This window comes from Mangrovimicrobium sediminis, from assembly GCF_004745945.1.
Taxonomy (GTDB): domain Bacteria; phylum Pseudomonadota; class Gammaproteobacteria; order Pseudomonadales; family Halieaceae; genus Mangrovimicrobium; species Mangrovimicrobium sediminis.
In genome coordinates this window covers 55,520-286,205 of record NZ_SRLE01000006.1, presented here as the reverse complement: position 1 = coordinate 286,205, position 230,686 = coordinate 55,520, and the positions used below count along the sequence as shown (strand labels likewise).

General features: G+C 65.9%; 193 protein-coding genes and 1 other RNA gene (1 of these 194 only partly in view). 140 read left to right on the top strand and 54 right to left on the bottom strand.

What is annotated here, in order from left to right; translation table 11 throughout:
* The 11 genes in view from uppS to rnhB are tightly spaced (at most 58 nt apart) and all read left to right on the top strand, a layout consistent with a single transcriptional unit that may run on beyond the window.
* A protein-coding gene (uppS, locus tag E4634_RS08095) for a polyprenyl diphosphate synthase (protein ID WP_135442613.1) crosses the window boundary here: on the top strand, positions 1-574 show its 3' portion. Its footprint begins 209 nt before the window's first position; 574 of the gene's 783 nt are visible here — the last part of the coding sequence; its start codon lies off the left edge, out of view; the stop codon is at positions 572-574.
* The gene (locus E4634_RS08090) at positions 567-1,403 is read left to right on the top strand and encodes a phosphatidate cytidylyltransferase (RefSeq protein ID WP_135442610.1); all 837 of its coding nucleotides are present in this window, start codon (positions 567-569) and stop codon (positions 1,401-1,403) included. The genes uppS and E4634_RS08090 overlap by 8 nt, the downstream gene beginning before the upstream one ends.
* Positions 1,404-1,405: 2 nt before the next feature.
* Positions 1,406-2,620 carry a 1-deoxy-D-xylulose-5-phosphate reductoisomerase gene (ispC, locus tag E4634_RS08085; RefSeq protein ID WP_135442609.1) on the top strand — a complete coding sequence of 405 codons (1,215 nt, stop codon included), beginning with the start codon at positions 1,406-1,408 and terminating at the stop codon, positions 2,618-2,620.
* On the top strand, positions 2,620-3,975 hold the full coding sequence (gene rseP, locus E4634_RS08080; protein WP_135442606.1) for an RIP metalloprotease RseP: 1,356 nt from the start codon (positions 2,620-2,622) through the stop codon (positions 3,973-3,975). The genes ispC and rseP overlap by 1 nt, the downstream gene beginning before the upstream one ends.
* A gap of 58 nt (positions 3,976-4,033) precedes the next feature.
* Positions 4,034-6,604, top strand: coding sequence for an outer membrane protein assembly factor BamA (gene bamA, locus E4634_RS08075; protein WP_135442603.1), 2,571 nt, complete (start codon positions 4,034-4,036; stop codon positions 6,602-6,604).
* Positions 6,605-6,641: 37 nt separating this feature from the next.
* Positions 6,642-7,163, top strand: coding sequence for an OmpH/Skp family outer membrane protein (locus E4634_RS08070; RefSeq protein ID WP_240725123.1), 522 nt, complete (start codon positions 6,642-6,644; stop codon positions 7,161-7,163).
* A 7-nt stretch (positions 7,164-7,170) separates the two neighbouring features.
* On the top strand, positions 7,171-8,184 hold the full coding sequence (lpxD, locus tag E4634_RS08065; RefSeq protein ID WP_135442601.1) for a UDP-3-O-(3-hydroxymyristoyl)glucosamine N-acyltransferase: 1,014 nt from the start codon (positions 7,171-7,173) through the stop codon (positions 8,182-8,184).
* 20 nt (positions 8,185-8,204) lie between these two features.
* Positions 8,205-8,636, top strand: coding sequence for a 3-hydroxyacyl-ACP dehydratase FabZ (gene fabZ / locus E4634_RS08060; protein WP_135442599.1), 432 nt, complete (start codon positions 8,205-8,207; stop codon positions 8,634-8,636).
* Positions 8,633-9,403 carry an acyl-ACP--UDP-N-acetylglucosamine O-acyltransferase gene (lpxA, locus tag E4634_RS08055; protein ID WP_135442597.1) on the top strand — a complete coding sequence of 257 codons (771 nt, stop codon included), beginning with the start codon at positions 8,633-8,635 and terminating at the stop codon, positions 9,401-9,403. Before fabZ ends, lpxA begins: the two co-directional genes overlap by 4 nt.
* The gene (gene lpxB / locus E4634_RS08050) at positions 9,404-10,576 is read left to right on the top strand and encodes a lipid-A-disaccharide synthase (protein ID WP_135442596.1); all 1,173 of its coding nucleotides are present in this window, start codon (positions 9,404-9,406) and stop codon (positions 10,574-10,576) included. It abuts the gene before it with no gap.
* The gene (rnhB, locus tag E4634_RS08045; protein ID WP_135442594.1) at positions 10,569-11,165 is read left to right on the top strand and encodes a ribonuclease HII; all 597 of its coding nucleotides are present in this window, start codon (positions 10,569-10,571) and stop codon (positions 11,163-11,165) included. Before lpxB ends, rnhB begins: the two co-directional genes overlap by 8 nt.
* A 55-nt stretch (positions 11,166-11,220) precedes the next feature.
* On the opposite strand, the gene E4634_RS08040 is transcribed toward rnhB, so the two are convergent.
* The 4 genes from E4634_RS08040 to E4634_RS08025 are packed head-to-tail and all read right to left on the bottom strand — an operon-like array spanning position 11,221 to position 14,630.
* Entirely contained in the window at positions 11,221-11,793 is a 573-nt protein-coding gene (locus E4634_RS08040; RefSeq protein ID WP_135442592.1) for a BON domain-containing protein, read from the bottom strand.
* A 6-nt stretch (positions 11,794-11,799) separates the two neighbouring features.
* Positions 11,800-12,399, bottom strand: a complete 600-nt coding sequence (locus E4634_RS08035) for a D-sedoheptulose-7-phosphate isomerase (protein WP_167854820.1) — start codon at positions 12,397-12,399, stop codon at positions 11,800-11,802.
* Between the two features lie 25 nt (positions 12,400-12,424).
* Entirely contained in the window at positions 12,425-12,784 is a 360-nt protein-coding gene (locus E4634_RS08030) for a YraN family protein (protein WP_135442586.1), read from the bottom strand.
* Between the two features lie 34 nt (positions 12,785-12,818).
* Entirely contained in the window at positions 12,819-14,630 is a 1,812-nt protein-coding gene (locus E4634_RS08025) for a penicillin-binding protein activator (RefSeq protein WP_167854819.1), read from the bottom strand.
* Positions 14,631-14,709: 79 nt separating this feature from the next.
* Between E4634_RS08025 and rsmI the strand changes: the two genes are divergently transcribed.
* The 22 genes from rsmI (at position 14,710) to mutT (ending at position 40,494) form a co-directional block, all read left to right on the top strand.
* On the top strand, positions 14,710-15,546 hold the full coding sequence (rsmI, locus tag E4634_RS08020; RefSeq protein ID WP_135442581.1) for a 16S rRNA (cytidine(1402)-2'-O)-methyltransferase: 837 nt from the start codon (positions 14,710-14,712) through the stop codon (positions 15,544-15,546).
* 31 nt (positions 15,547-15,577) lie between these two features.
* Positions 15,578-15,930, top strand: an RNA gene (gene rnpB, locus E4634_RS08015) — RNase P RNA component class A.
* Positions 15,931-17,131: 1,201 nt separating this feature from the next.
* A complete protein-coding gene (gene mraZ, locus E4634_RS08010) occupies positions 17,132-17,587 on the top strand; it encodes a division/cell wall cluster transcriptional repressor MraZ (RefSeq protein ID WP_135442579.1) in 456 nt (151 codons plus the stop codon).
* Positions 17,588-17,596: 9 nt separating this feature from the next.
* On the top strand, positions 17,597-18,532 hold the full coding sequence (gene rsmH / locus E4634_RS08005; RefSeq protein WP_135442576.1) for a 16S rRNA (cytosine(1402)-N(4))-methyltransferase RsmH: 936 nt from the start codon (positions 17,597-17,599) through the stop codon (positions 18,530-18,532).
* The gene (gene ftsL / locus E4634_RS08000) at positions 18,529-18,858 is read left to right on the top strand and encodes a cell division protein FtsL (protein ID WP_135442574.1); all 330 of its coding nucleotides are present in this window, start codon (positions 18,529-18,531) and stop codon (positions 18,856-18,858) included. The genes rsmH and ftsL overlap by 4 nt, the downstream gene beginning before the upstream one ends.
* A gap of 5 nt (positions 18,859-18,863) precedes the next feature.
* Positions 18,864-20,612 carry a peptidoglycan D,D-transpeptidase FtsI family protein gene (locus E4634_RS07995; protein ID WP_240725122.1) on the top strand — a complete coding sequence of 583 codons (1,749 nt, stop codon included), beginning with the start codon at positions 18,864-18,866 and terminating at the stop codon, positions 20,610-20,612.
* A complete protein-coding gene (locus tag E4634_RS07990; RefSeq protein WP_206046831.1) occupies positions 20,609-22,078 on the top strand; it encodes a UDP-N-acetylmuramoyl-L-alanyl-D-glutamate--2,6-diaminopimelate ligase in 1,470 nt (489 codons plus the stop codon). Before E4634_RS07995 ends, E4634_RS07990 begins: the two co-directional genes overlap by 4 nt.
* The gene (locus E4634_RS07985; RefSeq protein ID WP_135442572.1) at positions 22,078-23,442 is read left to right on the top strand and encodes a UDP-N-acetylmuramoyl-tripeptide--D-alanyl-D-alanine ligase; all 1,365 of its coding nucleotides are present in this window, start codon (positions 22,078-22,080) and stop codon (positions 23,440-23,442) included. The genes E4634_RS07990 and E4634_RS07985 overlap by 1 nt, the downstream gene beginning before the upstream one ends.
* Position 23,443: 1 nt before the next feature.
* Positions 23,444-24,526, top strand: a complete 1,083-nt coding sequence (gene mraY / locus E4634_RS07980) for a phospho-N-acetylmuramoyl-pentapeptide-transferase (protein ID WP_135442570.1) — start codon at positions 23,444-23,446, stop codon at positions 24,524-24,526.
* A 12-nt stretch (positions 24,527-24,538) separates the two neighbouring features.
* Positions 24,539-25,903, top strand: coding sequence for a UDP-N-acetylmuramoyl-L-alanine--D-glutamate ligase (murD, locus tag E4634_RS07975; protein ID WP_135442568.1), 1,365 nt, complete (start codon positions 24,539-24,541; stop codon positions 25,901-25,903).
* On the top strand, positions 25,900-27,039 hold the full coding sequence (gene ftsW / locus E4634_RS07970; protein ID WP_240725121.1) for a putative lipid II flippase FtsW: 1,140 nt from the start codon (positions 25,900-25,902) through the stop codon (positions 27,037-27,039). Before murD ends, ftsW begins: the two co-directional genes overlap by 4 nt.
* Positions 27,036-28,139 (top strand): undecaprenyldiphospho-muramoylpentapeptide beta-N-acetylglucosaminyltransferase, encoded by a 1,104-nt coding sequence (gene murG / locus E4634_RS07965; RefSeq protein WP_206046830.1) that lies wholly within the window; start codon positions 27,036-27,038, stop codon positions 28,137-28,139. The genes ftsW and murG overlap by 4 nt, the downstream gene beginning before the upstream one ends.
* Positions 28,129-29,568, top strand: a complete 1,440-nt coding sequence (murC, locus tag E4634_RS07960) for a UDP-N-acetylmuramate--L-alanine ligase (RefSeq protein WP_135442565.1) — start codon at positions 28,129-28,131, stop codon at positions 29,566-29,568. The genes murG and murC overlap by 11 nt, the downstream gene beginning before the upstream one ends.
* Positions 29,565-30,485 carry a D-alanine--D-alanine ligase gene (locus tag E4634_RS07955; RefSeq protein WP_135442563.1) on the top strand — a complete coding sequence of 307 codons (921 nt, stop codon included), beginning with the start codon at positions 29,565-29,567 and terminating at the stop codon, positions 30,483-30,485. Before murC ends, E4634_RS07955 begins: the two co-directional genes overlap by 4 nt.
* A gap of 1 nt (position 30,486) precedes the next feature.
* Positions 30,487-31,464: a cell division protein FtsQ/DivIB gene (locus E4634_RS07950; RefSeq protein WP_135442561.1), complete on the top strand. Its 978-nt coding sequence runs from the start codon at positions 30,487-30,489 to the stop codon at positions 31,462-31,464.
* A gap of 13 nt (positions 31,465-31,477) precedes the next feature.
* The gene (gene ftsA / locus E4634_RS07945) at positions 31,478-32,716 is read left to right on the top strand and encodes a cell division protein FtsA (protein ID WP_135442559.1); all 1,239 of its coding nucleotides are present in this window, start codon (positions 31,478-31,480) and stop codon (positions 32,714-32,716) included.
* A gap of 66 nt (positions 32,717-32,782) precedes the next feature.
* Positions 32,783-33,946 carry a cell division protein FtsZ gene (gene ftsZ / locus E4634_RS07940; protein ID WP_135442556.1) on the top strand — a complete coding sequence of 388 codons (1,164 nt, stop codon included), beginning with the start codon at positions 32,783-32,785 and terminating at the stop codon, positions 33,944-33,946.
* Positions 33,947-34,020: 74 nt separating this feature from the next.
* Entirely contained in the window at positions 34,021-34,935 is a 915-nt protein-coding gene (gene lpxC, locus E4634_RS07935) for a UDP-3-O-acyl-N-acetylglucosamine deacetylase (RefSeq protein ID WP_135442554.1), read from the top strand.
* A 123-nt stretch (positions 34,936-35,058) separates the two neighbouring features.
* On the top strand, positions 35,059-35,988 hold the full coding sequence (locus E4634_RS07930; protein ID WP_135442552.1) for a M23 family metallopeptidase: 930 nt from the start codon (positions 35,059-35,061) through the stop codon (positions 35,986-35,988).
* Positions 35,989-36,073: 85 nt separating this feature from the next.
* Entirely contained in the window at positions 36,074-38,803 is a 2,730-nt protein-coding gene (secA, locus tag E4634_RS07925; RefSeq protein WP_135442550.1) for a preprotein translocase subunit SecA, read from the top strand.
* Between the two features lie 16 nt (positions 38,804-38,819).
* Positions 38,820-40,046: a bifunctional glutamate N-acetyltransferase/amino-acid acetyltransferase ArgJ gene (gene argJ, locus E4634_RS07920; protein ID WP_135442548.1), complete on the top strand. Its 1,227-nt coding sequence runs from the start codon at positions 38,820-38,822 to the stop codon at positions 40,044-40,046.
* A gap of 1 nt (position 40,047) precedes the next feature.
* Entirely contained in the window at positions 40,048-40,494 is a 447-nt protein-coding gene (gene mutT, locus E4634_RS07915; protein ID WP_135442546.1) for an 8-oxo-dGTP diphosphatase MutT, read from the top strand.
* 6 nt (positions 40,495-40,500) lie between these two features.
* Here mutT and coaE read toward each other — a convergent pair whose 3' ends face one another.
* Genes coaE through pilB form a run of 4 tightly spaced genes read right to left on the bottom strand, consistent with a single transcriptional unit; the run spans position 40,501 to position 44,983 of the window.
* Complete coding sequence (gene coaE, locus E4634_RS07910) at positions 40,501-41,115, bottom strand: dephospho-CoA kinase (protein ID WP_135442544.1); 615 nt, start codon at positions 41,113-41,115, stop codon at positions 40,501-40,503.
* A gap of 4 nt (positions 41,116-41,119) precedes the next feature.
* Entirely contained in the window at positions 41,120-42,004 is an 885-nt protein-coding gene (locus E4634_RS07905) for a prepilin peptidase (protein ID WP_135442541.1), read from the bottom strand.
* A 4-nt stretch (positions 42,005-42,008) separates the two neighbouring features.
* Positions 42,009-43,229, bottom strand: a complete 1,221-nt coding sequence (locus E4634_RS07900; RefSeq protein WP_135442539.1) for a type II secretion system F family protein — start codon at positions 43,227-43,229, stop codon at positions 42,009-42,011.
* Positions 43,230-43,267: 38 nt separating this feature from the next.
* Positions 43,268-44,983 (bottom strand): type IV-A pilus assembly ATPase PilB, encoded by a 1,716-nt coding sequence (pilB, locus tag E4634_RS07895; RefSeq protein ID WP_135442537.1) that lies wholly within the window; start codon positions 44,981-44,983, stop codon positions 43,268-43,270.
* Positions 44,984-45,465: 482 nt separating this feature from the next.
* Here pilB and E4634_RS07890 point away from each other — a divergent pair, with 482 nt between their 5' ends.
* The 4 genes from E4634_RS07890 (at position 45,466) to E4634_RS07875 (ending at position 50,807) form a co-directional block, all read left to right on the top strand.
* The gene (locus E4634_RS07890) at positions 45,466-45,945 is read left to right on the top strand and encodes a pilin (RefSeq protein ID WP_135442534.1); all 480 of its coding nucleotides are present in this window, start codon (positions 45,466-45,468) and stop codon (positions 45,943-45,945) included.
* Positions 45,946-46,033: 88 nt separating this feature from the next.
* On the top strand, positions 46,034-48,022 hold the full coding sequence (locus E4634_RS07885; RefSeq protein ID WP_135442532.1) for a hypothetical protein: 1,989 nt from the start codon (positions 46,034-46,036) through the stop codon (positions 48,020-48,022).
* Positions 48,019-49,932: a hypothetical protein gene (locus tag E4634_RS07880; RefSeq protein WP_135442530.1), complete on the top strand. Its 1,914-nt coding sequence runs from the start codon at positions 48,019-48,021 to the stop codon at positions 49,930-49,932. Before E4634_RS07885 ends, E4634_RS07880 begins: the two co-directional genes overlap by 4 nt.
* Positions 49,929-50,807 (top strand): glycosyltransferase family 2 protein, encoded by an 879-nt coding sequence (locus E4634_RS07875; RefSeq protein ID WP_135442528.1) that lies wholly within the window; start codon positions 49,929-49,931, stop codon positions 50,805-50,807. The genes E4634_RS07880 and E4634_RS07875 overlap by 4 nt, the downstream gene beginning before the upstream one ends.
* Before the next feature lie 16 nt (positions 50,808-50,823).
* Here E4634_RS07875 and E4634_RS07870 read toward each other — a convergent pair whose 3' ends face one another.
* The 3 genes from E4634_RS07870 to E4634_RS07860 all read right to left on the bottom strand — a co-directional run bounded on the left by E4634_RS07870 (position 50,824) and on the right by E4634_RS07860 (position 56,207).
* Positions 50,824-52,827: an acyltransferase family protein gene (locus tag E4634_RS07870; RefSeq protein WP_135442526.1), complete on the bottom strand. Its 2,004-nt coding sequence runs from the start codon at positions 52,825-52,827 to the stop codon at positions 50,824-50,826.
* Between the two features lie 91 nt (positions 52,828-52,918).
* Positions 52,919-55,099 carry a malate synthase G gene (locus tag E4634_RS07865; protein ID WP_135442524.1) on the bottom strand — a complete coding sequence of 727 codons (2,181 nt, stop codon included), beginning with the start codon at positions 55,097-55,099 and terminating at the stop codon, positions 52,919-52,921.
* Between the two features lie 151 nt (positions 55,100-55,250).
* Positions 55,251-56,207: a LysR family transcriptional regulator gene (locus E4634_RS07860; RefSeq protein ID WP_135442522.1), complete on the bottom strand. Its 957-nt coding sequence runs from the start codon at positions 56,205-56,207 to the stop codon at positions 55,251-55,253.
* 143 nt (positions 56,208-56,350) lie between these two features.
* Between E4634_RS07860 and E4634_RS07855 the strand changes: the two genes are divergently transcribed.
* Both E4634_RS07855 and rraA read left to right on the top strand, forming a co-directional pair.
* Entirely contained in the window at positions 56,351-58,117 is a 1,767-nt protein-coding gene (locus E4634_RS07855) for an acyl-CoA dehydrogenase (RefSeq protein WP_135442521.1), read from the top strand.
* Position 58,118: 1 nt separating this feature from the next.
* The gene (rraA, locus tag E4634_RS07850; protein WP_135442519.1) at positions 58,119-58,601 is read left to right on the top strand and encodes a ribonuclease E activity regulator RraA; all 483 of its coding nucleotides are present in this window, start codon (positions 58,119-58,121) and stop codon (positions 58,599-58,601) included.
* Between the two features lie 109 nt (positions 58,602-58,710).
* Here the strand turns inward: rraA and nadC are convergent, their stop codons facing one another.
* On the bottom strand, positions 58,711-59,553 hold the full coding sequence (nadC, locus tag E4634_RS07845) for a carboxylating nicotinate-nucleotide diphosphorylase (protein WP_135442517.1): 843 nt from the start codon (positions 59,551-59,553) through the stop codon (positions 58,711-58,713).
* A gap of 112 nt (positions 59,554-59,665) precedes the next feature.
* Between nadC and ampD the strand changes: the two genes are divergently transcribed.
* The 4 genes from ampD to E4634_RS07825 all read left to right on the top strand — a co-directional run bounded on the left by ampD (position 59,666) and on the right by E4634_RS07825 (position 64,162).
* Positions 59,666-60,262: a 1,6-anhydro-N-acetylmuramyl-L-alanine amidase AmpD gene (gene ampD / locus E4634_RS07840; protein WP_135442515.1), complete on the top strand. Its 597-nt coding sequence runs from the start codon at positions 59,666-59,668 to the stop codon at positions 60,260-60,262.
* Complete coding sequence (gene ampE, locus E4634_RS07835) at positions 60,259-61,095, top strand: regulatory signaling modulator protein AmpE (protein WP_135442513.1); 837 nt, start codon at positions 60,259-60,261, stop codon at positions 61,093-61,095. Before ampD ends, ampE begins: the two co-directional genes overlap by 4 nt.
* 66 nt (positions 61,096-61,161) lie before the next feature.
* Positions 61,162-62,739, top strand: a complete 1,578-nt coding sequence (locus E4634_RS07830) for a sigma 54-interacting transcriptional regulator (RefSeq protein ID WP_135442511.1) — start codon at positions 61,162-61,164, stop codon at positions 62,737-62,739.
* A 4-nt stretch (positions 62,740-62,743) separates the two neighbouring features.
* A complete protein-coding gene (locus tag E4634_RS07825) occupies positions 62,744-64,162 on the top strand; it encodes a serine/threonine-protein kinase (RefSeq protein WP_167854818.1) in 1,419 nt (472 codons plus the stop codon).
* 10 nt (positions 64,163-64,172) lie between these two features.
* Here E4634_RS07825 and E4634_RS07820 read toward each other — a convergent pair whose 3' ends face one another.
* A complete protein-coding gene (locus tag E4634_RS07820) occupies positions 64,173-65,078 on the bottom strand; it encodes a ketopantoate reductase family protein (RefSeq protein ID WP_135442507.1) in 906 nt (301 codons plus the stop codon).
* A gap of 84 nt (positions 65,079-65,162) precedes the next feature.
* On the opposite strand from E4634_RS07820, the gene E4634_RS07815 reads away from it, so the two are divergent.
* Entirely contained in the window at positions 65,163-65,645 is a 483-nt protein-coding gene (locus E4634_RS07815) for a YajQ family cyclic di-GMP-binding protein (RefSeq protein ID WP_135442505.1), read from the top strand.
* Here the strand turns inward: E4634_RS07815 and E4634_RS07810 are convergent.
* Both E4634_RS07810 and E4634_RS07805 read right to left on the bottom strand, forming a co-directional pair.
* Positions 65,626-66,504 (bottom strand): choline/ethanolamine kinase family protein, encoded by an 879-nt coding sequence (locus tag E4634_RS07810; protein ID WP_167854817.1) that lies wholly within the window; start codon positions 66,502-66,504, stop codon positions 65,626-65,628. The two genes, E4634_RS07815 and E4634_RS07810, sit on opposite strands and share 20 nt — an antisense overlap.
* Before the next feature lie 14 nt (positions 66,505-66,518).
* Positions 66,519-66,773 carry a YkoF family thiamine/hydroxymethylpyrimidine-binding protein gene (locus tag E4634_RS07805; RefSeq protein WP_135442501.1) on the bottom strand — a complete coding sequence of 85 codons (255 nt, stop codon included), beginning with the start codon at positions 66,771-66,773 and terminating at the stop codon, positions 66,519-66,521.
* A 158-nt stretch (positions 66,774-66,931) separates the two neighbouring features.
* Here E4634_RS07805 and E4634_RS07800 point away from each other — a divergent pair, with 158 nt between their 5' ends.
* From E4634_RS07800 to E4634_RS07715, 18 genes are all read left to right on the top strand, one after another.
* Positions 66,932-68,074, top strand: coding sequence for a GGDEF domain-containing protein (locus E4634_RS07800; RefSeq protein WP_135442499.1), 1,143 nt, complete (start codon positions 66,932-66,934; stop codon positions 68,072-68,074).
* Between the two features lie 95 nt (positions 68,075-68,169).
* Positions 68,170-68,808, top strand: a complete 639-nt coding sequence (gene can / locus E4634_RS07795; protein ID WP_135442497.1) for a carbonate dehydratase — start codon at positions 68,170-68,172, stop codon at positions 68,806-68,808.
* Positions 68,809-68,829: 21 nt separating this feature from the next.
* Positions 68,830-69,540 carry a tRNA (guanosine(18)-2'-O)-methyltransferase TrmH gene (gene trmH / locus E4634_RS07790; protein ID WP_135442495.1) on the top strand — a complete coding sequence of 237 codons (711 nt, stop codon included), beginning with the start codon at positions 68,830-68,832 and terminating at the stop codon, positions 69,538-69,540.
* Complete coding sequence (locus E4634_RS07785) at positions 69,533-69,715, top strand: hypothetical protein (RefSeq protein ID WP_135442493.1); 183 nt, start codon at positions 69,533-69,535, stop codon at positions 69,713-69,715. The genes trmH and E4634_RS07785 overlap by 8 nt, the downstream gene beginning before the upstream one ends.
* A gap of 132 nt (positions 69,716-69,847) precedes the next feature.
* Positions 69,848-70,888, top strand: coding sequence for a type II secretion system protein GspC (gspC, locus tag E4634_RS07780; protein WP_240725120.1), 1,041 nt, complete (start codon positions 69,848-69,850; stop codon positions 70,886-70,888).
* Positions 70,889-70,907: 19 nt separating this feature from the next.
* On the top strand, positions 70,908-72,962 hold the full coding sequence (gene gspD / locus E4634_RS07775; RefSeq protein WP_135442491.1) for a type II secretion system secretin GspD: 2,055 nt from the start codon (positions 70,908-70,910) through the stop codon (positions 72,960-72,962).
* Positions 72,959-74,485: a type II secretion system ATPase GspE gene (gene gspE, locus E4634_RS07770; protein ID WP_135442489.1), complete on the top strand. Its 1,527-nt coding sequence runs from the start codon at positions 72,959-72,961 to the stop codon at positions 74,483-74,485. Before gspD ends, gspE begins: the two co-directional genes overlap by 4 nt.
* A gap of 15 nt (positions 74,486-74,500) precedes the next feature.
* Positions 74,501-75,736: a type II secretion system inner membrane protein GspF gene (gspF, locus tag E4634_RS07765; protein WP_135442487.1), complete on the top strand. Its 1,236-nt coding sequence runs from the start codon at positions 74,501-74,503 to the stop codon at positions 75,734-75,736.
* Between the two features lie 4 nt (positions 75,737-75,740).
* On the top strand, positions 75,741-76,178 hold the full coding sequence (gene gspG / locus E4634_RS07760; RefSeq protein WP_135442486.1) for a type II secretion system major pseudopilin GspG: 438 nt from the start codon (positions 75,741-75,743) through the stop codon (positions 76,176-76,178).
* Positions 76,179-76,180: 2 nt separating this feature from the next.
* Entirely contained in the window at positions 76,181-76,747 is a 567-nt protein-coding gene (locus E4634_RS07755; RefSeq protein ID WP_135442484.1) for a GspH/FimT family pseudopilin, read from the top strand.
* Positions 76,744-77,166 carry a type II secretion system minor pseudopilin GspI gene (gene gspI, locus E4634_RS07750; protein WP_240725118.1) on the top strand — a complete coding sequence of 141 codons (423 nt, stop codon included), beginning with the start codon at positions 76,744-76,746 and terminating at the stop codon, positions 77,164-77,166. Before E4634_RS07755 ends, gspI begins: the two co-directional genes overlap by 4 nt.
* Complete coding sequence (gene gspJ / locus E4634_RS07745; protein WP_240725117.1) at positions 77,156-77,812, top strand: type II secretion system minor pseudopilin GspJ; 657 nt, start codon at positions 77,156-77,158, stop codon at positions 77,810-77,812. The genes gspI and gspJ overlap by 11 nt, the downstream gene beginning before the upstream one ends.
* 4 nt (positions 77,813-77,816) lie before the next feature.
* Positions 77,817-78,875, top strand: a complete 1,059-nt coding sequence (gene gspK / locus E4634_RS07740; protein WP_167854816.1) for a type II secretion system minor pseudopilin GspK — start codon at positions 77,817-77,819, stop codon at positions 78,873-78,875.
* A complete protein-coding gene (gspL, locus tag E4634_RS07735) occupies positions 78,863-80,065 on the top strand; it encodes a type II secretion system protein GspL (protein ID WP_135442481.1) in 1,203 nt (400 codons plus the stop codon). Before gspK ends, gspL begins: the two co-directional genes overlap by 13 nt.
* Positions 80,062-80,535: a type II secretion system protein M gene (locus E4634_RS07730; RefSeq protein ID WP_135442479.1), complete on the top strand. Its 474-nt coding sequence runs from the start codon at positions 80,062-80,064 to the stop codon at positions 80,533-80,535. Before gspL ends, E4634_RS07730 begins: the two co-directional genes overlap by 4 nt.
* The gene (gene gspN / locus E4634_RS07725) at positions 80,535-81,281 is read left to right on the top strand and encodes a type II secretion system protein N (RefSeq protein ID WP_135442477.1); all 747 of its coding nucleotides are present in this window, start codon (positions 80,535-80,537) and stop codon (positions 81,279-81,281) included. Before E4634_RS07730 ends, gspN begins: the two co-directional genes overlap by 1 nt.
* A gap of 69 nt (positions 81,282-81,350) precedes the next feature.
* Positions 81,351-83,132: an aminopeptidase P family protein gene (locus E4634_RS07720; protein WP_135442475.1), complete on the top strand. Its 1,782-nt coding sequence runs from the start codon at positions 81,351-81,353 to the stop codon at positions 83,130-83,132.
* A gap of 86 nt (positions 83,133-83,218) precedes the next feature.
* Positions 83,219-84,571 carry a sodium-dependent transporter gene (locus E4634_RS07715; protein WP_135442473.1) on the top strand — a complete coding sequence of 451 codons (1,353 nt, stop codon included), beginning with the start codon at positions 83,219-83,221 and terminating at the stop codon, positions 84,569-84,571.
* Between the two features lie 19 nt (positions 84,572-84,590).
* Here E4634_RS07715 and cls read toward each other — a convergent pair whose 3' ends face one another.
* Both cls and E4634_RS07705 read right to left on the bottom strand, forming a co-directional pair.
* A complete protein-coding gene (gene cls / locus E4634_RS07710) occupies positions 84,591-86,030 on the bottom strand; it encodes a cardiolipin synthase (RefSeq protein WP_135442471.1) in 1,440 nt (479 codons plus the stop codon).
* A 1-nt stretch (position 86,031) separates the two neighbouring features.
* Positions 86,032-86,931, bottom strand: a complete 900-nt coding sequence (locus tag E4634_RS07705; protein ID WP_167854815.1) for a tyrosine-protein phosphatase — start codon at positions 86,929-86,931, stop codon at positions 86,032-86,034.
* 109 nt (positions 86,932-87,040) lie between these two features.
* Here E4634_RS07705 and E4634_RS21975 point away from each other — a divergent pair, with 109 nt between their 5' ends.
* The 10 genes from E4634_RS21975 to E4634_RS07655 all read left to right on the top strand — a co-directional run bounded on the left by E4634_RS21975 (position 87,041) and on the right by E4634_RS07655 (position 102,185).
* On the top strand, positions 87,041-89,587 hold the full coding sequence (locus tag E4634_RS21975; protein WP_167854814.1) for an AAA-type ATPase lid domain-containing protein: 2,547 nt from the start codon (positions 87,041-87,043) through the stop codon (positions 89,585-89,587).
* Between the two features lie 10 nt (positions 89,588-89,597).
* Entirely contained in the window at positions 89,598-90,164 is a 567-nt protein-coding gene (locus tag E4634_RS07695) for a hypothetical protein (RefSeq protein ID WP_135442465.1), read from the top strand.
* 227 nt (positions 90,165-90,391) lie between these two features.
* Positions 90,392-90,802 carry a response regulator gene (locus E4634_RS07690; RefSeq protein ID WP_135442463.1) on the top strand — a complete coding sequence of 137 codons (411 nt, stop codon included), beginning with the start codon at positions 90,392-90,394 and terminating at the stop codon, positions 90,800-90,802.
* 10 nt (positions 90,803-90,812) lie between these two features.
* A complete protein-coding gene (locus E4634_RS07685; RefSeq protein WP_135442461.1) occupies positions 90,813-91,376 on the top strand; it encodes a chemotaxis protein CheW in 564 nt (187 codons plus the stop codon).
* Complete coding sequence (locus E4634_RS07680; protein WP_135442459.1) at positions 91,373-93,472, top strand: methyl-accepting chemotaxis protein; 2,100 nt, start codon at positions 91,373-91,375, stop codon at positions 93,470-93,472. The genes E4634_RS07685 and E4634_RS07680 overlap by 4 nt, the downstream gene beginning before the upstream one ends.
* 64 nt (positions 93,473-93,536) lie before the next feature.
* A complete protein-coding gene (locus E4634_RS07675; RefSeq protein WP_135442457.1) occupies positions 93,537-95,936 on the top strand; it encodes a FimL-related protein in 2,400 nt (799 codons plus the stop codon).
* A 42-nt stretch (positions 95,937-95,978) separates the two neighbouring features.
* Positions 95,979-100,712: a hybrid sensor histidine kinase/response regulator gene (locus tag E4634_RS07670; RefSeq protein WP_135442456.1), complete on the top strand. Its 4,734-nt coding sequence runs from the start codon at positions 95,979-95,981 to the stop codon at positions 100,710-100,712.
* Positions 100,709-101,164: a CheW domain-containing protein gene (locus E4634_RS07665; RefSeq protein ID WP_135442454.1), complete on the top strand. Its 456-nt coding sequence runs from the start codon at positions 100,709-100,711 to the stop codon at positions 101,162-101,164. Before E4634_RS07670 ends, E4634_RS07665 begins: the two co-directional genes overlap by 4 nt.
* 35 nt (positions 101,165-101,199) lie before the next feature.
* A complete protein-coding gene (locus tag E4634_RS07660; protein WP_135442452.1) occupies positions 101,200-101,595 on the top strand; it encodes a hypothetical protein in 396 nt (131 codons plus the stop codon).
* Between the two features lie 257 nt (positions 101,596-101,852).
* Entirely contained in the window at positions 101,853-102,185 is a 333-nt protein-coding gene (locus E4634_RS07655; RefSeq protein ID WP_135442450.1) for a hypothetical protein, read from the top strand.
* Between the two features lie 9 nt (positions 102,186-102,194).
* Here E4634_RS07655 and E4634_RS07650 read toward each other — a convergent pair whose 3' ends face one another.
* The gene (locus E4634_RS07650) at positions 102,195-102,719 is read right to left on the bottom strand and encodes a hypothetical protein (RefSeq protein ID WP_135442448.1); all 525 of its coding nucleotides are present in this window, start codon (positions 102,717-102,719) and stop codon (positions 102,195-102,197) included.
* A 175-nt stretch (positions 102,720-102,894) separates the two neighbouring features.
* Between E4634_RS07650 and E4634_RS07645 the strand changes: the two genes are divergently transcribed.
* Entirely contained in the window at positions 102,895-105,228 is a 2,334-nt protein-coding gene (locus E4634_RS07645; protein ID WP_135442446.1) for a putative bifunctional diguanylate cyclase/phosphodiesterase, read from the top strand.
* A 14-nt stretch (positions 105,229-105,242) separates the two neighbouring features.
* Here the strand turns inward: E4634_RS07645 and E4634_RS07640 are convergent, their stop codons facing one another.
* The 6 genes from E4634_RS07640 to E4634_RS07615 all read right to left on the bottom strand — a co-directional run bounded on the left by E4634_RS07640 (position 105,243) and on the right by E4634_RS07615 (position 109,236).
* Positions 105,243-106,316, bottom strand: coding sequence for a S1C family serine protease (locus tag E4634_RS07640; RefSeq protein ID WP_135442444.1), 1,074 nt, complete (start codon positions 106,314-106,316; stop codon positions 105,243-105,245).
* Positions 106,309-107,190: a protease HtpX gene (gene htpX / locus E4634_RS07635; RefSeq protein WP_135442442.1), complete on the bottom strand. Its 882-nt coding sequence runs from the start codon at positions 107,188-107,190 to the stop codon at positions 106,309-106,311. The genes E4634_RS07640 and htpX overlap by 8 nt, the downstream gene beginning before the upstream one ends.
* 5 nt (positions 107,191-107,195) lie before the next feature.
* Positions 107,196-107,504 carry a hypothetical protein gene (locus E4634_RS07630; protein ID WP_135442440.1) on the bottom strand — a complete coding sequence of 103 codons (309 nt, stop codon included), beginning with the start codon at positions 107,502-107,504 and terminating at the stop codon, positions 107,196-107,198.
* Positions 107,505-107,603: 99 nt separating this feature from the next.
* Complete coding sequence (locus tag E4634_RS07625; RefSeq protein ID WP_135442438.1) at positions 107,604-108,323, bottom strand: J domain-containing protein; 720 nt, start codon at positions 108,321-108,323, stop codon at positions 107,604-107,606.
* Positions 108,324-108,330: 7 nt separating this feature from the next.
* Entirely contained in the window at positions 108,331-109,017 is a 687-nt protein-coding gene (locus E4634_RS07620; protein ID WP_135442436.1) for a VWA domain-containing protein, read from the bottom strand.
* 24 nt (positions 109,018-109,041) lie between these two features.
* Complete coding sequence (locus tag E4634_RS07615; protein ID WP_135442434.1) at positions 109,042-109,236, bottom strand: hypothetical protein; 195 nt, start codon at positions 109,234-109,236, stop codon at positions 109,042-109,044.
* A 219-nt stretch (positions 109,237-109,455) separates the two neighbouring features.
* Between E4634_RS07615 and msrA the strand changes: the two genes are divergently transcribed.
* On the top strand, positions 109,456-110,106 hold the full coding sequence (msrA, locus tag E4634_RS07610) for a peptide-methionine (S)-S-oxide reductase MsrA (protein WP_135442432.1): 651 nt from the start codon (positions 109,456-109,458) through the stop codon (positions 110,104-110,106).
* Between the two features lie 107 nt (positions 110,107-110,213).
* Here the strand turns inward: msrA and E4634_RS07605 are convergent, their stop codons facing one another.
* The 3 genes from E4634_RS07605 to E4634_RS07595 all read right to left on the bottom strand — a co-directional run bounded on the left by E4634_RS07605 (position 110,214) and on the right by E4634_RS07595 (position 112,860).
* Positions 110,214-110,921 (bottom strand): 16S rRNA (uracil(1498)-N(3))-methyltransferase, encoded by a 708-nt coding sequence (locus E4634_RS07605; RefSeq protein WP_240725116.1) that lies wholly within the window; start codon positions 110,919-110,921, stop codon positions 110,214-110,216.
* 7 nt (positions 110,922-110,928) lie between these two features.
* On the bottom strand, positions 110,929-112,272 hold the full coding sequence (gene rimO / locus E4634_RS07600; protein WP_135442428.1) for a 30S ribosomal protein S12 methylthiotransferase RimO: 1,344 nt from the start codon (positions 112,270-112,272) through the stop codon (positions 110,929-110,931).
* A gap of 84 nt (positions 112,273-112,356) precedes the next feature.
* On the bottom strand, positions 112,357-112,860 hold the full coding sequence (locus E4634_RS07595) for a DUF2244 domain-containing protein (protein WP_135442426.1): 504 nt from the start codon (positions 112,858-112,860) through the stop codon (positions 112,357-112,359).
* A 108-nt stretch (positions 112,861-112,968) separates the two neighbouring features.
* On the opposite strand from E4634_RS07595, the gene E4634_RS07590 reads away from it, so the two are divergent.
* The 4 genes from E4634_RS07590 to E4634_RS07575 all read left to right on the top strand — a co-directional run bounded on the left by E4634_RS07590 (position 112,969) and on the right by E4634_RS07575 (position 117,167).
* A complete protein-coding gene (locus tag E4634_RS07590; RefSeq protein WP_135442424.1) occupies positions 112,969-113,778 on the top strand; it encodes a sulfurtransferase in 810 nt (269 codons plus the stop codon).
* A gap of 53 nt (positions 113,779-113,831) precedes the next feature.
* Positions 113,832-114,930, top strand: a protein-coding gene (gene prfB / locus E4634_RS07585) for a peptide chain release factor 2 (protein WP_135442422.1) whose coding sequence is annotated in 2 segments (ribosomal slippage) — positions 113,832-113,906 and positions 113,908-114,930 — 1,098 coding nt in all. Because the reading frame shifts where the segments join, the coding sequence is not laid out codon by codon here.
* 42 nt (positions 114,931-114,972) lie between these two features.
* The gene (lysS, locus tag E4634_RS07580; protein ID WP_135442421.1) at positions 114,973-116,463 is read left to right on the top strand and encodes a lysine--tRNA ligase; all 1,491 of its coding nucleotides are present in this window, start codon (positions 114,973-114,975) and stop codon (positions 116,461-116,463) included.
* 128 nt (positions 116,464-116,591) lie between these two features.
* The gene (locus E4634_RS07575; protein ID WP_135442419.1) at positions 116,592-117,167 is read left to right on the top strand and encodes a hypothetical protein; all 576 of its coding nucleotides are present in this window, start codon (positions 116,592-116,594) and stop codon (positions 117,165-117,167) included.
* Here E4634_RS07575 and E4634_RS07570 read toward each other — a convergent pair.
* Genes E4634_RS07570 through E4634_RS07560 form a run of 3 tightly spaced genes read right to left on the bottom strand, consistent with a single transcriptional unit; the run spans position 117,118 to position 120,481 of the window.
* On the bottom strand, positions 117,118-118,647 hold the full coding sequence (locus E4634_RS07570; protein WP_135442417.1) for a sensor histidine kinase: 1,530 nt from the start codon (positions 118,645-118,647) through the stop codon (positions 117,118-117,120). The genes E4634_RS07575 and E4634_RS07570 overlap by 50 nt on opposite strands.
* A 26-nt stretch (positions 118,648-118,673) precedes the next feature.
* Positions 118,674-119,045: a response regulator gene (locus E4634_RS07565; RefSeq protein ID WP_135442415.1), complete on the bottom strand. Its 372-nt coding sequence runs from the start codon at positions 119,043-119,045 to the stop codon at positions 118,674-118,676.
* A complete protein-coding gene (locus E4634_RS07560) occupies positions 119,042-120,481 on the bottom strand; it encodes an adenylate/guanylate cyclase domain-containing protein (RefSeq protein ID WP_240725115.1) in 1,440 nt (479 codons plus the stop codon). Before E4634_RS07560 ends, E4634_RS07565 begins: the two co-directional genes overlap by 4 nt.
* Positions 120,482-120,676: 195 nt before the next feature.
* Here E4634_RS07560 and E4634_RS07555 point away from each other — a divergent pair, with 195 nt between their 5' ends.
* Positions 120,677-121,324: a Crp/Fnr family transcriptional regulator gene (locus E4634_RS07555; RefSeq protein WP_135442413.1), complete on the top strand. Its 648-nt coding sequence runs from the start codon at positions 120,677-120,679 to the stop codon at positions 121,322-121,324.
* Positions 121,325-121,342: 18 nt separating this feature from the next.
* Here the strand turns inward: E4634_RS07555 and xseA are convergent, their stop codons facing one another.
* Positions 121,343-122,710 (bottom strand): exodeoxyribonuclease VII large subunit, encoded by a 1,368-nt coding sequence (gene xseA, locus E4634_RS07550; protein ID WP_135442411.1) that lies wholly within the window; start codon positions 122,708-122,710, stop codon positions 121,343-121,345.
* Positions 122,711-122,791: 81 nt separating this feature from the next.
* Between xseA and guaB the strand changes: the two genes are divergently transcribed.
* Both guaB and guaA read left to right on the top strand, forming a co-directional pair.
* Positions 122,792-124,261, top strand: coding sequence for an IMP dehydrogenase (gene guaB, locus E4634_RS07545; RefSeq protein ID WP_135442410.1), 1,470 nt, complete (start codon positions 122,792-122,794; stop codon positions 124,259-124,261).
* Positions 124,262-124,366: 105 nt separating this feature from the next.
* Positions 124,367-125,944, top strand: coding sequence for a glutamine-hydrolyzing GMP synthase (guaA, locus tag E4634_RS07540; protein WP_135442408.1), 1,578 nt, complete (start codon positions 124,367-124,369; stop codon positions 125,942-125,944).
* An 83-nt stretch (positions 125,945-126,027) separates the two neighbouring features.
* Here guaA and E4634_RS07535 read toward each other — a convergent pair whose 3' ends face one another.
* Positions 126,028-126,252 (bottom strand): tautomerase family protein, encoded by a 225-nt coding sequence (locus E4634_RS07535; RefSeq protein WP_135442406.1) that lies wholly within the window; start codon positions 126,250-126,252, stop codon positions 126,028-126,030.
* A gap of 111 nt (positions 126,253-126,363) precedes the next feature.
* Between E4634_RS07535 and E4634_RS07530 the strand changes: the two genes are divergently transcribed.
* Both E4634_RS07530 and E4634_RS07525 read left to right on the top strand, forming a co-directional pair.
* On the top strand, positions 126,364-127,995 hold the full coding sequence (locus tag E4634_RS07530) for a winged helix-turn-helix domain-containing tetratricopeptide repeat protein (protein WP_206046829.1): 1,632 nt from the start codon (positions 126,364-126,366) through the stop codon (positions 127,993-127,995).
* Positions 127,996-128,441: 446 nt separating this feature from the next.
* Positions 128,442-130,328, top strand: a complete 1,887-nt coding sequence (locus E4634_RS07525) for an amidohydrolase (RefSeq protein ID WP_135442404.1) — start codon at positions 128,442-128,444, stop codon at positions 130,326-130,328.
* Between the two features lie 181 nt (positions 130,329-130,509).
* Here the strand turns inward: E4634_RS07525 and E4634_RS07520 are convergent, their stop codons facing one another.
* Genes E4634_RS07520 through E4634_RS07505 form a run of 4 tightly spaced genes read right to left on the bottom strand, consistent with a single transcriptional unit; the run spans position 130,510 to position 136,132 of the window.
* Positions 130,510-131,613 carry a 5-(carboxyamino)imidazole ribonucleotide synthase gene (locus E4634_RS07520; protein ID WP_206046828.1) on the bottom strand — a complete coding sequence of 368 codons (1,104 nt, stop codon included), beginning with the start codon at positions 131,611-131,613 and terminating at the stop codon, positions 130,510-130,512.
* Entirely contained in the window at positions 131,610-132,089 is a 480-nt protein-coding gene (purE, locus tag E4634_RS07515) for a 5-(carboxyamino)imidazole ribonucleotide mutase (protein WP_135442402.1), read from the bottom strand. The genes E4634_RS07520 and purE overlap by 4 nt, the downstream gene beginning before the upstream one ends.
* A gap of 36 nt (positions 132,090-132,125) precedes the next feature.
* A complete protein-coding gene (locus E4634_RS07510; RefSeq protein ID WP_135442401.1) occupies positions 132,126-134,582 on the bottom strand; it encodes a YbcC family protein in 2,457 nt (818 codons plus the stop codon).
* On the bottom strand, positions 134,579-136,132 hold the full coding sequence (locus E4634_RS07505; protein ID WP_135442399.1) for an NADH-quinone oxidoreductase subunit L: 1,554 nt from the start codon (positions 136,130-136,132) through the stop codon (positions 134,579-134,581). Before E4634_RS07505 ends, E4634_RS07510 begins: the two co-directional genes overlap by 4 nt.
* Before the next feature lie 127 nt (positions 136,133-136,259).
* Between E4634_RS07505 and E4634_RS07500 the strand changes: the two genes are divergently transcribed.
* The gene (locus E4634_RS07500; RefSeq protein WP_135442397.1) at positions 136,260-137,147 is read left to right on the top strand and encodes a LysR substrate-binding domain-containing protein; all 888 of its coding nucleotides are present in this window, start codon (positions 136,260-136,262) and stop codon (positions 137,145-137,147) included.
* Positions 137,148-137,626: 479 nt separating this feature from the next.
* Positions 137,627-138,832 carry a GGDEF domain-containing protein gene (locus E4634_RS07495; RefSeq protein ID WP_135442395.1) on the top strand — a complete coding sequence of 402 codons (1,206 nt, stop codon included), beginning with the start codon at positions 137,627-137,629 and terminating at the stop codon, positions 138,830-138,832.
* 36 nt (positions 138,833-138,868) lie between these two features.
* Here E4634_RS07495 and E4634_RS07490 read toward each other — a convergent pair whose 3' ends face one another.
* Entirely contained in the window at positions 138,869-140,119 is a 1,251-nt protein-coding gene (locus tag E4634_RS07490; RefSeq protein ID WP_167854813.1) for a cytochrome P450, read from the bottom strand.
* 292 nt (positions 140,120-140,411) lie between these two features.
* On the opposite strand from E4634_RS07490, the gene E4634_RS07485 reads away from it, so the two are divergent.
* On the top strand, positions 140,412-141,125 hold the full coding sequence (locus E4634_RS07485; RefSeq protein ID WP_135442391.1) for a YebC/PmpR family DNA-binding transcriptional regulator: 714 nt from the start codon (positions 140,412-140,414) through the stop codon (positions 141,123-141,125).
* 18 nt (positions 141,126-141,143) lie between these two features.
* On the opposite strand, the gene E4634_RS07480 is transcribed toward E4634_RS07485, so the two are convergent.
* Complete coding sequence (locus E4634_RS07480; RefSeq protein WP_206046827.1) at positions 141,144-142,427, bottom strand: glycosyltransferase family 4 protein; 1,284 nt, start codon at positions 142,425-142,427, stop codon at positions 141,144-141,146.
* A 236-nt stretch (positions 142,428-142,663) separates the two neighbouring features.
* Between E4634_RS07480 and E4634_RS07475 the strand changes: the two genes are divergently transcribed.
* Complete coding sequence (locus E4634_RS07475; protein WP_135442387.1) at positions 142,664-143,815, top strand: class I SAM-dependent RNA methyltransferase; 1,152 nt, start codon at positions 142,664-142,666, stop codon at positions 143,813-143,815.
* Between the two features lie 63 nt (positions 143,816-143,878).
* Here E4634_RS07475 and E4634_RS07470 read toward each other — a convergent pair whose 3' ends face one another.
* Both E4634_RS07470 and xrtD read right to left on the bottom strand, forming a co-directional pair.
* On the bottom strand, positions 143,879-144,400 hold the full coding sequence (locus E4634_RS07470) for a serine O-acetyltransferase (RefSeq protein ID WP_135442385.1): 522 nt from the start codon (positions 144,398-144,400) through the stop codon (positions 143,879-143,881).
* A 77-nt stretch (positions 144,401-144,477) separates the two neighbouring features.
* On the bottom strand, positions 144,478-146,004 hold the full coding sequence (xrtD, locus tag E4634_RS07465) for a VPLPA-CTERM-specific exosortase XrtD (RefSeq protein WP_206046826.1): 1,527 nt from the start codon (positions 146,002-146,004) through the stop codon (positions 144,478-144,480).
* 375 nt (positions 146,005-146,379) lie between these two features.
* Between xrtD and E4634_RS07460 the strand changes: the two genes are divergently transcribed.
* Positions 146,380-146,886 (top strand): VPLPA-CTERM sorting domain-containing protein, encoded by a 507-nt coding sequence (locus E4634_RS07460; RefSeq protein ID WP_135442381.1) that lies wholly within the window; start codon positions 146,380-146,382, stop codon positions 146,884-146,886.
* Between the two features lie 256 nt (positions 146,887-147,142).
* Here the strand turns inward: E4634_RS07460 and E4634_RS07455 are convergent, their stop codons facing one another.
* The 6 genes from E4634_RS07455 to E4634_RS07430 all read right to left on the bottom strand — a co-directional run bounded on the left by E4634_RS07455 (position 147,143) and on the right by E4634_RS07430 (position 152,883).
* On the bottom strand, positions 147,143-147,844 hold the full coding sequence (locus tag E4634_RS07455) for a WecB/TagA/CpsF family glycosyltransferase (RefSeq protein WP_491844333.1): 702 nt from the start codon (positions 147,842-147,844) through the stop codon (positions 147,143-147,145).
* 10 nt (positions 147,845-147,854) lie between these two features.
* Positions 147,855-149,084 carry a glycosyltransferase family 2 protein gene (locus tag E4634_RS07450; RefSeq protein WP_135442377.1) on the bottom strand — a complete coding sequence of 410 codons (1,230 nt, stop codon included), beginning with the start codon at positions 149,082-149,084 and terminating at the stop codon, positions 147,855-147,857.
* A complete protein-coding gene (locus E4634_RS07445; protein ID WP_135442375.1) occupies positions 149,081-150,298 on the bottom strand; it encodes a glycosyltransferase family 4 protein in 1,218 nt (405 codons plus the stop codon). Before E4634_RS07445 ends, E4634_RS07450 begins: the two co-directional genes overlap by 4 nt.
* Positions 150,299-150,302: 4 nt before the next feature.
* Positions 150,303-151,277: a glycosyltransferase family 2 protein gene (locus E4634_RS07440; protein ID WP_206046825.1), complete on the bottom strand. Its 975-nt coding sequence runs from the start codon at positions 151,275-151,277 to the stop codon at positions 150,303-150,305.
* Between the two features lie 65 nt (positions 151,278-151,342).
* On the bottom strand, positions 151,343-151,897 hold the full coding sequence (locus E4634_RS07435; protein ID WP_206046824.1) for a serine O-acetyltransferase: 555 nt from the start codon (positions 151,895-151,897) through the stop codon (positions 151,343-151,345).
* Positions 151,894-152,883 carry a glycosyltransferase family 2 protein gene (locus E4634_RS07430; protein WP_135442373.1) on the bottom strand — a complete coding sequence of 330 codons (990 nt, stop codon included), beginning with the start codon at positions 152,881-152,883 and terminating at the stop codon, positions 151,894-151,896. Before E4634_RS07430 ends, E4634_RS07435 begins: the two co-directional genes overlap by 4 nt.
* 839 nt (positions 152,884-153,722) lie before the next feature.
* Here E4634_RS07430 and E4634_RS07425 point away from each other — a divergent pair.
* The 7 genes from E4634_RS07425 to E4634_RS07395 all read left to right on the top strand — a co-directional run bounded on the left by E4634_RS07425 (position 153,723) and on the right by E4634_RS07395 (position 166,527).
* Entirely contained in the window at positions 153,723-154,931 is a 1,209-nt protein-coding gene (locus tag E4634_RS07425; protein ID WP_135442371.1) for a glycosyltransferase, read from the top strand.
* Complete coding sequence (locus E4634_RS07420; RefSeq protein ID WP_167854812.1) at positions 154,928-155,845, top strand: sulfotransferase family protein; 918 nt, start codon at positions 154,928-154,930, stop codon at positions 155,843-155,845. The genes E4634_RS07425 and E4634_RS07420 overlap by 4 nt, the downstream gene beginning before the upstream one ends.
* Positions 155,836-156,768, top strand: a complete 933-nt coding sequence (locus tag E4634_RS07415) for a DUF6473 family protein (protein WP_135442367.1) — start codon at positions 155,836-155,838, stop codon at positions 156,766-156,768. The genes E4634_RS07420 and E4634_RS07415 overlap by 10 nt, the downstream gene beginning before the upstream one ends.
* Before the next feature lie 96 nt (positions 156,769-156,864).
* Entirely contained in the window at positions 156,865-158,202 is a 1,338-nt protein-coding gene (locus E4634_RS07410; protein WP_135442366.1) for an oligosaccharide flippase family protein, read from the top strand.
* Positions 158,203-158,698: 496 nt separating this feature from the next.
* Positions 158,699-162,760 carry an Ig-like domain-containing protein gene (locus E4634_RS07405; protein WP_167854811.1) on the top strand — a complete coding sequence of 1,354 codons (4,062 nt, stop codon included), beginning with the start codon at positions 158,699-158,701 and terminating at the stop codon, positions 162,758-162,760.
* Positions 162,761-163,048: 288 nt separating this feature from the next.
* A complete protein-coding gene (locus E4634_RS07400; protein WP_135442362.1) occupies positions 163,049-165,148 on the top strand; it encodes a calcium-binding protein in 2,100 nt (699 codons plus the stop codon).
* A complete protein-coding gene (locus E4634_RS07395; protein ID WP_135442360.1) occupies positions 165,103-166,527 on the top strand; it encodes a hypothetical protein in 1,425 nt (474 codons plus the stop codon). The genes E4634_RS07400 and E4634_RS07395 overlap by 46 nt, the downstream gene beginning before the upstream one ends.
* Before the next feature lie 23 nt (positions 166,528-166,550).
* Here the strand turns inward: E4634_RS07395 and E4634_RS07390 are convergent, their stop codons facing one another.
* Positions 166,551-168,935, bottom strand: a complete 2,385-nt coding sequence (locus E4634_RS07390) for a tetratricopeptide repeat protein (RefSeq protein WP_135442358.1) — start codon at positions 168,933-168,935, stop codon at positions 166,551-166,553.
* Between the two features lie 797 nt (positions 168,936-169,732).
* Between E4634_RS07390 and epsA the strand changes: the two genes are divergently transcribed.
* The 7 genes from epsA to E4634_RS07355 all read left to right on the top strand — a co-directional run bounded on the left by epsA (position 169,733) and on the right by E4634_RS07355 (position 176,754).
* Positions 169,733-170,539 carry an XrtB/PEP-CTERM-associated transcriptional regulator EpsA gene (gene epsA / locus E4634_RS07385; RefSeq protein WP_167854810.1) on the top strand — a complete coding sequence of 269 codons (807 nt, stop codon included), beginning with the start codon at positions 169,733-169,735 and terminating at the stop codon, positions 170,537-170,539.
* Between the two features lie 5 nt (positions 170,540-170,544).
* Positions 170,545-171,957 carry an undecaprenyl-phosphate glucose phosphotransferase gene (locus E4634_RS07380; protein ID WP_135442355.1) on the top strand — a complete coding sequence of 471 codons (1,413 nt, stop codon included), beginning with the start codon at positions 170,545-170,547 and terminating at the stop codon, positions 171,955-171,957.
* A gap of 151 nt (positions 171,958-172,108) precedes the next feature.
* On the top strand, positions 172,109-172,396 hold the full coding sequence (locus tag E4634_RS07375; protein ID WP_135442353.1) for a hypothetical protein: 288 nt from the start codon (positions 172,109-172,111) through the stop codon (positions 172,394-172,396).
* A gap of 151 nt (positions 172,397-172,547) precedes the next feature.
* Entirely contained in the window at positions 172,548-173,090 is a 543-nt protein-coding gene (locus E4634_RS07370; RefSeq protein ID WP_135442352.1) for a polysaccharide biosynthesis/export family protein, read from the top strand.
* Positions 173,091-173,105: 15 nt separating this feature from the next.
* On the top strand, positions 173,106-174,278 hold the full coding sequence (locus tag E4634_RS07365) for a hypothetical protein (RefSeq protein WP_135442350.1): 1,173 nt from the start codon (positions 173,106-173,108) through the stop codon (positions 174,276-174,278).
* 76 nt (positions 174,279-174,354) lie between these two features.
* A complete protein-coding gene (locus E4634_RS07360) occupies positions 174,355-175,944 on the top strand; it encodes a GumC family protein (protein ID WP_135442349.1) in 1,590 nt (529 codons plus the stop codon).
* 9 nt (positions 175,945-175,953) lie between these two features.
* A complete protein-coding gene (locus tag E4634_RS07355) occupies positions 175,954-176,754 on the top strand; it encodes a CpsD/CapB family tyrosine-protein kinase (RefSeq protein WP_206046823.1) in 801 nt (266 codons plus the stop codon).
* A gap of 26 nt (positions 176,755-176,780) precedes the next feature.
* Here the strand turns inward: E4634_RS07355 and E4634_RS07350 are convergent, their stop codons facing one another.
* Together E4634_RS07350 and E4634_RS07345 are read right to left on the bottom strand one after the other, a co-directional pair.
* Positions 176,781-177,770, bottom strand: a complete 990-nt coding sequence (locus E4634_RS07350; RefSeq protein WP_135442347.1) for a sulfotransferase family protein — start codon at positions 177,768-177,770, stop codon at positions 176,781-176,783.
* Entirely contained in the window at positions 177,767-184,462 is a 6,696-nt protein-coding gene (locus E4634_RS07345) for a PQQ-dependent sugar dehydrogenase (protein ID WP_135442346.1), read from the bottom strand. The genes E4634_RS07350 and E4634_RS07345 overlap by 4 nt, the downstream gene beginning before the upstream one ends.
* Positions 184,463-184,815: 353 nt before the next feature.
* Here E4634_RS07345 and tadA point away from each other — a divergent pair, with 353 nt between their 5' ends.
* Positions 184,816-185,304 (top strand): tRNA adenosine(34) deaminase TadA, encoded by a 489-nt coding sequence (gene tadA / locus E4634_RS07340; protein WP_135442344.1) that lies wholly within the window; start codon positions 184,816-184,818, stop codon positions 185,302-185,304.
* On the opposite strand, the gene mltF is transcribed toward tadA, so the two are convergent.
* Positions 185,299-186,726, bottom strand: coding sequence for a membrane-bound lytic murein transglycosylase MltF (mltF, locus tag E4634_RS07335; RefSeq protein WP_135442342.1), 1,428 nt, complete (start codon positions 186,724-186,726; stop codon positions 185,299-185,301). The genes tadA and mltF overlap by 6 nt on opposite strands.
* A gap of 141 nt (positions 186,727-186,867) precedes the next feature.
* Between mltF and purL the strand changes: the two genes are divergently transcribed.
* The 3 genes from purL to secF all read left to right on the top strand — a co-directional run bounded on the left by purL (position 186,868) and on the right by secF (position 193,728).
* Entirely contained in the window at positions 186,868-190,758 is a 3,891-nt protein-coding gene (gene purL, locus E4634_RS07330; RefSeq protein ID WP_135442340.1) for a phosphoribosylformylglycinamidine synthase, read from the top strand.
* A 178-nt stretch (positions 190,759-190,936) separates the two neighbouring features.
* Positions 190,937-192,817 carry a protein translocase subunit SecD gene (gene secD, locus E4634_RS07325; RefSeq protein WP_135442338.1) on the top strand — a complete coding sequence of 627 codons (1,881 nt, stop codon included), beginning with the start codon at positions 190,937-190,939 and terminating at the stop codon, positions 192,815-192,817.
* Positions 192,814-193,728 (top strand): protein translocase subunit SecF, encoded by a 915-nt coding sequence (gene secF, locus E4634_RS07320; RefSeq protein WP_135442337.1) that lies wholly within the window; start codon positions 192,814-192,816, stop codon positions 193,726-193,728. The genes secD and secF overlap by 4 nt, the downstream gene beginning before the upstream one ends.
* A gap of 131 nt (positions 193,729-193,859) precedes the next feature.
* Here secF and E4634_RS07315 read toward each other — a convergent pair whose 3' ends face one another.
* Positions 193,860-194,654, bottom strand: a complete 795-nt coding sequence (locus tag E4634_RS07315; protein WP_135442335.1) for an inositol monophosphatase family protein — start codon at positions 194,652-194,654, stop codon at positions 193,860-193,862.
* Between the two features lie 96 nt (positions 194,655-194,750).
* On the opposite strand from E4634_RS07315, the gene trmJ reads away from it, so the two are divergent.
* From trmJ to E4634_RS07190, 25 genes are all read left to right on the top strand, one after another.
* On the top strand, positions 194,751-195,518 hold the full coding sequence (trmJ, locus tag E4634_RS07310) for a tRNA (cytosine(32)/uridine(32)-2'-O)-methyltransferase TrmJ (protein ID WP_135442333.1): 768 nt from the start codon (positions 194,751-194,753) through the stop codon (positions 195,516-195,518).
* A gap of 76 nt (positions 195,519-195,594) precedes the next feature.
* Positions 195,595-196,068, top strand: a complete 474-nt coding sequence (gene iscR, locus E4634_RS07305; protein ID WP_135442331.1) for a Fe-S cluster assembly transcriptional regulator IscR — start codon at positions 195,595-195,597, stop codon at positions 196,066-196,068.
* Positions 196,069-196,092: 24 nt separating this feature from the next.
* A complete protein-coding gene (locus E4634_RS07300; protein WP_135442329.1) occupies positions 196,093-197,307 on the top strand; it encodes an IscS subfamily cysteine desulfurase in 1,215 nt (404 codons plus the stop codon).
* A gap of 18 nt (positions 197,308-197,325) precedes the next feature.
* Positions 197,326-197,712, top strand: coding sequence for a Fe-S cluster assembly scaffold IscU (iscU, locus tag E4634_RS07295; protein WP_135442327.1), 387 nt, complete (start codon positions 197,326-197,328; stop codon positions 197,710-197,712).
* The gene (gene iscA / locus E4634_RS07290; protein WP_135442325.1) at positions 197,712-198,035 is read left to right on the top strand and encodes an iron-sulfur cluster assembly protein IscA; all 324 of its coding nucleotides are present in this window, start codon (positions 197,712-197,714) and stop codon (positions 198,033-198,035) included. Before iscU ends, iscA begins: the two co-directional genes overlap by 1 nt.
* A gap of 31 nt (positions 198,036-198,066) precedes the next feature.
* Positions 198,067-198,606, top strand: coding sequence for a Fe-S protein assembly co-chaperone HscB (gene hscB / locus E4634_RS07285; RefSeq protein WP_135442323.1), 540 nt, complete (start codon positions 198,067-198,069; stop codon positions 198,604-198,606).
* A complete protein-coding gene (gene hscA / locus E4634_RS07280) occupies positions 198,607-200,484 on the top strand; it encodes a Fe-S protein assembly chaperone HscA (protein ID WP_135442321.1) in 1,878 nt (625 codons plus the stop codon).
* Complete coding sequence (gene fdx / locus E4634_RS07275) at positions 200,481-200,819, top strand: ISC system 2Fe-2S type ferredoxin (RefSeq protein WP_135442319.1); 339 nt, start codon at positions 200,481-200,483, stop codon at positions 200,817-200,819. The genes hscA and fdx overlap by 4 nt, the downstream gene beginning before the upstream one ends.
* Positions 200,820-200,832: 13 nt before the next feature.
* Positions 200,833-201,027 carry a Fe-S cluster assembly protein IscX gene (gene iscX, locus E4634_RS07270; protein WP_135442318.1) on the top strand — a complete coding sequence of 65 codons (195 nt, stop codon included), beginning with the start codon at positions 200,833-200,835 and terminating at the stop codon, positions 201,025-201,027.
* Between the two features lie 206 nt (positions 201,028-201,233).
* The gene (gene ndk, locus E4634_RS07265) at positions 201,234-201,659 is read left to right on the top strand and encodes a nucleoside-diphosphate kinase (protein ID WP_135442316.1); all 426 of its coding nucleotides are present in this window, start codon (positions 201,234-201,236) and stop codon (positions 201,657-201,659) included.
* Between the two features lie 12 nt (positions 201,660-201,671).
* Positions 201,672-202,835 carry a dual-specificity RNA methyltransferase RlmN gene (gene rlmN / locus E4634_RS07260; protein ID WP_135442314.1) on the top strand — a complete coding sequence of 388 codons (1,164 nt, stop codon included), beginning with the start codon at positions 201,672-201,674 and terminating at the stop codon, positions 202,833-202,835.
* Between the two features lie 5 nt (positions 202,836-202,840).
* Complete coding sequence (pilW, locus tag E4634_RS07255; protein WP_135442312.1) at positions 202,841-203,626, top strand: type IV pilus biogenesis/stability protein PilW; 786 nt, start codon at positions 202,841-202,843, stop codon at positions 203,624-203,626.
* 1 nt (position 203,627) lies between these two features.
* Positions 203,628-204,119, top strand: a complete 492-nt coding sequence (locus E4634_RS07250; RefSeq protein ID WP_167854809.1) for a helix-turn-helix domain-containing protein — start codon at positions 203,628-203,630, stop codon at positions 204,117-204,119.
* Positions 204,116-205,246, top strand: coding sequence for a flavodoxin-dependent (E)-4-hydroxy-3-methylbut-2-enyl-diphosphate synthase (ispG, locus tag E4634_RS07245; RefSeq protein WP_135442308.1), 1,131 nt, complete (start codon positions 204,116-204,118; stop codon positions 205,244-205,246). The genes E4634_RS07250 and ispG overlap by 4 nt, the downstream gene beginning before the upstream one ends.
* 25 nt (positions 205,247-205,271) lie before the next feature.
* Complete coding sequence (gene hisS / locus E4634_RS07240; RefSeq protein WP_135442306.1) at positions 205,272-206,558, top strand: histidine--tRNA ligase; 1,287 nt, start codon at positions 205,272-205,274, stop codon at positions 206,556-206,558.
* A gap of 22 nt (positions 206,559-206,580) precedes the next feature.
* Complete coding sequence (locus E4634_RS07235) at positions 206,581-207,300, top strand: YfgM family protein (RefSeq protein WP_135442304.1); 720 nt, start codon at positions 206,581-206,583, stop codon at positions 207,298-207,300.
* Positions 207,300-208,475, top strand: coding sequence for an outer membrane protein assembly factor BamB (gene bamB, locus E4634_RS07230; protein ID WP_135442302.1), 1,176 nt, complete (start codon positions 207,300-207,302; stop codon positions 208,473-208,475). Before E4634_RS07235 ends, bamB begins: the two co-directional genes overlap by 1 nt.
* Positions 208,475-209,878, top strand: a complete 1,404-nt coding sequence (gene der, locus E4634_RS07225; protein ID WP_135442300.1) for a ribosome biogenesis GTPase Der — start codon at positions 208,475-208,477, stop codon at positions 209,876-209,878. Before bamB ends, der begins: the two co-directional genes overlap by 1 nt.
* A 167-nt stretch (positions 209,879-210,045) precedes the next feature.
* Entirely contained in the window at positions 210,046-210,243 is a 198-nt protein-coding gene (locus tag E4634_RS07220; RefSeq protein WP_135442298.1) for a hypothetical protein, read from the top strand.
* 3 nt (positions 210,244-210,246) lie between these two features.
* Positions 210,247-210,564 (top strand): hypothetical protein, encoded by a 318-nt coding sequence (locus tag E4634_RS07215; RefSeq protein ID WP_135442296.1) that lies wholly within the window; start codon positions 210,247-210,249, stop codon positions 210,562-210,564.
* Positions 210,565-210,576: 12 nt separating this feature from the next.
* A complete protein-coding gene (locus E4634_RS07210) occupies positions 210,577-211,404 on the top strand; it encodes a GIN domain-containing protein (protein ID WP_135442294.1) in 828 nt (275 codons plus the stop codon).
* A 16-nt stretch (positions 211,405-211,420) separates the two neighbouring features.
* Positions 211,421-211,792, top strand: coding sequence for a GntR family transcriptional regulator (locus tag E4634_RS07205; RefSeq protein ID WP_135442292.1), 372 nt, complete (start codon positions 211,421-211,423; stop codon positions 211,790-211,792).
* Positions 211,792-212,646, top strand: a complete 855-nt coding sequence (locus tag E4634_RS07200; RefSeq protein ID WP_135442290.1) for an ABC transporter ATP-binding protein — start codon at positions 211,792-211,794, stop codon at positions 212,644-212,646. Before E4634_RS07205 ends, E4634_RS07200 begins: the two co-directional genes overlap by 1 nt.
* A gap of 23 nt (positions 212,647-212,669) precedes the next feature.
* On the top strand, positions 212,670-213,734 hold the full coding sequence (locus E4634_RS07195) for a hypothetical protein (RefSeq protein WP_135442288.1): 1,065 nt from the start codon (positions 212,670-212,672) through the stop codon (positions 213,732-213,734).
* Positions 213,724-214,980, top strand: coding sequence for an Nramp family divalent metal transporter (locus E4634_RS07190; RefSeq protein WP_240725114.1), 1,257 nt, complete (start codon positions 213,724-213,726; stop codon positions 214,978-214,980). Before E4634_RS07195 ends, E4634_RS07190 begins: the two co-directional genes overlap by 11 nt.
* Before the next feature lie 15 nt (positions 214,981-214,995).
* Here the strand turns inward: E4634_RS07190 and E4634_RS07185 are convergent, their stop codons facing one another.
* Both E4634_RS07185 and E4634_RS07180 read right to left on the bottom strand, forming a co-directional pair.
* Entirely contained in the window at positions 214,996-216,984 is a 1,989-nt protein-coding gene (locus tag E4634_RS07185) for an SDR family oxidoreductase (protein ID WP_135442284.1), read from the bottom strand.
* 120 nt (positions 216,985-217,104) lie between these two features.
* Positions 217,105-219,516, bottom strand: coding sequence for a CaiB/BaiF CoA transferase family protein (locus tag E4634_RS07180; RefSeq protein WP_135442282.1), 2,412 nt, complete (start codon positions 219,514-219,516; stop codon positions 217,105-217,107).
* A 257-nt stretch (positions 219,517-219,773) separates the two neighbouring features.
* On the opposite strand from E4634_RS07180, the gene E4634_RS07175 reads away from it, so the two are divergent.
* The 4 genes from E4634_RS07175 to E4634_RS07160 all read left to right on the top strand — a co-directional run bounded on the left by E4634_RS07175 (position 219,774) and on the right by E4634_RS07160 (position 224,174).
* Positions 219,774-221,369 (top strand): isocitrate lyase, encoded by a 1,596-nt coding sequence (locus E4634_RS07175; RefSeq protein WP_135442280.1) that lies wholly within the window; start codon positions 219,774-219,776, stop codon positions 221,367-221,369.
* Between the two features lie 123 nt (positions 221,370-221,492).
* Complete coding sequence (locus E4634_RS07170; protein WP_135442278.1) at positions 221,493-221,996, top strand: methyl-accepting chemotaxis protein; 504 nt, start codon at positions 221,493-221,495, stop codon at positions 221,994-221,996.
* A gap of 3 nt (positions 221,997-221,999) precedes the next feature.
* Entirely contained in the window at positions 222,000-222,491 is a 492-nt protein-coding gene (locus E4634_RS07165) for a pilin (protein ID WP_135442276.1), read from the top strand.
* 66 nt (positions 222,492-222,557) lie between these two features.
* On the top strand, positions 222,558-224,174 hold the full coding sequence (locus E4634_RS07160) for a thioredoxin family protein (RefSeq protein WP_167854808.1): 1,617 nt from the start codon (positions 222,558-222,560) through the stop codon (positions 224,172-224,174).
* On the opposite strand, the gene E4634_RS07155 is transcribed toward E4634_RS07160, so the two are convergent.
* Positions 224,175-225,056 carry an AraC family transcriptional regulator gene (locus E4634_RS07155; RefSeq protein ID WP_135442271.1) on the bottom strand — a complete coding sequence of 294 codons (882 nt, stop codon included), beginning with the start codon at positions 225,054-225,056 and terminating at the stop codon, positions 224,175-224,177. It abuts the gene before it with no gap.
* Between the two features lie 102 nt (positions 225,057-225,158).
* Here E4634_RS07155 and E4634_RS07150 point away from each other — a divergent pair, with 102 nt between their 5' ends.
* From E4634_RS07150 to mmsB, 5 genes are all read left to right on the top strand, one after another.
* On the top strand, positions 225,159-226,562 hold the full coding sequence (locus tag E4634_RS07150; RefSeq protein ID WP_135442269.1) for an aldehyde dehydrogenase family protein: 1,404 nt from the start codon (positions 225,159-225,161) through the stop codon (positions 226,560-226,562).
* A 4-nt stretch (positions 226,563-226,566) separates the two neighbouring features.
* A complete protein-coding gene (locus E4634_RS07145; RefSeq protein ID WP_135442267.1) occupies positions 226,567-227,727 on the top strand; it encodes an acyl-CoA dehydrogenase family protein in 1,161 nt (386 codons plus the stop codon).
* Entirely contained in the window at positions 227,724-228,512 is a 789-nt protein-coding gene (locus tag E4634_RS07140) for an enoyl-CoA hydratase (RefSeq protein ID WP_135442265.1), read from the top strand. Before E4634_RS07145 ends, E4634_RS07140 begins: the two co-directional genes overlap by 4 nt.
* Positions 228,512-229,624 carry an enoyl-CoA hydratase/isomerase family protein gene (locus tag E4634_RS07135; RefSeq protein WP_167854807.1) on the top strand — a complete coding sequence of 371 codons (1,113 nt, stop codon included), beginning with the start codon at positions 228,512-228,514 and terminating at the stop codon, positions 229,622-229,624. Before E4634_RS07140 ends, E4634_RS07135 begins: the two co-directional genes overlap by 1 nt.
* 95 nt (positions 229,625-229,719) lie before the next feature.
* Complete coding sequence (gene mmsB, locus E4634_RS07130; RefSeq protein ID WP_135442261.1) at positions 229,720-230,604, top strand: 3-hydroxyisobutyrate dehydrogenase; 885 nt, start codon at positions 229,720-229,722, stop codon at positions 230,602-230,604.
* The last annotated feature ends 82 nt before the right edge of the window (positions 230,605-230,686 follow it).

Genomic DNA, 230,686 nt, shown 5'->3' with positions numbered 1-230,686 from the left:
CTTCAGCAGCGAAAACTGGGGTCGCCCGCTGCCCGAGGTGCGCGGCCTGCTGGCCCTGCTCTCGCGCTACCTGCGCAGCGAGGTGCGCGAACTGCACAAGGACGGCATCCGCCTGCGTTTCATCGGCCAGCGCAGCCGCTTCAGCTCGCGTTTGCAGCGCCTGATGCAGCAGTCCGAACACATGACCGCCGGCAACACCGAGGCCACCGTGGTTATCGCCGTGGACTACGGCGGCCAGTGGGATATCGCCGAGGCCGCGCGCAAGCTGGCGCAGCAGGTACAGGCCGGCACCCTGGAACCGGAGGCGATCGACGCGGCGCTGATCGACCGCAATATCTCGATCAGCGACCTGCCGCGCCCGGACCTGTGTATCCGCACCGGCGGCGACGCGCGCATCAGCAACTTCATGCTCTGGCACTTCGCCTACAGCGAGCTGTATTTCACCAACACCCTGTGGCCGGATTTCGGCGAACTGGAGTTCGCCCGCGCCCTGGCGGATTACAGCCGCCGCGAGCGCCGCTTCGGCCTGCGCGACCCGGACGGGCTGGCCTCAGGCGTACAGGCCGATGCTTAAGCAGCGCATTATCACCGCGATCATCATGGCCGGCCTGTTCCTGGCCGGCGTGTTCCTGCTGCCGCTCAAGGCGCTGGCGGTGGTGTTCGGCCTGATGGTGCTGGCCGGCGCCTGGGAGTGGGCTCACCTGGCCGGCTGGAAGTCGCCGCTGGCGCGGGTGGCCTACATGCTGGTGCTCGCGGCGATACTGGTCGCCCTCTACCTGCACGCGTCGCTGGGCGAAGCGCCGACCCGCGAGCGGGTGCAGCCGATTCTCGGCCTGGCCTGCCTGTGGTGGTCCTTCGCGCTGCTCTGGGTGAAGTCCTACCCGGCCAGTGCCGCCATGTGGAGCAACCTGCCGATGCGCAGCCTGATGGGGCTGTTGATCCTGGCACCGGCCTGGGCCGCGGCAGTCTACCTGCTGAGTTATCCCCACGGCGGCCTGCTGATGGTGATCCTGGTGCTGATCGTCGCGGTGGCGGATATCGGCGCCTATTTCACCGGCAAGACCCTGGGTAAGCACAAGATGGCGCCCTCGGTGAGCCCGGCCAAGACCTGGGAGGGTTTCTGGGGCGGTGTGGCCAGTGTAGCCGTCACCGGCGTGCTGCTGTGGACCCTGCTGCCCGCGCGCGGCGACCATATCTCCCTGCCCGCGGCGCTGGCAGTCGTGCTGGCCAGCAGCATGGCCTCGGTGGTCGGCGATCTCAGCGTCAGCATGGTCAAGCGGCAGATCGGCGCCAAGGACAGCGGCAACCTGCTGCCTGGCCACGGTGGCCTGCTCGACCGGCTCGACAGCCTGTGCGGCGCCGCGCCGGTATTCGCCCTGGGCGTCCTGCTGGCGGGCTGGTGAATATGAATACCCCCCTGCGCCAGGTCAGCGTGCTCGGCAGCACCGGCTCCATCGGTGTCAGCACCCTGGACGTCATTGCCCGGCACCCCTCCGAGTTCGCAGTGTATGCGCTCGCCGCCAACCGCTCGCTGGAGGCGATGCTCGCCCAGTGCCTTGAGCACCGGCCGCGCTACGCCGTCTTGATGGATGCGGACGCCGCCACGCAGTTGGAGGCGCGCCTCGCCGGGTGCAGCGATACCGTGGTGTTGCAGGGCGAGGTGGGGCTGGAACAGGTGGTTACCGCGGCCGAGGTCGATTGCGTGATGGCGGCAATTGTCGGCGCCGCCGGCCTGCCCTCGACGCTGGCCGCGGCCAATGCCGGCAAGACTATCCTGCTCGCCAACAAGGAATCCCTGGTGATGGGCGGCCACCTGCTGATGCAGGCGGTGCGCCGCAGCGGCGCGCGGCTGCTGCCGATCGACAGTGAACACAATGCAATCTTCCAGTGCATGCCGGTAGACGGCGAGGCGCGCCCCGGGCTCGCCGGGGTCAGCAAGGTGCTGCTCACCGCGTCGGGCGGGCCGTTTCGCCACTGGAGCCTGGCGCAGATGCACGCCGCCACGCCGGATCAGGCCTGTGCCCACCCCAACTGGTCCATGGGCCGCAAGATATCCGTCGATTCCGCCTCGCTGATGAACAAGGGGCTGGAGTTCATCGAGGCCTGCTGGCTGTTCGACCTGCGCCCGGACCAGGTCGAGGTGGTCGTGCACCCGCAGAGCATCATTCATTCCATGGTCCAGTACACCGATGGCTCGGTGCTGGCGCAGCTCGGCAACCCCGATATGCGCACGCCGATCGCCTACGGCCTGGGCTGGCCGCAGCGGCTGGCGTCCGGGGTCGCCCCGCTGGACCTCATCGCCACCGCGCGGCTGGATTTCGAGGCGCCGGACGAAGCGCGTTTCCCCTGCCTGCGCCTGGCGCGCGAGGCGGTGGCCACTGGCGGTACCGCCATGGCCATTTGCAACGCCGCCAACGAGGTTGCAGTCGCGGCCTTCCTCGAAGGCGGCATCCGCTTTACCGACATTCCTGTGGTTATCGAGGGCGTTCTGGAGCGGGTTGCCGCGGTTGAACCCGAGACCCTCGCCGTGGTCGAAGCTGCCGACGGGGAGGCTCGCGCCTGCGCCGGGCAATTGCTCGCCGGCTGGGGCCTGAATAAAGCGGATGTGAAACTCTCTTGATGGATTTACTGGTCACAGTTCTTATCACGCTGGGCACGCTGGCCGTACTGGTGGCGGTCCACGAATTCGGCCATTTCTGGGTGGCGCGGCGCTGCGGTGTGCACGTGCTGCGTTTCTCCATCGGTTTCGGCAAGTCCCTGTACAAGTGGCGCGACTCCCTGGGCACGGAATACAGCATTGCCGCCATTCCCCTGGGTGGCTACGTCAAGATGGTGGACGAGCGCGAGGGCGAAGTGCCTGCAGACCAGCTCGACAAGGCTTTCAACCGCAAGCCGGTGCTGCAGCGCATCGCGGTAGTCGCCGCCGGCCCCCTGGCCAACCTGATCCTGGCGGTAGTAGCCTACTGGTTCCTGTTCATGGCGGGGGAGAGCGGTTATGCGCCCCTGATCGGCAAGGTGGAGCCGGGCTCGGTCGCCGAGGTCGCAGGGCTCGAGGCGGGGCAGGAAATCGTCTCGGTGGACGGCCAGGAGACGCCGACCTGGCAGGCGCTGAGTTTCGCCCTGCTGGAGCGCATCGGTGATACCGGCACCATTACCTTCGCCACCAAATACCGCGGTTCGGACCTGGTCTACGAGTCCGAGGCGCACATCCAGCGCTGGCTATCCGACCAGGACGAACCCGACCTGTTCGGCGGGCTGGGCCTGACCATGTACACGCCGGACGTGCCGCCGGTGGTGAACGAGGTAGTCGATGACAGCGCGGCCGAGCGCGCCGGGCTGCTCACCGGCGACCGCATCCTGGCCGCCGACGGCGTGCCCATGGAGAGCTGGATGGACTGGGTCGACTACGTGCGCGAGCGGCCCGATGTCGCGATCATGCTGGATGTCGAGCGCGATGCCAGCCAGCTGCAGCTGCCGATTACCCCCGCACCCTTCACCGAAGACGATGGCAGCGTGATCGGACGCGTCGGGGTCAGCGTGGCGATCCCCGAGATGCCCCCGGAACTGGTGCGCAGTTTCGAGCGCGGGCCGGTTGAGGCGGCGGGTGCGGCCCTGGTGCGCACCGGCGAATTGATCGGCTTCACCGCCACCTCCATCCAGAAAATGCTCACCGGACTCATTTCGCCGAAAAACTTGAGCGGTCCCATCACCATTGCTAAAGTGGCGACCGCCTCGGCGAAGTCGGGCCTGGAGTCCTATATCGGCTTTCTCGCCCTGCTCAGCGTCAGCCTCGGCGTGCTCAACCTGCTGCCTATCCCTGTGCTGGACGGCGGGCACCTGCTGTTTTACAGCATAGAGCTATTGGCGGGGCGACCGGTACCTGAGAAAATACAGACGCTGGGCTACCAGGTGGGCCTGTTTCTGGTCCTGGGTATGATGATGCTGGCCCTGTACAACGATTTTTCGCGCCTGTAGCGACTGCGTCGAGCTGCACAACAATACCCACGGGCCGGACCTGCGAACTGAGTGAACCTTGACTAGAAGACTACCCAAATTCCTGGCGTTGGCCCTGTGCCTGTGGGTGCCAGCGGTACTGGCCGAATCCTTCATTATTTCCGATATCCGGGTCGAGGGCCTGCAGCGTATCTCCGCCGGCAGCGTGTTTGCCGCCCTGCCTGTTGGGGTCGGCGACCTGGTCGACGACGCCGGCGTGCGCGCCGCCGCGCGCGGCCTGTTTGCCACCGGCAATTTCGACGATATCCGCATCGGCCGCGACGGCAACGTGCTGGTTATCGTGGTCGCCGAGCGCCCGAGCATCAGCGAGATCAACATCGAGGGCAACAAGGCGATCGAGACCGAGGCCCTGCTGGAGGGCCTGAAGGGTGCCGGCCTCGCCGTGGGCCAGGTGTTCCAGCGCTCCACCCTGGAAGGCATGCAGATGGAACTGCAGCGCCAGTACGTGCAACAGGGCCGCTACGACGCGAATATCGATGCCGAGGTCGTGCCCGAGCCGCGCAACCGGGTGTCGATCAGCATCGACGTCGACGAGGGCACGGTCGCCGCGATCAAGCACATCAACGTGGTCGGCAACCAGATCTTCGGCGACGACGAGCTGACCAAGGTGTTCGAACTGCAGACCACCGGCTGGCTGTCATTCTTCACCAACGACGACAAGTACTCCAAGGAGAAGCTGCAGGGCGACCTGGAAAAGCTCACCTCCTACTACATGGACCGCGGCTACCTGCAGTTCCGCATCGACTCCACCCAGGTCTCGGTGTCGCCGGACAAGCGCGAGGTGTTCATCACCGCCAACGTCACCGAGGGCGAGAAATTCACCGTCGGTTCGGTGGACCTCTCCGGCGACCTGGTGCTGCCCGAGGAAGACCTGCGCCGCTTCCTGCTGGTCGCCGAGGGGCAGACCTTCTCCCAGCAACTGGTCACCTCCACCGAGGAGTACATGACCCGCCGCCTGGGCAACGAGGGCTACAACTTTGCCAAGGTGACCGGTATTCCCGAGGTGGAAGAGGGCACCAACGTCGTCAGCATGAAGTTCTTCGTCGACCCCGGCAAGCGCACCTACGTGCGCCGCATCAGCTTCAAGGGCAACCAGCGCACAGCGGATTCCGTACTGCGCCGTGAGATGCGCCAGATGGAGAGCGCGCCGGCCTCGGCCGCGAATATCGAGCAGTCGCGGGTGCGCCTCGAGCGCCTGGGCTACTTCAGCAAGGCCACCGTGGATACTCCCGCGGTCGCCGGCCACGACGACCTGATCGACCTGGACTTCGAGGTCGAGGAGCAGTCCTCGGGCAGCATCGGCGCCAGCTTCGGTTACGCCCAGGACGCGGGCCTGATCCTCGGCCTGAACCTGCAGCAGGACAACTTCCTGGGCACCGGCAAGCGCGTCGGCATCAACCTGAACTCGTCCAAGTACCAGGATTCCTACAACTTCAGCTACACCAACCCGTATTACACCGAGGACGGTGTGAGCCGCGGCTTCAACCTCTACTACCGCTCCACCGACCTCTCCGAGGTCAACGTGGCGAGCTACACCACGGATACCCTGGGTGCGGCGCTCAACTTCGGCTACCCGATCAGCGAGACCCAGCGCCTGGGCTTCAGCTTCGGCGCGGCTGAAACCAAGATCACCACGGGGATCTACGCGGTACAGGAAATCCAGGCCAGCCCGCGCCTGAGCAACCGCTACGACTACTGGTTCGAGAGCCAGCTGCAGCCCGACGGCACCTACGCCGACGTGGAGGAGCTGCTGCCCATCGAAACCCTGCCGCCGGAGTACCTCAGCCCACCGACAGAACTGGGTTTCCTGGATGAGAACGGCAACAACTTCCTCAACTACACGATCACCTCCAGCTGGAGCCAGTCGACCCTGAACCGGGGTCGCTTCGCCACCCGCGGCGCGGCCAACTCGGTATCGCTGGAAGTGTCGGTGCCGTTCTCCGACCTCGAGTTCTACAAGCTCAACTACCGCGGCGAGATCTACTTCCCGATCACCAACGCCTGGACCCTGCGCCTGCGCAGCGAATTGGGCTATGGCGACGGTTACGGCGATACCACCACCCTGCCGTTCTTCGAGCATTTCTTCTCCGGCGGCTTCGGTTCGGTGCGCGGCTTCAAGAGCAATACTCTCGGCCCGCGCTCGACGCCCGCCGAGCTGTACGCCACTGGCCGGGCGGCGATTGCCCTGGATGAAAACGGTGTGCCCACCTTCTCCAACGAATTCGGCTACGCGGCGAGCGACGGCAAGATTCTGTTCACGCCCAACCGTGACGACCCCGACCCCTTCGGCGGCAACGTGCTGATCGAGGGCGGCGCGGAGCTCATCTTCCCGCTGCCGTTTATCGAGGACCAGAGCCAGCTGCGCTCGGCCTTCTTCTTTGATGCCGGCAACGTGTTTTCCACCGAGTGCGGCTCTTCGCAGATCAACTGTTTCGACGTCGACCTGCAGGAACTGCGTTACTCGGTGGGTGTCGGTGTCACCTGGGTTACGGGTTTCGGCCCGATGACCTTCAGCCTCGCCAAGCCGATCAACGCGGACGACGCGGATCGCGAAGAGGTATTCCAGTTCACTCTCGGACGTGGTTTCTGAGAGCAATGCACGCAATGCACCAAGCCCGGAGAATATCGTGTCTAAAGTTCTGAAAGTCCTAGTAACCTGCCTGCTGTTCAGCCTGCCCGCCGCGGCCATGGCCCAGGGCAAGATCGCCGTGGTCAACTTGCAGGAGGCTATCCTGCAGACCGACCTCGCACAAAAGCGCCTGCAGGACGTGTACAACCAGGAAGACTTCAAGGCGGACAAGGCCGAGTTCGACAAGCTCAAGAAAGAGCTCGACGACCTGGTCAAGAGCTACCAGAAGGACGCCGCGGTAATGAGTCAGGAGCAGCAGACCTCGGTGCGCCAGAAGCTGGCCAGCAAGCAGTCCGACCTCGAACACGTGGCCGGCAAGCTCAAGCAGGCGGAAGCTGCGGCGGCGCAATCCCTGCTGCAGGAAATGTCCGCCAAGGTCCAGGAAGTGCTGCGCGACCTGATCGCCACCGAAGGCATCGGCCTGCTGCTGCGCCAGGAAGCGGTCATCCACTCCGACGCCGGCTACAGCATCACCGCCAAGGTTACCGACAAGCTGAACCAGATCAGCGCCAAGGAGTAAGCCCCCGGTGACAACCCTGGGGGAGCTGGCGCAGCGCTTCGGCCTGACGCTGTCAGGCGACCCCGCTCGCCAGGTCTCCGGGTTGTCCACGCTGGTTGAGGCCGGCCCGCAAGACCTCACCTTCCTGTCGAACCGCAAGTACCTCGCCGCCCTGGACGACACCCGTGCAGCGGCGGTGATCCTGCAGCCCGAGTTCGCCGCGCGCTGCCCGGTGGACTCCCTGCACACCGACGACCCCTATCTCGCCTTTGCCCGCCTGACCGCGCTGTTCGATCGCGCGCCGCTCCCGGCGGCAGGTATCGACCCGCGTGCCGTTGTCGATCCTTCCGCGGAGGTGGACGCCAGCGCCAGTATCGGTGCCGGCGCGGTGGTCGAGGCCGGGGCGCGTATCGGTCCGCGCACGGTGGTCGGCGCGAACTGCCACGTCGGCGCGGATTGCCGGCTCGGGCCCGGCACACGCCTGTACCCCGGCGTCGTGCTGTACCACGACGTGCACCTGGGCGAGGACTGCACGGTGCACTCGGGGGCGGTACTCGGCGCGGACGGATTCGGGTTTGCGCCCGGGCCGCAGGGCTGGGAGAAGATCCACCAGCTCGGCGGGGTGCGCATCGGCGATCGCGTTGAAATCGGTGCGGGCACCACCATCGACCGCGGCGCGCTCGGTCACACGGTGATCGCGGATGGGGTTATCATCGACAACCAGGTGATGATTGCGCACAACTGTCGCATCGGAAAAAATACCGCGATAGCCGGTTGCGTGGGTTTGGCGGGGAGCACGATTATAGGCGAAAATTGTACGCTCGCCGGGGGTGTCGGCGTGGTTGGCCACGTGGAACTATGCGATGGCGTACACGTGACGGGAATGACGATGGTGACGCGGTCTATCACCCAGCCAGGTTCCTATTCCTCGGGTACGCCCATGGAACCCACGCGGCAGTGGCGGCGCAACGCGGTGCGATTTTCCCAGCTCGAACGTCTCAACCAGCGTTTCGCCGACCTCGAAAAGACCCGCCATAACTAGCCAAAGGAATTGTCTTCCCCATGATGGAAACCAACGAGATTCGCAAATACCTGCCGCACCGCTACCCCTTCCTGCTGGTGGACCGGGTGGTGGAGCTGACCGAGGGCGAATCCATCGTCGCCTACAAGAACATCAGCATCAACGAGCCGTTCTTCAACGGACATTTTCCGGAAAAGCCGGTGTTTCCCGGCGTGTTGCTGATCGAGGCGATGGCCCAGGCCGCCGGCATCCTCGGCTTCAAGACCGTGAACAAGACGCCGGCGGACGGCTCGATCTACTATTTCGTGGGCTGTGACAACCTGCGCTTCAAGCGCCCGATCATCCCCGGCGACCGCGTCATGCTGCGCGCGAAGATCGTCTCCGAGCGCCGCGGTATCTGGAAGTTCGAGGTCAGCGCCGACGTCGATGGTGAAATGGCCGCCTCTGCGACGATTCTATGCGCTGACCGATGATCCATGCCTCGGCCATCGTCGATCCCGCCGCGAAACTGGCCGAGGGTGTCAGTGTAGGGCCATGGTCGATGATCGGGCCGGAGGTGGAGATCGGGCCGGGCACCATCATCGAACCACACGTGGTGGTGCGCGGCCCCACACGCATCGGTGCCAATAACCACATCTACCAGTTCTCCAGCATCGGCGAGGCCACGCCGGACCTCAAGTACGCCAACGAACCCACCCGCCTGGTGATCGGCGACCACAACGTGATTCGCGAGGGTGTCACCATCCACCGCGGCACCGTGCAGGACCGCTCCGAGACTACCATCGGCAACCACAACCTGATCATGGCCTACGCCCATGTCGGCCATGACTCGGTGCTCGGCGATCACACCATCCTGGTCAACAACACCGCCCTGGCCGGCCACGTGCACGTTGGCGACTGGGCCATCCTCAGCGGTTACACCCTGGTCCACCAGTTCTGCAAGATCGGCGCCCATGCCTTCAGCGGTATGGGCACGGCCATCGGCAAGGACGTTCCGGCCTATGTGACCGTGTCCGGCTCGCCCGCCGAGGCCAAGACCATCAACACCGAGGGCCTGCGCCGGCGCGGTTTTTCTGCCGAGTCCATCAGCCAGTTGCGCCGCGCGTTCAAGATTGTCTATCGCCAGGGCCTGACCCTGGACCTCGCCATGCAGCGCCTGGAGAGCATGCGCCAGGAAGCCCCCGAGGTGCAGTTGCTGATCGACTCCATTCGCGCCTCGGAGCGGGGCATCGTCCGCTAGATGTCCCCCCGCGCCCTGCGCATCGGTGTGCTGGCGGGCGAGGCCTCCGGCGATATCCTTGCCGCCAGCGTGGTGTCCGCCCTGCGCGAGTCGGGCTGCGGGGTGCAACTCGAAGGTATCGGCGGCCCTCTGCTGCAGGCCCAGGGGCTGGATTCGATGTTTCCCATGGAGCGGCTGTCGGTGATGGGTTTTACCGAACCGCTGGCGCGCCTGCCTGAACTGCTGCGCATCCGCGGCGCCGTGTACCGGCATTTCCGCGACAATCCCCCGGACCTGTTCCTCGGTGTCGACGCGCCGGACTTCAACCTGCGCCTGGAGCGCAAGCTGCGCGAGCGCGGCATACGCACCGCGCACCTGGTCAGTCCCACCGTGTGGGCCTGGCGCCAGGGCCGCCTACGCGGTATTGGTCGCGCGGTGGACCTGATGCTCTGCCTGTTCCCCTTCGAGACGAAAATCTACGCCGACAATGGCATTCCCGCGGTATTTGTCGGCCACCCGATGGCGGACGAGATGGCCGATACTGCCGATGCGGGCGTCGCCCGGCGTGCACTGGGTTTAACCGATACCGGTCCGCTGCTGGCCATCCTCCCCGGCAGCCGCGGCGGTGAGGTGGCGCGCCTCGCACCGCTGTTCCTGCAGGCCGCTCAGCGCTTGCGCGATTCGGTCCCGGCGCTGCAGTTCGTGCTGCCGGCGGCCAGTCCTGAACGCGCCGCACAGCTGGCGCCGCTGCTGACCCAGTTCCCGGACTTGCCGGTGACGGTCACCGAGGGCCGCGCCCGCGAGGCGATGGCAGCCGCGGATGCGGTGTTGCTGGCGTCGGGTACTGCGACCCTGGAGACCATGCTGGTGGGGCGACCGATGGTGGTCGCCTATCGCATGGGCGGGCTGTCCTGGTGGCTGGTGTCGCGGCTGGTGAAAACCCCCTGGGCAGCCCTGCCCAACGTGCTTTCGGCGAGTGACCTGGTGCCCGAGTTCCTGCAGGACGCCGCGACACCGCAGGTGCTGGCAGACGCTGTGCTGCCGTTGCTCGAACCGGGTCCGGCGCGGGACACGCAATTGGAGGCGTTCAACCGTATGCGCGCGGACCTGCGCTGCGATTTCGGCGCGACCTGTGCCCGCGAGCTGCTGCGCCTGGTCGCGGGAGAGACTACGGCGGAGGGAGTCGGTGGCTGACCTGTTCACACCCGACTACGAGGGCGCCGACATCGCCGGTGTCGATGAAGTCGGCCGCGGGCCCCTGGCGGGCGATGTGGTGGCGGCGGCGGTAATCCTCGACCCGGCGCGTCCCATCCCCGGCCTGCGCGATTCCAAGAAACTCAGCGAGGCGCGCCGCGAGGCGCTGGCCCTGGAGATCCGTGAACACGCCCTGGCCTGGTGCGTGGCTCGCGCCAGCGTCGCCGAGATCGATGACATGAATATCCTGCAGGCTTCGCTGCTGGCCATGCATCGCGCCGTGGATGGGTTGTCTACCGCGCCCGGCTACGTGCTGGTGGACGGCAACCGCCTGCCGCGCTGGGACTATCACTCGGAGCCGGTGGTGAAGGGCGACGACCGCGTGCCGGCGATTGCCGCCGCCTCGATCCTGGCCAAGGTACAGCGCGACTACGAGCTGGTGGAATTGGAGGGGATGTACCCGGGCTACGGCTTCGCCCGGCACAAGGGCTACCCGACAGCCGAACATCTGGAGGCATTGCGCCGCCTGGGCGTGACCCCGGTGCACCGGCGCAGCTTCGCGCCGGTGCGGGCCCTGCTGGAAGAGTGAGCCCGGACTGTTGTGGAAGAGTGAGCGCAGGCCCGGGTAGAGCGTTGAGCGCGGGCTAGTCGATCAACTCGAACAACTTCACGACCTTCTGCACGCCACCGATGCTCGAGGCCTGGTCGACAATGCGCTCTACTTCAGCGCGGGTGGCCAGGCCCATCAGGAACACCACGCCGTTCTCCGTGACCACCTTGACCCGATAGCCCTGCACGTCCGGGTTGCCCAGCATGTAGGACTTCACCTTGGTGGTGATCCAGGAATCCGAGGTGCGGGTCATGCCGGAACTGGGCGCGGCGATTTCCAGTTCGTTGTAGATGCGACGCACGCCGCGAATCTTGCGCACCACGTCGGTGGCGCGGTTCTTCAGGGTCTCATTGGGCACCTGCCCGGCCAGCAGCACGTAGCCGTTGTAACTGACCACGACGATGTGCGCCTCGTCATAGGCCTCGTCGGCGGCGTGGATGTTGACCATCGCCTTGGTCTCGATGTTGTAGTCCTCGAGCATGTAACCCATGGTGCGCTCGCCCTCGTCCTCCTCGATGGGCTCCGCGTCCATGCTGCTGAGCAGCGATCCGCAGCCGGGCAGGGCGAGCAGGCCGAGGGTGAGCAGGGCGGGCAACAGTTTGTTCATCGCGTATCAATCCTGGTTAAAGCCGCCGAAGAGGCCGTTTTCGATCAAGTGACAAAGGGTGTTGAGGGCCATGACCTGCAGCTCGACGACACGCGAGCGGGTGCTGCCCTCCACTTCGATGAGCACGTCGCCGGCGCCGAGCATGCCGGGCAGGGAGGTGTCAGCGTCGTTCGACAGGGCGATCAGCCGCATGTTCCGTTCGCGCGCCGCGCGCACCGCCTGTTCCAGGCTCGGGTTGTTGCCGCCGCTGCTGATCAGCAGCAGGATGTCGCCGTCCTGGCCCAGGGCGCGCACCTGGCGCGCGTAGGCAGCGCCCGGACCGCTGTCGCTGGTGATCGCCGCGAGGGTGGCGCCGTCCGCGTTGAGGCAGAAGGCGGGCAGGGCGGGGCGCTCCTGGTCGACTCGCGAGAGCAGGCCGGCGACGAATAGCTGGCACAGGGCCGCGCCCGGGCCGGCGCCGCAGCACAGCAGTTTGCGGTCCTCGAGCAGGGCCTGGCAGGCGGCCTCGCTGCCGCGGGACAGCGGTTGCGCCAGCCGGTCCACGGACATGGCGATCTGCTCGATGGCGCCCTGGAAGCGCTCGGCGATAATTTCGTAGTGGTCCAAGTGTGTCCTTTGCCTGGGGTGGGGCTCAGCCGGTGAACGCGCTCCTGATCCAGCGCGGTGGCGCATCCGGTTCGGATTGTCGCGGCTCAAAGGCGACCACGTCAAATCGACATGGCAGGTGGGCCAGTGCGGGGTGCTGCTGCAGGAAATACTGCGCCGTGCGCAGCAGGCGGCGCTGCTTGTCGCGTCCCACCGAGGCGGCGGCGGAGGCGTAGCGCGGGTTGCTGCGTGCGCGCACTTCGACGAACACAATCTGCCGGCCCTCGCGTGCGACCAGGTCGATCTCGCCGCAGCGGCAACGGTAGTTGCGCGTCAGGATCTTCAGCCCCTGGTGCTGCAGCCAGTCGGCTGCCCTGGCTTCGTGGTCTGCGCCGCTATTGGCCATGTGTCCGCCCTCCTGCCGGGAACGGACAGTCTAGCTAGCGCGGGACGAGTCGGCCTCGATCAAATTCGGCGAGCGGCAGGTCGCGTTCCACCTGGGCGGCGGGGTTCAGGGTGAGCAGCCCGGTGTTGCCGCGCAGCACCGCGCCGTCGCCGGCCTGTACCTGGGCGAAGCGCGACTGCAACAGGTAGGCGTCCGCGCCCAGCGCGTTCAGGCGCGGGTAGCGGGTGTCGCCGGCGGCGTCGAGGGCGGCGTGCAGGGCGGAGGGCTCGCTGAGCAGCCAGGGAATCTCCACCAGGCGCAGCCCGTTGAGGTCGCGGTCGCGCGGGTCCGGCTGGCCACCGTAGACACCGGAGGGGGCGTAGGCCGGCAGGCCGCCAGCATAGTGGAAGGCGAGCAGGGGCTTCAGGGCGCGCGCCTCGTCGGGACCCGGGCTGAGCAGAAACACCGCGTCGATGTCCTGGCGCCGGCGCGGGGTGAATTCCACGTTGCTGGCGAGCATGTCGCGCACCCGCCGCCGGCGCTCCTCGCTGGCGGCGATGTCCAGGCCGGATTTCACCGCATCCGAGTATTCTTCGGCGCCGGTGTAGCGCACGCTGTTGGCGACAGTGCCGCCCAGCTCGCGCCAACGCGCAACCAGGGTCTCCTCGAGCTTGTCGCCCCACGCGCCGGCCGGGCGCAGCAGCAGGGCGCGGCGGGCGCCCTCGCCGAAGGCCAGCTCCGCCAGGCGACGCACCTCGTCCTCCGGCGCCAGCGCCAGTTGCAGCAGCGGGCCGGCGCCCTCCAGCGGCAGGGTGTCGATACGGTTCAGGGCGAGCACCGGTACCGGGCGCTCGGGCAGTGCGTCCAGCTCCGCCACCGCTTCCTTGCGCAGGGGGCCGATAACCAGTTGCGCGCCCTGCGCGACCGCGTCCAGGTAGGCTTCGCTGGCACCGGGATAGCGCTCTGTATCGAGGATAAGCAGCTGTGCCGGGGCCGCCCCGGTCGCCCGTGCGGCGTAGTAGCTCGCCAGGTAACCGTCGCGCACGGCGCGGCCCGCCGGCGCCAGGCGGCCGCTCAGCGGCAGCACCAGGGCGACGCGCTGCGGCGTGCGCGAGTCGCGCTGCAGCTGTTCTAGGCCGCCGGGCAGCGGGTAGCTGGCCGGGTGGGCGGGGTATTTCGTCTCCCAGTCGTACAGCGATGCGCCCAGGTCGCCCTGCTCGATCTGCGACAGCAGGGCCAGTTCCAGCCAGCCCTGCCAGACGCGGTCTTCCGCCGTGGACAGGGCGGTGGCGATGCTGGTGGTGTCGCAGCGCTGCAGGGCCAGCCAGATGTCCTGCTTGAGCGCCTCGCGCTCCGGCTGCGGCGCGAGCAGCATGGCGGGGACGCCCAGTCGCGCGCTCTCCAGGTTGCGCCCGACCAGGGACAGGATCTCACGGTGCAGGCTGTAGACGCTGTAGGCCAGGGGGTCTGATATCGGCTGCCCCTCAAGGGCGGCGAGGCCGGCGAGCGCTTCGTCCTCGCGGCCGCGCACGTGGGCGATGCGCGCACGCAGGTAGGCCAGCCGCGCGCCGTCCTCGGCATCCAGCGGCAGGCTGCTCAGGGGCAGCAGGGCGGTTTCGGCGCGCATCCAGTCGAACTGCTGCAGCGCCTGTTCCGCCGCGGCGAACTCCATCTCGTACCGGCTTATCGGGCGTTCGCTCTCTACCTGCCAGTTGCCCGGTGTAGTCTCCACCGTGGTGGCCACGCCGCTGTCCGGGCGCTGTCCGCCGCCGGGTGTATCGCAGGCGCCGAGCAGGGCGAGAGTCACGCCCAGTGCGAGGTGTCGCAGCTGGCGAACGGGGGAAGGAGAGTGTGCGGTGGCCGTCATGCTATCCTGCGCTGGTTGTTCAGGGGCCGGTGCGCGCAGAGGCGCAGCGGATTCAGGGACCTGATTATAAGGGGAAATCGTGGACTCCGGGTTGTACATTGTCGCCACGCCGATCGGCAACCTCGGCGACCTCTCGCCGCGCGCGCTGGACGTGCTGCGCGCGGCAGACCTGATCGCCGCCGAAGACACCCGGCACAGCGCCCGCCTGCTGCAGCACTTCGGCGTCACCACCGCTACCGTCGCTTATCACGAGCACAGCGATGAGCGCGCCCGCGAGCGCATTCTCGAGGTGCTGCGCGGCGGCGGTGTGGTCGCGCTGGTCTCCGACGCGGGAACGCCGCTGATCTCCGACCCCGGCTACCCGCTGATCCGCGCCGCTCAGGCCGAGTCGATCCCGGTGCGGCCGATTCCCGGGCCCTGCGCCGCCATCGCCGCGCTCAGCGCGGGCGGCCTGCCCACCGACCGCTTCCAGTTCGAGGGTTTCCTGCCGGCCAAGGCGGGTGCCCGCCGCGGGCGCCTGGAGGCACTCGCCACCCAGCCGGCCACGTTGGTGTTCTACGAGGCCCCGCACCGGGTACTGGAGACACTGGCGGCCATGGCCGAGACTTTCGGCGCCCAGCGCGAGGCGGTGCTCGCGCGCGAGATCACCAAGACCTTCGAAACCGTGCGCCGCGACAGCCTGGGTGAGCTGCACGCCTGGGTGGCCGCGGACAGCAACCAGCAGCGCGGCGAGATCGTGCTGCTGGTGGCCGGTTGCCCGCCGCGCGAACAGGCGCTGGACGAGGCCACCGGCGCGCTGCTCAAGCGCCTGGCCGAGGAGTTGCCGGCCAAACGTGCCGCCGCAGTGGTGGCGGACATTACCGGCCTGCGCAAGAAGCTGCTGTACGATTTCCTGCTGGAAGAAAAACAGCGTTGAGCGCCACCTGCGCGCCTGTTAACCTTGCGCGCGAGCTGGTCAGGCGATCGCTTCCGCGGCACGCGAGTGCGGGCGGGGGAGGAAAGTCCGGGCTCCACAGGGCAGGGTGCCAGGTAACGCCTGGGGGGCGCGAGCCTACGGAAAGTGCAACAGAAAGTATACCGCCCGGTTCGCCGGGTAAGGGTGAAATGGTGCGGTAAGAGCGCACCGCATCGCTGGCAACAGCGGTGGCGATGGTAAACCCCACCTGGAGCAAGACCAAATAGGAATCCATGTGCCGTGGCCCGCGGTGGATTCGGGTAGGTCGCTACAGGCAACTGGTGACAGTTGTCGCAGATGAATGATCGTCCGAGACAGAACCCGGCTTATCGACCGGCTCGACAAAATACGGCCCCCTGGTGCTTTGTGCCCCGGGGGCTTTTTTTTGGCCGGCCGGCCGGCCGGCCGGCTGGCTGGCTGGTTTGGTTTAGGGTTTGCCATTCGGCAGGTGCGGGCAGGGTCTGCCCCTGACGCTCCAAAAGCTCAGTCGCGGCAGGGGCAGACCCCGCCCGCTCCCGCCTCGTGCCGGTGTTACTCGACCGGTGATCGCCCGCAGGCTCCGGTGTGCTTCGAGGGTTGCCGGGAGACCCGCGGGCGGAGCGCTCTTAAGATCGCGCCCCTCCGGGGTGCCCTCGGTCGGTCGCGAGCCAGCGAGCTGTCTCGCTCCACTTCCTCGGCGCGTCTTTTGCGAGCGCTCCGCCCGCCCGTCTCCCGGCACTTGCGGCTCGAAGCTGGCGATACGTTGGTTGGCTTTTTGCCTGGACCGGTAGCCAGAGAGAGCCGGGATCTAGGTGTGGTCGTTGTAGGAACCTACGGCTTATCGGTGCCGGCAGCGCGTTTCGCTGTGCACGGACCGGCGGCCAGAAACTCCGAATCTGCTCTCTGCCGCAATGCGAGGCCTGGCAGCGCGGTTGTTGGCCGCGGAAATCACGTCTGGCGCCGAGGGAGAGCCAGGAGACAGCGCAGCGCTTCCAGGCTCCTGGTCGACCGAGGGCACCCCGGAGGGGCGCCGGACTGGAGCGGCCAACAGCCGAGCTGTCAGGCCGACTGTGGTGAACCGACCTCGTAGCAAACTCTCAGCCAAAACGTTGCCGCTGGGACAGACGCGTCAGCCCTTCCGGGGTGAGTGTGCTTTTCGAACCCTGGAAGGGCTGGCGCTTCTGGCCAGGGACTGGACCAGAGCACAGGCACGAATGGCCCCAAAACGGGCAAATTTGGCCCCCCAGAGCCCGATTTGGCGGCCCAATAGCGCGTTCTTAGAACTTTGGCGACTAAGCGTGCGGTTGGATCATGAACAAATAGCCTGTAACTTAAAGTAGATCCTCAGCATCAAAGGGTAGGAGGCTGTTTTGTAGAGCCTTTTTGAACCCGCTCGAACCTCCCAGAACGGGAAAAATGCGCCGTAAAGGTCTGAATTTACAGCGTTTTTTCTGTGTCCGGCGTGTTGACGCGCCCACCGCGGAAGCCTATAGTGCGAAAAGTGGTGATAAGTGGATAAATCTGTCTTTTTGTGGAGCTGAAGGCAGATTGAGTGGGGAGGCCTGGCGTGTTTCGTGGGGTTCAGCAAGTCAATATGGACGCGAAGGGGCGGCTGGCTATTCCAGCGCGCCAGCGCGAGCCATTGCTGGGCCAGTGCGACGGCAAGATCGTTGTGACCATCGATACCCAGGCCAAGTGCCTCGTCATCTACCCGCTGCCCGAGTGGGAGCGCATCGAGAAGGAAATCCAGGAGCTGCCCGCTCTCAACCCCGCCGTGAAGCGTTTCCAGCGCCTGGTGCTCGGCTATGCCACCGATATCGAGCTGGACGGCAACGGGCGCATGCTGCTGCCGCCGGCGCAGCGCGAATACGCGCAGCTCGGCAAGAGCGTGATCCTGGTGGGGCAGGGCAACAAGCTGGAGTTGTGGTCGGACACCCTGTGGCAGGCCGAGCAGGAGCAGGCCCTGGCCGACTCCGGGCCGGACGCCGTTCTTCCCGCCGAACTGCTGTCGCTAAAGCTCTAGGTGGCCGCCATGCACCAGACAGTCCTGTTACGAGAAGCGGTCGACGCCCTGGTAACGGCGCCCGCCGGCGTTTACGTGGATGGCACCTTTGGCCGCGGCGGCCACAGCCGGCGCATCCTCGAGGTGCTCGGCGAGGACGGCCGCCTGCTGGCCATCGACAAGGACCCGGCAGCTGCCGAAGTAGCCCTGCAGCTGCAGGCCGAGGATCCGCGTTTCAGTTTCTTCCACGGCTCCTTTGCCGACCTGCCGCGGGCGCTGCGTGAGCTGGGCATCGAGGCGGTTGACGGTATCCTGCTCGACCTCGGCGTCTCCAGCCCGCAGCTGGACGAAGCCCAGCGCGGTTTCAGCTTCCAGCACGACGGCCCCCTGGACATGCGCATGGACACCAGCCGCGGCGAAACCGCGGCGCAGTGGTTGTCCGGCGCCCGCGCCGAGGATATCGCCGAGGTGCTGCGCGAGTACGGCGAGGAGCGCTTCGCCAAGCGCATCGCCGCGGCCATCGTCGAGGCGCGTCAAACTGAGCCGCTGACCACCACCGCCCAACTGGCCAGGGTGGTGAGCGAGGCCAACCCGCGCTGGGAAAAACACAAGCACCCGGCCACCCGTGCCTTCCAGGCCATCCGCATCCGCGTCAATCGCGAACTCGACGACCTGCGCGACCTGCTCGACGTGGCGCTGGACCTGCTGCGTGTCGGTGGCCGCCTGGTGGTGATCAGTTTCCATTCGCTGGAGGACCGCCTGGTCAAGCGCTACATGCGCGACATGGCCCGCGGCGAGCAACTGCCCGCGGGCCTGCCGGTGCCCGACAGCGCCCTCAACCGGCGCATGCGCCTGGTGGGCAAGGCGGTGCGCGCCGGCGACGACGAAGTGCGCGACAACGTGCGCGCGCGCAGCGCCATCATGCGCGTGGCGGAGAAGCTGCCGGCCGGGGAGAAACAGCAATGAGTACCCGCCTGGCCGGCACCACCATGGTTACCGCCACCCGCGACGCGCCGGGACCGTCCCGCGCATTGCTGTGGGCGAACCTGGTCGCCCTGGTCGCGGTGCTCGGTTCCGCCTTCGCCGTGATCCACTCCACCCACGCCTGCCGCGAACTCTACGCCAGCCTGCAGGTGCTGGAGGCGCGCCAGTGGCACCTGCAGGAAGACCACAGCCGCCTGCTGCTCGAGGAAAGCACCTGGGCCTCCCACTACCGTGTGGAGAAGGTCGCCCGCGGTGAACTGGGCATGGTCGAGCCGGACCTGGCCCGCTACCGTGTGGTGACGCCGTGAAGCGCGTGGCGACAAAGTCCGTGAAAAAAGCGGCGCCCGCGACCACCGGCCTGTGGCGCCTGTACCTGGTGGCCGGCCTGCTGTTGTCACTGCTCGCCCTGCTGGTGGGCCGCGTGTTGTCCCTGCAGATCCTCGATACCGAGCGCGGCTACGCCTTCCTGCAGGACCAGGGCGAGGCTCGCGCCCTGCGCAGCGCGGAAATTCCCGCCTACCGCGGCGTCATCTCCGACCGCCGCGGTGAGCCGCTGGCGGTGAGCACCCCGGTGATCTCGATCTGGGCGGACCCGCGCTACCTGGCCGACAGCGACCGCCTGCCGGAGCTGGCGGAGGCGCTGGGCATGCCAGTCGCCGAACTGCGCGAGAAACTCGAGCGCTACGCCGGCAAGCGTTTCATGTACCTGGCCCGTCACCGCGCCCCGGACGAGGCACGCGCGCTGCTGGCCAAGCGCATCCCCGGTGTGTACGGCGAGCGCGAGTACCAGCGCTTCTACCCGGCCGGTGAAGTCGCAGCGCAACTGGTGGGCTTTACCAACCTCGACGGCAAGGGCATCGCCGGCATCGAGATGGAGTACGACGACTGGCTGCGCGGCAAGCCCGGCAGCAAGCAGTACATCAAGGACCTCAAGGGCAACATGGTGCGCGACATCGGCGTGGTCGAACCCGCCGCCCCGGGCCGCGACCTGCGCCTGTCCATCGACCTGCGCCTGCAGTACCTGCAGCACCGCGAGCTGCGCAAGGCGGTGCTGGCCAGCGGCGCCGAGTCCGGCAGTGCGGTGACCCTCGACGCCCACACCGGCGAGGTGCTGGCCATCGTCAACTACCCGGCGGGCAACCCCAACAACCGCCGTGACCTGCAGCCCGGCGACATGCGCAACCGCGCCATCACCGACAACTACGAGCCCGGCTCGACGATGAAGTCGCTGACCCTGGTCGCCGCGCTGGAAAGCGGCCGTTATTCGCCGGAGACAGTGATCGACACCACGCCGGGGTATATCCGCGTGGGGCCCAAGACCTATCACGACCCGCGCAACTACGGGCCGATCACAGTGTCGCGGATCATCGAGAAATCCAGCCAGGTTGGCGTGACCAAAATCGCGCAGGACATCGGCCACGAACCGATCCGTGAAGTCCTGCGCCGCTTTGGCATCGGCCAGCCCATGAACACTGGCTTCCCGGGGGAGAGCAACGGCCTGCTGCCCTCGCACAAGCGCTGGTACGCCACCGACAAGGTCGCGCTGGCCTTCGGCTACGGCATTACCACCACGCCCCTGCAACTGGCGCGCGCCTACAGCGTGTTTGCCAGCGATGGCGTACTGCGCCCGGTGTCGCTGTTGGCACAGGCGGCGGCGCCGGCCGGTGAGCGCGTGATCTCGCCGCGCCTGGCCCGCGAGGTGCGCGGGGTACTGCAGTCGGTCACCGACGACCTGGGCACCGGCCGGCGCGCCCGGGTGCCCGGTTACCCGGTGGGCGGCAAAACCGGCACGGTGTTCCAGCTCGGTCCCAACGGCTACAAGGACGACGCCTATGTTGCCCTGTTCGCCGGAGTCGCCCCGGTGGATGCGCCGCGGGTGGTCACCGTGGTCGTGATCAACGGCCCGCAGGGCGAACATCACGGCGGCGGCGCAGTGGCAGCACCGGTGTTCTCCGCGGTCACCCAGGGCGCGCTGCGCCTGCTCGGCGTTACCCCCAGCGAATTCCCCGAGGAAGTCGCCGCACGGCCAGCGCCCGCTGCACGCGCAGGGGGTGACGCATGACCTCCGCCATGCCGCTGGGCGAACTGCTGGAAATGCCGGCCTGCGCGGGCGCGGCGACACCTGTTTGCGGCCTGCAACTGGACAGCCGCAAGGTGCAGGCTGGCGACCTGTTCCTGGCTTTCCCCGGCGACGTGCACGACGGCCGCCAGTTTATCGAGCAGGCGGTGGCCAACGGTGCCGCGGCGGTGGCGGCGGAACCGCCGGTGGCGGGATTCGTCGAGGCCCTTTCTGTGCCGCTGGTCGAGGTCCCGGACCTGCGCCTGGAGGCGGGCCATCTGGCCGCGCGCCTGTTTCACCAGCCCTCCGCCGGCCTGCACATGGTTGGTGTTACCGGCACCAACGGCAAGACCACAACCAGTCGCCTGGTCGCGCAACTGCTGCGCCTCACCGGCCGCAGCTGTGGCGTGATCGGCACTCTCGGCGCCACCCTCGGCGACGACATCGTGCAGGGCGGCAATACCACCCCGGACGCGGTGTCCCTGCAGGCGCAGCTGGCCCAGTGGCGCGATGCCGATGTGTACGCCGTGTGCATGGAGGTCTCCTCCCACGCCCTGGTGCAGGGCAGGGTGAACGGCGTGGATTTCGAGACCGCCGTGTTCACCAACCTGTCCCACGACCACCTCGATTACCACGGCGACATGGAGGCCTATGGTCGCGCCAAGCTGGGCCTGTTTGCGCTGGAAGGGCTGCGTCACGCGGTGATCAACCTCGACGACAGTTTCTCGGCGCGGGTGCGCGAGGTGCTCGAACCGGGGGTTGAGGTCATCGGCTACTCGGTGACCAATCCCGCGGCCGAGGTGTTCATCGAGAACCCCCGCTTTACCGCATCGGGAGTGCAGGCAATGCTGCACACGCCCTGGGGCAGCGGCGAATTCAGTAGTCACCTACCGGGTGATTTCAACCTGCTCAATCTCGCCGCGGCGATCTCCGCAGTAGTGCTGGCCGGCGTGGCTCTGGACGACGCGCTTGCTGCGGTGCCGCAGCTGGCCGGTGCGCCGGGGCGCATGCAGTTGCTGCCCAACGCGCTCGGCCTGCAGGTTGTCGTCGACTACGCCCATACCCCGGACGCACTGGAGCAGGTGCTGTGCGCGCTGCGCCCGCACGTGGACGGCGACCTCGTCGTAGTGTTCGGCTGCGGTGGCGATCGCGATCGCGCCAAGCGCCAGGTCATGGGCCGGGTGGCCTGCCAGTGGGCGGACCGCGTCGTGGTGACCAGCGACAATCCGCGCGGCGAAGACCCGCAGGCGATCCTGGCGGATATCGCCACCGGTTGCAGCGGCGACTTCACCCTGGAAGTGGACCGCGCCGCAGCGATCCGCGCCGCCATCGACAGCGCCCACGCCGGTGACTGCATCGTCATCGCCGGCAAAGGTCACGAGAACTACCAGATAGTCGCCGGCGAATACCTGCCGTTCAGCGACGAGGCGACCGCCCTGGCGGCGCTGGCGGGGAGGGCGCTGCAGTGATGCGCGAGATGAGCCTTCGCGAATTGCAGGCACCGCTGGCGGCACAGCTGCTCGGCGATGATGCGCAGTTCTCGGCGGTGTTTACCGACAGCCGCGCGCCGCAGGCCGGCGGCCTGTTCGTCGCCCTGGCCGGCGAGAACTTCGACGGCCACGATTACCTGCCCGCGGTCGCCGCAGCTGGCGCCGCGGCGGCGCTGGTCAGCCGGCCGCTGGACCTGTCCCTGCCGCAATTGCTGGTCGAGGACACCCAGTCCGGCCTCGGCCGCCTGGGTGCCTTCAACCGCTCCCTGTACCAGGGGCCGCTGGTAGCGATCACCGGCAGCGCCGGCAAGACCACGGCGAAAAATCTGATCCACGCGGTACTCGCCCAGCGCGGTGAGACCCTGGCCACACAGGGCAACCTGAACAACGAGATCGGCGTGCCGCTGACCCTGTTGCGGCTGGCGCCGGAGCACCAGTTTGCGGTGGTCGAGATGGGCGCGGCGCGGCGCGGCGATATCGCCTGGCTGTGCGAGCTCGGCCGGCCCACGGTGTCTGTGCTGCTCAACGCCAACCCCGCCCACCTCGAGGGCTTCGGCTCCCTGGAAGGCGTGGCGGCGACCAAGGGCGAGATCTTCGACGGGCTGGGCGCCGGCGACGTCGCCGTGATCAACGCCGACCAGCCCTGGGCCGGGCAGTGGCGCGAGCGCGCCGGCGCCGCCCGGGTCATCGATTTTTCACTGGAAAAGCCAGCATCGGTTTGCGCCAGGGGCGTGAAAGCCGGGGGACTGGCGGGCTGCAGCTTCACCGCGGTTACCGGGGCAGGTGAGTTCCCGGTGCAGCTGCAGCTCGCCGGCCGGCACAACGTGGCCAACGCCCTGGCGGCGATCGCCGTCGGCATCGCCTGCGGTCTTGAGGCCGCGGAAATCGCCGCAGGCCTGGCCTCGGTCGCGCCCGCGGCGGGGCGCCTGTCCACCGTGCGCAGCGCCGCCGGCGTCACACTGATCGACGACTGCTACAACGCCAATCCGGCCTCGGTACACGCCGCCATCGATCTGCTGGCCGCTGCCGAGGGGCGCCGCACGCTGGTCATGGGCGCCATGCGCGAGCTGGGCGAGACCAGTGCCGAGATGCACCGGGAGCTCGGCGAGTACGCGCGCGCGGCGGGACTCGAGCAGTTCTGGGGCGTGGGCGAGGAACTGCGCGAGGCGGTGGCCGCCTTCGGCAGCGGCGGACGCTGGTTTGCCGACTGTGCCGATGCCGCCGACGCGGCGCGCGAAGTTTTTGCACAAGGGGACGTAGTGTTGATCAAGGGTTCACGCGGGGCGCGCATGGAGCGCGTGCTGCAGGCGCTGGTGCCGGCCGGAAACGGGGAGGTGCACTGACATGCTGCTGTTTCTCGCTGAATATCTCGCCCAGTTTGAAAAAGGGTTCCTGGTATTCCAGTACCTGACCCTGCGCGGCATTCTCGCCACCGGCACCGCGCTGGCAATTTCGCTGATGGTCGGGCCGTGGATGATCCGCCGCCTGAGCTACCACCAGGTCGGCCAGGCGGTGCGCGACGACGGCCCGCAAAGCCACCTGAGCAAGGCCGGTACGCCGACCATGGGCGGCGCGCTGATCCTGGTGGCTATTTTTGTCGCCACCCTGTTGTGGGCGGACCTGCGCAACACCTACGTCTGGGTCACGCTGCTGGTAACGGCGGTGTTCGGCGCTGTCGGCTGGGTCGACGACTACCGCAAGGTGGTGGAGAAAAACCCGCGCGGCCTGCCCGCGCGCTGGAAGTACCTGTGGCAGTCGGTGGGCGGCCTCGCCGCGGCCTGCTACCTGTATTTCTACTTCGACACGCCGGTCACCACCGAGCTCTACGTGCCGTTCTTCAAGGACTTTTCTATCGCCCTGGGTCCGGTGTTCATCCTGCTCGCCTATTTCGTCATCGTCGGCTCGAGCAACGCGGTCAACCTGACCGACGGCCTGGACGGCCTGGCCATCCTGCCCACGGTGATGGTGGGCGGTGCGCTGGGGATCTTCGCCTACCTCACCGGTCACGTGGATTTCGCCGCCTACCTGCACATCCCCTATGTCGCCGGGGCGGGGGAACTGGCGGTGTTCTGCTGCGCCATCGCCGGCGCCGGGCTCGGCTTCCTGTGGTTCAACACCTATCCCGCCCAGGTGTTCATGGGCGACGTCGGCGCGCTGGCGCTGGGCGCGGCGCTGGGCACAGTGGCGGTGATCACCCGGCACGAGATCGTGCTGTTCATCATGGGCGGCATCTTTGTGCTGGAGACGGTGTCGGTGATCCTGCAGGTGGCTTCGTTCAAGCTCACCGGGCGGCGCATATTCCGCATGGCGCCGATCCACCACCACTACGAATTGAAAGGCTGGCCGGAGCCGCGGGTCATCGTGCGCTTCTGGATCATCACGGTGATGCTGGTGTTGTTCGGCCTCGCCACACTGAAATTGCGCTAGGACGGGGAGGCGATGCGGGCAGTGGCACAGGATCTGATAGCAAGCAGTGAACAGCGGGTCGTTTTCGGCCTGGGGGTCACTGGGCTGTCCTGTGCGCGTCACCTGTACGGCCAGGGCCTGCCGTTCAGCATCGTCGATACCCGCAGCGCGCCGCCGGAGCTTTCCGTGCTGCGCCGCGAAATGCCCGAGGTGCCGGTGTTCGCCGGCGAGTGGCCGGAGGAATTGCTCACCGGCGCCAGCGAACTGATCGTCAGTCCCGGCGTGGCGCTGGAGCACCCGGCGCTGGCCGCGGCGCGCGCGGCGGGGGTTGAGGTGCTCGGCGATATCGACCTGTTCGTGCGCGAGGCCAGCGCGCCGGTGGTCGGCATTACCGGCTCCAACGCCAAGTCCACCGTCACCGAATTGGTCGGCCGTATGGCGGCGCGCGCTGGGCTGGACGCCGGTGTCGGCGGCAACCTGGGCACGCCGGCGCTGGATCTGCTCGACGCCGCGCGCGACCTCTACGTACTGGAACTGTCCAGCTTCCAGCTGGAGCGCGCCGGCAGCCTGGGCCTGGCCGTTGCCACGGTGCTCAACGTCAGTGCCGATCACCTCGACCGCCACGGCAGCATGCCGCGCTACCACCAGGCCAAGCATCGCATCTTCCGCGGTTGCGAAACCGCGGTGGTGCACCGCGACGACCCGCTGACCATCCCGCCGCTGGCCGAGGGTATGCGGGTGATCAGCTGGCGCCTGGGCGCGCCGGACCTGCGCGATTTCGGCCTGCGCGAGGTGGATGGCGAGGAGTGGATCTGCCACGGTTTCGAGCCGCTGCTGCCGGTGGCGGAGGTGGGTATCACCGGCCGCCACAACCTGGCCAACGCCCTCGCCGCACTGGCCCTGGGCTACGCCGCGGAACTCGACATGCAGCCCATGCTCAGTGCGCTGCGCGATTTCGGCGGCCTGCCGCACCGCTGCCAGCAGGTGGCGGAGATCGCCGGTGTGCGCTATGTGAACGACTCCAAGGGCACCAATATCGGCGCCACCCGCGCTGCGCTGGCCGGCGTCGGCGGTGACCGCGACGTGGTGTTGATTGCCGGTGGCCAGGGCAAGGGCGCGGACTTCGGCGAACTGCGCGACGCGGTGAGCCGCCACTGCCGGCAGGTGCTGCTGCTGGGCGAGGACGCGGCGCTGATCGAGGATGCACTGGCCGGCTGTACGACGCTGCAGCGCGTCAGCGACATGCACGCAGCGGTGAGCGCGGCGGCGCAAGTCGCGCAGCCCGGGGACACCGTGCTGCTGTCACCGGCCTGCGCCAGCCTCGACATGTTCACCGGTTACGCCGCGCGCGGCGCCGCCTTCACCGCGGCTGTGCGCACGCTGGGAGAGCAATCGTGAGCCGCGCCGCCGCGCCTGCCCTGCCTGTCGTTCCGGACCTGGGATTGCTGGTGCCCGCGCTGGCGCTGGTGCTGCTGGGCCTGGTGGCGATTACCTCCGCTTCCATCGAGTACGCGGAACTCAATTACCAGAACAGCTGGTTCCACGCCCTGCGTCACCTGGTGTACATGGCCGCCGCGGCCAGTGTGGCGCTGGTGGTGTACCGCGTGCCGATGCGTTTCTGGGAAACCACCGGCTGGGCCTGGCTGTTCCTCGCCCTGGTGCTGCTGATCCTGGTGCTGATCCCGGGCATCGGCCGCGAAGTCAACGGCAGCCAGCGCTGGCTGCCGCTGGGGCCGTTCACCCTGCAGCCTTCAGAGATCGCCAAGCTGGCGATGATCGTCTACCTGGCCGGTTACATGGTGCGACGCGAGCACGAGGTACGCCACGAGTGGCAGGGTTTCCTCAAGCCGATGGCGGTGCTGTTCGCCGCGACTCTGTTGCTGATGGTGGAGCCGGACTTCGGCGCCACGGTGATCGTCGTAGGCAGCGCCTTCGGCATGCTGTTCCTGGCCGGTGTGCGCCTCGGCCACTTCCTGCTGGTGCTGGCCGGCGCGCTCGGCGCGCTGCTGGTGCTGGTGGTCAGTGAACCCTACCGGGTGGCGCGCCTGACCGCCTACACCGACCCCTGGGCGGACCCCTACGATACCGGCTTCCAGCTGACCCAGTCGCTGATCGCGTTTGGTCGCGGCGAGTGGTTCGGCCTGGGGCTGGGCAACAGTATCCAGAAACTCTTCTACCTGCCCGAGGCGCACACCGACTTCGTGTTCTCGATCTGGGCGGAGGAGACCGGCCTGGTCGGCGCGCTGGGGATGATGGGCCTGTACGTAGCGCTCATCGGCCGCGTGCTGTGGGTGGGCCGCGCCGCCCACCTCGCCAGCTACCCCTTCGGCGCCTATGTCTGCTACGGCGTGGCCCTGGTCTATTCCGGGCAGGCCTTCGTCAACATGGGTGTGAGCAGTGGCCTGCTGCCGACCAAGGGCCTGACCCTGCCGTTCGTGAGCTACGGCGGCACCAGCCTGATTATCTGCTGCGCCATGCTGGCCATGGTGGCGCGTATCGAGCGCGAGATCCGCGCCGGCGGGAGGCGCGCATGAGCACTGCGAGCGCCCCGCGCGTACTGGTCATGGCTGGCGGCACCGGCGGCCATGTGTTCCCCGCGCTCGCCGTTGCTACCGAGCTGCGCAATCGCGGCCTGCAGGTCGAGTGGGTGGGCACCCGGCGCGGCCTCGAGGAGCGCGTCGTACCCGCCGCCGGTTTCGAGCTGCACCACCTGCTTGTGCGCGGTGTGCGCGGCAAGGGCCTGCTCAACCGAGTGCTCGGCGTATTCATGCTGGCGCTGGCCAGCGTGCAGGCCCTGTGGCTGGTGCTGCGCCGCGCACCGGATTGCGTCATCGGCATGGGCGGCTATGTCGCCGGACCCGCTGGCGTCGCGGCCTGGCTGTGCCGCCGTCCGCTGGTGATCCACGAACAGAACGCCGTCGCCGGCACCACCAACCGCATGCTGGCGCCGCTGGCCCGGGTGGTGGTGGCCGGTTTCCCGCGCGCCTTCGCCGGCGAGCGCGAGGTGCAGGTACTGGGCAACCCGCTGCGCGCGGAACTGCTCGCCGCAGCGGCGCAGGTGAACTACGACTACGACGGCTCCCGCCCGCTGCGCCTGCTGGTGCTGGGCGGCAGCCTCGGCGCGCAGCCGATCAATGAAATCCTGCCCACCGTGTTGATGCGCCTGCGCAAGCGGCCGCAGCACGCGGTCGAGCTCTGGCACCAGACCGGCGAGGCCCATGTGCAGGCGGTCACCGATTTGTACGGCAAGCTGCTCGATGAACACGTGCAGGTGGTGCCGTTTATCGCCGACATGGCGCAGGCCTACGCCTGGGCGGACGTGGTGCTGTGTCGCGCCGGCGCGCTCACTGTTGCCGAGCTGGCTGTCATGGGCCGCCCGGCCATCCTGGTGCCGCTGCCCCACGCCATCGACGACCACCAGACCGGCAACGCGCGCGTGCTCGCCGAGTGCGGCGGCGCCATGCTGCTGCGCCAGTCCGAGATGTCCGTGGATACGCTGGTTAAAGCCCTGCGCGGCTACATGGAAAACCCCGAGCGCCTGGCGCGCATGGCCGCGGCCGCCCGCGAGGCGGCGCGGCCCCAGGCCACCGCCCAGGTGGCGGATATCGTGGAGGGCCTCGTCCATGGCGCTTGAAGGCAGTGCCTACGCGGTGCCCGAGATGCGCCGCATCCGCCGCATCTTCATGATCGGTATCGGCGGCTCCGGCATGAGCGGCATCGCCGAGGTGCTGGTCAATCTCGGCTACCAGGTCGCCGGCTCGGACCTGCGCGACAGCGCGGTCACCGCCCACCTGCGCAGCAAGGGGGTGGAAATCCACCTCGGCCACCGCGCCGAAAATGTCGGCGCGGCGGACGTCGTGGTGGCTTCCAGCGCGGTGAACAGCGCCAATCCGGAAGTGGCCTTCGCCCGCGAGGCGCGCATCCCGGTAGTGCCGCGCGCGGAGATGCTGGCGGAGCTGATGCGCTACCGCCACGGCATCGCAGTGGCCGGCACCCATGGCAAGACCACGACGACCAGCCTGATCGCCAGCATCTTCGGCGAGGCCGGCCTGGACCCGACCTTCGTTATCGGCGGCCTGGTCAACAGTGTGGGCAGCCATGCGCAGCTCGGCGCCAGCCGTTTCCTGATCGCCGAGGCGGACGAGAGCGACGCCTCCTTCCTGCACCTGCAGCCGATGGTCACGGTGGTCACCAATATCGAGGCGGACCACATGGACACCTACGGCGGTGACTTCGCCGTGCTGCGCCGCACCTTCCTGGATTTCCTGCACAACCTGCCGTTCTACGGCGTCGCCGTGCTGTGTATCGACGACCCGGTGATCCGCGAACTGCTGCCCGAGGTGAGCCGCCAGGTGATCACCTACGGCTTCGCCGGCGATGCCGACTACCGCATCGATGCACTGAGCCCGTGCGGTCTGGCCACACGCTTTACCGTGCACCGCCCGGCGGGCGAGCCGCTGGCGATTGAACTCAACATGCCCGGCGCGCACAACGCGCTCAACGCCACCGCCGCGGTCGCCGTGGCCTGTGACGAGGGCCTCGAGGACAGCGCCATCCAGCGCGGGCTGGCCGCCTTCGCCGGTGTGGGCCGGCGCTTCAGCTACCTCGGCGAGATGGCCCTGCCCGGTGGCGGCAGCGCGGCCCTGGTCGACGACTACGGCCACCACCCGACCGAGGTGCGAGCCACCCTGGCCTCGGCGCGCCAGGCCTGGCCCGGGCGCCGCGTGGTGATGGTCTACCAGCCGCACCGCTACAGCCGCACCCGCGACCTGTACGAGGATTTCGTCGCCGTGCTCTCGGCCTGCGACGCCCTGGTGCTGCTCGAGGTGTACCCGGCGGGGGAGGAGGCGATTCCCGGGGCGGACAGCCGCAGCCTGAGCCGCAGCATCCGCCAGCGCGGCGAACTGGAACCGGTCTACGCCCGGGGTATCGAGGACGTGCCGCAGATCCTGCGCAGCCTGGTGCAGCCGGATGATGTGGTGATCGCCCAGGGCGCGGGCAATATCGGCTCGCTGGCGCGGGAACTCGCCGGCGGCCTGGCGGTGGAGGGCGACAAGGCATGATCGCAGCACTGGAAAACGCCGTGGTCGGCGTACTCATGGGCGGCACTTCCGCCGAGCGCGAGGTCTCGCTGAACAGCGGGCGCACGGTGGTCGACGCCCTGTGCTCGCTGGGTTACCAGGTGCGCGAAGTGGACCCGGCGGACGCAGACTGGATCGCCCAGCTGGGCGAGGTGGCCTGCGTGTTCAACGCCCTGCACGGCCCCGGCGGCGAGGACGGCTGCATGCAGGGCGCCCTGCAGGCGCTGGGTATTCCCTACACCGGCTCAGGCGTGCTGGGTTCCGCGCTGGCCATGGACAAGCGCCGCAGCAAACAGCTGTGGCAGGGCATTGGCCTGTCTACCGGCGGCTTCGTGGTGCTCGAGGCCGACACCGACTGGCAGGGCGTGATCAACCGTTTCGGCAAGGTGTTCGTCAAACCCGCCTGCGAAGGCTCCAGCATCGGCATGGCGCCGGCCGCGGATGCCGCCGCGCTGGAGGCGGCCTACCGCGCCGCCAGCGGGTTCAGCGGTGGCGTGCTGGCGGAGCAGTTTATCAATGGCCCGGAGTACACGGTGGCGATACTCGGCGACCAGGCGCTGCCCTCGATCCGCATGGAAACCGACCGCGATTTCTACGACTACGAGGCCAAGTACATCTCCGACGACACCCGCTACCACTGCCCCAGCGGCCTGGGCAGTGCGGAAGAGGCAGAACTGGCCGCACTGGCGCTGGCCGCCTTCGACAGCCTGGGCTGTTCGGTGTGGGGACGCGTGGACGCCATGCGCGACGCCGATGGCCGCTTCTACCTGCTGGAAGTGAACACCATCCCCGGCATGACCTCGCACAGCCTGGTGCCGATGGCGGCGCGCAAGGCGGGCCTGGAAGTGCCGCAACTGGTTGAGCGCATTCTCGAACTCAGCCTGGCGGGGGGGCAATAGCATGGGCGTCGCCATCCGCCTGCCCACCCTGCGCCGCGCGCCGCAATCGCGCCGTCCGCGCAGTGGTGAAAAAGACCGGCCTGCTGCGCGCAAGGCGCGTGTGGAACAGCCGGGCAGGGCACGCGTGGAACAGCCGCGGCGGGCGCGCGACGAACAGCCGCGGCAGAAAACCCAGGCGGCGAAGCGTGCAGGGAATGCCCATGGCGCCACGCGCAAGGCGGCGCCCGCAGCCGAGCGGGCCCCGCGCAGCTTCCGCTGGCTGGAGCGCATTTTCATCCTGCTCGCGGTCGGCGTGGTACTCGCCGCCGGCCTCAAGGGCTGGATCGCGCTGCAGAGCCGTCCGGTGCAGCAGATCACGGTGACCGGCGAGCTGGCGCACACGCGGCCCGAGGCGGTGCGCGAGATGGTCGAGCCGGAACTGGCCGGCGGCTTTATCGGTGCGGACCTGGGCGAACTCAGCCAGCGGCTGGAGGCCCTGCCCTGGGTTTACCGCGCCAGCGTGCGCCGGGTGTGGCCGAATTCGCTGGAAATCAGCATCGCCGAGCAGCTACCTATCGCGCGCTGGGGCGAGGGCGGTTTTCTCAACCACCAGGGCGAGATCTTCCAGCCCGCCGCGGAACAGGGCTGGGAATCGCTGCCGCAACTGCGCGGCCCGGATCGCGCAGCACCGACACTGATGCGCACCTACCAGCGCCTGGTCGAGTTGCTGGCGCCGCTGGGCCTGGACGTCACCGAGCTGTCGTGCAACGAGCGCGGCGAGATCGCCGCGGTGCTCAGCGGCGGCCAGACACTGGTGATCGGCGGCACGGATTTTCTCGAGCGCATGCAGCGCTTCGCCGCGGTGTACCGGGCGGAACTGGCGGCGCAGATGGACAGCGTGGAGCGCATCGACCTGCGCTACGCACACGGGATCGCGGTGGCATTCCTGCCGCCGGCGGAGCCCGCCGAAGACACCACAGACGATAACGGCAAGGTTTAGGGGAGACACTGCCATGGGCAGCGCGCAGGACAAACGCATGATCGTCGGCCTCGACATCGGCACCTCCAAGGTGGTGGCGATCGTCGGCGAGATCGGCCCCGAGGGCGACATCGAGGTCGTCGGCATCGGCTCGCACCCCTCCAAGGGCCTGAAGAAAGGCGTGGTGGTGAATATCGAATCCACCGTGCAGTCCATCCAGCGCGCAGTGGAAGAGGCCGAGCTGATGGCCGGCTGCCAGATTCACTCGGTGTTCGCAGGCATTGCCGGCAGCCACATCCGCAGCCTGAATTCCCACGGCATCGTCGCCATCAAGGACAAGGAAGTGTTCGGCCACGACCTGGAGCGGGTGATCGACGCCGCCCAGGCGGTGGCGATTCCCGCCGACCAGAAAGTGCTGCACATCCTGCCCCAGGAATACGTGATCGATAACCAGGAGGGCATCAAGGAGCCGCTGGGCATGTCCGGTGTGCGCCTGGAGGCGAAGGTCCACCTGGTGACCTGCGCGGTGAACGCGGCGCAGAACATCGAGAAATGCATCCGCCGCTGCGGCCTGGATGTGGAGGAGATCATTCTCGAACAGCTCGCCTCGAGCTATTCGGTGCTGACCGAGGACGAGCGCGAACTCGGCGTGTGCATGGTGGACATCGGTGGCGGCACCACCGATATCGCCATCTTCACCGAGGGCTCGATCCGCCACACCGGGGTGATCCCGATCGCCGGCGACCAGGTCACCAACGACATCGCCATGGCCCTGCGCACGCCGACCCAGCATGCAGAGGAGATCAAGATCAAGTACGCCTGCGCGCTGACCCAGCTGGCCGGGCCGGACGAGACCATCAAGGTGCCCAGCGTCGGCGACCGCCCGCCGCGCGACCTCTCCCGCCAGTCCCTGGCCGAGGTGGTGGAGCCGCGCTACGACGAGCTGTTCACGCTGGTGCAGGCGGAGCTGCGCCGCTCCGGTTTCGAGGACATGGTGCCCGCGGGCATCGTGCTCACCGGCGGTACCTCCAAGATGGAGGGCGTGGTGGAACTGGCGGAAGAGATATTCCATATGCCGGTGCGGGTCGGTTACCCGCAGACGGTACAGGGTTTGAACGACATCGTACGCAACCCGATCTACGCGACCAGCGTGGGCCTGTTGCTGTACGGCCTGGACCACAGCGAGCAGCTGGGCGGCAGCCCGGCGCGCGCGGCGGCTCCGGGAGAGAGTTGGCTCGGCCGCATGAAAGCCTGGCTGGCCAGTAATTTTTAATTCGGAAAGTTATATCAATCGCAATACACCGCGCTCGCGCGGCAACGCAAAAAGGGGAGCAAGACCATGTTCGAACTGATCGACAACGTACCGTCAAATGCAGTGATAAAAGTCATCGGCATCGGCGGTGGCGGCGGCAACGCCGTCAAGCACATGATCGCCAACTCGGTGGAAGGCGTGGATTTCATCTGCGCCAACACCGACGCCCAGGCACTGTCGGATATCGCCTCCAAGACGGTCCTGCAGCTGGGCGGTGACATCACCAAGGGTCTCGGCGCCGGCGCCAACCCGGAAATCGGCCGCGCCGCGGCACTGGAAGACCGCGAGCGCATCTCCGAGGCCCTGCGCGGTGCCGACATGGTGTTCATCACCGCCGGCATGGGTGGCGGTACCGGCACCGGCGGCGCGCCGGTGGTCGCCGAGGTGGCGCGTGAGATGGGCATCCTCACCGTCGCGGTGGTGACCCGACCGTTCCCCTTCGAGGGCAAGAAGCGCCTGAAAATCGCCATGGAGGGGATCGGCGAACTGCAGCAGCACGTGGACTCGCTGATCACCATTCCCAACGAAAAACTGCTCGAGGTGCTGGGCAAAAATACCAGTCTGATCGATGCATTCAAGGAGGCGAATGATGTATTGTTGGGCGCTGTTCAGGGCATTGCCGACCTGATTATCCGTCCCGGCATGATCAACGTCGACTTCGCCGACGTGCGCACCGTGATGTCGGAAATGGGTATGGCGATGATGGGCACGGGCTCCGCCCGCGGCGAGAATCGCGCCCGCGAAGCGGCGGAACGCGCGATCAACAGCCCGCTCCTGGACGACATCGATTTGCAGGGTGCACGCGGTATCCTGGTTAACATCACCGCGGGCCTCGATCTCGCCCTGGGCGAATTCGCCGAAGTGGGCGACACTATCGAGGAGTTTGCATCCGAGGAAGCGACGGTTGTGGTGGGCACGGTCATTGAACCCGAGATGACTGACGAGATCAAAGTCACGGTTGTTGCCACCGGACTTGGCGCCCAGGCCGCACGATCCCCCCTGCAGGTGGTCGACACCGCGCCCAAGCCCGCCCCCGCTGCCACCCCTGACGAAGAGCCCAATTACGCGGAGCTCGATCGTCCGGCGGTGCAGCGTCGGCAGCGGGCGGCCGGTGGCCATTCGGCGGCAGTCGCACAGGCGGACGACGAGTATTTCGATATACCCGCGTTCCTGCGTCGCCAGGCGGACTGAGGGTCGTATCCCGCGGGCTGAACCCCGCACCGACCCGGACCGCGCGGTGCATTACGGTTTAGGTTGGAGTGGACATGATTCGACAGCGCACACTGGCAAGCACGATATCTGCGAGTGGCGTCGGTTTGCACACGGGCAGCGAGGTCTCGCTGACCCTGGCGCCGGCGCCGGTCGATACGGGTATCGTCTTTTGTCGCACGGACCTGGATCCGCAGCGGGAGTTTCCCGCGCGGGCGGAAAATGTCGGCGATACCATGCTTTCCACCAGCCTCTGTGCGGGCGGCGAGCGGGTGTCGACGGTGGAGCACCTGATGGCGGCGTTCGCCGGGCTGGGCATCGACAATGCCCGGGTCGAGGTGAGCGCCCCGGAGGTGCCAATCATGGACGGCAGTGCCGGCCCATTCGTGGGCCTGATCCAGGCTGCCGGCATTGCCGAACAGGACGCGCTGAAGAAGTTCATGCGGATCAAGCGCAAGGTCACGGTCGAGGACGGCGACTCGGTAGCCAGCTTCCTCCCCTTTGATGGCTTCAAGGTCGCCTTTACCATCGACTTCGACCACCCCGTGTTCCGCGACCGCTCCGCCCACGCGGATGTCGATTTTGCCACCAGCTCCTTCGCCCGCGAGGTCAGCCGCGCGCGCACCTTCGGTTTCATGCACGAGATCGAGTACCTGCGCTCGCGCGGCCTGGCCCGCGGCGGCAGCGTCGACAACGCCATCGTCCTCGACGAGTACCGCATCCTCAACCGCGACGGCCTGCGCTACGACGACGAGTTCGTGCGCCACAAGGTGCTCGACGCCATCGGCGACCTGCACCTGCTGGGCTACAACCTGATCGGCGAGTACCGCGCCTACAAGTCCGGCCACGCCCTCAACAATACCGCCGCCCGGGCCCTGCTGGCCCAGCCGGATACCTGGGAACTGGTCACCTTCGACGGTGACGTCCACGCCCCGGTGCGCTTCGCCAGCGACGCCCAGGCCGCGGCCTGAATCCCCCGGGCGGGGAACTTGAGGCCCCGCCTGTGCACCATTTCACAGACCGGCATGGTCGGGCATGGCCTTTGCTAGGGAACTGTGGCATAGTTCCCGGCCGTTTCACCTGCGAACGCCTGCATGCGAGTCATCCTTGTCAGCCGCAAGCAAGGTGCGCAGCGCTCGGTCGAACTCGGCCGCTGGTCGCGCGCTTTGCTCTCCCTCTGTTGCCTGGGTTTACCCCTGGGTATGGTGGGTGGTGGCTACCTGTGGGGGCATGCGGACGCGGCGGACAACCTTCGTGGCGAAGCCCTCGACAGCATGCAGGATGAACTCGAGCGGCAGGCCGAGGAACTCGCCGGCCTGCGCAACCAGGCGCAGAGCCAGGTCCAGGCACTCACCGTGAACCTCGCCGAGTTGCAGGCGCGCATGACCCGCCTGGACGCCCTGGGCGAGCACCTCACCACCATGGCCGGGCTGGAAGACGGCGAGTTCGACTTCAGCCAGCCGGCCGCCGTGGGTGGCCCCCTCGGTGGTGAATTCAATGTCGAATACGGCACCGGCGACCTGCTCGCCGAACTCGGCCTGTTCCAGGCGCAACTGGCAGACCGCGAACAGCAGCTGGAGATTCTCGGCGCCCTGCTCGCCAACCGCCGCCTGGACGAGGAGAGCTGGGTATCCGGCCGCCCCGTCGAGAAGGGCTGGATCTCCTCCTATTACGGCAAGCGCACCGACCCTTTCAGCGGCAAGCCCGCCTTCCACCACGGCATCGATTTCGCCGGCAAGGAAGGTTCCAACATCCTGGCGGTGGCCGCCGGGGTAGTGACCTGGACCGGCAGCAAGCCCGGCTACGGCAACCTGGTGGAGATTTCCCACGAGGATGGCTTCGTCACCCGCTATGCCCACAACAAATCGCTGCTGGTAAAAGCCGGCGACGTGGTGCGCAAGGGCGAGCCGATTGCCCTGATGGGTTCCACCGGCCGTTCCACCGGCGCCCACGTCCATTACGAAGTCTACAAACACGGTCGTTCGGTCGACCCCTCGAGCTACGTGCGACGCACCCGTCGCTGAATTCCCGATTTCCCGCTATAGTTCGGTCCCGCCCGTCCTGTTTGGTCCGGCGGGTTGTCCTGTATACACGACACACTGAATCGCAATGATTGATAAAACCCTGAAAAAGATATTTGGCACCCGCAACGACCGCGAGTTGAAGCGCATCGGCAAGATGGTCAGGCAGATCAACGCCCTGGCCGAGGACACCGCCGCGCTGAGCGACGCGGATCTGGCCGGGCGCACCGCCCAGTTCCGCCAGCGCCTGGAGGCGGGCGAATCCCTGGATGCCATTCTCCCGGAGGCCTTCGCCGTGGTGCGCGAGGCCGGCCAGCGCGTGCTCGGCATGCGCCACTTCGACGTACAGCTGGTTGGCGGCATCGCCCTGCACGAGGGCAAGATCGCCGAGATGCGCACCGGTGAGGGCAAGACCCTGGTGGCCACGCTGCCCGCGTACCTGAACGCCCTGAGTGGCGGCGGGGTGCACCTGGTGACGGTCAACGACTACCTGGCCAGCCGCGATGCCGGCTGGATGGGGCCGCTGTACAACTTCCTCGGCGTGACCGTCGGCGTTATCCGCTCCGGCCAGAGCCAGGATGAAAAACGCGCCGCCTACGCCTGCGACATTATCTACGGCACCAACAATGAGTTTGGCTTCGACTACCTGCGCGACAACATGGCCTTCAGCCTCGAGGGCCGCAGCCAGGGACCGCTGAACTTCGCCATCGTCGACGAGGTGGACTCCATCCTGATCGACGAGGCGCGCACGCCGCTGATCATCTCCGGCGCCTCCGAGGACAGCTCCGAGCTCTACCGCCACATCAACAAGATCATCCCGATGATGCGGCGCCAGCCGGAAGAGGGCGAGGAGGGCGAGTCCGGGCACTTCACCGTGGACGAAAAGCAGCGCCAGGTGGAACTGACCGAGGAGGGCCACGAATTCGTCGAGGAGGTGCTGATCCGCGAGGGCCTGCTGCAGGAGGGCGAGAGCCTGTACGCGGCGACCAACCTGTCGCTGCTGCACCACGTGCACTCCGGCCTGCGCGCGCACATCCTGTTCCACCGCGACGTGGAGTACATCGTACAGGGCGACCAGGTGGTGCTGATCGACGAGCACACCGGCCGCACCATGCCCGGCCGACGCCTGTCCGAGGGCCTGCACCAGGCCATCGAAGCGAAAGAGGGCGTGTCCATCCAGAGCGAGAGCCAGACCCTCGCCTCGACCACCTTCCAGAACTACTTCCGCCTCTACGACAAGCTGTCCGGCATGACCGGTACAGCGGACACCGAGGCCTACGAGTTCCGCCAGATCTATGGCCTGGAAGTGCTGGTCATCCCGACCAACAAGCCGGCCCAGCGCAAGGACCTCAACGACCTGGTCTATCTCTCGCGCGAGGAGAAGTTCGACGCCATCGTCGCCGACGTGAAGTCCTGCATCGAGAACAAGGCGCCGGTGCTGGTCGGCACCGCCTCGGTGGAGACCTCCGAGGAACTCTCGGCGCGTTTCCGCAAGGCGAAGATTGAGCACAAGGTGCTCAACGCTAAATACCACGAGCAGGAGGCGGAGATCATCGCCCAGGCCGGCCGCCCCGGCGTGGTGACCATCGCCACCAACATGGCCGGCCGCGGTACCGACATCGTGCTCGGCGGCAACCTGGACGCGGAGCTCGCCGCCGCCGGCGAGATCAGCGAGGAGCGCCGCGCCGAGCTGCGCGCGGCCTGGGATCAGCGCCACCAGCAGGTGCTGGAGTCTGGCGGCCTGCACATCCTCGGCACCGAGCGCCACGAGTCACGGCGCATCGACAACCAGCTGCGCGGCCGCGCCGGTCGCCAGGGCGACCCCGGTGTATCGCGCTTCTACCTCTCGCTGGAAGACAGCCTGATGCGTATCTTCGCCTCCGACCGGGTGAAGAACTTCATGCAGGCCCTGGGCATGGAGAAGGGCGAGGCGATCGAGCACCGCATGGTGACCAACGCCATCGAGAAAGCGCAGCGCAAGGTCGAGGGCCGCAACTTCGATATCCGCAAGCAGCTGCTCGAGTACGACGACGTGGCCAACGACCAGCGCCAGGTCATCTACCAGCAGCGCAACGAGCTGCTCACGGAGGCCGACGTCTCCGAGACCATCACCGCCATCCGCGCCGATGTGCTCAACGACGCCATCAGCAATTACATTCCGCCAATGAGCGTGGAAGAACAGTGGGACGTGCCGGGCCTGGAGAAAATGCTGGAGGCGGAGTTCGCGCTCTCGGTGCCGGTGCGCCAGTGGCTCGAGGAGGACAAGAACCTGCACGAGGAGTCCCTGCGCCAGCGTATCCTCGAGGCCCTGGAGGCCAACTACGCAGCCAAGTGTGAGGTGGTCGGCCCGGACATGCGCAAGATCGAGAAGCAGATCATGCTGCAGGTGCTGGACACCCTGTGGAAGGAACACCTGGCGACCATGGACCACCTGCGCCAGGGCATCCACCTGCGCGCCTACGCCCAGAAAAACCCCAAGCAGGAGTACAAGCGCGAATCCTTCGAGCTGTTCCAGGAACTGCTCAGCAACCTGAAGATCGAGGTGATCCGCTTCCTCAGCCACGTGCAGGTGGCGCGCCCGGACGAGGCGGAGCTGATCGAGCAGCGCCGCCGTGAGGCCGCGGAGCGCGAGCGCCTGGCCTTCCAGCACGCCGAGGCCTCGGCACTGGCGGCGGAACCGGCGCCGGAGGCGGCAGAAGCCATGCCGCAGGCTGCCGCGCCGGAAACCTTCGTGCGCGAACAGCCCAAGGTCGGCCGCAACGATCCCTGCCCCTGCGGCAGCGGCAAGAAATACAAGCAGTGCCACGGGAAACTGTAGCGAGGAGACACAGGCGATGGCAGTAGGTGAGGGCGCTCTGCCCGAGTTGTATCCGGTTCCCGGCCTGCGCCTGGCTACCGTCAGCGCGGGCATCAAGAAGCCCGGGCGCCGCGATGTCGTGGTCATGGAACTCGCCGCCGGCGCGACCTGCGCAGGCGTATTCACCCGCAACGCGTTCTGTGCCGCGCCGGTGACCCTGTCCCGGCGCCACCTGGCGCAAACCAGTGGCGCGGTGCGCTACCTGCTGACCAACACCGGCAATGCCAACGCCGGCACCGGCGAGCGCGGCATGGCCGATGCCCAGCGCTGCTGCGAGCTGCTGGGTGACGCGGCGGGGGTGCCGGTCGAGGCGGTGCTGCCTTTTTCTACAGGGGTGATCGGTGAACCGCTGCCGGTGGCGAAGATCGAGGCGGTGCTGCCCACAGCGCTGGCCGAACTGGACGCCGATGGCTGGGCCGCCGCGGCCAGCGGCATCATGACCACTGACACCCGCCCCAAGGGCCACTCCCTGCGCTTCCACTGCGAGGGCCGTGACTACGTGGTCACCGGTATCGCCAAGGGCGCCGGTATGATCCGGCCGAACATGGCGACCATGCTCGGCTATATCGCCACCGATGCCGCGGTGGAGCGCGAGGTACTGCAGGGCATCATCAGCCGTGCCGCGGAACTGTCGTTCAATCGCATCACCGTGGATGGCGATACCTCGACCAACGACGCCTGCGTGCTGGTGGCCACCGGTGCCGCCGGCAACTCCCCGCTCTCCGATACCTCGTCGCCGCTGTTCGCCGCGCTGGCCGAGGCGGTGGAGAGCGTGTGCGTCAACCTCGCCCAGGGCCTGGTGCGCGACGGCGAGGGCGCCAGCAAGTTCGTCACCGTGCAGGTCGATGGCGGTCGCGACGAGCAGGAGTGCCTGGACGTGGCCTTTACCATCGCCCATTCACCCCTGGTGAAAACCGCCCTGTTCGCCTCCGACCCCAACTGGGGGCGGCTGCTGGCGGCGATCGGGCGCGCCGGGCTGGAGGACCTCGACGTCAACCTCGTCGGCGTCTACCTCAACGATGTGCTGATCGCCGAGCGCGGCTGTCGCGCCGCCAGCTATACCGAGGAGCAGGGCGTCGCGGCGATGAAACCCGAGGAGATCGTCATTCGCATCGAACTGGCACGCGGCGCGGCCAGCGCCAGCGTCTGGACCACCGACTTCTCTTACGACTACGTGCGCATCAACGCGGAATACCGGTCCTGAAATGAGTGCTGGTTCTGACGCTGCCGCCGTGCATGTTGCGGTGGCGGTGATCCTGGATACGGATGGTCGCGTGCTGCTCACCCGCCGTGCCGACGACGCCCACCAGGGCGGCCTCTGGGAGTTTCCCGGCGGCAAGCTGGAGGCGGGCGAATCCCTGGCCGAGGGCCTCGGTCGCGAGTTGCGCGAGGAGCTGGGGATCCAGCCGACCCGCACATCCGCCCTGCTGGAAGTGCGCCACGACTACGGCGACAAGCAGGTCCTGCTCGATGTTCACGTGGTGTGGGAGTTCGCCGGTGAGCCGCGTGCGCTGGAGGGACAGCCGATGCGCTGGGTCGATGTGGGACAGCTGCGCGAGCACGCCTTTCCCGCCGCCAACCAGCCTATCGTCGCCGCGGTTGAGTTGCTATCGCTGCCTGCGGCAAGTACCGGCGGGGACGCGGGGCAGTAACACCCGTCAGCTGCGAGCCGCCTCCGCCCGGGCGAGAAACTCCCGGTGCAGTTCCTCCGCCAGCGAATCCAGCTCGGCCAGCGGCCGGGTGTTGTCCACCACGATGTCTGCCTGCTCCAGGCGCTGCGCCCGGGTCATTTGCGCCGCCATGATCCGTCGCACCTGGGCCTCGTCGTTAGCGTCGCGCGCCATGGTGCGCTGCACCTGTACTTCCTCCGGCACATCCACAACCACCACCAGGTCGGCCAGCTGGCGCTGCGCCGATTCCAGCAATAGTGGCGATACCAGCACCGCGTAGGGCGACTCCGCGGCCGCCAACTGAGCGCGAATCTCCTCGCCGATCAGGGGGTGGGTGAGGGCTTCCAGCCAGCGGCGCTGTTCGGGGTCGGCGAACACCTGCGCGCGCAGGGCGGCGCGGTCCAGGGCGCCGTCGCTGTTGAGGATGTCGGCACCGAAGTGTTCGGCAATCGCCACGAGGGCGGGACGCCCCGGCTCGACAATCACCCGGGAGGCGAGGTCGGCGTCGACCACCGCGATGCCGTGTGCGGCCAGCCGTTCGGTCAGCGCGGACTTGCCGCTGCCGATACCGCCGGTAACACCCACCACCAGGCTCGCGGGCATGGCATCAGGGCCCGAGGCCGGCGCTGCGCAGGTAGACGCCGGTAATCTGTTCGCCCCAAAGCAGCGCGATCCAGCCGGCCGCGGCCAGGTAGGGGCCGAAAGGTATGGGGACGTCGCGGCCGTGACGGCGCGCGAATACCAGCGCCAGGCCGACCACCGCGCCCACCAGGGACGACAACAGGATGATCAGCGGCAGTGCCTGCCAGCCAAGCCACGCGCCCAGCGCGGCAAGCAACTTGAAATCCCCATAACCCATGCCCTCCTTGCCGGTGAGCAGCTTGAACAGCCAGAACACGCTCCACAGGCTGAGATAACCGGCCATGGCGCCGATCACCGCATCGGCCAGGGGTACGAAAGTGCCGCCGAGATTGAAGGCCAGGCCCAGCCACAGCAGGGGCAGGGTGAGGTCGTCGGGCAGCAACTGGTGATCGACGTCGATCATGGTCAGGGCGATGAGCACCCAGGTGAAAAACATGGCGCCGCACAGGGCGAGGGAGGCGTCGAAGTGCCAGGCCAGGGCTGCGGTTATCAGGCCGGTGACCAGTTCCACCAGCGGGTAGCGCAGAGGGATGTGTACGGCGCAATTGGCGCAGCGTCCGCGCAGTAGCAGGTAGCTGATGACCGGGATGTTCTGCCAGGCGCGGATCGGCGCCTCGCAGGCCGGGCAGTGGGAATTGGGAAAAGCCAGGCTGAGCGGCCGGTCGGTCTTCTCCTGCGGCAGCTCCAGCAATTCGCAGCAATCGGCACGCCAGCGGGTTTCCATCATCACCGGCAGGCGATAGATGACCACATTGAGGAAACTGCCGACGATCAGCCCGAGTGCCAGCAGGCTGCCGAGCAGCAGCCAGCCGTTCTGATTCAGCGCGTCGAGTAGCGTAAGCGAGGACACCGTATCAGATGACGGAACCCAGCATGAAGATCGGCAGGTACATGGCGATCATCAGGCCGCCCACCAGAATGCCCAGTACCGACATGATCAGCGGCTCGAGCAGCGAGCTGAGGTTGTCCACGGCATCGTCTACCGCGGCCTCGTAGTGGTCGGCCACTTTGCCCAGCATCTCGTCGAGGGCACCGGATTCTTCACCGATGGACACCATCTGCAACAGCATGTGCGGGAAAATGCCGGTGGACTTGATCGAGTTGTACAGCGTGGTACCGGAAGTTACATCGTCGCGGATCTGGCGGATAGCGTGGGCGTACACCGAGTTGCCCGCGGCACCGGCGGTGGAGTCCAGGGCGTCGACCAGCGGAACACCGGCGGCGAAAGTGGTGGACAGGGTGCGCGAGAAGCGCGCGACGACAGCGTCGTGGACGATGCCACCGACGATGGGAATCTTGAGGGCCAGCCGGTCCAGGAACTCGCAGAAGCGAACCGAGCGGACCTTCGCCTCGCGGAACGTGAATATGGCCACGGCCGCGCCGACAAGCCCTATGAACCACCAGTCCTGCACGAAATAGGAGATGTTGAGCACGAACTTGGTGAACGCGGGCAATTCCGAGCCGAAGCCCTCGAAGGTCTTGGCGAATACGGGAATTACCTTGATTAGCAGGATCAGGGTCACCACGACCGCGACCACGATGACCGCGATCGGGTAGGTCATGGCCTTCTTGATCTTGGCCTTCAGCGCTTCGGTCTTTTCCTTGTAGGTGGCCACCCGGTCGAGCATGACCTCCAGCGTACCGGAGTCTTCACCGGAGGCGATGAGGGAGCAGAACAGTTCGTCGAAGTGGCGCGGGAACTTCTCCAGGGACGGCGCCAGGCCATTACCGGAGGCGACATCGGTACGGATCTCCGCGACCATCTCGCGCATGCGCTGCTTTTCCAGGCCATCGACCACGATGTCGAAGCTTTGCACCAGCGGCACGCCGGCTTTCATCATCGTTGCCATCTGGCGGGTGAATACCGCGATGTCCGCCGGCTTGATCGGCTTACCTTTGCCCGAGCCGAACAGCGGCTTGGGTTTTTTCCTGACAGCCTTGGGCACGATACCCTGCCGGCGCAGCTGCGCCTTGGCCATGGCGCTGCTCGCAGCGGAAATTTCGCCCTTGGCGGTGCGGCCGTTCTTGTCGGTCCCGCTCCAGGTGAATACGTCGTTCCCGGTTGCCGTTGCCATAGTGTTCGATGTCCTGTGTGCTGATCTTTAGCGTTGTTTTAATCGACGGTAATACGATTGGCTTCTTCCAGCGAAGTCATACCGCGGGCAACCTTGAGCAGGGCCGACTGGCGCAGGGTGGCGAAGCCCTCCGCGGTGGCCAGTTCCTGCAGTTCGAGGGAGTTGCCGCCCTCCATGATCATCGAGGCCATCTTCGGCGTGATGCGCACGACCTCGTAGATACCTACCCGCCCTTTGTAGCCCTCGATACACAGGTCGCAGCCGACGGCCTTGCGAATCGTCGCGTCCTTAAGCAGTTCCCCGGTGAAGCCTTCCTTGAGCAGTACGTCTTCCGGCAGGTCCGCGGGTGCCGCGCACTCCTTGCACAGGCGGCGCGCCAGGCGCTGGGCGATGATCAGGTCTACCGAGGTCGCCACGTTGAACGAGGGCACACCCATGTTGAGCAGGCGAGTGATGGTTTCCGCGGCGCTGTTGGTGTGCAGGGTGGACAACACAAGGTGACCGGTTTGCGCGGCCTTGATCGCGATTTCCGCGGTCTCGAGGTCACGAATCTCACCGACCATGATGATGTCGGGGTCCTGGCGCAGGAAGGAGCGCAGGGCCTCGGCGAAGTTGAGTCCCACCTTCGGGTTCACGTGCACCTGGTTGATGCCGGAGAGGTTGATTTCCACCGGGTCCTCCGCGGTGGAGATGTTGCGCTCCGGCGTGTTCAGGATGTTGAGGCCGGTGTACAGCGATACGGTTTTACCGGAACCGGTCGGGCCGGTCACCAGGATCATACCCTGCGGCTGGTGCAGGGCCTTCATGTACAGGGCCTTTTGCTCATCCTCGTAGCCCAGGGCGTCGATGCCCATCTGCGCGCTGGTCGGGTCGAGGATACGCAGTACGATCTTCTCGCCGAACAGCGTGGGCAGTGTGTTCACACGAAAGTCGATGGCGCGGTTGCGCGAGAGTTTCATCTGGATGCGCCCGTCCTGCGGGATGCGGCGCTCGGAGATGTCCATTTGCGACATGACCTTGAGACGCGCCGCCAGGCGACCGGCCAGGTTGCGCGGCGGGCGGATGACCTCGCGCAGTACGCCGTCGGTGCGGAAACGCACGCGGTAGTCGTGCTCGTAGGGCTCGAAGTGAATGTCCGAAGCGCCCTGCTTGATAGCGTCGATCAGTACCTTGTTGACGAAGCGCACGATCGGCGTCTCGTCGACAGCCTCGCCACCTTCTTCCCCCTGGGGCGCCTCGCCGGTGGAGATATCGATGCTTTCGAGTTCTTCCTGGTCGAGGTCCATGAGACCGTCGCCGAGGGAATCCTGGGCGTCGCTCCAGGCCTGGATCAGTTTGCTGAGGGCGCGCTCCTCTACCAGCACTGCATCGGTATTGATGCCGGTGTGAAACTTGATCTCGTCCAGCGCCGCCAGGTTGGTCGGGTCCGACACCGCGATAAACAGGCGATTGCCGCGACGGAACAGGGGTATGGCGTGGTGTTTGGTGACCAGTTCGGGCTTGACCAGCCCGGCGGGCATCACCGACATGTCGAAGGCGCTGATATCAAACTGGGGGACGCCGAACTCCTGTGAGGCCACGGCGGCAAGACGGTCGCTGTTGACGTTCTTTCGCTCGACCAGGAACGAGACAAACGGAACCCTCTGCATGGAGGATTCGCGTTGTGCGTCCACCGCGTCTTCCGCGGAGAGCAGGCCTTCCGCGACCAGTCGTCCGGCGAGGCCACTGAGTTGTCCTATACCCTTGTCGTTCATTCGAGCCCAGGCTCCGGTGAAGGAGTTCTCTGTGTGGGTTACGTAACTCCCTGATTCGGCTCAGTATAAACATTGGGCTTGCCCCGGGCATAGGTTTTGCCAAGAAGAGAATGGGGAAATGTCACGATTTTGTGACTTCGTCTGCATTCATTATATGGGTGTTGCAACGCTCGGCTGTGGTGAGCCGCCGGTGGTGCGGGCGGGCGACAGTCGACGGGCGCGGTCCGCCGCGTCACCATATGACAATATTTGTCACTATGTGACGGTGTCGAAAACCTGTAGGAGAGGTGCCCGATTGCAGGCGACTTGGGGTTTGCTCTCTCTAACATACTGTATTTAAAGAGAATAAAAACTGATTTCGGGCTTGATTAAAAAGTTGGCCCGGTCCCTGCACTACCTGTAAAGCCGACTGACGGAACCGGGCCACTTCCGGGTGACGCGGTCCCGACACACCACACTGAAGCATCTACGGAGTAGGGAACATGAACAAGCAAGTACAAAAGGGTTTCACCCTGATCGAACTGATGATCGTTATCGCGATCGTCGGCATTCTGGCCGCCATTGCGCTGCCGGCTTACCAGGATTACATCGTGCGTTCCAAGATGTCTGAGCCGCTGGCCGCGCTGGCCGAAGCCAAGACCTCTATTTCTGAGTTCTACGCGACCAACAACTACATGCCGGAAGATTCCGACAAGGCTGGCCTGCTGACCAACCCGGCCAAGGACATCGTTGTGTCCATCGGTTACTCCTCAACTATCTCTGCCAACCTGCCGCTGGTCACTGCGGTTATCGCGGACGGCGTCATCCCCGGCGGCAACGACCCGTACGGCTTCTCCCTGTCCGGTGTGACCCGCGGTGGCAGCACGCTGGCCTGGAAGTGCAAGTCTGTACAGGACGCACCTTACAGCCAGGGTACTGTGAACTCTATCCCCACCAAGTTCCTGCCCTCAAACTGCCGCTAATCCGGCCAGTCGCAAGGCTAGAAAGCCCGGTCTCCGACCGGGCTTTTTTTATGCTAGATTGTTTGCCGGTTTTCAGGCAATCAGATAAATGCCCTCCCCGCTTACCCGCATTCACCTCGTTGTACTGTTTTTGCTGCTATTGCTGGTGGCGGCGCTGTATGTCTCCGGCCTGAACGGGCCATTCATTTTCGACGACGGTCCCGCGTTGACCGCGAACCCTCACCTGCGTATCGACGGCGCCGAGTTCGACGACTGGCGTACGGCGAGCCTGAGTTCCAACGCCGGCCCCCTGCATCGCCCCCTCGCCATGCTCAGTTTCGCCGCAAATTACGTTGCGTCCGGCGGCGTGAAAGCGCTGCCGGTGAAGAGCGTGAACCTGTTCATTCACCTCGGCTGCGGTGTGCTCGTTTTTGCCCTGGCGCGCCTGGTGTTGGTGCGCGGCCTGCCGCAAGCGCCGCGAGACGCGCTCAACTGGACTGCGCTGCTGGCTGCGGCGCTGTGGCTGTTGGCTCCCCTGCATGTTTCGACGGTGTTGTACGCAGTGCAACGTATGACGGGGCTGGCAACGCTGTTTGCCCTGGCGGCACTCTTGCTGTTTGCGCAGCGCCGCGAGCGCTGGGCGCGGCGCGGTGCCGGTGCGGGGGAAATTGTCGGCACTGGCCTGTGGATCGCCCTGCTGACCACGTTTTCGGTTCTCTCCAAGGAGAACGGCGCCCTCGTGTTGTGGCTGATCCCGGTGATGGAGGTCAGCCTTTTCCGCGGCGAATGGGCGGGTCGTCGCAACTCCGGGCTCGCCTGGCTGGGCTGGGGTGGCCTGTTGGCACCATTGGTCTTGCTCGCACTCGTGCTGTGGTTCTGGCCGGAGGCGCTGACCAAGGGCTATGCAAGGCGGGACTTTTCGCTGCATGAGCGCCTGCTCACGCAGTTGCGCCTGCTCTGGCAGTACCTGGCCTGGATGGTGTTTCCCGATATCGGCCGGATGGGCTTCCAGCACGATGATATCCCGCTCTCGCAAGGCTGGTTGGCGCCGGTCTCAACGCTGCTCGCCGGCGTCGCCTGGTGTGTGCTTGCCGGCCTGGCCCTGGTGCTGCGCACGCGGGTGCCGCTGCTGCTGTTCGCGGTGCTGTTCTACCTTGTCGGCCATTTTCTGGAGAGCAGTATCTGGCCCCTGGAGATGGTCTACGAGCATCGCAATTACCTCCCTAGCGTTGCCGTTTTTATCCTGTGCGCAGCGCTGCTCGCCGGCCTGATTCGCCGACTGCCTGCGGTAGCACCGGCCATACCGGTATGCGCGCTAGTGGCGGTGTGCGGCACGCTGTTGTTCCTGCGGGTTTTCACCTGGGCGGAGCCACTGCGTCTCAGCGCGGTTAACGCCGCCAATCACCCTGCCTCCTCGCGCTCGCACTATTTCCTGGCGCAGGCGCAATTGCGCGCCCATGGCCGGGGACTCAAGAGTGAGGCGTCACGCGAGGAACTCGAGGGGCACCTGCTGCTGGCGCGCCACCACTTCGAGTTGATGTACCAGGAAAATCCTCGGGACATGGCGGCCATCGTCATGCTGTTTTACCTCGATGAGTACTACTTTCCCAAACTGCAGCAGTACAACGACTGGTTCGGGCACCTGCGGGAACTCTCACGCGATCGGCCGCTACAGGCCTCGGATTACGCGGCCCTGGGTGCGTTGGTGGATTGTTTCGCAGCGGGCGCCTGCGACGGGGCCACAGCGGACTTCCAGGAGATCCTGGATATCCTGGACAGACGCTATCCCGGCAACGTACAGCTGGGTGTTTTGCGCTATCGCTATATGCGCCTGAGCGGGGCCTCATCGGATGCGCGGCTGGCCCAGTTGCAGACCCTCCTGGCGCGGCACCCGGGGCAAACGCGAATTCACGCCCTGCTGTTGTCGGAGCAAGCCGAGCGGCAGGACCTCTCCGGTATGTTTGAAACCGTCAAATCCTGGATGTACCACGATCCCGGCCGCCGTGAACTGGGCGTGCTGCGGCGCGTGTTTTCCGCGCCTTCCGTGGAGTCCGAGGCTAGCGACAAACCTGACGGCAGCGGGAACCTGGCCGGATGAGTGCCTGGTTGCCAAGGGTGCAGGCCTTGCCCGTGCTGTTGTTGTTGCTACTGCTGGGAACGGCGGCATGGCTTTATTACCCGGGTGTGCAGGGCCCGGTGTTGCTGGACGATATCTCCAGTCTGGGCGGACTCAGCGATGTCGCCCAGGCGCCGGAACAGGCGCTCGACTATGTGCTCGGAGACAACTCCGGTCCCCTCGGTCGCGGGGTTTCCATGGCGACTTTCGTCGTTGAGCGGTTGCTGGGCGGAGATTTCGCCACCTCCAAACTGGTCAATATCTGCCTGCATCTGCTTATCGGCGTAGTGGTCGCCTGGCTACTGGTGCTCCTGCTGGCTCCGCTGGAGTGTCCGGGGTCTGCGACCATGGCTGTACTGTGTGCCGGGCTGTGGCTGCTCGCCCCGTTGCAGGTCAGTACTGTGCTCTATGTCGTCCAGCGCATGGCGCAACTGGCGGCGCTGTTTTCGCTGCTCAGCCTGGTCGCCTATATCTACTGGCGCCGCAGCCTGGGCTCGGGCCGCAGCCGCTACCGCTATTTATTGTTGTCTGTTGCAGCCTTCACCTGCGGCGTTTTCTCCAAGGAGAACGCACTGGTTACCCTGCCTATCGTGCTGTTGCTGGAGGCGTGCTGGCTACAGTTCCGGGACCAGGGCGGGCGCGTCATCGGCTGGCTGCGCAAGGTGACCTACGGTGGCCTGGGCATCGGCGTGGCAGCGGTGGCGGTGCTGCTGGCCATCCGCTGGGACTCGCTCACCGCACGTTACCATTTTCGCGACTTTACTCTGCTGGAACGAATCCTGACCGAGCCGCGCATACTGTGGGATTACCTGGCCCAGTTCTATTGGCCGGATATAGCCCGTCTGGGCATTTTCCACGATGATTTTCCGGTATCCACCTCGCTCTGGCAGCCGGCCACCACGCTGCCAGCTATTCTCGCCTGGGTCGTCTTGCTGTTGGCTGTAGCGCTGTCCTGGCGCTGGTCGGCACTGCGACGACTTTCCTTCTGCGCCTTGTTCTTCCTCGCCGGGCACAGCCTCGAATCCACCGTCTGGCCGCTCGAGTTGTACTTTGAGCATCGCAACTACCTGCCCTCGGTGGGCCTGGTCTTGCTGCCGCTGACGCTCTACGCGCTGCTGGTGAAGCGCTGGCGGGAACTGGCCCGGCCGCTGCAAGCGTGGATGGCAGCGCTGCTGTTGCTGTACGCCGCAGCTACCAGTTCGCAGGTACAGATCTGGTCCAGTGCCCATTTGCTGGCACTGCAGCAGGTCAATGGTCACCCGGATTCGGCGCGCGCCAACAAGCAACTGGCGACGCAGCTGGCCTACGCCGGAGCACGCGATGCCGCCCTGAAGTATTCCCAGGCCGCTTATGAACTCTCTTCCCGGCGCGCCGCTGCCGGCGAGGAGCATTACGGCGACTACATACTGCGCAATCTGGCGCTGGCGTGCATAGCCCGGCAGCCGCTCGCTGCGGAAGAGTATCGCGAGTTGGGCCGGCGCGACCCCCGGCGTCCCCTGGGTGTGGTCGCGACCATGAGCGTGGTGATAAAGCTGCGCGAGAATGATGTCTGCGCGGATTTTGACTGGGAGGGTTTCCTCGATCACCTCAACGCGCTGTATCTGCAGCGTTTCGATACCCGTCTCGCTTCAGCCAACATGTTTACCGCGCTCGCCATACTGGCGAACGCAAATTACCGTTGGGAAGATGCTTTTGAATATACCGCGCGGTCCCTGCAGCTCTCGCCAGGCCGCACGCGCGAATTGTTGATGCAATTGCATTTTGCCACCGCGCTGCGCCGTGACGCGGAGGTGAAAAACCTGATTGCGCAGTTGCAAGCAAAGCGTGATGCAGGGAAACTTAGCCGCGGCGAACGAGACACCCTCGCCCTTTACCTGGAGGGAGAAGATTGAATTTTTCCATAGTCATTCCTGCCAAGGATGAAGAGCAGGGCTTGGCGGTAACGCTGCCCTCGCTGCGCGAGCACTACCCGGACGCCGAAATCATTGTCGTCAATGATGGCTCGAGCGATGGCACGGTGGCGGTGTGCGAGCAATACGGTGTCACGGTCGTCAGCCATCCCTATAGCAAAGGCAACGGCGCCGCGATCAAATCCGGGGCCCGCGCCGCCCAGGGCGATTACATTGTCTTCATGGACGGCGATGGCCAGCACAACCCGGCGGACATCGAGCGCCTGCTGTACAAGGTCGAAGAAGGCTACGACATGGTGGTGGGCGCGCGCAGCGGCCTGGAATCCCAGGCCAGCGTGGCGCGCTGGAGCGCGAACAGCCTGTACAACAAGCTGGCCAGCTGGATGGTCAACCGGCGCATCGACGACCTCACTTCCGGATTCCGCGTGGTCGACCGGCGCAAGTTCCTGAGCTTTCTCTACCTGCTGCCGAATGGCTTCAGCTACCCGACAACGTCGACCATGGCCTTCTTCCGCGCGGGCTACAGCGTTGGGTTCGTGCCGATCAGCGTTGCCGATCGCCTGGGCAAGAGCCATATCAACGTGTTGCGCGATGGCGTGCGCTTTTTCCTGATTATCTTCAAGATCGGTACGCTGTACTCGCCGCTCAAGGTGTACTTCCCGGTCTCTGTGCTGGTCTCCATGCTCGGCGTGCTGAACTATGTGATCGCGAACATCTCCAGCGGCACCCTGCGTTTTACCAACATGAGCACGCTGCTTATCCTGTTCGGGATGATTGTATTCCTGATCGGCCTGCTCGCAGAGCAGCTGACCAACCTGCAGTACAAGGATTCAGACGTCGAGGATCACACCGAGTAACCGGTTGCCTGTCGGGCTAGTCGATGGTCCGCTCCCTGCTGGCCAGGTCGTTGAGCATTGTCGTCACCGTCGGCGCCAGCGAGCGTACGAAGGTATCCGTCAGGTGCTGTTTGTCGCGATACACGACAGTTCCATCTCGCGTCACCGCACTGCACACGCCATCACGGCAGACCAGTGGCGTGAGGTCGAGGAGCCTCACACCTTCTACCTGGGTCGCCGCGGCGGCGACGTAATCCCGCAGCCTCTTGGCGAGCGGTAGCGAACGGTCCGAGGAGCATGCAGGTGCCAGCGTCGGCAGCGGAGCGTCCGCGCCGGCGCTTTCCAGCGCACCGAGCAGGCAGGATGGGCCGTGCAGGGTGAGCTTGGGCGTGGAGGGCAGCAGTATCACCTGCCCCGCTGCAGCGGCGAGTTGTTCCAATACTCGCCGGCTACCCTCAATCCACTGTGTCTCGCTGAACGCTTCGTTCAGTCCGCTGCCGGTGATGATGACGTCCGGCCGCATTTCTGCCAGGTACTCCAGGGCGGCCTCACGCCACTGTGAACACACCGCATAGGTTTCCCCGATACGCTCATAGAAGAAATCCTCATCGACCATCGGGCAGGCGGACTTGGTGAGCACGACCATCCGCCACTCCGGGGGGGCATAGAGTGTCGCAAACAGTGAAAACCATTGCGCCAGCATACTGTCGCCCAGCATAACGGCGGTCCTGCTGTAGCCCTCGGTGTGATAATCGCAGGGCGTAAGATCCGCACTCTCGTACCAGGTATCGCAGCCCTGCCGGTAGATGACCGGCAGGTCGGCCTCTGCCAGGCGTATACGCTGGGCCTGGTCAAACCCGGGCTTGCTGGTGCTCTGGGCGAGCGTGAGCATGCAGATATTGGCGGCGAGCAGCATCGCCGCCAGCGACGCGCCGATCACCCTGCCGGGTTGGAACCGACTGAGCCTGCCGCGCCAGAACGGGTATTCAACCAGCGCATAGGACACACTCGCCAGGGACAGCGAAAAGGCAATCTGCAGCGCTATCGCCACGGGAGAGTGCGACAGGTTCAGGGCTTCGCCAATCATCAGGACCGGCCAGTGCCACAGGTACCAGGAGTAGGAGCGGTCGCCCAGCCACACCAGGACCGGGTGGGAGAGGACGCGGTGCGAGCGCCCGGGCGCGACGCACAGTAGCACGAGCGCCGTGCCACAGGAGGGCAGCAGGGCCCAGAAGCCGGGGTAGGGCTGGTCGCGGTGAATCAGGATGGCAGACGCGCAGATGAGCACCAGGCCGGCTGTCACGGCCGCGCGCCGCGAGGCGTCCGTCCACGCGCTCAGGTGCCCGCCGCCGAGGTGCCTGGCCGCCAGCCAGGTGCACGCCCCGAGGGCGAACTGCCAGCCCCGCGCCGGCATCTGGTAGTACGCGGCCATGGGGTGGCTGAAGGTCAGCCACAGCGACAGCGCCCAACTGGCCAGGCCGCCAGCGACCAGCATCCAGAAGATGTAGTGTGTTTTCTCGCGCTCACTCCCGGCGCGCTGGGCGATAAGATGGCCGACCAGGAGCAGCAGGGGCCACAGCAGGTAGAACTGCTCCTCGACGCCCAGCGACCAGGTGTGCAGGAAGAGATCCGAATTCTGCTGGTCGTCGAAGTAGTCGATGTGCCGGAAGGTGAAGAACAGGTTGCTCGTCCAGGTGACGGCAAACAGCATGGAGCGGGTGAGTGCGTAGGCCTGGTCGCCCGAGAGCAGGTACAGGGCGGCGACGCAGGAGCCGACGATCATCACTAGCAGGGCGGGCAGCAGGCGCTTCAGCCGGCGGGCGTAGAAACTCGCGAGCCTGACCCGGCCGTCGCGTTCGAGCTCGCTGATCAGCAGGCCGGTGATGAGGTAGCCGGAAAGGACAAAAAAGATATCGACGCCGACGAAGCCGCCCTGGACACCGGCCACGCCGGCATGGGCGACCACGACCAGGGTCACGGCAATCGCCCGCAGCCCCTGAATATCCAGCAGAAGCGCGTGTTTTTCCCTGGCCCCGTTCATGGTCCTTCCCGGTCGATGCCCCCGTGACCGCCGCTCTTGCGCGAAACGCCGCGGCGTTGTTTTAGCGGGGCATCATACCGTGGAAAGAGGGCTAGCTGAACTTGGCTTTCGCCTCCCGGCGCCGCGCATGCAGTACCGGCTCGGTGTAGCCGTTGGGCTGCGCGCCGCCGAGGAACACCAGGTCGCAGGCGGCCTGGAAGGCGACGCTGTTGGCGAAGTCCGGCGCCATCCTGCGGTAGGCCGGGTCGCCGGCGTTCTGTTCGTCGACGATGGCCGCCATGCGCTCCAGGGTGGCGCGCACCTGTGCCTCGCTGCACACGCCGTGGTGCAGCCAGTTGGCCAGGTGCTGGCTGGAGATGCGCAGGGTGGCGCGGTCTTCCATCAGGCCGACATCGTTGATGTCCGGCACCTTGGAGCAGCCCACGCCCTGGTCGATCCAGCGCACCACGTAGCCGAGGATGCCCTGGGCGTTGTTGTCCAGTTCGCGCTGGATGTCCTCGGCGGACAGGCCTTCGGCGCCCTTGAGCGGAATCGCCAGGATATCGTCCAGGGAGGCCGGCGCGCGCTCGCGCAGTTCCGCCTGGCGGTGGGCGACGTCGACCATGTGGTAGTGCATGGCGTGCAGGGTGGCGGCGGTGGGCGAGGGTACCCAGGCGGTGCTGGCGCCGGCCAGCGGGTGGCCGACCTTGGCTTCGATCATCGCCGCCATCATGTCCGGCATGGCCCACATGCCCTTGCCGATCTGCGCGCGGCCGGGCAGGCCGCAGGCCAGACCGACGTCCACGTTCCAGTCTTCGTAGGCCTTGATCCAGGGCTCTTCCTTCATCGCACCCTTGGGTGTCATGGCGCCGGCTTCCATGCTGGTGTGGATCTCGTCGCCGGTGCGGTCGAGGAAACCGGTGTTGATGAACACCAGGCGCTCGCGGGCCTCGCGGATGCAGGCCTTGAGGTTGACGGTGGTGCGCCGCTCTTCGTCCATGATGCCCACCTTGAGGGTGTGGCGGGCCAGGCCCAGTGCGTCCTCGATGCGGTTGAACAGCTTGCAGGTGAAGGCCACTTCCTCGGGGCCGTGCATCTTCGGCTTGACGATGTACACGCTGCCGCTGCGCGAGTTGCGCGGCTGGTCCGGGCCTTTTTTTTTCAGGTCGTGCAGGGCGATCAGGGCGGTGAACATGCCGTCCAGAATGCCCTCGGGAATCTCGGCGCCCTCGTTGTTCAGCACCGCCTCGTTGGTCATCAGGTGGCCGACGTTGCGCACGAACATGAGGCTGCGCCCGGGCAGCACCAGGCGGCTGCCGTCCGGCGCGGTGTACTCGCGGTCCGGGTTGAGGGCGCGGGTGACCTGTTTGCCGCCCTTGTCGAAGCTGTCGACGAGATCGCCGCGCATCAGGCCCAGCCAGTTGCCGTAGACCACGGCCTTGTCCTCGGCGTCCACCGCGGCAACGGAATCCTCGCAGTCCTGGATGGTGGTGAGCGCGGACTCCAGCACCAGGTCGGCGACGCCCGCGGCATCGGTGGCACCCACCGGGTGCTCGCGGTCGACGCGGATTTCCAGGTGCAGGCCGTGGTGGCTCAGCAGGATGGCCGTCGGCCAGGCGGGCTCACCGGTGTAGCCGGCGAATTGGGCCGGGTCGACCAGCCCGGCGCTGCCGCCGTTGGCCAGGGTCGCCTCCAGGTCGGCGCCGCGCACGCGGTATTCGGTGACGTCCGCGTGGCTGGCGCCGGCCAGCGGGCAGTGCGCGTCGAGCAGGGCGCGGGCGTAGGCGATGACCTTTGCCCCGCGCACCGGGTTGTAGGCGCCGGCGCGTTCGGCGCCGTCGCTTTCGGGAATCACATCGGTGCCGTACAGCGCGTCGTACAGGCTGCCCCAGCGCGCGTTGGCGGCATTCAGGGCGTAGCGGGCGTTCATCACCGGCACCACCAGCTGCGGGCCGGCCAGCGTGGCGACCTCCGGGTCGACGTTCTGCGTGCTGATGCTGAAGTCCTCGCCCGCCGGCAGCAGGTAGCCGATCTCCTCGAGGAAGGCGCGGTAGGCGGCGCGGTCGTAGCCGGGGCCGGGGTGGGCGCGGTGCCAGGCGTCGATCTTTGCCTGCAACTCGTCGCGGCGCTTGAGCAGGGCGCGGTTTTCCGGACCCAGGTCGCTGAAGATGGCCTCGAGAGCGTCCCAGAAATCCCCGGGCGCGACGCCGGTGCCGGGTGCGATGTCTTCCTCGAGCAGGCGGTGGAGTACGGCGGCGACTTGCAGGCCGCCCTGCTGGATGCGCTGGGTCATGTGAAATTCCTGTCTTGCGATGTGTCGGCCGTCAGCGGTCCGACGAAGATAGGCCGATTGTAAGAATCACGCCTAGATTTAGCTAATTTATCGTTTTTATCGTTGCCATTCCAACAATGAATGTTGTGGGTCGTCCAGGGATGAACTCGGGTCAGGGGGTTGGCTTCTGTCCGTCCAGTTCCCGGGCGGTATCGGTGATCAGCTTGCGTATCCAGCGGTTGGCGGGGTTGTGCTGCAGCAGCGGGCTCCAGGCCATTTTCAGCTCCAGTGGTGGAATTTCCAGCGGCGGGTCGCGCAGTACGACGCGCGGGTTGTCGCGCTTGAGTCGGGCGGCGCGCGAGGGCAGGGTGACGATCAGGTCGTTCTCCTCGGCGAGGGTCATGGCCGCCTGGTAGTGGCGGGTGAACACGCGGATCTGGCGCTTCTTGCCCAGCTTGTCCAGGGCCACGTCCACCCAGCCCAGGCGCTGCACGTCGTCCGGGTTGACGCCGACGCCGACGCCCATGCCGGTCTTGCTCACCCAGACGTGGTCCGCGCCGAGGTAGTTGTCCAGGGTGAAATCCTCCAGCATCGGGTGCTGGGCGTTGAGCACGCAGGAGAAACTGTCCTTCCACAGCAGAATCTGGTGGAATGACTGGGGCATGGAATCGAAGCGGTTGATCACCATGTCCACCTTGCCCCGCTCCACGTCGAGGAAGCTCACGTCCGAGGGGGTCATGATGTCCAGGGTGATGCCCGGCGCCTGCGCGCGCAGCTTGGCCAGTACCGCGGGAAACAGCGTGGCCTCGGCGTAGTCGCTGGCCATGATGCGGAACACCCGGTGCGCCTCCTCCGGTTCGAACTCCGTGCGCGGCTGCACCGCGCGCTCGATCTCGGTGAGCACCTCGCGCACCACCGGCTCCAGTTCCAGCGCGCGCTCGGTGGGTGTCATGCCGTCGCTGGTGCGCACTAGCAGGGGGTCGTCGAACAGCTCGCGCAGCCGGCGCAGGCCGTTGCTCATGGCGGGCTGGCTGAGGTTCAACTGGTTGGCGGCCTGGGTGACGTTGCGCTCGCGCAGCAGCGCGTCGAGGTAGACCAGCAGGTTGAGATCGATACGATTGAGGTTCATGGTCGCCTTACATTCATGCAATGAATGCAAAAAATTCGGTACATTGTTACCGGGAATTATACGCCCGCCGTTAGAATTGCCAATGCCGTCATCCCCTGGCCGGCAACTGCCGTAGCAACACAACAGCTGTTTATGGAGTGGATATGAGTTATCGCGCACCCCTCGAGGACATGGTTTTCCTGATCGACGAAGTACTGCAGGCGGGCGACGCCCTCGGCGGCCTGCCCGGCTTCGATGAGCTGGGGGTGGGGCCGGACCTCTCCACGGCCCTGCTCGACGAGGCCGGCAAGCTGGCCGGCGGCGTGCTGGCGCCCCTGCGCCGCAACGGCGACACCAACCCGACCACCTGCGTGGACAAGCGCATCCATATTCCCGATGGCCACGCCGAGGCCCTGCGCCAGATGGGCGAGGGCGGCTGGATCGGCATTTCCGCCGACCCGGAATACGGCGGCCAGGGCCTGCCCGAAATCTACGCCACCGCCGGCCACGAGATGTGGAACGCCTCCAACATGTCCCTGGCCCTGGCGCCCATGCTGAGTTGCGGCTCGGCGCTGGCCATCCACGCCCACGGCAGCGAGGAACAAAAGGCCACTTATCTCGAGAAACTGCACACCGGTGAGTGGATGGGCACCATGAACCTGACCGAGTCCGGCGCCGGCTCCGACCTCGGCGTGATGAAGGCGAGGGCAGTTCCGGAGGGCGACCACTACCTGATCACCGGGCAGAAGATCTTCATCACCTGGGGCGACCACGAGGTTACAGACAACATCATCCACCTGGTGCTGGCCAAACTGCCGGACGCCCCCGAGGGCAGCCGCGGCATCTCGCTGTTCATCGTGCCCAAGTTCCTGGTGAACGAGGACGGCTCGCTGGGCGAGCGCAACGATGTCTACGCGGTCTCCACCGAACACAAGCTGGGCATCCACGCCAGCCCCACCTGTGTGATGGCCTACGGCGATAACGGCGGCGCCATCGGCTACCTGCTGGGCGAGGAGAACAAGGGCCTGGCGGCCATGTTTACCATGATGAACGAGGCGCGCCTGAAGGTCGGCGTGCAGGGCCTGGGCGTGGCCGACGGCGCCCTGCAGCAGGCCACCGCCTACGCCCGCGAGCGGGTGCAGGGCGGCGTGCCGATTATCGAGCACCCGGACGTGAAGCGCATGCTGCTCAACATGAAGGCGCTGACCGAGGCGATGCGCGCGCTGGTCTATGCCGAGGCGATCACCATGGACCTCGCCCACCGCGGCGCCGAGGCCGAGCGTGCGGCGCAGCAGGCGCGCATCGACCTGATGATCCCGATCATCAAGGCCTGGTGTACCGAGGCCGGGGTGGAAGTGACCTCCCAGGGCGTGCAGGTGCACGGCGGCATGGGCTACGTGGAGGAGACCGGCGCCGCGCAGTACCTGCGCGATGCGCGCATCGCGCCCATCTACGAGGGCACCAACGGCATCCAGGCGGCGGACCTGGTGGCGCGCAAGCTGGGCCGCGACGGCGGCGACACCATGCGCGCGGTGCTGGACATGGTGCGCGACACCGTCGCAGCGCTCAAGGACACCGGCGATGCGCGCCTGGCGGTGATGGCGAAAGGCCTGGAGGGCGCTCTCGCGGAGCAGGAGCTGTCCACCCAGTTCGTGCTGGAAGCGCTGGCCGGCGCACCAAACACGGCACTGGCCGGCGCCTTCGACTACCTGATGCAATCCGGCTATTTGTTCGGCGGCTGGCAGCTGGCGCGCGGTGCGCTGGTGGCCTTCGCGCAACTCAAGGCGGGCAGCGACAACCCCTTCTACGCCGCGAAAGTCGCCACCGCCGCGCACTACGCCGAGCAACTGCTGCCGCGCTGCGCGGGCCACGGTGGTGCGGTGCGCGCCGCCGGTGGTGTGCAGCAGGACTACCCGCTGGAGTGGATCTGACATGGGCGCCATCTCGACCCCGGACCTCACCGACGCCTACCCCCAGGCGCGGGCCATGGAGCTGCAGTTTAACAACTACGGCGCGGTGAAAGCCTTCGGCGGCCCGGCGGTAACCATCAAGTGCCACGAGGACAACTCGCTGGTCAAAGCCTGCGTGGGCGAGCCCGGTGAAGGCCGCGTCATCGTGGTGGACGGCGGCGGTTCCCTGCGCCGGGCGCTACTCGGCGACATGCTGGCCGAGGAAGCGGCGAAGAACGGCTGGGCCGGGCTGGTCATCCACGGCGCGATTCGCGATGTGGACGAGATTGGCCGCACCGAACTCGGCGTGCAGGCGCTGGGCACCACGCCGTTCAAGACAGAAAAACTCGGTGTGGGCCAGCGCGATGTGCCGGTGGCCATGGGCGGGGTGACGGTGTTGCCGGGGGAGTTCGTCTACGCGGACAACAACGGCGTGATTGTCAGCGACAAGCCGCTTATCGACTAGCGCGGTTCATGGCGGCGTATTGTTCATCCAGAAGTTTTTCGGCTAATCCGAGCGAGCCCGAGCATCGTCCAGCGTGCGCGGCCGCCAATCGGTGAGACCGCAGCGTCCGTTATAGCAGGCGCATGGATAAATCCAGCGCCTTGCAGTCCTTGGTCAACGCGCCGATCGAAATGTAATCCACCCCGGTCTCGGCGATGGGGCGCAGGGTGGCATCGGTGACATTGCCCGAGGCCTCCAGCTCCGCGGCGCCGGCGGTGAGTGCCACTGCCTCGCGCATCGCCTCCAGCGAGAAGTTGTCCAGCATGATGCGGTCTGCGCCGGCGGCCAGCGCCTGTTCCAGCTCCCCGCGGTTTTCCACCTCCACTTCCACCGGCTTGCCCGGCGCCTGTTCGCGGGCGGTGCGCACCGCGCCGGCGATACCGCCACAGGCGTTGATATGGTTTTCCTTGATCAGGAAGGCGTCGTAAAGGCCGATGCGGTGGTTGTAGCAGCCGCCGCAGGCCACCGCGTATTTCTGCGCCAGGCGCAGGCCGGGGATGGTCTTGCGGGTATCCAGCAGGCGCACGCCGGTGCCCTCCACCAGGCCGGCGTAGCGGGCGCACAGGGTCGCGGTGCCCGAGAGCAATTGCAGGAAGTTGAGCGCGCTGCGCTCGCCGGTGAGCAGGCCGCGGGCCGGGCCGCTGAAGGTGAACAGCACCTGGTCCGGCGTGAGTCGGTCGCCGTCCGCGCACTGCCAGTCCAGCGTGATACCCGCATCCACCTGCGCGAATACCTCGTCCACCCAGGCGCGGCCGCACAGCACGCCGGCCTCCCGGGTGATCACCCGGCCCTGGGCCTGCGCCTGCGCCGGGATCAGCGCGGCGGTAATATCGCCGTCGCCGATATCCTCGGCCAGAGCGGCCTGCACGTTGGCGCGGATGGCGTCCAGGGGCGGGAGTGCGGGAGTAGTCATCGACAGGGGTCCGTTTTTGGGCGGTGCCGATTGTAGCAGGGCGCCGCCGATAGTAGCAGTGCACGGAGCACCCGTGTTGAGCGCCGCGACCGGGCATTCTATGATGCTGTGCATGGGGAATAAGAATGCACAGCAGGGGGAGAGCGGCGTATGGCTGCCGCAGGCGCGGCGCGTGCCCTCGGCGAACTTCGACCAGCGCCCGGCGCATGTGCAGCCGGACCTGCTGGTGATCCACAACATCTCCCTGCCCCCCGGCCAGTTCGAGGGCGACGCCATCGAACGCCTGTTCACCAATTGCCTGGACTGGGACGCCCACCCCTTCTTTGGCGAGATTCGCGGCCTGCGCGTTTCCGCCCACCTGCTCATCCGCCGCGACGGCGAACTGTTGCAGTTCGTGCCGCTGGACGAGCGCGCCTGGCACGCGGGGGTCTCCTGCCACGCCGGGCGCGAGAACTGCAACGATTACAGCATCGGCATCGAACTGGAGGGCACCGACGAGCTGCCCTTCACGCAGGCCCAGTACGCCATGCTCACCCGGGTCACCCGCGAGTTGCAGCGGCTGTACCCCGGCATTACCGACGAGCGTATTGTCGGCCACTGCCACATCGCCCCCGGGCGCAAGACCGACCCCGGCCCCGCGTTTGACTGGGCCTTTTACCTGCGGTCGCTGGATACCCCGCCGGCCACGGACAAGGAGCTGCACGCATGAACTTCCTCGCCCTGATCATCGCCGTGGTGCTGGAGCGCTTTTCCGGCGCCGCCGCCTACCTGCAGGAGGACGGCTGGTACCAGCGCTGGCAATCCACAATGGGCGGCAAGGTTACCTCCGGGCTGCTCGGGGCGGCGCTCACCGTGGCGATACCGGCGATCGTCGCGCAGTTCATCCTGCTCGCCGCCACGCCCATCCTGTTCGGCCTGCTGTGGATTGCCCTGGCGGTGATCCTGCTGCTGTACAGCTTCGGCCGCGTCGACCTCGCCGGCCTGCAGGAGCGCTACCGCGGCCACTGCCGCCGCGACGACCTGCAGGGCGCCTGGCTGGAAGTGGGCAACCGCCTGGGCTGGGATGAAGACGCACCGGACGAGGAACAAACGCCGGAGCAGGTGCACGCGCGCATCCAGCGCGCCTTCCTCTACGCATCGCTGGGGCGTTGGTTCGGCGTGCTGTTCTGGTTCCTGGTGCTCGGCCCCGCCGGGGCGCTGGCCTACCGCCTGTGCCAGCTCCTGCCCGCGGGAGAGGACCGCGACACGCTCCTGTTCTACGTGGACTGGCTGCCGGCGCGGGCGCTGGCGGCGACCTTCTCGCTGGTGGGCAACCTGACCGAGAGTTCCGACGAGTTCTGGCTGGCGCTTTCAAACTCCGACATGCCGATGACGGAAATCCTGTACAGCGTGGCGATGGCCGCGACCGGCGAGGACAAGAAAGCCGGCGAGGAATTCACTGGTGCTCGCGCCGCGGCGCAGAATGAGGTGCTGGCGAATCTGCAGTGGCGGGCGGGGGTTTGCTGGATCGTTGTGATCTCGGTGCTGGTGATTATCGACTGACAGGTATTGCCCGGCCAAAGCTGGTAAGCTTGCGCAAAAAATAAGATCCGATGCCATGGACCAGGCATGCCCGACACCAGTTGCGATAAAACCCTTCCCAGCCTCGGCGAGCTAGAGAGCGCGCGGCTGTCGCGTCCGCGGTACCAGCTCACCATTGTTTTCCATCCGGACCTCGCACGTATCGGCGAGCGCGCGGCGCTATCTTTTGCCGCGGCACAGGCTGAGGTAGTCGGCCGCAGCAGCCCTGTGTTCAGCAGGCCCGGCGAAAGCACTGTCACCTGTGCGCTCGACGACCCCTACATCAGTCGCTGCGCGTTTGTCATCGAGCAAGCGCAGGGCGGATTGCGCCTGCAGCGCGAGTCCGTGGCCAGTCGCTGCCGGGTTGCCGGCCGTGACCTTGTCGACGCGTTGTACCTGGATGGCGAGGAACTCGCGGCAGGTGTGCCACTGCTGCTGGCGCATTCGATTGTCCTGATGCTGCGTTGTGTCACTGGCGAGCAGCCGGGAGCGTGTGCGGACTGCGGCATGATCGGTGGCAGCGAGGCCCTCTACCACCTGCGCGAGCAGGTGCTGCGGGCGGCGAGCAGCGACGCGGACGTGCTCCTGCTCGGCGAAACGGGTACCGGTAAGGAACTGGTGGCCGGGGCCATCCATCATCACAGCCGGCGTGCGGCGCGTCCGATGATCAGCGTGAACATGGCCGCGGTGCCGGCGGCGCTTGCCGCCGCTTCCCTGTTCGGTGCGAGTCGTGGCGCCTATACCGGTGCGGCACGCAGCCAGCCGGGTTACTTCCAGCAGGCCGAAGGCGGCTGCCTGTTTCTCGACGAGGTGGGTGATACGCCCGAGGAGGTGCAGCCGCTGCTCCTGCGCGCACTGCAGGAGCGCGAGGTCCAGGTAGTGGGCGGCGAGCTGCGGCGTATCGATGTGCGCGTGATTTCCGCGACCGACGTGCAACTGGATGACCCCGACAAACTGTTTCGTGCCGCGCTGCGCCACCGTCTTGGCGCCCTCGAGCTGCAATTGCCGGCGCTGCGCGATCACCCCGAGGATATCGGGGAACTGCTCCTGCACTTCCTGCGTGCGGCACTGGTTAAGGAAGCCTCCCAATTGCAGTTGCCCAATCTGGACGCTGCCGCTATCGAAGTGGCGCGCTGGGCGGACCTGTTCTATGCCTTCGCCCGCTACCCGTGGCCGGGCAACGTGCGGCAGCTCGGTCACTTTGCCGCCCGCGTGGTGCTGGCCGGTGGCTCGCAGCCTGTCATTCCCGAAGAGCTGCGCAGTGCCCTGCGAGCGCACTCCGCGAGCGCGCAGTCCGAGCCCCCGGCGCAGGAATCCGGTGTTGCGGAGGTCGCGAAGTCGCGTCGTCGCCTGGTCGATATCGCCGAGGCGGAGTTTCGCGAGGTGATGCAGGACTGCGAGTTCGAGATCGCCACGGTCGCCCAGGCGCTGGGCGTCAGCCGGCAGTCCGTCTATCGTCGCATACAGGTGTCCCCCGACTTCCGCCTGGCGGGTGACGTACCGGAAGTGGAATTACAGCGAAGCCTGCGCCGTTGCGATGGCGACCTGCGCGAGGTGGCCAGGGACTTGCGTATTTCCCATAGCGCCCTGCGCGCCCGCCTGCGCAATACTGGCCCAACGGCCTGACGCGATGAACGAGACGCGAATTGGTCCGTACAGCATTCTTCGCCTGCTGCGCCAGGGCGGCCAGGGGCGTGTCTTTCTCGGCTACGACCGCCGCCTGCAGCGCCAGGCGGCAATCAAGATCCACAACCTGCCGCGCAGCTGGAGCGCGCGCCGCGAGCTGCTCGGTGAGGCGCGGCGGGCCTCGGGTATTAACGATGCGCGGGTGGTGCAGATTTACGATCTGCTCGAGTCGCGCAAGCACCTGGCTATCGTTATGGAATACGTGCCCGGTTGCGACCTCGAGCAGTTGTTGCAGCGCACCCGCCTGAGCCTGCCCTCGGTGTTGCGCATCGCCACCGACCTCGCAGCGGCGCTGGCCGCGGCGACCCAGGAAGGCGTGGTTCACGGCGACATCAAGGCCGGCAATGTGCTGATTACTTCGAGCGGGCGCGCCAAGCTCGCCGACTTCGGCATCGCGCGTCGCACCGAACAGGCCGGCGCGGATTCCGGCGCGGAACTCCCCGGTTCGCCGACTGCACTGGCGCCGGAACTCCTGCAGGGCAGCGCGCCCGACCTGCGCAGTGACCTGTTCGCCTTCGGCTGCCTGGTGTACCGCATGCTGACCGGCATGCACCCGTTCTGCCCCGCTGGCCAACTCGACAGCGAACTGCTGTTGCACGGCGAGCCGCGGCCGGTCCAGGATAATGGCCCGGTCGGCGAGGAACTGCCGCCGGACCTGCTGACCCTGCTCGGGGAGCTGCTGCAGAAAGACCCGCTGCGCAGACCCCAGGATACCCATCGGGTACGTAGCCTGTTGCGCACGGCCACCCGCGACATTCCGCTTTCACGCCTGGACAGCCTTGCCGGTGAGGCCGCTCCCTGGTTTCGTCCCGAATCGAGCGAGGATATACCGCCGCACATCCCCTCGGACCTGCGCCACCGCGGGCGCTCGCGCCTGGTGCGCAAGGGAATGGAACTGTGGATACAGCGTTTTTCTGCGCTGCGCCTCTCCACCCGGCTGGTGATTATCGCCAGCGTACCGTTGGTTCTTTTCGCCATGGTCGACGCGCTGACCAGCACCGATCCGTTGCGTGTTCACTTCGAAGTGCCATCGATCGCCTACAGCACAGTACGAGGCATGCCCCGGGAGGCCAATGCCAGCTGGGTGATGCAGGTTGTCTACGACACCATCGAATCGCGGGTTGGCACCGTCCACGCGAGCGGCGCGGTGCTTCCTCGCGCCTACTATGCGGACCTGGAAAAAGTGCCGCCGGACGAGGTTATCGACACCAGCCTGCAGTGCGACGAGATGCTGTGTGTGCTGCTGGTCTCGCGCAATGGCGAGGCCGGGTATGTTTATCAGCAGGCGATGTTTGCGCCGCAGCTGCCGCTGCCGGCCTGGGAGGAAACGCTGACCCGCAGTGTGGCGGCGCTCTTCCCCTGAGGCGACGGCCTCAAACAGGGACGTTGCTGATGGCGAGCACCCGTCGGTATAAATCCTCGTGGCGCGGAGCATCGACACCCCACGCCGCGGCGACCGCCAGCAGGTGACCGGTGATGTAGTCAATCTCCGTGCGCCGTCCGGCGAGCGTATCCTGCAACATCGACGAGCGGTTCTGTGCCGTACTGGCGATCACCAGCAGTGCATCGGTGTGGATGTTGTGGGCAGTCTTGTGAAAACCCGCTGCCCGGCTGATGCCGGCGATCTCTGCACACAGCGCGTCCACCTGCTGGCGCAGTACGGGACGGTCCGCCAGTTCACCGTTCAGGCAGCGATGCACGGCTGTCAGCGGATTGATCGCGCAGTTGATTGCCAGCTTGTGCCACAGCGCGGCCTCGATAGCGCCTTCCCATTGTGCTGCAAGCGGCGAGTTGGTCCAGTCCTCCATCCACAGCGGTGCTTCGCCGCCACCGGGCTTGCCCAGCAGTGTCCTGCCGCGTCCCGCATGGCGGACGTGCAGCGGTGCGGTGCGGTAGGCGCCCTCGGTGGTGGTGCAGCAGAACAGGGTCGCTTCGCCGCTGGCACGCTGGGCATCCTCGAGGTAGCCCATACCGTTCGCGGCGATCACGATTTGAGTTTTGCCATTGATGCGATGCGCGACTTGCCCGATGGCTCCGGCGATTTCGTATGCCTTGGTGCACACCACCAGATAGTCAATGGCGCCGCTGTCCGCGTTGGCGGAGAGCGCCACGGGCACTTCCACGATCGATTCACCTTCCTCGACCACAATCGTGCCCGTCGCGTCGGTGGGTTTTTCACGGAACAGCAGGGTCACTTCGCAGCCCGTCCCCTGCAACATGCGCGCAAACAAACAGCCCATCGCCCCGGCGCCGAGGATATGCCAGTGGCGCCCACTCAACTGTTTCTTCCCGGCATTGAAAAACCTGTACGGCGGTTTACCATGGTCCCCTCGTTTCGCGCCCCGCTCTGGAGGGAGAGCACTATGCCATCATTCGACGTGGTCTCGGAAGTGGACCTGCACCAGTTGACCAACGCCGTGGACCAGGCCGGGCGCATCGTCGCCAACCGCTTCGACTTCAAGGGCGTGGACGCCAGCTTCGAGCGCGAGGAGCGCACGGTGGTGCTCACCGCCGAGGCGGACTTCCAGGTCACGCAGATGGAGGACATGCTGCGCAGCGCGCTGATCAAGTGCGACATCGACCCCAAGGCCATGGACTGCGCCGAGCCGGTCACCTCCGGCAAGCAGGTGAAGGAGACGGTGACCCTCAAGCACGGGCTGGACAGCGCCCAGTGCAAGTCCATCGTCAAGAAGATCAAGGACGCGAAGATGAAGGTGCAGGCGCAGATCCAGGGCGAGCAGGTGCGGGTCACCGGCAAGAAGCGCGACGACCTGCAGCAGGTGATCGCCCTGCTGCGCGACGAGGATTTCGGCGCGCCGCTGCAGTTCAATAACTTCCGCGACTGATCAAGCGTCCTAGTGACGTAAGCTCCGCAATCAGCGGGGGCTCATGGCGCTCTCGTAAAAACGGCAATTTTTCGGGCGGATTTTCCGTCGCGTGCCACAGGTATTCGATGTAACGACAGAGGCATCGGTGACGCTGCAGGTGGAGGCGTTCTTCCTCGCTGGCGGCGCGCCCCAGGTAGACGGTCAGGAAATCAGCTTCTTCGCCCGGGGCGATCTTTTGCCCGAGCACGCAGCCGGCCAGGTCGAACCAGCGGTCGCCCATGGCGGCGTACTCCCAATCGAGCGCGTACAGGCGCCCACTACTGCGAAGTAGGTTGGCGGGCAGCAGGTCGTTGTGACACAGCACGGGCTCGCTTGTCTCGACAAAATGTCTCCACATGCTGAGCTGCAACGACCTGTAGGTGTTTGGGTGTAGGTCAAAACGGCGGATCAGCCGTTCATAGTGGTCCACCTGTTCGCGCAAGTTAAGGCGATGGGCATGGGCCGGCAGGGCATGCACCTGGCGCAATAGCTGCGCGAGATCTTCCAGGGTCACCCGCTGGTCCGGATCGGCCGCCAGGTAGTCGCAGACCAGCACCCCAAGCTGCGGATTGAAGTAGCGCGGCGTGGGGGCGATACCCGCGGCTGCGGCGCATTGCAGGGTCTGCCACTCGGCGTGGCGGTCCAGGCAGTGCCGCGCCGGGTCCACGCCGTCCAGACGCACCACGAACCGGTGCTGCCCCTCGCGGACCAGGTAGCTGCGATTGCTGAGCCCGCCAGACAGGGCGTGGACCAGTTCTGGGGCGCGTGTCAGGGCCGGTTCACATTGCCAGTGCCGCCACTGCGCGAGGGCCAGATGCAGCTGTGCCGGCCCTGGCACGGCCTCCCCCCCGCTCACTGGGCGATATCGAGCTCGCCGGGAATGAACTTGCACACCAGCACCTGCTTGCCGAAGCGCTCGTGGCTCTCGCGCAGGGCGGCACTCACCGCGCCCGTCACGGCGTCCCAGTCACCGCACAGCTGGGTGCTCATGGCGTTGGTGCGCACCAGCAGGCCCTCGCGCCCGGCCAGGTCGGCGATGAATGCCTTGATCACTTCTATATAGGCCTCGTTGAGCGGATAGAGGCTGAGCTCTGCGGTCAGTTTCACTGTCGCATCTCCCTTGGACGGGTGGGGGGATAGGCCCGAAAAGGCTACGGTCGGGCAATTGCTAATGTTTGCATCGGGATTATAGGAGGCATAAAATTTCCAGCCAACAGCTGTTCGCGCGGGTCGTCCCGCCCGGACCGTGAAAAGTGAGATCGGCCATGGGAAACGATAACCGCCACAATGGATTGCGGCAGGAAGAGATCGAGGGAGCTCCACCGGTCGTTACCGGCGCGGAGTTCCACCAGCAGCGTCTCACCGAGACCGTTACGGTCAACCGTCATCTCTACCAGCAAACCCGCCAGTTAGAGCAACTCCTGCTGCAGCAGGGTGAGTTGCTGGGCCTGTTCGAAACCCTCCTGGTCAGCCTGCCACGCCACTTCGGCTTTCGCGTCGCCGAGCTCTGGCTGCACGACCCGGAAGACGCCCTGGACGAGATCATCGTCGGCGGCGAGCGCTACGGCAGCTACCTGCAACTGCACCGCGACGGCTTCGACATGCAGGAACTCTATCCGGTCGACCCGGTATTCCAGTGCATCGACGCCACCGACAGCCGCATGTTTGAGATCCTCAAGAGCGAGCGCGGCATCGACCAGGCCCTGTTGCTGCCGCTGATGCACAAGACCCACCTGTTCGGCAGCCTGCACATCGGTATGCAGGAGAACGCCCTGCCCACCGGCGAGGAAGAGAGCACGCTGCTTGAGCACCTTGCGGCGATGGTCTCCCTGGCCCTGGTGCAGGGCATCGAGCGCCAGCAGATGCAGCACCTGGCCATGCTGGACCCGCTCACCCGCATCGGCAACCTGCGCAGCTTCCTGCACGAGATGATCCGCGAGGTCTCCCGCGCGCGCCGCGAGGATGGCCCGTTCACCGTGCTCATGCTCGAGGTGGACGAGTACGACGAACTGCACGAGTCCTATGGCGAGGTGCGCGGGCACTTCGTACTGAAGAAAGTGGCCGAGCGCATCTCCTCGCGGTTGCGCGCCACCGATACCCTGGCGCGGTTGTCGCGCTCGCGCTTTGCCGTGCTGCTGCCCGGGGCCAACGAATCCCTGGGCGAGGACATCGCCGAGCGCATGCGCGTCGATATCGAGGATTTCGCCATCGACGATGGCCACGGCGCGGTACTGCAGGTGACCCTCAGCATCGGCCTCGCCACCTGGGAGCCCCAGCAGTTCCCCGCGGTCGACATGGCCCAACTCGCCCGGCAGATGGAGTCCGTCAGCACCCGCGCGCTGGCTGACGCCAGTGCCCAGGGCGGCAACTGCACGGCGGTCTCGCGGCTGGCGACGCTGCTGGTGTAATCCCCGCCGCAGTATGGCAGCGGCACCGCTTGTCTGAACCCACCCACGCATGTCCGTGAACCCGTGCATGCCTGACCCAACCTAGAGGTACGATCTTGGAAAAAGAACTGGAGAGATTGTTTGAGAACAACCGCGTCTGGGCGCGCACGGTGAAAACCGACGACCCGGAATTCTTCGAGAAACTCGCGGCGCAGCAAAGTCCCAACTATCTCTGGATCGGCTGCTCTGACAGCCGCGTCCCCGCCAACCAGATTATCGGCCTGATGCCGGGCGAGGTGTTCGTCCACCGCAACGTGGCCAACGTGGTGGTCCACACCGATTTCAACTGTCTCACCGTCCTTCACTACGCGGTGGAAGTGCTCAAGGTGCAGCACGTGTTTGTCGTCGGCCACTACGGCTGCGGCGGCGTGCAGGCCGCCTACGAGAACTTCGACACCGGCCTGGCGGACAACTGGCTGCGCAACATCAAGGACATCCAGTTCCGCAACAGCGAGGAGCTGGAGGCCATCGAGAACAAGGACGACCGCCTGGCGCGCCTGTGCGAACTCAATGTCATCGCCCAGGTCTCCAACGTCTGCCACACCACCATCGCGCAGAACGCCTGGGCGCGCGGCCAGGAGCTGACCGTGCACGGCTGGGTGTACAGCCTGCGCGACGGCCTGCTGCGCGACATGAAGTGCTCGGTGTGGGGGCCGGACCAGATCCCCGCAGCCTACCGCGTGGTGGATTCCTAGGGCACTCCAGGGCCTGGCACTTTGACACCCGAACGCATCGCCCGGCTGCGCGAGGTCATCGACCGGCGCCAGCCGGACCTCACTGTGGTCACCGACTTCGTCAACAAACAGCGCAACCTCTCCGCGGTGGTACGCTGCTGCGACGCCGCGGGGGTGCTGCGCATGCACGCGGTGATCGGCGACGAGGAGTACCGCGCCTTTCGCGGCACCGCCATGGGTTCCCACAGCTGGGTCGAGGTCTGCCGCCACCGCGAAGTGGATAGCGCCCTCGGGCCGCTGGCCGAGCAGGGCTACCAGCTGGTCGCCGCCCACCTCGACGACGCGGCGGTGGACTACCGCGAGATCGACTACACCCGGCCCACCGCCCTGGTGCTTGGCGCCGAGCGCCGCGGGGTCAGCCCACAGGCGCTGGCGGCGGTGGACAGCCCGGTGCGCATCCCCATGGTCGGCATGGTCGCCTCGCTGAATGTCTCGGTGGCGGCGGGGGTGATCCTGGCCGAGGCCCAGCGCCAGCGCCAGGATGCCGGCATGTACGACCAGCCGCGCCTGGATGCCGCCAGCCGCGAGCGGCTGTTCTTCGAGTGGGGCCACCCCAAGGTGCGCGATTTCTGCCGCGAGCGCGGCCTGGCCTACCCGCCGCTGGACGCCGCGGGCGAGATCGACGACCCTTCCGGCTGGTATGCCAGTGTGCGAGCGGGGGAGGCCCCCGCGGAGGGAGACGAGTATGACTAACCTGTTGCTTATCCTGGTGCTGATCTTCGGCGGCGTGGCCTTCATCGCCTGGGCCCTGGAGCGTTTTGGCGGCGAACCCGACCCGGCCCAGGTACAGCGCCTGGGACGCTGGATCATGCCGCTGCTGGTGATCACCGCCGTGATCGGCGCGCTGCAGTATTTTCTGGGTGGATGAGGGCCGGATTGCCCCGTTTCGACGCCCCCGGCGGCGCGGTTTTATCTTTTACCTTCCGCCCCTATAATCGGGGCACCTGAATCTCCCGGCCCGGATCGGTCTGCGGCCCTCATATGCGACAGCGAGTAACCTTTGCCAGCCCAGTGGCTCAGTAATTCCAGTGACATCGGCGCCCGTGTCGGCGACCGTCTGCAGGCGTCAGCCCACTACCTGTCACAACCCCCGCGTCTGCGGCGCCTGCGCCAGCTGCTGCTGGCGTTGCTGTGCCTGTGGCTGGTGCTGTCCCTGGCGCGCCTGTTCTGGGCCTTTTTCCCGGTGCCGGAACCCGAGGCGGAGCCGCCGGTGGCGATCATCAACCCGGCCACTCGCGCCGCTGCGGGCGGCGAGCGCAGTTCGGTGGATATCGAGGCCCTGCGCGCCCAGCACCTGTTCGGCGAGGCCGCGGCGGCGGAAGCGGTGGTGGTGCCGGAGCCGGAAGTACCGGTGGCCAGTGATCGCGAGGGTATCGAGGAGGGCGCCCGCGAGACCCGCCTGCAGCTCACCCTGCGCGGCATTGTCGCCGCCAGCGAGGACGGTCTGGGCCACGCCATTATCGAACACCGCAACCAGCAGGAAGTCTACGCGGTGGAGGACAAACTCCCGGTGGGCAACAACGTGACCCTGGCCAAGGTAATGCCGCGGCAGGTGGTGCTGGACAACAACGGCACCTATGAACTGCTCACCCTGTTCGAGGAGACCGACCTCGACAAGCAGGCCGAACAGGCCGCGCGCGCTCCGGCCCAGCGGCTGCGGCCGCGCCTGCCCGACCAGTCAGCCAGCGTGGTCGACAAGCGCGCGGAGGCCAGCACCACGGAGCTGGCCCGCGGCTACCGCGACCAGCTGTACGAAAACCCGCAGTCCCTGGCCCAGGTGGTGCGGGTAAGTGCGGTACGTGAAGACGGCAGGCTGGTGGGCTATCGCATCGCCCCGGGGCAGGATGCGGCGCAGTTCGAGAGCCTGGGCTTCAAGCCCGGCGACGTGGTGACCAGCGTCAACGGCATCACCCTGGATGACCCGGCCGGCGCCATGCGCCTGTACCAGACCATGCGCACCGCCAGCGAGGCGGTGTTTGAACTCCAGCGCGGCGGCGAGCTCATATCCGTCAATGTCAGCCTGGGGGCGAGCGGCGGCTGAGCAGCCGGCGCACCAGAAAATGTATAGAGGACGTGACCAAGTGAAGAATTTCGGGCGGCAATGTCGGGCCGCAACCGCCGCAGTACTGCTCGCCCTGGCACTGCCCGTGATGCCTGCCAGTGCCCAGGACTACACGGTCAACCTGAAGGAAACGGACATCCAGGAGTTGATCAAGTTCGTCGCCGAGGTGACCGGCACTACCATCGTCGTCGACCCGGCGGTCAAGGGCAAGGTCAAGGTCATCTCCAGCAAGCCGGTGTCCAGGGACGAACTCTACGAGCTGTTCCTGTCCATCCTCGAGGTACACGGCTACACCGCGGTGCGCTCCGGCGGCGTGGTGCGGGTAATCCAGAACAAGGACGCGCGCTCCGCGCCGGTCTCGGTGGCCGACAACCGCGCCCGCGCCAGCGACGAGTACGTCACCCAGGTCATCCGCCTGGACAACATTTCCGCGGCCAAGCTGATCCCGGTGCTGCGCCCGCTGGTGCCGCAGCAGGCGCACATGGCCGCCTACGCGCCGAGCAACGCGATCATCATCTCCGACATTTCCGCCAACATTACCCGCATCCAGGAAATCATCGAGCGCATGGACCGCACCGCGGTGCAGGACACCGACATCCTGCGCCTGAAGTACGCGGTGGCCGAGGACGTGGTCGACATGCTGGAGAAGCTCAACAAGTCCGAGGCGCAGCAGGGCGGCGGCGCCGAGCACGAAGTGCTGCTGGTGCCGGACACGCGGACCAACAGCATCCTGGTCACCGGCGATGAAATCCAGCGCGCGCGCATGCGCAACCTGGTCACCCACCTGGATACGCCGTTGGAGCAAAGCGGCAACGTCAAGGTGATCTACCTGGAGTATGCCAAGGCCACGGAAATCGCCGAGGTCCTGACCCGGGTAATGCAGAACATCGATCGCCTCGACCAGGGCGAGGGCAAGGCCCAGCGCGCCTCCGGCAAGTCCGCCACCATCGAGGCGGACGAGGGCACCAACGCCCTGATCATTACCGCGGATACCGACGAGATGGCGGCCCTGGAGGCGGTCATCCACCGCCTCGACATCCGCCGCGCCCAGGTGCTGGTGGAGGCGATCATCGTCGAGATGACCGTCACCGACGGCCAGGACCTCGGCCTGCAGTGGCTGTTCGCCAACAGCAGCAGCGGCTTCTACGGCAGCAACATCAACAACCTGGACCAGGCCGCGGCACTGGGCGGGGCGCTCAATCCGGACGAGATCGACGCCGGCTCGGACGCGGAGTTCGACCTCCCGGCCCTGGTCGGCGCGCTGGCCGGCACCCCGGGCCTGTCCCTGGGCTGGGGCCAGGTGGATGACGAACTGACCATGACGGTCATCCTCAATGCCCTGCGCCAGCAGCAGAACGCCAACATCCTGTCCACGCCCAGCCTGCTCACCCTGGACAACCAGGAGGCCTATATCACTGTCGGCCAGGAAGTGCCGTTCATCACCGGCTCCTACACCAGCACCGGCTCCAACGATGGTTCCTCAAATCCGTTCCAGACCATCGAGCGCGAGAACGTGGGTATCACCCTGTCGGTCACCCCCCACATCAACGAGGGCGACTCGGTGGTGCTGGATATCGAGCAGGAGGTCTCCAACGTGCTGGTCGGCGGCCAGCAGGCGGCCTCCGCGGCGGACCTGATCACCTCCGAGCGCAAGATCCAGACCAAGGTGCTGGCCTCGGACGGCAATGTGGTGGTGCTCGGCGGCCTGATCGAGAGTGACGTGCAGGACAGCCAGCAGAAAGTGCCGCTGCTCGGCGATATCCCGCTGCTCGGCCGCCTGTTCCGCAACGACAGCGTGAGCGTGGAGAAGACCAATCTGCTGATCTTCATCCGCCCGACCATTATCCGCGACGACGCCGCGTTGGCCGGCGCCACCGCCCTCAAGTACCGCTTCATTCGCGACCGCCAGCTCGAGGAGGCCGAGCGTGGCCTGCCGTTCCTCGACGACAAGAACCTGCCCCTGCTGCCCGAGTGGCAGGACGACATTCGCGAGCTCGAGGCGATCAAGGCCGAGCAGGATGCGGCCACCTACCCCGTGGATGACACCCCGTGAACGTCGAGGAGCTGGAGCTGCCGGACGAGGTACTGGAGGCCCCCCGGGTCGCCGGTCGCCGCGGCCTGCCCTTTACCTTCGCCCAGCAGCGCGGCGTGCTGCTGGTAGAGGGCGAGGAGGGCCCCGAGGTCCTGCACTGCAAGCCGCCGTCCATTGGTGTGCTCACCGAACTGCGCCGCTACCTGGGGGAGGCGTTCACCCTGCACCCGGTGAGCGAGGTGGAGTTCCAGCGCCGGCTTACCAAGGCCTACCAGCGCGACAACAACGAAGCGGTGCAGATGGCCGAGGACATCAGCGCCGATGTCGACCTGTCGCGCCTGGCCGACGAGATTCCCGAGGTCGGCGACCTCATGGACGCCGAGGACGACGCGCCGATCATCCGCCTGATCAACGCCATCCTCTCCCAGGCGGTGCGCGAGCAGGCCTCGGATATTCACATCGAGACCTTCGAGGACCGCCTTTCGGTGCGCTACCGCGTCGACGGCGTGCTCGCCGAGGTGCTCTCGCCCAAGCGCGCCCTGGCGCCGCTGCTGGTGTCGCGCCTGAAGGTCATGGCCAAGCTGGATATCGCGGAAAAACGCGTACCCCAGGACGGCCGTATCTCGGTGAAGATCGCCGGCCACGCGGTGGATATTCGCATGTCGACCATCCCCTCGGCCCACGGCGAGCGCGTGGTGTTGCGCCTGCTGGACACCGCCGCGGGTCAGCTGCAACTGGTGCAGTTGAACATGAACGAACAGGTGCAGGACGCCTACAAGCGCCACCTGCACAGCCCGCACGGCATCATCCTGGTCACTGGCCCTACCGGCTCCGGTAAGACCACCACCCTGTACGCGGGCCTCACCGAGATCAACGAGACCTCGCGCAATATCCTCACCATCGAGGACCCGGTGGAATACATGCTGCCCGGCATCGGCCAGACCCAGGTCAACGCCAAGGTCGACATGACCTTCGCCCGCGGCCTGCGCGCCATCCTGCGCCAGGACCCGGACGTGGTGATGGTGGGGGAGATCCGCGACCTGGAGACGGCGGAGATCGCGGTACAGGCCTCGCTCACCGGCCACCTGGTGCTCTCCACCCTGCACACCAACACCGCCATCGGCGCCATCACCCGTCTCAAGGACATGGGCATCGAGCCGTTCCTGATCTCCTCCAGCCTGCTGGCGGTGATGAGCCAGCGCCTGGTGCGCCTGCTGTGCAAGGACTGCCGCGAGGCCGCGCCGGCCAGCCAGGCGGAGCGCGACCTGCTCTACCCGGACGGACTCGAGGGGCCGCTGGAACTGTACCACCCGCGCGGCTGCGAGAATTGCCACTACTCCGGCTACCGCGGGCGGACCGGTATCTACGAGCTGATCGAGGTCGATGAGACCATGCGCAGCCTGATCTACGAGAGCGCCAGCGAACAGTCCATGGTGGCCCACGCGCGCAAGCTCTATCCCTCCATCCAGGCCGACGGGCGCCGCCGCATTCTCGCCGGGGAAACCAGCCTCGCCGAGGTCATGCGGGTGACCTCCATCGCCTGATCCCGGGGTGTCACCGTGACCGCCTATCGCTACCGCGCACTTAACGCCCAGGGCAAGCTGGTCAAGGGCTTCCTCGAGGGCGATTCCGAACGCCAGGTGCGCGGCCAGCTGCGCGCCAAGAGCCTGCGCCCGGTGGAGGTCGAGCAGGCCAACCGCGCGCCGGCCAAGGGCGGCGGCGCCAGTCTCGGCGGCCTCGGCGGGCAGCTCTTTCGGCCGCGTATCTCGACCGGCGACCTGGCCATGGTCACCCGCCAGCTGGCCACTTTGGTGTCCTCCAACCTGCCGCTGGACGAGGCCCTGCAGGCCGCCGCCCAGCAGACCCGCTCCAGCCGCATCAAGGCCATCCTGCTGCAGGTGCGCTCGCGGGTGGCCGAGGGTTACACCCTGGCCTACGCGATGGGCGAATTCCCGCAGGTGTTCAACGAGATGTACCGCGCCATGGTCAATGCCGGCGAGCACGCCGGCTACCTCGGCCCGGTGCTGGAGCAGCTGGCGGACTACACTGAACAACGCCAGTACACCGGGCAGAAGCTGAAGATGGCGATGATCTACCCCTTCGTGCTGGTGGGCGTGGCCATCGCCGTGGTGGTGGCCCTGATGGTGTTCGTGGTGCCACAGCTGATCGGCGTGTTCGCCAATTCGCAAAAGGAGTTGCCGCTGCTCACCCAGGTGCTGGTGGCGAGCAGCGATTTCTTCCGCGACTACGGCCTGTGGGTGCTGGTCGCATTGGTCGCGCTGGTGTTCGGTGTGCGCAAGTTGCTGGCCAACCCCAAGCGCCGGCGCAAGTGGCACCGGCTGCTGCTGCGCATGCCGGGCATCTCGCGTCTGCTGATCGCCCTGGACACCGCGCGCTTCGCCTCGACCCTGAGTATCCTCATGGCCAGCGGGGTGCCCCTGCTGGAGTCCCTGCGCATCGCCGGCCAGGTGCTGACCAACCTGGTCCTGCGCGAGGACAGCAAGGCAGTGGCGGAACTGGTGCAGGAGGGCAGTAGTCTGAACCGTGCCCTGCAGCAGAGCGGCCGTTTCCCGCCGATGATGGTGCACATGGTGGCCAGCGGCGAGGCCAGCGGCGATCTCGAGAGCATGCTGGAGCGTTCGGCGACCAACCAGGAGCGCGAACTGGAGATGACCCTGGGCACCATGATGAGCCTGTTCGAGCCCTTGATGGTCATCGTCATGGGCTGCATGGTATTGCTCATCGTGCTGGCCATCATGCTGCCGATTTTCGATTTGAACACAATGGTGAAATAAGGTTATGAAACGACACGCAAATGGTGGTTTTTCCCTGGTGGAAATCCTCGTGGTGCTGGTGATCATGGGATTGCTGATCAGCATCGTGGCGCCCACCGTGCTCAACCGCGCTGACGAGGCGCGCATCCAGAAGGCGCAGGCGGACTTCAAGGCGATCGAGACCGCGCTGAAAATCTACCGCCTCGACAACTACGTCTACCCGACCACCGAACAGGGCCTGGAGGCGCTGGTCGAACCCAGCTCGCTGGACCCGGAGCCGCGCAACTTCAAGCAGGGCGGCTACCTGCCCGAGCTGCCGGTCGACCCCTGGGGCCGTCCCTACCTGTACCTGAACCCCGGCGAGCACGGCGAGATCGACATCTACACCCTGGGTGCCGACGGCCTGTCCGGCGGCGAGGGCCAGAACGGCGATATCGGCAACTGGAAAAACACGGACGAATAATCGTGGACGTGGGCTGGCAGCGCGGCTTCAGCCTGCTGGAAATGCTGGTGGCCCTGCTGGTCATCGTACTGGCGACCTCCCTGGTCTCGCTCAATATCAGTTCCGGCAACGAGGAAAAACGCCTGGAAATGCAGGTGCGCGAGATCGCCGAGAGCGCCAGCTACGCCCTCGACGAGGCGCAGTTTACCGGCATGGATTACGGCCTGTTACTGCGCCTGGACCTGGTGCGCGGCGAACCGCATTACACCTGGGAGTGGCGCGAGCGCGGGCCCACCGACTGGCGTGAACCGCAAAGCGGCAAGGGCGTGTTCGACAGCGGCGACCTGGTGCCACAGGTGGAACTGCAGCTGGAACTCGAGGAGGTGATCCAGCCCCAGGACGTGTTCAGCGAGAATCTCGAGAATCCCCCGCCCCAACTCATCTTCTACGCCAGCGGTGAGACGCCCCCCGGCGCCCTGGAGTTTCGCGACGAGCGCGACGGCGCGCTGCTGTGGCGTATCGAGTGGGACCTGCTCGGCGACTTCCGCGTGCTGTTTCGCGGCGAGGAAGACCCGGAGTACGAGCAGTGAAGCTGGTATCCCGCGCGCGCGGCTTCACCCTGATCGAGGTCATGGTCGCCCTGGCGGTGGTGGCGCTGGCGCTGCCCGCGCTGCTGTTCGCCCTGTCGCAGCAGGTCGACGGTACCGCCTACCTGCGCGAGAAATCCATGGCCCACGCGGTGGCGGTGAACAAGCTCGCCGAGCTGCGCCTGCTGTCCTTCACCCAGCGCGACGTCATCAAGGGCCGCGACAGCGGGGTATCGCGGATGGGCGAGCGCGACTGGTACTGGTGGGTGGAGAGCACCCTCACCGAGGTGCCGCTGTTCTACCGCGTGGAAATCGAGGTGACCGATCGCGAGGAGGCCGCGGCCAAGCCCCTGTACACCCTGGTCGCCTTCCTGCCCGCGGACCTCACCGTCGATGAGGAGGAGGTGCCCGGTGAGCCTTAGCCACCGGCAGCGCGGTTTCACCCTGATCGAGGTGCTCATCGCCATGGCCATTACCGCCGTGGTGGCCGCCATCGCCTACCGTATCTTCGCCACTGTGCTGGTCGGCGCCGAGCGCACCGAGGCGAGCATGGAGCGCGTGTACGAGGTCAACCGCGCCTGGATGTTCATCTCCCGCGACCTCGAGCAGTTCGTGGGGCGGCCGGTGCGCGACGAATTCGGCGAGGACGAGCCGGCCATGATCGGCGGTCCGGCGGCGCGCTTCACCCTGGCCTTCACCCGCTCCGGCTGGTTCGACCCGATGGGCAACCCGCGGCCGGAGTTGCAGCGGGTCAACTACCGGGTCGAGGATGGCGCGTTGTGGCGCGACAGTTTCCCGGTACTCGACCGCGGCGGCAATACCGAGCCCTACGAGACGCGCCTGCTGGAGGAGGTCGACGACCTGCAGGTGCTGTTCCTGCCGCCGACCACGGCGGTGCGCACCGTGGGCAGCAGCTCGGAACTGGACACCCGGCAGTGGCAGGACAGCTGGGTCGCGGACACCAGCCAGCCCGGTTCCCTGCTCGAGCCGCCGCTGGCGGTGGAAGTGCGCCTGCTGCTGCGCGACTGGGGCGAAATGAGGCGGATTTATGTCCTGCCGCCGATCTAGCCCGATGCGCGCCCAGCGCGGGGCGGCGCTGATCCTGGCGCTGCTCATCTTCGCCATTTCCGCGGCCCTGATCGTGGCCATGCGCGCCGAGTTCGAGCGCGTCTACGAGCGCGCCAGCATCATCTTCCGCACCGAGCAGGGCCTGGCCTACCTGCGCGGCGCCGAGGGCCTGGCGACACTGGCCCTGCTCACCGACTACGACCAGGACAAGACGGCGGAGGGCGAGCGCCAGGACACCCTGCAGGACGTGTGGGCGCGCCCGGCCCAGCCCTACCCGCTGGACGAGGGCTGGATGGAGGGCGAACTGGAAGACCTGCAGGGCCGCTTCAACCTCAACCTGCTGGCGCAGGATGCGCCGGAGCCGGAGGAGGGCAACGAGGCGCGCTTCACCCCGGCCCAGGCCCAGTTCATCCGCCTGCTGCAGGCGGCGGCGGAGCCGGAGATCAACGAGATCCAGGCGGCGGCGATAGCCCAGGCCATCGGCGACTGGGTGGACGACGATGGCGAGACCCGACCGGACGGCGCCGAGGGCGATTACTACGCCGGCCAGACCCCCGCCTACCGCGCGCCCAACCGGCCCATGCTCGACGTCAGCGAACTGCGCGCGGTGCGCGGCATGACCCCCGAGCTGTACGACGCCATCGCCCCCTGGGTGACCGTGTGGCCGTTGGAAGACGCGGCGCTGAACATCCACACCGCGCCGCTCACCGTGCTGCGCTCACTGGGCTCCCCGGACAGCCTGGTACCGCTGAGCGAGGCCGATGCGCTGGAACTGATCGCCTTTCGCTGCACCAACCCCTATGCCGGTATCGAGGATTGGCTGGACCAGCCGGTGCTGGCGCCATTCAAGGAAAAACTGAACCAACCCAACGGCGGCCTCGACCTCCTCGGCGAGACCTCGGACTACTTCCTGCTGCGGGCGCGCGCGGAAGTTGCCGGCAGGATCACACGCTTGTACAGTGTGCTGCATCGTGAAAACCGCCAGGTCAGCGTGCTCAGTCGCACCGCGGACGCCCGCGCGTTTCCCCAGGAACTGGAGAGAGAAAACCCTTGCGAGAGGTAGCAGTCATCCGCCGTATCGGCGACCGCCTGGCATGGTATCCGCCGGGGGCCGCCGACGGACCGCACTGGCTCGATAACGACGATGAACGCGCCGCCCTGTCGGCGGTCATCGCCCAGCGCCAGCTGACCCCCATCTTCGCGGTACCCGGCGAGGACACGCGCCTGCTGCGCCTGCCGGTGGCCGCCGAGGAGCGTCGGCACCTGGAGAAATCCCTGCCCTACATGCTGGAGGAGGAGATCGCCGAGGATGTCGGTGCACTCCACTTCGCCCGCGTGGCCCTGGATAAAGATGAATTCGCCGTGGCGGTCTGCGCCCGCGAACTGATGGACGACTACCGCGCCCTGCTCGATCCCTTCCCGCCGGTCAACCAGTGGCTGCCGGAGCCGCTGCTGCTGCCCTGGCAGCCCGGCGAGTGGTGCCTGGTGCTGGAGGGCGAGCGCGCCATCGTGCGCCACGGGCGCTGCGAGGGGTTCGCGGTGGAGCGCGACCTGCTGCCCGCCATGTTGCAGGCCCTGGCTGGCACTGGCGACGGCCCCGAGGCAGTGATCGTCTACGGTGAGCAACAGGACGCCGACCTGGCACTGCTGCCCGCTGAACTCGCCGGGCGCGCCCAGTGGCGCCGCGGCGATTTCTACGCCGCCATGCTGGTGGCGGAGAATCCCGAGCCCGCACTCAACCTGCGCCAGGGCAGCTTTGCCCTGCGCCTGCCCCTGGACCGCTGGTGGCGGCTGTGGCGGGCCGCGGCGATCCTGTTCGGCGTTGCCGTGGGCGTACACCTGCTGGCCAGCTGGGCCGACCTGCACCAGCTCGAGGAGCAGAACCTCGCCCTGCGCGGCGCGCTGGAGAAGAGTTACCGCCAGGTCATTCCGCGCGGCATGGTGCCGCGGCCGGAACAGCAGTTGCAGCGCCAGCTCGACGAGCTCAGCGGCGGGGGCGGCGGCAGTAATTTCGTCGGCCTGCTGGCGCGTGTCGGCAGCGTGGTCCAGGCCAACCCGGGCAGCAGCCTGGTGAGCATCAACTACAACGACAAGGCCGCGGAAATGCGCCTGAATATCCTGGCCAAGGATTATGCGGCGGTGGAGCGCATCCGCGCCGGTTTCGCCGATGGCGGCCTGCAGGCGGTGCTGGAGAACAGCAGCGCCTCGGGCGACCAGGTACGCGCCAGGCTGCGCGTGGGAGGCCGCTCGTGAAGGAGTGGTTTACCGGTCTCAACCAGCGCGAGCAGCTCAGCCTGCTGGTGCTGGGTATCGCGCTCGCGCTGTACGTGGTATTCCGCATGCTGCTGGCGCCGCTGGATACCGCCCGCGACAATATGGCGGCGCAGAATCGCGGTGTTTCCGAGTCGCTGCAGCGCGTGGACGTGATGGTTTCGCAAATCCAGCAACTGCAGAAAGGCGGCGCGGCCGCCGGTGCGCGGCGCAATCTCACCAGCCTGGTGAACAGCTCCACCGCGCAGCACAACCTGCAGGTGGCGCGCCTGCAGCCCAACAGCCGCGGCGAGATCCAGGTGCGCCTGGAAAGCGCTGCCTTCGATGACATGGTCGCCTGGCTGTACCAGATGGAGCACCGCGAGGGGCTGGTGGTACACGAGGCGTCCGTCACCCAGGCCGGCAGCGCCGGCCGGGTCAACGTTACCGTCAGACTGGGCCCCGCGGGCTGATGCTGCCGCGCTGGCTGATCGCCCTGATACTGGGGCTGCTCCTGCTGGTGGCGCTGGTGGCCACTGCCCCGGCCCGCCTGCTGCCGCTGGTGCTGCCCGCGCAGCAGGTACAGCTGGAGGGGCTTTCGGGCACACTGTGGCGCGGCGCCGCCAGCCGCGCGACCCTGCTCACCGCCGCCGGCGGGCTGCAACTGGGGCGCACCGAGTGGCGCCTGCGGCCGTTGTCGCTGCTGTTGCTGTCGCCAGCGGTGGAGTTCTCCTCCAACTGGGGGGCGCAGACCCTCGCCGGCATCGTGCGCACATCCGTCTCGGGCAATATCGACCTGCGCGACCTCGACGCCCGCGTCGACGCCGCGCTGCTCAGTCACTTCGTGCCGGTGCGCCTGGGCGGCGACGTCTCGCTGCAGTTCGCCAGGCTGCGGGTCGAGGGCGGTCTGCCGAGCGCCGCCGAGGGCCGCCTGGTGTGGCAGGGCGGCAGCTGGAATGCGCCGCAGGGGCCACGGGCCCTGGGCAGCTACGCCATGGACGTCACCACCGGGGACGACGGCACCATCCGCGGGGAGGTGATCACCCTCTCCGGCGAGGTCGAGGCAACGGGTAGCGTGAGCTTCGCCCAGCGCGCCTATGGCGTCGACGTGGGGCTGCGCGGCGCGGGCCTCGACGACCCGCAGCTGCGCCGTGCGCTGCAGCTGATGGCGGCGCCGCAGGACGACGGCTTCCGCCTGCAACTGCAGGGCAGCCTCTAGCGTCACGCCGGGCGGGCGCCGCCGTATTCCGTTAAAATACCGTTACTGCCGTTATCCTGGATACCGACCATGACTGATATCGCCGGGCGCCTGGACGCCGTGCGCGCCCTGATGCGCGAGCGCGACTACGACGCCTTCATCGTTCCCCTGGCCGACGAGTACCTCGGCGAATACCTGCCCGAACACAACGAGCGCCTGCGCTGGATTTCCGGGTTTACCGGCTCCGCGGGCATGGTCGTCGTGCTCGCCGACAGCGCCGCGATTTTTGTCGATGGGCGCTACACCGTGCAGGTGCGCAATGAGGTGCCAACCCCGCTGTACGAGCTGCATCACCTGATCGAGGAGCCGCCAGCCACCTGGCTGGCCCAGCGCCTGTCCGCCGGTGGCCGCGCCGCCTGCGACCCGCGCATGCACACCCTGAGCTGGTACCGGGCCACCGCGCGCACCCTGGAGGCTGCGGGCCACGCGCTGGTGGCGGACAGCGACAACCTGGTCGACCACTGCTGGACCGACCGCCCGGCCGAGCACGTCGCCCCGGCACTGCTGCTGGCGCAGCGCTACACCGGCCTGGATTCGCAGGACAAGCGCCAGCAGATCGCCGAGCGCATCGCCGCGGAGGGCGGCGACGCTGCGCTGATCTTCGCCTCGGACTCGGTCAGCTGGCTGCTCAACGTGCGCGGCACGGACATTCCCTGCCTGCCCATCCTGCTCAGCTTCGCCGTGCTGCGCGCGGACGCCAGTGTGACGGTGTTCGTCGATCCGCGCCGCATTCCGCCGGGCTTCGACGCCCACGTCGGCCCGGGCGTGACGCTGTACCCGGAGTCCGCCGCCGAGGATTTCCTGATGGGCTTCGGCGGCCAGCGCGTGCTCGCCGACCCGGACAACGCCAACGCCTGGACCCAGCTCGCCCTGGCCGCGGGCGGCGCACAGCTGGTCGAGCGCCAGGACCCGGTGCTGCTGCCCAAGGCGTGCAAGAACCTGGTGGAAGTGCAGGGCGCCCGCGACGCCCACCTGCGCGACGCGGTGGCGGAAATCCGTTTCCTCGCCTGGCTCGACGCCGAGGTGGCCGCCGGCCGCCTGCACGACGAGGCGCAACTGGCCGACACCCTCGGCGAGATGCGCGCGGCCAACGACGAGTACCACGGCCCGTCGTTTTCCACCATCTCCGCGGCGGCTGGCAACGCCGCCATGTGCCACTACAACCACGAGAACGCGGCGGCCCCCGGGCGCCTGCAGATGAACTCGGTGTACCTCGTCGACAGCGGCGGCCAGTACTCTGACGGCACTACCGACATCACCCGCACCGTGGCCATCGGCGACCCGGGCGCCGAGGTGCGCCGCATGTTCACCCTGGTGCTCAAGGGGCATATCGCCCTGGATCGCGCTCGCTTCCCCGCGGGCACCACCGGCACCCACCTCGACGCCCTGGCGCGCCAGTACCTGTGGCGCTACGGCTACGACTTCGACCACGGTACCGGTCACGGTGTCGGCGCCTTCCTCAGCGTGCACGAGGGGCCGCAGCGCATCGCCAAGGCCTACAACCCGGCAGCCCTGCGCCCGGGCATGATCGTCAGCAACGAGCCGGGCTATTACCGCGCCGGCAGCTTCGGCATCCGCTGCGAGAATCTGGTGGTGGTGCGCGAGTGCGAGGCCGAGGGCGAGACCCCGGTGTACGGCTTCGAGGCGCTCACCCTGGTGCCCTTCGATCGCCGCCTGGTAGACGTCGAGCTGCTCGACGACGCCGAACGCGCCTGGATCGACGACTACCACCAGCGCGTGGCCGAACGCGTCGGGCCGCTGCTGGAGGGCGCCGAGCGCAGCTGGCTGGAACAGGCCACGGCGCCGCTGTAGACTGCCAGCGGCGCGGCAAGCGCGCGGGGCACCACACAGAACAACAGGGCAGCACACCACAACACAACAACAGCGGGGGAATCAGTATGGCGACGGCCGGCAGTGGCGAACATTTTTCGTCGCGTTTCGCGTTCATCATGGCTTCGGTCGGCTTCGCCGTCGGCCTCGGCAATATCTGGCGGTTTCCCTACGTCACCGGCGAAAACGGCGGTGCGGCCTTTGTCCTCGTCTACCTCGCCTGCGCCTTCTGCATCGGCCTGCCCATCCTTATCGCCGAGTTGATGATTGGCCGCCGCGGCCAGGGCAGTCCCCCCCGCGCGGTGGCTGCTGTGGCCCGGGAGAGCGGTGCCGGCAAGGGCTGGGGCATGATCGGCGGGATGGGTGTGCTGGCGGCCTACACCATCGAGATCGTCTACTCGGTGGTCGTGGGCTGGGTGCTGTGGTACCTGTACAAGGCGATCACCACGGGCTTCGTCGGTGTCGACGCGGCCGCCGCCGAGATGGTGTTCAGCGGCGTGCTGCAGGACAACCTGGGCATGTTGTTCTGGAACCTGGTCGGGCTGGCCCTGACCGGCCTGATCATCTACGCCGGCGTGCAGGCGGGCATCGAACGCGCGGTGAGCGTGATGATGCCCCTGATGTTCCTGCTGCTGCTGGGCCTGGCGGTCTACAACTTTTTCGCCGGCGGCTTCGAGCGCGCCGCGCAGTGGCTGTTCACCCCGGACTTCAGCAAGCTGGGCTGGCAGAGCGTGCTCGCCGCCATCGGCCAGGCATTCTTTTCCCTGAGTGTCGCCATGGGCGGCATGATGACCTATGGCTCCTACCTGCCGAAGGAAATTTCCATCGCCCGCTCGGCCATCGTTATCGTCTGCGCCGACACTGTGGTGGCGCTGCTCGCCGGCCTGGTGATCTTCCCCGCGGTGTTCAACTACGGCCTGGACCCCGCCGCGGGTGCCGGCCTGATCTTCCAGACCCTGCCGGTGGCCTTTGCGCAGATGCCCGGCGGCTACCTGTTCAGCGTGGTGTTCTTCGTCATCCTGGCGGTGGCCGGCATCACCTCCATGGTCGGCCTGATCGAGTCGGTGAATGCCTGGGTGGAGGAGCGCTTCGGCATCGCCCGGCACAAGAGCGTGGTGCTGGTGATCGGCTCCATCGCCGTGCTCAGCATCATCAGCCAGCTGTCCTACAACACGTTCAGCGAGTTCTCCCTGGGCGGGCGCAACTTCAACGCGCTGCTGGAGGACTTCTGCAACCTGGTGCTGCTGCCCCTGGGCGGCGTGCTCATCGCCCTGTTCGTCGGTTGGGTGATGAAGCCGGCCTTCAGTCGCGACGAACTCTCCGGCCTGGGCTCCGGCGGCCACACTGCCTGGTACACGGCTGTGCGCTACCTGGTACCGCCGGCGCTGCTGCTGATTTTCGTGATGGGGCTGGCCGCCTGAGCCGGCCGCCCGGCGTGGGTTAGAGCACGGGCGAGAACAGGCGCGCGGTCGCCATACCCAGGGTGAACCACATCGGGCGGTTGGCGAAATCCGCCGGCCCGACCCGGTGGGAGCGCGCAAAGTCCGTTTCCAGCATGTCCGCTACCTGCGCGGCGAAGTCGGCGTCCTCCACCAGCAGGGTAATCTCGAAGTTGAGGCGGAAGGAGCGGTTGTCGAAGTTTGCCGTGCCCACGCCCGCCAGGCTGTCGTCCATCAACAGAACTTTCTGGTGCATGAAGCCGCCCTGGTAGCGGTAGATGCCGACGCCGGCGGGAATCAGCTGGCGGGTGAAAGACCAGTTGGCCAGGCCCACCACCGGGCCGTCCGGTTCATCGGGAATCAGCACGCGCACGTCCACGCCGTTGAGGGCGGCCAGTTGCAGGGCTGCCACGATGCTGCTGTCCGGCACGAAGTAGGGGCTGGCGATCCAGATGCGCTTGCGCGCCGCGACGATGGTCTGCAGGAACATCAGCGCGGTTTCCTCGTATTCGCTGGCCGGGTCCGAGGGGAATACCAGCACTTCGCTGGACCCCGGGGCCGCGCCGTTGAAATCCCAGTCGATCGCCAGGTGGCCGTTGCTCGCCCACAGCCAGTCGGTGGCGAAGGCCAGTTCGGCGCCCATCACCGCGGGACCGTGCACGTGCACGTGGGTATCGCGCCAGTGGCCGATGTCCGGGTTGCGGCCGAGGTATTCGTCGCCCACGTTGTGGCCGCCCACCCAGGCCTCGCGGCCGTCGATCACCACCACCTTGCGGTGGTTGCGGAAGTTCAGCTGGAAGCGGTTGCGGTAGCCCTGGGTGGTGTTGAAGGGTGCCACGTGCACGCCGCTCATGCGCAGCTGGCGCAGCAGCCGCGAGCGGTGGAAGGGGCGGCTGCCGATCTCGTCGTAGAGCAGGTAGACCTGTAGCCCGTCGCGCGCCTTGTCGGCGAGCACGCGTCCCAGTTCCCGGCCCAGGGCATCATCGCGAATGATATAGAACTGGAACAGGATGTAGCGCTGCGCCCGCTGCAGGCCCTCCAGCAGGCTGGCGAAAGTCGCCTCGCCGTCGATCAATAGTTCCACCCGGTTGCCGGTGGTGGCGGGCATGCGTGCCAGGTTGAACAGGCTGGTGTACAGCGGGGTGCTCTCGCCCGGGCCGACCAGGTGGCCGCGGATGCTGCCGCTGGCGCGCTCGAGCAGGGCCAGCGACTCGCTCTCGATCTGGTCGCGCTTTTCCATGTAGCCGTCGAAGCGATTGCGCCCGAACACCAGGTACAGGGGCAGGGCGAGGATCGGGATGGTGACCAGGGACAGCACCCAGGCGATGGCGCCCTGGGAGGTGCGCGACTTGAGGATCGCCTCGAGTGCCGCGACCACCGACGCGGCGTAGAGCAGCAGGAGGCCGAGGGCGATCAGTTCCGCCAGCAGGGTGTTGTCCATGCTACTCCAGCAGGCGCTCCCGCAGCCGCGCCTGTTTCGCCGCGTCCAGGCCCAGGGCCTGCTGCAGGTAGTTGTCGAAGCTGCCGTAGCGCTCGTCGATGGCGGCGAAGCTGGCGCGCAGCCAGTGCTCTTCCACGCCGAGCAGGGTCTTCACCTTGTCCGCTGCCTCGTCGCCGCGGGTCATGCGCAACAGGCTGAGCGTGGCGCTGCGCGCCTCGATGGCCTGGTCGCCGCTGGCCATGTAGTCGCGGTAGATGACATCTTCGGGCACACCCAGCAGGCGCAGCAGGACGGCGCTGGAGAAGCCGGTGCGGTCCTTGCCGGCGGTGCAGTGCCACAGTACCGGGCGTCCGTCCGCCTCCAGCAGCAGGTCGAAGAAGCTGGCGAACTCCGGGCTGAACACGGTGGCGAAATCGCGGTAGGCGTCGGTCATCAGTGCGTCGGGGTCTAGCGCGCTGAAGTCGCCGGTCTCCGAGGCCTCGCGAAACTTCTCGTCCAGTGCATTGTTGCCCTCGTCGAGGATGGGAATCTCGACCACCTTGAACGCGGGCTCCGGCGGCAGCTGGTCCGGGGCCTCTTCCTTTTCCGGCGCCGAGCGGAAGTCGACCAGGGCGTAGAGGTCGAGCCGGGCCAGCCCCTGCTGGTCGGCGCGGCTGGTCTCGTCCAGGCTGCCGGCGCGGTACAGCACGCCCCAGCGCACATGGCGTCCGTCTGCGGTGGGGTAGCCGCCGAGGTCGCGGAAGTTGCGTACGCCCTCGAAGTTGAGCATGCGGTGCTGCGCGCGTTCCTCGGCGGGCAGTTGTGCGGGAACCTGCAGCGGTGGCGCCGGGATGAACTGCACCAGTGCAATGGCGACGGCGGCGAAGGCGAGGGCGGACCAGTAGAGCGTTTTGCGTGACATGCGGACCATTGGGACCTGTGCGGGGCGATGGCGCGAGGATAGCATCGACCCGCTGCGAGCGCACCGGCACGCGTTCCAGCGCCGTGGGCAATCCCCTATACTCTGCACCGTGAAGGCCCTCGATAAACACTATCTCGCCCTCGATACCTGCCTGGTCGTGGTCGATCGCGACAGCGGCATCGTGCTCGATTATTTCGGCCGCCTGCCGTTTCCCACCGCCGACGGCGTGTGCGGTCGCGACTGGCGCGATGCGCTCGGCGTCGCCCCCGACAGCAGCGCGGTCATCGGCCAGGCGATCTCCGCCGGCGTGGCCACTGCGCTGCCACCGACCATCGTCGGCAGCAACGCGGAGCGCGACTACGTGATGGGCGGCATGCTGGTACCGCAGCCCTGGGGCGACGCCGCTGCCGCCGTGCTCTTCCTGCGCCAGCTGGCGCTGCCCGCCGGCGCCGAGGCGGAGGCCGACATCCAGCCGCAGGATATCGTCGCCGTGCTCGGCGTCGACCGCCTCGAGTTCAGCCCCACCTGGGGAGCGGCGGAGACCGACCGGTTGATGATCGACCTGCGCGGCGGCCTGCAGCAGATCCTGCGCGAACAGGACTGGCTGGGCCTGCCCGAGGGCACCACGATCAGCGTGATCCTGCGCGCCATCGAGCCGGAGGCGGCGCTGGATATCAGCCGCGCGCTGCTCTCCCACCTGCACCAGCGACTGCGCGGTCGCGGCGGCGGTGCCCAGTACGCGCGCGCCTGTATCGGCCTGGCACAGCGGCTGGAGGGACAAACGGCGCTGTCCGCCCTGGTCGCGGCCAACAATGCGCTGCTGCAGGCCCAGGCCGGCGGCGATGAACGCATCCGCTTTGCCAGCCCCTGGGACCCGCAGGGCCAGGCGGCGCGCCTGCTCAATGCCGGCGGCGCGTTTCGCGATTGCGTCTACGACCCCGCGGCGCGCGCCTTCCTGCGCGAGTTGCTGGACCTGGACGCCAGGCGCAGCCCGGATTTCCTCGAACAGGCCCTGCACCTGTTATTGCAGCGCGACGGCCTGCGCGCGGCGGCCATCCTGCAGCGGGACGAGGCCCGGGGCCTGGATGTGGTGTATTGCGCCGAGCGTGTCGACGACGCGATTCGCGCAGTCACCGGACGCCCGCCGCGCTGGTTGCAGCAGGCCCTGCGCCGGATTCCCGCGGAGGCGCCGGAGACCCTGGCCGAGCCGGGCCTGGGCCTGCTGGCGCTGCCGGCCACCGAGGGCAACTGGGGCTACCTGCTGCTGTTTGACAGCGCAGCGGACCAGGCCGGTTTCCGCCCCGGACCAGCGGCGCTGCAGTTCCTCGCCGCGCGCTGTGCCGAACTTGCGGGCCGCCAGGCCGGCAACGGCGCCGCGACCGCCGCGCAGTTGCCGGCGCTTGAGATGGAAAAGGGCATCGAGGGCTACGTGCTGGACAACATGGAGGGCGCCATCGACCAGGCGGTGTTCCTCACGCAGGTGGAGATCCCGGTGGCGATCATCGGCGAGCAGGGCACCGGCAAGATGTACGTCGCGCAGATCGTGCATCAGGAGTCCGGTGGCGCGCCCGACGGGCTGGTAAAGCTCGACTGCCGCAGTTTCCGCAACCGCAGCGAGGCGTGGACGCGCATCAATCGCGAACTGCAGCAGGGTGAAGGCCGCACTCTGGTGTTCAAATCGCCGCAACTGTTGCACGCCGAGGTGCAGGGCCGCCTCGCGCGGCAGCTCGCCACGCGCACCGCCAGCGACGAGCGCGGCGGCACCCGCTACCTGCCGCGCAACCGCTTTATCGCCCTGTTTCCGGTGGACCCGGCGCGCCTGGTCAGCCGCGGCGAACTGGACCCGCGCCTGGCCAGCGTGTTCGCCGGCTACCCGATCCAGGTGCCGCCCCTGCGCGAGCGGCGCCGCGCGGTGTTGCGCTGGGCGCACAAGATCCTGGAGCAGGAGAGCGCGCGCGACGACCGCCGCATGCTCGGCTTTACGCCGGATGCCGAGCAGGCCCTGCGCGAGCACAACTGGCCGGGGAATATCAGCGAGATGCGCGACATCATCCGCAACGCGCTGACGCGCACCGACAAGGACTGGCTGACCCCTGTGGACCTGGGCCTGTACATCGGCATTTCCGAGGATGGCAGCAGCGGCCGCGCGGTGGAGCGCCCCTTCCTCGAGCTGATGCAGGAAAAACCGGAGGCCGCGGCGGAGTACGCGCCCTCGGTGGAGGAAGAGTTGCGCCTGGCCCTGGGGCAGGCCCTCGCCGCCTCGCTAGAGACCGGCCTGCTGCGCCCGCTGGGCGCCTGGCTCGACGACGAGATCATCGAGGCCGCCTGCGAGCGCTTCGGCGAGGACGCCCGCGGCGCGGCGGAGTTCCTGCATACCCGCACGCGCAACATCGGCCGCTGGCTGCCCAAGACGCGCGAGCGCCAGGCCGAGCGCGAGGCCAGCCTGCTGTGGCAGGACAGCGCGCGCCTGGCGCGCCGCTGGATCATGGACAGCGGGCCGCTGCCGCAGTCGCCGCAGCAGGTGGCGGAGGAAATGCTGATGACCCTGGTCCAGCAGTCCTGCGCCGGGGTCAGCGTGAACGATCGCGCGCGCATCATGGGGGTCTCCACCCCGACCTACCAGAAGCGGCTCAAGCAGCTGCAGATAGACGCCTGACGAGGACACCATGGCCGACAACAAGAGCCTGCAGGACCACGCCGCCGAGTATGCCCGCCTGGCCGAGGAGGGTCCGCCCACCAGTCTTGGCTTCTCCGCCCGGCTCAACATGCTCTGGGACCTGGCCGGCGTCGCGCCTTCTATATTCGAGGGACGAGTACTGGGGGTTATCGCCATCAACCCGGACTGGCGCGAGGCAGATGTGCGCAAGTGGTTGCAGAAGGACCTGCTGCCGCCGCTGCAGGAGCTGCGCAACATGGTGCGCTTCCTGGTCGCCCAGCTCGACCAGGCCCAGGACGCCAAGCGTTGGGAGGCGTTCCTCATCTACGGTTCGCCGGTGGTCTCCTCGCCGGTCAACCACGCCCTGTACCGCGCCGACCAGGTGCGCCGCGAGATCGCCTCGTTGATTTTCGCCCAGGTCACCGACGAGTACAGCATCCCGCCGGCCTCCTACGACGCCGACCGCGCTTTCCAGCGCTGCCTCAGCCTGATGCACAAGTTCAACATCTACGAGCTGCAGGATTTCCAGCCCGGCCACCTCGAGCCGTTCAAGAATTATATGTTCCCCAGCGAGTAGCGCGCGGCGTGGACCGCGGTATTGCCGCAGATGGTCTACGCTTGAGGTAGTTCTTCCACCTACAGTTCGGGTTTGTGCGGCCGATCACAGTCCAGAGGCCTTTCTGTAGTTTTCTCCAGTTTTTGGTTGCTGCTGGAATGCCCGCCCGAAATACTGTTTCTGGAATAACCGGAGCAGCGGGCTCCCGGAGCATCGACTCACAGTACCGAGAATAACTGAGGGCGAAAATGAGCGAAGAACAGCAAGAAATGGACATCAGCGGCGTCAAGATCGCCATTATCGACGACGCCAAGACGATTCGCATGATGATGTCCCACACACTCAAGGGTATGGGCTGTGAGGTCGAGTGTGCCGAGGACGGCTACAAGGCACTCGGCATGCTGCGGCGCTTCAAGCCAGACCTGATTTTCCTCGATATCACCATGCCGGAGCTCGACGGGTACCAGACCTGTACCCTGATCCGCAACGCGGAAGACACACGCAACACCCCGGTGGTGATGCTGTCGTCCTCCGACGGCATCTTCGATATCGCCAAGGGCCAGGCGCGCGGCGCCACCGCTCACGTGACCAAGATCCCGCCGGAGAGCGTGCTGCGGCAGCTGATTTTCACCCATACCAAGCAGCGCAAGGTCGCCTGAGCGCAACCTCGTGAACGCATCGGCCCTGTCGACCCTCGACGCCCTGGAGCGACGCTATGCCGCCGAGGCGGTCGCCGCGCCGGTGCAGGTCCACGAGCGCAACGACTGGGTGGGCACCAGCCTGAGCATTGCGGGCGTACCGCTGCTGATCGGCGAGGGCCTGCTCGAAGAGATTATCGAGACACCCAAGGTAATGGCGATTCCCGGCACCAAGCCCTGGGTGATGGGCGTCGGGTCGCATCTCGGCGGGCTTATCCCCATCCTCAGTGGGGACGTTTTCTTTCGCCGCCGCCCGTATTCAGGGCGGCCGCGCGATTACTGCATGGTGTTGCGCCGTCCCGGGTTCCACTTCGGAATCACCCTTAGCGGGCTGGAGCGGGACATGAAGTTCCCGGCGGAGCAGCGCGACATGCAGCGGGAGGTTGATCCCGATTTTGCCCCCTACACCCGCGGCGGTTTCGCGGACGGGGAGCGTTTCCTGGCGGTACTGGACATAGACAGCCTGATTGCGGACAGCGAATTTGCCAATGCCGCCGCTAGCGAGGCGCAGATGCACGAGGTGGGTAAAGAATGACGGGTAAAAAGAAGCCGGGCGCGGCGAAACTGCGCAACCTCTTCCTCGGTCTGGGCGCGTTGGCGTGCCTCGGGGCCGTGGGCTACAGCTTCCTGGTGATCGACAAGGAAGTCGGCGCCGAGGGTCACTACGATGCTATCGCCGACCAGCTGGCCGGCCTGGCGCGGGAAGTTTCCATCGCCTCGCGCGGTACCGCCCGCGGCGAAGCCCAGGCGTTCGAGAACCTGGACGTGAAAACCAGCCAGTTCGAACGCCAGCTGGGCCTGCTCGACGCCTCTGAGCTGAACCAGAAGCTGAGCATGATCGACCTCAACTGGCAGCCGGTGAAGCGCGCCGTGAAAACCCTGGTGGATGCCGCGCCGCGCGCCGTGTTCGTCGAGGAGACCTCGCGCGAGCTGGACGCCAACGTGCGCAACATGCAGAAGGAGCTGGCCTCGGTGGTGGCCCTGCTGCAGCGCAACAACGCCTCCGCTGATACCCTGGTCGCCGCGCAGAAAGCGCCCTGGCTGCTCGAGCGCATGGCGCGCAACCTGGCGCGTATCCAGGCCGGCAGCGCCGACGCCCAGGTGGCCGCGGACGAGTTCCGTTCCGATACCGCTGACTTCACGCGCATCGTCGAAGGCCTGACCCGCGGCGATGAGCTCACCGGCATCGAGAAGGTCTCCGATGCCGCGTCCATCGAGTCCCTGAGCAAGGCCTACCGCCTGTTCTCGCCGCTGGCCAACTCGGTGGACCGCATCGCCGGTGCCGCCACTGACCTGCGCCAGGCCGCCGCCGCCCGGGCCACTATCGACGAGAACAGTGTCGCCCTGGGCGCCGCCATCAGCGAGCTGCAGTCCGCGGTGGACGACCTCGCCGTCGGCCGCCTCTATGGCAGCGGCAACCTGCTGGCGCTGTTCGTGGCCCCGGGTGTGCTGGCCATCGGCCTGCTGCTGGCCATGTTCATCGGCCAGCGCCGGCGCGACGCCAACGCCAGCCGCGGCATGGACGACCTCAACGAGACCCTGGAAAAAATCGCCCGCGGCGACCTCACCGTCTCCGCCACCGAGGGCAACTCGGTGACCGGCGAGATTGCCCACAGCCTGAACGGTGCCACCGCGCGCCAGTGCCAGCTGATCCGCGAAGTGCGCACGCCCTTCGAGGCATCGGTCAAGGCCATCGACAGCATCCGCAACAGCGCCCGCGCCCAGGTCGCCAAGGGCAAGGAACTGACGCGCTCGGTGGTCGAGTCCACCGAGACCGCTACCGAGATGGTGCGCACCAGCGAGGAGATCAAGTCCTCCACCGCGCGCGCCGCCGAGACCTCCGACCGCAACTGTCGCAAGGTGTCGCAGGGGTATGAGCTGACCAAGGACATGTCCAAGGCCTCCGTCGACGTGCGCGAATCGGTGCAGGAAACCTCCAAGTCGGCCAAGCGCCAGAGCGAGCTCATCCAGTCGGTGACCGCGGCGGCGGAGTACATCCAGACCCTGAACACCAAGATCTCGGTTGTTGCGATCAACACCCGTATCGAGGCGGAAAAGGCCGGCGAATACGGCCGTCCGTTCCTGGGTATTGCGGAGTCTATCGCCGACCTGCTGCGCGAGGCCGAGGAAGAGGGGCGCAAGATTATCTCCGAGGTGCGCATGCTGCAGAACATGTCCGCCGACAACCTGGCGAGCATGGAGACCACGGTGGGGACGGTTGTCACCATCCTCGAGTACATCGAGCGCCTGGACAGCTCCCTGGAAGAGATCAACTCCGGTTCCCTGGCGATCAGCGACATCATCTCCAGCGTGGACGAGGCGGCCGGTCAGTCCGCGGTGAACGCGCTGCACATGAGCAGTTCCATGTCCGAGATCCGCGATCGCAATATCGAGATCAGCGAGCTGAATGAATCCGCCCAGCGCGGCGTGGCCTCCCTGCAGGGATCTATCCGCGACGCGGCGCGCAGCCTCGGCCAGTTCCGCACCGACGCCGACGGCACCTATTTCATGGAGAACGCCGGTGGCGGCGAGGTCGAGGACCTGGACAGCTTCCGCGCCGCGACCCAGACCTTTGTCGAGGAAGAGATCGTCGATGTCGACGACCTCGAACCCAAGCGCGCAATCCCATAATAAAACCGGCCGGTGCGGTTACAGCGCACCGCCGCCAGCAGCAACAGGAAACGGAGGTTTGGCTGTGGCGAGTAAAACAGACATCGTAGCCCTCAAGTGGGTGGTCGGCCTTATGCACAAGCAGGCCGAGAACGCCGAGGCGGCACTGGTCGAGTACAGCAATGACTCCTCCCAGAAACGCCCGCTGCTGCAGTGCATGTGGTCGGTGCACCAGATCACGTCCACACTGCGCGCCCTGGGCATGCGCAAGGGCGAGCTGCTGACCCTGGAGATGGAGCGCAGCCTCAACTGCCTGTACAAGGACCAGGTGGTCGGTGAACGCCGCAAACTGGCCATGGGCGGCCTGATGCAGGCGCTGAAAGTGCTGCCCGCCTACCTGGCGCACGCGCAGAATGCCCGCGCCGATACCGGCCAGGGCCTGGAGCAGCACGTCAACGACCTGCGCCGCTGGGTCGGCGAGCGCCCGCGCCCGCGCGCGTTCTTCTTCCACATGGACATTCCCGAGGGCGCCGGCATCACTGCCGGCGGCCAGCCCGCGCCGGATGACGAAGTGCGCAGCCGCGCCAACGTCATGCTCGCCCTGTACCTGGAAATGGTGAAGATGGCGCTGCGCCGCAAGAACGTCGGCGAGAGCATGAAGACAGCCGCGCGCGTCGCCCGGCGCATGCAGAACCTGTTTGTCGGCACCCTGCCCGAGCGGTACTGGATGACCCTGATCGGCATCTGCGAGGGCGTGGCCGGGGGCCTGATCGTGCCCGACGAATGCATCGCGCAGATCTTCAAGTCCGGTGCCTTCCTGATCAAGCACGCCCGTGAGAACGGCGCGGCGGTCGATCCCTCGGTGGACTACGACGCCCTGCAGCAGCAGATGCTGTTCTACATCGCCAGCTGCAAGGCGCGTCCGCTGCACATCTCGCGCATCCGCGAGGTGTTCGCGATCAGCGAGGACACCCTGGAAGAGGCCAACCGCGGCCTGATCCACACCGACGCGTTGGTGACGGCACTGTCCGCCGCGCTGGAGCAGCTTAACAGCGTGGTGGAAACCCTGAATTCCCAGGACCTGGCGCAGATCGGTCGCTCCGGCGGCGCCGAGGTCAACCGCAAGGCGCTGGACGGTATCGAGGCGGCCAAGTACCGCCTGGAAGCCGCTGGCCAGTTCGCCCACGCGGATTCGCTGAACGCGGTGCAGGGACGCCTGGAGCGTGTCTACACCGGCGGCTACAAGGAGACCCCGGAACAGCTCAACCAGGCGATCAACGACATCATCCGCGGCATCGTCGACGTCAAGCTGGACATCGAGCACAAGCTGGAGCACGGCCTGTCGAGTTCCTTCTCCAGCCGCGATTTCGAACTGCGCGAGTCGGTGGTCAGCGCCACCTTCAATCACATGGGCCTGGTCGAGAACTACATGCACCAGATCCTGCGGCGCAAGTCGCTGGCCAGCGCCCTGGCGCGCAAGCCCAACGACCTGGAATCGACCATCCGCCTGACCGTGGCGCTCAACCGCTACCTGAACAAATCCGACCAGGGCCACGAGGCCCTGCGCAAGGCGGTGCGCGATGCGGACGCCGGCGATCCGGATCTGGATCTGCTGTTCGACCTGGCGAAGGACTTCCTCAACGAGCAGGAAACCATCGCCGACCGCAAGGCCATCGACCTGTCGCTGGGCCTGCTCTCGGAGATTTCCGGCGCCCTCGGCTTTGCCGGCATGGAGCGCGAGGCGAAGATCATCGATCGCTGCCACGCCTGGCTGGAGGCGGCGAGCAAGGCCGGTGAAGTACGCGAGGACGATGCGTTCCGCTGCTTTGCCGAGGCTTTCGCGCAACTGGAACTGCACCTGCAGCGCTCGATCATCGACCCGCTGGACGATACCTCGCATATGCTGGCGATTGCCGAGCAGCGCGTCACCGAACTCGAGGAGCGGGCCGAGGGCCTGTCCGCGGGGTCCGACGTCGCCCAGGGCAACTGGAGCGAGCCGCGCAACTACGTCGAGGATGCCGAGGTGCCCGCGGAATTCCGCGAGGTGTTCTTCGAGGAGTCCGAGGAGATCGTCGCCGAGATATTCCGCCTGACCCCCGAGTGGGCGGCGAACACAGGCGACCAGGAGACGCTGCGCGAAATCCGCCGCCATTTCCACACCTTCAAGGGCAATGGCCGCGCCGTGGGCGCGAACATCCTGGGTGAACTGGGCTGGGCGGCACAGGACATGCTCGACCGCGTGCTGGACGGTGACCTCGAGGCTTCCGATACCCTGGTCAAACTGGTCGAGGACGTGGTGCAGGCCCTGCCCGGGCTGATCGCCTCCTACAAGGACGGCACCGAGTTCGACGTCCAGCGCGTTCGCGAACTGACCGACCGCTGCTTCCGCATGGCCGAGGGCGCCGGCGAGGACCTCGCCGAGGGCATGCCCCAGATCGACGACGCGAGCAGCAGCGGCGCCGCGCCCAGCAAAATCGGGCAGTAAGAACTGCGGCCCAACCCAAGAGAGGGTATACGGAGAGTTATCGTGCAGACCAAGAAAGAGCAAATCGAAGGCGTGGCTAACGCCGAGGCCGCGGAGACTGCCGACGCCTCCCAGGAGGAGGCCACCCTGCAATGGCTGCTCGAACTCGACCGTGACGACCCCGAGGAAAATATCTTTGTCGTCGACCGCCGCGGCGGTTTCGACCTCTCCCTGAGCGCCCAGGAGGCTGCGGTCGCCGCGCGGCCGATGATGCGCGGGCGCGCCGATGCCGACGACCTCAGCACCTATGTCGACGAAGAGATCGTGATGGGCGAACCCGGCTCAACCAACGCCGATGACGATGGCGTTGATGGCGCCGATGAAGACATGAGTTTTGACGGCCTGATGGCCGTCGATTTTTCGCGCCAGTCCGCCGAGGATGAGGGTCTGCTGACCAATGTGGTCGACGGCAGCGATATCCTCGGGCTGGAAGACGACGACGATATGGGCGAGCAGTACCTGGTCGTCAAGCGCGTGAAGAAACAGGAGCGCGCCGGCGAGACCCAGGACGCTGCCGCCGAGGCCCCCGCCCAGCCGCAGGCGGAGACAGCCCAGTCGCAGGCGGAGACAGCCCAGCCGCAGGCGGAGCCAACCCAGCCGCAAGCACCCGCAGACGAGCCCCCGCAGGACCTGGTCGCAGCGGCGAGCGCCGAAGCGCCCGCCGAATTGCCCCTGGTCGAGGACGAGCCTGCCGATCATGCCGGCGAGGAACTGGAGCTGACCTTGCCGATCGTCGATGAGAGCGACGGACTGGCCGCCAGCGCTGACCTGGACATCGACCTGTCCGCCGCTGAGCTGCCGGGCGAGGCTGGCGCCCTGGATATCGACTTCGGCGACCTGGACGACGAGCTTGTGGATTTGACTGCAGGCGAGTTCGAGGGCGCTGACCTCGAGACGCAAGCCGCGGCTATCGAAATCGAGGTCACGCCGGTCGCGGGAGTCGCCGACGTCGACGATATCGAACTGGAACTGCCCGAGCTGGATATGGCCGATTTCTCCGCGGGTATGGACCTGCCGGAGCTGGACCTGACTGCCAGTGCTCAGGAGGCCGCGCCGGAAATCGACAAGGTTGACGACGCAATTGCCGCCGCTGCCGACGACGAACTGCCGGAACTGGACCTGACCCAGTCCCTCGAGGACGAAGAACTCCCCGAACTGGACATGGCAGCCAGCGCAGAGGAAACCCCGGCCGACGACGAACCCGCAACGCTGCCCGGCATGGAGGCAGTGGCGGAAGTCACCGACCTCGGCAGTATCCTCGATCTCGAGGAGAGCGCCGAGGAACTGCCGGAAGCGCCGCTGGAAGATCTGTTCATAGCGAGCGCCGATGAGGACGACGAGGGTGTGGAATTCGTCGAGGAGGTCGATCTCGGCGAGGTGCTGACCGGCGCGATGGATGTGCAGGACGAGCCGGATCTGCACGAGGATTTTGCCGAGCTGACCCGCGGTGGCGAACTGCTCACCCAGGTTACGCCGCGCATCGCGCCGCTGATGGAAGAGGTCGATATGGCCCTGGCTGCGCGCCTGAATGCCCTGGGCTGGCCGGCCGGCTGCGTTACCACCGAGGTGTCCATCGCCGCGGATCCCGCGGCGGTCCACGAGGCTCTCGCCGCCGGGTTCGAGCCAGTGGCAGCAATCTGCAGCGAAACGCCGGATGCCCTGGCCGGACTCGACGCCGAGCACATCGGCGTCATCTACCTGCGCCTGTACCGCGCCGGCACCGGGGAAAACTGCAACCAGCTGTTTGTCGAGGAGCCCGCCAGCGACGCGCCAGAGACACCGGCCCGGCCCAGCGCCGCGGACCGCGGCCTGCGCCTGGTAGAGAACAAGGTTTTCGAAGAAGACCTGCTCGACGAAGACCTCAACGCGCCCCTGGAAGCCCCCGAGTGGCTGCCGGACGGTGATGAGCTCGAGGCCATGTTCAGCGACATGGACGGCGACGATCCGGACCGCGCGCTGGACGAACTGCCCGCGGCGGCGGAAATTGAAGAGCTGCTGGGCGCCGACGCTGAAGACACCGATATGGCGGATTTCCTGGCTGCCGAGGCCGCGGACCTGCCCTCCACTGTGCCCGGCGACGAGGCCGCGGCGCTCGATGGTGCACTGACCGAGCTTCCTGCCGAGGACGCATGCATCGCCGCCCAGCCGGAGCCGGAAACCGCGAGCGAACCCGAGCCGGCCCCCGAAGCGGAACTGGCAGCCGAACTGCACAGTGCTGCCGAACAGGATGTGCCTGAGCTTGTACCCGAAGCGTTGCCCGAGGCCGTGCCGGAGGGGAACGCGCTGGCCGAGGACCTGTCCTGGTGTATTCCCGAGGGTATCGAGTTCAGTCACTGCAGTCCCACCGGCGGTGAGATCTTCGCCGAGTTCCTCGACGCGTTTATCGAGGAGGGTTCCTCCGAACTGGAGAAACTCGAGGATGCCATCAGCGAGTGGGAGGCCGACTGTGCCAACGGCGAGCACCAGGCCGTGGTCGGCCGGGTGCTGCACACCATCAAGGGCATCGCCAAGGGTGTCGGCCTGCACTACTACGGCACCCTGATCCACAATTTCGAGACCCTGCTGGAGCGCATGCCCAAGCCGGCAGCCGGCGAGGAAGCCGCTTACTTCCGCATCGTCAACGCCTGGCTGGATGCTGCGGTACGCGGGGTGGATTTTGTCCAGGCCGAGCGCCGTGACATTCCCTGCGAGCTCCCCTACCGTGAGGAGGCCGTCGAGCCCGCCGCCGAGGCTGTGGCCGAGGCGCCTGCTCCGATGGCCGAGCCTGAGCCCGCGCCGCTGGCGCCCGCCGCACAGACCCCCGCCGTTGCGGATATCGTCGCCGATGCGCGCGAGCGCAACGCCGAGGAATTGCGGCGCAAGCAGGAGGACAAGAAACTCGCCGACGAGGGTGCACGGGTACTCGCCGCCCAGCAGTCGGTGCGCATTACCTCCGAGAAACTCGACCTGCTGCTGAACCTGGCCAACCAGGCGCAGCAGCTGGGGGTGCGTACCTCGGCGACTACCAGCCGCACCAAGCGGGCGACCGCAGAACTGCAGGGCCGCCTGACCTCGATGCGCGCGCACATTTCGGATATCGCCGATGGTGCGCTGTTCAATCCCACCGCCAAAGCCGGCAGCGGTGCGTCGGACATGGACGCGCTGGAGATGGACCGCTACTCGGACCTGCAGGAGGCCGCCAACATCCTGCGCGAAGGCGTCGAGGACCTCGCCGACCTGATCGAACTGGTCAGCCGTCACAACGGCCAGGCCGAGGCGCTGTTGCAACAGCAATCGACGGTGATCTCCTCGATCGGCTCGTCGATCCGCGCCGCCCGCGTAGTGCCGGTGTCGCGCCTCACCCCCGGACTGCGCCGGCTGGTGCGCACGGTCAGCTCTGATCTCGGCAAGGAGGTCGCCTTCCGTGTCACCAACGAGGTGGGCACCCTGGACCGCGACGACTACGCGCGCTGCCAGACCATCCTCGAGCACATGGTGCGCAATGCGCTGGACCACGGCATCGAGAGCGCCGAGGAGCGCCGCGCCGCGGGCAAGCCCAGCGTCGGCCAGATCACTCTCGACGTACACATGTCCGGAGCCGACTCGGTCATCGTGCTGTCGGACGACGGTCGCGGCATGGACCCGGCGAAGATCCGCGAGTCCGCGCGCAACAAGGGCATCGACGTGGACGTCTATGCGCTGTCCGATGAGGAAGCGCTGAAGCTGATCTTCCACAAGGGCTTCTCCACCGCCGCCGAGGTCAGCCAGATCTCCGGTCGCGGTGTGGGCATGGACATCGTCGCCAGCGAACTGCAGAAGATGGGCGGTGACGTGCGCATCGTCTCCGAGGTGGGCAAGGGCACCGCCTTCCACCTGCGCATCCCCTCCAACGTCGCGGTTAATGGTGCGCTGCTGGTGAGTGCCGGGGAGAGCTCCTATGCCATCCCGCTGGGCGGCCTGGTCGCCGTCGACGAGGTGCCGGTGGATACCTTCTTCGACGCGGTGGAGTCCGGCGCCCGCCTGACCCTCGCCGGGCTGGAATGCGAACCCGCCTATCTCGGCACCCTGTGCCAGAGCGGCAACCTGCCGGACCGCGCGGCCTGGCGCAAGACTATCCCGCTGATCGTGGCCGGCTCCGACGCGCGTCACATGGCGATTGCCGTGGACGACGTCGAAGAGGCGCTGGAACTGGTCATTCGTTCGCTGGGCGCCCAGTTTGCCGCGGTGCCCGGAGTTGCCGGTGGCGCCACTACGGCGGACGGCGAGGCCGTCGTCGCCCTGGACCTGAACGTACTGGTGAGCTGCTTTGGCGAGGGCCAGGGCACTGCGATCGCCGTCGGCCAGCCGCGCGAGGAGAAACTCCTGGCGCTGGTGGTCGACGACTCGCGCACCCAGCGTATGGTGGCCACCAGCCAGCTGGAATCGGTTGGCCTGGAGACCGCCACCGCCGAGAACGGCGCCGTGGCGATCGACTGGCTGAATACCACCGAGCGCCTGCCGGACATTATTCTCATGGACGTGGAAATGCCGGTGAAAGACGGCATCCAGGCCCTGCGCGAGATTCGCAAGTCGGCGCGCTTCAACGATATACCGGTGATCATGATCACCTCCCGCACCGGCATCAAGCACCGCTCGCTGGCGGAAGAGGCCGGCTGTAACGGCTACATGGGCAAACCCTTCAACTTCCGCATGCTGATCGGCCAGATCAACGAGTTGACGGGCCACCGTCTCGACCTCGAGCAGCAGGACCAGGTATGAGCGAGGAACAGCAGCGCCGCATGTGCGTGTTCCTCCCCGCGCGGGAGGGCCAGGTGTGGGCGGTGCCGCAGAACTGCCTGGGTGAGATCGTCACTCTGCAGGACGCGGAGACCGCGCCGCCGCCAGCCGTTACCTGGCGCGGCCAGCGCGTGCCGGTGATCGATTTCGGCGGCCCCGACGGGCCGCGCTGGCGCGACGAGAAGACCGTCAGTGGTCTGATCGCCGTGTTTCTCGGCATCCGCGAGCAGGCCTGCGACTACTGGGGCCTGGCGCTGCGCGGGCCGGGCCTGGGCGTGCGCCGGCTCGAGGACGCGGCCTGTAGCGACCGCCCCGAGGCCTGCGGCGAGTACGCCCTGGCCGCATTTGAATTCGAGGGGCGCCTGTACCAGGTCCCCGATTTACCGGCCCTGCAGGCGTTTGCCTGCGAGGTGGGCCGCGCGGCCACCGCGTGAGCTGAGATATCCCGCCACTCCGGGGAGAGAGTATTTTGCAACTGGATAAGATCGTACAGCGAATTGACGACGCTTTCGGCGAAGCCATGCCCTTCACGGCCAACCCGCTGGAGAGCGCAGACCGCGAGGTCCTGTACCGGGTGTTCGGCGACGAGGGCTACCACGTGTACCTGCAGGACCAGATCAATCGCCAGATCATTCGTGACTACCTGACCAATGCGGCCATGCTGGGCTTCGTCTCCGAGGAGGATCTCGGCGAGCTCACGGCGATGGCTGCCAACCCGGACGGCCGCGCCGCGCTGTCCCTGCATATGCTCATGACCTCGGTGGAGGAGGCTGCCAGCCTGCTCCACCAGGGTATTCCCGAGAGCCTCACCCTGCTTGAAGTCGACCCCGACGCCCCCCCTCATATCCATCTCGTCCAGAGCTAAAATCGAAAATTTGGCAACTTGAGCCGAGCTCTGGGCGCCAGATCACAAAAATCTGGAAAATTTTGGCCTGAAAACACCAAATTTTTGAAATCGTCCAAAAATATGGCGGGGTGGTCATTGCTGGAGATATGAACTGGGCTTATAACTAATCCTGAGCCATCGCGGGATGGCCCTAACGCGGAAAGGACGCAGTGGAATGAGACGTCCACCTTCCGAAAGCTTGGGACTTGGTATTAGACCAGTGAGGGGAGTCAGTCATGTTGACGATTAAACCGACAGCCAGTGTGGGCGAGAACCCCGGCGGCGACCTGGAAGTATTTGCAGTAATCGATGGCAAGAAAGTGTTCCTGCCGCCCGAAGCCAATTACGTCATGCAGGATCGTCGCGGGCTGTGGTACTACAGCAAGCGCAAGCCGCGCCCCAAGGAAGGTGACTGGACTCCGAACAAGACCAGCATTGCCTGCCGCAGCGAAGGCGGCTATGTGCGCGCACTCAAGACCGATACCCTGCTGCCCTGGCTGGATACCTGCCAGCGCACCGTGCGCATGGTCTCCGGCGCGGGCCTCGCGGAGCGCCGCCCGGCGGATTGATCGCGCTGGCTAGACGGCGACTGCGGGGTCGATTTCCGGCTCCGAGGTCGCCAGCCAGTTATCGATGTCGGCGCGATGGTTCATGAGAATGGCAACCACGCGCGTCTCCAGGTGCTTGTAGGCCTCCTGCCAGGAATCAATCCACATCAACATGCTGCAGCGCTGGCGCAGCGGCATGCTCTCCGGAAGATTCAGCGGATCCAGCGGACGGTTGCGAAAACCGGCGTTGAGCACCGCGGAAACCACCTCGTTGTCGCGGCTGTCGCGCAGTTCACCCTCGAAGCGGCGCAGCGGCATGATCAATTCCCCGCGGCCGGGAAAGCCCGGATCGGTAATCGCATTGTGAATCCAGATCGGTAATTGTGCGGCCAGCGTCGCCCGCGCCTGGTCTGTGCCCATGGCCGTGAGGCTGGTCTCGTATTGCGGCATGACGCGGCGCAGCGTCAGTTCGCTGCGGCTGCGAAAGCCCAGTGGTAAGAACGCGTCTATTCTCGCCCCCACCAGAGCGACATGCGTCATCTGGAACTCAGACATCCCCGTGATCACCTTGTTGTAGTATTGTCCTTTTGAATTCAAGCACATGGCCATTCCCGGCCACTACTGAAAACCTGCAAAAAGTGGAGATTTCCCGCTTGGGCTTTTGTTACGTATGTCACATACTGGCCCCTTGGGGATAGATACAAAGACATGCTCTGGGGCTGTGTGAACCATGACCATAGCCGGCAAACTCAATTTTCTGGTGGTATCGCTGCTGATCGGCATGAGCGCAATGCTCGCTGTGCTGGCCGGTGTGCGCGACTATCAGCTGGCCCGGGACCAGCTGATCGGCAGTCTCGTTCGCGAGGTCAACCAGCGCAGCGAAATCTCGCTCTACATACACTACCGCCGCGAGGACGCCCTGGCTGCGGTGCTGGACGGCCTGCGTGCTGCGCCGGCGGTGGAATCGGTGGCGGCCTTCGACAGCCAGGGCGAGCGGCTGATGGTGCGGCCGGCCGGGGCACTGCGCGCCAACCCGGGCTTCGAATACCTGCGCCGTGATTTCGCCGATGCCGAAGTCTCCCTGGCCAGCCTCGACTACCGGCTACAGACGGTCGATCGCGGGCTGTTCAGTGCCCTGCGCGGGGACGACCGCTATTTCTACCTCGTCATCCCGGTCAGTACGCGGGTCAACCCGCTGAAGCTTGACCTGGAACCTGAGGAATTCTTCCCCGATCATGCACAGGTTCGCGGCGGCAGTATTTTTATCGTCGGCTACCTGCAGGTCACTATTCACCAGCGCGGCCTGGCGAAGGAGATCGTGCCTGACCTGCTGGCAGTGGTGGCGGCCTGCCTGGGCCTGGCGCTGCTCGCGCTGTTGCTCAGTTTGAGCCTCACCCGGCGCATCACCCGGCCGATATCGCGGCTTGCGGAGATGGCCGACGGCATCGCCTCCGGCGGCCTGCACGAGCCGGTCAAGGTGACCGGCAGCGACGAGGTGCAGGAGATCGCCAAGATCCTCAATGGCGTGATCACCGGGGTCACCGAGTACAAGCAGCGCATGGATACCGACCACCACCTGCTCAGCATGAAGGTGGAGGAGCGCAACGAGCAGTTGTCGCGGCGCAACGAGGAGCTCAACCGCGCGGTAAAGCAGGTCACCCGGGCCAAGAACCGCCTGCACCACCTGGCCTATTACGACGGCCTGACCTCGCTGCCCAACCGGCGCCTGTTCACCGAGCAACTGGCGCTGCTGCTGAAACTGATGGAGCGCTCCGACAAGGTGCTGGCGGTGCTGTTCCTGGACCTGGACAACTTCAAGCGCATCAACGACTCGCTCGGGCACAGCGCCGGCGACATGCTGTTGCGCGAGGTCGGCGAGCGCCTGTCCAGCTGCATTCGCGGCAGTGACGTGCTCGCCAGCAGCGCCGATCCCGGCGCGCGCATCGATGTCTCGCGCATCGGCGGCGACGAATTTACCGTGGTACTCAATCAGCTGGAGTCTGCCGAGGCCGTGTGCCGGGTGGCGGAACGCCTGCGCAACGAACTGATCCGGCCGATGTCGATCAACGGCCACGAACTGGTGGTGACCTGCAGTATCGGCATCGCCCTGGCGCCGCAGCACGCGAAAGACGTCGAGGGGCTGCTGCGCTGCGCGGACACCGCCATGTACCGCGCCAAGAACACCGGCAAGAACAATTTCATGGTCTACGACCCTGGCATGGACGAGGCGGGCATCGAGCGCCTGACGCTGGAGAACGAGCTGCGCAAGGCGGTGGAGCGCGGCGGCCTGGCGCTGCACTACCAGCCGCAGGTGGACACGCACAGCGGATCCGTGGTCGGCGCCGAGGCTCTGGTGCGTTGGGATCATCCCGAACTCGGGCCTATCGCCCCCTCGCGGTTCGTGCCGCTGGCCGAGGAGATGGGGCTGATCAGCCAGCTCGGCGAGTGGGTGGTGCGCGAAGCCTGCCGGCAGGTAGGAGAGTTCGCCAGTCGCGGAGTCAAGCTGCCGCGGGTCTCGGTGAATGTCTCGGCGTTGCAGTTCACCCCGGATTTCAACCGCATGATCCGCGACGTCCTGGAGGAGACCCGCCTGCCCTCCGGCGTCCTGCAACTGGAGGTTACCGAGGGCGTGTTGATGAGCGATATTTCCGCTTCGGTCAATGCGCTCAGCGAGTTGCGCGATATGGGTGTGGGGCTGGCCATCGACGATTTTGGCACCGGTTATTCGTCCCTGAATTACCTCACCCAGTTCCCCCTGGACGAACTGAAGATCGATCGCAATTTCGTGGTCGATGCGGTGGTCAGTGATCGCGGTGCGAGCCTGGTCAAGGGCATCATCGCGCTGACCCGAAGCCTCGGCCTGAAGCCGGTGGCGGAGGGGGTGGAGACCCTGGACCAGTTCCGCTTCCTGACCCAGAACGGCGCGCATATCATCCAGGGTTTCATGTTCAGCAAGGCGGTTCCCGCGGCGGAACTCGAGCCACTGCTCTCACCCTGGCACTTCGCGGAATTCCTGCAGAACCTGGATCTCGAGCCAGTCGATAAAACCGGCTTTGGTGCGTAGCGCCCGCTCCGGCGCTACTGGGACTCGGTCAACTCCACTTCGAAGCGCATCTCCTGCTCGCCGCGGCGCGTGCGGATGCGCACCCGATCTCCCGGTTTGTACTGTTCCAGCGCGCTCAGGTAGTCGTCGTTGCTGCGTACGCGCTCGTCCGCGACATGGGTGATGACGTCGCCGAGTTCGATGTGCCGGGCGGAGATGCGCTGCGCGCCCTGGATACCGGCCCGGGCCGCGGGCAGGCCGGGGTAGACGTGCACTACCGGCACGCCGTCGATGCGGTTGCGCCGGATCCAGTTGTCGCTGGCCAGCTCCACGCCGATGATCGGGTGCAGTACCCGGCCGTAGGCGATCAACTGCGGCACCACGTCGCGCACCGTGTTCACGGGGATGGCGAAACCGATACCGGCGCTGGCACCGGAGGGGCTGTAAATCGCGGTGTTCACGCCCACCAGCTGCCCCAGGGAATTGAGCAGCGGCCCGCCGGAATTGCCCGGGTTGATCGCCGCGTCGGTCTGGATCACGCCGCGAATGGTGCGCCCGCCGGGGGCCTGTATCTCGCGCCCCAGGGCGCTGACCACCCCGGTGGTGAGAGTGGTGTCCAGTCCGAAGGGGTTGCCGATGGCCAGCACCTTGCGCCCCACCGAGAGTTCGGAGGAATCGCCCAGCGGCAGGCTGGCGAGGTCGTCGGGCGGGTTCTCGATGCGCAGTACCGCGAGGTCCTTCTCCGGCGCCACGCCGACCACCTGTGCATCGTAGTCCTGGCGGTTGCCGAGGGTCACGATCAGCTTGTCGGCCCCGGCGATGACGTGGAAATTGGTCACGATCAGGCCGCTGGCGTCCCACACGAAGCCGGTGCCCGCGCCGCGCGGGATCTCCTGGATGTTCAGGGTGAAGGGAATGCGGCGCAGGGCAGTGTTGGTCACGTAGACCACCGAGGGACTGGCGCGGCTGAAGATCTCTGTCGAGTTGGCCTCGTCCTCGGTGGCAAAGCTCAGGTAGTCGACCTCGGCCCGCGCCGGCGCTGCCAGCAGCAGCGCCAGCAGCAGTAGCTGAAACAAGGCGAGGAGGGCGGCCGGGCGGGCCTTACGCATTGCGCAGCGCCTGGATGCGGGTCTCCAGCGGCGGGTGGGTCATCAGCAACTGGCTGACGCCCTGCTTGAACTGCTCGCTGATGCCGAAGGCGGTGAGCTCTCCGGGCAGGTCCTGGGGCAGGCCCTGCTCCTGGCGCAGCCGCTCCAGCGCCGCGATCATGTGCTCGCGGCGGCTCAGCCGCGCGCCGGCGGCGTCGGCGCGGAACTCGCGGTAGCGCGAGAACCAGAACACGATCAGGCTGGCGAGGAAGCTCAGCACGATCTGGGCGACGAAATAGACTACGAAATAGCCGATGCCGAAGCCGCGCTCGTTCTTGAACACCACGCGGTCCACGGTGTGGCCGATGATGCGCGCGAGGAACAGCACGAAGGTGTTGAGCACGCCCTGCAGCAGCGACAGGGTGACCATGTCGCCGTTGGCGACGTGGCCGATTTCATGGGCCAGTACCGCGCGCACTTCCTCCGGCGGGAAGCGCTCGAGCAGGCCGGCGCTCACCGCGACCAGCGCATCGTTGCGGTTCCAGCCGGTGGCGAAGGCGTTGGAGGCCTGGGAGGGGAATATCCCCACCTCCGGCATCTTGATGCCGGCCTCTTTGGCCAGTTCGGCCACGGTATCCAGCAGCCACTGCTCGCGGGCGTTGCGTGGCTGTTCGATGACTTCGGTGCCGCTGCCGCGCTTGGCCATCCACTTGGACAGGAACAGTGAGATGAACGAACCGCCGAAGCCGAACACGGCGCAGTAGATGAGCAGCGCGGTGAGGTTGAGGTCCACACCGTTGGCCGCCATGACGCCCTGCAGGCCGAGCAAATTGAAGACGATACCGACAAGAATCAGTACCGCGAAGTTGGTGGCGAGAAAGAGCAGTATGCGCATGTCAGTCAGTTCACTCCCTGTGTATTTTCAGCCGCTGCTTCGACCGCGCCGTCCGCGCCGGGTTCCGGCGCCAGGCCGGGCAGCGGCACCTGGCTGGGCTCCACTACCGGTTCGCCTTTTTCGCTCAGCGCCACGCCCATCACCTGCCCGCGCAGCTCGACATCCTTGGCCGAGAGCTCGAACAGCGTGTTGACCGCCTCGTCCTCGTGGCGCGCGCGCATCACGGCCTTGGCCTCGTCGCCGCTGACCCAGGCCTTGGCCTTGCCCCAGTAGTGTCCGTGCTGGTTGCGGATGACGAATACTTCATCGCTCATGGTGAGGGTAATCCTGTGCTGGGAAATGCCGGCAAGTTTAAGCATCGCGGGCTGCGCTGGCCAGAGCCAGTCGTCGCCTGGCTGTCGCTGGGCTGCGCGTCAGCCGAGCAGGAAATCCTTGGCCTGGTTGATCTTTGCCGCCAGGTAGTCGTTGCCGCCGCGGTCCGGGTGCAGTTTCTGCATCAGGCGGCGGTGGGCGGTGACGATGTCCTCGTCGCTGGCCTCCTCGTCGAGCCCCAGTACCGCCAGGGCCTCGGCGCGGTCCATGCCGTTGCCGTTGCCGCTGCCGCCGGGGGCCTGGTGTTCGCCGCCGCCCGCCTGGGCACCGGGGAAGCGCTGTTCCAGGTAATTCGCCAGCAGTTGCTCGGAGTCGACATCCTCGCGCCGGCAGTACGCCATGAGTTCCTCGAGTTGCTCGCGGCTCATGTCCGCCAGCCGCCAGCCCTCGAAGCGGCCGCGCAGCACTTCGCCGTGCAACTCGCCGCTGTCGTGGTCCAGGTGCATGCGCAGGATTTCGGTGGCGACGGTGGACTGCTGGCCTCCCGCGGGTGCGGCCTGGCCGAAGCGGCTGGCGAGCAGGGGGAAGAATCGCAACAGGACCGGACCCAGCTGGCGCAGCACCACCAGGGCGCCGGTGATGGCGACGCCGAGCCAGTGCATCTTGCCGGTCAGCGCGAGCAGTACCACCACCGCCAGCAGAATACCCAGCGCCAGCTTGATGTACTCGCTGCGGCGCTTGTGCGGCGGCGCGTTTTGTGCGCGGCGGATCAACAGGTAGAGGACGGCGGCTATCGCCGCGAGCAGGATGAGTCGGGGCACGGAGCTCTCAGGGCTTCAATTGTTCGAGCAGCAGTTTAGCACTCTCGTTGCCCTGTTTCTCCAGCGCCGCGACGCCGCCGGCGGCGAAACTGGCCACCGCCGAGAGCAGCGCCGCCAGGGTGCCGGGGCTGTTCTGGTCGAAGCGCGCCCAGGCGCCGCCGGAGAGCTGGCACATGCGGCGGAAGCAGCGCTCGGCGTCGCGCAGCTCGCCCTCCTGGAAGATGAACAGGGGCAGGCCGCGCAGGCCGCACTGGCCGGCCAGCCGGCACAGGCGGTCCGGGTGTTCCTCGATGGCGTCGCCGATGAACACCAGCGCCCTGACCCGGCTGCGGCCGTGCTCGCGCAGGGCGTGCTCCAGCAGTCGCTCGATCTGGGTGTGGCCGCCCTCGCAGCTGACCCGGCCCATGTTCGCCGCCAGTTTCTGCGAGTCGCCGGTCCAGCCGGTGGCCTGGAACTCGCCGAAGCCGCGGTAGTAGCAGAGTTGGACGCTGAGGCTGCCGGACTGATTGACAGCGAGGAACATCTCCCGCTGCAGGTGGCTGGCGCGGTCCCAGGTGGGCTGGCGGCTGGCGGTGGCGTCGAGGCAGAACATCAGCCGCGGCTGGCGATCGACGAACTCGACGATATCGCGGCGCTTGCGCAGGAACTGGTCTATCTCGGTGCGGGAGGAGCGCTGCGCGGGAGGTTTGGCCATGGGTGAACGCGCCGCGGCGGGCGATCAGTGGGTGCTGGAGGCCCCCAGTTTACCCATTTGTGCCAGTTCCGCCAGATAGTGGCGGCGGGTGGCCAGTTCCTCGACGGCCTGTTGCAGTTCGCTGGCAGTGACCGACTCGCGGTCATCGCCCTGGACCAGTTGCCAGAGCTTGCGGCTGCACAGCTCGCTGGCGTCAAATTCTCGTGCCTGTGCTGTCATGCTGTTGTCCTTGTTATCCCGGCTGCGTTGTGGGAGTTGACGCAAGCCAGCCTAATTGTGATTCGTGACATCCTTGTGACGCTGCCGTCCGCTGCAGGGGTCGCAATGGCCGGTGCGGTACCGGCGACGACTTGAAACGCGGATGGCAAGCAGTGTCTACTTTATCCTCAGGAGCCAGTATTGCAACGTCCCCAGCGGGCGTAAACCGGAGAAATCACCATGTCGTTGTTTGAGATACGCAAGAAACATGCACTGCCGTCCGCCGAGGAGGCCCTGCCTGGCCGCGACCAGGCTATCCCGGTGCCGGCGCGGCACTTCGTCAACGGCAACCCGATGCGCGGCCCGTTCCCCGAACACCTGCGCAGCGCGCTGTTCGGCATGGGCTGTTTCTGGGGCGTGGAGCGCAAGTTCTGGCAGCTGGATGGTGTCTTCACCACCGCCGCGGGTTACGCGGCCGGGTTCACGCCCAACCCGACCTACCAGGAGGTGTGTACCGGCCGCACCGGCCACAACGAGGTGGTGCAGGTGATTTTCGACCCGGCGCAGATCAGCTATGGCGAACTGCTACAGGCGTTCTGGGAGGGGCACGACCCGACCCAGGGCATGCGCCAGGGCAACGACCTGGGAACCCAGTACCGCTCGGGTATTTACACGTTTGACGATACTCAGCTGGCCGAGGCGCAGGCCTCCCGCGATGCGTTCCAGGCGGCGCTGGAGAGCGCCGGCTACGGCGAGATCACCACGGAAATCCTGCCCGCCCCGCCGTTCTACTACGCGGAGGAGTATCACCAGCAGTACCTGGCGAAGAATCCCGGTGGCTACTGCGGCCTGGGGGGCACCGGCGTGAGTTGCCCCGCGGGGATTTTCTAGGCGCTGCTTCCACAGGGTCGTTCCAGGGAGCGGGCGCGGTCGGTCGGGTACCGGCCAGCACTTGGGGCTGCGCTGGCAAATATCGTAGGAGTTGCGCGAAAAGACGCCTAGAACAGTCTTGCGAGCAGTGCGCTTACCGCGTTCTCCACGCGCAGGATACGCGGCCCCAGGCTCACTGCCTCGCAGCCGGGCGCGCTCAGCATGTCGACCTCGTAGGGGGTGAACCCGCCCTCCGGCCCCACGGCCAGCAACAACTCGCCGCCGGGGGCGCGCGGGCAGGGCGGGTAATCGCCCGGGTGGGCGACCAGTCCGCGGCGCCCGGCCAGCAATCCGGGCAGGGTGTCCTCGGCGAAGGGTTTGAAGCGCGGGCACAGGTGGATAGCCGGCAGTACCGTGTCACAGGCCTGCTCCAGGCCCTGCAGGCAGTACTCGCGCAGGGTGGCCGGGGCCAGCACCGGGGTCTGCCAGTAGCTCTTCTCGACCTTCCAGCTGTTCACCAGGTGCACTTCGCCGACCCCGAACTCGGCCAGTGCGCGCAGGGTGCGGCGCAGCATTTTCGGCCGCGGCAGGGCCAGGACCAGCACCAGCGGCAGCTTGGGCGGCGGCGGAGTGTCCAGTTGCGGCTCGAGCAGTGCCGAGTGCTTGTCGATGGCGACGATGCCGGCGCAGCCCATCAGCCCGCCGATCTCGCCGGCACGGACGGTGTCGCCGACGCCCTTGCCGAGTACCTGCCGCAGGTGGCGCAACTGCTGGCCGCTCACCCGTACCCGGCCGTCGGCGTCGCGCGCCTCGGGCCCGAACAGCAGCAGGTTCACCGCTGGCTCAGCCGACCCAGAGGTCGTAGTCGTCGGCGCCGGTGACCATACCCTCGACAAAATCGCCGGGCTGCAGGCCGCCGGCGCCTTCCAGGAAAACGCGTCCGTCGATTTCCGGCGCATCCGCGGTGGAGCGGCCGATGGCGCCGTTGTCGTCGACCTCGTCGATGAGCACTTCCACGGTCTGGCCGATCTTCGCGCGCAGTTTCTCCGCGCTGATCGTCTGCTGCAGGGTCATGAAGCGCTCCCAGCGCTCCTGCTTGAGTGCGTCCGGCACCTGGTCCGGCAGCGCGTTGGCGGCGGCGCCCTTGACCGGCGAGTACTGGAAGCAGCCGACGCGGTCCAGGCGCGCCTCGCGCAGGAAGTCCAACAGCACCTCGAAGTCGCGGTCGGTCTCGCCGGGGAAGCCGACGATAAACGTGCTGCGCAGGGTGATATCCGGGCACACCTCGCGCCAGGCGTGGATGCGCTCCAGGGATTTCTCCGCCGCCGCCGGGCGCTTCATGCGCTTGAGCACCTCCGGGCTGCCGTGCTGCAGCGGCACGTCGAGGTAGGGCAGGATCTTGCCCTGCGCCATCAGCGGGATGATCTCGTCGACGTGCGGGTAGGGGTAGACGTAGTGCAGGCGCACCCAGATGCCGAACTCGCCCAGCGCCTCGCACAGCTCGTACATGCGCGTGCGCAGCGGGCGGCCCTGCCAGAAACCGGTGCGGTACTTGAGGTCGACGCCGTAGGCGCTGGTGTCCTGGGAGATGACCAGCAGCTCGCGCACCCCGGCGCGCACCAGGCGCTCGGCCTCGTCCATGACATCGCCGATCGGTCGGCTCACGAGGTCGCCGCGCATGTCCGGGATGATGCAGAAGCTGCAGCGGTGGTTGCAGCCCTCGGAAATCTTCAGGTAGGCGTAGTGGCGCGGGGTCAGCTTGATCCCCTGCGGCGGTACCAGGTCGATGAGAGGGTCGTGGCTGGCGCTGGGCGGCACGAACTGGTGTACCGCGCCGACCACTTCCTCGTAGGCCGCCGGGCCGGTCACCGACAACACCTTGGGGTGCAGTTCGCGAATGGCCGCGGCGTCATCGCCCTTGCCCATGCAGCCGGTGACGATGACCCGGCCGTTCTCGCTCAGGGCCTCGCCGATGGCGTCCAGCGACTCCTGCTTGGCGCTGTCGATGAAGCCGCAGGTGTTGACCACCACCACCTCGGCGTCCTCGTAGCTGGAGACGATGTCGTAACCGTCCATGCGCAACTGGGTGAGGATGCGCTCGGAGTCGACCAGGGCCTTGGGGCAGCCCAGGCTGACGAAGCCTACTTTCTGTTTGCCGGCCGCAACCGGTTTGTCGGGGTCTACCATCGGGGAATCTGCACCTCGGATCGGGCAGGCATTGTACCGCAGCGCCGCCGGCCGCTGGCAAGGCCGCGGCGCGGCCCGGTCGGGCTAGAACTGGCGTCCGCCGGCGACGCCGTGGCTGTCCACACGCAGTTCGCGGCGCAGCAGGGCGAGCAGTTCCAGGGCGTCCTCGCGGTTGAGGAACTCGCCAATGCGCACGGTCTCGCTGCGGTCGTGCAGGGCGAGGTCCGGGCTCTCCCAGGGGTGGTTGCGCGGCACGATGGTGAGGCCGGCGCGCTGGCGCTTGAACTGCCAGCTCTGGCGCGGGTAGTAGTGGCCCTTGTCGATGCGCACGCTGTCGTCGCTCAGGGTGATGACCTGGCGGTACTGCAGTTTCCAGTGGCAGTAGTAGAGCGCCGAACCCAGCGCGAGCATCTCCAGCCCGGCGAAGGGCAGGATGGGCCACGCCCCGAGCAGGCTGAAGCCGATGGCGGCGCCCAGGCAGGGCACGCACAGGGCGAGCAGGATGTAGATGTTGCTGCGCCAGCTCTGGGACTGGTTGGGCCGGGCGACGATCATCAAGCCGCCCTTGCTGCGGGAACTGGTGACCAAGGCGAAACCCTCGTGTTGACCCTGGCGGTCGGAACCCTGTCAGTCTAGTGAATTTCGCCTGCCTCGACTACTATGAGCGGCCTGCCTGAACCGCCCGGGGGCGCCCCCATGCTGATCGACGCCGAGGCGCTTGCCAGCGCCGCCGATACACCCGCTGACCCGATCCTGGTCGACTGCCGTTTCGACCTTGCCGACCCGGACGCGGGCCGCCGCGCGTATCTCGCCGGGCACATTCCCGGAGCGCGCTACCTGGACCTCAATCGCGACCTCAGCGCGCCGCCGGGTCGTCACGGTGGACGCCACCCGCTGCCCGCGCCGGAGGTCTTCGCCCGCACCCTGGCCGCCCACGGCATCGGCCCGCACAGTGCCGTGGTGGCCTACGACGATTCGCGCTTCGCCTATGCCGCCCGGCTGTGGTGGATTATGCGCGAACTGGGCTACCGGCCACCCCTGCTGCTGGACGGCGGCTACCGCGCCTGGCTGGCCGCCGGCGGCGCGGTGGAGACCGGAGAACCCGACCCTGCCGCCGCCGCGGCCCCGCCTGCTGTTCCCGACACCTTCGGCCGCGCCTGTGATATCGATGGCCTGCGCGAGCTGCAGGCGCGCGGCGCCGAACTGGTGGATTCGCGCGAAGCGGCGCGCTATCGCGGCGAGGTGGAACCCATCGACCCGGTAGCCGGGCACATCCCCGGCGCGCTCAACCACCCCTGGCAGGGGGTGACCGACGTGGACGGTTTCCTGCGCGACGAAGCGGCCCTGCGCGCGCACTGGGGCGAGCGCCTGGCGGCGCCGGAACTGGTGGTGTACTGCGGCTCCGGGGTCACCGCCTGCGTCAACCTGTTCTCCCTCGCCGCGCTGGGGCGCGAGGATGCGGTGCTCTACGCCGGCAGTTGGAGTGACTGGTGCAGCCACCTGTGAACGGGTAAAATGCGCGCCCTCTTTAAACACTAGCGACAGCGACGAGCCGGATCATGTTGGAGATCAACCCCCTGTTACAGGCCCTGAAGGACATCGAGGCACGCACCGACGTGCTTAGGGGGTATCTTTGACTTCGCTGTACGCAAGGACCGCCTCGCCGAAGTAGAACTGGAACTGGCCGAGCCCAGCGTCTGGGACGACCCCGAGCGCGCCCAGGAACTGGGCCGTGAGCGCGCCTCGCTGGAGGCCATCGTCGACACCATCGAGCAACTCGAGACCGGCGCCTCGGATGCCGCGGACCTGCTCGAGATGGCCGCGGCGGAGGACGACGAGGGCACCGTGGCGGACGTCGCCGCCGACATCGATGCCATGGAGAAGAACCTCCAGCAGCTCGAGTTCCGCCGCATGTTCAGCGGCGAGAATGACCCCAACAATGCCTTCCTCGACATCCAGGCCGGCTCCGGCGGCACCGAGGCCCAGGACTGGGCGGAGATGCTGCTGCGCATGTACCTGCGCTGGGGCGAGTCGCACGGCTTCAAGACCACCCTGGAGGAAGTCTCCGCGGGGGAGGTCGCCGGCATCAAGAGCGCGACCATCCACTTCGCCGGCGAGTACGCCTTCGGCTGGTTGCGCACCGAGACCGGCGTGCACCGCCTGGTGCGCAAATCGCCCTTCGATTCCGGCAATCGCCGTCACACCTCGTTCAGCTCGGTATTCGTCTCGCCTGAGATCGACGACAACATCGAGATCGAGGTGGATAAATCCCAGGTGCGCGAGGACACCTACCGCGCCTCCGGTGCCGGCGGCCAGCACGTCAACAAGACCGACTCGGCGGTGCGCCTGACCCACATTACCAGCGGCATCGTGGTGGCCTGCCAGAGCGAGCGCTCGCAGCACCAGAACCGCGACAAGGCGTGGAAGATGCTGCGCGCCCGCCTCTACGAGCAGGCCATGCTCGAGCGCAACGCCGCCAAGCAGGCGATGGAAGACAGCAAGGCGGACATCGGCTGGGGCAGCCAGATCCGCTCCTACGTGCTCGACGACTCGCGCATCAAGGACCTGCGCACCAGCGTGCAGACCAGCAACTGCCAGGCGGTGCTGGACGGCGACCTGGACGCGTTCATCGAGGCCTCGCTGAAGAGCGGACTGTAGGCGCGCCCCGCGCCCTGCGCGGATCAGTAACCAGGAGATCCCATGAGTGAACAGGACGGGGTGGAACCCCTCGACGAAAACAAGCTGATCGCCGAGCGGCGCGCCAAGCTGGCGGCCATCCGCGAGCAGCGCAATGCCTTCCCCAACGACTTCCGGCGCAGCGCGCAGGCCGGTGACCTGCAGGCCGAGTTCGGCGAAGCGGCGAAGGAAGAACTGGAGGCGGCGGACCGCCACTACGCGGTTGCCGGGCGCCTGGTGCGCGACCGCGGCGCCTTCCTGCTAATCCAGGACGGCTCCGGCCAGATCCAGCTGTACATCAACCGCAAGGCGCTGGACGCCGACACCCTGGCCGAGATCAAGACCTGGGACCTGGGCGACATCGTCGCCGCCAGCGGCCCCCTGCACAAGTCCGGCAAGGGCGACCTGTACATCAATATGGAAGAGGCGCGCCTGCTGACCAAGGCCCTCCGCCCGCTGCCCGACAAGTACCACGGCCTGGCCGACCAGGAGATGCGCTACCGCCAGCGCTACGTCGACCTTATCGTCAACGAACGTTCGCGCGAGGTGTTCCGCCTGCGTTCGCGCATCGTCGGGTTTATTCGCGACTACATGAACGGGCGCGGCTTCATGGAGGTGGAGACCCCCATGATGCAGGTGATCCCCGGCGGCGCCGCGGCCAAGCCCTTCGTCACCCACCACAACGCGCTGGACCTCGACATGTACCTGCGCATCGCGCCGGAGCTGTACCTGAAGCGCCTGGTGGTGGGCGGCTTCGAGCAGGTCTACGAGATCAATCGCAATTTCCGCAACGAGGGCTTGTCCACCCGGCACAACCCCGAGTTCACCATGCTCGAGTTTTACTGGGCCTACGCCGACTACCGCGATGCCATGGACCTCACCGAGGATATGCTACGCGAGCTCACCGCCAACGTGCTCGGCAGTACCACCGTGGAGTACCAGGGCAGCACCTACGATTTCGCGCAGCCGTTCACACGGCTTTCCGTGTTCGACGCGATCCTGCAGTACAACCCGGAGATTTCCGCGCAGCAGCTGGGCGACGAACAGGCGGCGCGAGAGATTGCCCGCGGCCTGGGCATCGAGCTCAAGGACAGCTGGGGCCTGGGCAAGGTGCAGATCGAGATCTTCGAGAAGACCGTCGAGCATCGCCTCGACCAGCCGACCTTTATCACCGCCTACCCCACGGAAGTGTCGCCGCTGGCCCGGCGCAGCGATGCGGACCCCTTCGTCACCGATCGCTTCGAGTTCTTCGTCGGCGGGCGCGAGCTGGCCAATGGCTTCTCCGAGCTCAACGACGCCGAGGACCAGGCCGAGCGTTTCCGCGCCCAGGTGGCGGAGAAAGAGGCCGGCGACGAGGAGGCCATGCACTACGACGCCGACTACGTGCGCGCGCTGGAGTACGCCATGCCGCCGACCGCGGGCGAGGGTATCGGCATCGACCGCCTGGTCATGCTGCTCACCGACTCGCCGTCGATTCGCGATGTGCTGCTGTTCCCGCACATGCGCCCGGAGTAATGGCGCCTGATGCCGGCGCTTCGCGGCCGGGTCTCGCGGTAAACCTGTGTAAAGCGCGGCGCAATGGACTGCCGCGCAAGAGGACATTGCGCTACACTGCGGGCAGTTCACGCAGCGAGGAAGTCCGCTTGCCGCCGAGAATAGTCCTGTCGAGCCTGTTGGCCGCGTCCCTGCTGTTGTTGCAGGCCTGTGCCCAGGCGCCGCAGTCCGATACCCCCGTCGAGGAGCAGGCCCCGGAAATCAGCCTCAACCTGCCGGCGGCGCCGCAGTGTGCCTGCGATGCCCCGGAGGCCCATGACTACACCTTCCTGGAAAAAGGCTTCAACTCACTGATCGCCGGGGATTTCACCGAGGCCGTGCAGTACTTCGAGCGCTACCAGCGCCTGGAGGATTCACCGGAGGCGGCCTGGGAGGCGGGCATCGGCATCGCCTACGTCAGCTCCCTGCAGGCCAGCCCCAGCTACGACCCCGCCGCCGCGGCCCGCCGTTTCGCGGCACTCAACAAGCAGCCCTGGCAATCCATGGACGTGCACACGCACTGCCTGCTCCTGCGCCAGTCCCTGGACAACGCGCGCTCGCTGGAGCGGCGCATCGCCGCCGCCCAGGCGGAAAACAGTACGCTGAAGGATGAACTCGCCAAGCGCGAGGAGGCGATCAAGCGGCTGCGCGAGTTGACTCTGGGTCAGAAGGGAGGCGCACCGTAAAGGTGGTGCCCGCGCCGGGCGCGCTCTCCACGCGGATGTTGCCGCCCATCAATTCACAGAAATCCCTGCAGATCGCCAGCCCCAGGCCGGTGCCGCCGTAGTTCGCGCTGGTCGAGGTGTCCGCCTGCACGAAGGCGTCGAAGACCCGGCTCTGTTGCTCCGCGGTCATGCCGATGCCGGTATCGGTGACGCTGACTTCCACCCAGCCGGGACGACCCGCCGGCTCGCGGGCGGCGACGCTGATGGTGCCGTTCTCGGTGAACTTGCAGGCGTTGCTCAGCAGGTTGGTGAATACCTGGCGGAATTTCGTGGCGTCGTTGAACAGCGTCGGCAGGTCGCTGAAATCGGCGGTTTCCAGCTGGTTGCCGCGTTCGCGCAGCTGCGGCGTGATCGCGTCGCAGGCCTCGGCCAGCAGCTCCCCCGGCTGGAAGTCCTCGCAGTGCAGGGACATCTTGCCGGTCTCGATCTTCGACAGGTCGAGGATGTCGTTGATCAGCGCCAGCAGCTGGCGCCCGGAGCGGATGATCTTCTCCAGGTCCTGCTGGAACTGTTCGCGGTCCACCTCGTGCGGGTCCGAGAGCTCGTCGTGCAGCATCTCCGAATAGCCGATGATCGCGTTGAGCGGCGTGCGCAACTCGTGGGAGACATTGGCCAGGAAGATGCTCTTCGCGGCGTTGGCCTCGTCCGCCGCGTCGCGCGCCTGGCTGACATCGTACATGGCGTTGCGCAGTTTCTCGGACATCGCGTTGAACGCCTTGGCCAGGTCGCCCAGTTCCCCGCTGTCGTCGATGTTCTCGATACGGTAGCTGAGGTCGCCGCCGCCGAGTCGTTCGGTGCCGCGCTTGAGTTTTTTCAGCGAGCGGTTGGTGTAGCGCACGAGGATAAAGCCGAGCGTGGCGGTGAGCACGATGGAGGCGATGAAACCGATGACCGTGATGCGGTCGGTGAGCGCGATGGTGCGGTCGATGATGTTCGCCCGCTGCACCGCGATGAACGACTGGTGCTGCTCCAGTTCCTTCAGGCGCTGGCTGGTCTCCAGGTAGGGCAGGGTGTCGTCGGCGTCGCCGCGGTAGTCGGCGTCGTTGTAGTTGTCGTAGAAGGCGCTCCACTGCCGCAGCAGCGTATCGCTGCTCTCCAGCAGGCGCTCGTAGTGCAGGCGGGTGACGTCGCGGCTCAGCCGCCCGAGCTGGCGGATGCGGTCGCGGATGTCGCCGATCTGGCCTTGGGCCTGCAGGTATTCGTCCTGGCCGAGCATGTCGCCGGTGTTTTCGCGAATGGTGGAGAGTACCAGGATGGTCTGGCGCTGGTCGTTGAGCAGTTGCTCCACCTCGGTGGACAGGCGCGCCGCGTCCACCGAGTTGCGGTAGGCCTCCATGCTTTCGTTTCGCGCCACGCTGCCCCAGAAGTGGGTGCCCACGTTGATCGCGAACAGCACCAGGATGGTGACCAGGGACAGTGTCAGTCGTCTGCGCAGGCTCATGGCGTGACCGGGTCGGCGCGGCGGCGTCAGGGAGTCCCGCGCAGGTTTTCGATCTTGCGCAGCAGGCCGGGGAAGTCGATGGGCTTGGTCGCGTAGTCGCAGCAGCCCGCGTCCATGGCCACGCGCCGGTCGCCCTCCGAGGCGTGGGCGGTGAGGGCGATGATCGGGATGTGGGCGATGCTCTCGTCCGCTTTTGCCGCGCGGCAGGCGCTCCAGCCGTCGAGTACCGGCAGGTTCATGTCCATCAGTACCACCGCGGGCTGGGCCGCTCGCATGACGTCCAGCGCCTCCTGGCCGTCGCCGGCGGTGACCACTTCCAGCCCGGCGCGGGTGAGGCGGCGGATGAGCATGTCGCGGTTGAGCTCGTTGTCTTCGACCAGCAGGATGGCGCCGCTCATGTCGTTTCCCCGAGCAGGCGATGCACCCGCAACAATTCGTGAATACCCTTCACTTTCAGCGGCTCCCCGGCCTCGGTCTGGTAGTTGCCGCGCAGCGCCTGCAGGGTGCTGTCGGCGATCAGGATGTCGCCGCCGGCGGTGGCGTCCTCGATGCGCGAGGTGACATTCATCGGGTGGCCGACGAAGCCGTACTTGCTGCGCCGCTCCGAGCCGATATTGCCGGCGATGACGTCGCCGGTGTTGAGGGCGATGCCAGTCTTGATTTCCGGCAGGCCGTCGGCCTGGTTCAGGCGGTTGACCTCGTCCATCGCCGCCTGCATCTGCAGGGCGCAGCGCGCGGCGCGGTCGGCGTCATCCTCGCGCCGCTGCGGCGCACCGAACACGGCGAGGATGGCATCCCCGATAAACTCGTCGATGGTGCCCTGCTGGGCCATGATGATATCGGTCATGGCGCCGAGGTAGCGGTTGATCATGGTCACTACCTGGGCCGGCGCGAGGTTTTCGCTGATCGTGGTGAAGCCGCGGATATCCGCCATCATGATGGTGACGCGGCGCAGGTCGCCGCCCAGTTCCAGGCCCTCGGGCCGCTCCAGGATATCGGTGACGATTTCGTCCGAGAGATAGCGGCCGAACGTCGCGCGGATGAATTTCTCGTTGCGCTCCAGCTGCTGCCGGTACAGTTCCTCGCGGTCGTGCCAGCGCTTGCGCTCGATGCCGGCCTTGATGCGCGCCTGCAGCAGCACCGGGTTGAAGGGCTTGAACAGGTAGTCGTCGGCGCCGGCCTCGATGCACTCAATGATGCCGTCCATGTCCTGGCGCCCGGAGATCACGATCACCGGCGTGGCGCGCCACTCCGGGTGTTCCTTGATGCGGCGCAGCACCTCGTGGCCGTCCATCTCCGGCATCATCAGGTCGAGCAGCACCACGTCGACATCCGCCTGCTCCAGCGTGTGCAGCGCTTCTGCGCCACTGGAGGCGGTGACCACCATGTGGCCGGAGCGCGACAGGTAGCGCGCCACCAGTTCGCGGTTTTCCTTGAGGTCGTCGACGGCGAGGATAAAGCCGGGTTCGCTGGCGATCACGCGCTGGAAGCCGCCGCTGGTTTCGCCGTCCTCGTCGTTGGCGGCGTCCGCGGCCTTGAGCAGGCGGGCGAGGGCGGCGTCGAGTTCCGGCTGCTGGGCGGCGAGGTCCTCGCGCAGCATTTCGCCATAGCCGCGCACCGCGGAAAGGACATTGCGCAGTTCGTGACGGTCCAGCGGTTCGGCGAGTAGCAGGGCGTCCAGGCGTTGTGAACTGGCGAACAACTGGGCGAAGTCCTCGGTCGCCATGGCCTCGAGTTCACCCTCGTGGCGCTGGTAGACCTCGCGCAACTCCGCCATGCTGCGCAGCAGCAGGTCGCTCCACGGCGTGGCGCTCTGGCTGAGGCTGGATGTCACGAGACCGTTGTATCCTTCGTAGGGTTCTGCCGGCGAGTATAGCGGGGCGCGCGGCCAAGTGGTATGCAGCGGGCAGCCGCGCGCGCTGCCGCCGCTCGCTATTTTTCCCGAGTTGAGGTACTTTCCCCCGGGAACTTGAGTTACTATTGTCGCCACAGCTCCCGGGGTCAGGCTAATAAAGGATCAGGTGCGTTGATGTTGCAGCAAGTAGAACTCTTCCAGGGACTCGGTAACGAGGAACTGGAGGCGCTGGCGGCCAGCAGTACCAGCCGCTCGTTCCCTAAAAATACTGTTGTAATACACGAGAATGACCCCGCCGATTCCCTGTTCATCATCGAAAGCGGCAAGGTCAAGGTCTACTGTTCCGACAAGAACGGTAAAGAGTTCATCATGAACACCCAGGGCGCCGGCGATTACTTCGGCGAACTGGCGTTGCTCGACGATTCCACCCGCTCCGCCTCGGTGCGCACGGTGGAAAAATCTTCCTTCTGCATCATCTACAAGGAAGATTTCAACCGCGTCCTCGACGAACACCCGAATATCGCGCGCCAGCTGGTGCGCAACCTTGCACTGCGTGTGCGTAAACTGACCGCGGACGTGAAGAGCCTGGCCCTGCAGGACGTCTACGGCCGGGTGGCCAACGTGCTCATGGACCTGTCCGAAGAGCGCGGCGACGGCACACTGTTCATCCCCGAGAAACTCACCCAGCAGGATATCGCGGATCGCGTCGGCGCCTCCCGCGAGATGGTGGCGCGTATCCTCAAGGACCTCACCATCGGCGAGTACATCCGCTTCGAGGGCCGCCACATCATCATCAATACTCGGCTGCCGGCCAAGTACTGACCCTCCTGCGGCGCGGGTTTATTCCTCGCTGCGCCCTGTTACCGTCAACTGCAAGCGCCCGCGCGCCAGGCGTGCCTCGAGTGCTTCGCCAGGCTGTGCCTGCGCGGCGTCGCTGATGACCTTGCCGTCGCCATTGCGCAGGATCGAGTAGCCGCGCGCCAGGGTGTTCAGCGGGCTCAGGGAATCCAGTAGCCCACCGAAATGTGCCAATTGCTGCCCCGCCGCGCGCAGGCGGGCGTGCATGGCGGATTCCAGTCGCTGGCGTGCGGCGGCCAGGTCGCGCTGCAACTGGCGGGTGCGGGCGGCGGGCGAGGCCGCTTTCAGGCGTGAATCCCGCAGCGCCAATCGCGCGCGGTGGCGCGCCAGCTGGTTGGCCTGGGCGCGCAGCAGGCGCTGTTCAAGGTCGTCGAGGCGCTGGGCCTGTTCGCGCAGCAGGGCGCCGGGATGTTTGAGCCGCGCCTGCAGGTGGCCGAGGCGGGTCTGCGCCGCGGCGAGCTTGCGCCGCATGCGCAGCTGCAGTTCGCTCTCCAGTCGCGCCAGCGCTGCCAGGCGCTCGCGACGGTCCTCGCTCAGCAGTTCGGCGGCGGCGGAAGGGGTCGGCGCGCGCTGGTCCGCCACCATGTCGGCGATGGTGAAATCCACCTCATGGCCCACAGCGCTGACCACCGGCAGCTCGCTGGCGGCAATGGCGCGCGCCAGCACTTCCTCGTTGAACGCCCACAGGTCCTCCAGCGAGCCGCCGCCGCGGCCGACCAGCAGCGCGTCCAGCGTGCATTTGCCGGTTGCGTGCCAGCGGTTGGCGCGCTCGATGCTGGCGGCGATCTGGGCTGCAGCGCCTTCGCCCTGCACGGCTACCGGCAGAACGAAGACCTCGATACCGGGGTCGCGCCGGCGCAGCACGGTGAGGATGTCGTGGATGGCCGCGCCGGTGGGCGAGGTGATGACGCCGAGGCGGCGGATTTCGGCGGGCAGCGGGCGCTTGCGTTGCGGGTCGAACAGGCCCTCCGCCAGCAAACGCGCCTTGAGTTTCTCGAAGGCCGCCTGCAGGGCGCCGGCGCCGGCCTGTTCGGCGTGTTCGACGATCAACTGGAACTCGCCGCGCCCCTCGTACAGGGAGACCCGGGCGCGCAGGCGCAGGTGGTCGCCGTTGCCGGGGGTGAAGCGTATGCGCTGGTTGCGATTGCGGAACATGGCGCAGCGCACCTGGGCGTTGCCATCTTTCAGCGAGAAGTACCAGTGGCCGGAGCCGGGGGCGGCGAAGTTGCTCACTTCGCCCTCCACCCAGATGTAGTCGAAATGGCTCTCCAGCAGCACCCTGGCCTGCCGGTTGAGCTCGCTGACGCTGAGGGTCGCCGGCGGCGGGCTGTCCTGGAAGGGGTTGCTCAAGGCTAACTTCTGTTTACGGGGATTGGGCCAAAGAATTATAATTGCACGTTTAACCTGAAGCCGCCAGCCGGAGAGGATTCAATGCTGCGTATAGCCCAGGAAGCCCTGACGTTCGACGACGTTCTGTTGTTGCCGGGGTATTCAGAGGTCGTGGCCACCGACGTATCACTGCGCACACGGCTGACCCGCGCCATCGATCTCAACATCCCGCTGGTCTCCGCCGCCATGGACACGGTGACCGAAGCCCGCCTGGCCATTGCCATGGCCCAGGAGGGGGGCATCGGCATCATCCACAAGAGTATGGCCATCGCCGAGCAGGCCGAGCAGGTGCGCAAGGTCAAGAAATATGAAAGCGGGGTGGTGAAGAACCCGATCACCATTCAGCAAAGCGCCACTATCGCCCAGCTGATCGAACTGACCGCCTCGCACGGGATTTCCGGTGTGCCGGTGCTCAGCGGCAAGGACCTGGTGGGTATCGTGACCCGCCGCGACCTGCGTTTCGAGACGGATCACAGCAAGCTGGTGTCGGACATCATGACCCCGCGCGACCAGCTGGTCACGGTGAAAGAGGGCGCCAGCGCCGAGGAAGTTCAGCGCCTGCTGCACCAGCACCGCATCGAGAAGATCCTCGTGGTCAACGACGACTTCGACCTCAAGGGCATGATCACGGTCAAGGACTGGGACAAGGCGGAGAGCTTCCCCAACGCCTGCAAGGATTCCCAGGGCCAGCTGCGGGTGGGCGCCTCGGTGGGCACCAGCCCGGATACCGACGAGCGCGTCGCAGCGCTGGTCGAGGCGGGGGTCGACGTGCTGGTGGTGGATACCGCCCACGGCCACTCGCGCAATGTGATCGCCCGGGTGCGCAAGATCAAGGAACAGTATCCGTCGATCCAGGTGATCGGCGGTAATATCGCCACCGCGGACGCGGCCCGCGCACTGGTTGAGGCGGGCGCAGATGCGGTAAAGGTCGGCATCGGACCGGGCTCCATCTGTACCACGCGCATCGTCACCGGTATCGGCGTGCCGCAGATTTCCGCGGTGGCCAACGTCGCCGAGGCGCTGGCGGGCACTGACGTACCGCTGATCGCCGACGGCGGCATCCGCTTCTCCGGCGACATCGCCAAGGCCCTGGTGGCCGGCGCCCACGCGGTGATGATGGGCAGCATGTTCGCCGGTACCGAGGAGGCGCCGGGCGAGGTGGAGCTCTACCAGGGCCGTACCTACAAGGCCTATCGCGGCATGGGCAGCCTCGGCGCCATGTCCAAGAACCAGGGCTCGTCCGATCGTTACTTCCAGGATGCCAGCCGCGGCACCGAGAAACTGGTGCCCGAGGGTATCGAGGGCCGTGTCCCCTACAAGGGGCCGCTTTCGGCCATCGTCCACCAGTTGATGGGCGGTGTGCGTGCGGCAATGGGTTACACCGGCAGCGCCGATATCGAGACCATGCGCACGCGGCCCGAGTTTGTCCGGGTGACGGCGGCGGGCATGTCCGAGAGCCACGTCCACGACGTCGCGATCACCAAGGAAGCCCCCAACTACCCGGTAAGCTAAAAGCGGGGTCAGAGCCCTTTTGCGTCGGAAAAGATCTCTGCCCCGCAAATCATTTTCAACGCAAAAGGGCTCTGACCCCTTATTGGTTTGCAGACAGGAACGCCGATGAGCGCTGATATTCACGCCCAGAAAATTCTCATTCTCGACTTCGGCTCGCAGTACACGCAGTTGATCGCGCGGCGTGTGCGCGAAGTGGGGGTGTACAGCGAGATCCGCGCCTTCGACATGAGCGAGGCGGAAATCCGCGAGTTCGACCCGCGCGGCGTGATCCTCTCCGGCGGTCCGGAATCTGTGCCGGCGCCGGGTTCGCCGCGGGCGCCGCAGGTGGTGTTCGAACTGGGCGTGCCGGTGCTGGGCATCTGCTATGGCATGCAGACCATGGCCGAACAGTTCGGCGGTAAGGTCGAAGGTTCCGACATCAGCGAGTTCGGCTACGCGCAGATCCGTCAGGTGGGCAACCGCGGGCTGCTGCACGATATTCGCGACCACTACGATGCCGACGGCAGCGGCCTGCTCGACGTGTGGATGAGCCACGGCGACAAGGTGGTCGAGTTGCCCGAGAGCTTCGAACTGATCGCCGAGACCGGCAGCTGCCCGATCGCCGGCATGGCGCACCGCGACAAGCCCTTCTTCGGCATCCAGTTCCACCCGGAGGTCACCCACACCCTGCAGGGCAAGCGCATCTTCGAGCACTTCGTGCTGGAACTGTGCGGCTGCCAGGCCCTGTGGACGCCCGCCAACATCGTCGAGGACGCCATCGCCCGGGTGCGCGAGACCGTCGGCGGCGACAAGGTCCTGCTCGGCCTTTCCGGCGGTGTCGATTCCTCGGTGGTGGCGGCGCTGCTGCACAAGGCCATCGGCGAGCAACTCACCTGTGTGTTCGTCGACAACGGCCTGCTGCGCCTCAACGAGGGCGACCAGGTGATGGAGATGTTCGCGCGCAACATGGGCGTGAAGGTCATCCGCGCCGACGCCGAGGAGCTGTTCCTGGGCAAGCTCGCGGGCGTCAACGACCCGGAGGACAAGCGCAAGATCATCGGCAACACCTTCATCGACGTGTTCGACACGGAGGCGGCGAAACTCAGCGATGTGAAGTGGCTGGCCCAGGGCACTATCTACCCCGATGTGATCGAATCCGCCGGCGCCAAGACCGGCAAGGCCCACGTGATCAAGTCCCACCACAACGTGGGCGGCCTGCCCGAGGACATGAGCTTCGAGCTGATCGAGCCCCTGCGCGAGCTGTTCAAGGACGAGGTACGGCAGATCGGCCTGGAACTGGGCCTGCCATGGGACATGGTCTTCCGCCACCCCTTCCCCGGCCCCGGCCTCGGCGTGCGTATCCTCGGCGAGGTGAAAAAGGAGTACGCCGACCTGCTGCGCCTGGCGGACGATATCTTCATCAGCGAGCTGCGCGCCGCCGGCTGGTACGACAAGACCAGCCAGGCCTTCGCCGTGTTCCTGCCGGTCAAGTCCGTCGGCGTGGTCGGTGACGGCCGTCGCTATGAATACGTGATTGCCCTGCGCGCCGTGGAGACCATCGACTTCATGACAGCGCGCTGGGCGCACCTGCCCTACGAGATGCTGGAGAAAGTCTCCAACCGCATCATCAACGAGATCTCGGGCGTGTCCCGGGTGACCTACGACGTGAGTTCCAAGCCGCCTGCCACCATCGAGTGGGAGTAATTCGCGCGTCCGTACATGCGAGCGGGGACGCCCCGGCCGGACCCTGCCGGTCCGGGACCCCCGCTACATTTCTCCGCTAGCGCTCAGGCAGCTTCCCCGCGCTGCAGCTTGTGCACGTCGGCCGCCGCCAGGCGGTTGCCACCGATCGCCCAGTCGCCGCCCTCGAATTCCTGGATGCGGACCCAGGTGACCGGGCGCATGTTCTCGCCTTCCACGGCGACCATGGCTTCGGTGACCTTCTCGATCAGGGCTCCCTTCTGTTCGGGGGTGAACACGTTCTTGATGACATCGATAGTGACGAGAGGCATGGTGATACTCCTTTAGCATTGTTGGTTGGGTTTGCGGCGCCCTCATGAGCGCCGATGGAAGTATTGTTGCGAATTGCCGGTCCCGGAACATGGAGGAGTCGTGGAGGTTTCGTGGATATTTTGCAGACTGCTTCTTCACGCCTGGTCTATCCTGCGCGGATGATCTATGCATTCGACGAGTTCGAGCTGGACCTCGCCAGGGCTGAATTGCGGCGGGCAGGGCAGCTCTGCGCGATCGAGCCCCAGGTCTTCGCGCTGATCGCGCTGCTGGTGGAGCACCGGGACCGGCTGGTTTCCCGGGACGAGATTCTCGACCGGGTCTGGGACGGGCGCGTGGTCAGCGACTCCGCGCTCACCAGTCGTATCAAGTCGGCGCGCAGGGTGCTCGGCGACGACGGCAAGGCCCAGCGCTTTATCAAGACGGTACACGGCAAGGGGCTGCGCTTCGTCGCCAGCGCGCGAGTGCTGCAAGCCCGGATTGCGGACGCCCCGGTCAGCGCGGGACCGGCGGAAGCGGCACCCGAAACCCCTCCCCCAGCGTCGGGCAGCCGGCCGTCGATCGCGGTGCTGCCGTTCCGCCAGCTCGGCGATACGGGTGACTGGCAGAGTATTGCCGACGGGCTTCCCCATGAGCTGATCACGGAACTCTCGCGCCTGCGCTGGCTGTTCGTCGTGGCCAGGGGGTCGTCGTTCCGCCTGCGGGGTGACGATATCGACCTGGGCGAGGTGGGCCGATTGCTGGGGGTTCAGTACTGCCTGTCCGGGTCGGTGGAGGTCTCGCGGGGGCGGCTGGCGGTGACCGCGGAACTGGCACATACTGCCGCCGGCGACGTGGTCTGGGCCGAGCGCTACAGCGGCGCCGTGCACGACGTCCACGCGATGCGCGAACAGATCTGCGCGAGCATTCTCGGCCACCTGGAGATTCAGATTCCACTGCACGAGGCATCGATGGCGCGGCTCAAGGTGTCGGAGAACCTCGATGCCTGGTCCGCCTACCACCTCGGACTGCAGCACATCTACCGCTTCAATCGCAGCGACAACGCGGCCGCGGCCGATTATTTCGGCCGGGCGGTCGCGCAGGACCCGGGCTTTGCCCGCGCCCACGCCGGCCTCTCCTTCGTACATTTCCAGAATGCCTTCATGGGCCAGACCAGCGATCTCGGCGCCGAGGTCGCGCGGGCGAGGGACTGCGCGCAACGGGGTGTGGATCTCGATCCGCTGGATCCCTTCGTCAACTTCACCATGGGTCGCACCTACTGGCTGGAGTCCGACCTGGAGCGGGCCCACGCCTGGCTGGAGCGCGCCACCTCGCTGTGCCCGAACTACGCCCAGGGCCTCTATGCCAAAGCCTGGACCGAGTCCATGGCCGGCGCAGCCCCCGACGCCATCGCAAACCTGGACCTCTCGATGCGACTGAGTCCGCTCGACCCGCTCTACTACGCCATGCTGTCGGCGCGCGGCCTGACCCACATCACCCTCGGGCAGGACCAGGAAGCCGCGGACTGGGCGGACCGCGGCGCCCGCGCCCCCGGCGCCCATGTATTGATCGCCATGATTGCGGCGGTGGCCTGCCATCTCGCCGGGCAGGACGGCAGGGCGCGGGCCTGGGTCGAGGATGTCCGGCGGCGGATGCCGCAGGTCACGTCCGACGACTTCTTCCGTTCGTTCCCGATCCGCGATCCGGTACAGCGCAGGCGTATGGACGCCGCCCTGGCGGAACTGGGGTTCAGGCTGCCCGCGTAGGTTTCACCAGCGACCATCTGCTGCGGAAATTGCGGCCTCCCTGGGGCGCGGCCCTGCGCAGAATTTCCGCCAGTCCTTCCGCGGCCCCGGCCTCGGCGATACAGACCCGTGGTGTGCTTCCCTGTCGCTCGTCTTCCGTAGGCGTGTGTCCACTTGAAAAGTGGGGTTTCTGTGCAAGACTGAAAGCACTTCGTAGCAACGACAGAAATCACGTCGCACTGTTGTTCACGAATCCTGTCCCTGGCGCGCTGGCCTCCCTGAAAGGCGTGCCAAGGGTTTTCCGCGAGCGAACGCGCCCCGCAGTACTCGGGTAGCGTTTCCGCAAGACTCGCTGGCGGTACTGGACGATAGCTGTGCTGACAGTGCGCAAAATCGACGACTGGGTCCACAGGGTATGCGAACAAGCCGGATGCTGCATACCTGTGACATCGGAGGGCTGCGACACCATGAAAAGAACAGCGATCCTGACAACCGGAATCCTCGGTTTAGCGATGTGCGCCAGCGTGTCGGGTGAACAGGCCAACCTGCCCAGCCACACGATCTACCATGGCGGCAATATCATCACCATGGAGGGCGATAGCGCCGAGTACGCCGAGGCGGTCGTAGAGAAGGCGGGCCGTATCGTCTATGTCGGCGAGAAAGCCGGCGCCCTGGCGAAATTCGACGGCGAGGCCAAAGCGGTCGACCTTGAGGGCAAGACCCTGATGCCCGGGTTTATCGAGCCGCACCTGCACCCCTCCATCGCGGCGGTCATGTTGCCCAACGACACCATCGCCCCCCACGACTGGAACAAGCCAGATGGCATCGCCCGGGCGGCCAAAGACCCCGAAGCGTTTAAGACACGCCTGAAGGCATCCATCGACGAGCGTGCCAGGGCGGGGGAAATGCATTTTGTCTGGGGCTATCACCCGTTGTGGCATGGGCCGCTGGGCAGGGAGATGCTCAACCAGTTGGCCCCGGACAAGCCCGTCGGCGTCATTCACCGGTCTTTCCACGAGATTTACCTCAACGATGCCGCTATCGACCTGTTCAAACTCGACCAGGCAGATTATGCAGACAATCCGCAGGTCGATTGGGAGCGCGGCCACTTTTTCGAGGGTGGCTGGCTGGCACTGGTGCCCAAGATCGGGCCGTTCCTGCTCAACCCCGAGACCTACAAACAGGGGCTCTCCATGATGACCCGGTTGATGCTGCGCAACGGCATCACGACGATCTGCGAGCCGGGTTTTCCAAGTGCGGATTTCGCGATGGAGTACGGCTTGTTGAAAACTGAAATGGACAAGAACCCGCCCTATGACACCTACCTGATTCCCAACGGCACGCAACTGTATGGCATGTCGGGCAACAGCAACGAAAAAGCCGAGCAGATGATGCGCGAGCTGCCGCAGAAGTACGATACCCAGAATATTTTCTTCCTGCCCGGGCAGGTAAAGCTGTTTGCGGATGGCGCGATCTACTCGCTGGCCATGGAAATGAAGGCGTCGTATACGAGTGACGAGTTCGCAGGGGAGTGGATGACGCCGCTCGATCTTCTCCAGCAGCAACAGAGTTTTTACTGGGACAGGGGCTACAAAATCCACGTCCACGCCAATGGTGACAAGGGTATCCAGCAGGTCATCGACTTCAACCGTGAAGACCAGAAGCGGAATCCCCGCGACGACCACCGCTTCACCCTGCATCACATGGGCTATTTCGATGACGCTATCGCGCAGCAGGCGAGCGACCTGGGTATCGAGGCCTCCGTCAATCCTTACTATCTCTGGGCGCTGGCGGACAAGTATGCGGCGGTCGGGCTGGGCCGGGAACGGGCGGAAAACCTGGTGCCCATCAAGGCCCTGACATCACGGGGTGTTCCGGTCTCCTTTCACTCCGACTTCGCCATGGCACCGGCAGAACCGCTGACCCTGGCCTGGACCGCGGTAAACCGCGTGACCAGTGAAGGCAGCAGGTTCTCCCAGGACCAGCGCCTGGACGTGTTTTCGGCGATGCAAGGAATCACGATCAACGCCGCGCGCACGCTCAACCAGGAGCGTGAGATCGGCTCCATCAAGGCGGGGAAGGTCGCGAATTTCACGATCCTCGAACATGACCCTTTCAAGGTTGAGCCGATGACGATCAAGGACATTCCCGTGTATGGCGTTGTGCACCGGGGTGAGATGGCGGTCAACCAGAAGCAGTTGCTGGGCGGCGACCGGGACGCTCACGGTTGTATCGCCAGCGCGGGGTATCTCTGGTGTGCAAAAACCAATAAATGCGAAAGGCCCTGGGAACTGGCCAAAAAAGAGCAATTTGAGAATACGATAGAGGCCTTCGACAAATTTTGCGGTAATTGACGCAGGCTATTCCCTCCCCGTGGGGGACACTTGCTGCCTCCAGCGCGGATGTTGCCATAGCTGTAACAAGAGAAGGCCGGGAGAAGCGCGTACGACACGGACGCTCCCACCGGCCGTGAACGCAGGGTTTATTCTCGCCCGCAGTCAAAGCTTCTGCCTGTCCTGGTCGGTGATGTCAGCCTCACGCCGGTTGCACCCGCGTGCAGGACTGCTGAAACCGGCCTATCTCCTGCACCAGCTCCGGGTGGCTGCGCGCCCGGAAATTCACATGCCCCAGCTTGCGCGCCGGTCGCACGGTCTTGCCGTACCAGTGCAGGGTGGTGCTGGCCGACAGCAGGTCCACCGGCGGTCGCTGTGTGCCGATCAGGTTGAGCATGCCGCAAACGCCGTGCATATCGGTGCCGCCGAGTTCCAGGCCGGCAATGGCGCGTACATGGTTCTCGAACTGGCTGGTGGCACTGCCCGATTGCGTCCAGTGACCGCTGTTGTGTACGCGGGGCGCCAACTCGTTGACGAGTAGTTCGCCCGACACCAGGAAGCATTCCATCGCCATCACTCCCACGTAGTCCAGCGCTTCCATGATCCGGCTGATCATGTCCTGTGCCTGCGAGGCGATGGTTGCAGGGACATCCACAGCGGGGGCTACCGACTGCACCAGAATGCCATTCTCGTGGTGGTTGTCGGTCAGCGGGTAGTGGCAGATGCGCCCGGTCCGGCTGCGCACCGAGACCTGTGACAGTTCCCGCTCGAAGGGAATCCGCTGCTCGATGATGCAGTCACGATACAGCTGCTGCCGGTCGAAGGACGCCACGTCCTCCGGCGTGTCGAGACGCCACTGGTTCTTGCCGTCGTAGCCATCGCGGCAGGACTTCGCCACCAGCGGCAGTGACAGGCTGGCGACGCACTGGCTGGCGGGCGTGTCGTAGCGGTGCGCGGCGCAGGGAATGCCCAGGCGCACCAGCAGCTGCCGCTCCCGCCAGCGATGGCCGCAGGTGGCAACAGCCTCGGGATTCGGCAACACCGGGCAGTAGTGTTGCAACTGTGTCAGTAGCCCGGCGTCGACCTGTTCCTTTTCTACCGTGACACAGTCCGGTTGGCCCAGTGCCTGGTACAGGTGTCCGACCGGTTGACCCGGCTGCCACGTGGCGGTGGTGCCAAGGCCTGTCACACAGCGCGTATCCTCCCGCGGCGCCGCGATGAAACTGAAGGTGAAGCCCAGGGGCAGCCCCGCCAGGGCCAGCATGCGCGAGAGCTGGCCACAGCCGACGATCGCGATATGCATCATTCCACCTCGTCCGGCACACTGCTGGTCTGCTGCGCCCGCCAGGCGTTGAGCCGGGACTGCAGTTGCGGGTCGCTGGTCGCCAGTATCTGTACCGCCACCAGTCCGGCATTGTAGGCGCCCGGCTCGCCGATAGCCTGGGTGCACACGGCAACGCCCCGCGGCATCTGTACGATGGACAACAGGCTGTCGATACCATTGAGCGCCTTGCTCGGTACCGGGACGGCGATGACCGGCACACAGGTCATCGCGGCGGTCATGCCCGGCAGGTGCGCGGCACCGCCGGCGCCTGCGATGATGGCGGCGTAGTGGTCGGCAGCCTTGCCGGCAAATTCATACAACCGATCCGGGGTCCGGTGCGCTGAAACCACTGCCGTGTCGTAGCCGATACCGAATTCATCCAGCACTGTCGTCGCATGGCGCATGACCGGCCAGTCCGATTGCGACCCCATGATGATCGCAATTTTTTTCTGTTGCATGGTGCGTGTCTCCAAAAATACGCGGGTTATTAATTCTTACCAGGTCCAGGTTTGCCACAGGCCCTGGCGGTAGCATTCGATGCCCTGGTCATCGATCCGGGCCAGGTGCAGCCACTGGTGATCGAGCAGGTTCCTGACCATTTCGTGGCTGTCGATGACCTGTTCGATCAGGTGGCGGGGGGCCTCGATGACCACGGTCAGGCGCAGCGGCTCATGCCGCCAGTCCGAGCCGTCGTGAACCGACTGCCGGGCGAGGCCGATACGCAGGTCGCCGCCATTGCCTTCGAACACCCCGATACGCCCGCCGACCACGTTGTGCAGGATCTTGTTGCCGCTGCCGTAGCGCCGGTTGTCCACGGTGGAAGCGTAGTACTGCATGTTGATCCAGTGGGTGACAATCATGGGTGCGGTCATGATCTGCTCCAGCAGGCGGCCGTCGGGGTCGCGGCGAGGATCGTAGTCATGCAGGAAGCTGCGCCCGCCGAGGTCGACATCGCGGGTGCGCGACCTCGGCGCAACGATAAATGCGGCGTTGTTGGCCAGCCCCCACTCGGGGCGGGTTTGTGCCCAGTCGTTGGCCAGGCGCCGTACCGCCTTTTCCAGCTTGCTGGGGTGATCCGCCAGCTGTTGCAGCCCGAGCGATGGCGCGCGTTCCCTGCGCGCGGCGCAGCCGGCGGCACGCAGCTGCTGTCGCAGCTGTGCCAGGGCCTCGGTGTGGCAGGCCGGAGCCAGCCCGGTGTCGAACAGTTCGATGTCATCGGTAGTGGTGTTGTGCAGGCCGGCCACAAACCAGGTTGTGTCGGGAATGGACCTGCCGTTCCCGGCCAGTTCGGCACGCACTGCGCTGTCGTTGAGCAGGTCCGCCAGGGCACGGGCATTGATGTCACCGGCCTGTCCACAGCAGGCGCCGCAGTCCAGGCCGGCGCGCTGCGGGTTGTTGCGGGTCTGGCTGCCGTGCCCGACCAACAGCACCAGCGGCGCCAGGTTGCCGGACAGGCCCATGTTGTCCAGCACCCGGGACGCCATCTCAGCCTGTTCAGCCACGTTGTCGCCCAGGGCGGTCTTCAGGCTGGGACGCAGCCGGCCGGTGTCGGCCGCACCAAGCTGTGGTGTATCACTGGCAGTGCGCCCGGCGGTGCCCGGTAAACTGTCTTTTATCAACTTGGCGGCATAGCCCAGCCCCAGTGTCTCCACCAGGGTGAAGGCCGACGCGGGCAGGGACCGGAAAGGCCGCCAGCCGGCCTGGCGTTGCAGATGAGCCTGTCGCGCTTTCACAACTTGTTGGTCGATGCCGGGGTCACCGCTGCTTTCCGAAATGTGCAGGGCCGGTGCCAGCAGCCCGGGCAGCTGGGGTCTGGAAGCCTGGGTGCCCAGCGGCGCATAGGCGATGGGCAGGCCGAAGAAGCCGGCAAAGCCGAGCGTCTGGATGCCGCCGGACTGGGCTTCCAGGTGGCGGCGGATCACCTCCGAGCGCACATCGATACAAAACACCGCCTGTACCTGCGTACTCGCCGTCGCGGGAGCAGTCACCGCGTTCCCGAGCTGCTGGAAAAGCCGGTCCTGGTAGCTGATTTCTTGCGCGCGTTGCCACAGCAGGCGCACCTGCAGGTTGTTCTCCCCGGTGTCATGGAAGTGGTCGTTCCAGGCCCGCTGCCAGCGATGCCAGACCGATCCGGGTTCGCGTTCGCCGTCGTCGACCAGGCATTCCCAGCCCAGGCGGATGGCCAGCAGGTCGACCAGGGTGTGGTCGTCGCCGCCCGCCAGTCGGGCCTGCCAACGCTGGTACGCGCACCATGCCGCCCAGCCGCTGAGCCGCATGATCACGCTCTGCAGATACTGCTGCCACTGCTGCGGGGCCACGCCCAACTGCAGGAGCGCGGCCTCCACCTGTGCCTCGGGAGTGTCCTGCAGCGTCCTTGCCCTGGCGGCGATGCGCGGGTTTTTCATCAGCAGCGACACGCTGTGATCCCGGGTCAGGCTGTCGCGCCAACTGGCGTAGAGCGGGCGCTCGCGCCCAGGATGCCAGTCCGCCTGGTCGCGGTCGAAGTAGGCGGCGCAGAACTGTGCGACCTGGTGGGTGATGGTGTCGCACCATGCGGGCTCGTGGTGCAGGTCCCGCTCGGCGTCGAGAATACTGCTCAGCAAGGGCGCGTGCACCGGCGCTGGCGGTGCAGCGTGCAGCGCACCGAGCAAATCGCGCACGGTCAGTGACGAGCGGCTTTCCCGTACGGCCTTTTTCAGGTCTTTTTTCGTGATATGGCCGCGCTCCAGCTGCTCCCGGTAGTAGGCCAGCGGCATGGTCAGGCTGGAGCCGGCGATTTTTTCCAGGGCGTTGCAGGCCTGGTCGAACGGTTGGTCGATGCGTTCCCAGTAGGGGCTGACGGCAATCATGCGATCCAGCGGCCAGGTGGGTGCGATGCGCTCGCAGGCCGCATCGATGGCCTCGAGTACGCTTTGCGTGTCGATAATTGCGCGGGTCGCCGGTGCGTTCATGGCATCTCTCCGAGTTCAGTGGGGTGAGGGTTGCCCGGGCTGCTCGCCCGCAGCGGCTGCAGTCGGGCCGGCCACAGCCGGAAGGTCAGCCGGGTGAAGGTTTCATCGAGGTAGAAGCCGCAGTAGGCCCAGGGGTACAGGGCGCTGGACACCCGCCCCTGGGGGTAAAGGCGCAGCCATACCTGCAGGCCGTACAGCAGGCCGATGCTGGCGACAGCCCAGGTGACCATCCAGCCGGCGCCTGCCACTGCCGCCGGGGCGAGATCGGCGAACAGCAGATGCCAGAGCGCATACAGTTGCGAGAGGCCGATAACCCCGAGTACGCCGCGAGCGATCTGCACAGGTGAGGCGTCCTGCTCGAACCACAGCAGGGGTGCCAGTCCCAGGGCCACGATCAACGACGCGGCCAGGGGCAGGTGGAAACCGGGCACCAGGTACTGCCAGGCGCTCGCCGAGCCGGCCACCAGCGCTGCGCTGGCGATAAGCGCGGTGGGATACCACAGCAACGAGCGGCGTTTTTGGACAGGTGTCACGAAATCATTGCTCCGGGATTCGGCCACGGTCTCCCCCGCATTCAGGAAGGCGTATGCCTTGTACAGCGAATGCGCGACCAGGTGCAGCAGCGCCAGTTCATACATGCCCAGCCCGACTTCCATCAGCATGAAGCCCATCTGGGCACAGGTGGACCACGCCAGGCGCACCTTGATCGAGATCCGCGTCATCATCACCAGGCCGGCCAGCAGGGCGGTGAGGCTGCCGGCGATCACCAGCATCGCCTGGGCAACAGGCGCGGCGGAGACCAGGTCGGACAGGCGAATGAGGACAAAGCCGCCGATGTTCACCACGCCCGCGTGCAGCAGGGCGGACACCGGCGTCGGCGCCTCCATGACCTGTATCAGCCAGCCGTGCAGGGGCAACTGGGCAGACCTGAGAATGGCCGCCAGTGCAAACAGCGCCGCCGCCCAGTGCATCGCGGCGCTCAACCCCGGGGTGCTGCCGAGGTGGGCGGCCAGGCCGTCCAGGGTCAGGGTGCCGGCGCTGCTCCAGACCAGCACCAGGGCTACCAGCAGGCACAGGTCGGCCAGGCGGCTGGCGATGAATTTCTTGTGCGCCACGATCTGCGCGGCCTTGCGCTCGCGGTAGTAGGTGAGCAGGAAATGCAGGCCGACACTGGTGCCGCTCCAGGCCAGTACGATCACCGCCAGGTGACGACTCACCACCAGCAGGCTGACGCATGCGATGGTGAACAGCATGGCCCGGATGAAGCGCGTCTGCTCGGGCTCCCCCTGCAGGTAGCGCGCCGCATAGTTCACGATCACCCAGCCCAGTAACGCCACCAGCAGGGCGAGGGTCAGTGCCAGCCGGTCGCGCTCGGAAGGATAGAACTGTGCGCCAATGGCGCTGCCGACAACAGCAATCATCGTTGCCAGGAGTGCCAGCCCCGCCGTGGTCCTGGCCACCTGCCACTGGTTTTGCGTGGGGCCGAATGCGGCCAGCAGGCCGAGGCAGTACAGCAAGGGTAGTGACCATGCGCTAAAAGGGTCTGGCATAAAGTCTCCGCAGGGGGTGTCAGGTTGGTGTTGCTGTGACCGGGAGTCGCGGAGATCTTGCTGTGTGGTCGGTATTTTGTAAAATATATGGTTTGGAATATAACGTTCTTTAGAAGAGAATAATTGCGTGCGCAATCTTAACTTCCGCCACCTGTTTTACTTCTGGACGGTCGCCAAGGAGGGCCACCTGACCCGGGCCGCCGGCCAGCTCCACGTCTCCCAGTCGGCGCTTTCAACGCAGATCCGGCTGCTCGAGGAGCAACTGGGACACGAGTTGTTCACCCGCGACGGGCGTGTGCTGCGCCTCACGGAGGTGGGTCACCTGGTCCTCGAATATGCCGAGAGCATCTTCAACCTCGGCAGCGAGATGCTGGCCCTGGTGGAAAGCGGAGAACTGCAGCGGGTGCAGCGTCTGCGCATCGGCGCGGTCGCCACGCTGTCGCGGAATTTCCAGGAGAACTTCCTGAAGCCGGTGATCGGCCAGGACGGGGTGAAGCTGGAGATCAAGTCCGCCAGCCTCGAGGAGTTGCTGGAGCAACTGAAGGTCCACAAGTTGGACCTGATCCTGTCCAACCGCCCGGTGGCGTCGGAGGCGGTCACACCCTGGCGGTGCCAGCGCATCGCCCAGCAAAGTGTCTGCCTGGTCGGCCCCCCCGGGCCCGTCGCCGCGGCATTTCGTTTTCCCGAGGACCTCGCGGAGGCGGAACTGCTGCTGCCGGGCACCAGCAGCGAGATCCGCAGCCAGTTCGACCTGGTGTGCGAAGAACTGGGTATCGAACCGAAAATCGTTGCGGAAGTGGACGATATGGCGATGTTGCGCCTGCTGGCCCGGGACTCCGGCGGCGTCGCCGTGGTGCCGGAGGTGGTCGTGCAGGACGAACTGGGCAACGGCGCCCTGGAGCGCTATGCCGTGCTGGACAATGTGGTTGAGAGTTTTTACGCAATCACGGCCAAGCGGCATTTCGAGTTGCCCGCGATCAAGGCGCTGCTCGCGCGCAAGCCGGTCGATGCCTGAGTGAGTGGGGCGAAGCGGCGTAGTGAGGCCCGTTAGATGCGGCGACCATACCTGCGCCAACGCGCTTCGCGACCCGCGAATCGGTCGGGCAGATCTGGCACGGTCTACACTGTTGGCGAGAGCAGGCGGGTGAGCTGGTCCCCGGGTTGTGACACACTGCCTGATTCGGCACATTGCCCGGCATCGGACGAGACGCGCGTCACATAATTTCTCGAGGTTAGCTGAAGTCGGCCGCTTTTTTTCCGATAGTACTACTACGGGTAGATATCCGGTGCGGTGGCTCCGGATCCCGTATGCTCGGTCAGGGTTCGACCGGCTTGATGGGTACGATTGATGCGCGGGTGGTGTACGGATACGTCACGCGCTGGCGGGTCCCGGCCCTGGAATCTGCCTGAGCCAAACGTGGCTGACATCCCGGTGCGGGATGCGGTCGCCAGCGGTGACGACCCGATTGAATACGGCATGATGCCAGAGATCGAATGAAGCTGACCTACACTGGAACCAGCAACGCGCTGGACAAGCATCCGGAACTGAAACGGCAGTTTCACCTGGATTTTGCCATGCGGGCGCGCAGCGGTATGGGTATGTACCTGGCGGTGTGGCTGATCTCTGCCCTGTGGGGCGGTGTACACCAGTCGTCGCCGGTGTTCTTCTATGGCAACACTGCAATCTTTGTCGCGCTGTCGCTGCTGCGCCTGTCGAACTACCTTAAAACCCTGAAGAGCGACGACGCAGCTGAATCCGACAGGCTGCACCGGGTGCTGGTGGCGCTGCTGCTGGTGGGTGCGCTGCACTGGGGGGTGACTTCGGCGTGGATCTCATCGAGCGGCTACTTCCCCGAATTGCATTACCTGTACATGATCGTTCTCGCCGCGTTCGCGATTGGCGGCACTGCGGTGCTGAGTATTTCGCGTCCCGTCGGCATCGCCTACCCCCTGCTTATTTTCCTGCCCTCGCTACTGGTGATGTTCGCCAGCGACAGCGAGGAAAATGTGCTCCTCGCGGCACTGGCCCTGTTCTCGGTGGTGTACGTGCTGGAGGCCTCGCGGATCACGCGCAACGACTACTGGGAGTCGGTGAAGAACCACAACATCGCCGAGGAACGGGCACAGCAACTGGAGCAACTCAGCATTACCGACCGTCTGACCGGGCTGAGCAACCGCATGCACTTCGACGAGCGGTTCGAGGAGGAGTGGAAGCGCTGCCAGCGCAGCCAGCTCGCGCTCAGTATCCTGATGATCGACCTCGATCACTTCAAGCAGATCAACGATACCTACGGGCACGTGGCCGGGGACGAGTGCCTGCGCAAGGTGGCGGCGGTGCTGAAGACGGAGGTGCGGCGGGTGACCGACGTGGTGGCGCGCTACGGCGGCGAGGAGTTCGTGGCCATGCTGCCCGACACCAGCTACGACTCAGCCGCGCGAGTGGCGCAGAGCCTGGTGCAGCGCATCGGCCAGACCAGCCCGACATGGCACGGCCAGAAAATACCGCTGAGTTGTTCGATCGGCGTGGCCTGTGTTGTTCCAGAGATGAACATGGACAAGCAGGCCCTGCTGATGGCCGCCGACAGCGGCCTCTACGAGGCCAAGAAAAGTGGCAGGAATCGCTACATCCTGGCGAACCTGGCCCAGGCTGGCGGGGCGAGTGCCGGGCTGCAACCGGGTTCCGGGCTGTCGCTACACTGACAGCCCGGGCACGGGTATCTCAGCCGGCCTTCATCATCAGGCGGCCTTCATCTTCAGCCGTACCGGCAGGCTCTTCAGGCCGCGCAGGATGACCAGGCTCTCGCTGTAATCAAGGTCGTCCTCGGCGACGGCGAGTTCCACCGACTCCACCGAATTCACAAACTGCCGGATGGCAGCCTTGACCTCGTTGCGCGCCAGCATGGCGCCCAGGCACAGGTGTACGCCGGTGCCGAAGGCCAGGTGCTGCGCCGAGGTGGTGCGGTCGATGTCGAACACGTCGGGATTCTCGAACCGCTCCGGGTCGCGGTTGCCCGAGGCCCAGCACAGGAACACCAGTGAATCCCTGGCGATCGCCTTGCCGCCGATCTCGGTATCTTCTGTCGCCACCCGCGGCAGTGCCGGCACCGGGGTGTAGAAGCGCAGGGTCTCTTCACAGAACGCGGCGATATCCTTCTCCTGGTTCTCGGACTCCTGCAGCCGCTTGAACAGCTCGGGGCGGGTGGCCAGGGTGTACAGGGCGTAGGCGATGGTGTTGCGGGTGGTATCCACGCCGCCGGCGATGGATACCGAGACGATGGAGATCAGCTCCTTCTCGGTCAGCTGCTCCTCGGGGGGCAGGTCTGCGCCGGAGTGCACCACCTGGGAGATCAGGTCACCGCGGTGCTCCTTGCGGCGCTCCTCGATGGCCTCGCGCGCGAACTGCTGCAGCTGCATGACGTTGTCGGCGTGCTGGAAGGCCTCCTCGCGGTTGGCCCCGGCGCCGGCGCGGGCGACCATGGAGTAGGCGGCACGGCTGACTTCTGCGGTGCGGTCCAGGGGCAGGCCCAGGGCGTCGCAGATCACGTTGAGCGGAACCGGGACGGCGTAGGACTTGAGCAGGTCGACTTCGCCGCCGTCGGCGAAGGTGGCCATCTGCTCGCGGCACAGTTCGGCCACGCGGTCGGCCATGGCCGCCACCGCGTGCGCGGTAAAGGCGTGGGAGACCAGCTTGCGGCGGCGCTTGTGCAGGTCGCCGTCGACCTTGAAGCTGTCCGACGGGTCCAGCAGGTAGAAACCCTTGCTCTCGATGTAGGCGTTGGCCTCGTCCTGGTAGGGCGAGCGCACCTTGTCTGACACCCGCATCTCGTCCGAAAACACCACCGTATTGCGCGCCGTGGCGACGATATCGTCGTAGCGGGTCACCAGCCATGCGCCGAGTTGCTCGTCCCAGTGGACGGGGTCTTCGCTGCGCAGCCGGGCGTAGTATTCGTAGGGATCCTGGGCAATGCCCGGATCAGTGACAGTCATTTCACTAAGCGCTTTCATCGTTTACCGGTCTTCTCTTGTTTCCAGCGGGCTTGGGTTTCCAGCGGGCGCGAGCCTGCTCAACTGGAGGTTAAACGCCCATAATTTAAAGGGAAATTACCCCCAAGGATATGACAGCAGGTGTATTTTTATTAACACTCCGTGCATCCCCCTGGGGGGCATTCGGATCCTGGCGGGCCCTTGGTGAGTTGTGTCGCGCCGCAGGACCTCCGCCACAGTGGCTGGCGCGGCGGCGACTGGGGTAAAATCCGCGCTTTTCGGATCGGCAATCGTTATGGGCAGAGCATACCAGAACCGCAAGGTCTCCATGGCCAAGACCTCGGACCAGAAGGCCCGAGTCTACAGCAAGCACGCGCGTGTCATCTACGTGACGGCGAAACAGGGCGGGGTCGACCCCGCCGGCAACCTGGCCCTGCGCAGTGCCATCGAGCGCGCCAAGCGCGACCAGGTGCCCACCCACGTGATCGACAAGGCCATCGACAAGGCCCAGGGCAGCGCCGGCGAGGATTTCGCCGCCGCCCGCTACGAGGGGTTCGGCCCCGGCGGCTGCATGGTGATCGTCGACTGCCTCACCGACAACCCCAACCGCACCATCGGCGACGTGCGCCAGTGCTTCACCAAGACCAAGTGCAAGCTGGGCACGCCGGGCAGCGTCAGCCACTCCTTCGATCACTGTGCCATTTTCGTCTTCCCGGGAGAGGACGACGAGGCTGTGCTGGAGGCGCTGATGCTGGCGGACGTGGAAGTGGACGACATCGAGTGTGAGGACGGCAACATCACCGTGTTCGCCCCGGCCACCGAATTCGCCCGAGTGCGCACGGCGCTCAACGATGCCTTCGGCGAGATCGAGTTCGAGGTGGAGGAGATCCAGTTCGTGCCCAAGGATACCGCGCCGATACCCGCCGACGACGAGCCGATGTTCGAGAAGTTTCTGGACATGCTCAACGACGTCGAGGATGTGCAGAAGGTCTACCACAACGTCGGCTAGCGGCGTTGTGCGGCCGGCTCAGTTGGCGAAGGGCGTGCCGACATCCGGTCGTTCTCCCTGGCCGGTGACCCAGCGGTAAACCTCCACCATCTGCCGCGCCTTGGCCGGCCAGGTGAATTTTTCCAGCACCCGGTTGCGGGCCTGTTCGCCCATCGGGCGGATCTGCTCCGGGTGCGCGACCAGATGCTCCAGCGCGGCCCGCGTCCCCGCCACCAGTTGTTCGCGGCTCTCGAAGGGAATCTTGAAACCGGTGGATTCGGTGACCAGCTCCGCCGGGCCGGCGTAATCCGCGACCACCGGCACCAGTCCCAGCGACATGGCCTCCAGCACCACGCCGCCGCCGAACTCGCGCACGCTGGGAAAGCCCAGCACGTCTGAACGCAGCAGCCGCGCCTGCAGATCGCGGTGCTCCACCCAGCCCTCGGCGGCGATACCGTCGCCCAGCCCCAGTGCCTCGATCTGTGCCAGGACCGCAGGTCGCTCGGGACCATCGCCGATCAGGTCGAGCTTGAGTTTGCCGGCCCGGACCAGGTCGGCGCTGGCCTCGATCAGCATGTCCAGGCCCTTGTAGGGGACGAAGCGGCCGACGAAGGCGACCGACAGCGGCGAGCTCACCGGGCCGCTGCGCGGCGTGCCGAAGCGCGCCTCGTCGATGGCGTTTTCGGGAATATAGACCGAGCGCTCGCGCGCTTCAGGGGCAAGCTGCGACTGGGTGGCGATGGAGCCGGCGACGATGCACGCGCTGTCGCGCTGGGTGCTGGCGTAGCCGGGCATGAGCTTGTAGGCGTTGCGCACGTAGGTGAGCCACTCGCCCTCGCGCCGCAGCACGTCCTCGAAGCCCTTCGGCCAGGGCACACCGCCATTGATCGGCCCCCACACGAACGGCACCCCGGCGCGTTTGCAGCGCGCCGCGAGGCGGCTGGGAATGGTCGGGCTGAGCGGTGTGAGGCGGTGCACCACATCCCACTCCCCAGCCTTGATGCGCTTGCCGAACAGCTTCCACAGGCGGTGTTCGAAGTAGTAGTAGGGAATGGCCTGCATGGCGGTGTCGAACTGCCAGCCGAGACCGGTGACCTTGCGAATGAAGGACATGACCCGGTGCATCGGCGCGGCGACCACCTCGCTGTCGATGGCGGTGAAGTCCTCGCCCTCGACCAGCCCGGCACGCGCGATGGCGTCGCTGTTGCGCACCTGGGTGACCAGGTGGGCGTCGACCTCGTCGAGCAGTGCGCGCGCATGCGACCAGCCTACCAGCGGTACGCTCACCCACTCGGGGTTGGCCGCTTCGGCGATCAGTAACACTCGGATTTTCTTCATCTTGCAGCGAGTATAAACCTGCCGGTGGTGGCCGGCTGTTACCCGGGTGGGTAGCCGCGGTTGCGGGGCTTCGCCCGGCGCTGCCGGAGCGCGTTGTGCGCACGGCTGGCGCGGGCCGCCAGGTTGGGGATAATGCGAGCTTTCGCCGGGCGGCGCGGGCAGTAGCACTGACCGACATAGACGCCCGTCTCGCCGTAGCACGATGTTGCTGGAGATACAGGATGGATCGGACAACGCTGGTCAGGGGCGCGGTATTTACCGCGTCAGTGCGCGACCTCGGTGGCAGCGGCCACGCGGTTGTCGAGCATCCCAGCGGCCAGGTGGTGTTCGTGCCCGGGGCCTGGCCGGGGGAGGTGGTCCAGGTACGCGTCACCGAGGTAAAGAGCCGGTTTGCCCGGGGCGTGTTGCTGGCTGTCGAGCAGCCTGGCGCACCGCGACGTACGCCGCCCTGCGCCTACCACGGCAATGACGCGCGGCACTGCGGTGGCTGCCCCTGGCAGTTCGTGGCATATCCCGCCCAATGCGTGGCCAAGCAGCAGCGCGTCGTCGCTGAACTGGCGCGGTTGGGCATCGGCGAGGACATCGTACAGCCGATCATCCCCAGCGACAGCGAACTGGGGTACCGCAACCGCGCCCAGTTGCGCAGCGACGGTCGCCGGCTCGGCTTTCTCGCCGAGGGCGGGCGCGAACTGGTGGATGTCGAATCCTGTCCCGTGCTGGATGCCGCGACGGCGGCCCACCTGGCCGAGTTGCGGGCAGCGCTGCCGGCGAAGCAGTGGCGCCCGGCCCGGCGCGGGCAGTGGACGCGTATCGATATCGACGGTGAACTGGGCGTGTCGGTAAACGCGCGCCTGCCTTTTCGCCAGGGCAACAATGCCCAGAATACGCGCATGCGCGCCTGGCTCGCTGAGCGGCTGACGCCTCTGGCCGGCGGCGGCAAGGCACTGGAACTGTTCGCCGGTTCGGGCAACTTCACCCGGGTGCTGGCGCAGGCGGGGTTCGACAGCATCGTCGCCGTCGAGGCGGTGGCCGCCGCGACCAGCGCACTGGCGGCGCTCGGCCTGCCGGGGGTGTCCGTCGTGCAACAGGACCTCTACGCCGCCGACGCCTATGGCCCGCTACTGCGCGCCCACGGCGACGCCCGCCTGTTGCTGCTGGACCCGCCGCGCGATGGCCTGCAGGCGGCGCCGGCGCTGTTCGGTGCGCGCTCTGCCCTGCGCGACGTGCTGTACGTGTCCTGCGACCTGGCCACGTTCTGCCGCGACGTACGCGTGATGCAGGAGGCGGGCTTTGTCGCCGAAGTGGTGCAGCCGCTGGACCTGTTTCCGCAAACGCCCCACGTGGAATTGCTCGCGCATTTTTCGCGCGCCTGAGCGGATCAATCGACGGGTTTGTTGTGGGTTTTGGTCGTGGGTATTTGCCGTGGGTATTGCTGCTCAGTCGCCAGGGGACTCGCCGATAACCCGCGCCGGAATACCGGCAACGGTCAGGCCGTCGGCGACGTCGCGGGTGACCACCGCGTTGGCGCCGATGCGCACGTCGTTCCCGATGTGGAGCTTGCCCAGCACCTTGGCGCCGGCGCCGATGTCCACATGGTCGCCCAGCTGCGGTCCACCGGCCAGGGTGACCTGCTGGAAGATGAGGCAGTTGATCCCCACGCGGGAGTCCGGGTGGATGACGATGCCATTGGGATGGGGGATCAGCAGGCCGCCGCCTATATTGCAGGACAGGTCGATTTCAGCGCCGCTGACCGCGCTCCAGAAGCGGTGGCGTAGCACGCAGAGGATGCTGCGTAACCGGCGCAACGGACCGCCGTTGTCGCGGATGCGCTGGTAGTCGCGGATGGACTTGAGCAGCTTGCGCCCCGGGTCCCAGAAACGGGTGGGCGTCTCCCGCGACCAGATGGGCGAGGTCCAGTCCACGTTGTCCCCGCTCTCGCGCTCGTTGTCGGCGTCCATGGCGTTCCTTTTCTGTGCGTGTACAGCGCGGTGTCCGGTTTCACCGCGCTCTGTAGCGTGTCCCCGGCAGCCCCTGTTCAGTCCGGTACGTACTGTGGCAGCAAGGGGTACATCTGTTCAAGGAAGTCGACCAGGTCACGCTCGCTGCTGGCAACACTCCCCTGCACTGGCATGCGCAGGCGCACGATGGCGCCGTCGGTGCGATTGCGCGTGATCGAGTCGCGCAGCAGGGCCAGCTTCATGGCGTACTCGTTGGACAAATCCTGCCCGCGCTGGCGGAACCAGTAGTAGACGATCTGCTGCTCCTGGCCGTGGGCGATCAGCAGCCGGGTCACTTTCAACTGGCCGCCGCCGGGCATGGGCAGGGTCTCCAGGGTCATCTCGCTGATCTCCCAGCCGGCGCCCGGCAGGCAGGCCTTGGGCGAGTGCGGTTCGAAGCCGCGGCGCTGCGAGGCGGTGTAGCCGATATACAGGCCCAGCGCCTGGTCGCCCCGGGTGTACTCCGCGAGCAGGTAGTCGCTGAGCCCGAGCATTTCGTCCTCGTTATTGGCAAACGGGAAGCGCCTGCCGGACCAGCCATCGATGTGCATGGGGAACAACACGAAATCCACACGCGGGCGCGGCTGTTCATCGGAGCGCACGAAAATCACACACAGAACGGCCATGACCGCAATGATGCCAGTGGCGGCGAGCGCCGGTGCGAGATTGAACCGGCATCCCGCCTGTGCCGCGGGCAGCGGCGGCACGGCGGGCAGCGCGCTGAGCGAGCGCATGACGCCGCCCTCCACGCCGCGCAGCGTGTTGAACAGCTTTACCTCGAGCAACAACAGCAGCACGCAGGAAAGAAAAATCACCCAGCCCTCGAAATAGTGCAGGAAGCCGTCGGCGGCCTCGCTGTCCACGTACTTGACCAGCACGCCGACGATGGCGATGCGCAGGCTGTTCATCAGGATGCTGATCGGGATCGTCGAGACCAGCAGCATCAGGCGCGCGGCGAGCGGCGCCTGGTAGAGGAATGCCATCAACAGCCCGATGACAATCAGCGGGTACATGTAGTTGAGGCCGCTGCAGGCCTCGACCACCTGCAGCTTGTAGAACCCCAGGTCGATGAGATTGCCCTCCAGAAAGACGGTGACGCCCAGCCCGCGCAGGAAGCGCGCACCGAGGTCGGAGGAGAGCAGTTGCATGCGGCCGGAGAGCAGCACGTCGAGCATGTAGGGCAGGGGGACGGTCATGAACAGCAGCAGCAGGGGAATGGCGACGATGCGCGCGCGCGCGCCGAACAGGGTCCAGAAAAAGCCGATCAGGACCAGCACCAGGCCGTACTGGATGAGCGACCAGATGGCGCTGACCACACCCACCAGCAGCACGCAGGAAGCGGCGGCCACCAGGGCCACGCCCACCCAGGCACCGGGATTGCCGGGGCCAAAATGGGCGCGGCGGATCCAGATCAGGTACAGCGCGAGTAACTGCACCAGCGGGACGTGGCTGTAGCGCGGTTCGCCGATGCGTTCCGCCCATACCGCGACCGCATCCCGGCACAGCACCGCGAGCGCCACGGCGAGTGCGAGCGACATCACGAAGCGCAAGCCAACGGAATCCATTCGGGTCATCTTCGGGTCCGGCTAGGGTGGGTCAATGGCGAGGCACTGGCATGGCGAGGTGATTGCATGGCAAGGCGATGGCATATTGAAGCCGTATCATAGGGGATTGCCGCTGTGCAGGCGATTGGCAGGAGCGGGCTATTGCCGTGCGGCGCCAGGTCTACCGTTACCTGCCCATCGGCCATTCGCTCAATGTTGCCCATGACTAGCTTTTGTGGACCCCAGGGGCATGGCTTTAGCCCTTAGGGGCCATTGTGAGCCCGCGGGTGGAACGATACCTTGGCAGGTAAGGCATGGAGTAAACATGAGGCAGGGACAATGGTTGCTAGTTTAATGCGCGGTTGCAGGGTGATTGCCGGTGTACGGCGGTCTTTGGTGCGCGCTGCGCTGTTGAGCATCGCGCTGTGTGGCTTCGCGGCCCCCGGCCAGGCGGCAACGCTGGATGCCATGCTGACGCTGTCTCCCGGCGATAGCACCTATCTCTGGTCAGTTGAGAGTTCCTACCTGCGCCCCGGTGACTACGTCGGCATCACCATCGACGGCGGCGCCGATACCTCGACCACGATCATGAATATCTTCGGCTTCGACATCCTGGCCTGGGAATCTGTCGACATCGTCTACAGCCTAGCCGCCATCGATTCCGTGAATAATTTCAGCGACCCCACCGCCCTGACCTGGTTTACGTCCTCGGTGAACAGCCTCACCGCGTCGCTGATGGCCGGGATGGATTACATCCTGAGCATCCAGTGCGTCGGCGATTGCCTGCTGGCCAAGATCAAGACCCACATCGATGTTGACGCGGTGCCGCTGCCGGCGGCGGTCTGGTTGTTCGCCTCCGTACTGGCCGGGTTCGCCATGTTCAGGAAGCGCCAGGCGGCCTGAGCTTCAGCAGTTTTCCAGAACGCCGGCCTTGCGCCGGCGTTTTTATTTGTGCGCTTGCCGGGTACCACCACCTGATCTAGTCGTTCACGTTGGCCGGAAAAATCGCTACATGCCGCCGCGCGGCTGGGCGCGGACGATGGCTGTGCGGGAGTGCTGTATGGGAGCGGGGTGGCAGACACCCGGATGACTGGTGCGTAGGAGGCTTGAAGCGTCGGTCGAAAGGGAAAGCCCCTCTAAAGGAGGCTCAATACGGGACTCAGATGCGCAGGTACAGCCGCGGCAGTCCGAGCGCATTGCCCAGGTAGCGCCGCCCCAGTCGCATCGGGTCCTGGATCAGGCGGTAGAACCACTCCAGGTGCAGGGTCTGCATCAGCTGCGGTGCGCGCTTCTCCGAACCCACCAGGAACAGGATGGAAGCGCCGACGCACAGCGCCACCCCGTCGATTGCCTCGCTACTGCGTAGGCGCTGCGCCAGCAACTCCTGCTGCGGCGAACCCACCGCGAGGAAGATGAAGCTCGCACCGCTGGCCACGGTGTAGTCCACCGCCGCCTGGATTTCCCGCTCGTCCCTGATGAAGCCCATGGGAGGGTTGTAGTGATCGATATTCAGGTGGCAGTAGATCCCGCGCAGGGTGGCGATGGTACTGTCTTCGCCGCCGATGATCAGCAAGCGGTCATTGGCGGAAAACTCGTCGTCAAACAGCTTTGCCGTCAGCGTGCTGCCCGGTACGACCGTGGGAATGATCTTGCCTTTCAGGCGTAGCAGTTTCTGCAGGATGCGGCTGTCGCACAGGCACAGTTGTGCGCTGGCGTAGATTTTGCGCAGCAGGCCGGTGTCGTTCGACAGGCGCACCATGTGATCGATATTCGGCGTGATGACGATGTCGAGTCCGGGACTGCGGCTCAGGTAGCGCACCTGTGCCACAGACTCGTCCATGTCCAGGCTGTGAAAGTTCAGCAGCCGGGTTTCAACAATCCTCTGCTTGTCGATAGCGCTCGGTCCTCACCCAGGTTTTTTGCCGGCCAAACAGGAAGCTGGCGTAAATCTGCAGTTTTCCGCACAGGTATTCTGCGATCCCCAGGAGGTCGCGGAAGCCAATGATTTCACGCGCCACACGGTGCCAGGCGAGCGACAAACTCAACCCAAGTGCCAGCCAGATCGCCACTGCAAATGCAGCCCATCCAAGCCAGCCGGTGAGAAGCGTTGCCAGCACGGACAATGAACCATGCACTGCTACGAGCAGGACCAGCAGTGTCAGTGGCGGAACCGAAAGGTCCGCCAGCAGTCCGGCCGCCGCGCCATTGCGCCGCAACAGTGCTTTGCCCAGCAGTGGCGGAATAACGAAAAGAATCGTCTGCATGTGGCCGTGCTCCCAGCGCGAGCGCTGGCTGGTGCGCGCGCTGGCCTGGTCGGGGAAATCGCTGCATACCGTGGCCGAGGGCAGGAACAGGGGCGCGGTTCCCTGCATGGCCAGGGCCAGGCCCAGCGACATGTCTTCGACGATGTCATCCGAGGCGATCTGCGCGTTGGCGATCTGCGACCAGGGAAACGCCATACCCGTCCCCATCAATTGGCAGGGCATGCCCAGGTAGCGCATGCCCAGTGGCCGGAGGAAATTCTTGATGCGCCAGGCGAAGTGATCGACCTTGCGTGTGGTTCCCTCATCGCCGCGCACGCGCATGGCATAGTGGGCCTGAACCGGGCGTCCGCTGTTCAGTGCCGCCTCTGCCAGTGCTGGCAGGTCCGCAGCTGCGGCGAACTGGCAGTCAGCGTCGAACACAACGACCACGTCCGGTGCCTGTGCGGCCAGATGACGTAGTCCGCAGTCGAGCGCAAAACCCTTGCCGCGCAGATCAGTGTTGAAACGTTCGATGACTTCTGCGCCGGCAGCGCGTGCGATGGCCGCCGTCGCGTCGCTGCAGTTGTCCGCAACTACCACGATGCGTCCGCGGCTATCCAGGGATTCGTTCAGCGCATCCAGGGTGGCGCCGATGACTTTGGCTTCGTCGTGAGCGGGTATCAATACCGCGTAGCTGCAATGTACGTTTTTGTCTGCATCCGTAGGTTCCGCAGCCAGTTGCGAGATCGAGTCCCCGCGCTGACAGGCGCGCAGTGCAGCCAGAATCTGCAGCGCGAAAATAGCCACCCAGGCTGCGAGCAACGCAGTGAACAGGCCAAGTAGAATGTTGATTATCATTTGTAGGCCTCCAAATAGCTTGCGAGGGTTTGCGCCTCGCGCTGCGCATCGTGATCGGCCAGCACGCGGCTGCGACCGACCTCGCCCATCTGTGAACACTGCTCGTCCGGCGCTGCCAGCACCGCTTCCAGGGCCTGGCGCAGGCGCTCCCGGCTGCCCGCGGGCACCAGCCAGCCGCTGCGCCCTTCCTCGACCAGTTCGGGGATGCCGGCGATGTAGGTGGTCAGTACCGGCTTGCCCAGCGCCATCGCCTCCATCAGCACCACCGGCAGTCCCTCGGCGAAGCTGGGCAGAACCAGCGCCTTGGATTGTTCGATGCAGGTTTTCACCTGGGCAGAGGAGATCCAGCCGGTAATGGCGACGACGTCCTGCAACTGGTATTCGGCAATTGCACGTTCGATCTCGGGACGCATCGGGCCATCGCCCGCCAGCACCAGGCGGAACTGGTGTCCGGCGCTGACCAGTTCGCGCACGGCGTCGATGAGTAACAGCTGTCCCTTCTGTTCGCACAGGCGACCGACGCAGGTGAGTACCGGTACCTGTTCCTCGTCGTTGGCGGCTTCGCGCAGTGGCGTTGCGCGCAGGAAATCCTCGTCCAGCCCGCAGTGCACGATCTTGATCTTGTCCCAGTGGGTGTGTTCCACCAGTCGATACAACTGGCTGCGGCAGAAGGAGGTGATGGCGACGGTGAAACTGGACTGGCGGATTTTCTCCGGCAGGGCGATGAACTGCGCCTTGTCGAATTCCTCGGGACCATGCACGGTGAAGCTGTAGGCGCAGCCGCCCATGGTGCGCGCGAGCATGGCGATGGTGGTCGAGTTGGTGCCGAAGTGGGCGTGGACATGCTCCACCTCCGCCTCGCGACACCACTGCACCAGCACCGCGGCCTCGAGGAAATATGCCAGGTGCAGCAGGACGCCGCGCTCCGAACCCCAGCCGATGCGACAGGCGTCGATGAAAGCCCGGAGGGTCGCCAGCGGCGCGCTGCGCACGCAGGCGAACAGGCTGCGCGCGAACTGGCCGGGGCCGCCACTGAGTATGTAGCGAGTGCGCTCGCGCTCTGCGATGTCCTGGGCATCCACCACGTCGGCCGCATCCGAGCGCAGGGCGAAGCGCGAGACGCTGTGCCCCAGTGACTCGAGGGCGAGAATCTCCCGCCGGATGAAGCTGTGGCTGGCCTTGGGATACTGGTTGACGAGGTAGGCGAGTTTCATGGCGTTACTTGTACTCGATGATCCTGAACTCGCCGCGCTGCAGGCGCGTGCGCAGGTATTTCGCCGCGCCGGCGAGTTGGGCAAACTTGCCCAGCAGCAGGAACAGGGCGTGGCAGGCGATCACACGGCGCGGGAATTGCGGTGCGCGCCGGCGCTCGCTGCGGTAGATCTTCAGCCACATGAGCGGGTAGGCCAGCAGCAGGAGGCCGGCGAGCAGCGGTTGCCAGAATGCCAGCGCGACAACCAGCAGGGGTATGCCCAGCCCCCAGGCCAGCAGGCTGCGTATTTCCCGGTGGTAGTAGCGTTCATCGGAAGCGCCGTGCAGGGCGAAGCCCTGGGCATAGGCGTGGCCGCAGCGCACCGAGCGCTGCCAATACTGGCCAAAGCGATGCATGTCGGCGTCGTGCGCGGTCATGGCGTGGTCCAGCCGCTGTATGGACCAGCCCGCGCTGCGCAGGCGGAAACACATCTCCGGTTCCTCGCCGGCGATGACCGCCGGGTCGAAACCGCCGACGGCCTCGAAGGCCTGGCGACGAGCGATGAAGTCGCCACCGCAGGCGGCGGCCTCGCCTATCGGCGTATCCCACTCCAGGTCGCACAGCTGGTTGTAGAGGCTGGCCTCGGGGTGCAGTTCGCGGCGCCTGCCGCAGGTGATGGCGAGTTGCGGGTCGTGCGCGAAGGCGGCCAGGGCGGTTTCGACCCAGCCCGGCTCGATACTGCAGTCGCCGTCCAGGAAAATGATGTACTCGGTGTCGGGCGCTATTTGCAGCAGGCGCGCAAAGCCCTCGTTGCGCGCGCGCCCGGCGGTGAACGGCGTGGACAGGTTGAGTTCCACGACCTCGAGGCCGTTTTGCTGCGCCAGTTCGACACTGTCGTCGGTGGAACTTGAGTCGACATACACCTTCGGCGCGTCGATGCCGGCCAGCGACTCCACGCAGCGGCGGAAGCGCTCACCCTCGTTGCGACCTATGGCTACCACGCCGATTGCCGCGGGTTGCGGCGCGCTCTGGGGCGGAGTGGAAAGTTGGGCACAGGCCTGTGGCATCATGCGCACCCCACCTGCTTTACCTGCCCCGCCCGGCTCACAGCCACCGGACGGGCCGGAATACCCACCACCGTCTGGCCCGGCTCGACGTCGCTCAGCACTACGGCGTTGGCGCCGATGCAGGCATCGTCGCCGATACTCAACTGGCCGAGAATCTTGGCGCCGGCGCCGACGTTCACTCTGGCGCCCAGCACCGGTGCCTCGCGCGGACTCTCCAGGTGGCGGTTGCCCAGGGTCACTCCCTGGCGCAGGATGCATTCGTCGCCGATGACCGAGTCGCCGTGAATCACTACTGCGCCCTGGTGCTCGAACACCACGCGGCGACCGAGTTGAACGGAATAGGGCAGTTCGATGCCGTAGACATTGCGCACCCGCCGGTACAGCATGCGGTACAGCACGCTCAGGGGCGCGCGCAGCCATTTCGAGCGCACCTGCATGCGGTAGTTGCCGAAGCGGTGCACGGCGACAGCGCGGAAACCGGGTTTGGTCCAGTCCCTGCCGTGTGCGCGCCAGTCCTCCTTGATGCACGCCACCATGTCGCCCCAGCTGTTCATGGGCGCACCGCGCGATCGCACAGATCGCCGAACAGGGAGAAGCGCAGGAAGTCACGCAGGAAATACGGCGGATCGTTGTTCGGCTTGCGCTGCAGGGTACGGCGCACCAGCCAGGACGAGTAGCCCGCCAGCCACAGCAGGTCTGCACTGACCGCGGCGAACAGGCCGTGGTTCTTGCGGTAGTAGCGGCGGCGGGAATCGAACCAGTAGCGTGGACGACGCGGCGCCTGCTTGCGCTCGTCGGAAATGCCGGTGGCGGCGCCGACCATGTGCACAACGCGGCTGTCCGGGCAGTACCAGATTTCCCGGCCACTGGCAGCGACACTGCGGCAGTAGTCGACTTCCTCGAAGTACAGGAAGTACTGCTCGTCCATGTAGCCGACCTCGCGCAGCAGGCTGACAGGGAACATGATGGAGGCGCCCGCCAGCCAGTCGCTGCGGTGTGCCTGCGCGGCCACCGGTGGCGCTACCACCGCCTGCGGGAAGCGTTCGGCGAGCAGGCCGAGGCGGCTGCTGGTCAGCAGTTCACCCAGCGGGGTCGGGTAGTTGAACGCGGAGACCTGGGCGGTGCCGTCCTCGTCCTCGAGGCGGCTGCCAGCCATGCCGACGCACGCATTGCCCTGCAGCAGGTCGCGCAGCGCACTGCTCGCGCCCGGCAGCGGCAGCGTATCCGGGTTGAGCATCCAGATGTAGTCGCAGTGCAGCGCCTCGAGGCGGCGAAACGCGATGTTGTTGCCGTAGGAGAAGCCGCCGTTGCGCGGCGCGGCGATGACTGTGACCCAGTCCTGCCACTGCTGCTGTGCGATGTGGTGTTCGAGGATGGCGACGGAATCGTCGGCGGAAGCGTTGTCCACGATCACCACATGGAAATCACGCCATGCGGATTTTTCCACGGCCAGGGCGGCCAGGCAGCGGCAGACCAGGTCGGCCGTGCGATAGTTGACGATGGCGACGCCGAGGCTGTTGGCGGGGATAGTGTCAGGCATGCGCGCCCCCGTGTATTGCGATGCGCCAGGGGCAAGCACAGGCACGCGCGCGAGTTGCGCGCCGGGGGCGGCGCTGCTCGAGACCTGCTGTTGCGTATCTGGCGTGTGCGTTCGCGCGCGCGCGGTTCATGCCTGTATCCCGTCCTTTCTGTACGAAATTCGAGGTCAAAAAGTCCCCAGCGCCGCAAAAGCAACAGCTCGCGACGATAGCCCGGTGTTCGATGTCTGGATGTGCGCCGGGTAATGCCCGACAGATGGTTGCCGGCCCCGGTCCGGGGTCCCGAGCGCGGCTGTGCGATCGGGAAGGCAACGATTGCGGTTTGCGAATCCATTTCGCCAAACCGAAATTCACGGTTTTGTTGTACCCGATTTCGCAGCGCAAAACATCGCCGCCTCAGGCGAATTGGCCCGGTCGGGCTATCAATTTTCGCGCCTGGGGCGCAAAGCTACCCGCATGGGCTAACGCCCTGTATTTATAGGGTCACAACACATTTTTCCCGGCGCTGACTACCCGCGTTCGAGGCTCGCGCAGCAGCTGGGACAATGTGCAAAAATCGCGATCAACCCGGCATTTGTAGCAATAGCCCACAGAGGCCATTCAGCGCGCTGCGATCTGAAATTATCGTTCATGTTGTGGAGAATCCGGTGTGTCTACATTTTCCGGCAGCGCGAGACGCGCTCGAGGTCAAGGGATGCGCTTCAACCTTCCGGGGGGGAGGGTGAATTTGAAAACGACACGGTGTTTGGCTCGTCGATGCCTGTGCTGCCTCCGGCAGGCGCGGCGCATGCCAGCGCGCTTCGACATCCCGCACAGATAGCCCGAGCCGGTAATCCCAGCCATGCGAGTCATCGTCTACGAGCCCAAGTTTGTCGGGCATTTTCTCGGTTTCGCCAGTTATGCTGCCAATGCCTATGCGCGACGCGGTCACAGCGTGCGCATGACCGTGGGGCGCGAAGCGGGCAATACGCCGCAGGCGGTGGAGAAGCTCGCTACCCTGCATCCGGGAGTCGACGTCGAGTATTGCCTGGATGTACCGATCTGCCACCAGAAGCGACCCGGGGGGCGGCAGGAAGCCGAGGCACTGGAGGCTATTCTCGATACCCGCGAATGCGATCAGCTGGTCGTGCCTAGCGCCGATTTCCTGCTCCACGGCCTGCTTGGCAACCGCCGCTTGCGCCGCCAGTTGCGCGCACTGTCCGGGTCCGACCTGATCCTGCACAATATTTTCCAGGCCTACCCGGGGCGCGGTAAACGCGAGCGTGTCTACCTGCTCGCGGACATGCTCGCCCTCGATCTCGCCGCCAGCAGTCGCATCTACACGGTGGACCCGTTTGCGGTGCGAGCCTCCGGGCCGCGGCTTTCGTTTCTGGGGCGCTCCATCACGGAAATTCCGCACCCGTTCGACCAGCCGGAGTCGAATCTCGACAAGCAGCAGGCGCGCGCCGCACTGGGTTTGTCGGCGGATGACTGCCTGATTGGTTCGATCGGCGACCTCGGAGTACGCAAGGGCACCGAGTTGCTGATCCGCAGCTTTGCCGGCAGCGGCCTGCGCGGCAAGGCGCGACTGTTGTTGTTTGGGCTGGTCTCGCCCAGTGCGCGGCAAACACTGGAGGAGCACGCCGAGCTGGTGGATGACGGCAGCATCATCGTGCGTGACGAGTTCGTTTCCGACCAGGATTTCCGGCACTTCTGTCACGCCATCGACCTGATGTGGGCGGGCTACCCGAACCACGTGGGGATATCCTCGATCCTGCTGCATGCGGCGAACGCGGGCACCCCGGTGCTGGCCTCGGAATTTGGCAGCGTGGGCTGGATGACCCAGGAATACGGGCTGGGCCGCGCCGTCCCACCCACCGACGCGGCGATGTCAGCGGCTCTGGCGCAGTTTGTCGAGGGCGAACGCTGGTCGATATCGGCGGACGACGCGCAGCGACTGATGGAATCGCACACCACGCGGCGCTTCGAGGAGGTGTTGCTGCGCCGTGACCACCTGGGGCAGCTGTCGCCCACCAGTGCGCCCGAAGCGGCTCGCGAATACCGCCTGTGAGCGCACTGATCAAACCCAATTTCTTCCTGGTAGGCGCGGCAAAGTCGGGTACGACCTCCCTGGCCAGCTACCTGGACCAGCACCCCAGCGTGTTCATGTCGCAGCCCAAGGAGCCGAACTTCTTCGCCTTTCCCCCGGACTCGACACCGTCCTGTAACGGCCCGCTAGATGGCGACGTGCTGTTCGAGCGGCTGTTGAAATACTCGACGACTTCCGAGCAGGCCTACCTGGCTCTGTTCAACGCGGCGGGCACCGCATCCATTGTCGGGGAGGCGTCGGTGCGCTACCTGTACCAGCCCGAAGTGCCCGCGCGCCTGGCCGGGTTCTGTCCCGATGCGCGTATCGTGGTGATTATCCGCAATCCAGCCGAGCGCATGTACTCGCACTACCACATGAATGTCATGGCACAGCTCGAGCCGCTCACCTTCGAGGCTGCGCTGGCGGCAGAGGATGCGCGGATCGCCCAGGGCTGGGGCTGGGATTGGCACTATCGACGTGTCAGTATGTACGCGGACCAGTTGGAGCGTTATTTCGCGGCGTTCGCGCCGGAGCAGATCGCGGTGTTCGACTATGGGGATTTCCAGGCCGACCCGAAACTGCTCAGCGGCAAGGTGCTGGAGCACCTGGGTGTGAACGACCCCTTCGAGTTCGATTGCAGTAGCAGCGGCATGGTGGGCGCGGCGCCGCGCTCGCGCTGGCTGCGCAACCTGATCTGGGAGGACAGCCTGCTCAAGCGGCTCGGGCGCAAGGCCGTGCCCGGTGGCCTGCGACGCAAGGTGTCGGCGTATGTCGAACGCAAGAACCAGTCGACAATTCCGCCGATGTCGGATGCGCTGCGCGAGGCGCTAACGGCGCAATTCGAGGAGCAGCGGGTAAAGTTGGAACAGATGCTAGGAAGGCCGGTATGTTGGTAGAGGAACACTGTTCAAATTATCAGCGGCGTGACATCGAAGTCGTCGACTACCAGATGTACACCCTGGACGGGACCGGCTTGTGGTTTCGCGGTCCGCAGGAGTTTGATCGCAGTTCGCGCGGCTACATCAGCTGTGTCGGCGCGGCCCAGACCCTCGGCTGTTTCTGCGATTCTCCCTACCCGCGCCTGATCGCCGAGCAACTCGGGGAACCGGTGCTCAACCTGGGTTACGGTGGCGCCGGCCCGCGCTTCTTTGCGCGACAGCCCGAGGTCATCGATTACGTCAATCGCGGGCGCCTGGCAATCATCCAGATCATGTCGGGCCGCAGCGAGGACAACCACCTGTTCAGCAGCGGCGGCTTGGAGTTGCTGACACGGCGCAGTGACGGCAAGCAGATGGGTGCCGACGTGGCCTGGGACTCGATCCTCGAATCGCGCTACCTGTGGCGGCGTTCGCCGATTGCGCAGTCCAGCCTGCGCAGCCTGTGTCGCGCGGTGGGCAAGCAGCGTCTCAAGCGCCTGGTGGAGGAGACGCGCAGCGCCTGGGTCGACAGCTATGTGCGTCTTCTCGAGCAGATTACAGTGCCCAAGGTCATCCTCTGGTTCTCGCGCCGGGAGCCGGACTACGAGATCGGCTTCGACCGGGTGCTGGATGTCTTTGCCGATTACCCGCAGCTGGTCAACGCCGGTATGGTGGCGCAGGTGGCCGCCATGGGCGACGCCTATATCAAGTGCACGACTCGCCGTGGCAGCCCGCAACCGCTGGTTCACCGCCTGACGGGCGAGCCGGTGCAGGTATGCCTGGCGGACGACCGCGACGACTTTGGTACGGCGATGTGGAGCGAGAACGACTACTACCCGTCCCCCGGCATGCACGAAGATGCCGCGCGCATGATCCTGGACTACCTGTCCACCGCCGGCTGAGCGCCCGGCGATCTCCGCGTTGTATGCCATAGCGGCACCGCCGGCGGTAGCGCCGGAGCGGGCGTGTGACGCCCACAGCGAGTACCCGAGGTAACCTTGCAACAGAGCAGCCTGAAACAGCTGACCCTCTCCAGCGCGTTCTGGACGATCACCAGCCTCGGCGCCAGCCAGGTGCTGCGCCTGGCGTCCAACCTGATTCTCACCCGCCTGTTATACCCGGAAGCCTTCGGCCTGATGGCGCTGGTGCATGCCTTCGCCTACGGCCTGCAGATGATTACCGACATCGGGGCGCACTCGTCGATCATGCAGAGCAAGAACGCGCATAACATGGCCTTCCAGAATACGGTGTGGACCTTTACCGTGGCCCGGGGGTTTTTCGTCTTTGCCTGTTTCTGCGTGATCGCCTACCCGGTGTCGCAGGCTTACGGTGAACCGCTGTTGTTGCAGATCCTGCCTATCGTTGGCCTCAACGCCATCGTCATGGCCTTCATCCCGACCTATGTGGCCATGGCCCAGCGCGCCCTGAATCTCCGGCGGCAGACCATCCTCGAACTGAGCAGCCAGGTGCTCTCCCTGTTGATGCTGGTGGCCCTGGCCTATTGGCTGCGTTCGGTGTGGGCGCTGGTCATCGGCGGGCTGATCGCCGAGTTGCTCAAGCTGGCGATATTCACGTTCTGCATGCCGGGTAAGTACAACCGGCTGCACTGGGACCCGCAGTATTTCAAGGAGGTGTTCCACTTCGGCAAGTGGATCTTCCTGAGTTCGTCCTGTGTGTTCCTGACCAACGAGGGTGACCGGCTGATACTGGGCCTGAACCTGACGACGGCGGAACTCGGCGTCTACTCGATCGCCTATATGCTCGCCGTCTTCCCGCGGATGTTCACCATCACCGTGGGCAACCGGGTGATATTCCCGCTGTGTGTGCATAGTCCACCGGCAGCCTCGGCGCAGAACCGCGCCCGCTACATCAAGGCGCGTTTCGCGGTGAGCTTCGTGTTTGTCAACGCCAGCCTGGCGGTCGCTGCCATCGGGCCCGAACTGATTGGCTTTCTCTACGACGCCAGGTATCACGACGCCAAGCTCTTCCTGATGCTGCTGGCGCTGTGCTTTATACCCAGGATCATCATGGCCACGTCCGAGGGGTCAGTCCTCGCCACCGGTGATTCCAGGCGCTACGCCGCCATCGGGACCACGACAGCGGTGGTACAGACGCTGTTGATCCTGCTCAGCGTGGGCTATTTCGGCGTCGCCGGGGTGGCGGCGAGCTTCTTCGCCACCAGCCTGATTACCTACCCGCTGGTGGCCAGGGTCACGCGACAGCACGCCGGCTGGGTACCCTGGCTGGATGTGGGCCTGTTGGCGTACAGCCTGGCCGTTGCCCTGCCGATTCTCTATTTCCGGATGGACTGGGCGGCGCTTCTGCCGGTGCAGTGAGCCGCTGAAACTACACGGGTCCAGCGCCGGCGGGTCCGCCCACTTCCCAAGTTGCGGCGAGAGCGCCTTCGCGCAGGCAGCGCTCCCTGGCTGAGGCTTTCTCACTGCCAAATACTTTCACCCAATAACCTCTAAAATACGGCAGGGAATCAATTGTTGCGTGTGCGCGTTCGTGGCTTTTTCCCGGTGTCACAGTCGTGAAATATGTGACCGAGTGATCATTTTTTGGAATATGGCTTATAACCCCAGGTTTTCTCTCCGCCATAAAAATTTTTTTTCTGAAAAGATTCAATCAGTTGGTCAAAGGTAGCGATTTTCCTCGAAATTTTTTCGTGCTTTCGCGGTCGTAGAAAACTCGACTTTTCTCGAGTATTTCCACGACGCTCACAAATTTTCGATGTTAGCCTTTTTTGCAAAGGGGCGGTGTGGTACGGCTGCGACAGCAGTGAGATCCGCCAGAGTTGAAGAACGAAACGCTATCCCGATCAGGTTTGATATGAAACGTTCACTCGGTTTACTTTGTACCCTGGCTATCAGCGTCGCTGCCCAGGCCGATTTTCCCAACCAGTCGCAGACTCCCGGCGAACTGATCACCAAGTCGCATCCGCAACTGGGTCGCCTTGCGATTACGGATATCATGGGCGACTACGTGATTGCGATACCGGAGATACCCTCTTCGCCCCCGGGTGCCGACTACCTGGTGCGTGCCCTGGATATTTCCAATCCGGCGAATCCTGTGACCGTGGCCACCTTCGGCGAGACCCAGCACCCGGGCAACGCGCACACCACCTACAAGCGCGGCAACGAGATCTACATCGGCGGCTACCCCAACAACGCCATTCGCCTGGAGGCTGACGGCTCCCTGTCGCATGTACCCTGGTCCGGTCCCCTCCCGCACTGGAATCGCAGCGGCGTGTACTGGCCATGGTCGGCGCAAATGTGGTGGAGCTACGGCGACGTGCAGGGCAACGCCTGGCTCTCCCTGGACGGCCAGACCACGGCGACCTGGAACCACCTGGGCCTGACCGGCGTCATCGGCTTCCCCAATTTCATGGGCAACCTGCTCATCTACGCCTCGGACCAGTCGCGCTCGGGTATCGCGACCTACGACGTGAGCGACCCCTACAATCCCGTGCTGCTGGACGTGTTCAACCTGCCCGCGGTACACCCGACCATCAAGAAATCTGTGTGGGTCAACGGTTCCTCACAACTGGTCGACGTGGAGTATGGACTGGGCGGTTACTGGAGCGATATCTACGGCCACTACATGGTATTCGCCCGCCGCGGCGATAATCCGGGCATCCAGATCGTCGATTTCTCCGATCCGACCAACCTGAAGCTGCATTGCGAAGTCCTCTACAACGATCCGGCCAATGGCCTGTCCGAACTCAGTGGCGGGGTGAACGACCCCATGTACATGGGCTTCCAGGACGAATATGTGTTCGCCGAGCAGTTGAAAGTCAACGTCGAGACCTGTGAAGTCTCTGAGATCTTCAACGAGTTGACCGCGGGCATCGAGACCAGCCAGTCGAGCCGTCCGATCGGCAACCTGCTGCTCACTGGCGGCGGCAACAACTGGGTACTGCAGGGCAAGGGGATCAGCACCGGTGGTCTCGGGGTGTGGGCTCACCAGGCAGCGCCCGACAACCGTCCGCCGTTCGCCGCCTACCACATTCCGACGCAGGGGCAGACCAATTACCCGGTGATGGCGCCGATCAGCGTTATGATCCCGGAGAGCGTGCGTTCCGAGAAAATCGTAGTGGGTGAAAACATCATCGTACGCGAGGTCGGGGGCGCCCAGGTCGAGATCGACTACCTGCTCTCCCACGTCGGTATGCTGACCATCAACCCGCTACAGAACCTCAAGCCGGATACCACCTACGAGGTGGTGCTGGTCGGCATCGAGGACGCCGTGCACAATGCGATGGAGGAGTACAGCTTCCAGTTCTCCACCGGCGGTACCCTCGACGAGACCAGCAACTCCGCCCCGGTCATGCAGAGCCTGGCGGTGTCACCCGCCCAGGGATTGCTGGTCGGGGAGCAGGCAACCGCGATTGCCCAGGCCACCGACGCGGATGGCGACTCGCTGCAATTCCGCTTCCGCTCCGCCGACGGGGAGAGCTACAGCCCCTGGTCGGCGAGCAGCACGATGTCCTTTACCTACGCGGAGCCGGGTGCCTATACCCTGACTGCCCAGGTCCGCGACCCCGATGGTGCGACCAGCACCGCATCGGTGAATTTTTCCGTCTCCAGCATCCCCGAGGCGACCGAGCAGCCGCTGCTGAGTACACAGATGGCGCTCACCCGAGACGGTTTCAGCGCCTGGGCGGTCAACCCGGACAACGGCACTATCGCCAAACTGGACATCGGCCTGCAGCAAGTGGTTGGCGAGTACTACATCGGCGCCAACCCGCGCTCGGTGGCCACCGATGGCGCCGGCTACGCCTGGGTCACCCTGCACGACGAGGACTCGGTCGCGGTGGTCGATGAGCAGGGCAACGTCGCCCAGCGAATCAACCTCGGCTACGGCGCCGCGCCCCAGGGCATTGTCATCGACCGCAGCGGCCGCTATGCCTACATCGCCCTGGCGTCAGCGGGCAAGGTCGTCAAGATCGATACCAACAGCCGCAACGTGGTTGGCGAACTGGACCGCATGCCGAGCGTGCGCGCGCTGGCGCTCACCGGCGACGGCAGCCGGCTGCTGGCGACCCGCTATATCTCCAACCGCAACTGGGGCCTGGTCTGGGATATCAAAACCAGCGACATGACCCTGAATAAAAAAATACGTCTCGGTGAAAACCTGGTGCCGGACGCAGTGGACAACGGGCGCGGCGTGCCCAACTACCTGGCCGCGATCATCATCGACCCGGAGGATCGCTACGCCTACGTGGTGGGCAAGAAGGACAACACCTCGCGCGGCCTGATCTACGGCAACGAGGACCTCGACGAGGACAACACCGTGCGTACCTTCGCCGCCAAAATCGATCTCGCCGCCGGTGCGGAAATCCCCGCCGGCCGGGTGGACTTCGACAATGGCGATTCGCCCTCGGCACTGGCGATTGCTCCCAACGGCGGCTACCTGTTCGTCGCCATGCAGGGCAACAACCAGGTCAGCGTGTTCGACCGCAATCCCGAGACCGGGGCGCTGGGCTCCTCGGTGAGCAAGATCACCACTGGCCTCGCGCCGCAGGGGCTGTTGCTCGACTACGCCTCCAAGCAACTGCTGGCGAAAAACTTCACCGGGCGCAGTGTCACGATGGTGGATGTCGCCAACCTGCTCAACGGTAATGTGGTCAACCCCGACAAGTTGACCGTCGGCACCGTGGAGAGCGAGGTTCTCAGCGCACAGGTGCTCAAGGGCAAGCAGATTTTCTACAACGCCTCATACGGTCTCGACGAGGAGGGCGAGGTCACCGGCCGCATGAGCGCCGAGGGTTATATCAGCTGCGCCACCTGTCACGAAAGTGGCGGCCAGGACGGGCGGGTGTATGACTTTACCGGCCGCGGTGAAGGCCTGCGCAACAACATCTCGCTCAACGGTACCGCCGGCAACCTGCACGGCAACCTGCACTGGTCCGGCAACTTCGATGAGGTCCAGGATTTCGAGCTGGATATCCGCAACCGCTTCCTCGGCCGCGGCCTGATGGGCGACCAGGCGTTTGCCTCCACCGCGGCGTCCCTGGGTGCCTCGAAAGCGGGCTACAGTGCCGATCTCGATGCGCTGGCCGCCTACGTTACCAGTCTGGATGCGAGCAAGCTGGATCGCAGCCCCTATCGCAAGTCGGCCACCTCGATGACGTCCCAGGGTAAGAAGGGCCAGCAGCTGTTCGAGAAACTCGGTTGCGACAGCTGTCACTCCGGCTCGATGTACACCGACGGCGCCATGCACGATGTCGGCACCCTGCGCGAGTACTCCGGCATGCGCCTGGGCGGTCCGCTGCCTGGCATCATGACGCCCTCCCTGCCGGGCCTGTTCAACACCGAGCCGTACATGCACGACGGCAGCGCGGACTCGATTGAAGACATCTTCTACACCGTGGGTGGCGACGTGGTACAGGCGGAGGATGCCTCGCTCGGCGGTGGCGCCTCGGTGTTCGAGCCAGACGGGTTCTCCTACCTGCGCCGTGGCGCCGGTGTGCGCCTGGGCGACAACGGCTATGTGCGTGTCTCTACCGATTCGTCCTTCGACAATCGCACCGCCTACATTCGTGTGCGCTACGGTTCATCGAGCAAGGATTCCCTGCTGAACCTGTCGGTCAACTCGCGTCAGTACAGCAACTCGCTGCGCCCGCTGCCCACCATGCAGGGTGTCGATGTGGCCTTCGAGGAAACCATCTTTGCGGTGCAGTTGGACCGGGGCGCCAATACCCTGACCTTTGAGCTGGCCCCGGCCAGCAACCAGGACACGGTGTTGATCGACGACATCACCATCAGCACCGAGGAAGCCGAGGCCCTGGCCGAGGTGCATACGGTGGTGAATACCCTTGGTGACAAGCGCCGTCGCAAGTTGATCCGGTTCCTGCAACAGCTGGATCGCTCCGACGGCATGGGGATCTGAGACAGCCCACCAGCAACAGTTTTATCTCCGTGTATTTAGCCCGGCCCCTGTGCCGGGCTCTTTGTTTTTGGCGCGACCGAGGGCACGGGGTCTGCGCCGCCAGCGACGCTTTCGCGTTTCATGGCCCGGCTGGGCCAGTCGCCGGCGCCCCGGTTTTCAGCTGTCCTTGAATCGTGCGAGTATACCGGCGAGTCACCTATGCGCCGTTGCCGGCCGGCATACAGCGCTGGAAAGCGCGATGAGCGCCATGTCACCTGCAGCGTGCCTGCGATCACGGGGAGAGAATTCTTGGTTGTCCTGCGGCTTCTGATCACGTTGTCACTGCTGGCCATCGGCGTGTCGCCAGCGCTGGCCGCGAGTCCGCAAACCGCTCCAGCCACTGCGCAGCAACTCGATATGCCGCTGGCGTTGCGTGAACTGCAGGGGCTGGACGATCCGAGTCTCGCCTTTGGTCTCAATGGCGTCGCGGACTGGAATGCGGTGCTTCCTTTTATCGACCTGGTCAAGTCCATGCGGCCGTGGCTCGGGCATGTACGCGGTCGCTGGGGCGGCCTGACCGCAGCGCAGATGCGCGAGGGCGGATTCCTCGACGAGCACGGCTGGCTGACCAGGATGCCACCGGGCATCGCCAAGGTCTCGGGCGTGTTCGCCTGGTCGGATACCGGCCTGGGTTTGCCGGATGTACGCGCGGGCCGCTATGTGATGCTCTACGCCGGCAGCGGCAGTATCGAGATTGCCAACGCCGAGGTGGTTGCGCGCGAACCCGGGCGCATTGTGTTCGATATTGCTCCCTACCCGGGCAACTGGTGGTTCGATATCGTGTCGGTCGATCCCAGCGACCACCTGCGCGATATCCGCATTGTGCGCGAGTCGCAGCTGGCGCTGTACCGGGCCGGTGCGATCTTCAATCCGGACTGGCTCGAACTGGTTGCCGATGCCCGCCTGGTGCGTTTTATGGACTGGATGGGGACCAACAATTCCCCGTTGGCCGAGCCCGATGATCGCGTTGATCCCGCTTATTACACCTGGTTCGGGCAGGTGCCGATCGAGGTGCAGGTAAGGCTGGCCAACGAGATCGGCGCTGACCCCTGGTTCAATATCCCGCACCTGGCCAGCGACGCCCTTGTCGAGGAATTCGCAAGCTACGTGCGCGATAACCTCGATCCCCGGCTGCAGGCGTACGTAGAGTTTTCCAACGAGACATGGAACTGGCAGTTCCAGCAGACACACCAGCTGGTCGACGCGGGCAAGGCGCTGTGGGGCAACGGCCAGGTCGGCGTCTACTACACCATGCGCGCCAGCCAGGTGATGCGCATCTGGGACGGCGTATTCGGCGAGCAGGCCGACAAGCGCCTGGTCAAGGTGCTGGCGGGGCAGGCCGTCAATACCTGGTTGTCCAATATCCTGATCAGCGCCGACCTGTGGCGCAGGCTGGACCCGGACAACTGGCGCGATCCGGCGAGTACCTTCGATGCCTTCGCGGTCACCACGTATTTTGGCGGGCAGCTCAGCCAGAACGCGCAATTGCGCGATCAGTTGCTGGCCATGCCGCACGAGCAGGCCTTCCCGCGTATGCGCGACAACCTGCTGGACCCCGATACCGCGCTCTCGATACCCGTGATGATCGATAAGCTGCGGGCGCAAAAGGCGCTGGCGAACAAGGCGGGACTGCGCCTGGTGCTCTACGAGGGCGGACAGCACCACCACCACGCCGAGGGCGGTGCGACCAAGGATGAGCGCTATAACAATTTAATGCTTGAGTTCGTGCGCAGCCAGGAAATGGCCGACCTCTACCAGCGGGTGTGGGATGCCTGGGCCGCGCTGGGGCAGGGCAGTTTCATGCAGTTCGTCGAGTCAGGGCCGCCGAGCCAGTACGGTTCCTGGGGCCTGCGCGTCAATCCGCGCGACAACCCGCCGCGGGCCCGGCTGCTCGACCAGTTAAACCGTGAAACCCCGGCCTGGTGGGAGTCACGTGCGGGCAGCCACTTCCAGCACGGTGCAGTGGTGTCCGGCTCTGATGCTGCAGAAACCCTGGTGGGCACTGCGGCCGAGGACTATCTGCTCGGCGGGGGAGGCGACGATGTGTTGCTGCCCGGTCCCGGCGACGACGGTATTAACGGCGGCGAGGGCGAGGATGTCGTCGTATTGGCGGGCGACCCCCCCGCCTATCGGCTCAGCCGCGCCGGGGAGGGCTACCTGGTTTCCGGCCCCGGCGGGCGCGACTACCTGTTCGCCGCCGAACTGTTGCAGTTCGCGGATGCCAGCCGCTGCGCACTGGACGCGACAGCGGTATCCCGGGCGTCCGCGCCGCAGGCCGAGCCGCCGTGCGCAGGCTTGCTGGCATGCGCGGATTGCGACGCGGCCGGTCCGGCGCACGCGGGCCGCTGATGGGCAACGAGTTCGCCCACATCGCCCTGCTGGCCTGGCCGGTGGTGGCGATTTTTGTCTACCTGCACAACGACGTGCTGACCGCCACAGTCTTTACCCTGTTCGGCGCCTACCTGCTGCTGCCAGTGGGCGTGGCCATTGATTTTCCGCTGGTGCCCCCGTTCAACAAGGAATCCATGGGTGCGCTCTCCGCCCTGTTTGGCGTCGCGGTGATCGCGCGGCAGAAGGTCCGCCTGATGCCGCCACCGGGCAAGGTGCGCCTGCTGTTCCTGGTGGTGCTGTTGACGCCACTGGTGACCGTCAGCAACAACGCCGAACCGGTGATCATGGACGGACAGTTCATTCCGGGGCTGACCCTGCACGATGCGTTTTCCGCCATGGTCAACCAGTTTCTCTACCTGACACCTTTCCTGCTCGGGTTGATGTTGGTGCGCGGCGCGCAGGACCAGATGCAGGTCCTGCGGCTGCTGGTCATCGCGGGGCTGTTCTACTCCCTGCCGGCGCTGCTGGAAGTGCGCCTCAGCCCGCAGTTGCATACCTGGGTGTACGGCTTCTTCCCGCACGAGTTCGGCCAGCAGGTCAGGTACGGCGGCTACCGTCCGATGGTTTTCCTCGGCCACGGGTTGTTGGTCGCCATCTTCTATGCGCTGGTCGCCGCGGCGGCCACCGTGCTGTGGAAAACCCGCACGCGGGCCCTGGTGCTGCCCGCGGGCATCACCCTGGCATACCTGTGCTGCGTGCTGTTGGTGACCAAGTCGCTGGGCGCGGTGACTCTCGGTTTGCTGGCGGTGTTGCTGCTCAGCCGCGAGTCTACGCGGGCGGCCAGCCTGGTCGGAATGGGATTGTCCTGGATTGTGTTGCTGTACCCGCTGCTGTCACTGTTCAAGCTGTTTCCAAAGCAGGCGCTTGCGGACTGGATCATCGGCACTGACGCCTCGCGCGGCCGTTCCCTGTTGTTTCGCTTCGACCAGGAGGGCTTGTTGCTGGACCGTGCTCGCGAAAAGTTCTTTTTCGGCTGGGGTGGCTGGGGCCGCAACCGCCTGTCGGATTCGGTGACCGACGGCAACTGGATCATTACCCTTGGGCAGTACGGCTTTGTCGGCTTCCTGGCCCTGTACTCGATCATGTTTCTCGCTGTCTACCGCGGTCACCGCGCGGCGCGACTACTCCCCGCAGACTCGGCGCAGGGGTGGCCAATGGCCGGTTTCGTGCTGCTTACCGGCATAATCATGATCGACCAGATTCCCAACGCCTCGCTGGCCAGTCCGCAGTGGTTCATTATTGGCGGCCTGCTCGGCGCGGCCAGTGCGGTGCTGGCCGGGGAAGGGGGGACGCCGGCTGCCCCCGTAGCGGTGGATGCCGGCCAGCCGCGCGACTGAGACGGCTGCGTCGCCCGCGTTATTTATTCCTGCTCTAGCTGCTGCAGCGCCGCGTCAACCTGTTGCAGCAGGAGCGGTTCGGTGTCCGCCGCCTGTGCACGGGCCTGCTCGAGTTCGCGCTGTGCGGCGGCGGTCTCCCCCAGCGCCAGGTAGACGCGGGCGAGGTGGTAGCGGAACAGCGGCTTGCCCGGTATGTCGCGCACCGCCTGCTCCAGGGGCGCGCGGGCCGAGCCCGCCTCGCCGAGGCGGAAATAGGTCCAGGCCAGCGTGTCGCGAAAGTGCGGGATCGTGGTATTGCGAAAGCGCTGGGCGATCTCGTGCGCACGGGCCAGGCTCTGCGGGTCGTCCCTGTGTTCGGCGAGCAGGCTGGCCAGGTTGTTGGCCACCACGTCGGCGGCGGGCTGTTCCGCCAGCAGTTGTTCATAGACGCCGATTGCCGCGTCGTAATCGCGCTGCTCTTCGAGAATCCCGGCCTGCGTCAGTCGCAGGCTGAAGTTGCCCGGGTTGCGCTGCAGGCCCTGGTCCAATGTGGCCAGCGCCTTGGCCGGGTCGCCGTTGCGCTGGTACACCCGGGCCAGGAACTGGTGCGCGGGCACATTGCCCGCATCGCCGGCGAGCACGCGTTCGAACTGCTCGCTGGCGGCGGCATCCTCGCCCTGGCTGAAGTAGAGCTGCCCCTTGAGCAGTCGCGCGGCGACGTTGTTCTCGCTGGCCGCCAGCACCGAGTCGAGGAACTCGTGGGCCTGGTCGGGCCGGCCGGCGCTGAGATAGGTACGCACCAGCGACAGCATCGGGCGCTGCGGTGACGGCGAGGTGGCATAGGCGCGCTTGAACGCGTTGATGCTCTGCTCGAAGTCCTGCCGCGCAGCGTACAGCGCGCCCTCAATCTGGTTGCTCTGGGCTTCGGCGCCCTCCAGGGTGCGGATCTGCTGGGCGATGCCCTGGGCGCCGGCGAGGTCGCCGCTGGCCAGCCTGGCCCGGGCCAGCATAACCAGGGTGTCCAGGTGTGCCGGGTGCGTCAGCAGGATCTCCTCCAGCACCTGTTCAGCGCGCTGCGGCTGCTGTGTGCGGGACAGGAACTGCGCCAGTGGCAGGCCGAACTCCGGCGACTGCTTGCCGGCGCGGAAGGCCTCGACGTAGCGATCCTCCGCGAGGTCCTTAGCCCCCGCCATCTCGTGCGCGCGGCCCAGCAGCAGCATGGCGCGCGCCGAATCCGGGGAGTCCTTGAGAATGGTGCGCAGGTTGCTGATCGCCTCGCTGAGTTTGCGCTGGTCGATCTGCCGCGAGGCGAGGATGATCAGCGCCTGCTCGTTGCGCGGGTCTTCGGCGAGCACCTCCTCGACCAGGGCCTGGCCCGCCCCGGGCTCGCCGCCCTCGACCAGGGCGATGGCGAGCAGGCCCTTGGCGCGCAGCCGTTCATCCTTGCTGCCGGCGTCTGCGGCGATGCCGCGCAGGGTCCTGGTCGCGCCCTCGTGGTCGCCCGCGGAATACTGCAGGCGCGCCAGCAGGAAGCGCAGTTCGCCGGTTGCCGGGTCGGCGTCGATCATCTGGCGCAGTTCCGCGAGCGCCGCCGCGTCACCGCGGGTGCTGCGGATGAACTGGACCAGGTCGACCCGGGCCTTGAGGCTGGTGGGGGCCGCGCTCACGATGTCGCGGAAAATGCGCTCGGCGTCGTCGTCGCGAAACTGGTTGAGGTAAAAGCGCGCCAATATTAGCTGGAAGGCGCTGGACTCCGGGTGCTGTGCGATCAGTTCGCGCAGCACCTGCTCGGCGTCGTCGGCCCGGTCCAGGCGGTCGAGCACTTCCACGGTAATCAGCTGTAGCGCCACGCTGTCCGGTGTGTGGCGCCGTCCCTGCTCCAGTTGGGCCAGTGCCGCTTGCGGGTCGCCGTCGTTCAGGCGCTCGGTCGCCAGCACCACGTGGGCATCGACATTGCCGGGGTCGAAGCCCAGGGCGCCGCGGGCGAGTTCCACGGCGAGTTCGCGGTCGCCCAGGGAATACATGATGGCCGCGCGCAGCGCGAGTACGCGCGGGTCCTCCGGCGCCAGTTGCTGCGCGGTGGCGCTGGCCTGCAGCGCCGGTTCCCACTGCTCGGCGCTGACCAGGATGCGGGTTTTGTCGATGTGCGCCTCGAGGTATGCGGGGTCGGCGGCGATGGCCTTTTCCAGGTAGGCGAAGGTCTCCGGCCAGTTCGACTCCCCGCGCGCGATCTGCGCCAGGCCGTACCACGCCGCGGCGAGGCCCTGGTCGAGTTGCAGGGCGTTGCGGTATTCCAGTTTCGCCTCCACCAGGTTGCCCGCCGCGGCCAGTTGCTGGGCGCGCTGCAGGAACTCGCGCGCTTTTTCCTGCGGCGAGGAGCAGGCCGCCAGCAGCAGGCACAGGGTGAGGGAGAGTATTACACGGAGCATGTTGGCCAGCCTGGTAAGGAATTACAGTTTCAATTTGGTGCGTTCAGCGGCCCCGGAGTGGGCGCGACAGGACGAATCCCGGATGACGGGCACCCGGGCCCCCGACCTGCGCGTGCCGCGGATTGTGATCCGGTTCGCGTTTTTCGCGCAGGAATAACCGCCCCACCTCGGCCGCGGAGAGCGCTGTCGTCGAATCCGGCCGTGGTCCGGCGCCGCTTGCCGAGGCCCTGCCTAAGGTACACAGCCTGACGCAAAAAACCAGCAAAATACGCCGGTTTTAGCCCGGATATACCCCTCGCGGCGGGGGTTTGGCCGGCAGCGGGCGGCGGGCGGAGCGTCCTGTACCGGGCGTCATCAAGGGCTTGTAGTGCCCCCCCCTGCGGGGGAGGGGTACAGCGGAGTGTCATATAAGCGTCACAATGCTGTAGGCGTGTTTGGGTATGATTTTTGCTGCAGTGCAGGGGTGTGCATGAGATTGCACACCGTCACCGCCGTCGCACCGGAGAAAACTGCGGGAGAACAAGGATTTTTCCCGAAATGCTCCAAAATGGTGCGCCGCGAGGCTCTTCGGGGGAAGAGGCTGTAATGCACATCATGACTTTGCAATCGGTAAGCTGTGTCCATTCGGGTGGCAATGTCACCCTGGGGGGGGATCCGATGGACCTGCCGCGCGCTTACGCCGCGGCGGGCCAGCGTCCCGAGCAAACCGATGAACAGGGAGTAGGGAGGGAGAATCGATCATGGAGAGGATAGAAGCCCATAGCGCGAAACGTGCCCGAACGCCGAGTGCGCACGTCATGCAGAACTGGCGCCGCGAGGCGCCGCAGTCACCGCCGGGCCAACGGTTCCAGGAGCGATTGATCGCCACGCTCGGTGCCGCGACCTCGATACGCAGCCACCAGGACTTTTATCGCTGGCTGCAGAATGACATCACGCCATTCATTCCGCATCACACGCTGATGGCGGCCTGGGGGGATTTTTCCACGCGCAGTGTCAGCTACGACATCGCCTCGGTCATCAACGGGGTGAACACGCGTGCCGTGCAGGAACTCGACAGCGTCGAGCGCGGGCTGCAGCGCCTGCGCCGGGCGCTGACCGAGAGCGAGCAAAACTGGCTGCTGCTCAAGGAATTCGACAGCCGTTCCGCCGAGTGGGCGGACATCAGCCAGAGCTTTCCCGCCTTCGGCAAATTGATGCTGGAGACCGAAAAGGTGCTCACCTACCTTCTGCGCGACGAGCGCGAGGGCCTGGATTGCCTGTACATCTTCAACATCCAGGACCGCGACTGGCGTCCCGACGAATCCATCCTCGACCTGCTGATGCCACAGCTCGATTCCGCACTGCGCCGGGTCAAGTGCCTGCCGCAGAACGGTGACGCGGTGGAGCGCTCGCCGGAGGCCTGGGCCGGTCTGCTCAGCAGCCGGGAGATCGAGGTCATCAACTGGGTCAGCCAGGGCAAGTCCAACGAGGAGATCGGTACCATCCTCGGTATCAGCCGCAACACGGTCAAGAACCACCTGAAGCGGATCTTCAACAAGATGGGGGTGACCGCCCGGTCCCAGGCGGTGCGCGTATTCATGCAGGGCGGCGTCAGCTACCCCTAATCCCCATGATCACAACGAGTGGCAGGTCCGTACTGCGGCGCAGGGACGGGTTGTCTGGCACGGTGCAGGCCGGTATCGATGGCCTGGCCGTGATCGGTATCAGCTGGTGGCTGATCTACCTGCATGTCGGGGTCATTACCCGCGAATACCTGTTGTTACTGCTGTTGCTGCTGGTCATTCTCGCCATCGTCTACGACTACATGGCGATCTACCGCAGCAACACCAGCTTCACCGCCAAGACCTTCGACCTGTTCAAGGCCTGGAGCCTGAGTTTCCTCCTGCTCGCCTCCATCGGGTTTGCGACCCGGCAGGGCGACACCTTCTCGCGCTTGCTGGTCGCGCAACTGTACGTCGCCGGCCTGCTCTCCCACGTGTTGTTACACACCCTGTTCCACGCGATCCAGCACGCCTGGTTCCGCCGCCGGCAGGACCTCGATCACGCCCTGGTCATCGGCCAGGGGAACCTCGCCAACTACCTGGCGGCGAAAATCAACAACAACCCGTGGACCGGCCAGAAGCTGGTCGGCGCGGTGCGCTTCGACCTCGAGCCGACAGATGCCGCTGAGGATGAGCCGTCGGCGCTGCCGCTGCTCGGTGATATCGGGCAACTGGCGGACATCGTGGAAGCCCACGACGTGCGCGTGGTGTATATCGTGACCCCGCTGCGCGCGTCGAAGGTGCTCGAGGATCTCTACTTCACCTTGCTGGAACACCACCTCTCGGTGCACTGGATCCCCGACATCTACTCGCTGCGCCTGGTCAATCACAGCGTCAACGAGATCGCCGGAATTCCCGTGCTCACCCTGTCCGAGAGCCCGCTTACCGGCACGCGTCTGCTGTTGAAGTCCGCGGAGGACAAACTGCTCGCTCTGTTATTGCTGCTGGCGGTGGCGCCGGTGCTGGCCGCGGTGGCCCTGGCAGTAAAGCTGGACAGCCCGGGTCCGGTGTTCTTTCGCCAGGCGCGGGCGGGCTGGAATGGCCGCAATTTCCAGATCTGGAAATTCCGCAGCATGGTCGTGCACCAGCCCGAGGGCGAGACCATCAACCAGGCGCAGCGCGACGACCCGCGGATCACCCGGGTGGGCGCGTTCATCCGCCGCACCAGCCTCGACGAGCTGCCGCAGCTGTTCAATGTGCTGACCGGCGACATGTCCCTGGTCGGGCCGCGCCCGCACGCGATCCAGCACGACCAGGAGTACTCGAAGCGCATCCAGGACTACTTTGCGCGGCACCACATCAAGCCGGGAATCACCGGTCTTGCGCAGGTGCGCGGGTTTCGCGGCGAGACCACCGACATCAACCAGATGGTCAAGCGCGTGCAGTCCGACATCGAGTACATCAACAAGTGGTCGATCTGGCTGGACATCGCCATCCTGTTCCGCACGGTCACCGCATTCACCGGGAAAAACGCTTATTAATCATAACCCTGCGAGAATAGCCCGCGAGGGCCATTGTCTGCCGGGGGGCTACTGCTAAGCTGGATTCACGCTGTTGGAGACACCTCTACGGGTGTCGGCGTGCGGTATACAGGTAGCCACTATGCGTCGTTACAAAGCATGTTCTACAGGATTGAAAACGGCACTGCTGATCGGTGCCCTGCAAGTGTCACCGGTGCTGGTCGCGGCGGAAACGCCTGCGCCTGTGGTTGCCGAAGTGGCGACGCAGCAGGCCGCCCAGGGGCGCTGGGTCGACCAGCCGATCACCGGTTCGATTGCCGAGGCCCTCGGAGTGCCACCCGCCGCCTCCGTGACCAGCGGTGCGGAGGAACTGGTCGGTGTTCCCCTGTCCGCGGCGGCCTGGCTGTTCGGCCTCGGCCTGTTCGGGTTTGTCGTCCTGTCCAACCGGCGGTCCATCTGAAACCCGGCCACGGGTTGTTCCCAGCAGCGACCTGTGCCACGCAGGTTCCTGTCGCAGCCACGGAGCCGGCTGACCCAACACAAAAAATTCCCGGGCGCGCAATTGCTTTCCGCGCCCGTGCTTTCATTTTCCCGAGCTGGATAAACGCACCATGTTCCGAGTCCTGAGCGCGCTACTGGCGCTGCTGGCAAGCTGCAGCGCATTTGCCGCTGCGCCCTACACGGTCAAGCCCGGCGATATGCTGCGCATCTCTGTCTGGGGGGAGGAGACCCTGGACCAGGACACGCTGGTGCTGCCAGATGGCAGCGTGAGTTTCCCGCTGGCCGGGAACCTGGTCGCCAGCGAGCACACCGCGGCAGAGGTGGAAACCCTGCTGGAGGAGCGCCTGCGCGAGTTCCTGCCGGCGCCGACAGTCTCGGTCGTGGTCAAGGCCACCGAGGGCAACCGCTTCTATGTGCTGGGCAACGTCAAGACACCGGGCACGTTCATGATCAGCAGCCCGATCACCGTGGTGCAGGCCCTGAGTCTTGCCGGCGGGCTGGATACCTTCGCCGACGTCAGTGAAATCAGCATCGTGCGCCAGACGCCGGATGGCCAGCAGCGGCTGGAAGTGCGCTACAACGCGATACTTTCCGGCAAGAGCTTCAGCACCAACTACGAGCTCCAGGCCGGCGATACCCTGCTGGTGCCGTGACCCGGGAAATCACTGATGCCTGTCAATCGCACTTCCATGCTCCGCTCCTATGGTCCCGCGCGGCGAACCGCCAGCGTGGGCCTGCGCTGTCTCGGCTCGCTGTGCCTGCTGGCCGCGCCCAACTGGGGGCAGGCGCAGACGTTCTACCAGTACCTGGATTTTTCCACCGGCGCCGAGTACGACTCCAACCCGCTGATGATGGCCGAGGACGAGGAGTCGGTGTACCGCGGCTACCTTACGCCCAACTATCGCATGCACTGGGCGGATGGGCCCAACGACTGGCGTCTGCAGGCGGAGCTGAAACTGGAGGAGTCCACGGACACCGACCTCAGCCAGGACCGCCGCGACCCCAGGTTGCGCGGAACCTATACCCGTGAGTACGCGCAGGGCCAGTGGAGTGTCGACGCCGGCTACGAGGAGGCCTCGACCCGCATCACCGAATTCGAGGACACCAGCGCGCTGTCCGCCGACGGTACCCGCACCAGCGCCAACGCCGGGCTGCAGTGGAACCACCGCCTGAGCAAAAAAAATACGCTGGACCTCGGTGTGACCTACGTCGATGTGTCCTACGACGATGCCGGGCTGTCCGACTACCGCACTCCCGCCGCCGATCTGCGCCTGACCCGGCTGCTCAGCGACGAGTCCTCCCTGTACGTCGCGTTGAACGGTTCGAGCTACCAGCCGCAGGGCGAGGACGGCAGCGACGCCGACCTCTACGGTGCGTCCCTGGGTTTTACCACCCGGGCCAGCAAATTGTTGACCTTCGATCTCAGTGGCGGCTACACCGTGGTGGATACGCAGGGCGCGGACGGGGAGGACGACCAGTGGAATGCCAGCGCCTCACTCGACTACACCGGCAGGCGCCTGGACTGGAATTTCGCGCTATCGCGCCTGACCAGTCCCAGCGGTTCAGGTGGCTATACGACAGCCGATATGGCGACCCTGAGAGCGAGCTATCGCCTCACCGCGCGCCTGGACTTCGGACTGGACGCGATCTGGCGCAGCAATGACGCGGAACAGCTTGGAGAATCTTCGAGCGTTACATTATCATTAAAACAGGGGATAGCAGAGCACTGGAGCGTGCGCTTTGCCCTCATGCACAAGCGGCAGGACCTGCCGGAAAAAGCAGATGCGAACGTGGCGATGATCTCGTTGCAATACCAGTTGCCAGAGCGTTCCAGAGGTTGATGATGTCACAGTTCCCGGCGCTGAGAATTCAGTCCAGCCCGCGTAATCTTCAGGACGTGGGGGTTGCGCCGATCCGATGAGCGAACGTCGCTACGAGCTGACAGCCGCCGATTACCTTAGTATCGCGCGGCGACGCTGGCCATTCCTCGTGTTTCCCTTCGCGCTCGCCGTGGTGGCCGCGGTGGCCATGGCGCTGTGGATACCGCCGGTGTACAAGTCCACCGGAACCATCCTGATCGAATCCCAGCAGATTCCCGATGAACTGGTGCGCTCCACGGTGTCCGGCTACGCGGACGAGCGCATACAGGTAATCCAGCAACTGGTGATGACGCGCGAGAACCTGCTGCGCATCATCGAGCAGTACAATCTGTTCCCGGGCCTGCGCAACGAACTCGCTGTTTCGGAGCAGGTCGACATGGTGCGGCGCAAGGTCGAGGTTGCCAAGGTCATCGGCGAAGCCCCGAGTCGCAACCGCGCCACCATGGCTTTCACCGTCAGTTTCGAGGACGGCTCTCCCGGGGTCGCGCTGGCGGTCGCCAACGAGTTGATCACGCTGTTTCTCGAGGAGAACGTCAAGACCCGCACCGCGCGCGCTTCCGAGACGACACAGTTCCTCAAGCAGGAAGCGGAGAAGCTCAAGCACGAACTGGAGGCCATCGAGGAGCGCCTGGCGCTGTACAAGCAGGAGCACAGCGGAGCGTTGCCGGAGCATCTGGACCTGCACATGAAAATGCTCGAGCGCGCGGAGAACGCCGTGGCGGAGCTGCAGCGCGAGATCAAGGCCGCGGCAGACGAGCGGCGCTTCCTGGAGTTGGAACTCTCGGCCATTCGCGCCGGCGTGACCGATGCCGACAGCGCCGGCCAGGCGCTGACCCCCGAACAGGAACTGGTGCAGGCCGAGGCCGAACTCGCCCGGCTGCAGTCCCAGTACCTGCCCCGCCATCCCGAGGTGCAGCGGCAGCAGGCCATCGTCGCCAACCTGCGCGACCAGCTCGGCCTGGCCAGTGGAGAACCGGGCCCTGACGTCGACGGCATTGCCGCGGCCGAGAGCATCGAGGTCGCCCGGGTGCGCACGCGCATCAGTTCCCTGGACAACCGTGTCGCGTCACTGCGCACACAGCTGGCGCAGCAGGATGCCGAGCGCCAGCGTCTCGAGGAAATCATCATCCAGACGCCCCAGGTACAGCGCGCGCTGGTCTCCCTGGAGCGCGACCGCGAGAACACGCTGGCCAAGTACACCGAGATCCAGTCCAAGGAAATGGAGGCGCGACTCTCAGAGAGCCTGGAGGAGGGCAAGAAGGCCGAGCGTTTCTCCCTGCTCGAACCGCCGCTGAAACCCGAGGTGCCGATACGACCCAACCGCAAGAAGATCGTCGCCTTCGGTGCGATGTTTGGTCTCGCGCTCTCGCTCGGTCTGGTGTTCCTGTTCGAGATGATGGACCGGCGCGTGTTCGGCGCCGGTGCGCTGTCGCACCTGATCGAGGAGCAGCCGCTGGTCGTCATTCCCTACATCCAGACCCGGGAAGAGGTGGCGCAGCGCAAGCGCATGTATAAATGGGTTTCGCTCGCAGCGCTGCTGGGCGCGGTTGCGGTGCTCCTGCTGGTGCACTTCCTGGTGATGCCGCTGGACCTGTTGGCGATCAAGTTCCTGTCGCGACTGGGCTAGGTGATGGATATGGATTCAGAGCACGAGAGCATGGAGCACGGGCAGGGAGCCGGCGAAGCGGCTGCGGGGCAATCCTCGTCGGCGACCAGCGAACCGGAGCGGGTGATCCCGCTGGACCTCGAACACCTCGAGCGGCACCGTATCGTCGCTTTCAACAAGCACAACCTGATCAGCAGCGTTTTCGACCTGCTGCGCACGCAGGTGCTGCACAAGATGAAAGCCAACAACTGGCGCACGCTGGCGGTGGTCTCGCCCACTGAAGCCTCGGGCAAGACCGTGCTGGCAATCAACCTGTCCATGAGTATCGCCCACCTGCTCGAACGCTCGGCCCTGCTGGTGGACTTCGACTTCCGTCGTCCCAGCGTGCTGCGCTATCTGGGGACGCAGAGCGAGAAGAGCCTGCACCAGTACCTGCACGGCCAATGCACCCTCGACGAAGTGCTGATCCACCCGCAGCTGCCGCGTTTTAGCGTGCTCGGCAATCGCGAACCGGTGGCCAATCCCGCCGAGTTGCTCGGTTCCAGCCGTACCGAGAACTTCCTGCAGGAACTGCGCGAGCAGAACGAGGAGCGCATCGTGCTCATCGACCTGCCGCCGCTGATCAGTGCCGACGACGCGCTGGCGGTGCTGCCGCGAATCGACTGCGCGATCATGGTCGTCGCCAACGGCCTGTCATCGGAACAGGAAGTCCGCGACAGCCTGCGCATCGTGCGGCAGATGTCCTCGACGCAACTGCTGGGCACGGTGCTCAACAAGTCGCGGGACGAACAGATCCGCAACCCCTACGGGTATACCGGAGAGGGCGCCTGAGCCGCTTCCACGGACGCCAGGCGCGCCTACTTCAGGTGCGCGTTGTCGATGGCGTCCAGGCGTAGCTGGACCGAGCGCCGCCACGCCTGCGAACCCGAGCGCTTGCTCAGGGCGCTGGCCAGCCACAGGTAGAGCCCGTACTGCCTGATGCGGTAGCGGGTGCGGTGCCACAGATCGCGCAGGGCGAACCCGGCCATCGCCAGGGCGCCGCTATCCACGTCCGGGTAATCGCTCAGCGGGTAGCCCGCGGCCGCGATCCTGTCCCGCCCGATCCTGGTCTCCACTTCCGCGATATCCCGCTGCCTGCCGCGCTGTTCCCAGGAGGCCGCGGCCCGCGCGCTGGGCCGTCGGTAGGTGGTATCCCGCTCGATCTCCAGCATCGCCGGTGAAAACGCGATGTCGAGGAAATCGCAGACCTTGTGCAGAACAGGCTCCGGCGCTGCGACCAGGTCCTCGAAGCGAATCTCTAGGCGCTGCCCGGGGGCTGTGGCAGCGCAGACCCGCTCCCAGTTCGCCTTGGCGCGCACCCAGAACTGCGCGGCATACCAGCCGGTGCCCGCCCAGCCCAGGTTCATGACCGAGAAAGCGACGTCGCGGGGATCGCGGTCGAGGAAGATGAATTTGGCCTGCGGCCAGATGCTGGCGAGGTGGGCGAAATCGTTGTGGACAGTCGCGCCGGCGATATCGCAATCCGGGTTGCGCTCGGCCAGTTGGCGGAACAGGTCATCGCCCAGTTCGCGAAGATCGGCGCCGCCGGGAACGTCGAAGCCCGACAGCTGGAATATCCGGTCGTAGCGCAGGAAGTCCCGGTATTCCTCGATGGGCCGTCCCGCGGACTGCATCTCGATGCCCGGCACCAGGTATTCCATTTCGTCGCAACGGCAGACCCGCGGGTGATGCCCGAGCATCAGGCGCAGCAGCGTACTGCCGGTGCGCACCGAACCCACCACGAAAAAATCGGGCGCGAGCTGGTCGCGACGCGCGCTCGGGCAGGCGGGCACCGGCGCGCCTGTCATTGCCCACCCTGTACGAAGTACTTGTTGGTCAGGTAGTCGAACACGACCGCCTGCTCTGCACTGGACAGGGCCCGGTCGTAGACGATGACCGCGGCCACCTGCATGTCGACGAAAGGCGTGCCGTCGAGTTCGGCGCCGATTGCCACTTTCTGCGGCACGGTGTTGTAGGTGTGCGTCGCAGAGCCGATGAGGGCGCCGTTGAGGAAGTGCTCCAACTGGCCCGAAGCCAGCGTGCTCGACTGGATCAGCCAGCCTGTTCCGCTGCCCAGGACACCGGAATTGAGGTCGAAACACCACCCCTGCAGCATCAGGTTGCCGGCGGGATTGACGATGGTGCCGAAGGTCTGGTTGCAGTTGGCTGTGCCCCAGGCAAAGCCGCCGTAGCCGGTGCCGCGATAGTTTGCCACCAGGTAGACCGTGCGGTCGCCGTTGCCGGCGGGCAGGCCGCTGAGCCCGCCATTGCGCACCAGCATGTCGTCTGCGCCATCGAAATCGATGGCCGGCGCACCGTTGGGCGTGGCGTTGGCCACTACCGGGTCGCCGTTGCTGACCAGGTCGTTGCCATTGCCGGACTGGTCGGCCCAGCCGGTCACGGTGGAGCCGGAGAGCGATACGCCTGTGTCCGCCTCGAGCAGCAGCGCCAGCCCGTTCACGGGGATTGCGCCGTTGCCAATGATGGAGACCGTTACGGTCGCCTCGTTGGACCACGCGCCCTGGTCGTCCATCACCTGGTAGGTGAAGCTGTCCAGGGTTTGTGTGCCGCCGTCGTGGGTGTAGTCGATGGCGCCGGTCAACAGGTCAGGCAGCGCCGTTCCCGCCGTCGGTGGCGTGACTACGATCACCGAGGAGGGATCCAGGGCGCTGTTGTCGGTGTCGTTGTCGAGCACCGGAACCAGTGCCGATGCGCCGGGGGCCATGGATACGCTGTCGTCGGACGCAACCGGCGGCAGGTTACCGCCCGCCGGCAGCAGGTACTTGTCGTACAGGTAGCCTTCGACCTGCAGGCGTTCGCTCTCGGTCAGGGCCCGGTTGTAGACCAGCACCGCGGCGACCTGCATGTCCACGGATGGGCTGCCGTCCAACTCGGCGCCCAGCACCATGTTGTAGATCACGGTGTTGTAGGTATGCGAGCGGCTGTCGATCAGCAGACCGTCCAGGTAGTGACTGAGCTGGTCGCTCTCCAGCAAGGCGGTCTGCAGCAGCCAGCCGGCGCCGGTGCCCTGGACACCTGAGCTGAAGTCGTTGCACCAGCCCTGGACCATCAGCTTGCCCTGGGTATCGACGATCGTGCCGAAGGTCTGGTTGCAGGTCCACGGCGGCCCCATGCCGGTGCCCCAAGCGAAGCCTCCGTAGCCGGCGCCGCGGTAGTTGGCCACCATAAACACCGTGCGGTCGCTGTTGCCGGCGGGCAGGGCCTGTACTTCGTTGGCGCGCTGCAGCAGGTCTCCGCTGCCGTCGAAGTCGATTACCGGCAGGCCGCTGGGCGCGCCGGCCACCAGTGACGGGTCCCCCAGCGCGCTGAGGTCGTTCTGGTAGATCGACTGGTCCAGCCACTGGCTGACGACGTTGTTGGCGGTGACCACGCCGCTGTCCGATTCCAGGTGCAGGACCAGGCCGGCCAGCGGTACCTGGCTGCTGCCGGGATCGATCACCTGGAACGAGACCGACTGCACCGCAGCCGGCGCGTCCAACGGTTGCGACGACGGGTCCACCAGCTGGGCGGTAATCGTGTGCGCGCCGGCGGCGACATTGGTGAAGGTGAAGCTGCCGTCGAGGACGAATACATCGTTCGGGTCCAGCCCGTCCAGCTGCACCTGCAGGTGGTCGTAGCCGGAGCCGCTCACGCTGTACGCCAGTACCACGTCGGGACCGATGACCGTCTCACCTTCGCTGGGGGCGAAGATCTGCAGTTGTGCGTCCGCGGCGTAGACCGTCACGCTGACCGTGGCGGTATTGGACGCCTCGCCGCTGAAATCGAACACCTGGTAGGTGAAGCTGTCGTCGGCGCTGGAGGCGCCGCCGTGCAGATAGGTGATTTCACCGGTGCTCGGGTTGACCTGGGTCGTGCCGTTGGCCGGCGCGGAGATCACCACCACGCTGGCGGGGTCGATGCCGTCGTCCGCGTCGCTGTCGTTGGCCAGCACGTCGATGACCGTGGAGCCGCCGAGCAGTGCGCTGGCGCCGCTATCGTCGATGGCCACCGGCGGCTGGTTGGCCGGGTCGAGGTTGTCGATGGTGACCGTCACGGTGTCGGCGCTGCTGGCGCCGAGGTCGTCGGTGACCGTGAGGGTGAACTCCAGTGTCTCGGTTGCCGCCACCAGCGGAGCGGTGAAGCTCGCAGTGGCGGTATCCGCCGCATTGAGCACGACCGCGGTACCGGCACTCTGGGCCCAGGCCCAGCTGGCGATGCTGCCGTCGGCGTCGCTCGAGGCGCTGCCGTCGAGGCTGGCGACGGCGCCTTCGTCGACGCTGAAGTCGGCCCCGGCATCCGCCACCGGCACCTGATTGGCCGGGTTGCCGGCGAAGTACTTGCTGTTGAAATAAGCCAGTACCTGGGCGTGCTCGGCGGCGCTCAGCGCGCGGTCGTAGACCAGCACAGCGGCGACATCCATGACCAGTTGCGGTGTGCCGTCCAGCTCCGCGCCGAGCACGATTTTCGACGCGACGGTGTTGTAGGTGTGGGTGCGGCTGTCGATCAGCGTCGCCCCCAGGTAGTGGTTCAGCTGGCCGGATTCGAGCGTCGCGGACTGGATCAGCCAGCCTGCGCCGGTGCCCGCCTCGTTGGCTTTGAAATCGCTGCACCAGCCCTGCACCATGAGATCCCCGGACGGTTCGACGATAGTGCCGAAGGTCTGGTTACAGCCGGTATTGCCCCAGGCGAACCCGCCGTAGCCGCCGCTCAGGTAGTTGGCCACCAGGAACACGCTGCGGTCGCCGTTGCCGGCGGGCATGCCGGTCAGGGCGGCGGTGCGCTGCATGACATCCGCGGCGCCATCGAAGCTGATGACGGGGTAGCCGTTCAGCGCTCCCGCTACCAGCTGCGGGTCGCCAACCGCGGTGAGCGAATTCCCCGCGCCGGACTGGTCCGCCCAGCTGTCTACCAGCGAACCGGTCGTGGCCACGCCTGTATCTGCTTCGAGATAGAGGACCCGGCCCAGTTGCGGCAGGCTGGCACCGCTGGCGGAGGCCACCTCGAACACGACTTCGTCCTGGGACTCGGCGGTGCCCACTGGCGTATGGCCGGCGTCGACCAGTTGCGCGGTGATCGTGTGCACGCCGGGCGCGACATCGGTAAAAGTGAAGCTGCCGGTGAGATCGCGGATCGTGTTGTGGCCGACGCCGTCGAGGCTGAGGTGCAGGTGATCGTAGTCACTGCCGGAGAGGACGTAGTTCACCACCACATCAGGCCCGGTGACCACGGAGCCCGCCGCGGGCAGGGTGATCTGCACCTGCGCATCGGGCTGGTTGACGGCGATCGAGACCGTCGCCGTGTTCGAGGGCTGGCCGCTGAAATCGCTCACCTGGTAGCTGAAGCTGTCCGCCTGCAGGCTGACGCCGCCGTGGTAGTAGGTGACGGCGCCGGTAGCGGCGTTTACCTGTACCGCACCGCTGGCGGGCTGGGTCGTGATGGTGAGTGTGGACGGGTCGATGCCGTCGTCGGCGTCGCTGTCGTTGGCCAGGACATCGATGACTACCGAGCCGCCGAGCAGGACGCTGGCGCCGGGGTCGTCCTGGGCAACCGGCGGCAGGTTGCCGGAATCCAGGTCGAGTACGGTCACGGATACCGTGTCGGTGGTCGAGGCGCCGGCGTCGTCGGTGACCGCGAGGCTGAATTCGAGGACTTCGGTGCCGGTCACTGTGGGGGCAGTGAATCCCGCCATCGCGCTCTGCGCGCCGCTCAGGCTTACCGCGGTACCGCCGGACTGCGTCCACGACCAGTCGACGATGCTGCCGTCCGGGTCGGAGGACGCGCTGCCGTCCAGGGTGACCGCCTCACCCTCGTATACGGTGAGGTCAAGGCCCGCGTTGGCCGTGGGCAGTTGGTTGCTGGTATTGCTGGCGAAGTACTTGGCGTTCAGGTAATCGAGTACCTGGGTGTGCTCGCTGGCGCTCAGCGCGCGGTTGTAGACGAGGACTGCGGCAACATCCATTTCCAGGCGCGGCGTGCCGTCCAGTTCGGCGCCGAGCACCATGCCGGAAGTGCCGGTGTTGTAGGTGTGCGAGCGGCTGTCGATCAGCGTGGCGCCCTCGTAATGGTCGAGCTGGCTCGACTCGAGGACGGCGGATTGGATGACCCAGCCCGCGCCGGTGCCGGCCACGTTGGCGAAGAAATCCTGGCACCAGCCCTGGACCATCAACCGTCCCTGCAGGTCGACAATCGTGCCGAAGGCCTGGTTGCAGCCTGTGGCACCCCAGGCGAAACCGCCGAAGCCGTTGCTCACGTAGTTGGCGACCAGGAACACCGTGCGATCACCGTTTCCGGCGGGCATGCCATTGAGCGCGGCGGCGTTGGAGAAGCTGTCGTAGAGCCCGTCGAAGCTGACCACGGGATTGCCGTTGAGGACGCCGGTGACCAACTCAGGGTCCCCTTCCGCCACCAGCGAGTTGTTGGCGCCGGACTGGTCGCTCCAGCTCTCCACGAAGCCGGCTGTGCTGGTGATGCCGGCGTCCGCCTCGAGATGCAGCACGAGACCGGAGGCGGGAATTTCGTTGCAGGGACCGACCGCGACGAATTCGGCGGTCAGGGCCATGCCGGTTTCCGGCACCGTGACCAGGTGGCTCGCGGCGCCGCCGTCCGACCAGGACACGAAGTTGTATTGGGTGTCTGCGCTGCACACCGACTGGGGCACGGAAATCAGGTGTTGGAAGTTGATCGCAGTGTCGTAGACCAGCGGCGTCGGTTGCTGAATGCCGTCGAGGAAGACCGGTATCCCGGAGGGGATGGTATCCAGGGTGAGGTCGGTCTTTTCCGGGTACACGGCCACCTTGGCAACGGTGATCAGGCCGTCCTGGTCGGTGACGGTCAGCGCGAATTCGTAGCCGGTGTCGTCGTGGTAATCGTGGCCGGAAGTGTTGATGCTCAACTGCCCGGAAGGTCCGGTCGTGGACAGCGCCGGGTGGGTATGGGCGTTGTGCAGGAACTGCACCTCCCACTGGAAATCCGCATCGGTGAGTGTGCCGTCGGCATCGCTGGCCGTGGCGCTGAAGTCGATCAAATCGCCGGGCCGGAACAGCTGGCCATCGGCGGGCGCGGTAATCGTCACGGTCGGCGGGATACCCACCTGGATCAGGAGCGGTCCGTAGATCGAGGTGCGGTTGCCGTCGGAGGCACTGACGTAGACGTCATAGGCGCCCTTCGTGGTGTAGGTGTGGGAGGTTGTCTGGCCGCTGCCGAGGTTGCCGTCGCCGAAGGTCCAGTCGAAGGTCATCGGGTCGGATTCGGGGTCGCTGGCGGTGACGGAGAAATTAACCGTCAGCGGTGCGTCGCCGGTGTCCGGGCTGGCGGTCGCTGCCTCGATGACCGGGGCCTGGTTGCCGGCGGTGTAGACGATGCGCTTGATCGCGCCGAGGTAATCGACAAAGTACACCGCGCCGTCCAGGCCCTCGATCAGGGCGACCGGCGCGCCCAGCGCGTCGCCGAAATCATTCACCGAGATCACCGAGCCGTCGGGGGCCAGTTCGAGGTAGCGGATGAATCCGCGCGTGTAGTCGGAGAAGAAGAACGCGCCGACATAGGACGAGGGATACTGGTTGCCGCGGTAGACAAAGCCGGCGGTTATGGCGCCGCCGTTGGGAACCACGTCGGCATGTCCATAGCTGTAGATAGGGTCGTCGTAGGCCGGGTCTACGCAGGGCCCTTCGCAGAACGGCCAGCCGTAGTTCGCGCCGGCGCGACCGATATGCAGGTCCTCCCGGGCGGTCGCGTGCACGTTGCCGCCGACCTCGCCGATGTAGAAGCGGTTGCCGACCAGGTCCCAGTGGGCGCGGTAGGGGTTGCGCAGGCCGACGGCCCAGATCTCGTCCAGGTTCGGGCCGGCGCCGTCCTTGAACGGGTTGTCGGCCGGGATACTGCCGTCCTTGTTGATACGGATGATCTTGCCGCCGGCACGCGTCAGGTCCTGGGCCTGGTTGCCGTCGAATTCCTCGCCGGTCGTCAGGTACAGCTTGCCGTCCGGGCCGAAGGCAAGGCCGCCGCCGTAGTGGCAGCAGTCCGACCAGTCCTCGTTGTCCTCCCAGATCATCACTTCGCTGCCCGGGCTGGCGGTGGTGCCAGCGTGGGTGAAGCGGGAGATGCGGTTGCGCGAGGTACTGCCGTGGGTATAGAAGAGGTAAAAGTAGCCGTTCTGTTCAAAGTCCGGGTCGAGCGCAATGGAGGTGAGTCCGCGTTCGCCGCCGGATTCGATATCGGGCAGTTGCATGTACAGCGTGTGCGGCGAGGGGATGGTGCTGGGGTCGACCAGTTCGATACGCCCCTTTTTGCGCAGCAGCAGGAGTTTGCCGTCGGGCAATTGCGCCAGGTAGACAGGGGCCCCGTTGGTGAAGGACAGGTCCCCAACCAGTGTCTCCACCTGGAAATCCGCCGGTAGCGACCACGCCGGACTGGCCAGCAACAGCGTGGCGACCAGCGCGGCCCCCAAGCGGGTGGTGTATTTGCCGACGCGACCTGCGACCTTGCGGTAGAGCGATTCCATAATTATTGCCCGTAGTCTCCGTAACGATCGTATCCATCTCCTACCGGCACGGCGGTCCGTGCGATATCACGCCAGGTGGAGGGGTGCTGCGCCGTTGGCGACGCCGGGGACTTCAACGCTCTGGTATCCCTTCTTTATGGCACAGCCACTTTCTGGCGCAATGGCCCAACAAGACTACCGCTCTCTGTGCGTGCCACCCGGAGCGGATAAAACCCAGTAAAATCAGGTGTTTTTGAGTTAGTGGGGGCTTCGCCGGTTGGCGTCGGCGCGGCCTTAACCCGGGACCGTGACTAGGGCATACTCTGCGGCACGACGCCGGCCCGTTGCCCGGCGTCTCCCCGCGGTGGAGAACCATGACGTCGATGAGCGAACACGAGCACTGGATGCGCCGCGCCCTGGCCCTGGCGGATCGCGCCGAGAGCGAGGGCGAGGTGCCGGTAGGCGCGGTGCTGGTGCGCGACGGGCAGCTGCTCGGGGAGGGCTGGAACGCGGTCATCTCGCGCGCCGACCCCACCGCCCACGCCGAGATCGAGGCCCTGCGCGACGCCGCCGGCGCGGCGGGCAATTACCGGCTGCCCGGCAGCACCCTCTACGTGACCCTGGAACCCTGCACCATGTGCGCGGGCGCGATGATCCACGCCCGCGTGGCGCAACTGGTGTTCGCGGCGACCGAGCCCAAGGCGGGGGTGGTGTGCAGTACCTGCGCGATGCTCGACGAGCCGCGCTACAACCACCAGGTCAGGTGGCAGGGGGGGGTGCTGGCGCAGGACAGCGCCGACCGCCTGCAGGCCTTCTTCCGCGCGCGGCGCAAGCCCCCCGGCGCGCAGGGCGAGTGCTCATAGGCTGCGCAGGCTAACCCCGCGCAACACCTCGGGGAGGTAGTCCTCGATGTGTACCGGCGGCGCCGGCCGGTTGCTGGTGAGATCCTCCCACTCCAGGATGCTGCGGTAGTGGCGGATGTTCTGCACGTAGGTCACCGCTTCCTGGCCGCGCGCGTAGCCGTGCCGGACCTCGTTGTAGTATTTGCGGTTTTCCAGTAGCGGCAGGCGCAGCATCACGTCGCTCCAGATGTGCGGGTCGCCGCCCTGGCGCTCGGTGAGCACACGCGCGTCCTCCAGGTGGGCGCGGCCGATGTTGTAGGCGGCCAGCGCCATGAAGGTGCGGTCCGGCTCGCCGATATCCGTCGGCAGGCGGCGGATCATGTTCTTCAGGTAGCGCACCCCGCCGCGCAGGCTCTCGGCCGGGTCCAGCCGGTCCTCCACGCCCATCTCCCGCGCCGTGGGCTCGGTGAGCATCATCATGCCGCGCACGCCGGTGGGCGATTGCGCCAGTGGGTTCCAGTGCGATTCCTGGTAGGCGACCGCGGCGATCAGCTGCCAGTCCATCTTGTATTCCGCCGCCACCTCGCGGATCAGTTCCAGGTAGTCGGGCAGGGTGTCGCGCATCTTGCGGGTAAACGTGTGCGAGCCGATCTGCGCCACCTGCTGGCCGAGGCTGAACTGCTCCTCGCGCAGGGCCTGCATGCGCCCTTCCTCGAGCATGCGCTGCAGGAACGCGTCGATGCGCGCCAGCAGCGCCTGGTTGTCGCCCCCGGGGCGCAGGTGCCAGACCAGCTGGCGCTCGGGACCGAGGTCGAAGGCGGTTTTCAGGCGCGGGTAGAGGCCTTTCTGCACGGCGAATTCGCTGGAGTTGAGCACCGCCAGTTGCGCCTTGCCGGTGTTGACCATGTCCAGCAGTTCCATCGAGTCGGCGGCGTCGATCTCGCGCCACTGCAGACCTTCCAGGCCCTCCTCGCGCAACTGTTCCAGGTGGCGGTTGTGCGCCGAGCCGGCGAGGGTGACGATGCTCATGCCGAGCATGTCCTCGGGCTGGCGCGGGCGGAAGGTGCCCGACATGTAGATCACCTCGGGCTGGTTGCTGGCGTAGGGCATGCTGTGCGGGACGCCCGGCGCCAGTTCCGGGTCCAGCAGCAGGCCGGCGGCGGCGATGTCCGCGTCGTTGCGCTCCAGGCGGACGAAGATGTCGGGCAGGCTGAAGGCGGGCACCATGACCAGCTCCACGCCCAGGTCCTCGGCGAACAGGCTTGCCAGTGTGTACTCGAAGCCGGTGCTGCCGTTGCGGTCCTCGTACCAGGTGGTGGGGCTGTTGCGGCTGACCACGCGCAGCTGTCCCTTCTCCAGGATCTGCTCCAGGTTGTCCTGCCGGCTGCAGGCGCCGAGCAGGCAGGACAGGACGAGCAGGGTGATGGTGGCGACGCGTGGCATGGCCCCATTCTAGCGATAATGGGGCCGTCCGCACATGCGCCCGGCGAGGCCGGATTCGGACCCCCGCGACGGTTAACCCGGGCGGGGCGATGCAGTACAATGGCGCCTCCTTGAACTGCCCCCTCCGGAGCCCTCCACAGCATGCTGATCCTGCATGGCAACGCGGCGTTGTCCTCCTTCCGCCTGCGCAAGCTGGCCGACAAGCTCGCCGCCGTTCACCCCGATATCCGCGTGCTGCAAGCCCGCTTCGTGCACTTTGCCGAAACCGCCGGGCAGCTCGCTGCGCACGACGAGGAACTGCTGCGCCAATTGCTGCACTACGGACCCCGGGAAGCCGATGTCGCCGCACCGCCGGCGCACGCCGTGTTGGCCCTGGTGGTGCCGCGCCCGGGCACCATCTCGCCCTGGTCGAGCAAGGCCACGGACATCGCGAACAACTGCGGGCTGGCGGCGGTCAAGCGGGTCGAGCGCGGCATCGCCTACTACCTCGAACTGCCGGCGGCGCTGGGCGAGGACGCCCGCCGCGAGGCCCTGGCACTGCTGCACGACCGCATGACGGAAACCGTGCTGCCGGCGCTGGAGGAGGCGCGCGCGCTGTTTGTCGAGGCGGCCCCGGCGGCCATGGGCAGCGTGGACATCCTCGGCGCCGGCCGCCCGGCGCTGGTCGCAGCCAACAGTGCGCTGGGCCTGGCCCTGGCGGACGACGAGATCGACTACCTGGTAGAGAGCTTCAGCGCGCTCGGGCGCAACCCGAACGACGTGGAACTGATGATGTTCGCCCAGGCCAACTCCGAGCACTGCCGGCACAAGATCTTCAACGCCAGCTGGACCATCGACGGCGAGGACCGCGAGCACTCCCTGTTCGCCATGATCCGCAATACCTACAACTGCGGTGGCGAGAATGTGCTCTCGGCCTATTCGGACAACGCCGCCGTCGTCACCGGGCACCGCGCCGGGCGCTTCTACCCGGATCCGCAGGGCGGCGAGTACGGTTTCTCCGCAGAACCCATCCACCTGCTGATGAAGGTGGAAACCCACAACCACCCCACGGCCATCGCGCCCTTCCCGGGGGCCGGTACCGGCGCCGGCGGCGAGATTCGCGACGAGGGTGCGGTGGGTCGCGGCTCCAAGCCCAAGGTCGGACTCACCGGTTTTTCCGTTTCCAACCTGCGCATCCCGGGCTACGAACAGCCCTGGGAGAGCGACTACGGCAAACCGGCGCGCATCGTTTCTGCCCTGGACATTATGATCGAGGGCCCGATCGGCGGCGCCGCCTTCAACAACGAGTTCGGCCGGCCCAACCTGTGCGGTTACTTCCGCAGCTTTGAACTGAACGCTCCCGGGCCGGATGGCAGCGAGGTGCGCGGCTACCACAAGCCGATCATGATCGCCGGCGGTTACGGCAACATTCGCGCGGAACACGTGGAGAAGGGCGAGTTCAGCGCCAGCGCCAAACTGATCGTGCTCGGCGGCCCGGGCATGCTGATCGGCCTCGGCGGCGGCGCTGCATCGTCCATGGCCAGCGGCCAGAGTGCCGAGGACCTCGACTTCGCCTCGGTGCAGCGGCAGAACCCGGAAATCGAACGCCGCTGCCAGGAGGTCATCGACCGCTGCTGGCAGCTGGGTGATGCCAACCCCATCGCCTTTATCCACGATGTCGGCGCCGGCGGCCTGTCCAACGCCCTGCCGGAACTGGTCAAGGACGGCGGTCGCGGCGGCCGTTTCGAACTGCGCGACGTGCCCAACGCCGAGCCCGGCATGTCGCCGCTGGAGATCTGGTGCAACGAATCCCAGGAGCGCTACGTGCTCGCGGTGGAGCCGGAGAACCTCGCCACCTTCGAGGCGATCTGTGCCCGCGAGCGCTGCCCCTACGCGGTGGTCGGCGAGGCCACCGAGGAGCAACACCTGGCCCTGGGCGACCGCCAGTTCGGCAACAGCCCGGTGGACCTGCCCATGTCGGTGCTGTTCGGCAAGCCGCCGCGCATGCACCGCGATGTCGACTGCCGGCCGGTGACCCACGCCGCGCTGGCCCTGGACGTGGACCTGCAGACCGCGGTCGAGCGCGTACTCCAGCTGCCCACCGTAGCCAGCAAGCAGTTCCTGATCACCATCGGCGATCGCACGGTGACCGGCATGGTGGCTCGCGACCAGATGGTCGGTCCCTGGCAGGTACCGGTCGCGGATTGCGCGGTGACCACCGTGGCCTACGACAGCAGTGCCGGTGAAGCCATGGCCATGGGCGAGCGCACGCCGCTGGCGCTGCTCGACGCCCCGGCCTCCGGGCGCATGGCAGTGGCCGAGGCGATCACCAATATCGCCGCCGCCAGCATCGCCGACATCCGCGATATCAAGCTTTCCGCCAACTGGATGTGCGCCGCGGGCTACGGCAACGAGGACGCTGCCCTGTACGCCACGGTCGAGGCGGTGGGCATGGAGTTCTGTCCGGCGCTGGGCATCACCATCCCGGTGGGCAAGGATTCCATGTCCATGCGCACCACCTGGCGCGAGGGCGATACCGACAAGGCGGTTACCGCGCCGGTGTCGTTGATCGTGTCCGCCTTCGCCCCGGTCACCGACGTGCGCATCACCGCGACGCCGCAGCTGGACCCCGGCGCCGACGCCCGCCTGGTGCTGCTGGACCTCGGCCGCGGCGCCAACCGCCTGGGCGGCTCCGCGCTGGCCCAGGCCTGCGGCCAGTTGGGCGATAGCGCCCCGGATGTCGCCGCGCCGGACCTGCTGGCACTGTTTACCCTGGTCCAGGAGTGGCTGCGCGCCGGGCGTATCCTCGCCTACCACGATCGCTCCGACGGCGGCCTGCTGGCCACCGTGGCGGAGATGGCCTTCGCCGGCCACTGCGGGCTGGAACTCGAACTGGGCGGGCTGGGCGAGGACCACCTGGCCGCCCTGTTCGCCGAGGAGGCCGGTGCCGTGCTGCAGGTGGCCAGCGCCGACCTGCCGGCCCTGCGCGAGCGCGCCGCGGCCCTGGGCCTGGCGGACTGCCTGCACGACATCGGCCGCGCCGTTCCGGGCGAGGAAATCCTCTTGTGCGCCGGCGGCAGCGAACTGCTGCGCGAGGCCCGCGCGCGCCTGCAGCAGTTGTGGGCGCGCACCAGCTACGAGATCCAGGCCCTGCGCGACAACCCCGACTGCGCCCGCGAGGAGTTCGAGGCGATCACCGCGACCGATCCCGGCATGTCCGCGAAGCTCGCCTTCGATCCCGCCGAGGATATCGCTGCGCCCTATATAGCGACCGGTGCCCGGCCGCGGCTCGCGGTGTTGCGCGAGCAGGGTGTCAACGGCCAGGTGGAGATGGCCGCGGCCTTCCATCGCGCCGGGTTCGCCGCGGTGGATGTGCACATGAGCGACCTGCTCGAAGGCCGCCACCAGTTGGCCGACTTCAAGGGCCTGGTGGCCTGCGGCGGCTTCTCCTACGGCGACGTGCTCGGCGCCGGCGAGGGCTGGGCCAAGAGCATCCGCTTCAACACCGCGCTGCGCGAGCAGTTCGAGGCGTTCTTCCAGCGCGAGGACAGCTTTACGCTGGGTGTGTGCAATGGCTGCCAGATGGTATCCACCCTGAAAGACCTGATTCCCGGTGCCGGCCACTGGCCGCGCTTCGTGCGCAACCGCTCCGAGCAGTTCGAGGCGCGCCTGTCCCTGGTGCGCGTGGAGCGCAGTCCCTCGCTGTTGCTGGCCGGAATCGAGGGCTCCCACCTGCCCATCGCCGTGGCCCACGGCGAGGGCCGGGCGGAGTTCGCCGACGCCGCCGCGCAGGCCGAGTGCGAGGCCTCGGGCACGGTCGCCATGCGCTACATCGACAATACGCTGGCGGTGGCGGCGCGCTACCCGGCCAACCCCAACGGCTCGCCGGCGGGGATCACCGGGCTCACCAGCCTCGACGGCCGCGCGACCATCATGATGCCGCACCCGGAGCGGGTGTTCCGCAGCCTGCAGCTGTCCTGGGCGCCGGCGCACTGGCCCGAGGACAGCGGCTGGATGCGCCTGTTCCGCAACGCCCGGCGCTGGCTGGGCTAGCGGAGTCCTCGCCCCGAACCTGCCCGGAACCAGGTCGCTTGCCCCTGCCCCCTTGAAATTGCCGCACCGCGTCCCCATGCACCCGGGACGCGGCCTTGTGGCAATGGGTCGATTCCTGAATAATGTCGCCTTTTTTTGGCCCGGGCCGCCGCCCCGGTGCACACCGTGAGCAATTTACATGCTGAACAAGTATCCCCTGTGGAAATACCTGCTCGTCCTTGCCGTGCTCAGCTTCGGCCTCGTCTACGCCGCTCCCAACCTCTACGAACCGGACCCCGCGCTGCAGATTACCGGTGACAGCAGCGCGCAGTTGATCGACGAGGAGATTCTCGGCCGCGCCCTGGGCGCACTGGACGAGGCGGGCATCGCCTACTTCGGCGAGACTGTCAGCGAGAACCAGCGCACCGGGTTGATCCGCCTGCGCGACGGCGACAAGCAGCTGCAGGCCCAGGCCAGGGTGTCCCGGGCCCTGGGCGACGGTTTTATCGTCGCCCTCAACCTGGCGCCGACCACCCCGCAGTGGCTGGAGGACATCGGCGCCCAGCCCATGCGCCTGGGCCTGGACCTGCGCGGCGGCGTGCACTTCAAGCTGGAAGTGGATACCGAGGCCGCCATCGAACGGCGCATGGAGTTTTACGTCAACGCCACCAAGAAAGAGCTGCGCGAGGCCCGCGTGCGCGGCCTGGTGACCCTCGACGACAAGGGCCGCCTGGAGGGACGTTTCCGCAGTGAGGAACTGCGTGAGCAGGCGCGCCAGGTGATCGCCGACAACCATCCCGAACTGGTGCTGGACCGGGTCGAGGAGGGCGACAACTGGTACATCTACGGCGCCATGTCCGAGGCTACGCGCAAGGAATTGAACGAATACGCGGTGAGCCAGAACCTCACCACCCTGCGCAACCGGGTCAACGAACTGGGCGTGTCCGAACCGCTGGTGCAGCGCCAGGGGCAGAACCGCATCGTGGTGGAACTGGCCGGCATCCAGGATACCGCCGAAGCCAAGCGTATCCTCGGCAAGGTGGCCAACCTGGAGTTCCGGCTGGTGGCCAAGGTGGACGCGCCGTCCTCGGAGAAGCAGCGCTTCGAGTACCGCAGCGCCGACCGCGCCGGCGCCAGCGAGTGGCTGGAACGCGACGTGATCATCACCGGCGAGCGGGTGTCCGGCGCGCAGGCCAGTTTCGACCAGAACGGCCGGCCCAACGTGCTCATCCACCTCGATAGCGAGGGCGGCACCATGATGTCGCGCGCCACGCGCAACAACGTCAAGCGCCGCATGGGCGTGCTGTTTATCGAGCGCAAGTACAACACGCGCTACGAGGAGCAGGCGGACGGCAGCGAGGTGGCGGTCAAGATGCCCTACGACGAGAAAAAGCTGCTCACCGCCCCGACCATCCAGTCCGCCCTCGGTGCGCAGTTCCAGATCACCGGCCTGGACAGCCCGGTGGAGGCCTCGGAACTCGCGCTGATGCTGCGCGCGGGCGCCCTGGCTGCACCGATCAACTTCGTCGAGGAGCGCACGGTGGGCCCGTCCCTGGGTGCGGAAAACATTCGCCTTGGTGTGAAGTCGGTGCAGATCGGCCTGGCCATGGTGGTCGTCTTCATGCTGGTCTACTACCGCGTGTTCGGCGTCGCCGCGGTCATGGCCCTGGCCGCCAACCTGGTGCTGCTGGTGGCGGCCATGTCGCTGATCGGCGCGACGCTGACCCTGCCCGGTATCGCCGGTATCGTGCTCACCGTGGGTATGGCGGTGGACGCCAACGTGTTGATCTTCTCGCGAATACGCGAGGAAGTGCGCAACGGCATGTCGCCGCAGATGGCGATACATGCCGGCTACGAGCGCGCCGTGTCGACCATCCTCGACGCCAACATCACCACGCTGATCGTCGCGGTCATTCTCTACGCGATCGGCTCCGGTCCGGTGAAGGGCTTCGCCGTGACCCTGTCACTGGGTATCGTGATCTCCATGTTCACCGCCATTATGGGTAGCCGGTCGATTATCAACCTCATCTACGGCGGCCGCCGTGTGCAGAAACTGTCCATCGGGGGGCGCCAGTCATGAAAGTCATCAATTTCATGGGCCAGCGTACGCTGGCGACGATTTTCTCCGCGGTGCTGCTGCTGGCCTCCATCGGCTCGCTGGCCATAAACCAGCTCAACTGGGGCCTGGATTTCACCGGCGGTACGCTGGTGGAAGTGCACTACGACGACAGCGCCGACCTCACCGCCATCCGCGGTGTGCTGGATACCCAGGGTTTCGCCGGGGCCGTGGTGGTGAGCTTCGGCACCGACCAGGACGTATTGATCCGCCTGCCCCAGGGGTATTCGGACAAGGACGGCGGCCGCCTGCTGGAAACCCTGCAGAAGGACTACGCGGGCGAGGTGGAACTGCGGCGTATCGAATTCGTCGGCCCGCAGGTGGGCGATGAACTGCGCGAGCAGGGCGGCATCGCCATGCTGGTGGCGCTGGGACTGGTGATGCTTTACATCGCCTTTCGCTTCCAGTTCAAGTTCGCGGTGGGCGCGGTGGCGGCACTGGTTCACGACGTGCTGATCACCCTGGGCTTCTTCTCCATCACTGGCGCTGAGTTCGACCTCACGGTACTCGCGGCGGTGCTCGCGGTGATCGGTTACTCGCTCAACGACACCATCGTGGTGGCCGACCGTATCCGCGAAAACTTCCGCAAGATTCGCCGCTCGGACCCGGTGGAGATCATTAACATCTCCCTCACCGAGACCCTGGACCGCACCCTGGTGACCTCGTTGACCACCATCCTCGTGCTGATCGCGCTGGCCTATTTCGGCGGCGAGATGATCCACGGCTTCGCCGTCGCGCTGCTGGTGGGTATCGGGATCGGTACTTACTCGTCGATCTACGTCGCGGCCAATCTGCTGCTGATGCTCAAGGTGAGCAAGGACGACCTGATCATCCCGGTCAAGGAAGGCGCCGACCAGGAAAGCCTGACGCCCTGAACGAGAGCGCCGCGCCGGGGGTGTCCCGCGCGGCGTAGTAGTAGCCATCCGCGGCCGCGCGGATGCTGTCGGGTTGATAGCTTGAGGTTGAGAGCCTGAAGTAAATAGCAGGGCCGAGGGCCCGGCAGACTTCAGCCGAGCAGGGGGCGGGTGACCTGCAGCACCGCCTTGAAGCACTTGGGGTTGCCGCAGACGATACTGCCGGACTCCAGGTAGTTCTCCGAGGCGTCGATATCGGCGACCAGCCCGCCGGCTTCCTTGACCAGTAGTGCGCCGGCGGCGATATCCCAGGCCGCCAGGCCGATTTCCCAGAAACCGTCGAGGCGCCCCGCGGCCACGTAGGCCAGGTCCAGCGAGGCGGCGCCGGCACGGCGGATGCCCGCGCACTGGCCGGCCAGCACTTCCAGCGATTTGGCGTAGGGACCGAGGCGGTCGTCGCAGTGGTTGCGGAAGGGAATACCGGTGCCGAGCAGGGCGCCGTCCAGGCTGGGGCGCTTGCTGACCCGGATGCGCCGGCCGTTGAGCTGTGCACCGCGCCCGCGCGAGGCGGTGAATTCCTCGCGCCGCACCGGGTCGACGATCACCGCGTGCTCCAGTTTGCCCTTGTGCAGGCAGGCGATGGACACCGCGTAGTGGGGGATGCCGCGCACGAAGTTGGTGGTGCCGTCCAGCGGGTCGATCAGCCAGCGGTACTCGGCGTCCGCGTCGCCGGTCAGGCCGGTTTCCTCGCCCTGGATGGCGTGTTTCGGGTAGGCCTTGCTCAGCTGGTAGACGATCTCTTTTTCCGCCGCAACATCGACCTCACTGACGAAATCGTTGACGCCCTTGGCGACGACCTCCACCCGGTCGAGATCATCCGAGGCGCGCACGATGTTCTCTCCCGCCTTGCGGGCGGCGCGCAGCGCGATGTTGATCATCGGTTCCATAGTGAGGTCCTTGGCGGGTAGACGGGCGCGCGATTATAGAGCAACCGCCGGGAAAAATCTGCTACACTTCGCGCCCCGCGCAGCCCCGAACTCCCCATGAATTTCCACAATATCCGCATCGTCCTGGTGAATACCACCCACTCCGGCAATATCGGCGGCGTGGCGCGGGCGATGAAAAACATGGGCCTGGCGCGCCTCTACCTGGTGGAGCCGAGAGCCTTCCCCAGCGAGGAGGCGACCTGGCGCGCGGCCTCGGCGGGTGACGTGCTGGAAACCGCCGTGGTCTGCGACAGCCTGGAGAAGGCGATCGCCGACTGCCAGTTCGTGGTCGGCACCTCCGCCCGCGAGCGGCGCATCCCCTGGCCGGTGCTCGACCCGCGTGCCTGCGCCGCACAAATCCGCCAGCGCGCCGGCAGCGAACAGGTCGCCATCGTCTTCGGCCGCGAGGACCGGGGCCTGACCAACGAGGAACTGCAGCAGTGCAACCTGCACCTCAATATCCCTACCTCCAGCGAGTACAGTTCGCTCAACCTGGCGATGGCGGTGCAGGTGGTGTGCTACGAACTGCGCATGCAGCTGGAAGCGCCGCGCCTGCCAGTCGAGGCCGACGCCCAGTGGGATGCACCCTTCGCCCGGGCCGGGGAGATGGAGCGCTTTTATGTGCATCTCGAGGAGGCGCTGGCCGAGATCGGTTTCCTCGACCCAGAGGCGCCGCGGCAGCTGATCCCGCGCCTGCGCCGCCTGTTCTCCCGTGTGCGGCTCGACGAGATGGAGCTGAACATCCTGCGCGGCATCCTGGCGGAAACGCAGAAATGGGTGCGCCGCGCGCAGGACGCCGAGAGCGGCCCCGGCAATAACCAATAAATTTACTCGGTTTTATAGTTGACCGTTTTGGTAGGTTATTGCATACTGGGCGGGTGAAAACTGAAGGGTCGAAATCATGCGACTGACAACCAAAGGCCGCTATGCGGTGACCGCGATGCTGGACCTCGCGCTGCACGGCAGTAACGGTCCGGTCAGCCTGGCCGACATCTCCGGACGGCAGGATATCTCCCTGTCCTACCTCGAGCAACTGTTTGCGAAACTGCGCCGCAACGACCTGGTGACCAGCGTGCGTGGTCCTGGCGGCGGCTACTGCCTGAGCCGCGAACTGGACGATATTTTCGTCGCGCAGATCGTCGATGCGGTCAATGAGGCGGTGGATGCCACCGGCTGCGGCGGCACCAGCACCTGCCAGCAGGGCGAGGTGTGCCTGACCCACCACCTGTGGTGCGACCTCAGCGACCAGATCCACAATTTCCTCAGCCAGATCAGCCTGGCCAACCTGGTGAACCGCCGCGAGGTGCAGCAGGTGTCGGCGCGCCAGGACGCGCGTTCCGGCGATGCAGAAAGCCTCGTGCTGAGCCAGGCCTGAGCGGGCACACGGAGCCAGTTGAACATGCAGAAACCGATTTACTTTGACTACCAGGCCACGACGCCGGCAGACCCGCGCGTGGTGGAGAAAATGGTCGAGTGCCTCTCCATCGAGGGTAACTTCGGCAACCCGGCCTCGCGTTCGCACCTCTACGGCTGGAAGGCCGAGGAGGCGGTAGAGAACGCGCGCCGCCAGGTCGCAGACCTGATCGGTGCCGACCCCCGCGAGATCGTCTGGACCTCCGGCGCGACCGAGTCCGACAACCTGGCGATCAAGGGCGTGGCCCACTTCTACCAGAAGAAGGGCAAGCACATCATTACCTCCAAGATCGAGCACAAGGCGGTGCTGGACACCTGCCGTCACCTCGAGCGCGAAGGCTTTGAAGTGACCTACCTCGACCCGGACGAGCACGGCCTGACCTCGCCGGAAGCGGTGAAGGCGGCGCTGCGCGAGGACACCATCCTGGTCAGCATCATGCACGCCAACAACGAGATCGGCACGGTCAACGACATCGCCGGTATCGGCAAGGTGACGCGCGAGGCGGGCGTACTGCTGCACACCGACGCGGCGCAGAGTGCCGGCAAGATTCCGGTGGATGTCGAGGCCCTGAACGTCGACCTGATGTCACTCTCCGCGCACAAGATGTACGGCCCCAAGGGTATCGGCGCTCTCTACGTGCGGCGCAAGCCGCGCGTGCGTATCGAGGCGCAGATGCACGGCGGCGGCCACGAGCGCGGCATGCGCTCGGGCACCCTGGCGACGCACCAGATCGTCGGCATGGGCGAGGCGGCGCGTATTGCGCGCGAAGAGATGCCCGCGGACGCAGAACGAAGTCGCGCCCTGCGCGATCGCTTCCTCGCCGGCATCGCGGACATCGAGGAAGTGCACATCAACGGCGACCTCGCCCACCACCTGCCCGGTGCGGTGAACATCAGCATCGCCTTCGTTGAGGGTGAATCGCTGATCATGTCGCTCAAGGACCTGGCCATCTCCAGTGGCTCGGCGTGTACATCGGCGAGCCTGGAGCCGTCCTACGTGCTGCGCGCGCTGGGCCTGGACGACGAGCTGGCGCACAGCTCGCTGCGCTTCAGCTTCGGCCGTTTCACCAGCGAGGAAGACGTGGACCACGCCGTGGAGCAGTTGCGCGGCGCGGTGACCAAATTGCGGGAGTTGTCCCCCCTTTGGGACATGCATCAGGATGGTATCGACCTGAGTACCATCGAATGGGCTGCGCACTAGCAGTGAAGGAGAATTGACATGGCATACAGTGACAAGGTACTCGACCACTACGAAAACCCGCGCAACGTGGGCAAGCTGGACGCGAGCGACAGCACTGTGGGCACCGGCATGGTCGGCGCCCCGGCCTGTGGCGACGTCATGCGCCTGCAGATCAAGGTGAACGCCGACGGCGTCATCGAGGACGCCAAGTTCAAGACCTACGGCTGCGGTTCCGCGATCGCCTCCAGTTCCCTGCTCACCGAGTGGGTCAAGGGCAAGCGCCTGGACGAGGCCGAGCAGATCAAGAACACCGCGATCGCCGAGGAACTCGCGCTGCCGCCGGTGAAAATCCACTGCAGCGTGCTGGCCGAAGACGCGATCAAGGCGGCAATCAAGGACCTGCGCAGCAAGCGGGGCGAATCCTGATGGGCGTGACCATCAGCGAGTCGGCCGCCCGCCACGTCGCGTCGCAGCTCAGCGGCCGCGGTAAGGGGCTGGGCATCCGCCTGGGCGTCACCACCTCGGGCTGCTCGGGCATGGCCTACGTGCTCGAGTTTGTCGACGAGCCGGCGGCGGAGGACCAGGTGTTCGAGGAGCACGGTGTGAAGGTGTTCGTCGACCCCAAGAGTCTGGTCTACCTCGAGGGCACGGAGCTGGACTTCGTGCGCGAGGGTCTCAACGAGGGCCTGCAGTTCCGCAATCCCAACGTGACCGGCGAGTGCGGTTGCGGGGAGAGCTTCACCGTCTAGGCCCCATCGTCCGCGGCGGGACCGCACCGGTATGTCCTCTCCCGATTTCAAGCAGAATTACTTCGAACTGTTCGACCTGCCGCAGGCTTTCGACATCGACAGCCAGCTGCTGGGCGAGCGCTATCGGAAGTTGCAGGGCGACCTGCACCCGGATCGCTTCGCCAGCGCGGCCGCCCACGAGCGGCGCCTGGCCATCCAGTACTCGGCACTGGTCAACGAAGCCTACGCGGCGCTCAAGGCGCCGCTGCCGCGCGCCGAGTACCTGCTGAAACTGGCGGGGCTGAGCCCACAGGAGATCAGCGCACAGCGCATAGACGGCGGCTTCCTCATGGAACAGATGGAGCTGCGGGAAAAACTGGAAACGCTGCCCGACCTGGTCGACCCGGAAACTGCCCTGGATCACCTGGTGGCTGAAATCAGCGCCGACCTGCGCGCGCACCAGGCTGAGTTCGAGGCGGCTTACGTGGCGGGAGATAACGCCGCGGCCGCGGCGGCCTGCGTCAAAATGCAGTACCTCGACAAGCTGCTGCGCGAGGCAGAGCAGGTCGAGTCAGACTTACTGGATAGTTAAATGGCACTGTTGAAAATCGCCGAACCGGGCCAGTCGCCCATGCCGCACCAGACCCGGCGCGCGGTGGGGATCGACCTCGGTACGACCAACTCCCTGGTGGCCACCGTGCGCGGCGGCCGCACCGAGGTGCTCGCCGATGCCGGCGGCGCGGTGATGCTGCCCTCGGTGGTGAGCTACGCCGGCGATGCGCCGGTGGTCGGCGCCGCGGCGCGCGAGCTGGCCGACCAGCACCCCGCGGATACCCTGGTCTCGGTCAAGCGTTTTATGGGCCGCGGCCGCGCCGACGCGGCGGCCGAGGCACAGCGCTCGCACTACACCCTGGTCGACGACGACGCCGGCATGGTGCGTTTCGCGACCAGCGCCGGGGAAATCAGCCCGGTCCAGGCCTCGGCCGCGATCCTCGGTAAACTGGCGCAGCGCGCCGAGGCCGTGCTCGGCGGCGAGATAGAAGGCGCGGTCATCACCGTGCCGGCCTATTTTGACGAGGCCCAGCGCCAGGCGACCAAGGACGCCGCGACCCTCGCCGGCCTCAAGGTGCTGCGCCTGCTCAACGAACCGACCGCCGCCGCGGTGGCCTACGGGCTGGATTCGCGCGAAGAGGGCGTCGTCGCGGTGTACGACCTGGGCGGCGGCACCTTCGATATTTCCATCCTGCGCCTGCATCACGGTGTGTTCGAGGTCCTGGCCACCGGCGGCGACACGGCGCTGGGCGGCGATGATTTCGACGCGGCGATCGCCGGCTGGGCCTGTGAGCAGGGCGGCATCGAGATACACGACGGCGGCCAGTACCGCCGCCTGATGGCCCTGGCGCGGCGCGCCAAGGAAACGCTGTCCGTCGAGACGCAGGTCGCGATCGAGCTGGGCGAAATCCAGTCCGGCGCCGCCAGCCTGTCCCTGTCGCGCGAAGACTTCGAAACACTGATCCAGCCCCTGGTACGACGCACCCTGCGCGCCTGCCGCCGCTGCCTGCGCGATGCCGGGCTGGAGGAAGTGGACAACGTCGTGCTGGTGGGCGGGTCTACCCGCGTACCGCTGGTGCGCGAGGCGGTGCGCGACCAGTTCGGCCGCGAGCCCCTGACCGGCATCGACCCCGACCAGGTGGTCAGCGTCGGCGCGGCCATCCAGGCGGACATCCTGGTCGGCAACCGGCCGGAGGGCGACCTGTTGCTGCTCGACGTCATCCCGCTGTCCCTGGGCCTGGAGACCATGGGCGGCCTGGTCGAGCGCATCGTGCCGCGCAACACCACCATCCCGGTGACCCGCGCCCAGGAGTTCACCACCTTCAAGGACGGCCAGACCGCGCTGGCGCTGCATATCGTGCAGGGCGAGCGCGAACTGGTCTCCGATGTGCGCTCGCTGGCGCGCTTCGAATTGCACGGCATTCCGCCGATGGCCGCCGGTGCTGCGCGCATTCTGGTGAGCTTCCAGGTCGATGCCGACGGCTTGCTGGAGGTCTCGGCGCGTGAGGAGACTACCGGTATCGAGAGCAGCGTGACGGTGAAACCCTCGTTCGGCCTGTCCGACGACGAGGTCGCCGACATGCTGCAGGCGTCGTTCAGCCACGCGGAACAGGACAAGGCCGCACGCCAGCTGGCGGAGCATAAGGTGGAGGCGCAGCAGCTGCTGCAAAGCCTCGATGCAGCACTGGCCGCCGACGGCACGGAACTGTTGGACGAAGCCGAGTGCCAGGCGCTGCACAGCCAGATGCAGGCGCTGCGCGACCTGCTGGAAGGTGCCGATGATCGCGCCCTGCGCGAGGCGACCGAAGCCCTCGGGCGTGCCAGCGAGACCTTCGCCGCGCGGCGCATGGATCGCAGTATCCGCAAGGCGCTGGCCGGGGTCAGCCTGGAATCCCTGGACCAGGAGGTGGGGCAATGACGCGTATCGTGGTACTGCCCAACGAGAAACTGTGCCCGGAGGGTGCGGTGGTCGAGGCCGAGCCTGGCGAGAGCGTGTGCAGGGCGCTGTTGCGCAACGGCGTCGACATCGAGCACGCCTGCGAGATGTCCTGTGCCTGCACCACCTGTCACGTGATCGTGCGCGAGGGCTACGATTCCATGGAGCCGCCGGACGAACTGGAAGACGACTACCTGGATAAAGCCTGGGGCCTGGAGCCCGACTCGCGGCTGTCCTGCCAGGCCATCGTCACCGACGAGGAACTGGTGGTGGAGATCCCGCGCTACACCATCAACATGGTCTCGGAACGCCATTGAGGAGGGCCGCCGCATGCGCTGGACCGACGTCAACGACATCGCTATCGAGCTGTTCGACACCTACCCGGAGACCGACCCGCTGACCCTCAACTTTGTCGACCTGCGCGACAAGGTGCTGGCGCTGCCGGGCTTCGACGACGACCCGCAGCACTGCGGCGAGAAAATCCTGGAGGCCATCCAGGCCGCCTGGATCGACGAGGCGGACTAGGCCCCGAGGCCGGCCCGGGCCTATTTTTCCCTCACAGTTTAAGCTGCTGATTTTTCACATAAATATCATTGGCCTGAAGCGCCGGTGAGGGTGAAACACACCGGCAAAGTCCGTATAATTGCGCGGTTTTACCCGTGCCCACCCCGCCACTGAACGGCGGGGGTGCACCGAGCCCGCAAATTTGCCCGGATTTTGGAGAATCACCCATGGCAGTAGAACGCACCCTTTCCATCGTCAAGCCCGACGCGGTTGGCAAAAACGTCATCGGCAAGATCTATTCACGCTTCGAGGACGCCGGCCTTACCATCGTCGCGGCCAAGATGTTGCGCCTGTCCGACGCCGTCGCCGGCGGTTTTTACGCGGAACACCGCGAGCGCCCCTTCTACAAGGACCTGGTCGCCTTCATGACCTCCGGCCCGGTAGTCGTGCAGGTTCTCGAGGGCGAGGACGCCATCGCCAAGAACCGCGAGCTGATGGGTGCCACCAACCCGCAGGAAGCTGCCGAAGGCACCATCCGTAGCGACTTCGCCAGCAGCATCGACGCCAACGCGGTACATGGCTCGGATTCGCCGACCTCCGCCGCGCGCGAGATCGCCTACTTCTTCGCTGCCAGCGAAATCTGCGAGCGCTGAGTCGAACCCGCCGTGACTGACGTCATCGCCACTTCCATCGATCTCGCGCCGGACACCGGCGCGAAGGTCAACCTGCTGGGCCTGCCCCTGGCGACCATGGAGCAATTTTTCCTCGATATCGGGGAGAAAAAGTTCCGCGCCCAGCAGGTCATGAAGTGGATACATCATCACGGCGTCACCGACTTCGAGGCGATGAGCAACCTCGGCAAGGCGCTGCGCGAAAAACTCGCCGCCCGCGCCGAGGTACGCCCACCGCAGATCGAGAGCCAGCACGACTCCGCCGACGGCACCCGCAAGTGGGCGATCCGCGTCGACGGCGGCGGCCTGGTGGAGTCGGTACTTATTCCCGACGGCAAGCGCGCCACCCTGTGCGTGTCGTCCCAGGTCGGCTGCAGCCTGGATTGCAGTTTCTGCTCCACCGGCAAGCAGGGTTTCCAGCGCGACCTCAGCGCCGCGGAGATCATCGGCCAGCTGTGGCTGGCGATCAAATCCTACGACGCCTTCCAGTCCGGCAAGGGCCGCGTGGTCACCAACGTCGTGATGATGGGCATGGGCGAGCCGCTGATGAATTTCGACGCCGTGGTCGCCGCCATGGACCTGATGATGGAGGACAACGCCTACGGCATCTCCAAGCGCCGGGTCACCCTGAGTACCTCGGGCGTGGTGCCCGCACTCGACGCCCTGGCGCGGGTCAGCGAGGCTTCGCTGGCGGTGTCGCTGCACGCGCCGAACGACGAACTGCGCAACCAGCTGGTGCCGATCAACCGCAAGTATCCCATCGCCATGCTGCTGGAGAGCTGCCGCAATTACATCGATGCGCAGCCGGACACCAAGCGCGTGGTGACGGTCGAATACACATTGATTGCCGGGGTTAACGACCAGCCCGATCACGCGCGCGAACTCGCCGCGCTGCTGCGCGACTTCCCCTGCAAGATCAACCTGATCCCGTTCAACCCCTTCCCGCAGTCGGCGTATCGTCGCCCCAGCGGCAACGCGGTGTCGCGTTTCTGGCAAGTGCTGGTGGATGCGGGATATATTGTCACCGTGCGCACTACCCGCGGCGACGACATCGACGCCGCCTGCGGACAATTGGTCGGGCAGGTGGTCGACCGCACCCGGCGCAGCGAACGCTACCGCGAAGCGGCCGGCGCCAATAACGAAAACAGGGTGGTCTAGTACCGATGAATGCATCGCAACCAGTGCTGGCGCTGTGTGCCCGGTGGGCGGGCCTGCTCATCGCGACGCTGCTGCTCTCGGCCTGTATCACTACCACCGAAGGTGGTTTCACCGAGAAGGCCGACCCCAAAGAGGCGCTCGAATTGCGCGTCGAACTGGCGCGCAAGTATATCGGCGAGGGCGATTGGGAAAATGCCAAGCGCAACCTCAAGATGGCCTACGAGATGGACCCGAACAACGCGGAAGTGCACGAGGCTTTCGCCCTGGTCTACCAGAGCACCGGTGAGTTCGAGCTCGCGGAGCAAAGCTACAAGACGGCGATCCGGCTCAATCGCGGGTTCTCCCGCGCGCGCAATAACTACGCCGCTTTCCTGTATTCCCAGGCGCGCTACCGTGAAGCCGCGGAACAGCTCGAGTACGTGGTCAAGGACAGCCTGTACCAAGCGCGCCCCCAGGCTTTCGTGAATCTCGGCCTGTGCCGCGAGCAATTATTCGAGTCCGCCGCCGCGGAGCAGGCCTTCATGCGCGCCCTGACCATGGACCGCACCAACAGCATTGCGCTGCTCGAACTGGCCGTGTTGCGCTATGAGGCGGAGGATTACCCCACCGCCGGTAAGTATTACGGCACCTACCGCACTGTGGTCCGGCAGCAGTCCGCGCGCGGTCTGTGGCTGGGTATTCGACTGGCCCGCGCCAACGGGGATGCCGACGCCGAGGCGAGTTATGCCCTCGCGCTGGCCAACCTCTACCCCGAATCGGCCGAATACCAGGCGTACAAGCGGACGCAGTGACATGAGCAGCGATCTGCCTGCGGACGTCGACAAGCGGGTCTCACCGGGGAAGTTGCTGCGCAGCGCCAGGCTGGCGGCGGGGTACAGCGAACGCGAGGTGGAAGACCTGCTCAAGCTGATGCCCGGCTACGTGGCCATTCTCGAGCGCGAGGACTACCTCGCGCTGCGCGCGCCGGCGTTTGCGCGAGGCTACGTCAACGCCTATGGTCGCCTGCTGGGCATGGACCTGCCGGCGCTGCTGCAATGTTTCGACGAGACCTGCGCCGGCGGCGTAACGATGCCGGGCACGGTCAGGCGCGAGAAGCACAAACCCCCGCAGTCCCAGCGCACGGGCGTGGCGGTCGTGGTGGGCATCGTTGTCACGCTGCTGCTGGTCCTCGGCCTGTGGTGGTGGCACGAGGGCAACACGGTTGCTGCGCTGGGCGCACAGCCGTCACCGACGAAACCAACAGACGACATTGCCGGGCAGCCTGGCCCGGCAGGTGAGCAATGAAGACAGAATCCCCGATCAAGCGCAGACTCTCCCGGCAAATCCATGTCGGCAGTGTCGCGGTGGGCGGCGATGCGCCGATCAGCGTACAGAGCATGACCAATACCGACACCTGCGATGTGGCCGCGACCGTGGCGCAGGTGCAGGCGATCGCCGATGCCGGGGCGGACATCGTGCGCGTCTCCGTGCCCAGCCTGGAGGCGGCGGAGGCGTTCCGCGCGATTCGCGCCCAGGTGGAAGTGCCACTGGTCGCGGATATTCACTTCGATCACCGCATCGCCCTCAAGGTGGCCGAGTACGGTGTCGACTGCCTGCGCATCAACCCCGGCAATATCGGCCGTGACGAGAAAGTGCGCGAGGTGATCAGCTGTGCTCGGGACCGCGGTATCCCAATCCGCATCGGCGTCAACGCCGGTTCCCTGGGCAAGGATCTCCAGCGCAAGTACGGCGAGCCCACTGCCGAGGCCCTGGTCGAGTCGGCCCTGCGACACGTGGACATCCTGGACAAGCACGATTTCCAGGACTTCAAGGTGAGCGTCAAGGCCTCCGAAGTATTCATGGCGGTCGAGGCCTACCGGTTGCTGGCCGCGCAGATCGAGCAGCCCCTGCACCTCGGTATTACCGAGGCCGGCGGCCTGCGCGGTGGCACGGTCAAGTCGGCGGTCGGCCTCGGCATGCTGCTGATGGACGGTATCGGCGACACCATTCGCATCTCCCTCGCCGCCGACCCGGTGGAAGAGGTCAAGGTCGGCTTCGAGATTCTCAAGAGTTTGAAACTGCGCACCAACGGCATCAACTTTATCGCCTGCCCGAGTTGTTCGCGCCAGAACTTTGACGTGATCGCGACCATGAACAGCCTCGAACAGCGCCTGGAAGACGTGCGCACGCCGATGGATGTCGCCGTGATCGGCTGCGTCGTCAACGGACCGGGTGAGGCGCGCGAGGCGGACGTCGGCATGACCGGCGCCTCACCCAGCAACCTCATCTACGTCGCCGGCAAGCCCGACCACAAGGTGAGCAACCAGGACTTCGTTGATCACCTCGAGCAGGTGATTCGTGAGCGCGCCGCTCAACTCGAGGAAGAGCGCGCGCGGCAGTCCGACAACCTCATCCTGAAGACACCGGCCTGAGGCCGGGCACACCACTGGAGTAAGTGTGAGCAGCATTCGAGCAATTCGCGGGATGAACGACATCCTGCCGGATGAAACTCCCATCTGGCAGTTTGTCGAGGGCGTTGTGCACCAGTTGTTCAGCAGCTATGGCTACGGTCAGATCCGGCTGCCGATCGTCGAGCAGACCGAACTGTTCCAGCGCTCGATCGGCGAGGTCACCGATATCGTCGAGAAGGAGATGTACACCTTTCGCGACCGCAACGACGACAGCCTGACCCTGCGCCCGGAGGGCACCGCCGGCTGCGTGCGCGCCGCCATCCAGAATTCGCTGTTGGTCACGCCCCAGCGACTGTGGTACTGCGGCCCGATGTTCCGCTACGAGCGCCCGCAAAAGGGCCGGCAGCGGCAGTTCCACCAGATCGGTGTAGAGGCCTTTGGCATCGCCACGCCGGACATGGACGCCGAGGTCATTTTGCTGACAGCGCGCCTGTGGAAGCTGCTCGGGGTCGCGGATAGCGTGACCCTGCAGCTGAACTCCATCGGCAGCCTGGAGGCGCGCGCTGTCTACCGCGAGGCGCTGGTCGCCTACCTGGAACAGCACCGCGATGCCCTGGACGAGGACAGCCAGCGCCGGTTGACCAGCAACCCGCTGCGTATCCTGGATTCCAAGGACGCCGGCACCCAGGCACTGCTGGATGGAGCGCCGGTTCTGCTCGACTACCTGGATGAGGCGGCTGCGGCGGATTTCACGCGCCTGCGGGAACTGCTGGACGCCGCGGGTGTTGCCTACGAGATCAACCCGCGCCTGGTGCGCGGACTCGACTACTACAACAACACCGTGTTCGAGTGGGTGACCGACCAGTTGGGAGCCCAGGGTACGGTTTGCGCCGGTGGTCGCTACGACGGCCTGGTCGGCCAGATGGGCGGCAAGCCGACGCCCGGCGTCGGCTTCGCCATGGGCGTGGAGCGCCTGGTGCTGCTGCTGGAAGCTGCCGGCGTCCGGCCGGAGATCCCCGCGGAGGCGGATCTGTACCTGGTGTCCTTCGGCGAGCCCGCACAGTGCGCGTCGCTGGCCGCCGGGGAAAACTTGCGCGACGCTTTTCCGGGCCTCAGAATCGTGCAGCACAACGGGGGCGGCAGCTTCAAGAGCCAGATGAAAAAGGCCGATCGCAGCGGGGCGCGCTTCGCACTGATCTGGGGAGAGGACGAACTGGCTGCCGGTACCGTCACCCTCAAGGCGCTGCGCGACACGGACAAGGAATCGCTGGGCCAGCAGAGCCTGCCCCAGGCCGAGCTCGAGCAGACGCTGCGCGCGCTGCTCGCACAATGAACAGGTAAGAGGAATACAAGCGTTGGACACATACCGCAGCGAAGAAGAACAGGTCGAGGCACTCAAGCGCTGGTGGGACGAAAACGGCCGCTCGACGATCACCGCGATAATCTTCGCCCTGGCCGTGGCCTTTGGCTGGCAGGGCTGGCAGACGTATCGCGAGGACCAGTCGGTCAACGCCTCCACCCGCTACCAGGCCCTGCTGCAGAGCCTCTCCACGGACGATACCGAGGCCGCCATGGCTGCGGCGGGCGAGCTCAAGCGCGAGCACCCCGGTACCGCCTACGCCGAGTTCGCCGCGCTGCACCTGGCGCGCCTGCACGTAATCAAGGGCGAGCTGCCGCAGGCGGAAGAAGAGCTGCGCTGGGTGCTGACCAAGGCGGCAAAGGGGTCGGAGACCTACCAGGTTGCGCAGCTGCGCCTGGCTCGCGTGGTCGCCTCCGCCGGTGACGCGGCGCAGGCCCTGGAAATTCTCGGCGGTGCCGATCCCGGCGGGTTTGCCGCCGCCTACCAGATGGCGCGCGGCGATATCCTGCTGTTGCAGGATCGTCGCGACGAGGCGCGGGCCGCCTACGGCGCGGCGCTGATGCAGGCCGGCAGCGGCGGCGAGCCGGTGAACGTCGCCCTGCTGCAGGAAAAACTGCAGAGCCTGACACCACAGGCACCGCGTTCCGTCGATGGCGTTGAGCCTGTCGCAGCGCCGCCGGTGCTTGAAGACGAACTGACGGAGGACTCCGAGTGATGGCCCTGTACCTGCGGCGGCTCGCCGCGCTTGCCCTGCTGCTGAGCCTGGGCGGCTGCAGCACGATCAGTGGCTGGTTCAGCAAGGACGACGACGATCCTACCGAGCCCGCCGAACTCGTGGACTTCGACGAGACCGTACGCATCAAGAAGCTCTGGTCGACCGGCATCGGCGACGGCCAGGGCGATGGCTTCTACAAGATCCAGCCGGTCATCGGCGGCGACGTCATCTATGTCGCTTCCGCGGACGGCGAAGTCGAGGCGATCAGCCGTGCGAAGGGCAAGCGGCTGTGGGATGCCGACCTGGACATGGGCCTGTCCGGTGGGGTTGGCCTGTATGCCGACGCGCTGTTCGTGGGTAACGCGGACGGCTCGGTGCTGAAACTCTCCGCCGATGACGGCAGCGTCCTGTGGAGTACGGAACTGCAGGGCGAGGTGCTGGCGCCGCCGCAGAGCAATGGTCGCGTGGTGGTGGTGCAGACCTACGACGGCAAACTGCAGGGGCTGGACTTCGATACCGGCGCCAGGCTGTGGACCTACGACAGTGACGTCCCGGTGCTTACCATCCGCGGGACCAGCGTGCCCCTGGTCAACGGCAATACCGTCTATGCGGGTTTCGCCAACGGGCGCGTGGTGGCCTTCAACATGGACACCGGCGGGATTCTCTGGGAAGTGCGTGTGGCCATCGCCCAGGGGCGTTCCGAGATCGATCGCATCGTCGATGTGGACGGCGCCATGGCGCTGGTCGGCAGCGAACTCTACGCCGCCAGCTACCAGGGCAGGGTGGTCGCTATCGACGTCTCCTCGGGGCGGAAAATCTGGCAGAAGGATGTCTCGTCGTTCTCCGGCGTGTCCCAGGGCTTTGGCAATGTGTATGTCGCCGATGAAAATGGCACGCTGAGCGCCTACTACCGCAACGGCCAGGGCCTTCGCTGGGAGCAGCCGGCGCTGGCCTATCGCGGCCTGTCCCGTCCCACGCCGGTGAGCAGCTACGTCGCGGTGGTGGACTTCGAGGGCTACCTGCACCTGGTGTCCCAGGTCGACGGCCAGTTCGCCGGGCGCGAGCGGGTCGACGGCGATGGCGCCAGGGCGGACATGCTCTCCGACGGCAATGTCCTTTATGTCTACAGCAACGGCGGCAAGCTGGTTGCCTACGAGGTCGAACCGCGCAGCTGATGCTACCGGTCATCGCCCTGGTGGGGCGCCCCAATGTCGGCAAGTCGACCCTCTTCAACCAGCTCACGCGCAGCCGTGATGCACTGGTTGCTGACTATCCGGGCCTCACCCGCGACCGCAAGTACGGCGAGGCGAACCTCGAAGGCCGTACTTTCGTGGTCATCGATACCGGCGGTATCAGCGGCGAGGAGGAGGGCATCGACTCGCACATGGCCGGGCAGTCGCTGCAGGCCATCGAGGAAGCTGACGCTGTACTGTTCATGGTGGATGCCCGCGAAGGGCTGAATGCCGCCGATGAAGCCCTGGCGGCACACCTGCGCCAGCGCAACAAGCAGTTCCACCTGGTCGTCAACAAGATCGACGGCATCGACGAAACCCTTGCCCTGAGCGATTTTTATCGCCTGGGTATCGATTCCATGTTCGGCATCGCCGCCAGTCACGGTCGCGGTGTACGCAGCATGATCGGGCAGGTGCTGGCCGCATTCCCCGATGAGCCGGAGCCCGACCTGCTGGAAGAGCAGCCGGGCAGTATTCGCGTCGCGGTGGTCGGGCGGCCCAATGTCGGCAAGTCGACGCTGGTGAATCGCCTGCTTGGCGAGGAGCGGGTGGTGGTGTATGACCAGCCGGGCACCACGCGCGACAGCATCTACATCAACTACTGTCGCGGCGAGAAGGACTACACCCTGATCGACACGGCGGGCGTGCGTCGGCGCAAGAACGTGCGCGAGGTGGTCGAGAAGTTTTCCATCGTCAAAACCCTGCGCGCCATCGATGACGCCCATGTCGTGGTACTGGTCATGGATGCCCACGAGGGGATCGTCGACCAGGACCTGCACCTGCTGGGTCATTGTATCGAGGCTGGTCGCGGCCTGGTGCTGGCCGTCAACAAGTGGGACGGGATCGAGCCCGAACAGCGCGACTGGATTCGCAACGAACTCGGCCGCCGCCTGGTGTTTGCGGACTACGCGGACATCCACTATATCTCCGCCCTGCATGGCACCGGGGTGGGTCACCTGTACAAGTCGATCGATGCGGCTTACCGCGCAGCCACGCGCAAGCTCTCGACCAACCAGCTGACCCGTATCCTCGAGTCCGCGGTCGCGGACCACGCGCCGCCGATGGTCAATGGCCGTCGGATCAAGTTGCGCTACGCCCACGCCGGTGGCCAGAATCCGCCGCTGATCATCATCCACGGCAACCAGACCGGCAAGGTTCCCCCGAGCTACCAGCGCTATCTGGAGAAGATCTATCGGCGTGAACTCGAGCTGCACGGCACGCCCGTGCGCATCGAGTTCCGCACCGCCGAGAATCCCTACGCGGACAAGCGCAACAAGCTCACCCAGCGCCAGGTGCAGCGCAAGCGCCGCATGATGGCGCACGTCAAAAAGTCCAAAAAGAAGTAGCAGTATAACACCTCGTTCGCCGGTCTCCCCGGCGGGCATTTCTGTATCTATCTGATTTATCTAGAGAAAATATTTTTCTCTTAGGAGTGCTTGTGTTCTACAAATCTAGTGTTATAGTTATGCATAACAGTAGAGCAATGATCCTCTGGATCAATGAGGTAGGGACCATGTACATCAAACCAAGGAGACCCGTATTATCTCGCCGCAGCGACCGTGCGTTGGTGCAGGCGGGCCTGTTTTTCGTCTGTGCCATGATGAGCGTCCTGGGTCTGGGCGTTGTCGCACTGGCGTGTTTCATCCCGGCAGCAGCCATGGTGGAAGCCCTGTCGCTGGTGTCACCTTCCAACACCAGCCGGAGGATGTGAGCAATGGCTGCTGTAGTGAAGCTCTCCGCGGTCGGCCTGCTGTCCATTCTCATGGCAGCAGGTGCGGATGCGGCCCCGCTGCTCGAGGGTGCCGCCGAGTTGCTGCTGGCCCAGGTCGATGAATGCCTGGCCTTCGCCCGCGGTGAGGTGGTCGGTGTGTCGACATCGCTGCTGCACGTCGGCGGCAAGCCCGCATTCTCCATGCACCAGTTGCTTTCCACGCTTGGGATAGGTGCACTCACGGTGGTATTTTTCGTGCCGGCGGCCCTGGTCGCCGACTGGTTGATGCGCCGCGGCGAACAGATTCCCCGCGGCCGCTAGGACGGATTCAGTATGAACAAGCTATTTGTCGCACAGGTATGGCTCGCCGGGTCTTTCTGGCTGATGTGTGGTGTCGGTGCGCAGGCGGAGACCCTTCATGTGAAGGACCTCGACGTAAGCGAGGTACGCGTATTCGGCAGCGTCGAAGTAGAAATTTCACAGGGCGACGAGCGCGAACTTTTCGTCCGTGGGCCGCAGAAAGCGCTCGAGAAAGAGCCTTTTTATGTGCGCGGCAATACCCTGTTCCTGGGCGATTCAGCCAGCTATCCCAACCAGAGCTTTGCCGACGTCAAATACAAACTTACGCTGCCTGACCTGACCGACCTGCGCCTCGCCGGGAGCGGGGATGTATTCCTCAAGCCCATGGCGGTGCATGAGCTGGGCATACACGTCGATGGTTCGGGAGACGTCAAGGCGTTCTCGGTGACTGCACAATCCCTGGTCCTGCGTATCGCTGGCTCCGGTGACATCCAGGTGGCTGACGTCAATGCGCCTACTATCGAAATGCTGGTCTCCGGCTCCGGCGACATTGCGCTGGGGAAGACCGAAACCGAGGTGGTGGAGTCGACTATCACCGGCTCTGGTGACATCAGCATTGAGAAGGGCCTTGTAACAGCCGACTCTATCGACCTGCGCATCGTCGGCGGGGGCTCCATCGACCTCTCTGCCCTGTCTGCCCTGAAGGCTGATATCAGCCTCATAGGTTCGGGCGACGCCGCAGTCGGCGAAGTGGAATTCCTCGATGTTGCCATTATCGGAAGCGGCGACATTTTTTACTCCGGCGATCCCAAGATCGACAGCTCAATCCTGGGCTCCGGCGATCTTAACCGCCGCCGCTGAGAACCGGAGTCAGTCCGTGACTGTGGAATGGAACGATAAACAGCCTATCTATCGCCAGCTGCGCGATCTGGTAGCCCAGCGGATCATGGATGGCACCTTTCCGGAGGGCGAAGCGGTACCCTCGGTGCGCCAGGTTGCCTCCGACTACCAGATCAACCACCTGACGGTCGGCAAGGCTTACCAGGAACTGGTCGATGAGGGTTTGCTGGAAAAACGGCGCGGCCTGGGCATGTTCGTGCGCGAGGGCGCCAGTGGCGCCCTGACCAGCAACGAGAAACAGCAATTTATCGAGGAGGAGATCCCGGCCTTCGTGGCGCGGGCCAAGGTACTCGGCATGAGTGTACGCGAGGTCGCGGACCGCCTGCTGGGCGAAGGCGGGGAAGCTTGATGGAAACTATCGTCAAAACCAGGAACCTGACACGTCGTTTCGGCGACCAGCATGCGCTCGACGGGGTGGACCTGGCCATACCGTCCGGCTCGGTGGTCGGCTTGATCGGGCCCAATGGCGCCGGCAAGACGACCCTGCTGCGCTCATTGCTGGGGCTGTCCGGCTACGATGGCGAGATCGAGGTGCTCGGTTATTCGCCGCGTTCGCAGCGCTCGCAACTGATGCAGGACGTGTGTTTTATCGCGGACACCGCCGTTCTCCCGCGCTGGATGCGAGTGGCGCAATTGCTGGACTATGCCAGCGGCGTACACCCGAAATTTGACCGGGAGAAAGCCGAATACTTTCTCGCGTCCACTGAGGTCGGCCCGCGCCGGCGCATTCGCGACCTGTCCAAGGGCATGATGGTGCAACTCCACCTTGCCCTGGTGATGGCGATCGACGCGCGCCTGCTGGTGCTCGACGAGCCCACCCTGGGCCTGGACCTGCTGTTCCGCAAGCGTTTCTACGAACAACTGATTTCGGACTACTACGACCAGGATCGTACCATTGTGATTTCCACCCACCAGGTCGATGAGGTGCAGCACATCCTCACCGACGTCATGTTTATCAATCACGGGAAACTGGTGCTGTCGCGCTCGATGCTGGATATCGAGGAAAACTTCGTACAGCTCAATGCCGTCGGCGAGGCTGCCAGCAAGGCGCTCGCCATTCCCCACCTGGGTTCGCATGGAATTCTCGGCGGGCGGGCAGTCATCTATGAAGGCGTCAGTCGCGAAGCGCTGGCGCCACTGGGCGAGTTGCGCACACCGTCCGTGTCGGACCTGTTCGTGGCCATGATGGGGGGCGACAACTGATGGCTATCTCTCGGAACCAGCGGGTGTTCACGCTCGTCATGCGCGAGTTGCAGGAGTATCGCCTGTCCCTGGTCTGGACCCCCTTGATCGCGGCGGGGCTTGTCGTGTTCCTGATGTTGCTCGGCGTGGTGTTTGGTGCCCGCATCGCGGCGTTCAGTGGCGGCGTATGGGAAATGGTCGTCCTGCAGGACCTGGATGTGCATCCCGCGATCGTCATCAACGTGGAGGACGATAGCGCGGGCGGGCTGCCCGAGGCGCCGCTGCCGCCTGGAGCACCTGATCCCGATGGCGCGCTGGATGTTCAGTCCGTGCCTGCCGACAGCGCGTTGCCCGAAGAAAGCTGGAACTTTTCCCGCGAGTGGCGCTTTGAACCCGAGCGCAGCGATAGCGAAAAGAGTTATGAACCCGAGGTGGCCGGTAGCCTGAACCCCTTGCTGGCAGTGCCGCACCTGCTGCTGATGGTTATCCTGATCATCGTTACCGTCAATTACTTGCTGGGTTCGATGTACAACGATCGCAAGGACCGCAGCATTCTTTTCTGGAAGTCCATGCCGGTCTCCGAATGGGAAGAGGTGCTCACCCGCCTGGGTGTCGCGCTGATCGTGGCCCCGGCAATCTATATTGGGATCTCCTTGCTCCTGCAGTTTTTGCTGCTCCTGCTATCGATGTTGATGGTGTGGAGACTTGGCGCGGATCCGTTTGTCGAAGTGCTCGCCAACGTCCAGATGTTTGAACTGTTCGCCCGTGAAGTGGGTGGCTGGGTGATGACGGCGCTGTGGATCGTACCCACCTATGGCTGGCTGCTGCTGGCTTCCAGCTGGGCCAAACGGACGCCTTCTTTCGCCGCTATTGTCCCCATGCTTGTGCTATTGGCGGGCGAGCAGATTATCTTCGGCACAGATTTTGTCGAGGACGCTGTCAAGAACCACTTGCCCTATTTTATCGGTGGCAACAGCCCGGAAGAGTTCTGGTTCAGCATGGGTGTTCAGGCGGGGCCGGGCTGGCTGAGCCTGGTGCTGGGCCTGGTATTCGCAGCGGCAACGCTGGCCGGGGCAGTGTATTTGCGACGCTATCGTTTTGAAATCTAGCACTGGCGATCTGGAATCCAGCGCAGGCGACGGCGCCAGGCAGCGCCGCATGGGGCCGGGGCTGCTGGTAACAGCGGCCTTTATCGGCCCGGGAACAGTCACCACCGCGAGTGTGGCTGGCGCCCACTACGGCTATGCGCTGGTGTGGGCGTTGTTGTTTTCCGTGTTGGCAACCATCGTGTTGCAGGAAATGGCGGCGCGCCTGGCCCTGGTGACCGGCGGCGGACTGGCTGAGGCGCTGCGCCGTGCATTTGCCGGTAGCTGGCTCGCATTTCCCGCAATGGCCATGGTTGTGCTTACCCTTGGCGTGGGTAATGCAGCCTACCAGGCCGGGAACCTCACCGGCGCGGCGATGGGACTGCAGGGACTGGTTGCCCTCGATGCGCACTGGTGGGTGCTGCTGGTCGGTATCATCGCCGCGATGCTGTTGGGCGCCGGCGGTTACCGCCATATCGAGCGCGCTCTCGTGGTGCTGGTCCTGCTGATGAGCGCGATGTTTATTGCGACCTTCCTCCTGCTGCGTCCAGACCTGTCGGCAATTGTTGGCGCACTCGCCAACCCCCGTCTTCCCCAAGGGTCGATCCTCACCGTCCTGGCGCTGATCGGCACGACCGTCGTGCCCTATAACCTGTTCTTGCACGCGAGCGCCGTTGCCACGCACTGGCGCTGCACCGATGATCGCGATGCGGCCCTGCGTTCCATTCGCCTGGATAGCGGCCTGTCTATCGGGCTGGGCGGCCTGGTGACCCTGGCCGTGATGGGGGCCGCGTCCGCGGCTTTTTTTGCTTCGGGTGCGGAAGTGACCGCGGCGACGATGGCGCGGCAACTGGAACCCCTGGTGGGTTCTGCGGCACGCTACCTGTTTGCGCTCGGGCTGTTCGCCGCGGGCCTGAGTAGCGCTGTTACCGCGCCGCTGGCGGCGGCGTTTGCGGTTTGTGGCGCCCTCGGCTGGTCGACGGAACTCAACAACACACGTTTTCGCTGCGTCTGGGGGAGTGTGCTGGCGGTTGGTGTGCTGTTCGCGATGCTTGGCAGCAGCCCGGTTGCCGCGATCCTGTTTGCCCAGGCAGCCAACGGCCTGTTACTGCCAGGCTGCGCGCTGTTTCTTATCGCTCTGATGAATCGCAGGGATGTGCTCGGCGAGTACCGCAACAGGCTGCCGAGTAACCTGGCGGGGGCGCTGGTCGTGGGTGTGACGCTCGCGCTGGGTGGCGTCAAACTGCTCGGCGTATTTGGACTCCTCTGAAAGCCTGCTTCCCGCTTAGAAATGTAATCCCTGCATGAGGGCCGCGAGTGCCGCCTGTTCGTTCGATATGCTCTCGCGCCCCCCGGCCTGGTCGCCGCGGGCGGCGGCCGAGTCGCGGAACATGTGGAATATCGAGCCCATCACCACCTCGGAGAATCTCGGTGTGAGTGCGCTGCATACGCGCTGCAGTACACCCAGCCGTGTCGCGATCCGCCGCGGGCGGTTGATCACCGCATCGACGACCAGGTCGGCCGCCTGGTCCGCACTGAGCATGGGCATCGAGTCGTAGATACTGGTGGCCTTGATCATCGGTGTGCGTACCAGCGGCATATGGATGGTCGTGAAATGAATGCCGTGGTCTGAGTATTCCACCGAGGCGGCATCGGTCCACGCATCCAGTGCGGATTTGGAGGCCACGTATGCGGCGAATCGCGGGCAGGGGCCAAGTGTGCCAATGGACGAGATGTTGATCACGTGGCCCTGGCGGCGGGCAGTCATGCGTGGCAACAGGGCCATGGTCAGGCGCACGGCACCGAAGTAGTTGATCTGCATGGTGCGTTCGAAGTCGTGGAAGCGATCGTAAGAGGCTTCCAGCGACCGGCGAATCGAGCGACCGGCAGAATTGACCAGGATATCGACATGCCCGTGCTGGGTGAGCACTGCCTCGGCGAGTTTGTCGCAGGCGCCGAGGTCGGAAAGGTCGGCGGCGAAGATGTCCGCTTCGCCGCCACGGCTGCGGACAGTAGCGGCGGCCTCCTCGAGTTTTTCCGTATCCCGAGCCACCAGCAGGACCCGGGCGCCGGCATCGGCCAGCCTCACGGCCACCTGGTAGCCGATACCAGAGGATGCACCGGTCACCAGTACCGACTTGCCGGCGACGTTACCCTGCAAGGAGCGGTCGATAAACAGGTCCGGGTCCAGCCGTCGCTCCCAGTAGTCCCAGATGACATTGGCGTACTCGCGCAACTCCGGACAACGGATGTCACTGTCTTCAAGTGCGCGCTCCGCGTTGCGATTGTCAAAGTGCGTCGGGTAGTTGAGAAACAGGGTCATCGAGCGCGGCATGCCGGCGTCGGCGAGCAGGGTGTCGATCACCCGCCGTGCGGCGGGCATGCTGGACACCGTATCGCGGACGAATTTGGGGATGAACGCCAGCAGGCTGGAATCCAGGCGCATGTTGAAGCGCGGTGCGTGGCCGGCATCGGCGAAAATATTGAGGAGTTCTCCCAGGCTGTGATGCCGCGGGTCGGTCAGGTGGAAGCACTGGCCGTCGAGGCCTTCGCGGTGGCTGATATGGTCCATGGCTGCGACCACGTAGTCGACGGGAACGATATTGAACTTGCCGCCTTCGAGACCGATCAGCGGGAACCACGGCGGCAGCAGCCTGCGCAGTTTCTGCAGTGATTTGAACGTGTAGTAGACGCCGTCGATCTTGTCGATCTCACCCGTGCGCGAATCGCCCACGACCATGGACGGCCGATAGATGCGCCAGGGTATGCGGCACTCCTTGCGCACGACGCTCTCAGCCTCGTGCTTGGTGGCGAAATACGGATGCTCGAGATGCTCGGCCTCCGCGAACATGTCCTCGCGGAAAGTCCCCTTGTACAGGCCCGCCGCAGCGATCGAACTGACGTGGTGAAACCCTGCGGCGCCAATCCGCGCGGCGAGTTCGACAGCATTGCGGGTGCCATCGATATTGGCGCCGCGCTGGGCTTCGGCATCGACTGCGAGGTCGTAGATGGCGGCAAAGTGGTAGACGTGGACCCTCTCGTCGCCCAGCGTCGCCAGGTCTTCATCACCCATCCCGAGCAGCGGTTGGGTAATGTCGCCTTCGATGCAGACCAGCCGCCCGGCGCTGCCTGATAGACCTTCGCACAGTGCTGCGAATCGTGCCCGGGATTGCGGCCGGGTGAGAACGTAGATTTTCCCCTGCCGTTCGCGCAACAGTTGCTCGATGAAAAAGCGCCCGATGAAACCGGTACCACCGGTGATGAAATAGGCCATGTTATCTCCGCACTGTGGTGTTCAGCCGTCCCGGGACAGGTTTGCTTCCCGCCGTGAGACAGGGCTGATGATGCTGCGCCTGCGACGCAGGGTCAATCGCGCTCAATGGGCGCCGCCCGCTCAACGCAGGACGCCGGCCTGTTCGAGTTCGGCCAGTGTTTCCCGGGACATTCCCAGCAATTCGCTGAATACTTCAGCCGTGTGCTGGCCGAGGTCGGGTGCCCCGTGCGAGTTGCGAGCGGGGTTGCGCGCGAGTTGCCAGGGGGCGGCGATCACCGGTCTCTGTCGGCCATCGGCGTGCTGGACGGGCAGGTAGGTGCCGCGCTGCCACAGCCAGTCGTCCTGCACCATATCGCGCGTGCTGAGACTGCGAGCGGCGGGTACGCCGGCGCGGCGTAAATCTCCGGCGAGGGTCTCTGCGTCTTGCGTGCTGGTGCAGCTGGCGATGGCCTGGTCCAGTTCGGCGCGGTGCTGCTGTCGATCCGGCAGCGTGGCGAATCTCGCATCCTGCGCCAGGTCCTGCGCACCGAGAACGCCGCACAGCGCGGCAAAGGACGCGTCGTCGGAAACCGCGAGACTAAGCCACTGCGACTCACGGCAGGGGTAGCAGCCGTAGGGCGCCATCTGCGGGTGGCGATTGCCGGCGGAAACCGCGAAATCACCAGTGAGGTCGTAGGCCAGCAGGTTGTCGCCGATCATCGTGGCCAGGCACTCGACCGCCGAGACATCGACGAATTGCCCCTCACCGCTGCGCCGCGCGTGCGCCAGGCCCACTACCGCGGCGAACGCGGCCCACGCACCGACCGTGGAGTCCCCGTAGCGCATGTTCATGCCGGTGGGGGGCTCCCCTTCGTAGCCGACCTGGAGTGACAGGCCGCCGAGGGCCGCGAAGGACGGGGCGAACCCGGTCTGCAGACCCAGGGGCCCGTCGTTACCGAACATCTTGATCGACACGGCGACAATGTCCGGCCGGGTCTGGCTCAGGCCCGCAAAGTCGAGTCCCATGCCCGCCATGACGCCCGGGCGCAGGTTGTCCAGTACGATGTCGCTCTGCGCCACCAGGGCGCGAAGCTGCTCCAGGCCCTCGGGGGTTTTCATGTTGACCTGTACGCTGCGCACCTCGGGGTTGAGGCACAGGAAGTAGGGCGCGTTGTTGATGTCCGTGCCGCCGTAGGCGCGCATCTCGTCGAGCTTGCTCTCGCTCTCCACCTTGATGACGTCGGCGCCCAGTAGCGCCAGCAGCTTGCCCGTATAGGGTCCAGCCCAGACCTTGGTCAGCTCCAGTACGCGTACGCCGCTCAGGGGGCCGCCACGATTCGGCCCGGGCTTGCTGGCAACTTTCTCGCGGGAGTCATGCGGAACCTGCTCCGGCGGCGTCTGTTTCCAGACTGCAGCGATGCCGGCATGCGCCGCCAGTTCCGGGGCGGGCGCGCGCAGGTGTGCCGGTGTAGCGCTGAATCGTGCTGGCTGCGTCGGATAGCGCGCACGGCCCAGTTGCGGGTCGTCGAGTGCCTGGAAATAGCCGCGGTGAGCAAGCTGTGCCGAGGCATAAACGTCACTGGCGTGGTACAGCGGCGCGAAGGGAATACCCAGTTTCTGTCCCGCCAGGTAGACCGTTTCCTTGTCGCGCTCAGCCACCCAGGTCGCGAAGTGCCGGCGAAAGGTCTCCACCCGCGCGTCGGTGATGCCGTATTCCAGCCAGTCCTCGGGAAACTCGCGCATCCAGTGCGGATCGTCCATCAGGCTCGCCAGCGCCCGCCAGTGCTGTGCCGTGGTCATGAACAGGAACAGGAAGCCATCGCGGCAGCGGAACGATGCCGCCGGGCCGCCCATCTCGAAGGCGCTGCGCGCATCGCTGGCGGGTTCCTCACCGGCCAGGTTACGCCCGAGTACCGTATCGGCGCGGGAGACCATGACGGCGTGCTCCGCAACATCGATAAACTCCCCGTCACCGGAGTCCAGGCGCGAAACCCAGGCCGCGACGATGCACAGCGCCGCGTCCAGCGCCGCTTCGTAGTCGCACAGAAAGCGCCCGGCGGCGGGCAGGGGCGCTTGCCCGGGTTTTGCGGTGCCTGGCGTGTGGTAGCCCCAGCCGCTGCGGTGGAAGACATTGAGGCTGTCCGCGGGCAGCCATTCGGCGGGGCAGTCCAGTCCGTAGGGCGTGATTGAACAGGCCACCAGGTTGGGGTGGCGAGCGGCAAGGTCGTCGGCGCAAAGCCCCTGGTCGACCAGCCAGTCGCGGTCGTGGTCGTCGACCAGGATATCGGCGTTGGCCAGCAGTGCGTGGAGTTCATCGCGCCCGCTTGCGCTGTCCAGGTCCAGTTCGATCGAGTGTTTGCCGGCATTGAGATACGCGAACAGGGCGCTGGTGTCGTGTTCACCGAGTCGCGGGGCCATGTCGCGAGTGGGGCTGCCGCCGGGGCGCTCGACCTTCATTACGCTTGCGCCGAAATCTGCCAGGAGTCGGGCGCAGTACTCGCCGGCGGGGCGTTCGCTGAGGTCCAGGATTCGCACATTGCGAAGTGCGCTCATAGTTTTCGAGTCCTTCTTGGCAGGTGTTTTGGTTATGTTCTGCCCACCGCGTGCGTCTGCTGCGCGAGGAAGCCCAAGGGTAACGACCCCCCGCGGCGGAGAAAAGCCCGCCTGTATCTAAATTCACATGGTGAATTGCAAAAATACTTGCCATTTATTTCATTTATGTCGCCCCGGGACTTACTATTCCCCCATCAACAAGCCGGAACCTTATCCGGCCCGAACTTGCCTCAACCGGAACCCCAGGGAGTACGACCATGTCCCTCTACCAAAATGATATCGCCGACATCGCCCGCCTGCGCGAAACGCAGGGCAGCGCGTGGGATGCCATCAACCCCGAGTCAGCCGCCCGCATGCGCGCCCAGAACCGCTTCCGCACCGGTCTGGACATCGCTCGCTACACCGCGTCCATCATGCGCCGCGACATGGCCGAGTACGATGCGGACCCGGCGAAGTACACCCAGTCCCTGGGTTGCTGGCACGGCTTTATCGGCCAGCAGAAGATGATTTCCATCAAGAAGCACTTCGGCACCACCGACAAGAAGTACCTGTACCTGTCCGGCTGGATGATCGCCGCGCTGCGTTCCGAGTTCGGCCCGCTGCCCGACCAGTCCATGCACGAGAAAACCGCCGTGCCCGGCCTGATCGAAGAGCTGTACACCTTCCTGCGCCAGGCGGACGCCCGCGAGCTGGGTGGCCTGTTCCGTGAGCTGGACGCTGCCCGTGAGGCCGGTGACCAGGTCGCCGAGCGCGCCGTGCAGAACAAGATCGACAACTTCCAGACCCACATCGTGCCGATCATCGCCGACATCGACGCCGGTTTCGGCAACGCGGAAGCCACCTACCTGCTGTCCAAGAAAATGATCGAGGCGGGTGCCTGCTGTATCCAGCTCGAGAACCAGGTGTCCGACGAGAAGCAGTGCGGCCACCAGGACGGCAAGGTGACCGTGCCCCACGAGGACTTCCTGGCCAAGATCCGCGCAGTGCGCTACGCGTTCCTGGAGCTGGGTGTCGAGGACGGCGTCATCGTCGCCCGCACCGACTCCCTGGGCGCCGGCCTGACCAAGCAGATTGCCGTGACCCACGAGCCGGGTGACCTCGGCGACCAGTACAACAGCTTCCTCGACTGCGAAGAGGTTGACCTCGCCGGCATGAACAATGGCGACGTCGTGCTCAACCGCGACGGCAAGCTGCTGCGTCCCAAGCGCCTGCCCTCCAACCTGTTCCAGTTCCGCAAGGGCAGCGGTGAAGACCGCGTGGTGCTCGACTGCATCACCTCGCTGCAGAACGGCGCCGACCTGCTGTGGATCGAGACCGAGAAGCCCCACGTCGGCCAGATCGCCGCGATGGTCAACCGCATCCGCGACGTCGTGCCCAACGCCAAGCTGGTGTACAACAACAGCCCGTCTTTCAACTGGACGCTGAACTTCCGCCAGCAGGTGTTCGATGCCTGGAGCGAAGAGGGCCGCGACCTCGCTGCCTACGACCGCGCCAACCTGATGAGCGCCGAGTACGATGCCAGCGAGCTGGCGGTGGAAGCCGACAACCGCATCCGCAGCTTCCAGGCGGACGGTGCGCGCGAGGCGGGTATCTTCCACCACCTCATCACGCTGCCGACCTACCACACCGCCGCGCTGTCCACCGACAACCTGGCCAAGGAGTACTTCGGTGACGAGGGTATGCTCGGCTACGTCGCCGGCGTCCAGCGCAAGGAAATCCGCCAGGGTATCGCCTGCGTCAAGCACCAAAATATGGCCGGTTCGGACATGGGCGACGACCACAAGGAGTACTTTGCCGGTGAAGCCGCGCTCAAGGCGGCGGGCAAGGACAACACGATGAACCAGTTCGGTTAAACCGAATCCGGTAGTATCCAAAGGCGGGCCCGGCCCGCCTTTTTTATTGCGCGTCAGGCTGCTTGTCACGGTGCCGCCGCATGGCATAGGCTATGCACACAATAATTATCGGGGAAAGCGGGTATGGAAAACCGCAGGCGCAATTACCTCATCAACAAGCCGTTCCAGCACCGTTACGCGGTCACGCTTGTTACCCTCACTGTCCTGTTGTGCAACGCGTTCATTCTTTACGGCATGCTGTTTGCGGGTCGCGACGCGCTGTTGGTACAGGGCTACGATTTCCTGATTGTCGGACTGGTCGAACTGGCCCTGGTGCTCGGGGTCTGGTTCACCAGTATCCGCGCCAGCCATCGCATTGCCGGGCCCATGTACGTCATCACCCGCGAGCTCGAGTGCGTCGGCGAGGGCGAACTCAGCAAGCGTATCCACCTGCGCGACACCGACATGTTCCACGCCGAAGCGCAGCGCATTAACCAGAGCCTTGACGCGCTGGATTCGCGGGTCCGCGCAGTGCAGGTGGCTGCGCGTGAGCTGCGTGTTGCCCAGCAAACCGGGGTCGATACAGCCGCGCGCCTGGAGGAGCTGCTGTCTCTGCTTGACGGTCTGCGTACGTCAGGGGAGGGCTGAGCCATGCGGAACAGTGCGGCGGGCAGCGCGCGGCGGCAGGTAGAGAGCGAGGCAGGCTTTACTCTTATTGAATTGATGATGAGTATCGCCATCGTCAGTATCCTGTTGGTGATGGCGTTACCGACCTACGTGGAATACACCACGCGCTCCAAGGTCTCCGAAGCGGTAATTTTCATGGCCGAGGCCAAGACCTCGGTGTCTGAGTACTATTACAGTAACCGTTCAATGCCCGGTACCAATGACCAGGCCGGCCTGTTGGACCCCAACGGCTACGGTGTCTACGATCACATCGCGCGGCTTGCGGTGAGTTCCACGCCGGTGCCGGGCAGTATCACGGTTACGCTCTCGGTGCCCAATTCCTCCATCGATCGCAAGCAATTGCAGCTGGTACCCAGTACCAATAGCTCTAACGAATTGATCTGGCGGTGTCAGGCAGTCCCTGGAGCCACGGGCCTGGAGTCCCGATATTTGCCGACCAATTGCCGGTCGGGCTGAGCGTTCTTGCATCCGGCTTGTCTTGCCGCGAAGATGTGGTTTTGGTGGTACCCGTGGAGACGCCCGATGCCGGCTCGAGACCTGGTGATGTCCTGTCGCCGATTTGCCCTGTGTTTTCTGGCCTTATTGCTCTGCGCCTGTTCCGCAGACAACAAACCGGCGGAGAGCGCACCGGAAGCTGAGGCTGCGTCGACCGCGCATGCTGCCGACAAAATCGCCTGGTTCGCCGGTTCCGTGCCGCAGGCGTTCGAGCATGCCCTGGAGACGGGAAAGCCGGTATTTCTGTACTGGGGTGCGCAGTGGTGTCCGCCCTGCCAGCAGCTCAAGGCCACTATTTTTCGCCGCCCCGAATTCATTCAACAGACGCAGCTCTTTGTGCCGGTGTACCTCGATGGCGACACCGAGCAGGCGCAGAAATACGGCGAGAAATTCTCTGTCTACGGCTATCCCACGGTGATTATTTTCCGTCCCGACGGCACAGAAATTACCCGTATTCCGGGGGGTATGGACCTGGAGCGCTACGTGGGTGTACTCGACGTGGCCCTCAACACGCTGCGCCCGGTCGGCTTGCTGGTGGAATCGGTGCAGGCCGGCGAGTCCCTGGACGCCGCAGACTGGCGCCTGCTGGCCTACTACTCCTGGGGCCAGGACAGTGGCAAAGCCCTGGGCGAGCAGACCCTGGCGCAGGTGGCCCCGGTGCTGGCGGCGGCCTGCCCCGAGAACCTCGCCGATGAGAAAAGCCACCTGCAAATGCTCGCCCTGGAGAGCTGGCTGGGCAATGAAGAGCGCGATACCGGACTCGCCTCGCAGTACCGGGAGCAGCTCGACCGTGTGCTTGCGTCACCCGAACTGAGCCGCAGCAACCTGGACACCTTCATGTACTACAGCGGCGACATTATCACCACGCTGGCGCCCTCGGGCGGCGCACAGACGCTGCGCGATGAACTGCTGGTGCCGTTGGCGGCCGTGGTGGCCGACGCGTCGGTCGGCGTGCTCACCCGCCTGGATGCGCTGTACGGCTGGACGGACGCGCAGTTGGCGGCCCTGCCGGAGGGCGCAAGCCTCGGGGATGCCGACCTCGCATGGGTTAGCGGGCAGATCGCACAGGCGCGCGAAGGTCTCGACACCTACGAGCGGCATGCGGCGCTGAACACGATCTGGCAGCTCTACCACAAGATAGGCCTGGACGATGAGGCGCGTGATGCGCTCACCGAAGGTATCGAGGTGTCCAAGCAGCCCTATTACTTCATGTCCGGGATGGCGTCACTGGAGCGCAAGGCGGGCAATACCCGCGACGCGCTGGACTGGTACCGGCGCGCCTGGGATGCCGCCAGCGGGCCCGCCACTCGCGTGCAGTGGGGCAGCAGCTACCTGCTGGCGCAGATCGACCTCAGCCCTGAGGACGCAGGGGGGATACGCGACACCGGCCGCGCGGTGCTGGCGGAACTCGCCGAGCAGACCGACGGCCTGCATCACCGCAGTGCCCTGCGCATGCAGCGGGTCAGCCGTGCGCTGCTGGACTGGGCGGCGGCGGAAGCGCTCGAAGCCGGGGTGTTCGACCAGCGGCAGGCGGTGCTGGCTACCCTGCGCTCGGGCATGGAGGCAGTCTGCGCGCTGCAGTCGGAACGACCGGAGGTCTGCGATACTTTCCTGGTGGCCGAAGCCGACACCGCCGACACCTGATTACTTGCGCTGCGAGGCCCGGTAGCCGCGCGGCGAGCTGCCGATGGTCTTGCTGAACAGGCGCGAAAAATACAGCGGGTCCTCGTAGCCCAACTCGCGGGCAATCTCGCCGACACCAAGTTCGCTGGCGTCCAGCAACTGGCAGGCCTGTTCCATCTTCATATGCAGGAAATGCTTGATCGGCGAATAGCCGGTCAGCTGCCGGTAGCGCGTGGAAAAGTGGTACTTGGACATGTTTGCCACCGCGGCCAGTTCATCCAGGCTCACCGAACCATCGATATTCTCCAGCATATAGGCCTGCACCTGTTCCAGTGGCAGGCCCCCCTGTGTACTGCCTTGCTGGGCGCTGATTTCCAGCGAAATCTGCGTCAGCAGGTGGCGCAGCTGGTTGCTGGCGTTGATGAAGGCGCGACTGGAATAGCCGGTGCGGCGCACCTCCATCAGGCTCTGGAAAGCGCCGATCAGCCGCGGCGATACACCGGCGCTGGCCAGCGGGTTGCCGTCGCGATAGCCGAGGTACTGCAGGAAGACGCGGGTGCTGGCGCCCTGGAAGTGCACCCAGAACACGCTCCAGGGGTCGGCCGGGTCGGCGCGGTAATCGTGGGCCAGCCCCTGCGGCAGCAGGACGACCTTGCCCGGCGCAATATCGCCCTGCCAGTCGCCGGCGGTCATGCGCGCGCGACCGGCGGTGCAGTACATCAGCAGGTTGTCGTCGTGGCGCTCGCGCTGCATCTGGTGGCCCTCCGCCTGGGGGTAGAAACCCATGGCTGTCGGGTAGCAGTCCTTGGTCAGCGGGTGACGGGCGAGCTTTTCCACCATGAACGCGGGGGTCAGGAAACGGATGCCGGCGGTCGGCAGGGGCCAGTTTGATGGGGTGCTCATGACCGCAATATAGTCCATAAAAAACCCAATTTCGTCAATGCTTCGCCGGGGGTGGCGTGCTAGAATCCCCGCCCATCTGATAAAACCCGCAGAGGAAAGATCATGTCCGAAGAAATGAGCCCGCAGCAGGAAATCGCCCAGATGATGGCGCGCGCCCGCGCCGCACAGGAGCAGATTGCGAATTACACCCAGGAGCAGGTCGATGAACTGATCACCGCCATGGTGTACGCCGTTGCGCGCGAGGACCGCGCCGAGGAGATCGCCCGCTTCACCGTGGAAGAGACCCAGTTGGGCAACTACGACGGCAAGTTCCTCAAGATTCACCGCAAGACCCGCGCCACCTTGCTCGACATCATCGACGACAAGTCCGTGGGCGTGATCGAGGAACTGCCCGAGCGCAATATCGTCAAGATCGCCAAGCCCGTGGGCGTGGTTGGCGCGCTGTCTCCCTCCACCAACCCGGAGGCGACCCCGGTCATCAAGGCGATCTCCGCTGTGAAGGGCCGCAACGCGATCATCGTGGCGCCGCACCCGCGCGCCAAGCTGACCAACAAGAAAATCTGCGACTACATGCGCGACGCGCTCGAGCGCTGCGGCGCCCCGGCAGACCTGGTGCAGAGCATCGACGTGCCCTCCATCGAGAAGACCAACGAACTGATGCGCCAGTGCGACCGCGTACTCGCCACCGGCGGTGAGGCCATGGTCACCGCGGCCTACTCCTCCGGTACCCCGGCACTGGGCGTGGGCGTCGGCAACGCGGTGATCACCGTCGACGACACCGCCGACCTCGACGAGGCCGCCGAGAAAATCCGTATTTCCAAGACCCTGGACCTCGCCGCGTCCTGTTCCTCCGACAACTCGGTGCTGGTGTTCGAATCCGTCTACGACGCGTTCGTCGAGAAACTCCTGCACGAGGGCGGCTACATCGTCGAGGGCGAGGAGAAGGCCAAGCTGCAGGCGGTGCTGTGGGAAGACGGCCACCTGAACGCCAAGGTCGTCGCCCAGCACGCCACCATGATCGCCGGCCAGGCGGGCTTCAGCCTGCCCGAAGGCAAGACTTTCCTGATCGTGCCCGAGACCGGCACCGGCCCGGACTACCCGTTTTCCGGCGAGAAGCTCTCGGTAACCATGGCCCTGTACAAGGTCAAGGACATCGACGAGGCGATCGAGATGACCAACAAGATCCAGGCCTACCAGGGTCAGGGTCACAGCTGCGGCATCTACTCCTACAACGACGACAACATCATGAAGCTGGCCCTGAGCACGCGCACCTCGCGGGTGATGGTCAACCAGCCGCAGGCGCCCTCCAACAGCGGCAACGTGTGGAACGGCATGCGCCAGACCTTCTCCCTGGGCTGTGGCTCATGGGGCGGCAACTCGGTGAACCACAACATCACCTGGCGCGACCTGATCAACGAGACCTGGGTGTCCAAGCCGCTGGCGCAGACCAAGGTCATCCCCAGTGACGAGGAACTGTTCGGTTCGGTGATGGCCAAGTTCGACTGAACCCATGGACTTTTCGCTTAACGAAGACCAGCAGGCCTTCGTCGACAGCGCACGGGCTTTCTCCCAGGGCGTACTCGCCCCGGGCGCGGCCGAGTGGGACGCCACGTCCCACTTTCCTGTCGCCGAACTGAAGCAGGCCGGCGAACTCGGCTTCATGGGCATGTACACGCCCGAGGCCGCCGGCGGCCTCGGCATGACGCGCCTGGACGCCAGCCTGATCGTCGAGGAGCTGGCCAAGGGCTGTACCTCGACCACGGCCTTTCTCACCATTCACAACATGGCCACCAGCATGGTGGGCAAGTACGGCTCCGAGGCGTTGATTGAAGAGTGGTGCTACGACCTCACCATGGGGGTGAAGCTCGCCTCCTACTGCCTCACCGAACCCGGCGCCGGTTCCGACGCCGGTTCTCTGCGTACCAGCGCGGTCCGCGACGGTGACGACTACATCGTAAACGGTTCCAAGGTGTTCATCTCCGGCGCCGGCGAGACCGATGCCCTGGTGGTGATGCTGCGCACCGGCGCCGCCGGTCCCAAGGGCATCACCGCGCTGCTCATTCCGGCGGACGCTGAAGGTGTCTCCTACGGCAAGAACGAGGAGAAGATGGGCTGGAAGTGCCAGCCCACGCGCATGATCAGTTTCGACAACGTGCGCGTGCCGGTGGCCAACCGCCTCGGCGAGGAGGGGCAGGGTTTCGCCATCGCCATGGAAGGGCTGGACGGCGGACGCATCAACATCGCCACCTGCTCCATCGGCACCGCCCAGCAAGCGCTGGAAGAAGCCGTGGCCTACGTGCAGGACCGCAAGCAGTTCGACGTCGCCATCGCCGATTTCCAGGCCACCCAGTTCCGCCTCGCCGACATGCTCACTGAGTTGGTCGCCGCGCGGCAGATGGTGCGCCTGGCCGCGTTCAAGCTCGACACCCGCGACAGCCAGGCGACGACCTACTGCGCCATGGCCAAGCGTTTCGCCACCGATATCGGCTTCAAGATCTGCAACGAGGCCCTGCAGCTGTTCGGCGGCTACGGTTACATCAAGGAATACCCCATGGAGCGGCACGTGCGCGATACGCGCGTGCACCAGATCCTCGAGGGGACCAACGAAATCATGAAAGTCATCGTCGCGCGCCGCCTGCTGATGGAAGGCGCCCTGGAGGTCATCAAATGAGCCTGAGCATTTCAGACAAACTGAAAGTGGAGATTGTCGGCCACGTTGCAAAGGTCACTATCGATAACCCCGCCGCGAACACCTGGGACACCGAGAGCCTGCCGGCCCTCAAGGACCTGGTGGAAAAGCTCAATGCCGAGAAGAACGTCTACGCACTGGTGTTGACCGGTGCCGGTGAGAAGTTCTTCTCCGCGGGTGCCGACCTCAAGCTGTTCGCCGATGGCGACCCCGCCGGCGCCAAGAAGATGGCGGTGCTGTTCGGCGAGGCTTTCGAGACCCTGTCGGATTTCCGCGGCGTGTCCATCGCCGCGATCAACGGCTTCGCCATGGGCGGTGGCCTGGAAGTGGCGCTGGCCTGTGACATCCGCATCGCCGAGGAGCAGGCCGCGCTGGCGCTGCCCGAGGCCAAGGTCGGCCTGCTGCCCTGCGCCGGCGGTACCCAGCGCCTGGCTTGGTTGGCCGGCGAAGGCTGGGCCAAGCGCATGATCCTGTGCGGTGAGCGGGTCAAGGCGGCCAAGGCCCTGGAGATCGGTATCGTCGAGGAAGTCGTGCCCACCGGCAAGGCGCTGGAAACGGCGATGGCGCTGGCCGAACAGGTCGGCGAGCAGAGCCCGCTGGCGGTCTCCGCCTGCAAACGCCTCATCCACAGCAGCCGCGACATCGCCCTGGCACGTGGCCTCGAGGAGGAGCGCACCGAGTTCGTCGAGCTGTTCTCCACCGAGGACCAGCGCGAGGGCGTCAACGCCTTCCTGGAGAAGCGCAAGCCCGACTGGAAGAACGCCTGATGAGCGCACCGGTCCTGTTTGCGGAGCTCGACTGCGCCGAGGGCAAGCTGGGGCGCATTACCCTCAATGTCGAAGGTACGCTCAATTCCCTGACCCTGGAGATGGTCGACCTGCTGCAGGCGCAGCTGGACGCCTGGGCGCAAGATGACAGCATCGCCGCGGTGTTTATCGAAGGCGCCGGCGAGAAAGCCTTCTGCGCCGGCGGCGACGTGCAGGCCCTGTACAAGTCCGCCGTCGAGCAACCCGGCGGCCCCTGCGAGTACGCCGAGGCGTTTTTCGCCCGCGAATACCGCATGAACTACACCCTGCACACCTACGCCAAGCCGCTGGTGTGCTGGGGCCACGGCATCGTCATGGGCGGTGGCCTGGGCGTGATGGCCGGCTGCTCGCACCGGGTGGTGACCGAGCGCACACGCATCGCCATGCCCGAGGTGACCATCGCGCTGTTCCCGGACGTGGGCGGCAGCTGGTTTCTCAATCACTCGCCGGGCAAGACCGGCGAGTTCCTGGCCCTGACCGGCGCCTCGATCAACGCCGCGGACGCCATCTACATCGGCATCGCCGACCGCTTCATCCTCAGCGAGCACAAGGACGCGGTACTGGCCGGCCTGCAGCGCCAGGCCTGGAGCGCCAGCACCGAGGGCAACCACGCCCGGGTGCGGCACGTGCTGCGCGGCTTCGCCGGGCAGAGCCTCTCCGCCTCACCGGCGGGGCAGGTGGAGCCGCACGCGGCGACCATCGCCCAGTTGCTGGACGGCGACGACATCCACGCGATCATCGACCAGATCACCGCGCAGGACACCGACGACCCGTGGCTATCCAAGGCCCGCGACAGCCTGGCCCACGGTTCCAAGCTGGCCGCCCTGTGGATTCACCGGCAGCTGTGGGAGACCCGCCACGCCGGGCTGGCGGACGTGTTCCGCGCCGAGTTGCAGCTGGCTACCAATATCGTGCGCCACCCGGAATTCGCCGAGGGCGTGCGCGCGCTGCTGATCGACAAGGACCGCAACCCGGCCTGGCAATACAGCGCCTCGCGCGAGGTCCCCGAGGATCTCCTCGACACCTTCTTTACCGCGCCCTGGCCGGCCAACCCGCTGGCGGACCTGGGCTGATCGCCGCGCCCGCGAGGGTGCGGTGATGTACACGACCAACCCGCTGTGCGGGTTCACAGAATTTTTGGGCACATAAGACACATCAGGAGCAGAGCATGGCCAACGTCGCATTTATCGGTCTGGGCAACATGGGTGGGCCGATGGCCACCAACCTGGTCAAGGCCGGCCACGCCGTTACTGTTTTCGACCTCGCCCCCGCCGCCTGCGAACAGCTGCGTGAGGCGGGCGCCGACGTCGCCGCCTCTGCCGCCGAGGCCATCGCCGGCAAGGACTATGTGATTTCCATGCTGCCGGCGGGCAAGCATGTGGCCGGCACCTACCTCGGCGACGACGGCCTGCTGGCGAAACTGGATGCCAGCACTACCGTGCTCGACTGCAGCACCATCGACGCCGCCACCGCCCGCGAAGTGGGCGAGGCCGCCGCAGCGATGGGCATCGGCTTCATGGATTCGCCGGTCTCCGGCGGTGTGGCCGCGGCCGCGGCCGGCACCCTGGCCTTCATGTGCGGGGGCAGCGCCGAGACCTTCGAGAAAGCGAAAATCATCCTCGCCGGCATGGGCAAGAACATCTTCCACGCCGGTCCCGCCGGCGCCGGCCAGGTGGCCAAGGGCTGCAACAACATGCTGCTGGCCATCCACATGATCGGCACCTGCGAGGCGCTGGAGATGGGCGCGCGCAATGGCCTGGACCCGAAAGTGCTGTCCGAGATCATGCTCGCCAGCTCCGGCCGCAACTGGTCGCTGGAGGTCTACAACCCGTACCCCGGCGTGATGGAGAATGCCCCGGCGAGCAAAGGCTACCAGCCGGGCTTCATGGTCGACCTGATGGCCAAGGACCTGGGCCTGGCCGGCGGCATCGCCGATGCCAGCGGTGTCGACAACCAGATGGGCAAGCTGGCCCGCGCCATTTACGAGAAGCACCAGGGCGAGGGCAACGGCCAGCGCGACTTCTCCTCGGTGCTGGAACGCTACCAGGACTGATCCCGCGGGGCGCGCTCGCGCCCCGGTTTCTCACCTGTAGCCTATTCAGGCACGTCTTTTTCCCCGCCCGAAATTAATGCCC

What these genes read in the sequence shown, in the direction of transcription:
- E4634_RS07930 (WP_135442552.1), top strand. Translation starts at nt 35,059, where the DNA reads ATGCGAGTCATCCTTGTCAGCCGCAAGCAAGGTGCGCAGCGCTCGGTC.
- cls (WP_135442471.1), bottom strand. Translation starts at nt 86,030, where the DNA reads ATGGACAACACCCTGCTGGCGGAACTGATCGCCCTCGGCCTCCTGCTG.
- E4634_RS07430 (WP_135442373.1), bottom strand. Translation starts at nt 152,883, where the DNA reads ATGCCTGACACTATCCCCGCCAACAGCCTCGGCGTCGCCATCGTCAAC.
- mmsB (WP_135442261.1), top strand. Translation starts at nt 229,720, where the DNA reads ATGGCCAACGTCGCATTTATCGGTCTGGGCAACATGGGTGGGCCGATG.
- E4634_RS07680 (WP_135442459.1), top strand. Translation starts at nt 91,373, where the DNA reads ATGACGGGTAAAAAGAAGCCGGGCGCGGCGAAACTGCGCAACCTCTTC.
- fabZ (WP_135442599.1), top strand. Translation starts at nt 8,205, where the DNA reads ATGATGGAAACCAACGAGATTCGCAAATACCTGCCGCACCGCTACCCC.
- gspK (WP_167854816.1), top strand. Translation starts at nt 77,817, where the DNA reads ATGCGCGCCCAGCGCGGGGCGGCGCTGATCCTGGCGCTGCTCATCTTC.
- secD (WP_135442338.1), top strand. Translation starts at nt 190,937, where the DNA reads ATGCTGAACAAGTATCCCCTGTGGAAATACCTGCTCGTCCTTGCCGTG.
- guaA (WP_135442408.1), top strand. Translation starts at nt 124,367, where the DNA reads ATGAGCGCTGATATTCACGCCCAGAAAATTCTCATTCTCGACTTCGGC.
- E4634_RS07985 (WP_135442572.1), top strand. Translation starts at nt 22,078, where the DNA reads ATGCGCGAGATGAGCCTTCGCGAATTGCAGGCACCGCTGGCGGCACAG.
- E4634_RS07825 (WP_167854818.1), top strand. Translation starts at nt 62,744, where the DNA reads ATGAACGAGACGCGAATTGGTCCGTACAGCATTCTTCGCCTGCTGCGC.
- E4634_RS07405 (WP_167854811.1), top strand. Translation starts at nt 158,699, where the DNA reads ATGAAACGTTCACTCGGTTTACTTTGTACCCTGGCTATCAGCGTCGCT.
- E4634_RS07170 (WP_135442278.1), top strand. Translation starts at nt 221,493, where the DNA reads ATGGAAAACCGCAGGCGCAATTACCTCATCAACAAGCCGTTCCAGCAC.
- E4634_RS07490 (WP_167854813.1), bottom strand. Translation starts at nt 140,119, where the DNA reads ATGACTGTCACTGATCCGGGCATTGCCCAGGATCCCTACGAATACTAC.
- E4634_RS07250 (WP_167854809.1), top strand. Translation starts at nt 203,628, where the DNA reads ATGAGCAGCGATCTGCCTGCGGACGTCGACAAGCGGGTCTCACCGGGG.
- E4634_RS07520 (WP_206046828.1), bottom strand. Translation starts at nt 131,613, where the DNA reads ATGATGCATATCGCGATCGTCGGCTGTGGCCAGCTCTCGCGCATGCTG.
- lpxC (WP_135442554.1), top strand. Translation starts at nt 34,021, where the DNA reads ATGATTCGACAGCGCACACTGGCAAGCACGATATCTGCGAGTGGCGTC.
- iscR (WP_135442331.1), top strand. Translation starts at nt 195,595, where the DNA reads ATGCGACTGACAACCAAAGGCCGCTATGCGGTGACCGCGATGCTGGAC.
- E4634_RS07615 (WP_135442434.1), bottom strand. Translation starts at nt 109,236, where the DNA reads ATGACAGCACAGGCACGAGAATTTGACGCCAGCGAGCTGTGCAGCCGC.
- E4634_RS07705 (WP_167854815.1), bottom strand. Translation starts at nt 86,931, where the DNA reads ATGTCACGCAAAACGCTCTACTGGTCCGCCCTCGCCTTCGCCGCCGTC.
- E4634_RS07590 (WP_135442424.1), top strand. Translation starts at nt 112,969, where the DNA reads ATGCTGATCGACGCCGAGGCGCTTGCCAGCGCCGCCGATACACCCGCT.
- E4634_RS07645 (WP_135442446.1), top strand. Translation starts at nt 102,895, where the DNA reads ATGACCATAGCCGGCAAACTCAATTTTCTGGTGGTATCGCTGCTGATC.
- guaB (WP_135442410.1), top strand. Translation starts at nt 122,792, where the DNA reads ATGCTGCGTATAGCCCAGGAAGCCCTGACGTTCGACGACGTTCTGTTG.
- E4634_RS07140 (WP_135442265.1), top strand. Translation starts at nt 227,724, where the DNA reads ATGAGCCTGAGCATTTCAGACAAACTGAAAGTGGAGATTGTCGGCCAC.
- E4634_RS07630 (WP_135442440.1), bottom strand. Translation starts at nt 107,504, where the DNA reads ATGAGCGATGAAGTATTCGTCATCCGCAACCAGCACGGACACTACTGG.
- E4634_RS07145 (WP_135442267.1), top strand. Translation starts at nt 226,567, where the DNA reads ATGGACTTTTCGCTTAACGAAGACCAGCAGGCCTTCGTCGACAGCGCA.
- pilW (WP_135442312.1), top strand. Translation starts at nt 202,841, where the DNA reads ATGAATGCATCGCAACCAGTGCTGGCGCTGTGTGCCCGGTGGGCGGGC.
- lpxA (WP_135442597.1), top strand. Translation starts at nt 8,633, where the DNA reads ATGATCCATGCCTCGGCCATCGTCGATCCCGCCGCGAAACTGGCCGAG.
- E4634_RS07200 (WP_135442290.1), top strand. Translation starts at nt 211,792, where the DNA reads ATGGAAACTATCGTCAAAACCAGGAACCTGACACGTCGTTTCGGCGAC.
- iscX (WP_135442318.1), top strand. Translation starts at nt 200,833, where the DNA reads ATGCGCTGGACCGACGTCAACGACATCGCTATCGAGCTGTTCGACACC.
- E4634_RS07345 (WP_135442346.1), bottom strand. Translation starts at nt 184,462, where the DNA reads ATGGAATCGCTCTACCGCAAGGTCGCAGGTCGCGTCGGCAAATACACC.
- E4634_RS07555 (WP_135442413.1), top strand. Translation starts at nt 120,677, where the DNA reads ATGTTGCAGCAAGTAGAACTCTTCCAGGGACTCGGTAACGAGGAACTG.
- hscB (WP_135442323.1), top strand. Translation starts at nt 198,067, where the DNA reads ATGTCCTCTCCCGATTTCAAGCAGAATTACTTCGAACTGTTCGACCTG.
- mutT (WP_135442546.1), top strand. Translation starts at nt 40,048, where the DNA reads ATGAGTGCTGGTTCTGACGCTGCCGCCGTGCATGTTGCGGTGGCGGTG.
- nadC (WP_135442517.1), bottom strand. Translation starts at nt 59,553, where the DNA reads ATGACTACTCCCGCACTCCCGCCCCTGGACGCCATCCGCGCCAACGTG.
- ampD (WP_135442515.1), top strand. Translation starts at nt 59,666, where the DNA reads ATGGGGAATAAGAATGCACAGCAGGGGGAGAGCGGCGTATGGCTGCCG.
- rsmH (WP_135442576.1), top strand. Translation starts at nt 17,597, where the DNA reads ATGCACCAGACAGTCCTGTTACGAGAAGCGGTCGACGCCCTGGTAACG.
- ndk (WP_135442316.1), top strand. Translation starts at nt 201,234, where the DNA reads ATGGCAGTAGAACGCACCCTTTCCATCGTCAAGCCCGACGCGGTTGGC.
- ftsZ (WP_135442556.1), top strand. Translation starts at nt 32,783, where the DNA reads ATGTTCGAACTGATCGACAACGTACCGTCAAATGCAGTGATAAAAGTC.
- E4634_RS07620 (WP_135442436.1), bottom strand. Translation starts at nt 109,017, where the DNA reads ATGGCCAAACCTCCCGCGCAGCGCTCCTCCCGCACCGAGATAGACCAG.
- purE (WP_135442402.1), bottom strand. Translation starts at nt 132,089, where the DNA reads ATGCAACAGAAAAAAATTGCGATCATCATGGGGTCGCAATCGGACTGG.
- fdx (WP_135442319.1), top strand. Translation starts at nt 200,481, where the DNA reads ATGACGCGTATCGTGGTACTGCCCAACGAGAAACTGTGCCCGGAGGGT.
- E4634_RS07445 (WP_135442375.1), bottom strand. Translation starts at nt 150,298, where the DNA reads ATGAAACTCGCCTACCTCGTCAACCAGTATCCCAAGGCCAGCCACAGC.
- E4634_RS07165 (WP_135442276.1), top strand. Translation starts at nt 222,000, where the DNA reads ATGCGGAACAGTGCGGCGGGCAGCGCGCGGCGGCAGGTAGAGAGCGAG.
- E4634_RS07565 (WP_135442415.1), bottom strand. Translation starts at nt 119,045, where the DNA reads ATGAGCGGCGCCATCCTGCTGGTCGAAGACAACGAGCTCAACCGCGAC.
- E4634_RS07535 (WP_135442406.1), bottom strand. Translation starts at nt 126,252, where the DNA reads ATGCCTCTCGTCACTATCGATGTCATCAAGAACGTGTTCACCCCCGAA.
- E4634_RS07800 (WP_135442499.1), top strand. Translation starts at nt 66,932, where the DNA reads ATGGGAAACGATAACCGCCACAATGGATTGCGGCAGGAAGAGATCGAG.
- mraY (WP_135442570.1), top strand. Translation starts at nt 23,444, where the DNA reads ATGCTGCTGTTTCTCGCTGAATATCTCGCCCAGTTTGAAAAAGGGTTC.
- pilB (WP_135442537.1), bottom strand. Translation starts at nt 44,983, where the DNA reads ATGAACGACAAGGGTATAGGACAACTCAGTGGCCTCGCCGGACGACTG.
- E4634_RS07505 (WP_135442399.1), bottom strand. Translation starts at nt 136,132, where the DNA reads ATGCCAGACCCTTTTAGCGCATGGTCACTACCCTTGCTGTACTGCCTC.
- coaE (WP_135442544.1), bottom strand. Translation starts at nt 41,115, where the DNA reads ATGCCCGCGAGCCTGGTGGTGGGTGTTACCGGCGGTATCGGCAGCGGC.
- gspN (WP_135442477.1), top strand. Translation starts at nt 80,535, where the DNA reads ATGCTGCCGCGCTGGCTGATCGCCCTGATACTGGGGCTGCTCCTGCTG.
- rseP (WP_135442606.1), top strand. Translation starts at nt 2,620, where the DNA reads ATGGATTTACTGGTCACAGTTCTTATCACGCTGGGCACGCTGGCCGTA.
- murC (WP_135442565.1), top strand. Translation starts at nt 28,129, where the DNA reads ATGGCGCTTGAAGGCAGTGCCTACGCGGTGCCCGAGATGCGCCGCATC.
- E4634_RS07990 (WP_206046831.1), top strand. Translation starts at nt 20,609, where the DNA reads ATGACCTCCGCCATGCCGCTGGGCGAACTGCTGGAAATGCCGGCCTGC.
- E4634_RS07395 (WP_135442360.1), top strand. Translation starts at nt 165,103, where the DNA reads ATGCGCGGATTGCGACGCGGCCGGTCCGGCGCACGCGGGCCGCTGATG.
- htpX (WP_135442442.1), bottom strand. Translation starts at nt 107,190, where the DNA reads ATGCGCATACTGCTCTTTCTCGCCACCAACTTCGCGGTACTGATTCTT.
- rraA (WP_135442519.1), top strand. Translation starts at nt 58,119, where the DNA reads ATGGGCGCCATCTCGACCCCGGACCTCACCGACGCCTACCCCCAGGCG.
- epsA (WP_167854810.1), top strand. Translation starts at nt 169,733, where the DNA reads ATGCAGAACTGGCGCCGCGAGGCGCCGCAGTCACCGCCGGGCCAACGG.
- E4634_RS07570 (WP_135442417.1), bottom strand. Translation starts at nt 118,647, where the DNA reads ATGAGCCTGCGCAGACGACTGACACTGTCCCTGGTCACCATCCTGGTG.
- E4634_RS07415 (WP_135442367.1), top strand. Translation starts at nt 155,836, where the DNA reads ATGTTGGTAGAGGAACACTGTTCAAATTATCAGCGGCGTGACATCGAA.
- E4634_RS07885 (WP_135442532.1), top strand. Translation starts at nt 46,034, where the DNA reads ATGCCCTCCCCGCTTACCCGCATTCACCTCGTTGTACTGTTTTTGCTG.
- E4634_RS07695 (WP_135442465.1), top strand. Translation starts at nt 89,598, where the DNA reads ATGGCCGACAACAAGAGCCTGCAGGACCACGCCGCCGAGTATGCCCGC.
- E4634_RS07860 (WP_135442522.1), bottom strand. Translation starts at nt 56,207, where the DNA reads ATGAACCTCAATCGTATCGATCTCAACCTGCTGGTCTACCTCGACGCG.
- mltF (WP_135442342.1), bottom strand. Translation starts at nt 186,726, where the DNA reads ATGCCACGCGTCGCCACCATCACCCTGCTCGTCCTGTCCTGCCTGCTC.
- murD (WP_135442568.1), top strand. Translation starts at nt 24,539, where the DNA reads ATGCGGGCAGTGGCACAGGATCTGATAGCAAGCAGTGAACAGCGGGTC.
- E4634_RS08090 (WP_135442610.1), top strand. Translation starts at nt 567, where the DNA reads ATGCTTAAGCAGCGCATTATCACCGCGATCATCATGGCCGGCCTGTTC.
- ampE (WP_135442513.1), top strand. Translation starts at nt 60,259, where the DNA reads ATGAACTTCCTCGCCCTGATCATCGCCGTGGTGCTGGAGCGCTTTTCC.
- argJ (WP_135442548.1), top strand. Translation starts at nt 38,820, where the DNA reads ATGGCAGTAGGTGAGGGCGCTCTGCCCGAGTTGTATCCGGTTCCCGGC.
- E4634_RS07350 (WP_135442347.1), bottom strand. Translation starts at nt 177,770, where the DNA reads ATGACAGGCGCGCCGGTGCCCGCCTGCCCGAGCGCGCGTCGCGACCAG.
- E4634_RS07355 (WP_206046823.1), top strand. Translation starts at nt 175,954, where the DNA reads ATGGATTCAGAGCACGAGAGCATGGAGCACGGGCAGGGAGCCGGCGAA.
- ftsL (WP_135442574.1), top strand. Translation starts at nt 18,529, where the DNA reads ATGAGTACCCGCCTGGCCGGCACCACCATGGTTACCGCCACCCGCGAC.
- ispC (WP_135442609.1), top strand. Translation starts at nt 1,406, where the DNA reads ATGAATACCCCCCTGCGCCAGGTCAGCGTGCTCGGCAGCACCGGCTCC.
- iscU (WP_135442327.1), top strand. Translation starts at nt 197,326, where the DNA reads ATGGCATACAGTGACAAGGTACTCGACCACTACGAAAACCCGCGCAAC.
- E4634_RS07880 (WP_135442530.1), top strand. Translation starts at nt 48,019, where the DNA reads ATGAGTGCCTGGTTGCCAAGGGTGCAGGCCTTGCCCGTGCTGTTGTTG.
- E4634_RS07830 (WP_135442511.1), top strand. Translation starts at nt 61,162, where the DNA reads ATGCCCGACACCAGTTGCGATAAAACCCTTCCCAGCCTCGGCGAGCTA.
- E4634_RS07450 (WP_135442377.1), bottom strand. Translation starts at nt 149,084, where the DNA reads ATGATAATCAACATTCTACTTGGCCTGTTCACTGCGTTGCTCGCAGCC.
- murG (WP_206046830.1), top strand. Translation starts at nt 27,036, where the DNA reads ATGAGCACTGCGAGCGCCCCGCGCGTACTGGTCATGGCTGGCGGCACC.
- bamB (WP_135442302.1), top strand. Translation starts at nt 207,300, where the DNA reads ATGGCCCTGTACCTGCGGCGGCTCGCCGCGCTTGCCCTGCTGCTGAGC.
- gspG (WP_135442486.1), top strand. Translation starts at nt 75,741, where the DNA reads ATGAAACGACACGCAAATGGTGGTTTTTCCCTGGTGGAAATCCTCGTG.
- lpxB (WP_135442596.1), top strand. Translation starts at nt 9,404, where the DNA reads ATGTCCCCCCGCGCCCTGCGCATCGGTGTGCTGGCGGGCGAGGCCTCC.
- E4634_RS07300 (WP_135442329.1), top strand. Translation starts at nt 196,093, where the DNA reads ATGCAGAAACCGATTTACTTTGACTACCAGGCCACGACGCCGGCAGAC.
- E4634_RS07150 (WP_135442269.1), top strand. Translation starts at nt 225,159, where the DNA reads ATGTCCGAAGAAATGAGCCCGCAGCAGGAAATCGCCCAGATGATGGCG.
- E4634_RS07870 (WP_135442526.1), bottom strand. Translation starts at nt 52,827, where the DNA reads ATGAACGGGGCCAGGGAAAAACACGCGCTTCTGCTGGATATTCAGGGG.
- iscA (WP_135442325.1), top strand. Translation starts at nt 197,712, where the DNA reads ATGGGCGTGACCATCAGCGAGTCGGCCGCCCGCCACGTCGCGTCGCAG.
- E4634_RS07900 (WP_135442539.1), bottom strand. Translation starts at nt 43,229, where the DNA reads ATGGCAACGGCAACCGGGAACGACGTATTCACCTGGAGCGGGACCGAC.
- E4634_RS07220 (WP_135442298.1), top strand. Translation starts at nt 210,046, where the DNA reads ATGTACATCAAACCAAGGAGACCCGTATTATCTCGCCGCAGCGACCGT.
- E4634_RS07650 (WP_135442448.1), bottom strand. Translation starts at nt 102,719, where the DNA reads ATGTCTGAGTTCCAGATGACGCATGTCGCTCTGGTGGGGGCGAGAATA.
- E4634_RS08025 (WP_167854819.1), bottom strand. Translation starts at nt 14,630, where the DNA reads ATGACGGCCACCGCACACTCTCCTTCCCCCGTTCGCCAGCTGCGACAC.
- E4634_RS07720 (WP_135442475.1), top strand. Translation starts at nt 81,351, where the DNA reads ATGACTGATATCGCCGGGCGCCTGGACGCCGTGCGCGCCCTGATGCGC.
- E4634_RS07525 (WP_135442404.1), top strand. Translation starts at nt 128,442, where the DNA reads ATGAAAAGAACAGCGATCCTGACAACCGGAATCCTCGGTTTAGCGATG.
- rimO (WP_135442428.1), bottom strand. Translation starts at nt 112,272, where the DNA reads ATGGTAGACCCCGACAAACCGGTTGCGGCCGGCAAACAGAAAGTAGGC.
- E4634_RS07510 (WP_135442401.1), bottom strand. Translation starts at nt 134,582, where the DNA reads ATGAACGCACCGGCGACCCGCGCAATTATCGACACGCAAAGCGTACTC.
- E4634_RS07365 (WP_135442350.1), top strand. Translation starts at nt 173,106, where the DNA reads ATGCCTGTCAATCGCACTTCCATGCTCCGCTCCTATGGTCCCGCGCGG.
- trmJ (WP_135442333.1), top strand. Translation starts at nt 194,751, where the DNA reads ATGAATTTCCACAATATCCGCATCGTCCTGGTGAATACCACCCACTCC.
- E4634_RS07135 (WP_167854807.1), top strand. Translation starts at nt 228,512, where the DNA reads ATGAGCGCACCGGTCCTGTTTGCGGAGCTCGACTGCGCCGAGGGCAAG.
- E4634_RS08030 (WP_135442586.1), bottom strand. Translation starts at nt 12,784, where the DNA reads ATGGCCAATAGCGGCGCAGACCACGAAGCCAGGGCAGCCGACTGGCTG.
- E4634_RS07370 (WP_135442352.1), top strand. Translation starts at nt 172,548, where the DNA reads ATGTTCCGAGTCCTGAGCGCGCTACTGGCGCTGCTGGCAAGCTGCAGC.
- gspD (WP_135442491.1), top strand. Translation starts at nt 70,908, where the DNA reads ATGTATAGAGGACGTGACCAAGTGAAGAATTTCGGGCGGCAATGTCGG.
- xrtD (WP_206046826.1), bottom strand. Translation starts at nt 146,004, where the DNA reads ATGGATTCCGTTGGCTTGCGCTTCGTGATGTCGCTCGCACTCGCCGTG.
- E4634_RS07715 (WP_135442473.1), top strand. Translation starts at nt 83,219, where the DNA reads ATGGCGACGGCCGGCAGTGGCGAACATTTTTCGTCGCGTTTCGCGTTC.
- E4634_RS07890 (WP_135442534.1), top strand. Translation starts at nt 45,466, where the DNA reads ATGAACAAGCAAGTACAAAAGGGTTTCACCCTGATCGAACTGATGATC.
- E4634_RS07485 (WP_135442391.1), top strand. Translation starts at nt 140,412, where the DNA reads ATGGGCAGAGCATACCAGAACCGCAAGGTCTCCATGGCCAAGACCTCG.
- ispG (WP_135442308.1), top strand. Translation starts at nt 204,116, where the DNA reads ATGAAGACAGAATCCCCGATCAAGCGCAGACTCTCCCGGCAAATCCAT.
- secF (WP_135442337.1), top strand. Translation starts at nt 192,814, where the DNA reads ATGAAAGTCATCAATTTCATGGGCCAGCGTACGCTGGCGACGATTTTC.
- E4634_RS07690 (WP_135442463.1), top strand. Translation starts at nt 90,392, where the DNA reads ATGAGCGAAGAACAGCAAGAAATGGACATCAGCGGCGTCAAGATCGCC.
- E4634_RS07475 (WP_135442387.1), top strand. Translation starts at nt 142,664, where the DNA reads ATGGATCGGACAACGCTGGTCAGGGGCGCGGTATTTACCGCGTCAGTG.
- E4634_RS07210 (WP_135442294.1), top strand. Translation starts at nt 210,577, where the DNA reads ATGAACAAGCTATTTGTCGCACAGGTATGGCTCGCCGGGTCTTTCTGG.
- E4634_RS07815 (WP_135442505.1), top strand. Translation starts at nt 65,163, where the DNA reads ATGCCATCATTCGACGTGGTCTCGGAAGTGGACCTGCACCAGTTGACC.
- E4634_RS07640 (WP_135442444.1), bottom strand. Translation starts at nt 106,316, where the DNA reads ATGCGTAAGGCCCGCCCGGCCGCCCTCCTCGCCTTGTTTCAGCTACTG.
- E4634_RS07665 (WP_135442454.1), top strand. Translation starts at nt 100,709, where the DNA reads ATGAGCGAGGAACAGCAGCGCCGCATGTGCGTGTTCCTCCCCGCGCGG.
- E4634_RS07360 (WP_135442349.1), top strand. Translation starts at nt 174,355, where the DNA reads ATGAGCGAACGTCGCTACGAGCTGACAGCCGCCGATTACCTTAGTATC.
- E4634_RS07425 (WP_135442371.1), top strand. Translation starts at nt 153,723, where the DNA reads ATGCGAGTCATCGTCTACGAGCCCAAGTTTGTCGGGCATTTTCTCGGT.
- E4634_RS07865 (WP_135442524.1), bottom strand. Translation starts at nt 55,099, where the DNA reads ATGACCCAGCGCATCCAGCAGGGCGGCCTGCAAGTCGCCGCCGTACTC.
- E4634_RS07180 (WP_135442282.1), bottom strand. Translation starts at nt 219,516, where the DNA reads ATGAGCGCACTTCGCAATGTGCGAATCCTGGACCTCAGCGAACGCCCC.
- E4634_RS07380 (WP_135442355.1), top strand. Translation starts at nt 170,545, where the DNA reads ATGATCACAACGAGTGGCAGGTCCGTACTGCGGCGCAGGGACGGGTTG.
- secA (WP_135442550.1), top strand. Translation starts at nt 36,074, where the DNA reads ATGATTGATAAAACCCTGAAAAAGATATTTGGCACCCGCAACGACCGC.
- E4634_RS07185 (WP_135442284.1), bottom strand. Translation starts at nt 216,984, where the DNA reads ATGGCCTATTTCATCACCGGTGGTACCGGTTTCATCGGGCGCTTTTTC.
- E4634_RS07160 (WP_167854808.1), top strand. Translation starts at nt 222,558, where the DNA reads ATGCCGGCTCGAGACCTGGTGATGTCCTGTCGCCGATTTGCCCTGTGT.
- E4634_RS07435 (WP_206046824.1), bottom strand. Translation starts at nt 151,897, where the DNA reads ATGAACAGCTGGGGCGACATGGTGGCGTGCATCAAGGAGGACTGGCGC.
- E4634_RS07855 (WP_135442521.1), top strand. Translation starts at nt 56,351, where the DNA reads ATGAGTTATCGCGCACCCCTCGAGGACATGGTTTTCCTGATCGACGAA.
- tadA (WP_135442344.1), top strand. Translation starts at nt 184,816, where the DNA reads ATGACGTCGATGAGCGAACACGAGCACTGGATGCGCCGCGCCCTGGCC.
- E4634_RS07470 (WP_135442385.1), bottom strand. Translation starts at nt 144,400, where the DNA reads ATGGACGCCGACAACGAGCGCGAGAGCGGGGACAACGTGGACTGGACC.
- E4634_RS07785 (WP_135442493.1), top strand. Translation starts at nt 69,533, where the DNA reads ATGACTAACCTGTTGCTTATCCTGGTGCTGATCTTCGGCGGCGTGGCC.
- lysS (WP_135442421.1), top strand. Translation starts at nt 114,973, where the DNA reads ATGAGTGAACAGGACGGGGTGGAACCCCTCGACGAAAACAAGCTGATC.
- E4634_RS07315 (WP_135442335.1), bottom strand. Translation starts at nt 194,654, where the DNA reads ATGGAACCGATGATCAACATCGCGCTGCGCGCCGCCCGCAAGGCGGGA.
- E4634_RS07495 (WP_135442395.1), top strand. Translation starts at nt 137,627, where the DNA reads ATGAAGCTGACCTACACTGGAACCAGCAACGCGCTGGACAAGCATCCG.
- E4634_RS07215 (WP_135442296.1), top strand. Translation starts at nt 210,247, where the DNA reads ATGGCTGCTGTAGTGAAGCTCTCCGCGGTCGGCCTGCTGTCCATTCTC.
- E4634_RS07175 (WP_135442280.1), top strand. Translation starts at nt 219,774, where the DNA reads ATGTCCCTCTACCAAAATGATATCGCCGACATCGCCCGCCTGCGCGAA.
- E4634_RS07155 (WP_135442271.1), bottom strand. Translation starts at nt 225,056, where the DNA reads ATGAGCACCCCATCAAACTGGCCCCTGCCGACCGCCGGCATCCGTTTC.
- der (WP_135442300.1), top strand. Translation starts at nt 208,475, where the DNA reads ATGCTACCGGTCATCGCCCTGGTGGGGCGCCCCAATGTCGGCAAGTCG.
- E4634_RS07950 (WP_135442561.1), top strand. Translation starts at nt 30,487, where the DNA reads ATGGGCGTCGCCATCCGCCTGCCCACCCTGCGCCGCGCGCCGCAATCG.
- E4634_RS07655 (WP_135442450.1), top strand. Translation starts at nt 101,853, where the DNA reads ATGTTGACGATTAAACCGACAGCCAGTGTGGGCGAGAACCCCGGCGGC.
- msrA (WP_135442432.1), top strand. Translation starts at nt 109,456, where the DNA reads ATGTCGTTGTTTGAGATACGCAAGAAACATGCACTGCCGTCCGCCGAG.
- purL (WP_135442340.1), top strand. Translation starts at nt 186,868, where the DNA reads ATGCTGATCCTGCATGGCAACGCGGCGTTGTCCTCCTTCCGCCTGCGC.
- E4634_RS08040 (WP_135442592.1), bottom strand. Translation starts at nt 11,793, where the DNA reads ATGAACAAACTGTTGCCCGCCCTGCTCACCCTCGGCCTGCTCGCCCTG.
- E4634_RS07955 (WP_135442563.1), top strand. Translation starts at nt 29,565, where the DNA reads ATGATCGCAGCACTGGAAAACGCCGTGGTCGGCGTACTCATGGGCGGC.
- ftsA (WP_135442559.1), top strand. Translation starts at nt 31,478, where the DNA reads ATGGGCAGCGCGCAGGACAAACGCATGATCGTCGGCCTCGACATCGGC.
- hscA (WP_135442321.1), top strand. Translation starts at nt 198,607, where the DNA reads ATGGCACTGTTGAAAATCGCCGAACCGGGCCAGTCGCCCATGCCGCAC.
- E4634_RS07390 (WP_135442358.1), bottom strand. Translation starts at nt 168,935, where the DNA reads ATGCTCCGTGTAATACTCTCCCTCACCCTGTGCCTGCTGCTGGCGGCC.